Origin of the sequence: Alicyclobacillus hesperidum, from assembly GCF_900107035.1 — a bacterium.
In the GTDB taxonomy this organism is placed as follows: Bacteria; Bacillota; Bacilli; order Alicyclobacillales; family Alicyclobacillaceae; genus Alicyclobacillus; species Alicyclobacillus hesperidum.
Map to the genome: position 1 here is coordinate 1 of NZ_FNOJ01000002.1, position 230,686 is coordinate 230,686.

The 230,686-nt window shown below is 53.8% G+C and carries 217 protein-coding genes, 1 tRNA gene and 2 pseudogenes (1 of these 220 cut by a window edge); 69 read left to right on the plus strand and 151 right to left on the minus strand.

Annotation, left to right across the window (positions count from 1 at the left end):
• Positions 1-132: 132 nt before the first annotated feature.
• Entirely contained in the window at positions 133-462 is a 330-nt protein-coding gene (locus BLU70_RS01230; protein ID WP_040289690.1) for a PadR family transcriptional regulator, read from the minus strand.
• A gap of 401 nt (positions 463-863) precedes the next feature.
• Between BLU70_RS01230 and BLU70_RS01235 the strand changes: the two genes are divergently transcribed.
• From BLU70_RS01235 to BLU70_RS14520, 3 genes are all read left to right on the plus strand, one after another.
• The gene (locus tag BLU70_RS01235; protein ID WP_040289689.1) at positions 864-1,202 is read left to right on the plus strand and encodes a hypothetical protein; all 339 of its coding nucleotides are present in this window, start codon (positions 864-866) and stop codon (positions 1,200-1,202) included.
• Between the two features lie 150 nt (positions 1,203-1,352).
• On the plus strand, positions 1,353-2,303 hold the full coding sequence (locus tag BLU70_RS01240) for an HD domain-containing phosphohydrolase (protein WP_083341096.1): 951 nt from the start codon (positions 1,353-1,355) through the stop codon (positions 2,301-2,303).
• Between the two features lie 12 nt (positions 2,304-2,315).
• Entirely contained in the window at positions 2,316-2,483 is a 168-nt protein-coding gene (locus tag BLU70_RS14520) for a hypothetical protein (RefSeq protein WP_157785471.1), read from the plus strand.
• Between the two features lie 38 nt (positions 2,484-2,521).
• On the opposite strand, the gene BLU70_RS01245 is transcribed toward BLU70_RS14520, so the two are convergent.
• Entirely contained in the window at positions 2,522-2,929 is a 408-nt protein-coding gene (locus BLU70_RS01245) for a VanZ family protein (protein WP_074691336.1), read from the minus strand.
• Between the two features lie 140 nt (positions 2,930-3,069).
• Here BLU70_RS01245 and BLU70_RS01250 point away from each other — a divergent pair, with 140 nt between their 5' ends.
• Both BLU70_RS01250 and BLU70_RS01255 read left to right on the plus strand, forming a co-directional pair.
• The gene (locus tag BLU70_RS01250) at positions 3,070-3,876 is read left to right on the plus strand and encodes a DUF2935 domain-containing protein (RefSeq protein WP_040289688.1); all 807 of its coding nucleotides are present in this window, start codon (positions 3,070-3,072) and stop codon (positions 3,874-3,876) included.
• 180 nt (positions 3,877-4,056) lie between these two features.
• The gene (locus BLU70_RS01255; protein ID WP_074691338.1) at positions 4,057-6,186 is read left to right on the plus strand and encodes an RNA degradosome polyphosphate kinase; all 2,130 of its coding nucleotides are present in this window, start codon (positions 4,057-4,059) and stop codon (positions 6,184-6,186) included.
• Between the two features lie 39 nt (positions 6,187-6,225).
• Here BLU70_RS01255 and BLU70_RS01260 read toward each other — a convergent pair whose 3' ends face one another.
• The gene (locus BLU70_RS01260) at positions 6,226-6,741 is read right to left on the minus strand and encodes a hypothetical protein (protein WP_006447284.1); all 516 of its coding nucleotides are present in this window, start codon (positions 6,739-6,741) and stop codon (positions 6,226-6,228) included.
• Positions 6,742-6,762: 21 nt separating this feature from the next.
• Positions 6,763-7,596, minus strand: a complete 834-nt coding sequence (locus BLU70_RS01265; protein ID WP_074691340.1) for an SPFH domain-containing protein — start codon at positions 7,594-7,596, stop codon at positions 6,763-6,765.
• 189 nt (positions 7,597-7,785) lie between these two features.
• Here BLU70_RS01265 and BLU70_RS01270 point away from each other — a divergent pair, with 189 nt between their 5' ends.
• Entirely contained in the window at positions 7,786-9,000 is a 1,215-nt protein-coding gene (locus BLU70_RS01270; RefSeq protein WP_074691342.1) for an MFS transporter, read from the plus strand.
• Positions 9,001-9,047: 47 nt separating this feature from the next.
• Here BLU70_RS01270 and BLU70_RS01275 read toward each other — a convergent pair whose 3' ends face one another.
• The 5 genes from BLU70_RS01275 to BLU70_RS01295 form a co-directional block, all read right to left on the minus strand.
• Positions 9,048-10,268, minus strand: coding sequence for a hypothetical protein (locus BLU70_RS01275; RefSeq protein ID WP_074691343.1), 1,221 nt, complete (start codon positions 10,266-10,268; stop codon positions 9,048-9,050).
• A gap of 190 nt (positions 10,269-10,458) precedes the next feature.
• Complete coding sequence (locus BLU70_RS01280) at positions 10,459-11,823, minus strand: Ig-like domain-containing protein (protein ID WP_040289680.1); 1,365 nt, start codon at positions 11,821-11,823, stop codon at positions 10,459-10,461.
• 205 nt (positions 11,824-12,028) lie between these two features.
• Positions 12,029-13,540, minus strand: a complete 1,512-nt coding sequence (locus BLU70_RS01285; protein ID WP_040289678.1) for a hypothetical protein — start codon at positions 13,538-13,540, stop codon at positions 12,029-12,031.
• Positions 13,541-13,666: 126 nt separating this feature from the next.
• Positions 13,667-14,014, minus strand: coding sequence for a hypothetical protein (locus BLU70_RS01290; protein WP_006447278.1), 348 nt, complete (start codon positions 14,012-14,014; stop codon positions 13,667-13,669).
• Between the two features lie 170 nt (positions 14,015-14,184).
• Complete coding sequence (locus BLU70_RS01295) at positions 14,185-14,778, minus strand: spore coat protein (protein ID WP_006447277.1); 594 nt, start codon at positions 14,776-14,778, stop codon at positions 14,185-14,187.
• A gap of 223 nt (positions 14,779-15,001) precedes the next feature.
• Here BLU70_RS01295 and BLU70_RS01300 point away from each other — a divergent pair, with 223 nt between their 5' ends.
• The 3 genes from BLU70_RS01300 to BLU70_RS01310 are packed head-to-tail and all read left to right on the plus strand — an operon-like array spanning position 15,002 to position 18,006.
• On the plus strand, positions 15,002-15,790 hold the full coding sequence (locus BLU70_RS01300; RefSeq protein ID WP_006447276.1) for a DeoR/GlpR family DNA-binding transcription regulator: 789 nt from the start codon (positions 15,002-15,004) through the stop codon (positions 15,788-15,790).
• Positions 15,791-15,803: 13 nt separating this feature from the next.
• Positions 15,804-16,796, plus strand: coding sequence for a galactose-1-phosphate uridylyltransferase (galT, locus tag BLU70_RS01305; protein ID WP_040289676.1), 993 nt, complete (start codon positions 15,804-15,806; stop codon positions 16,794-16,796).
• Complete coding sequence (locus BLU70_RS01310) at positions 16,777-18,006, plus strand: galactokinase (RefSeq protein WP_074691345.1); 1,230 nt, start codon at positions 16,777-16,779, stop codon at positions 18,004-18,006. Before galT ends, BLU70_RS01310 begins: the two co-directional genes overlap by 20 nt.
• Before the next feature lie 79 nt (positions 18,007-18,085).
• Here the strand turns inward: BLU70_RS01310 and BLU70_RS01315 are convergent, their stop codons facing one another.
• The 3 genes from BLU70_RS01315 to BLU70_RS01325 all read right to left on the minus strand — a co-directional run bounded on the left by BLU70_RS01315 (position 18,086) and on the right by BLU70_RS01325 (position 21,042).
• Positions 18,086-18,364: a GNAT family N-acetyltransferase gene (locus BLU70_RS01315; protein WP_040289674.1), complete on the minus strand. Its 279-nt coding sequence runs from the start codon at positions 18,362-18,364 to the stop codon at positions 18,086-18,088.
• A gap of 42 nt (positions 18,365-18,406) precedes the next feature.
• Positions 18,407-19,924 carry a hypothetical protein gene (locus BLU70_RS01320; RefSeq protein WP_074691347.1) on the minus strand — a complete coding sequence of 506 codons (1,518 nt, stop codon included), beginning with the start codon at positions 19,922-19,924 and terminating at the stop codon, positions 18,407-18,409.
• 101 nt (positions 19,925-20,025) lie between these two features.
• On the minus strand, positions 20,026-21,042 hold the full coding sequence (locus tag BLU70_RS01325) for an endo-1,4-beta-xylanase (RefSeq protein ID WP_074691349.1): 1,017 nt from the start codon (positions 21,040-21,042) through the stop codon (positions 20,026-20,028).
• A 169-nt stretch (positions 21,043-21,211) separates the two neighbouring features.
• On the opposite strand from BLU70_RS01325, the gene BLU70_RS14525 reads away from it, so the two are divergent.
• The gene (locus BLU70_RS14525) at positions 21,212-21,358 is read left to right on the plus strand and encodes a hypothetical protein (protein WP_006447269.1); all 147 of its coding nucleotides are present in this window, start codon (positions 21,212-21,214) and stop codon (positions 21,356-21,358) included.
• A gap of 269 nt (positions 21,359-21,627) precedes the next feature.
• Positions 21,628-22,347: a VIT1/CCC1 transporter family protein gene (locus BLU70_RS01330; RefSeq protein ID WP_006447268.1), complete on the plus strand. Its 720-nt coding sequence runs from the start codon at positions 21,628-21,630 to the stop codon at positions 22,345-22,347.
• 19 nt (positions 22,348-22,366) lie between these two features.
• Here the strand turns inward: BLU70_RS01330 and BLU70_RS01335 are convergent, their stop codons facing one another.
• Positions 22,367-23,443 carry an NAD(P)-dependent alcohol dehydrogenase gene (locus tag BLU70_RS01335; protein WP_040289669.1) on the minus strand — a complete coding sequence of 359 codons (1,077 nt, stop codon included), beginning with the start codon at positions 23,441-23,443 and terminating at the stop codon, positions 22,367-22,369.
• 204 nt (positions 23,444-23,647) lie between these two features.
• Here BLU70_RS01335 and BLU70_RS01340 point away from each other — a divergent pair, with 204 nt between their 5' ends.
• Positions 23,648-24,250 carry a DedA family protein gene (locus BLU70_RS01340; protein ID WP_052012328.1) on the plus strand — a complete coding sequence of 201 codons (603 nt, stop codon included), beginning with the start codon at positions 23,648-23,650 and terminating at the stop codon, positions 24,248-24,250.
• Positions 24,251-24,255: 5 nt separating this feature from the next.
• Here the strand turns inward: BLU70_RS01340 and BLU70_RS01345 are convergent, their stop codons facing one another.
• A complete protein-coding gene (locus tag BLU70_RS01345) occupies positions 24,256-25,092 on the minus strand; it encodes a mechanosensitive ion channel family protein (RefSeq protein WP_052012327.1) in 837 nt (278 codons plus the stop codon).
• Between the two features lie 106 nt (positions 25,093-25,198).
• Positions 25,199-27,313 carry a peptidoglycan D,D-transpeptidase FtsI family protein gene (locus tag BLU70_RS01350; protein WP_040289668.1) on the minus strand — a complete coding sequence of 705 codons (2,115 nt, stop codon included), beginning with the start codon at positions 27,311-27,313 and terminating at the stop codon, positions 25,199-25,201.
• Between the two features lie 229 nt (positions 27,314-27,542).
• On the opposite strand from BLU70_RS01350, the gene BLU70_RS01355 reads away from it, so the two are divergent.
• From BLU70_RS01355 to BLU70_RS01365, 3 genes are read left to right on the plus strand one after another with little or no spacing between them, the layout of a single operon-like run.
• Positions 27,543-28,838, plus strand: a complete 1,296-nt coding sequence (locus BLU70_RS01355) for an O-antigen ligase family protein (RefSeq protein ID WP_052012326.1) — start codon at positions 27,543-27,545, stop codon at positions 28,836-28,838.
• Positions 28,835-30,085 carry a glycosyltransferase family 2 protein gene (locus BLU70_RS01360; protein ID WP_006447262.1) on the plus strand — a complete coding sequence of 417 codons (1,251 nt, stop codon included), beginning with the start codon at positions 28,835-28,837 and terminating at the stop codon, positions 30,083-30,085. The genes BLU70_RS01355 and BLU70_RS01360 overlap by 4 nt, the downstream gene beginning before the upstream one ends.
• Before the next feature lie 28 nt (positions 30,086-30,113).
• Positions 30,114-30,818 carry a DUF1345 domain-containing protein gene (locus tag BLU70_RS01365; protein WP_074691351.1) on the plus strand — a complete coding sequence of 235 codons (705 nt, stop codon included), beginning with the start codon at positions 30,114-30,116 and terminating at the stop codon, positions 30,816-30,818.
• Positions 30,819-30,850: 32 nt separating this feature from the next.
• On the opposite strand, the gene BLU70_RS01370 is transcribed toward BLU70_RS01365, so the two are convergent.
• From BLU70_RS01370 to BLU70_RS01460, 19 genes and pseudogenes are all read right to left on the minus strand, one after another.
• Positions 30,851-31,732 (minus strand): hypothetical protein, encoded by an 882-nt coding sequence (locus tag BLU70_RS01370; protein ID WP_074691353.1) that lies wholly within the window; start codon positions 31,730-31,732, stop codon positions 30,851-30,853.
• Between the two features lie 42 nt (positions 31,733-31,774).
• On the minus strand, positions 31,775-32,272 hold the full coding sequence (locus tag BLU70_RS01375) for a GNAT family N-acetyltransferase (RefSeq protein ID WP_074691354.1): 498 nt from the start codon (positions 32,270-32,272) through the stop codon (positions 31,775-31,777).
• A gap of 99 nt (positions 32,273-32,371) precedes the next feature.
• Positions 32,372-32,456, minus strand: a tRNA-Leu gene (locus BLU70_RS01380).
• 120 nt (positions 32,457-32,576) lie between these two features.
• Positions 32,577-33,842 carry an MFS transporter gene (locus tag BLU70_RS01385; protein WP_074691356.1) on the minus strand — a complete coding sequence of 422 codons (1,266 nt, stop codon included), beginning with the start codon at positions 33,840-33,842 and terminating at the stop codon, positions 32,577-32,579.
• A 21-nt stretch (positions 33,843-33,863) separates the two neighbouring features.
• Positions 33,864-34,532 (minus strand): lytic transglycosylase domain-containing protein, encoded by a 669-nt coding sequence (locus BLU70_RS01390; protein WP_040289665.1) that lies wholly within the window; start codon positions 34,530-34,532, stop codon positions 33,864-33,866.
• Entirely contained in the window at positions 34,487-35,113 is a 627-nt protein-coding gene (gene coaE / locus BLU70_RS01395; RefSeq protein WP_040289664.1) for a dephospho-CoA kinase, read from the minus strand. Before coaE ends, BLU70_RS01390 begins: the two co-directional genes overlap by 46 nt.
• Complete coding sequence (gene mutM, locus BLU70_RS01400) at positions 35,110-35,979, minus strand: bifunctional DNA-formamidopyrimidine glycosylase/DNA-(apurinic or apyrimidinic site) lyase (protein WP_074691358.1); 870 nt, start codon at positions 35,977-35,979, stop codon at positions 35,110-35,112. Before mutM ends, coaE begins: the two co-directional genes overlap by 4 nt.
• Before the next feature lie 28 nt (positions 35,980-36,007).
• A complete protein-coding gene (gene polA, locus BLU70_RS01405) occupies positions 36,008-38,656 on the minus strand; it encodes a DNA polymerase I (RefSeq protein WP_074691360.1) in 2,649 nt (882 codons plus the stop codon).
• A gap of 174 nt (positions 38,657-38,830) precedes the next feature.
• Positions 38,831-39,766: a malate dehydrogenase gene (gene mdh, locus BLU70_RS01410; protein WP_006447253.1), complete on the minus strand. Its 936-nt coding sequence runs from the start codon at positions 39,764-39,766 to the stop codon at positions 38,831-38,833.
• A 12-nt stretch (positions 39,767-39,778) separates the two neighbouring features.
• Positions 39,779-41,077, minus strand: coding sequence for an NADP-dependent isocitrate dehydrogenase (gene icd, locus BLU70_RS01415; RefSeq protein WP_006447252.1), 1,299 nt, complete (start codon positions 41,075-41,077; stop codon positions 39,779-39,781).
• A gap of 146 nt (positions 41,078-41,223) precedes the next feature.
• A complete protein-coding gene (locus BLU70_RS01420; protein ID WP_074691362.1) occupies positions 41,224-42,450 on the minus strand; it encodes a sensor histidine kinase in 1,227 nt (408 codons plus the stop codon).
• Positions 42,451-42,452: 2 nt separating this feature from the next.
• Complete coding sequence (locus BLU70_RS01425; protein ID WP_040289663.1) at positions 42,453-43,133, minus strand: response regulator transcription factor; 681 nt, start codon at positions 43,131-43,133, stop codon at positions 42,453-42,455.
• 59 nt (positions 43,134-43,192) lie between these two features.
• The gene (trpS, locus tag BLU70_RS01430) at positions 43,193-44,176 is read right to left on the minus strand and encodes a tryptophan--tRNA ligase (RefSeq protein WP_074691364.1); all 984 of its coding nucleotides are present in this window, start codon (positions 44,174-44,176) and stop codon (positions 43,193-43,195) included.
• A 205-nt stretch (positions 44,177-44,381) separates the two neighbouring features.
• Positions 44,382-45,797: pseudogene (gene pyk / locus BLU70_RS01435) on the minus strand (pyruvate kinase); the annotation flags it as partial.
• A 133-nt stretch (positions 45,798-45,930) separates the two neighbouring features.
• On the minus strand, positions 45,931-46,890 hold the full coding sequence (locus BLU70_RS01440) for an acetyl-CoA carboxylase carboxyltransferase subunit alpha (RefSeq protein ID WP_006447246.1): 960 nt from the start codon (positions 46,888-46,890) through the stop codon (positions 45,931-45,933).
• The gene (gene accD / locus BLU70_RS01445) at positions 46,880-47,779 is read right to left on the minus strand and encodes an acetyl-CoA carboxylase, carboxyltransferase subunit beta (RefSeq protein ID WP_074691366.1); all 900 of its coding nucleotides are present in this window, start codon (positions 47,777-47,779) and stop codon (positions 46,880-46,882) included. Before accD ends, BLU70_RS01440 begins: the two co-directional genes overlap by 11 nt.
• Positions 47,780-47,807: 28 nt before the next feature.
• Complete coding sequence (locus BLU70_RS01450) at positions 47,808-48,002, minus strand: hypothetical protein (RefSeq protein WP_006447244.1); 195 nt, start codon at positions 48,000-48,002, stop codon at positions 47,808-47,810.
• Between the two features lie 165 nt (positions 48,003-48,167).
• Positions 48,168-51,185 (minus strand): DNA polymerase III subunit alpha, encoded by a 3,018-nt coding sequence (gene dnaE, locus BLU70_RS01455; protein WP_074691368.1) that lies wholly within the window; start codon positions 51,183-51,185, stop codon positions 48,168-48,170.
• A 6-nt stretch (positions 51,186-51,191) separates the two neighbouring features.
• On the minus strand, positions 51,192-52,499 hold the full coding sequence (locus BLU70_RS01460; RefSeq protein ID WP_074691371.1) for a DRTGG domain-containing protein: 1,308 nt from the start codon (positions 52,497-52,499) through the stop codon (positions 51,192-51,194).
• A gap of 131 nt (positions 52,500-52,630) precedes the next feature.
• Here BLU70_RS01460 and BLU70_RS01465 point away from each other — a divergent pair, with 131 nt between their 5' ends.
• The 4 genes from BLU70_RS01465 to BLU70_RS01480 all read left to right on the plus strand — a co-directional run bounded on the left by BLU70_RS01465 (position 52,631) and on the right by BLU70_RS01480 (position 54,859).
• Positions 52,631-53,521, plus strand: coding sequence for a YitT family protein (locus BLU70_RS01465; protein WP_040289655.1), 891 nt, complete (start codon positions 52,631-52,633; stop codon positions 53,519-53,521).
• 107 nt (positions 53,522-53,628) lie between these two features.
• On the plus strand, positions 53,629-53,859 hold the full coding sequence (locus BLU70_RS01470; RefSeq protein WP_006447240.1) for a hypothetical protein: 231 nt from the start codon (positions 53,629-53,631) through the stop codon (positions 53,857-53,859).
• Entirely contained in the window at positions 53,856-54,056 is a 201-nt protein-coding gene (locus BLU70_RS01475) for a hypothetical protein (RefSeq protein ID WP_006447239.1), read from the plus strand. Before BLU70_RS01470 ends, BLU70_RS01475 begins: the two co-directional genes overlap by 4 nt.
• 92 nt (positions 54,057-54,148) lie before the next feature.
• The gene (locus tag BLU70_RS01480; protein WP_074691378.1) at positions 54,149-54,859 is read left to right on the plus strand and encodes a hypothetical protein; all 711 of its coding nucleotides are present in this window, start codon (positions 54,149-54,151) and stop codon (positions 54,857-54,859) included.
• A gap of 317 nt (positions 54,860-55,176) precedes the next feature.
• On the opposite strand, the gene nagB is transcribed toward BLU70_RS01480, so the two are convergent.
• The 6 genes and pseudogenes from nagB to argR form a co-directional block, all read right to left on the minus strand.
• On the minus strand, positions 55,177-55,902 hold the full coding sequence (gene nagB, locus BLU70_RS01485; RefSeq protein WP_074691379.1) for a glucosamine-6-phosphate deaminase: 726 nt from the start codon (positions 55,900-55,902) through the stop codon (positions 55,177-55,179).
• Positions 55,903-55,948: 46 nt separating this feature from the next.
• A complete protein-coding gene (locus BLU70_RS01490) occupies positions 55,949-57,352 on the minus strand; it encodes an APC family permease (RefSeq protein WP_244885072.1) in 1,404 nt (467 codons plus the stop codon).
• A 31-nt stretch (positions 57,353-57,383) separates the two neighbouring features.
• Positions 57,384-58,268: an ROK family protein gene (locus BLU70_RS01495; protein ID WP_244885073.1), complete on the minus strand. Its 885-nt coding sequence runs from the start codon at positions 58,266-58,268 to the stop codon at positions 57,384-57,386.
• A 123-nt stretch (positions 58,269-58,391) separates the two neighbouring features.
• Positions 58,392-58,544: pseudogene (locus BLU70_RS14930) on the minus strand (MarR family transcriptional regulator); the annotation flags it as partial.
• Positions 58,545-58,998: 454 nt separating this feature from the next.
• A complete protein-coding gene (gene cysK / locus BLU70_RS01500) occupies positions 58,999-59,922 on the minus strand; it encodes a cysteine synthase A (RefSeq protein ID WP_074691382.1) in 924 nt (307 codons plus the stop codon).
• A 139-nt stretch (positions 59,923-60,061) separates the two neighbouring features.
• Complete coding sequence (argR, locus tag BLU70_RS01505) at positions 60,062-60,508, minus strand: arginine repressor (RefSeq protein ID WP_058093840.1); 447 nt, start codon at positions 60,506-60,508, stop codon at positions 60,062-60,064.
• A 103-nt stretch (positions 60,509-60,611) separates the two neighbouring features.
• Here argR and BLU70_RS01510 point away from each other — a divergent pair, with 103 nt between their 5' ends.
• Positions 60,612-61,910 (plus strand): DNA polymerase IV, encoded by a 1,299-nt coding sequence (locus BLU70_RS01510; RefSeq protein WP_074691384.1) that lies wholly within the window; start codon positions 60,612-60,614, stop codon positions 61,908-61,910.
• Between the two features lie 112 nt (positions 61,911-62,022).
• Here BLU70_RS01510 and BLU70_RS01515 read toward each other — a convergent pair whose 3' ends face one another.
• The gene (locus BLU70_RS01515; RefSeq protein WP_040289724.1) at positions 62,023-62,313 is read right to left on the minus strand and encodes a hypothetical protein; all 291 of its coding nucleotides are present in this window, start codon (positions 62,311-62,313) and stop codon (positions 62,023-62,025) included.
• Between the two features lie 118 nt (positions 62,314-62,431).
• Here BLU70_RS01515 and BLU70_RS01520 point away from each other — a divergent pair, with 118 nt between their 5' ends.
• A complete protein-coding gene (locus BLU70_RS01520; protein WP_006447229.1) occupies positions 62,432-62,683 on the plus strand; it encodes a DUF3243 domain-containing protein in 252 nt (83 codons plus the stop codon).
• A 49-nt stretch (positions 62,684-62,732) separates the two neighbouring features.
• Here BLU70_RS01520 and BLU70_RS01525 read toward each other — a convergent pair whose 3' ends face one another.
• Positions 62,733-63,416: a metal-dependent hydrolase gene (locus BLU70_RS01525; RefSeq protein WP_006447228.1), complete on the minus strand. Its 684-nt coding sequence runs from the start codon at positions 63,414-63,416 to the stop codon at positions 62,733-62,735.
• Entirely contained in the window at positions 63,413-63,790 is a 378-nt protein-coding gene (locus BLU70_RS01530) for a YlbF/YmcA family competence regulator (RefSeq protein ID WP_074691389.1), read from the minus strand. Before BLU70_RS01530 ends, BLU70_RS01525 begins: the two co-directional genes overlap by 4 nt.
• Positions 63,791-63,930: 140 nt before the next feature.
• Between BLU70_RS01530 and BLU70_RS01535 the strand changes: the two genes are divergently transcribed.
• Together BLU70_RS01535 and BLU70_RS01540 are read left to right on the plus strand one after the other, a co-directional pair.
• The gene (locus tag BLU70_RS01535) at positions 63,931-64,329 is read left to right on the plus strand and encodes a globin domain-containing protein (protein WP_074691391.1); all 399 of its coding nucleotides are present in this window, start codon (positions 63,931-63,933) and stop codon (positions 64,327-64,329) included.
• The gene (locus tag BLU70_RS01540; protein ID WP_074691393.1) at positions 64,326-64,829 is read left to right on the plus strand and encodes a helix-turn-helix domain-containing protein; all 504 of its coding nucleotides are present in this window, start codon (positions 64,326-64,328) and stop codon (positions 64,827-64,829) included. Before BLU70_RS01535 ends, BLU70_RS01540 begins: the two co-directional genes overlap by 4 nt.
• Before the next feature lie 45 nt (positions 64,830-64,874).
• Here BLU70_RS01540 and queC read toward each other — a convergent pair whose 3' ends face one another.
• Positions 64,875-65,555 carry a 7-cyano-7-deazaguanine synthase QueC gene (queC, locus tag BLU70_RS01545; protein ID WP_081503948.1) on the minus strand — a complete coding sequence of 227 codons (681 nt, stop codon included), beginning with the start codon at positions 65,553-65,555 and terminating at the stop codon, positions 64,875-64,877.
• 87 nt (positions 65,556-65,642) lie between these two features.
• Positions 65,643-65,963 carry an iron-sulfur cluster assembly accessory protein gene (locus BLU70_RS01550; RefSeq protein WP_040289643.1) on the minus strand — a complete coding sequence of 107 codons (321 nt, stop codon included), beginning with the start codon at positions 65,961-65,963 and terminating at the stop codon, positions 65,643-65,645.
• Positions 65,964-66,465: 502 nt separating this feature from the next.
• Here BLU70_RS01550 and ileS point away from each other — a divergent pair.
• Positions 66,466-69,609 carry an isoleucine--tRNA ligase gene (gene ileS / locus BLU70_RS01555; protein WP_074691624.1) on the plus strand — a complete coding sequence of 1,048 codons (3,144 nt, stop codon included), beginning with the start codon at positions 66,466-66,468 and terminating at the stop codon, positions 69,607-69,609.
• Positions 69,610-69,616: 7 nt separating this feature from the next.
• Here the strand turns inward: ileS and BLU70_RS01560 are convergent, their stop codons facing one another.
• The 3 genes from BLU70_RS01560 to BLU70_RS01570 all read right to left on the minus strand — a co-directional run bounded on the left by BLU70_RS01560 (position 69,617) and on the right by BLU70_RS01570 (position 72,573).
• Positions 69,617-69,928, minus strand: coding sequence for a GIY-YIG nuclease family protein (locus tag BLU70_RS01560; protein ID WP_074691395.1), 312 nt, complete (start codon positions 69,926-69,928; stop codon positions 69,617-69,619).
• A complete protein-coding gene (locus BLU70_RS01565) occupies positions 69,925-70,725 on the minus strand; it encodes an alpha/beta fold hydrolase (protein ID WP_074691396.1) in 801 nt (266 codons plus the stop codon). The genes BLU70_RS01560 and BLU70_RS01565 overlap by 4 nt, the downstream gene beginning before the upstream one ends.
• A gap of 177 nt (positions 70,726-70,902) precedes the next feature.
• Positions 70,903-72,573: a purine-cytosine permease family protein gene (locus tag BLU70_RS01570; RefSeq protein ID WP_074691397.1), complete on the minus strand. Its 1,671-nt coding sequence runs from the start codon at positions 72,571-72,573 to the stop codon at positions 70,903-70,905.
• 209 nt (positions 72,574-72,782) lie between these two features.
• Here BLU70_RS01570 and fmdA point away from each other — a divergent pair, with 209 nt between their 5' ends.
• From fmdA to BLU70_RS01585, 3 genes are read left to right on the plus strand one after another with little or no spacing between them, the layout of a single operon-like run.
• Positions 72,783-73,964: a formamidase gene (gene fmdA, locus BLU70_RS01575; RefSeq protein WP_074691398.1), complete on the plus strand. Its 1,182-nt coding sequence runs from the start codon at positions 72,783-72,785 to the stop codon at positions 73,962-73,964.
• Positions 73,965-73,970: 6 nt separating this feature from the next.
• Positions 73,971-74,261, plus strand: coding sequence for an FmdB family zinc ribbon protein (locus tag BLU70_RS14935; RefSeq protein ID WP_074691399.1), 291 nt, complete (start codon positions 73,971-73,973; stop codon positions 74,259-74,261).
• Between the two features lie 24 nt (positions 74,262-74,285).
• Positions 74,286-75,332 carry an aliphatic amidase gene (locus BLU70_RS01585; RefSeq protein ID WP_074691401.1) on the plus strand — a complete coding sequence of 349 codons (1,047 nt, stop codon included), beginning with the start codon at positions 74,286-74,288 and terminating at the stop codon, positions 75,330-75,332.
• A gap of 66 nt (positions 75,333-75,398) precedes the next feature.
• On the opposite strand, the gene BLU70_RS01590 is transcribed toward BLU70_RS01585, so the two are convergent.
• Entirely contained in the window at positions 75,399-76,265 is an 867-nt protein-coding gene (locus tag BLU70_RS01590; RefSeq protein ID WP_040289639.1) for a serine O-acetyltransferase, read from the minus strand.
• Between the two features lie 224 nt (positions 76,266-76,489).
• On the opposite strand from BLU70_RS01590, the gene BLU70_RS01595 reads away from it, so the two are divergent.
• On the plus strand, positions 76,490-77,869 hold the full coding sequence (locus BLU70_RS01595) for a dipeptidase (protein ID WP_006447216.1): 1,380 nt from the start codon (positions 76,490-76,492) through the stop codon (positions 77,867-77,869).
• Positions 77,870-77,936: 67 nt separating this feature from the next.
• On the opposite strand, the gene codY is transcribed toward BLU70_RS01595, so the two are convergent.
• From codY to BLU70_RS01620, 5 genes are all read right to left on the minus strand, one after another.
• Complete coding sequence (gene codY, locus BLU70_RS01600; RefSeq protein ID WP_040289638.1) at positions 77,937-78,725, minus strand: GTP-sensing pleiotropic transcriptional regulator CodY; 789 nt, start codon at positions 78,723-78,725, stop codon at positions 77,937-77,939.
• A gap of 233 nt (positions 78,726-78,958) precedes the next feature.
• Positions 78,959-79,264 carry a YerC/YecD family TrpR-related protein gene (locus BLU70_RS01605; protein ID WP_006447214.1) on the minus strand — a complete coding sequence of 102 codons (306 nt, stop codon included), beginning with the start codon at positions 79,262-79,264 and terminating at the stop codon, positions 78,959-78,961.
• Between the two features lie 73 nt (positions 79,265-79,337).
• Positions 79,338-79,523, minus strand: coding sequence for a hypothetical protein (locus tag BLU70_RS01610; RefSeq protein WP_040289636.1), 186 nt, complete (start codon positions 79,521-79,523; stop codon positions 79,338-79,340).
• A gap of 45 nt (positions 79,524-79,568) precedes the next feature.
• Positions 79,569-80,051: a hypothetical protein gene (locus tag BLU70_RS01615; protein ID WP_143027456.1), complete on the minus strand. Its 483-nt coding sequence runs from the start codon at positions 80,049-80,051 to the stop codon at positions 79,569-79,571.
• 116 nt (positions 80,052-80,167) lie between these two features.
• Positions 80,168-80,392: a helix-turn-helix domain-containing protein gene (locus BLU70_RS01620; protein WP_006447211.1), complete on the minus strand. Its 225-nt coding sequence runs from the start codon at positions 80,390-80,392 to the stop codon at positions 80,168-80,170.
• 117 nt (positions 80,393-80,509) lie between these two features.
• Between BLU70_RS01620 and BLU70_RS01625 the strand changes: the two genes are divergently transcribed.
• Together BLU70_RS01625 and BLU70_RS01630 are read left to right on the plus strand one after the other, a co-directional pair.
• Complete coding sequence (locus tag BLU70_RS01625; RefSeq protein WP_074691403.1) at positions 80,510-81,067, plus strand: GNAT family N-acetyltransferase; 558 nt, start codon at positions 80,510-80,512, stop codon at positions 81,065-81,067.
• Between the two features lie 76 nt (positions 81,068-81,143).
• Positions 81,144-81,569, plus strand: a complete 426-nt coding sequence (locus BLU70_RS01630) for a helix-turn-helix domain-containing protein (protein WP_244885075.1) — start codon at positions 81,144-81,146, stop codon at positions 81,567-81,569.
• On the opposite strand, the gene BLU70_RS01635 is transcribed toward BLU70_RS01630, so the two are convergent.
• Positions 81,551-82,624, minus strand: a complete 1,074-nt coding sequence (locus BLU70_RS01635; RefSeq protein ID WP_040289625.1) for a metal-dependent hydrolase — start codon at positions 82,622-82,624, stop codon at positions 81,551-81,553. The two genes, BLU70_RS01630 and BLU70_RS01635, sit on opposite strands and share 19 nt — an antisense overlap.
• 102 nt (positions 82,625-82,726) lie before the next feature.
• Here BLU70_RS01635 and proS point away from each other — a divergent pair, with 102 nt between their 5' ends.
• Positions 82,727-84,178, plus strand: a complete 1,452-nt coding sequence (gene proS, locus BLU70_RS01640) for a proline--tRNA ligase (protein WP_074691404.1) — start codon at positions 82,727-82,729, stop codon at positions 84,176-84,178.
• A gap of 79 nt (positions 84,179-84,257) precedes the next feature.
• Here the strand turns inward: proS and tlp are convergent, their stop codons facing one another.
• From tlp to BLU70_RS01685, 9 genes are all read right to left on the minus strand, one after another.
• Positions 84,258-84,488: a small acid-soluble spore protein Tlp gene (tlp, locus tag BLU70_RS01645; protein WP_040289623.1), complete on the minus strand. Its 231-nt coding sequence runs from the start codon at positions 84,486-84,488 to the stop codon at positions 84,258-84,260.
• A gap of 91 nt (positions 84,489-84,579) precedes the next feature.
• Positions 84,580-84,810, minus strand: a complete 231-nt coding sequence (locus tag BLU70_RS01650; protein WP_074691405.1) for a hypothetical protein — start codon at positions 84,808-84,810, stop codon at positions 84,580-84,582.
• A gap of 30 nt (positions 84,811-84,840) precedes the next feature.
• Positions 84,841-85,476, minus strand: a complete 636-nt coding sequence (locus BLU70_RS01655; protein ID WP_006447204.1) for a hypothetical protein — start codon at positions 85,474-85,476, stop codon at positions 84,841-84,843.
• 41 nt (positions 85,477-85,517) lie between these two features.
• Entirely contained in the window at positions 85,518-86,534 is a 1,017-nt protein-coding gene (locus BLU70_RS01660) for an alcohol dehydrogenase catalytic domain-containing protein (protein ID WP_074691406.1), read from the minus strand.
• Position 86,535: 1 nt separating this feature from the next.
• Positions 86,536-87,762, minus strand: a complete 1,227-nt coding sequence (locus BLU70_RS01665; protein ID WP_074691407.1) for an acyl-CoA dehydrogenase family protein — start codon at positions 87,760-87,762, stop codon at positions 86,536-86,538.
• Positions 87,763-87,773: 11 nt separating this feature from the next.
• Positions 87,774-89,432, minus strand: coding sequence for a class I adenylate-forming enzyme family protein (locus BLU70_RS01670; protein ID WP_040289618.1), 1,659 nt, complete (start codon positions 89,430-89,432; stop codon positions 87,774-87,776).
• Between the two features lie 125 nt (positions 89,433-89,557).
• Positions 89,558-89,815: an acyl carrier protein gene (acpP, locus tag BLU70_RS01675; RefSeq protein ID WP_006447200.1), complete on the minus strand. Its 258-nt coding sequence runs from the start codon at positions 89,813-89,815 to the stop codon at positions 89,558-89,560.
• Positions 89,816-89,888: 73 nt separating this feature from the next.
• The gene (locus tag BLU70_RS01680; protein ID WP_232302122.1) at positions 89,889-90,677 is read right to left on the minus strand and encodes an SDR family oxidoreductase; all 789 of its coding nucleotides are present in this window, start codon (positions 90,675-90,677) and stop codon (positions 89,889-89,891) included.
• A gap of 42 nt (positions 90,678-90,719) precedes the next feature.
• Positions 90,720-92,729 (minus strand): FAD-dependent oxidoreductase, encoded by a 2,010-nt coding sequence (locus BLU70_RS01685; RefSeq protein WP_074691410.1) that lies wholly within the window; start codon positions 92,727-92,729, stop codon positions 90,720-90,722.
• A gap of 167 nt (positions 92,730-92,896) precedes the next feature.
• On the opposite strand from BLU70_RS01685, the gene BLU70_RS01690 reads away from it, so the two are divergent.
• The 5 genes from BLU70_RS01690 to BLU70_RS01710 all read left to right on the plus strand — a co-directional run bounded on the left by BLU70_RS01690 (position 92,897) and on the right by BLU70_RS01710 (position 99,743).
• The gene (locus BLU70_RS01690; protein ID WP_006447197.1) at positions 92,897-94,495 is read left to right on the plus strand and encodes an AMP-binding protein; all 1,599 of its coding nucleotides are present in this window, start codon (positions 92,897-92,899) and stop codon (positions 94,493-94,495) included.
• A gap of 22 nt (positions 94,496-94,517) precedes the next feature.
• The gene (locus BLU70_RS01695; protein ID WP_074691411.1) at positions 94,518-95,681 is read left to right on the plus strand and encodes an acyl-CoA dehydrogenase family protein; all 1,164 of its coding nucleotides are present in this window, start codon (positions 94,518-94,520) and stop codon (positions 95,679-95,681) included.
• On the plus strand, positions 95,678-96,691 hold the full coding sequence (gene aroF, locus BLU70_RS01700) for a 3-deoxy-7-phosphoheptulonate synthase (RefSeq protein WP_006447194.1): 1,014 nt from the start codon (positions 95,678-95,680) through the stop codon (positions 96,689-96,691). The genes BLU70_RS01695 and aroF overlap by 4 nt, the downstream gene beginning before the upstream one ends.
• 293 nt (positions 96,692-96,984) lie before the next feature.
• A complete protein-coding gene (locus BLU70_RS01705; RefSeq protein ID WP_074691412.1) occupies positions 96,985-98,460 on the plus strand; it encodes a potassium/proton antiporter in 1,476 nt (491 codons plus the stop codon).
• 53 nt (positions 98,461-98,513) lie between these two features.
• Positions 98,514-99,743 (plus strand): MFS transporter, encoded by a 1,230-nt coding sequence (locus BLU70_RS01710; protein WP_218129477.1) that lies wholly within the window; start codon positions 98,514-98,516, stop codon positions 99,741-99,743.
• A 48-nt stretch (positions 99,744-99,791) separates the two neighbouring features.
• On the opposite strand, the gene BLU70_RS01715 is transcribed toward BLU70_RS01710, so the two are convergent.
• Positions 99,792-100,214 carry an SRPBCC family protein gene (locus BLU70_RS01715; RefSeq protein ID WP_074691421.1) on the minus strand — a complete coding sequence of 141 codons (423 nt, stop codon included), beginning with the start codon at positions 100,212-100,214 and terminating at the stop codon, positions 99,792-99,794.
• A gap of 119 nt (positions 100,215-100,333) precedes the next feature.
• Here BLU70_RS01715 and BLU70_RS01720 point away from each other — a divergent pair, with 119 nt between their 5' ends.
• Positions 100,334-100,648: an antibiotic biosynthesis monooxygenase family protein gene (locus BLU70_RS01720; RefSeq protein WP_083341100.1), complete on the plus strand. Its 315-nt coding sequence runs from the start codon at positions 100,334-100,336 to the stop codon at positions 100,646-100,648.
• Between the two features lie 90 nt (positions 100,649-100,738).
• On the opposite strand, the gene BLU70_RS01725 is transcribed toward BLU70_RS01720, so the two are convergent.
• Genes BLU70_RS01725 through fabL form a run of 3 tightly spaced genes read right to left on the minus strand, consistent with a single transcriptional unit; the run spans position 100,739 to position 102,715 of the window.
• Positions 100,739-101,500 (minus strand): SDR family NAD(P)-dependent oxidoreductase, encoded by a 762-nt coding sequence (locus BLU70_RS01725; RefSeq protein WP_074691423.1) that lies wholly within the window; start codon positions 101,498-101,500, stop codon positions 100,739-100,741.
• The gene (locus BLU70_RS01730) at positions 101,497-101,904 is read right to left on the minus strand and encodes an acyl-CoA thioesterase (RefSeq protein ID WP_074691424.1); all 408 of its coding nucleotides are present in this window, start codon (positions 101,902-101,904) and stop codon (positions 101,497-101,499) included. Before BLU70_RS01730 ends, BLU70_RS01725 begins: the two co-directional genes overlap by 4 nt.
• A 37-nt stretch (positions 101,905-101,941) precedes the next feature.
• A complete protein-coding gene (gene fabL / locus BLU70_RS01735; RefSeq protein ID WP_074691432.1) occupies positions 101,942-102,715 on the minus strand; it encodes an enoyl-[acyl-carrier-protein] reductase FabL in 774 nt (257 codons plus the stop codon).
• Positions 102,716-102,906: 191 nt separating this feature from the next.
• Between fabL and BLU70_RS01740 the strand changes: the two genes are divergently transcribed.
• Positions 102,907-104,166: a beta-ketoacyl-[acyl-carrier-protein] synthase family protein gene (locus BLU70_RS01740; protein WP_074691434.1), complete on the plus strand. Its 1,260-nt coding sequence runs from the start codon at positions 102,907-102,909 to the stop codon at positions 104,164-104,166.
• A gap of 149 nt (positions 104,167-104,315) precedes the next feature.
• Here BLU70_RS01740 and BLU70_RS01745 read toward each other — a convergent pair whose 3' ends face one another.
• Genes BLU70_RS01745 through BLU70_RS01755 form a run of 3 tightly spaced genes read right to left on the minus strand, consistent with a single transcriptional unit; the run spans position 104,316 to position 107,410 of the window.
• A complete protein-coding gene (locus BLU70_RS01745) occupies positions 104,316-105,206 on the minus strand; it encodes an aldo/keto reductase (RefSeq protein ID WP_074691436.1) in 891 nt (296 codons plus the stop codon).
• Positions 105,207-105,248: 42 nt separating this feature from the next.
• A complete protein-coding gene (locus BLU70_RS01750; RefSeq protein ID WP_074691438.1) occupies positions 105,249-106,037 on the minus strand; it encodes an HAD family hydrolase in 789 nt (262 codons plus the stop codon).
• A 35-nt stretch (positions 106,038-106,072) separates the two neighbouring features.
• Positions 106,073-107,410, minus strand: a complete 1,338-nt coding sequence (locus BLU70_RS01755) for a methyl-accepting chemotaxis protein (RefSeq protein ID WP_074691440.1) — start codon at positions 107,408-107,410, stop codon at positions 106,073-106,075.
• Positions 107,411-107,598: 188 nt separating this feature from the next.
• Here BLU70_RS01755 and BLU70_RS01760 point away from each other — a divergent pair, with 188 nt between their 5' ends.
• The 3 genes from BLU70_RS01760 to BLU70_RS01770 all read left to right on the plus strand — a co-directional run bounded on the left by BLU70_RS01760 (position 107,599) and on the right by BLU70_RS01770 (position 109,303).
• The gene (locus tag BLU70_RS01760; RefSeq protein WP_244885076.1) at positions 107,599-108,030 is read left to right on the plus strand and encodes a PaaI family thioesterase; all 432 of its coding nucleotides are present in this window, start codon (positions 107,599-107,601) and stop codon (positions 108,028-108,030) included.
• Positions 108,030-108,893, plus strand: a complete 864-nt coding sequence (gene purU, locus BLU70_RS01765; RefSeq protein ID WP_040289602.1) for a formyltetrahydrofolate deformylase — start codon at positions 108,030-108,032, stop codon at positions 108,891-108,893. The genes BLU70_RS01760 and purU overlap by 1 nt, the downstream gene beginning before the upstream one ends.
• 89 nt (positions 108,894-108,982) lie before the next feature.
• Positions 108,983-109,303, plus strand: coding sequence for a hypothetical protein (locus BLU70_RS01770; protein ID WP_040289599.1), 321 nt, complete (start codon positions 108,983-108,985; stop codon positions 109,301-109,303).
• Positions 109,304-109,375: 72 nt separating this feature from the next.
• Here BLU70_RS01770 and BLU70_RS01775 read toward each other — a convergent pair whose 3' ends face one another.
• The 4 genes from BLU70_RS01775 to BLU70_RS01790 are packed head-to-tail and all read right to left on the minus strand — an operon-like array spanning position 109,376 to position 114,055.
• Positions 109,376-110,128, minus strand: coding sequence for a sirohydrochlorin chelatase (locus tag BLU70_RS01775; RefSeq protein ID WP_074691443.1), 753 nt, complete (start codon positions 110,126-110,128; stop codon positions 109,376-109,378).
• Positions 110,125-111,597: a uroporphyrinogen-III C-methyltransferase gene (gene cobA, locus BLU70_RS01780; protein ID WP_176780814.1), complete on the minus strand. Its 1,473-nt coding sequence runs from the start codon at positions 111,595-111,597 to the stop codon at positions 110,125-110,127. The genes BLU70_RS01775 and cobA overlap by 4 nt, the downstream gene beginning before the upstream one ends.
• Before the next feature lie 27 nt (positions 111,598-111,624).
• Positions 111,625-113,313: an NADPH-dependent assimilatory sulfite reductase hemoprotein subunit gene (locus BLU70_RS01785; RefSeq protein ID WP_074691447.1), complete on the minus strand. Its 1,689-nt coding sequence runs from the start codon at positions 113,311-113,313 to the stop codon at positions 111,625-111,627.
• 37 nt (positions 113,314-113,350) lie between these two features.
• The gene (locus BLU70_RS01790; RefSeq protein WP_074691449.1) at positions 113,351-114,055 is read right to left on the minus strand and encodes a phosphoadenylyl-sulfate reductase; all 705 of its coding nucleotides are present in this window, start codon (positions 114,053-114,055) and stop codon (positions 113,351-113,353) included.
• A gap of 118 nt (positions 114,056-114,173) precedes the next feature.
• Here BLU70_RS01790 and BLU70_RS01795 point away from each other — a divergent pair, with 118 nt between their 5' ends.
• Positions 114,174-114,674 carry a precorrin-2 dehydrogenase/sirohydrochlorin ferrochelatase family protein gene (locus BLU70_RS01795; RefSeq protein ID WP_006447174.1) on the plus strand — a complete coding sequence of 167 codons (501 nt, stop codon included), beginning with the start codon at positions 114,174-114,176 and terminating at the stop codon, positions 114,672-114,674.
• A gap of 294 nt (positions 114,675-114,968) precedes the next feature.
• Here BLU70_RS01795 and BLU70_RS01800 read toward each other — a convergent pair whose 3' ends face one another.
• The 4 genes from BLU70_RS01800 to BLU70_RS01815 form a co-directional block, all read right to left on the minus strand.
• On the minus strand, positions 114,969-116,669 hold the full coding sequence (locus BLU70_RS01800; RefSeq protein WP_074691453.1) for a DHA2 family efflux MFS transporter permease subunit: 1,701 nt from the start codon (positions 116,667-116,669) through the stop codon (positions 114,969-114,971).
• 12 nt (positions 116,670-116,681) lie between these two features.
• Positions 116,682-117,329 (minus strand): HlyD family secretion protein, encoded by a 648-nt coding sequence (locus BLU70_RS01805; protein WP_006447172.1) that lies wholly within the window; start codon positions 117,327-117,329, stop codon positions 116,682-116,684.
• Between the two features lie 160 nt (positions 117,330-117,489).
• Positions 117,490-118,542, minus strand: a complete 1,053-nt coding sequence (gene ltaE, locus BLU70_RS01810; RefSeq protein WP_074691455.1) for a low-specificity L-threonine aldolase — start codon at positions 118,540-118,542, stop codon at positions 117,490-117,492.
• Between the two features lie 30 nt (positions 118,543-118,572).
• Complete coding sequence (locus BLU70_RS01815) at positions 118,573-120,666, minus strand: peptidoglycan D,D-transpeptidase FtsI family protein (RefSeq protein ID WP_074691457.1); 2,094 nt, start codon at positions 120,664-120,666, stop codon at positions 118,573-118,575.
• Positions 120,667-120,852: 186 nt separating this feature from the next.
• Here BLU70_RS01815 and BLU70_RS01820 point away from each other — a divergent pair, with 186 nt between their 5' ends.
• Positions 120,853-122,064 carry a glycosyltransferase family 2 protein gene (locus BLU70_RS01820; RefSeq protein WP_074691459.1) on the plus strand — a complete coding sequence of 404 codons (1,212 nt, stop codon included), beginning with the start codon at positions 120,853-120,855 and terminating at the stop codon, positions 122,062-122,064.
• Between the two features lie 109 nt (positions 122,065-122,173).
• Here BLU70_RS01820 and BLU70_RS01825 read toward each other — a convergent pair whose 3' ends face one another.
• Positions 122,174-123,343: a C40 family peptidase gene (locus BLU70_RS01825; protein WP_074691461.1), complete on the minus strand. Its 1,170-nt coding sequence runs from the start codon at positions 123,341-123,343 to the stop codon at positions 122,174-122,176.
• Positions 123,344-123,705: 362 nt separating this feature from the next.
• Between BLU70_RS01825 and BLU70_RS01830 the strand changes: the two genes are divergently transcribed.
• Positions 123,706-124,482, plus strand: a complete 777-nt coding sequence (locus BLU70_RS01830; RefSeq protein WP_074691463.1) for a phosphosulfolactate synthase — start codon at positions 123,706-123,708, stop codon at positions 124,480-124,482.
• A 37-nt stretch (positions 124,483-124,519) separates the two neighbouring features.
• Positions 124,520-124,918, plus strand: coding sequence for a VOC family protein (locus tag BLU70_RS01835; protein ID WP_074691466.1), 399 nt, complete (start codon positions 124,520-124,522; stop codon positions 124,916-124,918).
• Between the two features lie 31 nt (positions 124,919-124,949).
• Here the strand turns inward: BLU70_RS01835 and BLU70_RS01840 are convergent, their stop codons facing one another.
• The 15 genes from BLU70_RS01840 to BLU70_RS01915 all read right to left on the minus strand — a co-directional run bounded on the left by BLU70_RS01840 (position 124,950) and on the right by BLU70_RS01915 (position 144,175).
• On the minus strand, positions 124,950-126,038 hold the full coding sequence (locus BLU70_RS01840; RefSeq protein WP_006447164.1) for a GerAB/ArcD/ProY family transporter: 1,089 nt from the start codon (positions 126,036-126,038) through the stop codon (positions 124,950-124,952).
• A 209-nt stretch (positions 126,039-126,247) separates the two neighbouring features.
• The gene (locus BLU70_RS01850; RefSeq protein ID WP_074691495.1) at positions 126,248-127,447 is read right to left on the minus strand and encodes a Ger(x)C family spore germination protein; all 1,200 of its coding nucleotides are present in this window, start codon (positions 127,445-127,447) and stop codon (positions 126,248-126,250) included.
• Complete coding sequence (locus tag BLU70_RS01855) at positions 127,444-129,006, minus strand: spore germination protein (RefSeq protein ID WP_083341114.1); 1,563 nt, start codon at positions 129,004-129,006, stop codon at positions 127,444-127,446. Before BLU70_RS01855 ends, BLU70_RS01850 begins: the two co-directional genes overlap by 4 nt.
• Before the next feature lie 255 nt (positions 129,007-129,261).
• Positions 129,262-130,587: a S1C family serine protease gene (locus BLU70_RS01860; protein WP_006447159.1), complete on the minus strand. Its 1,326-nt coding sequence runs from the start codon at positions 130,585-130,587 to the stop codon at positions 129,262-129,264.
• Positions 130,588-130,667: 80 nt separating this feature from the next.
• A complete protein-coding gene (gene hpnE / locus BLU70_RS01865) occupies positions 130,668-132,029 on the minus strand; it encodes a hydroxysqualene dehydroxylase HpnE (protein ID WP_074691497.1) in 1,362 nt (453 codons plus the stop codon).
• Positions 132,005-132,865 carry a phytoene/squalene synthase family protein gene (locus BLU70_RS01870; RefSeq protein ID WP_006447157.1) on the minus strand — a complete coding sequence of 287 codons (861 nt, stop codon included), beginning with the start codon at positions 132,863-132,865 and terminating at the stop codon, positions 132,005-132,007. The genes hpnE and BLU70_RS01870 overlap by 25 nt, the downstream gene beginning before the upstream one ends.
• Positions 132,862-133,737 (minus strand): squalene synthase HpnC, encoded by an 876-nt coding sequence (hpnC, locus tag BLU70_RS01875; protein WP_074691631.1) that lies wholly within the window; start codon positions 133,735-133,737, stop codon positions 132,862-132,864. Before hpnC ends, BLU70_RS01870 begins: the two co-directional genes overlap by 4 nt.
• Positions 133,738-133,742: 5 nt before the next feature.
• A complete protein-coding gene (gene shc, locus BLU70_RS01880; RefSeq protein WP_074691499.1) occupies positions 133,743-135,644 on the minus strand; it encodes a squalene--hopene cyclase in 1,902 nt (633 codons plus the stop codon).
• A gap of 28 nt (positions 135,645-135,672) precedes the next feature.
• Positions 135,673-136,674, minus strand: a complete 1,002-nt coding sequence (gene hpnA / locus BLU70_RS01885) for a hopanoid-associated sugar epimerase (RefSeq protein WP_074691501.1) — start codon at positions 136,672-136,674, stop codon at positions 135,673-135,675.
• A complete protein-coding gene (locus BLU70_RS01890) occupies positions 136,659-137,291 on the minus strand; it encodes a phosphorylase family protein (protein ID WP_074691503.1) in 633 nt (210 codons plus the stop codon). Before BLU70_RS01890 ends, hpnA begins: the two co-directional genes overlap by 16 nt.
• 6 nt (positions 137,292-137,297) lie before the next feature.
• The gene (gene hpnH / locus BLU70_RS01895) at positions 137,298-138,308 is read right to left on the minus strand and encodes an adenosyl-hopene transferase HpnH (protein ID WP_040289586.1); all 1,011 of its coding nucleotides are present in this window, start codon (positions 138,306-138,308) and stop codon (positions 137,298-137,300) included.
• Between the two features lie 107 nt (positions 138,309-138,415).
• Positions 138,416-139,528 (minus strand): type 2 isopentenyl-diphosphate Delta-isomerase, encoded by a 1,113-nt coding sequence (gene fni / locus BLU70_RS01900; protein WP_006447150.1) that lies wholly within the window; start codon positions 139,526-139,528, stop codon positions 138,416-138,418.
• A 44-nt stretch (positions 139,529-139,572) separates the two neighbouring features.
• Complete coding sequence (gene dxs, locus BLU70_RS01905; protein ID WP_074691633.1) at positions 139,573-141,468, minus strand: 1-deoxy-D-xylulose-5-phosphate synthase; 1,896 nt, start codon at positions 141,466-141,468, stop codon at positions 139,573-139,575.
• 346 nt (positions 141,469-141,814) lie between these two features.
• Positions 141,815-142,351, minus strand: coding sequence for a small multi-drug export protein (locus BLU70_RS01910; protein ID WP_074691505.1), 537 nt, complete (start codon positions 142,349-142,351; stop codon positions 141,815-141,817).
• A 147-nt stretch (positions 142,352-142,498) separates the two neighbouring features.
• A complete protein-coding gene (locus BLU70_RS01915) occupies positions 142,499-144,175 on the minus strand; it encodes a cupredoxin domain-containing protein (RefSeq protein ID WP_074691507.1) in 1,677 nt (558 codons plus the stop codon).
• Between the two features lie 168 nt (positions 144,176-144,343).
• Here BLU70_RS01915 and BLU70_RS01920 point away from each other — a divergent pair, with 168 nt between their 5' ends.
• Positions 144,344-145,528: an acyltransferase gene (locus BLU70_RS01920; protein WP_074691508.1), complete on the plus strand. Its 1,185-nt coding sequence runs from the start codon at positions 144,344-144,346 to the stop codon at positions 145,526-145,528.
• A gap of 39 nt (positions 145,529-145,567) precedes the next feature.
• On the opposite strand, the gene BLU70_RS01925 is transcribed toward BLU70_RS01920, so the two are convergent.
• Positions 145,568-147,517: an AMP-binding protein gene (locus BLU70_RS01925; RefSeq protein WP_074691510.1), complete on the minus strand. Its 1,950-nt coding sequence runs from the start codon at positions 147,515-147,517 to the stop codon at positions 145,568-145,570.
• A 148-nt stretch (positions 147,518-147,665) separates the two neighbouring features.
• Between BLU70_RS01925 and BLU70_RS01930 the strand changes: the two genes are divergently transcribed.
• A complete protein-coding gene (locus BLU70_RS01930) occupies positions 147,666-149,360 on the plus strand; it encodes a M3 family oligoendopeptidase (RefSeq protein WP_074691512.1) in 1,695 nt (564 codons plus the stop codon).
• 726 nt (positions 149,361-150,086) lie between these two features.
• Here the strand turns inward: BLU70_RS01930 and BLU70_RS01940 are convergent.
• Positions 150,087-150,758: a 3'-5' exonuclease gene (locus tag BLU70_RS01940; RefSeq protein ID WP_006447140.1), complete on the minus strand. Its 672-nt coding sequence runs from the start codon at positions 150,756-150,758 to the stop codon at positions 150,087-150,089.
• A complete protein-coding gene (locus BLU70_RS14315; protein ID WP_052012317.1) occupies positions 150,755-151,780 on the minus strand; it encodes a putative nucleotidyltransferase substrate binding domain-containing protein in 1,026 nt (341 codons plus the stop codon). Before BLU70_RS14315 ends, BLU70_RS01940 begins: the two co-directional genes overlap by 4 nt.
• Positions 151,781-151,894: 114 nt before the next feature.
• On the opposite strand from BLU70_RS14315, the gene BLU70_RS01950 reads away from it, so the two are divergent.
• Positions 151,895-153,223 (plus strand): glutamine synthetase family protein, encoded by a 1,329-nt coding sequence (locus BLU70_RS01950; protein ID WP_074691516.1) that lies wholly within the window; start codon positions 151,895-151,897, stop codon positions 153,221-153,223.
• Positions 153,224-153,249: 26 nt separating this feature from the next.
• On the opposite strand, the gene BLU70_RS01955 is transcribed toward BLU70_RS01950, so the two are convergent.
• Positions 153,250-154,539 (minus strand): ammonium transporter, encoded by a 1,290-nt coding sequence (locus BLU70_RS01955; protein ID WP_218129478.1) that lies wholly within the window; start codon positions 154,537-154,539, stop codon positions 153,250-153,252.
• A 359-nt stretch (positions 154,540-154,898) separates the two neighbouring features.
• Positions 154,899-156,242 carry a cytosine deaminase gene (codA, locus tag BLU70_RS01960; protein ID WP_074691520.1) on the minus strand — a complete coding sequence of 448 codons (1,344 nt, stop codon included), beginning with the start codon at positions 156,240-156,242 and terminating at the stop codon, positions 154,899-154,901.
• Positions 156,243-156,518: 276 nt separating this feature from the next.
• Here codA and BLU70_RS01965 point away from each other — a divergent pair, with 276 nt between their 5' ends.
• Positions 156,519-157,910 (plus strand): purine-cytosine permease family protein, encoded by a 1,392-nt coding sequence (locus BLU70_RS01965; RefSeq protein ID WP_074691522.1) that lies wholly within the window; start codon positions 156,519-156,521, stop codon positions 157,908-157,910.
• A 53-nt stretch (positions 157,911-157,963) separates the two neighbouring features.
• Here the strand turns inward: BLU70_RS01965 and BLU70_RS01970 are convergent, their stop codons facing one another.
• Entirely contained in the window at positions 157,964-158,938 is a 975-nt protein-coding gene (locus BLU70_RS01970; protein ID WP_074691524.1) for an aldo/keto reductase family protein, read from the minus strand.
• Between the two features lie 163 nt (positions 158,939-159,101).
• Here BLU70_RS01970 and BLU70_RS01975 point away from each other — a divergent pair, with 163 nt between their 5' ends.
• The gene (locus tag BLU70_RS01975) at positions 159,102-159,761 is read left to right on the plus strand and encodes an HAD family hydrolase (protein WP_074691526.1); all 660 of its coding nucleotides are present in this window, start codon (positions 159,102-159,104) and stop codon (positions 159,759-159,761) included.
• 56 nt (positions 159,762-159,817) lie between these two features.
• Here the strand turns inward: BLU70_RS01975 and BLU70_RS01980 are convergent, their stop codons facing one another.
• The 9 genes from BLU70_RS01980 to nadC form a co-directional block, all read right to left on the minus strand.
• Positions 159,818-160,774, minus strand: coding sequence for an ABC transporter ATP-binding protein (locus tag BLU70_RS01980; protein ID WP_040289575.1), 957 nt, complete (start codon positions 160,772-160,774; stop codon positions 159,818-159,820).
• On the minus strand, positions 160,764-161,750 hold the full coding sequence (locus tag BLU70_RS01985; protein ID WP_074691528.1) for an ABC transporter ATP-binding protein: 987 nt from the start codon (positions 161,748-161,750) through the stop codon (positions 160,764-160,766). Before BLU70_RS01985 ends, BLU70_RS01980 begins: the two co-directional genes overlap by 11 nt.
• Before the next feature lies 1 nt (position 161,751).
• Complete coding sequence (locus BLU70_RS01990; protein WP_232302132.1) at positions 161,752-162,642, minus strand: ABC transporter permease; 891 nt, start codon at positions 162,640-162,642, stop codon at positions 161,752-161,754.
• 47 nt (positions 162,643-162,689) lie between these two features.
• Positions 162,690-163,655, minus strand: a complete 966-nt coding sequence (locus BLU70_RS01995; RefSeq protein ID WP_074691530.1) for an ABC transporter permease — start codon at positions 163,653-163,655, stop codon at positions 162,690-162,692.
• A gap of 59 nt (positions 163,656-163,714) precedes the next feature.
• Positions 163,715-165,829: a peptide ABC transporter substrate-binding protein gene (locus tag BLU70_RS02000; protein ID WP_074691532.1), complete on the minus strand. Its 2,115-nt coding sequence runs from the start codon at positions 165,827-165,829 to the stop codon at positions 163,715-163,717.
• Positions 165,830-166,303: 474 nt separating this feature from the next.
• A complete protein-coding gene (locus BLU70_RS02005) occupies positions 166,304-167,917 on the minus strand; it encodes a glycoside hydrolase family 9 protein (RefSeq protein WP_244885077.1) in 1,614 nt (537 codons plus the stop codon).
• A 189-nt stretch (positions 167,918-168,106) separates the two neighbouring features.
• Positions 168,107-169,066, minus strand: a complete 960-nt coding sequence (gene nadA / locus BLU70_RS02010; RefSeq protein WP_244885078.1) for a quinolinate synthase NadA — start codon at positions 169,064-169,066, stop codon at positions 168,107-168,109.
• On the minus strand, positions 169,057-170,589 hold the full coding sequence (gene nadB / locus BLU70_RS02015; RefSeq protein WP_006447126.1) for an L-aspartate oxidase: 1,533 nt from the start codon (positions 170,587-170,589) through the stop codon (positions 169,057-169,059). The genes nadA and nadB overlap by 10 nt, the downstream gene beginning before the upstream one ends.
• Positions 170,586-171,452 (minus strand): carboxylating nicotinate-nucleotide diphosphorylase, encoded by an 867-nt coding sequence (gene nadC, locus BLU70_RS02020; RefSeq protein ID WP_074691534.1) that lies wholly within the window; start codon positions 171,450-171,452, stop codon positions 170,586-170,588. Before nadC ends, nadB begins: the two co-directional genes overlap by 4 nt.
• Before the next feature lie 192 nt (positions 171,453-171,644).
• Here nadC and BLU70_RS02025 point away from each other — a divergent pair, with 192 nt between their 5' ends.
• Complete coding sequence (locus BLU70_RS02025; protein WP_244885079.1) at positions 171,645-172,589, plus strand: SPL family radical SAM protein; 945 nt, start codon at positions 171,645-171,647, stop codon at positions 172,587-172,589.
• Positions 172,590-172,626: 37 nt separating this feature from the next.
• On the opposite strand, the gene BLU70_RS02030 is transcribed toward BLU70_RS02025, so the two are convergent.
• The 15 genes from BLU70_RS02030 to BLU70_RS02100 form a co-directional block, all read right to left on the minus strand.
• Complete coding sequence (locus BLU70_RS02030; RefSeq protein WP_006448295.1) at positions 172,627-173,646, minus strand: ThiF family adenylyltransferase; 1,020 nt, start codon at positions 173,644-173,646, stop codon at positions 172,627-172,629.
• A gap of 41 nt (positions 173,647-173,687) precedes the next feature.
• Positions 173,688-174,485: a thiazole synthase gene (locus BLU70_RS02035; protein ID WP_040290921.1), complete on the minus strand. Its 798-nt coding sequence runs from the start codon at positions 174,483-174,485 to the stop codon at positions 173,688-173,690.
• A 47-nt stretch (positions 174,486-174,532) separates the two neighbouring features.
• Positions 174,533-174,733, minus strand: a complete 201-nt coding sequence (gene thiS / locus BLU70_RS02040; protein WP_040290920.1) for a sulfur carrier protein ThiS — start codon at positions 174,731-174,733, stop codon at positions 174,533-174,535.
• 5 nt (positions 174,734-174,738) lie between these two features.
• Entirely contained in the window at positions 174,739-175,863 is a 1,125-nt protein-coding gene (gene thiO, locus BLU70_RS02045; protein ID WP_006448292.1) for a glycine oxidase ThiO, read from the minus strand.
• The gene (gene thiE / locus BLU70_RS02050; protein WP_040290918.1) at positions 175,863-176,549 is read right to left on the minus strand and encodes a thiamine phosphate synthase; all 687 of its coding nucleotides are present in this window, start codon (positions 176,547-176,549) and stop codon (positions 175,863-175,865) included. The genes thiO and thiE overlap by 1 nt, the downstream gene beginning before the upstream one ends.
• A 117-nt stretch (positions 176,550-176,666) precedes the next feature.
• Positions 176,667-177,596: a manganese-dependent inorganic pyrophosphatase gene (locus tag BLU70_RS02055; RefSeq protein ID WP_006448290.1), complete on the minus strand. Its 930-nt coding sequence runs from the start codon at positions 177,594-177,596 to the stop codon at positions 176,667-176,669.
• A gap of 84 nt (positions 177,597-177,680) precedes the next feature.
• Positions 177,681-179,225, minus strand: a complete 1,545-nt coding sequence (locus tag BLU70_RS02060) for an MDR family MFS transporter (protein WP_074691536.1) — start codon at positions 179,223-179,225, stop codon at positions 177,681-177,683.
• Between the two features lie 26 nt (positions 179,226-179,251).
• Positions 179,252-179,860, minus strand: coding sequence for a hypothetical protein (locus tag BLU70_RS02065; protein ID WP_052012441.1), 609 nt, complete (start codon positions 179,858-179,860; stop codon positions 179,252-179,254).
• Positions 179,861-179,910: 50 nt separating this feature from the next.
• Positions 179,911-180,717: a bactofilin family protein gene (locus BLU70_RS02070; protein WP_006448287.1), complete on the minus strand. Its 807-nt coding sequence runs from the start codon at positions 180,715-180,717 to the stop codon at positions 179,911-179,913.
• Positions 180,718-180,728: 11 nt separating this feature from the next.
• A complete protein-coding gene (locus tag BLU70_RS02075) occupies positions 180,729-181,352 on the minus strand; it encodes a YhbD family protein (protein ID WP_006448286.1) in 624 nt (207 codons plus the stop codon).
• A gap of 145 nt (positions 181,353-181,497) precedes the next feature.
• Positions 181,498-183,279 (minus strand): peptide ABC transporter substrate-binding protein, encoded by a 1,782-nt coding sequence (locus BLU70_RS02080; protein WP_074691538.1) that lies wholly within the window; start codon positions 183,277-183,279, stop codon positions 181,498-181,500.
• Between the two features lie 262 nt (positions 183,280-183,541).
• Positions 183,542-183,985 (minus strand): DinB family protein, encoded by a 444-nt coding sequence (locus BLU70_RS02085; RefSeq protein WP_074691540.1) that lies wholly within the window; start codon positions 183,983-183,985, stop codon positions 183,542-183,544.
• A gap of 122 nt (positions 183,986-184,107) precedes the next feature.
• Positions 184,108-184,596: a helical membrane plugin domain-containing protein gene (locus tag BLU70_RS02090; protein WP_074691542.1), complete on the minus strand. Its 489-nt coding sequence runs from the start codon at positions 184,594-184,596 to the stop codon at positions 184,108-184,110.
• Positions 184,571-187,549, minus strand: coding sequence for a formate dehydrogenase subunit alpha (fdhF, locus tag BLU70_RS02095; protein ID WP_074691643.1), 2,979 nt, complete (start codon positions 187,547-187,549; stop codon positions 184,571-184,573). Before fdhF ends, BLU70_RS02090 begins: the two co-directional genes overlap by 26 nt.
• 180 nt (positions 187,550-187,729) lie before the next feature.
• Positions 187,730-188,101, minus strand: coding sequence for a Na-translocating system protein MpsC family protein (locus BLU70_RS02100; RefSeq protein WP_040290914.1), 372 nt, complete (start codon positions 188,099-188,101; stop codon positions 187,730-187,732).
• A 158-nt stretch (positions 188,102-188,259) separates the two neighbouring features.
• Between BLU70_RS02100 and BLU70_RS02105 the strand changes: the two genes are divergently transcribed.
• Both BLU70_RS02105 and BLU70_RS02110 read left to right on the plus strand, forming a co-directional pair.
• Positions 188,260-189,150, plus strand: a complete 891-nt coding sequence (locus BLU70_RS02105) for a TIGR01777 family oxidoreductase (protein WP_006448279.1) — start codon at positions 188,260-188,262, stop codon at positions 189,148-189,150.
• A gap of 93 nt (positions 189,151-189,243) precedes the next feature.
• Positions 189,244-190,578: an MFS transporter gene (locus tag BLU70_RS02110; protein ID WP_074691546.1), complete on the plus strand. Its 1,335-nt coding sequence runs from the start codon at positions 189,244-189,246 to the stop codon at positions 190,576-190,578.
• Positions 190,579-190,649: 71 nt separating this feature from the next.
• On the opposite strand, the gene BLU70_RS02115 is transcribed toward BLU70_RS02110, so the two are convergent.
• Positions 190,650-191,201, minus strand: coding sequence for a DJ-1/PfpI family protein (locus BLU70_RS02115; protein WP_074691548.1), 552 nt, complete (start codon positions 191,199-191,201; stop codon positions 190,650-190,652).
• A gap of 223 nt (positions 191,202-191,424) precedes the next feature.
• On the opposite strand from BLU70_RS02115, the gene BLU70_RS02120 reads away from it, so the two are divergent.
• Entirely contained in the window at positions 191,425-192,087 is a 663-nt protein-coding gene (locus tag BLU70_RS02120; RefSeq protein ID WP_074691550.1) for a LytTR family DNA-binding domain-containing protein, read from the plus strand.
• Positions 192,088-192,328: 241 nt separating this feature from the next.
• Positions 192,329-193,849, plus strand: coding sequence for a succinate CoA transferase (locus tag BLU70_RS02125; protein WP_074691552.1), 1,521 nt, complete (start codon positions 192,329-192,331; stop codon positions 193,847-193,849).
• A gap of 158 nt (positions 193,850-194,007) precedes the next feature.
• On the opposite strand, the gene BLU70_RS02130 is transcribed toward BLU70_RS02125, so the two are convergent.
• The 5 genes from BLU70_RS02130 to BLU70_RS02145 form a co-directional block, all read right to left on the minus strand.
• Positions 194,008-195,504 (minus strand): aldehyde dehydrogenase family protein, encoded by a 1,497-nt coding sequence (locus tag BLU70_RS02130; RefSeq protein WP_244885080.1) that lies wholly within the window; start codon positions 195,502-195,504, stop codon positions 194,008-194,010.
• A 256-nt stretch (positions 195,505-195,760) separates the two neighbouring features.
• Entirely contained in the window at positions 195,761-196,648 is an 888-nt protein-coding gene (locus BLU70_RS02135) for a methyl-accepting chemotaxis protein (RefSeq protein WP_006448271.1), read from the minus strand.
• A 177-nt stretch (positions 196,649-196,825) separates the two neighbouring features.
• Positions 196,826-197,014, minus strand: coding sequence for a hypothetical protein (locus BLU70_RS02140; RefSeq protein ID WP_006448270.1), 189 nt, complete (start codon positions 197,012-197,014; stop codon positions 196,826-196,828).
• A gap of 29 nt (positions 197,015-197,043) precedes the next feature.
• Complete coding sequence (locus tag BLU70_RS14320) at positions 197,044-197,229, minus strand: hypothetical protein (protein WP_143027460.1); 186 nt, start codon at positions 197,227-197,229, stop codon at positions 197,044-197,046.
• Positions 197,230-197,588: 359 nt separating this feature from the next.
• Complete coding sequence (locus BLU70_RS02145) at positions 197,589-199,178, minus strand: APC family permease (protein ID WP_040290908.1); 1,590 nt, start codon at positions 199,176-199,178, stop codon at positions 197,589-197,591.
• 389 nt (positions 199,179-199,567) lie between these two features.
• Here BLU70_RS02145 and BLU70_RS02150 point away from each other — a divergent pair, with 389 nt between their 5' ends.
• Positions 199,568-201,058 (plus strand): aldehyde dehydrogenase family protein, encoded by a 1,491-nt coding sequence (locus tag BLU70_RS02150; protein WP_074691553.1) that lies wholly within the window; start codon positions 199,568-199,570, stop codon positions 201,056-201,058.
• An 84-nt stretch (positions 201,059-201,142) separates the two neighbouring features.
• On the opposite strand, the gene BLU70_RS02155 is transcribed toward BLU70_RS02150, so the two are convergent.
• Both BLU70_RS02155 and BLU70_RS02160 read right to left on the minus strand, forming a co-directional pair.
• Entirely contained in the window at positions 201,143-202,807 is a 1,665-nt protein-coding gene (locus BLU70_RS02155; RefSeq protein ID WP_074691556.1) for an ABC transporter substrate-binding protein, read from the minus strand.
• A gap of 188 nt (positions 202,808-202,995) precedes the next feature.
• The gene (locus BLU70_RS02160; protein ID WP_074691558.1) at positions 202,996-204,003 is read right to left on the minus strand and encodes a LacI family DNA-binding transcriptional regulator; all 1,008 of its coding nucleotides are present in this window, start codon (positions 204,001-204,003) and stop codon (positions 202,996-202,998) included.
• 189 nt (positions 204,004-204,192) lie between these two features.
• Between BLU70_RS02160 and BLU70_RS02165 the strand changes: the two genes are divergently transcribed.
• From BLU70_RS02165 to BLU70_RS02175, 3 genes are read left to right on the plus strand one after another with little or no spacing between them, the layout of a single operon-like run.
• Complete coding sequence (locus BLU70_RS02165; RefSeq protein WP_074691560.1) at positions 204,193-205,071, plus strand: LysR substrate-binding domain-containing protein; 879 nt, start codon at positions 204,193-204,195, stop codon at positions 205,069-205,071.
• 55 nt (positions 205,072-205,126) lie between these two features.
• Positions 205,127-205,777, plus strand: a complete 651-nt coding sequence (locus BLU70_RS02170; RefSeq protein ID WP_052012440.1) for an MBL fold metallo-hydrolase — start codon at positions 205,127-205,129, stop codon at positions 205,775-205,777.
• 16 nt (positions 205,778-205,793) lie between these two features.
• Entirely contained in the window at positions 205,794-207,188 is a 1,395-nt protein-coding gene (locus BLU70_RS02175) for an MFS transporter (RefSeq protein WP_074691562.1), read from the plus strand.
• Positions 207,189-207,340: 152 nt separating this feature from the next.
• On the opposite strand, the gene BLU70_RS02180 is transcribed toward BLU70_RS02175, so the two are convergent.
• From BLU70_RS02180 to ahpC, 5 genes are all read right to left on the minus strand, one after another.
• Positions 207,341-208,651, minus strand: coding sequence for an MFS transporter (locus BLU70_RS02180; protein WP_074691564.1), 1,311 nt, complete (start codon positions 208,649-208,651; stop codon positions 207,341-207,343).
• A gap of 105 nt (positions 208,652-208,756) precedes the next feature.
• Positions 208,757-209,566 carry a sugar phosphate isomerase/epimerase family protein gene (locus tag BLU70_RS02185; protein WP_040290902.1) on the minus strand — a complete coding sequence of 270 codons (810 nt, stop codon included), beginning with the start codon at positions 209,564-209,566 and terminating at the stop codon, positions 208,757-208,759.
• 25 nt (positions 209,567-209,591) lie between these two features.
• Positions 209,592-210,590, minus strand: a complete 999-nt coding sequence (locus tag BLU70_RS02190) for a zinc-dependent alcohol dehydrogenase (protein WP_244885082.1) — start codon at positions 210,588-210,590, stop codon at positions 209,592-209,594.
• A 485-nt stretch (positions 210,591-211,075) separates the two neighbouring features.
• On the minus strand, positions 211,076-212,605 hold the full coding sequence (gene ahpF / locus BLU70_RS02195; RefSeq protein ID WP_074691566.1) for an alkyl hydroperoxide reductase subunit F: 1,530 nt from the start codon (positions 212,603-212,605) through the stop codon (positions 211,076-211,078).
• A gap of 12 nt (positions 212,606-212,617) precedes the next feature.
• The gene (gene ahpC, locus BLU70_RS02200; RefSeq protein ID WP_006448256.1) at positions 212,618-213,181 is read right to left on the minus strand and encodes an alkyl hydroperoxide reductase subunit C; all 564 of its coding nucleotides are present in this window, start codon (positions 213,179-213,181) and stop codon (positions 212,618-212,620) included.
• Positions 213,182-213,390: 209 nt separating this feature from the next.
• Here ahpC and BLU70_RS02205 point away from each other — a divergent pair, with 209 nt between their 5' ends.
• Both BLU70_RS02205 and BLU70_RS02210 read left to right on the plus strand, forming a co-directional pair.
• A complete protein-coding gene (locus BLU70_RS02205; protein WP_244885083.1) occupies positions 213,391-213,825 on the plus strand; it encodes a Fur family transcriptional regulator in 435 nt (144 codons plus the stop codon).
• A gap of 260 nt (positions 213,826-214,085) precedes the next feature.
• Positions 214,086-214,754 carry a chlorite dismutase family protein gene (locus tag BLU70_RS02210; protein WP_006448254.1) on the plus strand — a complete coding sequence of 223 codons (669 nt, stop codon included), beginning with the start codon at positions 214,086-214,088 and terminating at the stop codon, positions 214,752-214,754.
• A gap of 267 nt (positions 214,755-215,021) precedes the next feature.
• Here the strand turns inward: BLU70_RS02210 and BLU70_RS02215 are convergent, their stop codons facing one another.
• Both BLU70_RS02215 and BLU70_RS02220 read right to left on the minus strand, forming a co-directional pair.
• Complete coding sequence (locus tag BLU70_RS02215) at positions 215,022-216,116, minus strand: Mrp/NBP35 family ATP-binding protein (protein WP_040290938.1); 1,095 nt, start codon at positions 216,114-216,116, stop codon at positions 215,022-215,024.
• A gap of 82 nt (positions 216,117-216,198) precedes the next feature.
• Positions 216,199-217,044 carry a hemerythrin domain-containing protein gene (locus tag BLU70_RS02220; RefSeq protein WP_040290898.1) on the minus strand — a complete coding sequence of 282 codons (846 nt, stop codon included), beginning with the start codon at positions 217,042-217,044 and terminating at the stop codon, positions 216,199-216,201.
• A 61-nt stretch (positions 217,045-217,105) separates the two neighbouring features.
• Here BLU70_RS02220 and BLU70_RS14865 point away from each other — a divergent pair, with 61 nt between their 5' ends.
• The 3 genes from BLU70_RS14865 (at position 217,106) to BLU70_RS02230 (ending at position 218,222) form a co-directional block, all read left to right on the plus strand.
• Positions 217,106-217,234, plus strand: a complete 129-nt coding sequence (locus BLU70_RS14865; RefSeq protein WP_006448251.1) for a hypothetical protein — start codon at positions 217,106-217,108, stop codon at positions 217,232-217,234.
• Positions 217,235-217,314: 80 nt separating this feature from the next.
• The gene (locus BLU70_RS14530) at positions 217,315-217,845 is read left to right on the plus strand and encodes a hypothetical protein (RefSeq protein WP_040290896.1); all 531 of its coding nucleotides are present in this window, start codon (positions 217,315-217,317) and stop codon (positions 217,843-217,845) included.
• A 65-nt stretch (positions 217,846-217,910) separates the two neighbouring features.
• Positions 217,911-218,222: a Rieske (2Fe-2S) protein gene (locus BLU70_RS02230; protein WP_074691570.1), complete on the plus strand. Its 312-nt coding sequence runs from the start codon at positions 217,911-217,913 to the stop codon at positions 218,220-218,222.
• Between the two features lie 189 nt (positions 218,223-218,411).
• Here BLU70_RS02230 and BLU70_RS02235 read toward each other — a convergent pair whose 3' ends face one another.
• From BLU70_RS02235 to BLU70_RS02250, 4 genes are read right to left on the minus strand one after another with little or no spacing between them, the layout of a single operon-like run.
• Complete coding sequence (locus BLU70_RS02235) at positions 218,412-218,705, minus strand: metal-sulfur cluster assembly factor (RefSeq protein WP_006448247.1); 294 nt, start codon at positions 218,703-218,705, stop codon at positions 218,412-218,414.
• 1 nt (position 218,706) lies between these two features.
• Positions 218,707-220,026: a hypothetical protein gene (locus tag BLU70_RS02240; protein WP_074691572.1), complete on the minus strand. Its 1,320-nt coding sequence runs from the start codon at positions 220,024-220,026 to the stop codon at positions 218,707-218,709.
• A gap of 24 nt (positions 220,027-220,050) precedes the next feature.
• Positions 220,051-220,518, minus strand: a complete 468-nt coding sequence (locus tag BLU70_RS02245) for a DUF2249 domain-containing protein (protein ID WP_074691574.1) — start codon at positions 220,516-220,518, stop codon at positions 220,051-220,053.
• A gap of 16 nt (positions 220,519-220,534) precedes the next feature.
• Positions 220,535-220,810 carry a DUF2249 domain-containing protein gene (locus BLU70_RS02250; protein WP_052012438.1) on the minus strand — a complete coding sequence of 92 codons (276 nt, stop codon included), beginning with the start codon at positions 220,808-220,810 and terminating at the stop codon, positions 220,535-220,537.
• A 263-nt stretch (positions 220,811-221,073) separates the two neighbouring features.
• On the opposite strand from BLU70_RS02250, the gene BLU70_RS02255 reads away from it, so the two are divergent.
• Positions 221,074-221,313, plus strand: coding sequence for a DUF2249 domain-containing protein (locus BLU70_RS02255; protein ID WP_006448243.1), 240 nt, complete (start codon positions 221,074-221,076; stop codon positions 221,311-221,313).
• A 393-nt stretch (positions 221,314-221,706) separates the two neighbouring features.
• Positions 221,707-222,045: a hypothetical protein gene (locus tag BLU70_RS02260; RefSeq protein WP_074691576.1), complete on the plus strand. Its 339-nt coding sequence runs from the start codon at positions 221,707-221,709 to the stop codon at positions 222,043-222,045.
• 157 nt (positions 222,046-222,202) lie between these two features.
• On the opposite strand, the gene BLU70_RS02265 is transcribed toward BLU70_RS02260, so the two are convergent.
• Positions 222,203-222,964, minus strand: coding sequence for a multicopper oxidase domain-containing protein (locus BLU70_RS02265; RefSeq protein WP_176780817.1), 762 nt, complete (start codon positions 222,962-222,964; stop codon positions 222,203-222,205).
• 366 nt (positions 222,965-223,330) lie between these two features.
• Between BLU70_RS02265 and BLU70_RS02270 the strand changes: the two genes are divergently transcribed.
• From BLU70_RS02270 to BLU70_RS02280, 3 genes are all read left to right on the plus strand, one after another.
• Positions 223,331-224,290 (plus strand): 4-hydroxy-3-methylbut-2-enyl diphosphate reductase, encoded by a 960-nt coding sequence (locus BLU70_RS02270; RefSeq protein ID WP_040290890.1) that lies wholly within the window; start codon positions 223,331-223,333, stop codon positions 224,288-224,290.
• A 91-nt stretch (positions 224,291-224,381) separates the two neighbouring features.
• On the plus strand, positions 224,382-224,642 hold the full coding sequence (locus BLU70_RS02275) for a DUF2249 domain-containing protein (RefSeq protein ID WP_006448238.1): 261 nt from the start codon (positions 224,382-224,384) through the stop codon (positions 224,640-224,642).
• 35 nt (positions 224,643-224,677) lie between these two features.
• Positions 224,678-225,952, plus strand: coding sequence for a hypothetical protein (locus tag BLU70_RS02280; RefSeq protein ID WP_074691578.1), 1,275 nt, complete (start codon positions 224,678-224,680; stop codon positions 225,950-225,952).
• A 1-nt stretch (position 225,953) separates the two neighbouring features.
• Here BLU70_RS02280 and BLU70_RS02285 read toward each other — a convergent pair whose 3' ends face one another.
• From BLU70_RS02285 to BLU70_RS02310, 6 genes are all read right to left on the minus strand, one after another.
• Positions 225,954-227,150 carry a hypothetical protein gene (locus BLU70_RS02285; protein ID WP_074691580.1) on the minus strand — a complete coding sequence of 399 codons (1,197 nt, stop codon included), beginning with the start codon at positions 227,148-227,150 and terminating at the stop codon, positions 225,954-225,956.
• A 135-nt stretch (positions 227,151-227,285) separates the two neighbouring features.
• Positions 227,286-227,945: a Crp/Fnr family transcriptional regulator gene (locus tag BLU70_RS02290; protein WP_074691652.1), complete on the minus strand. Its 660-nt coding sequence runs from the start codon at positions 227,943-227,945 to the stop codon at positions 227,286-227,288.
• Positions 227,946-228,017: 72 nt separating this feature from the next.
• Positions 228,018-228,977, minus strand: a complete 960-nt coding sequence (locus BLU70_RS02295) for a COX15/CtaA family protein (RefSeq protein WP_074691582.1) — start codon at positions 228,975-228,977, stop codon at positions 228,018-228,020.
• Positions 228,978-229,099: 122 nt separating this feature from the next.
• The gene (locus tag BLU70_RS02300) at positions 229,100-230,023 is read right to left on the minus strand and encodes a heme o synthase (RefSeq protein ID WP_074691584.1); all 924 of its coding nucleotides are present in this window, start codon (positions 230,021-230,023) and stop codon (positions 229,100-229,102) included.
• A gap of 93 nt (positions 230,024-230,116) precedes the next feature.
• Positions 230,117-230,455, minus strand: a complete 339-nt coding sequence (locus tag BLU70_RS02305; RefSeq protein WP_006448232.1) for a cytochrome o ubiquinol oxidase subunit IV — start codon at positions 230,453-230,455, stop codon at positions 230,117-230,119.
• 1 nt (position 230,456) lies between these two features.
• Positions 230,457-230,686: the 3' portion of a cytochrome (ubi)quinol oxidase subunit III gene (locus BLU70_RS02310; protein WP_074691586.1), read on the minus strand. Its footprint extends 409 nt past the window's final position; 230 of the gene's 639 nt are visible here — the last part of the coding sequence; the start codon falls outside the window, past its right edge — the gene reads right to left on this strand; it ends in the stop codon at positions 230,457-230,459.

A 230,686-nucleotide genomic window follows, 5' to 3' on the forward strand; every position in this document is an offset into this window, starting at 1 on the left:
ATATTTCCAAGTATCGAGAGCCAAGGCAAGCTGAGCGGGACAAAAGTAATCATATCAGGATATTAAAACTTGGAATTTCTCCGTTCTGGAGTGTCCACTATATTGACTTAATACCAATAAGATTCAAGCTCCTTACAACAGAGTATCGAGTATTCGCTTTGCAAATTCCCAGTTCCGTTTGTTATTCGCATAAGTGTCCCTACCCTTTTCGGTAATCCGAAAATACTTACGTCTCCCACCTTGGGACTCATCGCCCCAATACCATTCGATATCACCATCCGCCTCAAGCCGTCGAACACTAGAATACATGGTCGCTTCCTTTAGCTCGTATTCGCCTCCTGAACGTTCGGCAATCAGCTTGACAATTTCGTACCCGTATCTGTCTCGTTCCATCAATAGCCTCAATATCATCGTATCCGTGTGTCCTCTCAGCAGATCAGAGGTTATTTTGCTCTGGCTCATCTCTGCACCTCGCTTACCCCGTCCTGATCATCATATATCATATTACTGTGACTGTCAAAGTATTTGGTTCCAAAATGTAATGATTTGCGTGCACTTCACCGTTAACGAATCCTCACTCACTCGGAAAACGCGTGCTCCATGAAGTGGCCGCGAATATATCAAGAGACGTCGTTTTGAAAGAGCTCGAACTCAAACATGCACATGGGTATATCGTCAAATCGTCGGTATCAACCTTTTCACGCAGTTACTTGCAAAGCATCTGGCAGGGCCTATCGTAGCCACTCTGTTGACATGCGGAAAGTCTATGAGAAAATTGGTTGTCTCTACAGGCGGGAATGTGGCTATAATTACGTGTAGAACAAACGAATGCTATTGACAAACTGCACTACGGAGGGATTGTCATGAAAAGGCCGATATCTATCGGTACATTCGGAGTTGTTTATCTCATGCTTGCCGCCGTAATCCTCACAACTCTGATGGCCGGTTTCGCGACGCATCCCGGCGTGGTGTTAGGCATCATGACGCTTCTCTCGGCACTCGTCATGGTTCATCGATTGCGGTCATCCCGTGGTCCATCGTTTCATGTGCACCTAGCGTTACTCGTGCTCACCGTTCTTGTCGGTCTCCTGGTGATAAGTTTTGGCAGTGACAGAACAGAACTTTGGTTCGCAACCTGCTATGGCCTCTTCAACGTCCTGTATCTATTGGAACTCATGTTTTTGGCGAGGGCATATCGCTGAGGCACATCGACCCCGCTTTAAGTGACGATAACATATTCTCTTTTTTCTCTATTGACTGCGCTGGTGACTGTCTTTACTGTTGATGTTGCAACGTGTCTACAAATGTCGCTTTCGCCTATATGATGAAGAATACCATCCACCCAAAAGCAGGTGCTGAGCTTGTACGATTCATCGACACCACCGTCCCAATGGATAAGCATCTTCTCTCGCGAAGAGGGTCTTGAAACGGCATATACGCATAACATGACAGCTACCCTAATCGCCAGCAAGAACGGTACAGAAATTATTCACCATCGTCTTGCCCGCATCGGAACTATGGGTATCACACCAGCAGCAGATTGGAATGAGCTTGAGTCATTTTATTTATTAACTGGCTCGCTCCGCGTGACATACGGAAACGAGACGTCGATACTATATCCTGGTGACAAGCTTGTGGCCGCCCCTGTACATGAACATGTGTGCATCGTTGCAATCGAGGATAGCGAGTTTTTATATGTGTCATCAGCTCCAGTCTTTCAGACTTACCGGGAATCAATAGATGGATTTCATGAGCTGGCTGTACAAATCGCCCTCAAGGACGGATATACGGCGTCGCACTGTGAGCGCATACGGCGATATTCGCTGATGATTGGATGCGAACTAAACCTTAACGCGACCGACCTTCTCTCGCTTAGCTGTGGTGCGCTGTTTCACGATATCGGGAAAATTCGCATTCCTGATGAAATTCTTATGAAACCTGGTAAGTTAACGCCAGAAGAATTTGATATAATCAAACAGCACACCATTTTTGGAAGGGATATCATGAACTCTCCAGAGAACCCCTTTCTGAACATTGGCAGTAAAGTGGCGGAACAACACCACGAACGATACGATGGAAGCGGGTATCCATACGGACTGAAGAGGGATGAAATCTATCTTCCGGCGGCAATCGTCGCAGTGGTGGACAGCTACGACGCAATGGTATCCAATCGGCCATATCAAACGGCTCGAAAGAAAGCCGATGCGGTTCGGGAGATTGTGTCGCTTAGCGGGAAGTTGTACGACCCGCGCGTCGTTGACGCGTTTCTTAAGGTCGTAGACACATTTGTAGACGAAGACTAAGGAGGAATGACGATGAAACACGTAAAGAAGGTTCTCGTATTTGGCTCACTCGTTGCGGCTACGCTACTCAGCGTTGCTCCGGCTGCGGTTGAGGCGGCAACAACCTCGCACACATCCAGCACTGTCGGCGGCTATCAACCGATGCAACCTCCGTATCCCACTTCTTATCCGACACTGTGAGTTGAACCTCTATGGCATGGCCCTTCGGGGCCATGTTTTTATTCCACACTTCTTCTCTCTCTACTCCCCCACCTCTGAAGCCCGTACGATAGCGCGACGCCAAGTCCGTCTATCACCATGTCATATAATCGCCCATCGCGACCAAAGTACAGTTGGAACAGTTCAGTACAAATGCCAAACAAAAGCGCGATCGCGGCAGACAAGCGAGGGCGCCGAAGAAGCAGAGTCAATAAAGATTCAAATATCATAAAGCCAAACAGGTGACAAAGCTTCGAAACGGTATATTTCCACGAACCAAAATGAAAGTCGAGCTGTAACAGATCCCGAAAGTTCGCATTGGGGTGAAAGTGAAACGCACTTAAATAAAAATGGAATGGATCCATACTGCAGGTGCCGTAGGCGAGAACACACGTCCAAAACAACACGGCGAGCATTCGCCACCACATGCTCCTTGCCCTCCTCCCCGACAACAAATCCGTATTACTCTACCACAACGCCTTCGCGCATACAAACGCCACCTTTCACAATCACCACGCCTTATTTGGGCGCATACGCTGCCACATCGTGTGCAAGAGGAGGAAAGCAGATGAGTTTCGTCCAGGCGGCCCAGTTTGAGCAGCGCTTCTGGCTGCAAGTATTGGGCGATCACGCTCGCTTCATCCACGACAGTCTATCGGTCGATGAAGAAAAAGAACTGACAACGTCGCAATACTTCATTCAGGAATACGATGCGCTCCTGCATACCGTAAATACCATAGTCCCCGATCCGGCAGCACACATCCAGCTTAGTAAGGAAAGCCTCGCGCTGACGCGAAAGTTGCGCGCCTTTAAGCTTCATCTTCTGCGCCGACATCTAACCGGTAGGATCAAAACATATCTGCCACCAACTTTTATCAACCACATGCTGAACGAGCTCGACGAATACCTGCGCATTTTGCACCATCTGCGCAAAGGGGAGGTTCCCGAAACGCAGCACCCACTCCACCACCACGTCCTGTGGCTACAAGATGCCATGGGCCATGCGGCGACGTTGCAGGACGATGTCGATCCGGCAGAATATCAGCTGGCAAAGCGTAGTTACGCGTTCCGTAAGCAGTTTGAGGCATACTATCTAAAGGCCATCGAACTCGCTGGCTACCTTCGTACCAAATTGCGAGAATTCCCTGCCCTCAACCGCTTCAACTTGGAAGTAGGCATGGAACTTACATTGTTTCAGGAATTTCTCAACGAACTTGAGGAGCTGCGTTTATCCGATCAAGCACTCGGCGTCCTTGCGCCCCTTTTGCCTGACCACATGGCGCGTGAGGAACTATATTACCTGACCAAGCTCGCTGAGGTTACAGAACTCGCTGCACCTGTGGGGGACCCCACAAAACCGCGCGTAAACAGTTAATTACCACAATCAACCAGGTACAGGAGGCAAGCTACCCGATTCAGACGAGCCGCAACAAACTTGCCTCCTATTGCCGAATAACAGTTTCCCATTGCTTTCCCACATCATTGCGGCGACAATGCATATACGAATATCATCGGCACAGCCGAACGACTACTGTGATAAAGGTATGAACTCATCATGCAGCCCTTGGACCATAAATCGCACTTTATCAATCGCGAATTGAGCTGGTTGGCATTTAACGAACGCGTAGCTTCGGAAGCCATCAACACCGCTAATCCTTTGTTCGAAAGGCTAAAGTTTATGGCCATCTGCGCATCCAACTTGGACGAATTCTTCATGGTTCGTGTAGCCGGACTCAAAGATCAGTTAAAACTTGGGATGGATCGCCGAGACGATAAAACGCAAATGTCTGCCGGACAGCAATTGCTCGAAATTTCAAAGCGCGTCCACACCGACGTCGAGCGCTTGTATGGCACATGGTCTCGCACCTTGTTACCTGCTTTGCGCCGAGAGGGTATCCATTTCTTAACGTCCAAACAGTTGAACTCCCAACAGCAAGCGTATTTGGAAAGCTATTATCATGAACATATCTTCCCCGTGCTCACGCCACTTGCCATCGATGCAAGTCACCCATTTCCTATGCTTGCAAATCGAACGCTAAACGTCGCCGTTCTCCTGCAACCCTTGGAAAGCCATTCCGAGGTCGATCCGCCTTTGTTTGCCGTCGTGCAAGTGCCGTCCGTGTTGCCGCGATACATCGAAATCTCCGGCGCCCATCACAAGCGAGCGTTCGTACTGCTCGAAACGGTGATTCAACTGTTTATCCACGCTTTGTTCCCCGGCCATGCCGTTGTCGAACAAGCTTGCTTTCGTATCACGCGCAACGCGGACATCAACGTGGACGAAGAAGGTGCGGAGGATCTCCTTGAGGAGATCGAAAAGGAACTTAAAAAGCGAAACCGAGGGGCCGCAGTGCGCCTGGAAGTGGAGCAATCCATGTCTCCGGAACTCGTTGAAACACTGCGCGACTGGCTCGAACTTGAGCACGAAGATGTATACTCGATTCTCGGGCCACTTGACCTGACGTTTCTTATGCGCTTTGCCGCCGAGCCGGAGTACGCACATCTGCGCTTCCCCCCCATTTCGCCGCAGATTCCGCGCGACTTTATCGGTGAAAGCAACCTGTTTGATACCATTGCCAAGAAGGACATCCTGCTCTTTCACCCGTACGAATCATTCGATCCGGTTGTCCATTTCGTCAATCTCGCGGCCAACGATCCACAGGTGCTTGCTATCAAACAGACTCTGTACCGCGTCAGTGGCAATTCGCCAATCGTCTTGGCTTTGGCAAGAGCCGCGGAAAACGGCAAACAGGTCACGGTACTCGTGGAACTCAAAGCCCGCTTTGACGAGGAAAACAACATTGTTTGGGCAAAGAAGCTAGAAGAGGCTGGGTGTCACGTCATCTACGGACTGGTCGGCCTCAAAACGCATAGTAAAATCACGCTGGTTGTTCGCCGGGAAGGCGACAATATCGTGCGCTATGTGCACTTGAGCACCGGCAACTACAACGACAACACAGCCAAATTGTATACCGACATCGGCATGTTCACGGCCCGTGCGGACTTCGGTGAGGATGCATCGTTATTTTTCAACCATCTTACGGGTTTTGCTGATCCGCCCGCGTGGAACCAGTTTGCCACGGCTCCACTCGGGTTAAAGCAAAAGTTTTTAGATTTGATCGATCGCGAGATTGAACACTGCAACGCAGGCCGTCCGGGGCGCATCATCGCCAAGATGAATGCGCTAACCGACAAAGACCTCATTCTTGCGTTGTATCGAGCATCGAACGCAGGTGTCGAGATCGACCTACTGGTGCGTGGCATTTGTTGCTTGCGACCAGGCCTTGCGAATGTGAGCGAAAATATTCGCGTGTCGAGCATTGTTGGGCGGTTTCTCGAGCACAGCCGCATCTACTACTTTTACAACGGCGGTAACGAGGAACTCTTTTTAGCCAGCGCGGACTGGATGACGCGCAACATGGTAAGCCGGGTAGAAATTCTCTTTCCAGTGCTGCAGGAGAATTTGAAGGAGCGCCTGCAACATGTGCTCAACTTGCAGCTTGCAGACAATGTCAATCGCTGGCTCCTACTGCCCTCGGGCCGGTATCAAAAGGTTGCCCAAGGCACAGGTGATACACCCTGCGCATCGCAAATGCGGTTCTACGCAGAAGCGCGAGGTGCCGCGGACAAAACGGCTCGAGCCGTCGCCGAATCCATGATTCCCCGCACACCCCCGCGCCTCTGACGATGCTCCTTGTTGCGAGGCATGGGACAACCGCTCCGATTACGGCGTGGTACATTGTTGCAACAGCGCGTTGCGGCGAACGAGAATTGCTTCGATTTGATCGATTGTGGTCTCATCCATCGACTGCATGGCTGTGGCGATCTCACCGTCCACCGCGAGCAGTTCGTAAAGCATCTGTTCGTTGTCCGCCGTGCCATGAAACACGTACTCGTCTGGTGGAATAGGAGCCGATAAGGCAATCGTCCGCACTTGCTCCACACGGCGAATGTATTGCTCCATCTCTTTCACCGCCGCCAGACCCTCCAAGGGCGGGTATGGATTTTCGCGCGTTGGTTCAGGCAACGCCTGGCGAAGTTTTTTCAGATCCTGACGTAGTTGGGCCAAATACTGCCCGAGGGCATTGTCGATCGCGTTATGGAGCGCACGGCTGCGCTCACGCAAGCGATACTTCGGATCTTTGACGTTGATAAACCACGCATTCATCCAACCTGTCAGCAGTTCGTTGACCACGCCGCGCGGCGCTAGGGCGATGCCGTACTTCATCAGATCGCTCATTCATCCATCCCCTTTGCGGCCTTACGACTCATTGCCGAGGAGTTTTGTCACGCGTTGTGCAGCCACCTGCGGGTTGCCGACAAAGAACGGTTCGCCAATGGCCATGTTCGGTGCCGACACGACGCCTTTGCTTGCCATGATCATCGCCGTATAGTAACGCACCGCATCGAGTTCAGAGAGGCCAAACGCTCGTAAGGCAATGAGTTCCTTCATGCGCTCGTCCTTCGGGTACACGAGCGCCTTTACATCGTTTAAAGTCAACCCGTAAACTGACAAAAAATCCTGAAGATGATCTTTCACGAGTTCCAGAATTTCAGGCATCTTTTCGTTCACCCGCTCCAACTCGGTCAGTTGAACGATTTTATTAATAGACTGTTCGATCACTGGACCCGCGTACCAATTGACTTCTTTCATGCTGACGTAATGCCCCGCCATCGGCATGTGTTGCACCAGCTTCAAGGCGTCGTCCTTGGTGTCAACATGCACATAACAGCTTACGTGATAGCCCATTTCCGCCATTTCGCGCGAGTATGCAATTCCAGATACTTCGAGAATCAGTTTCGCGCGGTTGACATAGATGACCTCGTATTGCCACGGACTATTACCGCCAAAGAACGCCTGTTGAAAGGCTCCGATAATGGGTCGATCCGGCGTTTGAATCACATATTGACCCGTGTCGTACACGTTCAAAATAGCGCCGCGCGACTTTAATACGGCGAAGTGATTCGATTCCACGGTGAGCAACGAACCGTTCAAGATGTTGTTGTCGGGATAGTGGTACGCCAGAACGTCAGGGCCCATCAATTCCTTTCCATCCTGCGTAAGGGTGCTGATCACTTGGCGAATGGCTGGCATCGCATATCCTCCTCGTTCCTTTGTATGCAAGAAACTCGTGTTTTTGGATGTCACAACCTTTGGAGTGTCTCTTTGGCCATCATATACCCATTGTGCAACAACTGTCTGCCAATTTTACGAGATCTGAAATTTTTCCGCTCCGATTATCAGAAAGAGGAGTAAGATGAAAGAAAAACGTTGGTGATCAGTATGGAAACCTGGCAGCGAAATCTTGTCGTCCTTTGGATTGGCACACTTCTGACATCCTCCAGCTACTCGATGGTCGTCCCCTTCTTGCCCTTGTTCCTTCTGAAAATTGGCGTGCACTCGCACACCGAACTTTGGTCAGGTGCTTTATACAGCGCTGCATTCCTCGCCGGCGCTATTGCGGCGCCATATTGGGGTTCTGTGGGTGACAGATTCGGCCAAAAGCCGATGATCATCCGGGCAGGTATCGCGTTATTCATTACATACGGCTTAACCGCCTTCGTCCAAAATCCGTACGAACTCCTTGGCCTGCGCATCCTGCAAGGACTGCTGTCCGGATACATTCCCGGTTCTATTGCACTCATCGGCAGCAACACGCCGGAAGACAAGGTCGGGTACGCCCTCTCGATGATCTCCGCAGCAAGTTCGGGCGGCGGCATCGTGGGTCCACTCTTGGGGGGAACGATTGCAAGACTTGCGGGCAATCGCGTTGCGTTTGGCAGCGCTGCCATCCTCGTCTTGATATCAGCACTACTCGCCATCTTTTGGGTCAAAGAAGCGCAAATTCGTCGAGCCACTACGCGGCCATCCGTGGTGCGCGCTATCGGCGATGCCCTGCACAATCGCCAACTGGTCACCGCGCTTTTGTTAAATATGGTCGTCTCCTTTTCCATCATGACCATCGAACCAGTGCTCACCTTATACGTGACACAGCTCGATCCGTCGACCCAAAACGCCTCATTTATCGCCGGACTCGTCTTCTCCCTCGCTGGCATTGCCAGCGTTTTATTCGCGCCGATTTGGGGCAAGTGGGCGGACAAAGTTGGCTTCCCAAAGGTGATGATTGTCGGCCTTGTGGGCGGTGCAGTCTGGACACTGATGCAGATTCCGTTTCATAGCGTGATCGCCTTCGCTGCAATTCGCTTCATATACGGCATGTTTTTCTGTGCTGTCTATCCGGCCATCAATGGTCTCATTGTGCGCTCGACTTCCCAATCGTTTCGCGGACGCGCATTTGGCCTGAATCAAACGGCGAATCAGATTGGCAATACACTAGGGCCTCTTGTCGGTGGCGCAATCGCAGATGTCACATCGATTCACGGCGTATTCTGGGTAACCGGAGCGCTCCTTGCCAGTGTGACATGCACAGCGATCACGGTGGTGCGCAAACCTGGCATGCTGCCCAGTGTAAACGAAACACATCACACAGCCCAATAAAGAGCGAAGACCGCCGGTGCTATCGCAGGGCAGGCGGTCTTCTATGTTTATGAAAGCGAGCCGTCTCGCTCTGGAGAGGCATGCTTACGAGCAATTTGCATCGCTTGTAACACCGTATCCATATCTTTCTGCAAGTCGTCATACTTTGCCTTCCATTGTTCGCATTCACTGCGCAAGCGGTCATACCGAGTATTCGCCGACTCTAAAAGCGCCTCGAGTTCAATGCACCGTTGCTTCAAATCAGCGAGTTGACGCATTTGGTCACCAGATTCATCGACAATTTCGATCCGCTGCAAATACGCAATGAGTTCCTTTTTCGAAATGCGATCGCGTTGATTTACAGCGAAATCTGCCGTTTCTGACACACTGTCCGCAACTTCCTCCAACGGTGTTGACGATACGGCGTTCACGACCGGCTCCTGGCTCCACGACGTACTTGATGGAGCGCTGCTTACCGGCTCTTCGCGGCGCTGTTCAGCGCGTGCCGCCAACCGCGTCTGCTGCAGATCCTCCAGCGTTCGGTGCGGAACGGACAGCGTCGGCCAATCCGGATCCGACTCTATGGCACCGCGTTTGTCGCGATGTTTTTCCGCCTTGGTCACGACGGCTTTACGTCTAGCTTTCCAAGCCTTTTGCAACTTCGACTTCGTCTCCGACACGCGCCGAGACCATTGCCCAAGATTCCCCTGAAACAATCGACTGAGTGGAGTCACCCCTTCACCTAGCCGTTCTTCCGCAATGTCCTCAAACGTGAACTGACCACGACGAATGGCGTCGATCAAGGCATGCAGGCAGGTTTCATGAAACGGCCCCGTCAGGTCCATATGTCTGCATTCGTCACATACGAACTCGGAGAGCTTACTTAAAAACTCCTGGGTTAAATAAGTCGTTTGTGGTACATGGTAATAAACGCCATCGTCCTTATCCTCGACCTCGAGAATCCTGCGATCCGCCAGTCGTAGCGCAGCAAGCTCGGCAGCGGCAAGGTTGATTCGCGGCCCCGGTCCGCCTTCAAGCAACAAGTCGACGCGTCCACTGTGTATCTGACCTTCCTTGAGCGCCCGATAAATGTGCATTAGGAGCACATCTTCGGCTTCGCCCTCCGTGTCCGGCCAATCCTTCAGGATGAATGTCGATGGATCTCGCCTGCTTTCAATAAACTGGCGAGCTTCCGCAACGGTCACCTCATTCCCATAATATGTATCATACAACGTAATCCCGTAGCGCGTCGCTACATCGAGTGCCTGCATCCCTTCTAGCGTCTTCACAAGCGTCCCCTCACGATCTTTGTGCTACATGACGTTTCTCTCTACAAGATTCGATGCTATCCGATTGTATTCGTCATGCATAGTTGAAGACCTTGTGACATTTTCGGGCAAATACAAATGATGCCCCAACCGTTGCTTGGGGCACCTAACCAAAATGTTCGATTCCGTGCGTCACATCCGAGTAATTTTCTTAATTCGAACTGTTGCTCGAATTGGACGTCGTGTTATCGGAACTCGCAGAGCTATTCGCTGCAACGGCGGTCGATACAGCAGTGTGATCAAGGAACGATACACTGTATTGCGGCGACGCACTGGATGTTGACGAACTTGAACTCGAGGAAGAGCTGGAACTACTCGGTGCCGGCAAGGTTAGCGTCACGGTCTTGCCATCGCTGCTGAGCGACACACCCGACACGACAACTGGGATCGAGGTCGAACCATCCGTCTCAGTTACAATGAACTCGTCAGCCGTTGGTGCGGCGGTAAACGCTTGATCAAACGTGACAACGAGACTGTTGGAGTTTGCCGTCACAGACTGGATAGTCGGATCGTTCGCGCCTTGCACATAGACGGTAAACGGCACCTTTGCTTGAAAGCCTTGTCCGTCCGTCGCTTGAATATGTGCGACACCTGGGGCAACAGCGGTCACGGTACCGTCGCTGGCCACCGTGGCCACAGACGTATTATCCGAGGTGAACGTCAAGCTTGGCATCGGCTTGCATTGGTCGCTCACGCCGCTCACCGTAAGGGTCTTGCCAACCTGCAAGGCACCCGATGTCACGCCCGGTGTTCCATCGTTGACCGCCACAACGGGCTCATAACCGAGCACAGCGTTGCCACCCATATAGGACACACTGTAGTGTGGCACCGGACCTGGTGGTGTGATTTCAGGAATCGTGTATGTTACAGTCTTGCCATCCGAGCTCAATTGTGCTGCACTTGGGGTCACGGTCGTACCATCGCTGCCGGTGATGCTAATCTCACTGCCTGTTGGAGCAACCGTGAACGAATTCGCAAATTGGACGACAATCTGTCCGTTGTACGCGTCGACAGCCGTGATGGAATTTGGCGTGTTGATATCAAAAACACGTTGATTCGCGTTCCAACTGCCCGCATTCACTGCGCCGATGATCGATTGTAGTACGGTAATAGGGATATACGTGGTTTTATTGTTGGTTGCTGGATCCGCTTCAACTGTGGTTGCCGTTTTCCCCACGACCTGGCCGTTGATGGAAATGGACGTGTTGCCTGAATCACTCCATTTAGCCGAGGCAACTGCGGATGCGAGATTCGCTGGAAGCTCGAGATCCCATACATGTTTCGCACCATTCCAGGTCGCCTTGTAACCAAGCTTTGTGAACGCATTGTCAACGTAGAAAACGGGCAAGTAGGTTTGATTGTTGAACGAAAAGGTTTCCGGCTGACTGAGCGTTTGCCCACCGACAGACACGGTGGCTTGAAACCACGATGGTAACGTCATTGCCATTGTCATGGGGACACCCGTACCAAGAACGACAGATGTTGCCGCCAATCCTGCTAAAACTCGCTTGACCATTTGACTTCCCCTCTCTGACTAAAATCCGGGATCTTACTTGGCGCTACGGTTAAGCTGCGTGGTGTAAAAGCGCTATCATACCCGTCTTGGAACAGTACGAATATACCAAATTCAACACTAGGCAGAAATGATACGCGAACAACTAAATCGTTTTGGGCAATGGATAGCCTATCCGTACAATCGTTTATGCCAATGCGCATTGGTCTTACGATTTGACATCGATGACGAGGTGAAATGCAGGCTGTGCTTCCCCTGGATGATCCAGCTTATAAGTCAACAAAGGCAGCACGTAGAGATTAGGAACCTTCTGATTACCTTGCTGAATCGTTGGGTAGAGATCGATGTAGTGGATGCCTGGCCCGCCAGTCGCGCGTATATGAATTTGCATATCACCGTTTGTGTTAAAGCCGCAGGCATAGCCAATCGAACTGTTGTCGTAGAGCACGCTGTAGCAGTTGTCATAGGTATCCGGACCGCCACCCTGCAAGTGAATCGTGAAAACTTGACCTGCCTTTACAACCTTCGGTGCAGACACGAGACTTGGATAGATTTGATACGTCGTTGTACCGACGATAGTTCCCGCTGCATCGACCGCCTCTACGGTGTGTGGCGGCCCGCCCACATTAACGGGCACGGGAATCTTAACGGTAAACGTGCCCGTGCTACTCGTGGTCACATGTCCCAGCACCGTCTGGGCTGAGTGGTAGCCAGCCGCTGTTACATGATTCCCAACCGTGTTCGACCATTCAAGCGTCAGTGATTCATTTGCGGGAAGTCCTTGGCCCGTGAGTGTAAAGGTACTACCGACAATACCATGTCCAGGCGACGCAATGAGGTGGTTCCCTGTGCTGATTGAAGGAGCAGGAATCGAATCCTTGACATCGACTGGATGTCCCTTTGTAACCGTCACAGGAATCGAAAATGTCGGCTTCCAGCTATAAGGAGATTGCTGTTCATTGAGGTATGGCGAACCAATAGAGCAGGGAGCAATTTCAATCCAATGGGATCCGATGCCCTCCGCTCGCACCTGGAAGACCGCTGTACCGTTGGTTGTCACAGCTGCGATATTGCCCATCAAATGATTGTCATACAAGACTTCGTATGCACTTGAATAGGCGCCATAGCCAATGCCTTGTACGCGGATGGTAAAAAAGCCTCCCTCCGACTCCCGCGTGCGACTGATTGTGAAAGAAGGTTTAACCGTAACACTGCCTTGCGCCGCGACAATCCCGCTTGCATCCGCCAGCCCGATTTGATGAATATCGCCGTAGCCAGTGGGTATTCGTAGCACACCATGCACTTGCCCGTTTGCGTCCGCTGTCACTGTCCCCAATACCTTGACAAAAGGCGTAAAGGACTCGCCCACAAAGGTGTTCCCGTCCACGTCCCATGTCCCTTGGAATGCCTCCCACAGCAACCGATATGTTTGCTTAGGCACGAGCCCAGATGCACTATACGTCACGCGTTCACCGATTGTTGGATATGTATTGCTGACGTCGATCACAGAAGGCGTTGCGACAGTTTGCCCCAACACATCACTGCCCATCGGGCTCTGCCCACCTGCCTCACTTCCCGCACCGGACGAGCTAATTGCGTTTGTATCCGCCGTACTGGAACCCGTCGTATCGGCGGATGCCATACCTCCACCAGCGGCCAAAACCGTTGCGATGATAGCGCTGCCAATGGCCCAAGATCCAAATCTCCGCGTTCGTTTCACGCACGTTCCTCCACATCGTCGATGATCTGAGCCAACTACAATCAAACGGTGATTGCACTCGCCCATACCAGACTATTTAGAGAAAAGTGCTGCGATTTCCTGCTGAACACTCCAAGCTAGGAGGCGTCATGCGCCCCTTCGCTTGGCCAACAACGCTCGCAATAAGCGCATTCGGCAATCGGCGTCGAGCCAAGGCAACTCTTCACCGACTTGAGTCAAAATGGCACTCTCATCTTGCAATTCGTAGACCTTGCCCTCCATGCGTCCATCTTCGTGCGCATGCTTAAACCACAGGTACCAACGTTCTCCCCTTAATACAAGTCCAGCACTCTCGGATACTGTCCAGAGCAATTCGCCATCATGTAACAGCTCGTCCACAGTCTGCTCAAAGTGATTAAACGTGTTTGACAAATCTTCGAGTCGACCAAAGCAATACGCAACCATCGTCTGCTCAACATTTGCATAGTACTGCATAAACCAGACTCCTTGCCTCATCTGCTTTGGGTTGGATACACGTGGTGACCTTGCTAAATAGGATACCCATTCTGTCTCGAAGTTATCTTGAATCTCGTTTTAGTCCCATATAACGCAAAGGGCGATCCGCGAAAGGTTGCGGATCGCCCGTGGCTTTCTTCAACCGATCCTCACTGTATGTGTGGTTGTTGCATGGTTGGCTGTTGTGGCAGTTGATATGACTGAATCATCGTCTGCGTCGTGTTCTGTTGCAATGTAGGCACCTGATAATCGCCTTTTTGGTTCATGAATGAGAAAATGTCGTATGCCATGCGATCGCACATGTTCGCGCCCGCCATGAGATAAGCACGGAACTGTGGATTCACACACTCTAGCGCAAAGCTTGTCCAAGCAGTTGCACCAAATTTATGAAGGTTCAGTGCGACCGTACAAATTGTGCGATCCGATAACGACTGTGCGTTCATATTCGGCGCCGGATGGCTTGGATTGCGCAGGCCGAGCTTAGGCTGAACATGCATCGTCGGTTGGTAAGCCAACTGGTTGTTTGCGTTTGCAGATCCCTGCATGATCTGTACGCCCTGCACGTAGTGTTGTTCAATCATGTGCGCCTGTTGCTGAAGCAGATTGCGCAACTGCATATCTTGGGCTTGTTGGCTTAGAAAGGAAAACATTTCGACGTTGGCTGACTTCGTGCTGAGGGCCTCGTGCATGCCGATGATTTCATGTGCACCGTATGGGGCGTTGGGCTGTTGTTGCTGTTGCATCGATGAAAACCTCCACGCGAAATGTAAATTGCAATTTCCGTTTTGCGACAATAGATTCCCCTTCTCTCACCAACTCCATTCACGCTTCAATGCAGGACCCACTTGCCAACTCCCATGAAAATTCCATTCGAATTTCATTTATTATCACATGTTGATCATCATTTGATTATGGTATGATAATTCATGAACAACGCAGTCTAGTATCTGATATGGAGGCGTTTGCGTGTATCCGAAACAACGGCAGGAACTGTTGCTGCAGTTGCTCGCCCAACATGGCTTCGCGTCCTACCGACAACTGGCTGAACACCTAGGGGTTTCCGAAATCACCGTGCGGCGCGATATGAAAGCGCTGCAGGCTCAAGGCTTGGTCGAAAAGTCGTTTGGCGGCGGACAAGTGGCGAAAGTCTCCAGTGAACTGCCCTATATGCATAAGCGCATTATGCAGATTGGAGAAAAGTCGGCTATTGCAAGGGCGGCATTACAGTACATTGAGCCCGGAATGACCATCGGGATCGGTGCGGGAACCACCACCTGGATGCTGGCACAGGCCATCGTAGGGTTTCCAGCCTTGACCCTGTTGACCAACTCGGTCAACGTCGCTGGCGAATTGTGCCGTAACGGATACGACGATATTCTGCTCACGGGCGGACTTTACCGAACGCCGTCGGACGCCTTAGTTGGCCCTGTTGCAGAGCGCATGGTTCGCCAATTCCGAACCGATGTCTTATTTTTGGGCACCAACGGCATGCATATCGATTACGGTTTATCGACACCCAATTTGCAGGAGGCTTCTATTAACAGGGCGCTCATGGAACGTGCCGCCAAGGTCGTTGTATTGGCGGATCACACCAAATGGGGTATCGAGGCGATGTGCAGCTTCGCCCATATGGATGAAGTGGATGTGCTGATTACCGACAGACTTCCAGGGGATGCGGAGCGACAGGCGCTGCAGGACATGGACGTAAATGTTGTCGAGACGCCGGTGCCTGTTGCATCGGATAGCCTATCCTGAAGAGGTGACAACCATGACTGAAATTCGCTATAACCCGTTGTTGCGCGACTGGACGATGGTCGCGTCCAATCGTCATAAACGTCCCAATCTCCCCAAGACCAATTGCCCATTTTGCCCTGGCTCAGGCAAAGTTCCTGACAACTACGAAGTGCTGGCGTACGACAATGATTTTCCGGCGTTGTCGCAAGACCCACCAACACCGGACGACGTGGCGACTCGTTTGTATCAGGTGCAACCTGCATACGGAAAGTGCGAAGTGATCTTATATTCGAAAGAGCATACCACAAGTCTGCCACAACTTCCCGTCGCACACATTCGCAAGTTGGTGGATCTATGGGCGGATCGTTTTCAAGCGCTGTCCGCAAACCCACGCCACAAATACGTGTTCATCTTCGAGAACCGTGGGCCGGAGGTCGGCGTGACGATGCCGCATCCGCATGGCCAGATCTACGCGTATCCGTACGTGCCACAAAAGCTGCGTGTCGAATTAGAATCTTTTCACTTACACCGGGAGCAAACCGGGCACTGCTTGATGTGTGACATCAATGCGGAAGAGCAGCGCGTTGGCGTGCGCATGTTGGATGAAACAGAGCACTTTCTCGCGTATATTCCGTTTTTCACCGACTATCCATATGGCGCGTTCATCTCAGCGAAGCGACACGTCGGAACGATCGCGGAATTTACGGATGAAGAGCGGACAGATCTCGCACGCATCCTGAAACGTGTCACGAGTGGCATGGACGAACTGTTTCACCGCGAATTCCCGTATATGATGGCGATCCATCAAAGTCCGGTGAACCAGGAGGCAGGCGCGCCGGACTTCCACTTCCATATTGAGTTTTATCCGCCACTGCAAACGGAAACGCGGTTGAAATACCTCGCTTCCTCAGAAACCGGTGCCTGGGCGCCATGTAATCCCATGGCCGTGGAACAGACGGCCCCTGTACTCAAAGCCGCCATCCAAACACGAAAGGAAGCGAATAAACATGTCGATCCGCTGGTCTGACATCCTTGAACAAGCTCTAACATTTTCACCAGGTTCACATACTGACTTGCGCGCGTTTTTCGCGCCCGGTCGGGTGAACTTGATCGGTGAGCACACCGATTACAATGGCGGATATGTCCTGCCAGCAGCGCTTGGCATCGGCACATGGGTTCTGGTACGTCCACGTGCCGACAGACGGTTTCGTTTCGCATCGACGTTTTCCGATCTCGTCGTCGATGTCGACGCCACCCATATCATCTACGATCCCGCGTATGAATACGCCAACTATCCGCTTGGCGTGATCGACATCCTGCGCAAAGAAGGCGTGGAAGTTGAAGGAGCCGACTTCTTTTTTCACGGCAATCTGCCGATTGGAGCGGGCCTTTCATCGAGTGCGTCTGTAGAGGTTGCGACTGCGGCGGCCATCGACGCGCTCGCAGACGCTCGTCTAAGCAAAGAAAAGATGGCACTCTTATCACAACGGGCGGAAAATGAATTTGTGGGTGTCAACTGCGGTGTGATGGACCAGTTTGCCGTCGCGATGGGTCAAGCTGACGCGGCACTCTCGCTCAACTGCCAGACGCTTGCGTACCAGTTGGTACCAATGCATGCAAGCGGCTACCAACTTGTCATTGCCAACACGAATGTGCCGCGCAAGCTAGCTGGATCGAAATACAACGAGCGGCGTGCCGAATGCGAAGCAGCACTCGCCATTCTCCGTCAGGAGTGGCCGAGGCTACAAGCATTGGCGGATCTTTCGCCTGCACAATGGCCACAGGCTGCCGCGCTGTTGGAAAACGCACACTCTACAGGACATGATGCGCAGATTTTGCTGCGCCGGGCGCGTCACGTCGTCTTTGAAAACGATCGCGCGTATCATGCGGCAGACTTGCTACGAAGGGGCGATTTGAAAGCGTTCGGCAAATCGATGAACGAGTCTCACCGATCCCTGCGTGATGATTACGAAGTGACGGGCGAGGCGTTAGATGCACTGGTGGAGGCCGCCTGGAATGCCGAAGGATGTATTGGGTCTCGCATGACAGGCGCGGGATTTGGCGGCTGCACGGTAAGCCTTGTGGCGCGGGACAGCGTGTCCACATTTACAACATCCGTGGCAGAACAATACAAACAACGTACGGGCAGAGAGCCTTCATTTTATATTACGGACATCGGCGAAGGCGTGCACGAGGTTAGCGTCGCTAACCTTTGGGACAATGTGATTACATCTTGATACAACCACGAACATGCGCAAGCCGGTCGCGCGGATACCCTGCACAGCGACCGACTTGCGTTTAACCCGCTCTTGCGTTTCAACTCGAAAGCAACACGTCTACATATTCTGGATGGCGTTCGAACTGCACCTTGGCATAAGAGCACACCGGCTGAAGCTTTAGTCCTTCGTCGCGAGCCATGTTGACCAGTTCGCGAATCAACATCGCGGCCACCCCTTGGCCTTGGTAATCAGGTGAAACAACGGTATGGTCGATGGACCAGGCGTGTTCGCCAAGCGGCGAACAGGACACGTACCCGACACGCACCCCGTCTTCACGCAATGCATGAACACCATCTTCTACTCGTTTTAGTTCCATCCGCCTTCCCCCTCGTAGCCGCAAAAAGGCAGTCCTTGTCGATCACGGCGCTGAATTGCTGATGCCAGACACGTTTTCAGGCTGACCGTCAGAAGGGCTCGTTCCGTTGGCCGTAGAGGTGCCAGTCGCATTGGTTGCTGTAATATTCCCCGTTCCTGTGCCTGATACCCCATTGCCTGTCGAATTGGTAGTCGAATTGCCAGAACTGCTGGTTGAATTGCCAGTGCCGTTGCCCGCACTGTTGGACCAACCGGGTATAGACAATCCAGACGGCAATACCAGCGGTATATTTTGGTATGCAATGGTCGCATGTGCGGACATGACAACATCCATGGACTGAATGACTTCTGAGACGCGTTTAGCCGAAGCGCCGGTTCCGCCCAAACGGCCGATCACGCTTTTCGGCAAGCGCATGAGCGTATGAACATCTTCAGCCGTCAACACGGGATTCCCATTCTGTAGCGAGATATGAAGGGTCACACTCGCCACTACTTGTTCCCCTATTTGATGGACAAGTGACTGCGATACGGTTGACGTATTCAATGCTGTCGACAAAAATCCTTGGATAAACGGCGCGTAGTAATCCTCCGCAACCTGCGATTTCAGTTGCCCGGTGAATACATCTTCACCAACGCCCTTCTGATATTTTACGTCCTGAAGGGCACCAGTCGTAAACACAGGAATTTGTACATTTTCGGGAGCCATCCAACCAAAGTTTGACTGTTTCGACCAGGTTCCGGAGCCATCGTTGAAATACACGTCGTCGTGATAGTTGACGTACGTCCACGTTCCGTCGGTCTTCGCCGAGTTGCTCCCTTGCTCACCCTCAACCAAAGTGGACTGTGCGATAGCGGCACTCTGTCCGTTTGCCGTACCGACATCGTACGTGCTTGTGTAGCGCTCATATTGATTCGCTTCTGATTGTAAAGCCGAAACGAGCGACGCATCGGAGCGCCACTTCGGAGCAATTTGAAATTGCAGACGATCAGTCTCGACACAAGTGGTCTGACTGTACAGCGCATTGTCATAGTTGGCCAACGCGCTCGAGAATTCCTTGCGCTTCGTGCTCGAGAGCGTCCACGAGCCAGGAATCGATGCGATTGAAGAAGCAAAAGCCTTCAACTTCGCAATAAACTGCTTTCCTTCCGCCAACGTCAAATTCCCTGTGTTACTTGCCATCAACCCTTGCTTCACTGCCCATGTCAGAGGTGGCTGACCCGCGAGATCCATGTGGTAATACTTCGCCACGACGCTCGTTGCAAACGCCGCAGAAACTGCATCGGATACACCAAATCTCGTCTTATTGTCCGGGGGCGCCAAACCCAACTCCAAGGATTTATGCACATACCCCCACAGTGCGGTTTTGGATGACACGTCCTGAAAGGTTGACTTGCCAGATAAATCTGGTTTTATGTTGACCGATTCTAAAAACATGCTTAGAAATTGGCCCTTCGTTAAGGCGGTTTGCGCCGACACCGGCTCGGCCATAGCGGCCATCGGCATCGCCACTACAGCGGCCAAGGCCAGCGACGAGTAAAACTTTTTCGTTGTCTTCGACATTTGTGGTCCCCCTGGATAGACTTCTGGTTTCTCACAGCCGTTTTGTCTACCCAATTCTACCACGCCTTCCAATGGAATTGGAAGAAGTCATACGATTCTTGTCAAAATTCAACCACGCTCCAAAACGCCTGTTTCGGCCCGTGGTTCACGTCAAACAGAAGTGGCCAGTCTTTGCGTCCGCGAACAGGGAAGTTGTCCCGCCAGGTATCATCATCGGCAACCCCCCAGAACGTGACGCTTTCGATGACATCCTTGCGAGCGCGCAACAATGAAAACAGAGAACGATAACGCTTGGCCAAACGTTTGGCAAGTTCATCGTCGTAGGGTAGAACTTCTTGCGATTGGCCGCCCGTTCCGTGGACATTGCCATAAACACTCACGTCGAGTTCTGTGATATGAAGGCGCACACCGAGTGACGCGTAGCGGTCGATAGCTCGTTCAATTTCGTCCAGCGCCGGATCGTCCAACATCCAGTGCCCCTGCATACCAATCCCATGGATGGGGACACCTTCATCGAGCAGACCTGCAACAAGTTTGTAAATGCGCTCCGATTTATCGGGTTTGGTTTCATTGTAGTCGTTGTAGAAGAGCAGTGCGTCTGGTGCCGCTTGATGTGCGATGCGAAAAGCCTTCGCAATGTAATCATCGCCAAGGGTCTGCAGCCAGCGGCTGTCCCGTAAAAATCCTGTACCCGCGTCGACGACTGCCTCATTGACCACGTCCCAACAGCCGATGTCGTTGTGGTATCGACCAAGCACTGTTGCCACATGCTCTTCGAGTCGACGCTCGACAACGGCCGCTGTCGCTGTTTGACCGAGATCGTCCAGAAACACTGCGGCTGGCGTTTGATTGTGCCAGACCAACGTGTGGCCGCGGACAAACATACCGTGCTCGCGGGCAAAATTCACGAGTGCATCCGCCTTTGCGAACTCGTATCGATCCTGTTCTGGATGAATCTCTTCCCACTTCATTTCGTTCTCTGCGGTCACGCTGTTAAAATGCGTGACCAACAAGTCACGGTGGGTATTCAGGGACTTGGCATTGACGGCAGCACCAATGCGAAAGTACGGGCGGTAGCGCTCACTCAAGGAAGGAATATTCCGATAAGTGTCAGTCATCGTGTGTCCTCCATTCACACTTCAAAGTGTAAGAAATCGGTTTCCGCTAAACGTTCACAAAGCAAACGCTTCACATGAAACATTGTTCACATTGGAAGCGTTTCAATGATGATCCAACTGCAGAACGTCACCATATAATCGAGGCAGAAAAGGAAAGAGGTGCGTTGGAATGGAACAATCGAGCTACATCGCCACTCGTTGTGTGTATGAAGCTGTGCTCCAGACATATAGCCAACGTCGCGTGTCGTTTGGCGGACGTTTTGCGACAAGCGAGTTCACTCGCAAGCTATGGAACAAGATTGCGCTACGCAAATAACCACGAATGTGCCGCACTCTTGTCTGACACACATCTCGCGTGGTAGTTGCAGCGACGAGCGCTGATAAACTGCCACGCTTTTCATTATGCAAGCCACCTCGCAAAAAGCCGAACGTCGAGTAACGGCTTGTCCCCTAACTGCCGCAGTAAGGTTACTCAAATCCCCTCGTTTAGGATTGACTTATATTGCCATATCGCGTTACTGTGTTGATGCGCAGAACTCGCGCATGATGACACTTTATATAGATAGGAAGATTACATTGAGTACCATGTCGCCATCTGCACGACTCGATGAGCTATTAGGACACGAACAAAAACGAAAAGCCCCCGGTTGGATAGGAGATGCGATTTACGGCGTAAACGATGGCTTGGGTGCTATCTTCGGCATTATCGCCGGCGTCGCCGGTTACACCCCAAACAGTCACACCATTCTCGTCTCCGGTTTCTTCGGCGCGCTTGCCAGCACATTATCCATGGGTGCAGGTGCTTGGCTGGCCACCAAGTCAGAAAATGAGTTGATGGAAAAGGCGATCCACGAAGCCGAGCAGAGCATCCGCCAGCACCGCGACAAGGAAATCGAGATTCTTTCGTTAATTTATGAAACCAAAGGCTTTACGGCAACCGAAGCGAACGAGATTGCACACCGCATTGCGGAGGACGACGAGTTGTTCGTAAAAACCATGGCACAAGAGAAGCATGGTATTCATGAAGCGAGCCGTGGAAACGTCTGGGGATCAGCGATTTCTGGAGCCATCTCGACGTTTATCGGCGGCATCGTTCCTCTGATCCCTTTCTTTTTCATGCGCGGCATTGGAGCAGTCATTGCTGCCGCCATCGTCAGCTTGCTCGCCCACTTTGTCGTCGGTGCACTCAAAAGCCTGGTCACCGTGCGTTCCTGGTGGTCCAGCGGCATCGAAATGACGTTGGCCGGCGTGATCGTAGGCGTCATCTCGTACTTGCTCGGTGTGTTCGGCAGTCACATCTTATAGAACGCCGGCTATACCGCACTTAACGCTGCGGGTAGACCATCACCTTGATGCTGCCCGCCTTGTTGGTTCGGGCGCGCTCCAGCGCCTCGCCCACTCTCGACAGCGGATACGCGTCCGTGATGAGCGACGACGTATCGATCCGGCGCAGCAAGGAGATGCCTGCAGGGTACGTGTTGGCATATCGGAAGACGCCACACATCTCGATCTCGTCGTCTACAAACTGCGTCACGTTGATGGTGTTTTCCGCGATCGGAGGCATCCCGACAAGTCCCATCCTGCCACCTCGGCGAACCATGGCAAACAGACTGGTCAGCGCAGCCGGATTGCCCGCCGTCTCGATGCCAACATCAACGCCTTCTCCGCCAAAGAGATCCTGTACGACCTCACCAACAGCCTGGGTGCCTACATGGATGGCGTGCGTAGCCCCCATTTGCAGTGCCACGTCCAATCGTCGCGGCTCGACGTCGCCGACGACAATCTCACTAGCCCCTTTCATCTTGGCTGCGATCACGCACATCAACCCGACCGGGCCCATGCCCATGATGGCCACGCGTTCGCCAGCCTGCAGTCGCACTCTATTCAATGCGTGCAAACCAACCGAGAACGGCTCAACGAGAGCTGCCTGCTCAAACGACATATCGTCCGGAATGCGATACACGAAGTCCGCACGATGCGCCAGATATTGCGCAAAAGCCCCGTCAACTGGCGGTGTGGCAAGGAATTGAACATCTGGGCACAGGTTGTACCGACCTGATTTGCACGCTGGGCAGCGTCCGCATGTGACGCCTGGCTCTACGGCAACTCGGTCCCCAACCCGCAGATGATGAACACCATCGCCAACGCGGACGACCGTCCCTGCACACTCATGTCCGAGAATCAACGGGCGCTCGACGACATAACGACCGATCCGCCCATGCTCGTAATAATGTACATCGGATCCACAAACGCCCACAGACTCCACGCGTATTAACACTTCGTCGTCCCGAATCTGGGGAACTGGTATTTGTCGCAGTTCGATTTGCATCGGATCCGTTAGATAGGCTGCCAACATCCGCTCTGGAATCGAATCCCCATCCTTAAGCGCTTTCACCCGCATCCTCCTTCCCCTAAATCGATTTGAATCATACATCATTAGTATACCGTATGAATTCATTGAAAAGATAGAAGCACACACGCCAGCGACAATTTACGCTCCACAACGCGATCGCGCTGACAATGGCCATCCGCCTTGAAACGGATGAACTTTTCTGGCGCGAATCTAGTCTTTAGCTTTGACACTCAAAATCAGGGGGAAAATACCGTGTCACATGCCATCATGTCCTTTTTGCAAGCGTCAGGATACCTTGGCGTATTGATTACCATGGCGTTGGAAAGTGCATGTGTTCCATTGCCTAGCGAGTTGATTATGCCGTTTGCGGGGTATCTGGCAGGATTGGGGCACCTTCAGTTCTGGGGCGTGGTGGCCTGTGGAACGCTTGGCAATGTACTTGGTGCGTCTATCGCGTACTCCATTGGCCGCTACGGCAGCATGCTCGCCATTATGCGTTACGCCCGCCTCACACGGCTTTCCGAAAGCCATCTTCAACTCGCGCAACGGTGGTTTGCCGGGCGCGGACAATCGGCCATCTTAGTCGCTCGTATGTTGCCCATCGTGCGCACCTTCATTTCGCTCCCCGCGGGCGTCTCGCGCATGCCTGCACGCCCCTTCGTCGCCTATACCTTGATTGGCTCCTTCCCATGGGTGTACATGCTCACGTACGCTGGTAGTTTTCTCGGACGGCGATGGTTTGCGATCACGCACGAAATTCACGCTTTTACGTTCGGATTGATTGCCTTCGCCGCACTGTGGGCCATCCTCTCCTTGAGCAGACGGTTTGTGAAAAGCTTGCCTCCCAACTCGTAATCCCCTTAACCTTCATCTTCCCGGCGAAAATCGGCGATTGCTTCGCGAATCAATTCCAGGTCGAAGCGCGCCGGCAGTTGTACTTGTACCACGTAGGTATCACTCCCAAATTCCTTAATTGAGACGCTCGCTTGCCCCCCTGTCACCTCCGCAACCCGTTCTTCAAAAGCGCGAAACGGTGTGGTATAGGGCAAAGGCACGACACAAAGTTTGTTTCCAACATTGGCACCGACCGTAATGGCGGAGCCAATAACGGATGAATTGGGTAAAATTCGACGAACATCGCCTTCCTGTAAGATCGTATGGTACCAATTGATGTCGACGACGGTTCCGCTATATTCGACGCCACCGAACAGGTATGTGCGCACAGTCACGTACTGACCAATTTGAAATGGGCGGAGCGTAAACAGCACCATGCTCGCAATGAGATTCGCGAGCGTCGATTGCGCACCAACGCCGACGATCACGCCGGTCACCGCGCCACCTACAAGGATGCTTCCGATCTTCACCTGCACCAAGTGCAATCCGACCATCAGGACAAAGGCGTAACCAACACCAGAGATGGCGCGATCGACAAGGCTCTGCACCCGCGCGTCTGCATTTGTGTGAACGCGCGTGACATAGGAGATCGTACGGCGCAACTGGCGAATCAACAAAACGCCCACGATAAACCAGACGATGGCCAAGCCCCATTGGATAGACTCGCGCTCCACCTCAGGTAAAAGCCGCATTCTGGCTGAATCGCGTGCCACTGAAAAGACGACGGCGACAACCACCAACAGTCCAAATAACACGAGTAAACGCCGCCAAGTTGCAGCTTGTCTTCGTTCTTGTTGCACCATCTCAACACCTCTTCACTCGGGCAAGAAATGGGCGAGCCTGCCGCGCTTGCGGCTCTTGCTCGCCCACTTGATCATAATCCTTACGAATAAGCTTCACAATGGAGCATCAGTGGCTTTGTTCCGGCACGAGATAGGCTGCAGACGTCTTCCAATTTGCAGGGATTGCTGTGCTTGTCCAGCCGCTTTTCGGCATCCATGGCTCGTGATGCTCGTTAAAATATGCATCGATCATTTGACGCGCGATGACAGCCGAGAACTGGGCTCCATAGCCGCCGCCAGGCGCCATGACGGCCACCGCCACCAGAGGGTGATTCAGTGGTGCATAACAGATAAAGACGGAGTTGTCGGTCGGCTTACCGTTGATATAAATCTGTGCGGTCCCGGTCTTGCCAGCTGCCTGATAGTGAGCACCCATAAATGCATAGTATGCGGTACCGCTTGGGTTGGAAGTCACACCATACATGCCCTGCTGAATAAGGTGCCACTGCCAAGGAGCCCCCTTGACCTGCCCCACGACTTGAGTTTTGAACGACCGTAAAGGCTTAGCCCCGGAACTCGGCGTGGCGTCAGGGCCAAAGACGTTCTCCAATAAGTGTGGCTTGAGGCGTAGCCCCTCGTCCGCCAACGTCATCGCGTACTCCGCCAATTCCATTGGCGTAAACATCTGCGATTGGCCGATGGCCGCATCCGCCAGACTCGCCGGAGAGCCATAGTTCACATACTTTCCAGTCTTCGCAATCGATTGCTCACTTGCCTTCAAATTATAAGGAACCTGGATGTTGCCTTTGCGATAGTTTTCAATATAGAACTTTCCTGACGATTCATAAGGTAGATCGATACCTGTCGGAAGCCCGAGACCGAAATTCTCTTCGCCCTGAAACAGCGCGTTGATGCCCTTTGCAAAATCGGTATCCAGATAGTTTTGGTAACTGCCATCCGAACTTGGGTAACCACCACCGCTTGTCGTGGTACTGCCAAACCACTTGCCCAAATGAAGACCCACTTCGTACAAAAACACGTCACTTGATACGGTCAAAGCCTCAATCGGATTGACAAGGCCAAACACGAAGCCCTCGTCTTCATTTTTGCGCTGCGTCCCAATGTAAATATACCCGTCGTCTTCAATCAATGTCTTCGGCGTCACGACGCCTGCTTTGAGCGCCGTTAGCATATTGGCCGGTTTGACCGTCGACCCCGGATAATTGTAGGTGTCAATCGCATTGTTCAACTGCGCACCAGAAGTCTCTAGGTAATGAACGTGATGAATATACGATCCGTTCGTATACCAGTTGGGATCTAGATAGGGATAGCTGACCATCGCGATGACGCCGCCTGTCTTTACGTTGAGCATGACTGCCGCAGCGTCGGTAATATTATTTTTATTTGCACTGTTACTATCGATCATGTTTTGCATAATCATCTGCGCTTCGGCCTGCTCGCGCCCATCGAGGGTCAATTGAATATTGTCGCCGTCGACAGGTGCAATATCGCCGACGCTTCCCACCGCATTGCCTGCACTGTCGATGGTGACGAGGTCATATCCAGGCTTGCCCTGCAAAATGTGTTCGTATTCATATTCAATGCCGGTTTCGCCAACCTTTTGGCTGTATAGATAACCTTTGTACTGGTTGACGTTCTGCGCGGTGATCGCGCCGACGTAGCCAAGTACCTGGCCGGCGAGATCGCCATACGGATATTGGCGTTCATAATCTTGTACGACCTGGACACCAGGCAATTCGGTCTGATGTTCTACGACAAACGCAACCTGCGCGTCGGTCACGTTCGACGCTAAGGTCACCTGCAAAGCACCAGGTTGACTTTGCATGGTTTGATACAGCGAGCTTGCTGTCGTCTCCAATACTGGCGCCAGAATCGCAGCCAATTGGTGCAACTGGGCGTCGGTCATCGGCGTGTAGCGATCCAATTCGATGGCGAGAACCGGCTTGTCCCACGCCAGCACCTGACCATTCGCATCGTAAATCCATCCGCGTTGTGGAAGAATGGGGACGCGGGCGTACTGAGTGGTCATCTCCGACTGGCGGAATGTCTTTCCTTGTGCGACCTGAACATAGGCCATACGCAAAATGAGCGATGAAAACGAAAGAAATACTAGACCATACACAACACGTACACGAAATGCCCGACGCTTTCTCGCTCTTTGCTTGTCAGGCGCCACATTTTTGGGGCGGCTTTTTCTCTTCCGCAGTTTCACGCGCCTCATCCCTACTCCATGAATTTTGCACACTTGAAACGACTCGTCATTTCCACCGTAGGTTCAACCTCTTTGGCGACTGTCACAATTTCAACAAATGTGCGAGGCGGGTCGAAAAATTCGACAACGTGTCGGAAACCTGTAGTATGGTATCCGGGGAATTTCGGGTAGAATTGATATAGTGAAGTGGGACGAGCCTGCTTATAAAAGGCTTAATCAAGCTTATAGGAGTTTTGCCATGGTGCAAACGTCTGTGCCGACAGCGGAAGACCACTCGTCCAGTGCGCAATCGAACTATGGCGACGCACTTGCCCGATGGTGCGTCTACACTCTCGGCGCATTTGCAATTGTCAACCAAGGGCTTGACATATCTGTCTTGTCCGGGTTAGGAAACCTATGGGGAACCATCGCGATCGCGTGCTTGGCGGTTATCGCCTTGGTTCGAGTCGCATACGGATTGCGCCGCCAAGGTTTTCGCTGGAGTCGCTACGCAGGTTGGTATATCCTGTACTGTGCAACGCTTATTCTGTATGGCTTGAAACATCCGCTCCTCGCGTTCAACGGTTTCAGTGTCGATGTCGAATACATCGTTATTGCCCTATTGCTACCTTGGGTCGTGGAATCTAGAGATGTACCCCGACTATTGTATGGCGTGATCGCAGTATCGATGCTGCTTGGGGTGGACGGAGTGTTTCAGTACGCCATCAAAGTGCCGATTCCGGATACGTGGTTGGATGTCGGCGAAGTTGTCCGGACCCGGGTCTTTTCCGTCATGAAGTCGCCAGCTGAATTGGGCGCTAATTTGGAAATGACCATTCCCATGATGTTTGGACTGTTTGCCGTCGACCGCCACCCGGCTAGACGGTTTGTCTACATCGCCGGCGGGATGTGCTCACTTGCTGCTTTATTTTTCACGTATGACCGCGGCTCTTGGCTCGGCCTGGGTGCAGCCGTGCTCATCGTGGCGGTTGTTTACGAACGGCGCGTCTTGCCGATCCTGTTAGTGCTAGGCGTCATCGCCTTTTTCATTCCGTCGATCCACATGCGGGTGATGGATTTGTTCAACCCGGTGTACGCAGTCAAGTCGTCTGCCGGTGGACGGATGCTGCTCTGGCAGCAGGCGTTCGATACGATGGCCAAAAACCCTCTGTTCGGAGCAGGACTGGGTCAGTATGGCGGTTACGTGGCAACTTCGCACAGTCTGTCGTCGTTTTCGGATAACTACTATGCGAAAGTTCTCGGCGAGACGGGACTGGTCGGGCTTGTCCTGTTCATGGCAATGCACGTCGCGATTCTCCGCGAGATCGCAACCAGCGTCGTGCGGCGAGCGAAGGGGCGCAATCGTTGGCTGGCCTTGGCGGGATTGACCAGCGTCCTTGCTATCTTGATTCATAGCTTTGTCGAAAATCTGTTTGAGTACAACTACACCGCAAGCCTTTATTTCGTGATTGTCGGACTTATCTTGCTCTGGGGACGCACCTTGCCGGAATCATCCGCAGAGATGCCCGGCAGAAAGCGAGGAACTTTGAAATGACGCTGATGTACGCGTTGTTTAATACATTCTATGGGGCGCTCAAACTGATCACTGGTATCGTGGCCGTGTATCAGCTTGTGTTGTCACTGTATGGACTGTGGCACCGCAAACAGGCCGTCAGCCATGCGCCGAAGAAACGGTTTGCCGTCATTATTCCGGCGCATAACGAAGAACGCGTGGTTGGTCCGCTGATCGACAGCATCAAGCAACAGACATATCCGGACCATTTATTCGACATACACTTAATTGCCGACAACTGCACCGACCACACCGCAGAAGTCGCAAGGATGCACGGCGCGACTGTCCACCTGCGCGAGAATGCGTCCGACCAAGGCAAGGGATACGCGATCGAATGGATGCTCAACCGCCTGAAAGAGATGAAGGCCGAGTACGACGCGATTGTTATGTTCGATGCCGACAACTTGGTCGATCCAGAATTTCTGGCGATGATGAACGACCACCTGTGTCGCGGCGACCGCGTCATCCAAGGATACTTAGATACAAAGAATCCTTTCGACACCTGGATCAGTGTTTCACTTGCCCTTTCATATTGGTTCGATAATCGCCTGTGGCAATATGCTCGGCGTAAACTCGGGCTTTCCTGCACGCTCGGGGGCACTGGGCTGTGTATCGATTACACACTGCTTCAGGAGATGGGCTGGAAAGCGACAGGACTGACAGAGGATCTGGAGTTTGGAATTCGTTGCGTGCGTCGCGGCATTATTCCGGTGTGGGCTCACGATGCGAAGGTGTATGACGAAAAGCCAACCGGTTTTCACGCTTCATTCCGGCAGCGTCTGCGCTGGCAACAAGGTCATTTTCAGTGTGCCAAAGAGCACATGATACCCATGTTCATTCAGGGAATCCGCGAGCGAAATCTAGCCAAGATCGATATGGCGGTATATCTCTTTCAACCGATGCGGTCTATGCTTTTGTTTGTTGGTGCGATGCTGATGTTCGCCTTGCAATATGCAGCGCCAGAACAGACGGGTACGGTCAGTGCAGCCGCAACGTTTGCCACAGATTTGTGGGTCGCCGTCAACTTGCTTTTGTTCTTGGAAATCCCACTCGCGCTTATCCTGGAACGCGTGAATTGGCGAGCCTATTTTGGGCTAGCACTCCTGCCGTTCTTCCTTTGGACATGGGGACCGGTTACACTGCAAGCGTACTTCACGCGGAGCAATCGCAAATGGTACCATACGGTGCATAAGCGGGCGATCCGCCTGGATCAATTGCGGGAGCGGTGAGCCGCTCTCACGCTATAAGGGGTACACGATGGAAGAACATCGTCAAAAAAATGGGTTCCATCATTCTCAGCTTGAATCGTTGGTAGAAACAGAAGTTGAACAACTGGCGCGGTACGCCATGCGGGTGCCGCGCACGTCATTTTTCCTCGCCATCCTTGTCATCGGCGCACTGCTCACCACGCTGTCCCTCACCTTGCACATCCTCCCGTGGTGGGCAGTTGTCAGTGCGATTGCAACACTCCTGATCCCCCTCCTATCATCGGTATTGCGCAAGCGCGATATATGGACACGCAGGATTGCACTGACCACCATCACAGTATTAACTGCTGGCCTTTTGATAAGTGTCTTTTACCTAGTCGATGCGCTGTTTCACCACACGGAATCGGCGCTTTCGCTGTTTCGGGACGCTATACTTCTGTGGACGACAAACATTCTTGTATTTGCAGTATGGTACTGGGAAGTCGATCAAGGCGGCCCATTAAAACGCCATGCTCAAGTACCAGAAGCACCAGACCTGCTGTTTCCGCAGATGGTATCGAGCATCCCCGAGTGGGAAACGTGGCATCCGGCATTTGTGGATTATTTGTTCCTTGCCTTCAATACAAGCACAGCCTTCAGTCCAACCGACACCGCCGCTTTATCCAGACGGATTAAAGTATTGATGATGACACAATCGTCGATCTCGCTGATTGTTGTCGCCGTGATCGCAGCAAGAGCGATTAATATTGCGTAAACGGACGCACGAGCGCGAGACCGCCCGTGACGTCACGACACTGTAACGAATCGCTCGGTTCCCGCCGGAACCCTGCCCGACCCAGGTGTGAAATCGAGGGAAAGGGTGACTGGAGGTAGCACTTCAAGAGCCGTCACTTTACCCTTTTCCAGCCTAAGAGCTGGCTGAAACACGAGTCCACGCTGAATACTTTCTGGCCGCATGGACAGCTTGTATAACAAGGTTATTGCTTGGCCTGGCTGCACAACGACCGGTGCCTTCAAGACACGTGTATCATCCGGGCGCGGCGACGAAAGAGCCTTAAGCGAATAATGAATATCTCCTATCCAATCGTCGCCGGCTTGCTCAAGTCCCAATATGGAAACCGGATCAGGTGAATGGTTTGTCAGCGTCATCGTCAACCATTGACTTGATAAAATGATAGGTCCAGAAGCGCCTCCAGCATACGCATCCACGTCTAACCAAGTTGCAGCATGCGAAATGACGCGGCATGTCAGTGAGCCATAGGGGAGAACCTTCTGCCAAAGATTTGTGGACAAATACAAATTCAAGGGTTGATTATACAAGCTGTGTGTCGGCATGACGTCGAACACAAAATGATAGGCGCCGTACGAAGGCCGTCCGTCCTGTGAGCCGATGTGCGCAAGCCAGTAGTTGCGCAGCGTAACGCCCCTGGTGTGATTCAATAGCCTAGCGCTCGTCAGCGAAGCCGAATCTGTCGTCCACACGTCGTATCTGAGCGTTAAAGGATGAGCGCGATCCACGATGGCATTCACCCGCCAACCGCCGCCTGCCCACCAGCGCGAGCTTTTGCTCACGGCATGCTGCATGACCGGTTGCCGCGACCATATGGCACCGATGCCAAACAGTATAACAATGGCTACTATGGCGGAGATCCCCCATATCCGACGCATCCACTCACCCATTCTGTTGAATGTTATTCTGTTACAAGGAGTCTACAGTCGCTTGATCAGTTCAATTTCATCATGAATCGGTATGTCATCGTATCCGATGAGCGGAATTGACGGCTTCGTCGCTCGTGCCTCGTCAATTGCCCCTGGGTAAACCGCGTAGATGCGGTACCCTCGACGTTGGTAAAAGCGAAGCGCGTGCAGATTGTCATTGGACGTAATCACCTCCACCGCTTCGCAGCCGAGTGCTTTCGCCTTATCTTCGACGGCTCGAAGCAGTGCACCGCCTACACCCGTTCCTTCCAAGGTGGCGTTGATGCTTAACAGCTCACACCTGTTCCCATGTTGCACGTAGGTGGCAGCACCCACACGCTGTCCGTTTTGAAAGGCGACGAACGCCCCAACGTCTTGCAGACAATAGACCCTGCCTTTGGAGACCATCGTATCTCCGCCCCATTCGCGGGCCCACAACGCGCGCAACCACGACCAATCTTCAAGCGAGATAGGTTCCTTGACCAACGTACGATTTGTCACTCTGTTCATACTTCCTCACTCAATTAGGGTCATATCCATGAAAACATACGAAACAAAAAAGAACTCGTCAACAGATTCATCTCTGCTAACGAGTTCTGGTGCATGATTTGGTGTCGAGAGCGGGACTTGAACCCGCACGGGTTTCCCCACACGCCCCTCAAACGTGCGCGTCTGCCAATTCCGCCATCCCGACATGCGGTGTAAACCGAATCAACGCTTTTGATTATACTGGGCAAAACTCTGTATGTCAAGGACAATGCTCCATTTTATTTCGTCTGCAAATTCCAAAGACGCAGCCAGGAATCCAGGAAGGCTATGCACTCTTTTGCGATCTTGCTGTATCCAAATGCCGAAACATATAGCCGTACAACAATGACGAAACCAATTGCAACCCACCAGCAAAGACGAAAGGTAAAGCGAAGCTGCCACTGTCCAAAAGCGTTCCAGATAGGGAAGGCCCGATGGCCGACGCCAGGCGAGTGAAGAACGAGTTCATGCTGAGTGAGAAACCGCGCCGCTGATCCCTGGTCAAACTACTTCCAAGCGCGGAGCGGGCACCTTGTGTACCGCGACTGAGGGCAGAGCGAACCGCATACACCACGGACGCCAGCGAAAATGTCGGCATAAAGGGCAGGATAAGCATTAAGGCGACGCCCACCAACCGCAGCCAAACTACAGACCGCACCATGCCAAACCGCTGGGCAAGCACTCCTGATAATACTGCCGCAAGCCCTGTTACAACAAAGGAAACCGCAAGTGTGGCACCAATTTGGGCGGAATTCGCACCAAAGCGAGCGGCAAACCAGTATGTCATCATCGGTCCGACGAAGCCCACACCAAGTCCGTTGAGTAGATTGACGAAGGCCAATTTGGCCATATTCCGATTTTCCTGTCGGCGAATGGTGTGCTCCGCAAGCTGTGCCGCGCCTTTAGCATCCACTGGATCAACATCCGGACGGCCTTTTGTATCTGCTCGTTCTGGAGCCTTTCCGCCAGGAGCCCGCCAAATCACGATAGCACATCCAAGTGAAATCACGCACAAGCCGTAAAACAGTGGTCGGTAGGCGGCAGCTCCCGGCAACGAATGTATCCACAGGCGCGGCAGTCCACCCAGAACAGCTCCCAAAGCCATGCCGAAAAAACCCAATGCAGTATTGATACTAAATACTTGGCTTCGACGTTCGCTCGATACCACACTTGCCAACCAGGCTTGCTCTGCTGGTGTAAATGGCCCTGCAGCTCCATTCTGACCTCTTCCAAATCCAGTGAGAATTACAGCCAAAGCGAGAACATATGGATTTCTACACAGTCCTACGACCAATGCCGCACACGCGGTCATGCACTCATAGGTGAGCAAAAACGGTTTACGGCCGATCCGGTCGCTCAAGACGCCGACCAGCAGGATAAGCGCCGCCCCGCAAACACCCGCGGCCGACATGACGCCTCCAATTTCCGTCGCACTCCAGTGAAGGTCGCGCAAATACAACGTCATATCAACAATCGCGACACCTTGTGACACGCTTCGGAGTGCGCGAGCTGTCTGCAAATAACGCACCGCTTGCAACCTATTGACAGTCAATCCTCTTCACCTGGTTTCTCGTCATGACGTTGTCGAATTTGCGGTTGAGACAGGCTTCCATGCAGGATCGCGCCCATAAATCTTGCGATACAACTCGTAATTGTAAAAGACGCGATCGACAAAGTGCCGCGTTTCACCAACTGGAATTTCGTCGATGTCGTCGAGCTTACCGTTCCATACACCACCCTTTAGCCACGTGGAAACGCGGCGCGGACCTGCGTTGTAGGCGGCTATGGCGGCCACCTCATTGCCTTGAAACTGCTGAATCAAGCTCTTCACGTACCAACTGCCAATCAGGATATTATACTCGGGGCTGGCCAATTTCTTCGCGTCCTTAGGCAAGCGGTTCACAGCGGCTCCAGACCCAGTCTTTTGATTGCGGATCATTTCTGCGATCCACTCCGCCGTCTGCGGCATCAACTGCATAAGTCCCACAGCTCCGGCATGGGACACGTCCTGCGTATGAAATTTACTCTCGACTCGGATGACACTTGCAATCAGCAGTGGATCGACATTTGCAGATGCGGCCGCCTGCTGAATGTTCTTTTGATAGTGGATTGGGTACATCATCCGCCAAAACGCGTTCGTAGAAATGACGATAAGCACTGCGATGAGCAGTATCGCCGCGATCATCGAACGCCGGTTCAGGACGATGAAGCGGGGCCGTCGCCCTTGCGAATCTCGCTCCATACCTGCAACACCTGCTCCCGAGTGTTTTCGATGGATCCGTCGTTATCAATCACGTATGTCGCCAACTTGCACTTTTCTTCGAGGGGCATCTGTGCGTGAATACGTGCGAGCGCCGAGTCCCTGTCTAACCCATCGCGGACCATCACGCGTTGGATTTGCGTTTCAAGGCTGGCGTAGACCACAATCGTCGCATCGACGAAGCGCTTCGCCGTTCCTTCAAACAGCAGCGGCACATCCCAGATCACCGTTTCACCAGGGCGTTGACGCCAGTATGCATTCGTTTCCTCGACCATGCCCTGCTGAACGCGCGGGTGTGTAATGGCGTTGAGCCGCATGCGTTTTGCCGCGTCTTGAAAGACGATTTCACCAAGTTGCTTGCGATTGAGAGAACCATCTGGCAACAAGACAGCTTGCCCGAACTCGCGCACAATTTCGGCTAGACCATCGCTACCTACGGCAACCACACGACGCGCCCATACGTCTGCATCCACCACATAGGCACCGAGATCGCGCAGCATACCGGTCACGGTACTCTTGCCGCTGCCGATCCCACCCGTTAACCCGACGATTCTTCCTTTCATCCGCCGACCTCCCGTTCCGGCTGCACCCGTGTCCTCGGGATCCGACCGCGGCGCTGGCACTGCGGGCAATAATGGGTTCCCCTTCCAGATACACGCGTCCGCTGAATCTCACTACCACATTGGCGGCAAGCCTCGCCTGTTCGGCCATATACGTTCAATTGAATCTGAAAGCCGCCATGTCGTCCATAGCCGTCCTGATATGTGCGAATGGACGATCCGCCCGCCTCAATGGCGCGTCCCAGCACGTCCCGTATCGAAGATAGCAAGCGGGCAAGTCGCTTTGGGCCAAGGCGATTGGCGGGTTCCAAAGGATGAATGCCACTTAAGAAGAGCGCCTCGTCCACATAAATATTGCCAAGCCCTGCGATGATCGTCTGGTCGAGAAGCACCGCCTTCACTGGCCCCGTTCGCCTTTGTAACGATGATCGCAAAAGGGTTGGCGTTAGATTTGAGTCAAATGGCTCAGGTCCGAGCGTCTGTAAGCCGCTTGGCCGTGACTCGTCCGGCAACAACAAATCCATGGTTCCAAACTGCCGCACGTCGCGATATCTTAGGTCCCGTCCGCTTGCGAGCCGGAATATGACATGCGTGTGCAAAGCCAAAGGTTCACTTGTTGGAACAACTCGATACTGGCCCTCCATCCGAAGATGCGAAACCAATGTGTACGGAGCCAAGTCAAATAGAAGATATTTGCCCCTGCGGCCGATTGCGCGAATGGTTCGTCCAGTGGCGCGATCGACAAAATCAGCGACGGAAGGGTAGCGAATGATTCGTGGCAAGCTCACCTGTACATCGACGATCACATCGCCTGACACGAGCTCGGCGAGGCCTCGGCGAACCGTCTCCACTTCCGGTAGTTCCGGCACACGACCCCCCCCTCTCCTCCAACCGAATTCACTTTGCATCGTACCAAGTCCGCCCGTACGCGGTATCCACCCGAAGCGGCACGTTTAACGTCATCGCGTTCTCCATGTTGTCACGAACCAACTGTTGTAGCTCGCTTAATTCATCCTGCGGACACTCAAAAATCAATTCGTCGTGCACCTGGAGCAACATGCGGGCATCCATCTGTGCCTCACGCAAAGCCCGATCGATCCGCACCATGGCGAGTTTAATCAGATCGGCTGCCGTTCCCTGGATCGGCGTATTCATCGCGGTTCGCTCTGCAAAGCTGCGCAGGTGAAAATTGCGGCTCCGAATGTCAGGTAGATAGCGCCGTCGGTTCATCAACGTCGTAACAAAGCCCTTCTCTTTCGCTTGCTCTACGATCTCGTCCATATACTTGCGCACTCCAGGGAATTTGCGAAAGTACTCCTCGATAAACCGTTTTGCATCCTTTTGCGGAATGTTCAAGTTCTGGGCCAGACCAAAATCACTAATACCATAAACAATCCCGAAATTAACAGCTTTCGCCTGGCGCCGCATCAAAGGTGTAACCTCGTCAGGCGAAACCTCAAAGACGTCACTCGCGGTCCGCGTATGAATATCCATGCCACTGCGAAACGCATCGATGAGCGCCTCATCGCCAGAAAGATGGGCCAAAATGCGGAGTTCGATCTGCGAGTAGTCAGCCGCAAAAATCAGCCAGTCCTGATATGTCGGCTCGAAAACCTGGCGCAGACGTCTCCCTTCCTCCAACCGAATAGGGATATTTTGCAGATTCGGTTCACTGCTCGACAAACGACCGGTCGCAGTCAAAGCCTGATGAAAACGGGTGTGAATCCGCCCTGTCTCCTTGCGAATCATTTTCAACAACCCGTCGACATAGGTGGACTGCAACTTGGATAGTTGGCGGTAATCGAGTATTTTTGCGACGACCTCGTGATAAGGCGCCAGTTTTTCAAGCACGTCCGCACTCGTCGAGTATCCAGTCTTCGTCTTTTTCACGGCCGGCAAGTTGAGCTTTTCAAACAAGATCTCTCCAAGTTGCTTAGGCGAATTGATATTGAACGAAACTCCGGACAGTTCATAAATTTCCTGTGTTAGGCGGTCGATGCGCGCCGACAAATCCGTCCCAAACGCACGCAGTTTGTCCTCGTTCACGTGAAAGCCGGTGATCTCCATCTTCGCCAGAACGAACGCCAGTGGCAGTTCGACCTTGCTGTACAAGTCATCTAACTCCTGCGCAGCTAATGCATACTGAAGCGATTGATATAATTCCGGGAGTTTGGCCGCAACGTATGTGAGCAGTGCTTCACGGCGTTCTGTGACTTTCGTCACGCTGGGCACCTCGACGCGTAACTCACGGCTAAGAATATCTTCCAATTCCACCTCACCGTCAGTCGGATTTAATAAATACGCTGCCAACTTAACATCGTCCCAGTGTCCATCGGAAGACAGTCCAATTCCATGTGCGTCGAGGGCGAAGGCCATGGACTTCAAATCGAACACAACTTTTGGACTGTCTCCAAGCAGCCAAGAGCGGATATCACTCATCTCAAGGTCATCATCAAAGCATAAGTAGTACGCCTGGCTCGCCGTGGCCAAAGCCATGCCACGAATCTCCGCATCATGGTAGTCGGGCGGTTGCAAGTCCAGAATACAGCCCACAGGCCCAGTTAGACCACTCCAGACTCGCTCCAAATCTGCCACCCGAACAATCCGTTCATATGAAAACGATAACCACGCATCCTTTAGCTGTTGCAACTCGTCATCCGTCGACGCCGGACTCATTTCCTCGGAAATTTTGTCGATGAGCGAATGGAAGGCCAATTCCCGAAACCACTCGATTGCTTGCTTTGCGTCGTACCCACGGTAGGAGAGATCATCCAGTTCGACTTCCAGTGGCGCATTGCGATGAATCGTGGCCAACCTTTTCGAAAGCAACGCCTGCTCACGATGTTCCGCCAATCGTTCACGCAACTTGGCGCCTGGAACTTCATCGACATGATCCAGTACGGATTCGACCGTGTCAAAGCTCGTAAGCAACTTGATGGCGGTCTTCTCCCCTACACCAGGGACACCTGGAATATTGTCCGACGTATCGCCCATTAAACCTTTTAGATCTACGATTTGCATGGGGCGAAGGCCATATCGCGCAGCGACCGCAGCTTCATCGTAATATTCGACATCCGTGATGCCGCGGCGCGTGAGCAGGGCGTGTACCCGTGGAGAAACCAATTGTAGTAAATCTTTATCTCCCGATACAATTTTAACATCCCATCCAGCCTCTTCAGCACGCTTCGACAACGTGCCAATCAAGTCGTCCGCTTCATAGTTTTGCAGTTCGACAACGGGTATCGACAAGGCCTCTAGAGTTTGGCGTGCCAAGGGGAATTGTTGCACGAGATCATCCGGCGTCTGCTGACGTGTCCCTTTATACTCGGCGTATTCCGCATGGCGAAATGTTGTTTTGGATTTATCGAAAGCGACTGCAAGATGCGTCGGATGTTCCGATGCAAGCAGGCGCAAAAGCATCATGGTGAATCCATATACCGCGTTCGTCGGAACCCCTTGCTGATTAGACAGTGGAGGTAGCGCAAAAAACGCACGGTAAAGGATGCTGTTACCATCGATGAGCAGTAACTTCGGATTACTTGACATAAAACACCTCTAATTCCGGACACATCCCGGAAAATCAAGAAAGCAATTGACCTCGTTTTATTCTATCACATTCGGGTTGCGACTCGATTTCCATGTCACTGCATGGCGGCTTCAACGCAAAAACAGCCAAAGGAAGACAATCGTCTTCCTTTGGCCCTGTTGGACACACACCGATTACTGCAGTAAGGCAATAACATTTCGAACAGAGTCAGCAGATCTGTCGAGCGCCGCCTTTTCCTCCGGCTGTAATTCGATTTCAACAATTCGTTCGATACCGTTTGCACCGAGTATGGTAGGTACACCGAGGAACAAATCCTCGTAACCATATTCACCTTCCAAATAGGCTATAGCCGGGAGCAAACGCCTTTTGTCCTTCAAAATCGACTCAGCCATTTGCGCAAGGGACGCAGCAGGTGCATAATACGCGCTGCCGGTGCCGAGCAAACCGACGATTTCACCGCCTCCGGTTCGCGTACGCTGCACAATCTGTTCTATCTTCTCAGCAGGCAAAAGCTGCGTGAGCGGTACCCCGCCAACGTTCGAGTAGCGGACGAGCGGAACCATATCGTCACCGTGCACGCCGAGGACGAAACCATGCACGTCCTCGACGGAGACGCCGAGTTCCGCGGCGACAAACGCATTGAAACGCGCGGTATCGAGCACCCCCGCCTGGCCGATGACTCGCTGTTTGGGAAAGCCACTTGCTTTGTAGGCGACATATGTCATCGCATCGACAGGGTTCGATAATACGACAATAACGGTATTGGGAGAGTATTGTACAACCTGCTCCGTTACAGCTTTCACAATACCGGCATTCGTCGTCACCAGATCATCACGGCTCATTCCCGGCTTGCGTGCAACACCAGCCGTGATGATGACGAGGTCCGAGTCAGCCGTGTCCTTGTAGTCGCTAGTTCCTATTACCTGCACATCACTGCCGACAACTGGCATCGCCTCAAGCATATCTAAAGCTTTGCCCTTGGTCGGATTCTCGAGCTGCGCAATGTCGAGCAGAACGATATCTCCCAACTCTTGCAACGCAAGCATGAAAGCCGTAGTCGCCCCGGTAAATCCAGCGCCGATGACCGAAATCTTCTTTCGCTTAAGCATGTGGGGTGCCCCTCACTCCATGTTCTTGATGATTTGGTCGCCGAACTCGGAGCACTTGACCTCTGTAGCCCCATCCATCAAACGAGCGAAGTCATAGGTGACAACCTTTTGTTCGATGGCCTTTTCCATCGCGCGCGTAATCATGTCGGCAGCTTCTTGCCAACCAAGGTATTCAAACATCATAACGCCGGAAAGGATGACGGAGCCGGGATTCACTTTATCGAGTCCCGCATACTTCGGTGCTGTTCCGTGCGTCGCCTCGAACACGGCGTGCCCCGTTTCGTAGTTGATGTTCGCCCCCGGGGCAATGCCGATGCCGCCGACCTGGGCAGCTAAAGCATCCGAAATGTAGTCACCATTCAAATTCAACGTGGCAATCACGTCGTATTCTGCTGGGCGCGTCAGAATCTGTTGTAGGAACGCGTCAGCAATGACGTCTTTGACGATGATTTTTCCTGCCTGGACAGCTTCACTCTGCGCCCGATCTGCGGCTTCTGCACCTTGCTCAGCCTTGATTCGATCATACTGTGCCCAAGTGAAGACGCGATCCGAAAACTCGCGCTCAGCCAATGCGTAACCCCAATTTTTGAAAGCGCCTTCCGTAAACTTCATAATATTTCCTTTATGAACAAGCGTGACGCTCTTGCGCTTATGGCGCAGTGCATATTCAATTGCAGCGCGCACCAGACGCTCCGTACCCTCCCGAGATACCGGTTTAATGCCAATACCCGATGTCTCAGGGAAACGAATCTTCTTCACGCCCATCTCATTTTGAAGGAATTGGATCACCTTTTGAACTTCGGCTGTTCCCTCCTGCCACTCGACACCTGCATAGATATCCTCGGAGTTCTCGCGGAAGATCACCATATCGACCAACTCGGGGTGTTTCACAGGTGAGGGCACGCCTTGAAAATAGCGGACCGGTCGTTGGCAGACATAGAGATCTAACTCTTGGCGAACCGCCACGTTGAGCGAACGAATACCGCCACCCACAGGCGTCGTCAAAGGTCCTTTAATGCTCACGATGTACTCCGAAAAAGCCGTGAGGGTATCTTGTGGAAGCCATTCCTGAAACTTATCGTACGCTTTTTCACCGGCATACACTTCATACCATGCGATTTTCCGCTTGCCGCCATAGGCTTTTTCAACGGCGGCGTCAAACACACGCTGCGAAGCACGCCAGATGTCAGGACCTGTTCCATCTCCTTCGACAAACGGAATAATGGGGTGATCCGGAACTTGTAAACGTCCATCTTTGAGCGTGATGGGCTCCCCTGAAGTCGGTAGCGAATACTGTTGAAAGCTCGGCATGGCAGGCCCTCCTCGTATGTAGTGAACCAACTCTGGCGGTCGCGGCGCGACACCCTCGCGCAGGTGCAGAACATGGAAGTAGGTGGGTGTGCTCTGCAATCCATCCCATTCCATAATAGCACAACCGGTCTCGTCTGCAATCGCTATCAATGGGGGCGTAGTGCCGGAACGTTGATTTCGACAAGAAAGCGTGAGGTCGTCGTCTCGATACGCGCAACGCCGCGCATACGTTGTGCCAAGCGCTCGACAATTTTCAGCCCGACTCCCCGTTCTGGCGCCTGCCGCCGATCGCCGTCAACGCGACTTCCGACGGCATTCTCCACGAGAAACACAATCCGCCGTCCTTCGCCATAAAGCGACCATGACGCCGTGGAGGGCCTCGCCGCGTGATCGATCACGTTTTTGAACAGCGTGCTAATCAGGCGCTCCCATTCTCCTGCAGTTGTCTCGACGAACAGCCCTTCGTCCGCAGCGCCAGACACTGCAATGCCAACGCCAGCAGCCACGGCCGTAAAGCGGTCAGCTAATTCATTTGTAATGTCGGAGACGGCCACCGGTTCCGTCGGCTGATCCGCGACACCGGATCGGAGCTTGGACAAATAGAGGATGTCAGATACCATTTTTGAAGCTCGCTCCAATTCACGCCTTATGTCCGCTGCCGTGTGTGGATCGACCCCACGGCTGGCTAACATGGCGTTCGCGGTGGCAATGGGCGTCTGCAATTCATGCGACAGTTCGAGCACCGATTCATTATAAGCGGACCAGGTGCGAAACGCCGGTTGCACAAGCCTGCGAGCCAATACTAAGTCACCCGCGACGGCGAGCAAAAATCCCGCGCCGCCGACAACTTCCATCAGGCGAAGCGTGTGGTGAAGCATGGAGCGCTCTTGTGTGATCAAACTGTACATGTACAGGACCACGGTCGTCTTCGATGGAGAAGCTAAAGGGTTGTACGCCGTCTCCACGACATCGCTTGGCAGCGCGTCAGGGTCGGGAACCGTCAAGGTGTAAAGACGGTACGGCTCGCCATTATAGGCAAAGGTGGCGAACTTACGCAGTACGGCGACACCGTGAATCACCTCAAACGGCACAGGTGCGTGCGGCGAATGTGCGATCTCGGCACTGCTGCCGACGGCATAGTAATAGATACTGTTGCCGAGGCTGTCGCGCACTGGAGGTCCTTCGCCTTCGCGATACGCGCTGCGGGCTAAGGCCGCTTCTACGGCGGGGACGCTGTTCTCCATCGCCAATTCTCCGTCGCGAACCAGATCGCTTTGCAATTCGTGATACACGACAATCCCCAACAACACAAGTAAAAGGCCTGTGCTCATGATGAGCAGGCCCGATATCGTGACGTACATCCGTCGAAACATCTTTATTCGCCCTCCGGCTGCAAGGCGTAACCTCGTCCACGCACGGTGACAATCGCGTTCTTCCAGCCAATGTTCGCGCACTTTCGCCGCAGAAAGTAGATATAGGTGTCAAGGGCACTGTCGGCAACCTCTGCATCCGGCCCCCAGACTTTGGCGATGAGTTGATCTCGCGTCATCAACTGGTGTTTATGCCGCATCAAGGCCTCCATAAGTGCGAATTCCTTGCTGGTCAACTCAAGGGTCCGTCCGTCGTATTCCAGGCTTCGCGACTTGGTGCGTAAGGTTGCCTTGCCATGCGTCAGCACTTCCTCATCGGACAGTGAGGGGGTTCTCCGCACCAACGCACCCACACGCGCCAGTAGTTCATCGGGATGAAACGGTTTGCCGAGGTAGTCGTCCGCACCCTTATTGAGACCAAACACGCGGTCTTTCGGGTCATTTTTCACAGTCAACATCAAAATCGGCGTCGGGCAACCAGCCTCGCGCAGTTGGGTGAGGGCTTCAATCCCATCACCATCTGGCAACATGTAATCGAGCACAATACAGTCATACGCCATGCTCATCCCATGTTCCACCGCGTCAAACACCGTTTCGACGGCATCGACCAAATAACCGTGCCGCTCGAATAGTGCAACAAGTTCCCGGCGAAGCTGCGGCTCATCTTCGACAACCAACAGCCTCATGGCGTTCCCTCCTCGTCCTTACCTGCGAGTCGGTACGCAACCGGGATCGCAGGCTGGATTCATGCTGGTAAGAACCCTAGTTTCGTTTTGACGTCTGCAAGTGTTGGCGCAGCTAATTCTGCAGCCCTTTGCGCACCACGCGCAAGGATCTCATCGACCTCACGCGAACCGACGAGTTCACGGTACCGCGCTTGAATCGGTCTAAGGCCTTCGACGACGACTTCTGCCAACTCCTTCTTGAAGGGACCGTAGCCTTGACCCGCAAAATGCCGCTCGACATCCTCCATCGACATATCCGCAAACAGGCCATAAATCGTCATCAAATTGCTCACTGCGGGTTTGGCTTCGGGATCGTAGCGCACTTCTCTATCCGAGTCGGTGACAGCACGGGCAATTTTTTTTCGTATCACGTCCGGCTCATCGAGCATCGAAATGAACGCCCCTTGGCTTTCATCGCTTTTACTCATCTTCTTAGCCGGGTTTTCGAGGCTCATGATGCGTCCACCGACTTTAGAGATGTATGGCTCCGGGACGACAAACGTCTGGCCAAACCGATTGTTGAATCGCTCGGCCACATCGCGCGTCAGTTCAAGATGCTGTTTCTGATCCTCGCCAACCGGGACGACGTCTGTCTGATAGAGCAAGATGTCGGCGGCCATGAGGGCCGGGTAGGTGAATAACCCTGCCGTGACGACATCCTTTTGTGCAGACTTGTCCTTGAACTGCGTCATGCGAGACAATTCACCGTAATACGCAATGCACTGCAGCATCCAGCCCAGTTCTGCGTGTGCAGGAACGTGTGACTGCACAAACAGGGTGGCCTTGTCTGGATCGATCCCGGCCGCAAGGTACAAGGCAGCCAAGTTGCGCGAATTGGTCCGCAACACCTCCGGATCCTGAGGTACAGTGATAGCATGCATGTCCACCACGCAAAACAGGCACTCCGCTTCCCGCTGCAGATGTACAAAATGCTTCATGGCCCCGAGATAATTGCCAATCGTCAGCGTTCCAGATGGTTGAATCCCCGAAAACACCCGCGTCATCATGATTCCCCTAACTTCTCAAAATTGGCTCAAACAGGCCACCACACACATTCATATGGTAGGCACTAATCAATGTAAACGACTGCTTATCGTATGCATAAACCCGAGTATGGCAACGCGGAATCCCACTTCCGTCGAAGAGGAATTCCGCGCAATGATTGGTGGCTCATGACGGCCTCGCGCCCAAAAGGATGTAGATCCGTTACACGGTATGGACCTTCAGGAAGTTGGTCGTCCCGGAGGTGCCTGCCGGAATGCCACCCATGATGATGACCCGATCCCCGGTGTGCACACAGCCTGTTGACAAGGCCCCCTGGATGGAGCCTTCCAGGAGTTCATCGGTGGTCTCGGCAATGTCCGGCGCAACGACGGGGTGTACACCCCAGAACACGGTCAGCCTGCGCGCAACGTGATCGTACGGTGTTACTGCAATGATAGGAGACATTGGGCGGTATTTGGATACCGAGCGAGCTGTGTGCCCCGATGTCGTTGCTGTGACGATTGCAACGACGTCGAGATCAGCCGCCAAGGTGCGCACCGCATGTGCGAGAGAATCAGACACCGATTTGGTGACCTCTGTGCGGTGACGGTAGGTCACTTCCTCGTGCGCCAAGGCGGCTTCCGCACGCTCGGCGATTTGCGCCATCGTGCGCACAGATTCAAGCGGATAGCGGCCGGCGGCCGTCTCACCGCTAAGCATCACAGCGTCTGTGCCATCAAAAATGGCGTTTGCAACGTCACTCGCTTCTGCTCGCGTCGGCCGCGGGTTACGCTGCATGGAATCGAGCATCTGCGTGGCGGTAATGACAGGCTTGCCGTACTTGTTACAAAGCGAAATAATACGCTTTTGCGCCAGCGGTACTTCTTCAGTCGGAATCTCAACGCCAAGATCACCGCGAGCAACCATCATGCCATCGCTCACTTGGGCGATTTCGTCGAGCCGATCCATACCTTCCTGTGTCTCGATCTTGGAAATAATGTCCGCTTGGTAATTGTGTTGCTCGAGGATTTTGCGCACTTCGAGAACGTCAGCCGCCTTGCGGACAAACGATGCGGCAATCATGTCGACCCCTTGTTGAATACCGAATACAATATCCGCTTTGTCTTTCTCTGTAACGCCAGGAATGCGCAAGGTCACGCCCGGCACGTTAATGCCTTTATTGTCCTTAAGCGTACCGCCATTCGTCACTCGGCAATGAATGTCATGGCCTTTGACAGCCGTGACTTCAAGTCCGATAAGGCCATCGTCGATGCGGATGGGTGCGCCCGGATAAACATCATCAACAAGGCCTTCGTACGAAATCCAAACGCGTTCCTTCGTCCCGATTTCAACAGGGTCAATCGTCAGTACGATCTCGTCGCCGTCCGCCAATTCCACCTGGCCGCCTTGGATTTTACCCGTCCGGATTTTGGGCCCTTTGATGTCCAGCATAATGCCGACATGCTTTCCGACCTTTGCGGAGGCTTCGCGAATGCGGCGAATCCGTTCAGCGTGTTCATCGTATGTACCGTGAGAGAAGTTCAAACGAGCGACGTCCAGACCAGCCTCGATCAACTTTGTCAGCGTTTCAAGCGATTCGCTCGCAGGACCAATCGTTGCAACAATCTTGGTTTTTCGCATGTGAAACCCTCTCTTTGCAGCAAGGTTGTCCGCCTCGACCTCAGGTGAGGTCGCAGCTCACCTAAAAATGGCCGAATGCGGAGTCGACAACAAAGGAAGAAGCGGAATGTCCAGCTACAGGCTGGACACCGCTTCACTGCCGTTCGATGTATTCTCCCATATCCCGATACTTATGGTATCGCGCGGCCAGAAGTTCATCAATAGGAATCTGCGAAAGTTCACGTAAAGTTGCCACGACCTTTTCGCGCACCGACTGCACCATAGCCTTAGGATCTTTTTGAGCGCCGCCGCGCGGTTCGGCGATCACGCCATCGACAATGCCGAGATCGAGCAAATCGGCCGCAGTCAAACGCATAACCTCAGCAGCCTTCGGACCGAGTTTACTGTCTTTCCACAGAATGGCAGCCGCGGATTCGGGGGCAATGACTGAATACCAGGCATAGTCAAGCATGAAGATGCGGTCTGTGATGCCGAGTCCCAGTGCGCCCCCACTGCCTCCTTCGCCGGTCACGATGGAGATGGTCGGCGTCCGCAACCCAGACATTTCCAGAAGGTTTTCCGCGATGGCGACGCTTTGTCCGCGTTCCTCCGCCGACATCCCCGCATATGCACCGGGCGTATCGATAAAAAACACCACGGGGCGACCAAATTTCTCAGCCTGACGCATCAAGCGCAGAGCCTTCCGGTAGCCCTCCGGGTTTGCCATACCAAAATTGCGGCGAATGTTTTCCTTCGTATCGCGGCCCTTTTGATGCCCAATCACCGTGATGGGATGGCCCGCGACGAGACCGATGCCGCCTACGATGGTTGGGTCGTCCGCAAAATGCCTGTCGCCGTGCAACTCGAGGAACTCGTCGCAAATCCCCTTGATATAGTCGAGCGTCGTCGGACGGCCAATTTGCCTGGCCAATTGTACGCGCTGCCAGGCGGTCAAATTGGCATACGTGGTCTCCGTCAACTCTTCGAGCCGCTCTTCCAGCTTCCTTAATTCGCCGTGTAAATCTAAGCCATTCTTCTCCATGAACGACTTCAGCTCTGCGATTTTACCTTGAAGTTCGGCTATCGGTTTTTCAAAGTCGAGTTCAGTCGGCATCGGCCCACCCCCGAGCTGTATGGATGCGGACGATGGCCGCCAACGCATCGCGCATTTGCTTGCGGTGCACGACTTTGTCAACCATGCCGTGCTTCAAATTGAATTCGGCTGTCTGAAAGTCATCTGGTAGCTTCTGGCGCATGGTCTGCTCGACGACACGGCGTCCGGCAAATCCAAACATAGCCCCAGGCTCGGCGATGATGATATCGCCAAGGCTCGCGAAGCTAGCACTGACGCCACCCGTGGTCGGATGTGTGATAACTGAGACAAACAGCACACCACTATCGTGCATCCGGCGCAAAGCGACGCTTGTTTTGGCCATTTGCATCAACGACAAAATGGCCTCTTGCATGCGCGCGCCGCCTGAAGCCGTAAACAAAATCAACGGCTTGCGCTCGACACACGCCCGTTCCATCGCGCGCGTCAGTTTTTCACCGACAGCCGCTCCCATACTCCCCATCATAAAGCCGGGATCCATGACAGCCATCAAGACTGGCATGCCGTCGATCTCGCCTCTCCCTGTCAGTGCACCTTCCACCATTCCTGTCGCACTTTGAGCCTTCGCCAATTTCGACTCGTATTCAGGAAAACCTAGCGGATTGGTCGACGTGATTCCCGCGTCGAGTTCAATGAATGTACCTGTGTCCAGCGTCAACTCGACGCGTGTTCGCGCATCGACGCGAAAATGAAAATTGCACTCCGGACAAGTGTACACGTGCTTTTGTAGCTCTTTGGCCATCAATAGATTGCCGCACGCCTCACACTTTTGCACAAGCCCTTTGGGCACGTCGCGCTCGACGACTTCAGGCGGTTTCTGAACAGGTTTGGGTTCGGCAGCCGTCCCTAGGGTGGCATATTGGCGCCGCCTGTAAAACAGGTCCTTTAACACGACTCCACCTCGTTTTGCAGTGGTTCCATCACAAAGAAGAGTGCAGAATCTCCTTCAGGATTTCCTGCCCCTCATCCAATTCGCTCTCGGGTATCAAAATTTCGAACTGCTCTTTCGCGCCACGCGCTTGCCTCACTTTGACTAGGAAGCCCTCTTCCGTCAACTTGTTCCGAATCTGGTCAGCCTGGCGGGCTGTCGGTGCGATGTAGATGACCGTCCACATTCGATCTTCGCTCCTAGCAAGCAAAATGAGAATTCTTGCAAGCATTATATCACGATCAGACAGAGTGGGCTGGCCCCACTCCTTGTCTCTACCATAGCACAATTAGACAAGAGGGCAAGCACGGCCCGTTTCTACCCTACGACAGTCGACCTCAGCGTATGCCCCTTAACGCGATTTCTTCGGCGCTTCACGCACACGCACGTTGCCGATGCCCACGACCTCTTCAAGCAGTGTCACAAGTTCAGGCGTCACCTCGACACACCAACGCTCGCCGAGCAGGCGTGTCCGCCTTGCCGTCGCGTCGTATAGCGCCACAGGCGTCGCGCCCGGGAATGCAGACAAGGCCGCCTGCACGCGGCGCAGAGTCGATCCGCCCTTGTTTCCCGCGTAGCGAATATACAGGATTTTGGTTCCCTCGTCAGATGTTGACGACCGCAAAGGCGGATCGTCCGCTGGGAATCCAAATTCCAGTGTGAGGCCCGCAAATTGACGAGCTTCCTCGGCGCGTTTCCACGCTTCTTCGAACATTTGTTGTTTGGCCGACGGCGCGGCAGCGTCCGGAAAGAATTCATCAAAAGCTCCCGCCAAGAGCAGGCTGTCTAACGCCTTGCGGTTGACCAGGCGCGATTGTATGCGCTGAAGAAAATCGACAAGCGACGAAAATGGACGCTCGCGGCGCAGAGAGAGAATGTGTTCGACCGCCGCCTCTCCGACATTGCGAATGGCGAGCAAACCTGTACGAATGGCGCCGTCGGCATCCACTGCATAACCGCGCTCACTGTGCACGACCGACGGCGGCAAGACCGCGATGCGATGCCTGCGCGCATCCTGCTCATACGTTCGAATCTTGTCTGGTGCACCCATGGCCATGGTCATCAAGGCAGCCAGAAATTCCGGCAGATGGTGAGCTCGTAGGTAGGCCGTGCGATACGCCAGCACCGCATAGGCGGCGGCATGTGAGCGATTGAAACCGTAGTCGGCAAAACGGACGATTAAGTCGTAAACATCATGGGCCGTCGCGGCGTCGTAACCGTTGCGCAAGCATCCGTCGACAAAGCGCGATCGCTCTTCATCGAGGATGTCCCGCTTTTTCTTGGATACAGCCCGCCGCAACAGATCGGCCTGGCCGAGGGAGAAACCCGCCATCAAGCTGGCAATTTGCATAATTTGTTCCTGGTAGACGATCACGCCGTACGTATCCTGCAAAATGGGTTTCAAATCCGGATGCGGATAGCTTACCGCGACGCGCCCGTGCTTAGCGTCACAAAACGCAGGAATGTTTTCCATGGGCCCTGGTCGGTTCAACGAGATCACGGCGACGATGTCGTCGAGCGTCGTCGGCCGCAGCTGCTTAAGAACCCGACGCATGCCTGGCGACTCCAATTGAAACACGCCGTTGGTCTCCGCGCGCGTCAGCATGTCGTAGGTCGCGGGATCGTCTGTCGGTATCTGCCGCCAATCGACCATTTCACCTGTGCGCTCGCGGATGGAACGGATACAGGCGTCGACGAGCGTCAGCGTCCGCAACCCGAGAAAATCCATTTTCACGAGCCCCAGAGCCTCGATGTCGTCCATGGCGTACTGCGTCACAGGCGCGCCATCGCCGCCAGGATCGAGCGGAACCCAGTCGACAAGCGGCCCCGGTGCAATGACCACGCCCGCCGCGTGAATCGAAGTATGATGAGGCAATCCTTCAAGCCGCACCGCGGCGTCGTACAGGCGCAAGGCCGCCTCCGCCCCCTCGATGATCCGCTCAAATGAAGGGACCTGTGCGCGTACCGCCGAAAGCGTCACTCCCGGCTGCCCTGGCACCAACTTGCTTAATTGATCCACCAGTTGCGGATCAGCCCCCAGCATTCGGCCTGCATCGCGCAAGGCTGCGCGGGCGGCGAGTGTGCCAAACGTACCAATTTGGGCGACGCGATCCCGTCCGTACTTGTCGACCACATACGAGATGACTTCGCCCCGCCGCTCGTATTCGAAGTCAGTATCAATATCGGGGAGCGAGACTCGCTCGGGGTTTAGAAACCGCTCGAAGAGCAATTGGTTAGCCATCGGGTCGACATCTGTAATGCGCAGTGCGTAGGCGACAAGACTGCCTGCCGCCGAACCGCGGCCAGGCCCTGTCGAGATACCTCGTTGATGCGCATAGCGAATGAAATCTGCGACAACTAAGAAATAATCCGCATACCCCATGTTGCAGATGACGTCCAACTCGTACTGCAAACGCCGTTCAATCTCGCCGGTCACATCGCCGTAGCGTGAGGTCGCACCGACGCGCGCAGCCTCCCGCAAAACGATTTCGCTCGGGCGCCCGTCTTTGGTCTGGTAACGCGGCATCTGTACTTGGTACAAAGGGAGGTGCAACTTACACTCGTCCGCGATCGCAACGGTGTTTTGCAGAGCCTCAGGCAAATTGGCAAACCGCCTGGACATCTCGTCAGCGCCGACCAAAGCAAACCGATCGGTCGGCCAAATATCCTCGGCATCGGGGCGGTCGAGAGCGGCATAGGCGCGATGCAACTTTGCGTCCTCCGGAAAGCGATAACGGGCGTCGTTTGTAGCGACCAAAGGCACATCCCAAAGCCTCGCTGCGCGCAGCAAGCCCGGCAACCCCTGGCGCTCGACCATTTTTTGGTGGTCTTGTACATCGATGTACACTTGCCCTGCCGGGCAGGCGCCGAGCAAGGTCTGTAACGACCGCTGTGCCGCTTGTTCGTCGCCTGCTGCATATTGCGCCAGCAAGCGGGATTCCCCACCACCGATGAGACAGATCAAATCTGTCGCATGCATAGCGAGTTCGTCCACCCGAATGAACGGGACGGGTCCATTCGCCCTCGCGCATGTGACGAGCCGCGTCAAAGCCCGATACCCGGCCAGCCCACGCGCAAGCAGCACAACCGTTTCCAACTCTCGCCGCCATTCGCTGCGCGCGCGCGCTACAGGTTCCTCTACCCCTTGTGTCCGCAAGTCGATTTGCAGCTGACAGCCAATCACCGGTTCGACGCCTCGCGCCTTCGCCTGGCGGTAGAACGAGACCGCGCCGTACATCCCGTTTGTGTCCGTCAGCGCGATTGCCGGCATCTCATACAGGGCAGCCGCCTCGACGAGATCCTCGATGCGCAACAGGCTCTCGCGAAACGAATAGGCACTGTGCACGTGCAGGTGGACGAAATCAGCCAACGCGATTCACCTCTCGATCCATTGTGCAGTCAACAAGGCCTTGGCGAACGCATCCGCCTCATCCTCGATGACGACCTCCACTTTCGCGTAGCGCCTACCATAATCGAGTACCTTTGCGCGCGCGTCGATGGTACTATCGACCGGTACCGGTCGCAGCATATACAGCGTCATGTTTTCGACCACCATGTCGGCGTGACGCACACGCCGCAAGCAAACGCGTGCCGCCTCTTGAATGATGGTCGTCAGCGGCCCGCTCGCGAGCGTCCCGCCGCTTGTCGTCATCTGCGGCGTCACCTGTCCGCGCAAGAGCACCTGGCCATCCCCAGACTCCACCGACGTGAAATCGCGAACTACTAAATCTTCCACCGTTTCTGCCACCTGTGGCTGCCGACTCATAATTTGTAGAGCCCGAATCACATCCTGACGAGTCAAGACGCCGACGAGATTGCGATCACGCACGACCGGCATCATCTCAATGCCTTCAAACGCCATGCGATGAGACGCCGAGGCAATCGTCGTCTTTGGCGTGACCGTCACCGGATGGCGAGTCATAAAGCGCGCGATGGGCGCAGATGATTCGGCTTCCGCGACGTCGCGTGGGCTGATGATGCCGACAAGTCGGCCGTTGCGATCCACCACAGGCACGCGCGAGTGCCCCGTCGCTTCAACCAAGTGGTAATAATCGCGAACCGTATCTACTGGCGTCAGCGTCGATAGCGACTGTTCCTGAACGACATCCTCCACGTAGAGAATGTCTTTTTTAATCATTTGATCATACAATGCGCGGTTGATCAGCGTCGCCGTCGTAAACGTGTCGTACGAACATGAGATGAGCGGCAACTGATATTCGTTGGCAAGTCGCTCGACCATCGGCGACGCCGTAAAGCCACCCGTGATGAGGACGGCTGCCCCACTCTTGAGCGACATGCGTTGTACTTGCTCGCGGTTGCCGACAATCATCAGGCTACCAGGGTTCAGGTAGCGACTGATGGACTCCGTTTTCATGGCACCGATGACGAGGCGCCCCAGCGATTTGTGCAATCCTTCGCGCCCTCCAAGCACCGTCCCTTCGACAATGCGCACCACTTCGGCAAACGTCAGGCGCTCAATCTGTGCCTTTTCTTTGCGTTCTACACGAACGGTGCCAATGCGGTCGAGCGTCGAGACAAACCCCTCTCGCTCGGCATCTTTGATGGCCCGATAAGCCGTTCCCTCGGAGACATGCAACACACGGGCAATTTTTCGAACAGAAATCTGCGCGCCAAGCGGCAACGACCGAATGTAGTCGAGAATTTGCTGGTGCTTGGTAACCACTGTCTTCCCTCGCCCAAGGCCGGATGCAAGTCCGCCGATATCTATCTCCATATTACCGAAGAAGCTGGCATCGATCACGCCGCACACAGTGTACAATGTGAGGTGAGCTTACGAACAGGAGACGTGGACACATGAACATGTACGACGGCATGCGGCGCGTAGTAGGCATGAAAGGAACTGGGCACCCAGTGCTAGACTGGACATGGAGGATCGCGGTCATTCTCTTTTGCGATTTAATTGGCGCTATTTCCGTCAACAACTTTTTGACACCCGCCCGGATTTTGGCCGGCGGCGTCACGGGCGTTGCGCAGATCATTCACCATTACGTACACATCCTTGGTGTCGGCACGCTGTTTTTCGTCTTTAACATTCCGCTGTTTCTCATTGGATACAAGTATCTGGGCAGACGGTTTATTTTGCAGACCGGGATTGCCATTCTAGGATTCTCGGTCATTGCCGACGCCGTTCACATTCAATTTCAAACCCCGAAAGACCCTCTTCTTATGGGCTTGTATGGCGGCGTCTTAAGCGGCCTATCATCCGGTCTCGTGATTCGGGTCGGCGGCTCCATGGGCGGTACGGACATCTTGAGCCTTGTTATCAATCGGCTGACGGGCCGCAGCGTCGGGTCCATCGGCTTTGTGATGAACGCCGTCATCGTCATCCTCTCGATGTTCGTCTTTGGCGTGCCGGCGGGACTATACACGCTCGTCAGCATGTATGCGGCATCGCGTGTCGTCAGCGGCCTCATGCATTTCCAACAGCGTAAAACGGCGCTCATTGTCACCGAAAAGCCGGCAGAAGTCAGCAGTGAAATCGGTCAAAAACTCGTACGCGGCAGCACCATCATGCGCGCCTACGGGGCGTATACACAGCGCGAGCGCGGTGTGCTTTTGTGTGCCATGACCCATCTCGAAATGTCGGACCTGCGAGATTTAGTACAGTCTATCGATCCCAATGCGTTTATCACGATTCTCGATACCACCGAGGTGATTGGCCGCTTTCGGCAAAACCATCCATAACAACCTATTCTCATCATTGTTCTTGCAATAGGTTTAATTCTTACACACCCTGTCCAAACTTCTTCATAGTGATGGAATTTGCAAGTTGGACAAGGAGTGTGAGATTCGTGGCACAAATTCCGCTTCCGTTGGTATTAGCGATGATTGCCATTGGCATTGGCGAGTGGCCGACGGTCAATGCTTGGTCAGAAGTGAGCATCTTACATCATGCACTTGTGCATGGTCTCTTTGCGTTCGCAGGTGCATTGGCGGGCTTTCAGACGGCCTGGTGGACTCGGCGCGCGGAGGATTCTGCATTTGCACAGCATGAAGACAGCGATAGTGAGGTGATATCGTGAAACAAAATCCTTTGCTGTACGTTGTCACGCTCTACGTATCCGCGGCGGTCCTGGTACTCGTGTTCCTACCTGGACTGATCAACGAGGAAGGACATTTCTCTCATTTCGTTCAGCATTTGTTGATTATCGCAGGCGCAGCCACATTCGCTTACGCAGCAGAGCGCTTGCGACAACTGGCCGGACAGCGCAAGGCGTGATCGTAAAATACGACGTAGAACAAGAAAAGTACCCCCACAGATACGCCTCATCGCGGCGAATGTTATGGTAGCACGCAAATGAGGTGAATTACGTGGCAAGAGGCTTGTTTGTCGCAATGTTTTCGACCGCTGCGGCGCTCGTCGTCACAGCATACGGATCAAACGTTCTCGCGGCATCGAACCCGGTTCCGCTGCTTACTGCGTACAGCAACGCGATAGACAACGGAACCGGAAACGCGACCATGCCATCGCGCCCCTCGTCGAACAAGTCCAACAAGTCGGACATTAACCACATCATCACAGAATTTGAGCAGGCTATCGCACCCTATCAGCACATTCAACCCAAGAAAATTCCACATCCTGATAAAAACAACGACACGGCACCGGAACTGACATCGCCAAACGACATGGCCTTGGCACTTGAGCAGACACTGAATGCGTATCAGGCGGCCACGCACAATGACGTGGTGGCACAAGCCCAACTACAAATCGCTGTCAATGCCTATATCGCGGCCTTGCAGGAGGCCGTCTCGACATCCCAGACCGTCCTCTTGACCGCACAAGAGCCGCAGTCAACAAACGTGATTTCCTATTTGGAAGATGCACTCGTCAATCAGAATGCAGTAGAAGCCGGAGTGAAAAATTTACGGCAGGCTGCAGCCGAAAAAGATTCATCGGCGATACTCTCCATTTTGACAGACATGACCCAAGAGGAAGAACAAAAAGTAGCTGATATTCGAACGGCGTCGCGTATCTTGGAAAAGTCGACAAGCTCGTTGCTTGCTAAACTGCCAAATAACTAGAACCAGATCCCTTCATGTGTGCGTTGTTTTTACATGAGGCCTCCCCACAGGGGCATTCCATGATGGGCCGCCTCTCACACATATGGCCGGATCAGGCCATGGAAGGTCTTTTTTGTGTTTGCAACGCATCTAAACATGGCTAATCGCTCCTCGTCCAAATCTTAGGCGGGATCGTTGGCAGTCTGTCTGATAATAAAGGGCGACACAGAACTATGGGGTGCGTAAACATCGGCAACTACTCTCCTATAACAAAATGCCCGATGCTTGACGACTGGGTTCAAGCATCGGGAGACAGCCTTGTTGATGGATTCCTCAACTTAAAGACCAAGGCGTGCCGCACTTTGACGATCCAGGATGACCGTAACGTCCTTATGAAGTTGCAATATACTCGCTGGAACATCTGTGCGAATGCCATCTTTCAGTGCTCGGTAGATAATATCAGCCTTGTGCTCCCCGAACGCCAAAAGCATAATTTGCTTGGCTTGCAGTATGGATTGTATGCCCATCGTAATGGCCTGCCGAGGGACATCCTCCTTTCTGGAAAAGAATCTTGCATTCATCGCTATCGTTTCAGGTGTTAAGTTGACCACGTGTGTACCCGTGATCAAGGCATGGGAAGGCTCATTAAAACCGATGTGTCCATTTACGCCGATCCCGAGTACTTGCATATCGATTGGATGATTCCTTATCACCTCGTTGTATCGTTCACATTCCGCCGCGAGGTCGGGGGCGACTCCATTCGGTAAATGCGTAGACTGCATGCGAATGCCGATTCTTGAGAACAAATGCTCATCCATAAACTGGTGATAACTTTGCGGATGGTCAGGTGCGAGACCGACATACTCGTCGAGGTTTATCGTCGTCACATGAGAAACGTTCAGCCCGCAACGAACGAAATTGACCAATGCATCATAAACCGGAATGACAGTCTCGCCTGTTGCCAGACCGATGACCGGTCGCTCCGAAGACGTAATAACCCTTTCAAGCATTGAAGCAGCGTAAATGCCAGCATCGGAAGGCGTGCGAAATACGCGAATGTTCATAACCTCTCCACCATCCTTCAGGTCTTCTCCGACGTTGCCTGTCTATCTAATCCACAGAGAGCTGTTCAACCGACTCCATATGTTGTACCAAATATGCTTCTTGAATAACCTTTTGACCAAACGGCCATTCTCGCTTCCGGTAGGCCCATACCAAAAAGGCAATAATACCCAAGGCCGTCCACACAATCGCCAAACGAATCGCTGCCCAACCTGAAGAATAAAACACATACGCCCACCCGACGAAGGCAAGAATGCTCGGAATGGGATAGAGCCACTGACGGAACGGGCGTTTCAGATTCGGTTGTCGCTTTCTAAGGATTGTGAGGGCGACAATCTGTCCCATGAATTGAATGACAATCGCCATCGCCATGAGTGCGTTAATGATTTCTGTCAAATTGAAGAAACAACAAATCGCCATGATCACGCCCATGACAAGCAGGCCGACATAGGGAAACTTGAGCCTTGGATGCAGGTTCGCAAACGATTTAAAAAACAGGCCGTCACGTGCCGCGTTATACGGAAGTCTGGAAGCCCCTAGAAGCCCCGTGTACACCGATGCAAAACAAGTCCATATGATGAGCAGGGTAATCACGATGGCGCCAGGACGGCCCCATACACTTTCAACCAACTGAGTGCCAATATCTGTGCTTTTCATCGCCGCTTGCCATGGTATATTTCCAATCATTCCAATGTTCATACACAGATATATAATAGCCACGAATAGAATAGATAATAAGATTGCACGCGGAATCGTTTTACCCGGATTCGAAACTTCGTCGCCAAGGTATGAAGCTGTATAGTACCCCATGTAATCGTAGATAGAAATGAGCATGCCACTTCCGAGCCCAAGTAAAAATTTTGAAGGCGCGAAAGCGTTAGGTGGAAACGAAAAAGCTAGGTGTGCGTTAAAATGTATGGAAGCCGCCACAATCACCATGACTACTGTTAAGATAGCACCGATCCATAATACGGTTGTCAGCCTTGCAATAGATGTGATCCTTCTCCACAAAAGCACCATCGTGATGATGGTGACAAGCACGGCAACCAACTTCGATTCCAAACCCGTCATATGCGGAAAGAAATAAGCCAAATACTGCGTCAAGCCAATCGCACCAGTAGACATAATGAGAGGGGTGACAATCAGTGTTGACCAGACGAAGAGGAATGGCATAAGTTTTCCCGTCCGATACTGGAACGCCTCTCGCAAATACACATAAGTTCCGCCTTCGCCCGGCATCGCAGCACCCAACTCACTCCAAACCAATCCATCGAGGGCGGCCAAAAGCGCGCCAACCATCCATCCAAAAATGGCTTGCGGCCCACCCATGGCTGACAAAATGATGGGTACGGTAATGAATGGACCAGCCCCCATCATCTGCGACATATTTGTAGCGGTGGCTTGGAACAGCCCGATGCCACGCTCCAACCGTTGTCCTTCCTGAAGTGCCATGCTATGTTCACCTCGCGAGAAAGAGTTCATATTAGATTCTGTACATCTCCATAATTGGGCTTGCCGCAGCTCCATACGCACCTGCCAATTCACCCAACTGGGCCAATGTTAAACGCGCTCGTATCGGCATGATTTGCTTCAAACGCTGATCAATTTGCTTAAGGAGTGTATCCCCAACCCGCATCACGCCTCCCCCTAAAATGATTTTCGCAGGGTTTACTAGGGCAACCATATGAGCCAAAGCAAAGGCTAAATATTTGACTGTCCTATCCACCACATATTGGCCCAATTCATCGCCATGTCGTGCGGCTTCAAACACTTCCTCAGTGCGAATCTCTCTGCCCTGAAGCATTGATTGAGGAAATAGATTCATATTTGCTTTGGCCTCTAATCGAATTCCAGTACCCGATGCTACGTTCTCGAGCGGTCCAAATCGGGTCACATCACTTTGTGCATCCGTAAACGGATCAACTGGAGCATATCCGACCTCACCCGCATATCCTGCCGAGCCACGGTGAATTTGGCCACCAATCATAAGTGCAGCCCCAATGCCAGTACCAATGGCGACAAAAATGACGTCCTCATCGTCCCCACCAGATCCAACCCATTTTTCTCCAACGAGTGCCATGTTTACATCGTTGTCTACAATAATTGGACCCGGCAGATATGAATGGAAGGCCTCTCGCAAATTGACGTTTATCCAATTCAACCCTGGTGCAGCGATGACCGTGCCATCCTCATAATTGATAAGCCCTGGTGCACCAATTCCGGATCCGACAATTTTATCTTTCGGAACGCCAGACTCCTGGAGAAACATTTGCGCTTGCCTGCGCAAATGCTCGACAATACTAGCCCCGTCGCGATGCGATGCTATCTTTCGATGCGCGATGACGGTTCCAGCGAGATCCGTTAACATCAATATCGTCTTTGTTCCGCCTATATCCATTCCAAATGAGTATCGTGCCGTTGGGACGAACTTCAGTCGAACAGAAGGGCGCCCGCCTTTGGATGTTGATCTTCCCGTCCCAACTTCACGCACAAAACCATCCGTAAGTAGGGAGTCGACGATCTCGGAGACAACCGATCGACTTAGACCTAAGCGTTTCGCGATGTCAGCTCTGGAAATGGGCTGATGCAGTCTCACCTCCCTTAAAACGTTTGCACGATTCAGGTTGCGCACGACGGTCCCCATACGCACTTCTGCACACTCCCTAGCAGGTTTGTTTGCTCTAATACCAAACAAACCTCTTTTGCAGGCATTATATATCGAAACAACACAACTGTAAACGCATTCACACGGAGCCAATTGCGAGTCTGTAAACGTACCGACTGCGAGTTTCCTTATCAATTCGGTTTTGCGCACGGTCGCATCAGAACATATCCCAACCCCAATGACCCAAACTTGGGAAAGCACAGGATTTCTTGATCAAAGACACACACAAAAAAAGACTCATCAGCATACTGCCGATGAGTCTGCCCGCAGACCGGGAAATTCGGGTTTAGGTACAGTGTAGAACAGTTCGTCTACACTACACCATGTAGTATACTGGCCCTTCATGCCGGATACATGAGTCCTGAGACCTATCTTTTGCGAAAAAAATTCTCCCTTACGCAATGCCCTTCCGCCCGCCAGGCCAACCAAGCACCTACATCTGGTATAAATCCGATGATAGATAGCGCTCTCCAGTGTCAGGCGCCAAGCAGAGTACTCGTGCATCCTTCGGCAGTTTGCTGGCAATTTGCAAACCATGAAACACAGAAGCCGCCCCCGATGCACCAAGCAAAATACCTTCTTCTGCAGCCAAGCGCCGTGCCGTGTTTTGTGCTTCTTTGTCTTCGATCAGCAGAATTTCATCGAAAGCCTTGCGATTCAAGATGCTTGGAACAAAGCCTGGGCCGGTGCCAGGAATTTTATGCGGCCCTGGTTGCCCGCCCGACAACACGGGAGACCCTTTGGGCTCGACGACATAAATTTTGAGGCCTGGGATCCTTTTCTTTAATTCTTCACCCGTGCCCGTAACGGTGCCTCCCGTGCCTGCCGTCAGCACGAAAGCGTCGAGCTTACCCTCAAAATCCTCATAAATTTCAACCGCCGTCGTGCCACGATGGGCGTCTGGGTTGGCCGGATTATCGAACTGTTGGGCAATAAAGCTGTGCGGAATACTTGCCGCCAGTTGTTCAGCCTCTTTAATGGCTCCTGTCATGCGCTGGCCTTCTGGTGTGAGGTACACCTCTGCCCCGTAGGCCTTTAGCAACTTGACACGCTCCTCGGTGGCGTTCTCCGGCATTGTGATGATACAGCGATACCCTCTGGCAGCACAAACCATCGCCAAGCCGATACCGGTGTTCCCCGATGTCGCTTCAATCACGGTGCTCTTGCCCGGAATCAGCTTACCCTCTTTCTCGGCTTGCAGAATCATGTTTAAAGCAGGCCGATCCTTTACGCTACCGGCTGGATTTTTCCCTTCTAATTTCACGTAAACCTGTGCACCATTCGGATCTGGAAGTCGGTTAAGGCGAACTGTGGGCGTATGGCCGACGAGTTCGAGAATCGAGTTGTACAATGGCATGGCATTTACTCCTTATTCTCGTTGAGCTAAGTGCTTTGACCCAGCACAGCACTGAGCATCACCAAAATGAATTCAACTCTTATAGTATAACTCGGAAAAAGTGAAATTTCAGTCGTGGCCTCAGCCGAACCCGTTTCCTTTAGCCCACATCCAATACATCGTTCAGCAAATCGATGGCGCTTTGCTCGTCCTGACACACGAGCAACATCGTGTCATCTCCACAAATCGTCCCCAAAAGACCAGGGGGATTCAGCGCATCCATCAATGCCCCAATTGCGTGTGCGTTTCCTGGCGCCACCTTGATGATAATGAGGTTACTGGCACGCGCCTGAGAGATAAACACGTCAGCCAGTCGCCTGCGCAAAGCGTCTAGCGATACCGTATTGGTCGCCGTCGGAATTGCGTATTTGTATTTTCCATTGGACCCGACGATTTTAATCAGCTGCAGTTCCTTAATATCGCGTGAGATGGTCGCCTGCGTCACCTGAAAACCAGCTTCCTCAAGTGCACGAACCAGCTCTTCCTGTGTTTCGATTTCCTGTTGGCTCACCAGTTCCCGTATCCGCAACAACCGTTGCTCTTTCACATGCGTTGCCTCCTGCCATTTGATACATCCGTCCACCGTTGACCTTGCTGCGTTCCCTTTTTGGACGCCGTCCGTTACACTAGTTACGAGAGGTGGGTCAACGATGGACCGGGAGCGACAAATTCTCCACATCGACATGAACGCGTTTTACGCGTCGTGCCACGTTGCCCAGTCACCTGATCGTTATCGCGGCAAACCCATTGCCGTCGCCGGCAATCCCGAAACCCGCCACGGCATTGTCGTCACAGCGAGCTATGAGGCGCGGGCGCGCGGCGTGCGCACGACGATGACCGTTGCCGAGGCCATGCGCGCTTGTCCCGAATTGCTTGTCATTCGCCCTGACTTTCCACTGTACCGAACATTCGCACGCCAAGTATTCGACATTGTGCGTAGATTTACGCCTGCTGTCGAAATTGTCAGCATCGACGAGTGCTACGCGGACGTGACCGGCAGTGGGCAATTCGGTGACGCCATGGAGATCGCCCGTAGGATTCAATCTATCCTTCGCGCTGAATTGCAGCTTCCCTGCTCCATCGGCGTTGCCACGAACAAGTTTTTTGCGAAGATGGGAAGCGATCTGCGCAAACCAATGGCCATCACGCGCATCGACGATGCGAATTATCAAAGTCTACTTTGGCCGTTACCCGTCTCCGCAATGTATGGTGTGGGACGTCGCACCGCGCTGGCCTTATACAAGGCTGGCATTCGCACGATTGGCGATCTCGCCGTTGCTCCTTTGGAGGTTCTCGAGCGCACCTGTGGCAGTCGCGGAGCCGTACTTCAGCAACATGCAAACGGACTGGATGAACGGCCCGTCGTCAGTGAACGTCCCTCGCCAAAAAGTGTGGGCCATTCTGTCACACTGCCCGTCGATGCCACAGACCAGGAAATCATCCGACGGACACTTCTGCAACTCGCGGACCAAGTGGGCCGACGCCTACGCAAGCACGGAAAAGCTGGGCGCGTCGTCACACTGACCATCCGCGACAAGTTTATGCATACCATTTCACGCCAAAGCAAACGCGCAATGGCCTCCAATTTGACGGAAGACATCTATGGCGATGCTCTAGCCTTGCTCAATGCGAATTGGCCTGAACAAAAACCAATTCGTCTGCTTGGTATTAGTGTCAGCGAGCTAGTGGATGTCAATGAGGTGGACATCTCGTGGCAGCTTGGGTTGTTCGACAGCCCACGCGATCGCGCTGCCTTTGACAAACGGCTGCGCCTGCAAAAGTTGACGGAGGTCACCGATTCGTTGCGCAATCGATTTGGTGAGCATGTCGTCGTCCGCGGCCGGATGCTTGACCACGACGGCCGGGCCGCTGAAGATCAGCACGCTCGCGGCACGTCGTTGCAGACAGACAACCTACACGAAGAGGAGTCTAACAGATGGAAGTCATGAATGGAAATCTAGATCCAATCGTTGCGATTTTAACCTGCTTTGTTTTGGCCATTGGGCTTGTGGCTTGGACGAGCAAACGCGAATAGGCGAGCTTCGTGGGCAGCGGAGGTGCTCACCCACGCGCACGTGCGCGCACATGTGAGAACGGCGCCTCCGCTTCCGTGCGATACTGCTGCTCTTCGAGAAGCCGCTTGCGCTCCTTGTCCGCCCCCAAGACAAAATACAGATTGGCGCAGATCGACAAGGCTAAGACCAGCATCCACGCTGCAGTAAATGTACCCGCTATGCCGTGCGACATCCGCGGCAGCCGCGGAATGCCGTAAGCGCCAAGTGCTATTGCGGCGCACGTGTAGATGATGGATTGGCGCCGAATTTGGCGTGGAACCCCGACTTTCCTTCGCACCACAACCAACTCCTTTTTTCCACCTTGTCCACGTATATGTATGTTTCCGATGAAGTATGACCATCTGCCGCATGGGGAACATTGAGTCCGAAATCACTTATGTGGAGGAGGAGAACGCATGAGCGTACTCGACAGCTTCGACAAGTGGCGCGAGTTTCTGGGGGAACACGTCGACAAGGCACAAGCGATGGGATTTAGCGACGAGCAGATCTCGAACGTAGCGAAAAAGATGGGTGAATTCTTGGCGGATAAAGTTGATCCGAAAAATGACGAACAGCGCTTGCTTAAAGAGATGTGGGACAGCGCAAACGAGCAGGAGCGCAACGCGATTGCCAGTGTGATGGTCAAAATGGCCGATAAGGCGCACTAAAAAGCGCGGGCGGGCCGCGCGGCTCGCCCGTTTCTATTGCTACCCTTGGTTACAGCTCGTACGTTTCGCCAATTTTCAATTCGACACCTTGAATTCCGCGCGTCTTAAGGTCCTGCACAAATTGCGCACCATCCTGAGCGATGAGTGGGAACGTATTGTAGTGCATGGGAATGACCGTTTTTGCCCGCAACCACTCGCTTGCAATCAAAGCGTCCTCTGGCCCCATCGTAAAATTGTCGCCAATCGGAAGCAAAGCGAGATCGATCTGGTTCAGTTCACCAAGAATTTTCATATCACCGAACAAACCCGTATCGCCAGCATGATAAATCGTCTTTCCTTCAATGGTCAGCAAATAACCGACCGGCGGGCCCACATACACCAGACCTTGCTCCGTCTCGACCCCGGATCCGTGGAATGCCAATGTAACCTTGACACGCCCAAACGGAAAATCAGCCTTGCCGCCGATGCCCAGTGGGTGAATCTTCAACCCTTTGCGTGCATAGTACACCGCCAACTCATTGGCCGCGATAATCGTCGCATCGTTGTTGCGAGCGATAGCTTCCGCGTCAAGGACGTGATCGGCATGGCCATGCGTCAAGACAACGTATGAAACCTTAACGTCCTCAGGCTTGATGACAGCCTTCTCGTTACCGCTGAGAAACGGGTCAATAATCAGTCGATGCTCGCCGCTCTCGATGACAAAGCACGATTGCCCATGATATGTAATCTTCATTTGTCACGCCCCATTTCTTCAAATATCTCGGCTGCCGATACGACGTGCACGTCGGCCAATGTCGTCGACAAAATGGTGTGTACGTCCATCATCAATGTGTGCAGTTCTCGATCCGCCTGCAAATACTTTTGAACACTGGGGTTTAATTGCACGACTTCCGCAAGCTTTTGCATCGTCGATCTTTCTTCGTCCGTCAGTGCTTCCCCGCGGAGCTGTTTAGCTTCCATTCTCCATTGCCGGCGAAGATAATCGACCAACATGTCTTTTGCCGCTGGCTCCTGGTCCAAGGCGCGTATTGCGTCGAGTGCTCGCTGAAAAGGTTCCCATTCACGAATCGCCCTGGCTAAGGCATGCGCATGGTCATACGGATTCACCGAACTCCCTCCCCCAAGCATTATAATTCGTGCGAATCCATCGGCCAAATCCCATTCTCACCGTTTGGTCTTCATCAAGGTCGTACAAGACTTGCTATGTCCGTTTGGTTATACTGTCATCGTGGAAAGGACGTGAACAAATGAGTGCCTTGACCGTATATGAAGCCATCGGTGGGGAGGCGACGATGCGCAAACTGGTAGAATCGTTCTACGACAAAGTAGCTGCCGATACCCTGCTGCGCCCGTTGTTTCCCCCGACCTTTGATGAAGTGAAAGAGCGGCAATTTTGGTTTTTGACACAGTTATTTGGCGGCCCCCGGCTCTACACAGAGCGCCGCGGTCAGCCGATGCTTCGCGCTCGCCACCTGCCATTTCCGATCACGACGCGCCATGCACAGGCATGGTTGCGCTGTATGGCAAGCGCAATGGCAGATGCAGACATTCCTACACCGGCACGCGAGGCCATGTTACAACGGTTGACAGCAACAGCCTATCACATGGTCAATACGGAACTGGAGGAGGAACACAAGGGCATATGAAAGATGAAACACCTGTTGGCACATTAGGTGAACGGCTTGCACAATTGCGCAAACAGCGTGGATTGACTCAAGCCAAGCTCGCGGAACGGGCCAACATTTCGACGAGCGCTATCGCAATGTACGAAACGAATCGGCGACAACCGGACGATGCTACATTAGCCGAGTTGGCGGCGGCGTTGGAAGCCCCGATTGCGATGCTCAGGCCTGACGCTCCCATCGACCAACCAACCGCTAATTCCTTGGGCCAAGCCGCACCAAATGGACCTGTCACAAATACAAGTCCATTTAACGCGCACAGCCAGCCAAGTCAAACGGACACCGCTGCTGACGGGCTGGGCGTCACACAGCTCGCTCTAACCCGTGAAGAGGCTAGACTCATCCTTTTTGTGCGCATGCACCCCGACGCCATGCCTTTTTTGCAGACACTTGTAACGGCCGATGCCGAGAAGCGCAAGCAATTGGAAAAAACCTGGCGGCTGATTCAAGCATTTCAAGCTTGAACCAGCCGCCACAAGTTCACGATTTCTGCCTTATGGACGGCAACGTCAGCCCACAGACACGCGGTATGGGATCGGATCGCGTGCACCAGCCTCGGCGAAACCTTTTAAGCGCAGCCGACAGCTGTCGCACTCACCGCAGGCCTCCTCGCCGCCTTGATAACACGATGTGGTAAGCTCATACGGAACGTTTAGGGCTAAGCCATTGCGAATAATTTCGGCTTTCGACCAATGTAAGAGTGGCGTTTCGATTTGCATTGACCGCCCCTCCACGCCTGCCTTTGTGCCAATGCGCAGGACGTGCTGTACACCTTCGATGAACTCCGGCCGACAATCCGGATATCCACTATAATCTAACGCGTTGACGCCAATGTAAATTGCCGTCGCCTCAATGACTTCCGCATAGGATGCCGCAATGGACAAAAACAAAAGATTGCGTCCAGGTACATACGTCACAGGAATATCGCGCGAAACGCCAGACGTCGGCACATCGATAGCATCATCGGTCAATGCACTGCCGCCGATTTGCCGCAAAAAGTCGAGCGACACGATGCGATGATCGCGAACTCCATAATGGGCCGCGACCTTTTTCGCACACTCAAGTTCTATCCGATGGCGCTGCCCGTAGTCAAACGTGATGGGAAACAATTCATACCCAGCGTGCTGGGCAATCCCCATGCAGGTGGTGCTGTCAAGCCCGCCACTCAAAATGACAACTGCCTTCGCCACTCCTATACGCCCCATTTCCAGTTCATTCTATAGGCTTGGTTCTATAGGCTTGTCCGACTGTCCGTTCTTATGTAAGGCGGTCGACCGTCAACAGACCGCCGAAGGCGCATCGGCAAACGTGAAGCCCGTCTCCAGAAAATCGACTGTGACGCCTTCAAGCAAATGCAAACACACCTCATCGATCACCACGGTGACGCACTCGTCGGACTCTGCCAACGACGGCTCGATAGCCGCTTGTGAGATTGGCACGATGCGATCCAGGCCGGTCATCACGTCGTCGACCGTCAATTGAAACCTTGGCCCCCCGCACTGATAGGCACGGGCGATGCGAATGAATTCACCCGAAAATAATTCCTCGCGCTGAAACCGTGCAATTTCCTGGCATGCTCTACTGGTGAAGATCGGCATGAGGTGTCTCTCCTCTCCCCATCCATTGTAGCGTCTCGGCGAAGACGCGTCACGATGCATATCCAACCATCGAGATGCCGACACTGGACATTTGAGCAAAGAAATTTACAATAAGCGATGTCAGTCAGTATACTATACGTCAATGCAGAAAACTGCTACCGCCCATGATGAGGCCCAGTAGCGGCGACACGAGCGTGCTCAAGCGAATCGGGAGATGGTGTGAGCCCGTGCACGACTGCGCCGCGAATATCCCCTCTAAGGCATCTGCTGAACCCGCCAAGGCGCCAGGCCGGGCCTAGTAGGCAGCATCGGCTCCCTCCCGTTATCGAGGGCCGAATGTTGATCCTCGTCGTGCGCATATGCGTCGCGATTGCGGACACATTCGACGGATGGAGCGGTCGGCTCGAATCATAAGGCCGAATCGCTAAGTTGGGTGGTACAGCGAGCAAACACTCGTCCCTTCGCGGACGAGTGTTTTTTGATGGACAACGAAGGAGTGGAAATGAACATGTCGATCCGCAAAGTCGATGCCAAAGAGCCGGCAAAGGCGCGCGAGGAACGCGTTCTGTCGTTTTGGCGCGATCGCGACGTTTTTCACGCAAGCGAGCAGATTCGCGAAGGGTGCCCGGAATGGGTGTTCTACGAAGGTCCGCCGACGGCAAACGGCCTGCCCCACCCTGGCCATGTGTTGACGCGCGTATTCAAGGATTTATATCCCCGTTATCGGACGATGAAGGGCTTCCACGTGATGCGCAAAGCGGGCTGGGACACGCACGGGCTGCCAGTGGAAATCGAGATCGAAAAGAAGTTCCACATTAGCGGCAAAAAGCAGATCCAGGAATTCGGAGTCGAGAAGTTTGTACAGGCATGCCGTGACAGTGTCTTTAAGTACGAGATGACCTGGCGCCAATTAACGGAACGCTTAGGCTATTGGACGGATCTCGATCACCCGTATATGACACTCACCGACGATTACATCGAATCCGTATGGCACTTGCTCAGGACGATCTTCGACAAAGGTCTGTTGGTGCAAGGTCACCGCGTGAGCCCGTACTGCCCGCACTGTGAAACGACGCTGTCGAGTCACGAGGTGGCACAAGGCTATGCGGATGTCAAAGACTTGTCCGTCACTGCCAAGTTCCGCGTCAAGGACGGCGATGTGGAAGGACGTCCGACATACCTGCTCGCGTGGACGACGACGCCGTGGACCTTGCCGAGTAACGTCGCGCTCGCTGTTCACGACGACTTGACGTACGTATTAATTCATAAGGCAGAACTCGGCGAAAACGTCTGGGTTGCAGAAGGCTTAGAGGAAAACTTCCTCGCCGAAGGCGACAATGTGATCGACAAAAAGGCAGGTCGCGACCTAGTTGGCACGGCCTATGAGCCGGTTTTCCCATACGTCGTTCAGGACGGCAAAAAGCACATCGTCATCGCCTCCGATCACGTCACGGACGACAGCGGCACGGGCATTGTCCACATGGCCCCGGCCCACGGTGAAGACGACTACAAAGCGTGTCAGCGCGCTGGGCTCATTTTTATCAACTTTGTCGACGAGACCGGTTGCTACACGTCTGACGTCGCGGATTACGTGGGCCGTTTCGTCAAAGACGAAGAACTGAACGTCGATCTCGTCAAGTCGCTGGCGCACCGCGGCCTACTCTATGAGAAACACAAACATGAGCACGCCTATCCGCACTGCTGGCGGTGTGACACGCCGCTTATCTACTACGCCATCGACTCCTGGTTCATTCGTACGACAGAGTTTAAGGACGACTTGATCCGCAACTCGCAATCGGTCAATTGGATTCCGCCGCACGTTCGCGACGGGCGCATGGGCAACTTCTTGGAAAACGTGATCGACTGGAACTTGTCGCGCAGCCGCTACTGGGGAACCCCCTTGCCGATTTGGCGCTGTGAGGCGTGCGCACGGCTCGAATGCATTGGCTCAAAGGCGGAACTCGCAGCAAAAGCGGGGCGTCTGCCACAGGAACTGCATAAGCCGTATATCGACGAGTTGACATGGCCTTGTTCGTGCGGAAACGGGACGATGATTCGCGTACCTGAGGTGATCGACGTCTGGTTTGACTCAGGCTCCATGCCGTTTGCTCAGTTGCACTACCCGTTCGAGAATCAGGCGCTGTTTCAAAAACTGTATCCCGCCGACTTTGTCTGCGAGGCCATCGACCAGACGCGCGGTTGGTTTTACAGCTTGCTCGCCATCTCGACGGCCGTCACGGGCAAGGCACCTTATAAGAATGTATTGGTGCTTGGCCATGTGCTCGACGAACACGGCAAAAAGATGTCGAAGTCGAAAGGCAACGTGATCGACCCGTTCGAGGCGTTCGACATGCATGGTGCGGACGCGCTGCGCTTCTATTTTGTCGCCAACACACAACCGTGGAATTCGCAGCTGTTTTACCACCGCGCAGTCGCGGAGAGCAAGGCGAAGTTTATCGATCTGCTGCAGAACATCCACCAATTCTACGCGCTGTATGCGGGTATCGACGAGTTTGATCCGCGTACGGCTAAGGAGATCCCTGTGGCAAAGCGGCCGCTTATGGATCGTTGGCTGCTGGCGCGTTTGCACCAGACCATTGCAACTGCCGATGCTGCATATGAGCGCTATGATGCGACAACGGCTGCTCGCGCCTTGCAAGCGTTCGTCGATGAGCTTTCAACCTGGTACGTGCGACGCAACCGGGATCGTTTTTGGGCGCCAGGCATGGATGACGACAAGGTATCGGCCTATCTGACGCTGTACGAGGCACTGGCGACAACGGCGATGCTGGCGGCACCTGTGACGCCGTTCTTGGCAGAGGACATCTACCAAAATATCGTTCGGTTGAACGGCGTGCGCACGGACGTTCCCGAGAGCGTGCACCTTTGCGACTTCCCGATCCCCGACCTCACGCTTGTTGACGAAGCGCTGATTCGCGAAATGGCAACGGTTTTGCGTGTCGTCGAAACCGGGCGTCATCTGCGCAATGAAAGCAAGTTGAAGACGCGCCAACCGCTGTCTGCGATATATGTGCCGAATGCCGAACGAGCGGTGCTCGGCAAGTTCACGGAGATTCTCAAGGACGAGCTGAACGTCAAAGAGATACGATTTGTGGATCTGGATGAAATCGCGAAGCCTGAATTGTATCTGCACCTAGCCGCGGTCGGCAAAAGTTTTGGCAAGAAGACGCAACAACTAAATCAGGCTGCGAAGACGGCGACGGCGGAACAAATCGAGGCGTTCCGCAAACACGGTGCCGTCGAGCTCGAGGGCGAGACATTGACGACAGAACACGGAGAAATTCGCTATCAGGCGAATTTTGAGGGGCTGGTCAGCGTCGACAACCGCGGTTTTGTGGGTCTTGTCACGGAACTGACGCCAGAACTTATAGAAGAAGGATTTGTCCGCGAGATCATCTCGAAAATGCAGATGATGCGCAAAGAGGTGGACTATGGCGTGACGCACAAAGTGCGCTTTTTCGCCGACGGGGATGCGGATTTACTCGGCGTGATCGATCGCAACCGCACGCGCATCGAGTCGACGGTACTCATCCGCGAATGGGCAAAGACTCCGCTTGCAGATGCCGATCTCGAGAAGGAATGGGATGTCAACGGCAAGAAGCTGACGCTTGCCGTGGGGCGCTGACGGGGCACTAGGCCGTGCCCCGGGGGTCCTGATAGGTGGCCACTAACCGGAGTTTTTGGGCGTGTGTCAACCGCTTGATGGCCCTTTCGCGCCGCAAAGCCGCACCTTGGTCGGCATAGGATTCCACGTATAGCAAACGAACTGGGCCGCGCCCGCGCGTGTACTTCGCGCCGCGGCCCTCGTTGTGCATCGCAATCCGCCGCAAAACGTCCCTTGCGTAACCGGTATAAAGCGTTCCATCGCTGCATTCGACAATATAGACGAAGTGTCCTGGTACACGACCGTGCTCCCCTGTAGGGAGACGTACATCTTGGCTCATGCGTCGAGAAACGATTCGACATCGCGAAGGACGTCGCTGGCGGCTTGCAGCGTAAAGCCATGTCCGGCACCGGAATATTCGCAGAGGGTCGAGTTCGGGAGCCTACGATGAAGCGTACGTCCGTTCTCAACAGGGATCAAGATATCATCCGTGCCGTGCAGGACGAGCGTTTCGTGCGTGATCGATGGCAGCCTACTGTAGGTCCCAGGCCACGTCTTTATGGCATGCAGTTGCCGGAGGTAGTTGTCCCGCGGCATCGGGTGGCGCATGAGCGCGCGGAAGCTGTTTTCAAGCAACGGCAGATTGGCGGCGATAAACGCATCCGGAAAGAGGAGTCGAAGGTGGTTTTGCATCTGCCCTTGCGCAGCGCCGGCCTGTTCAACCAGCATGCTGGCGGCCTCCGCCGTCGGAGGCGTCTGCTCCTTTCCCCCGCATGTCGTGCAGCCAAGAATCAACTTGCGCACGTGACCCGGGTGGTTAAGAGCAACCTCCTGTGCAATCATGCCGCCCATCGACACGCCAAACACGTCGGCAACCGCGATATCCAAGTGTCGCATAAGGCCGACGACGTCCCCTGCCATCTCGGCCAGCGTAAAGTGCTCGTCCCCGCGCAATGCCGTCCTGGCCGCGCCGCGATTGTCGAAGGCGATGACTTGACGCTTGGCAGCAAGGCGACGGACAAATCCATCGCCCCACCAGTCGGCGTTTCCACCTAGACCCATGATTAAAATAAGTGGTTGCCCTTCTCCATGCACTTCGTAGTACAGGTCAACAGCACCCAAGTCAGCTCGTGGCACCCTCGATTCCTCCCATCGAACCATCCAAATATAAAAAAAGAGGCACACCTACAAGCAGGTGGCCCAAATCAGGGGTAAAGGGTTGATACAAATGTAACATAACGCCGGAGATTTTTCCATGGCTTACGCCATGGTCCCACCGCTTCCATCGCTCATGAACCCTCATCGACGGTTCTGTCAGTGCGTAGACTGCTCCGCTTTACACATGTCGTGGCATTGACTCTCCAAACTACAGCAGAGTGAGCAGATAGGCGCCTTGTGAAATGGGCAGTACAACATGTCAACCTTTTCATATTCAAACTCACATGATGCACAAATAATCTCGTTGGGTAGCTCAGAATGTTTGTGGATCTCGTGATGCCGATCTGATTTTTCAAATGCGTTCTCCCGTGCAATATAATATTTTCCACGTGTCACGAGGGCAATCACAGGTGCCAAAACAAACGCTAGTGCGATCGACAGGAATGGCGAGTAGGCCTGCAATACTGCTCCAAAAGCCCCAAAGAACGCTGCGATGGAAACGCCCGCCGCGATAATCATAGAACCAAAGCCAACAGGATTAAAGTTATACAAGTGCCCCCGCTTAAATTCAATATACGAAGGACTGATTTTTAGCAGACCTTTATTGATCACGAGATCCGAGACCACCGCACCAATCCACGCAACGGCGAGATTGGAATAAAATCCGAGCACCGTATTTAAAAATCCGAATACGCCCGCCTCCATCAGCCCGAGCGCAATCCCGACGTTCAGAAAAAGCCAGACAATGCGGCCAGGGTGTGAATGGAATATCCGCGAAAAGAAGTTGGACCATGACAGAGATCCGGAATACGCATTTGTCACATTAATTTTGATCTGCGAGAGCAGAACGAAAAACGTCGCCAGCGCCAGAGCCGCATATCCGCTGCCAATCACGGTATGGAAGGCCTGCGTGTACATCTTAATAGGTTCGTCAGCCGCCTTGCTTCCCATCGCTGGAGCAATCCACGAGGCCAACAAAGAGCCACCAAGTTGTTTAATGGCTCCAAGTATCACCCAGCCTGGGCCAGCAAACATCACCGCCAACCACCATTTGCTGCGGTTCTGAGTGCTGAGGTTAGGCATGAAGCGCAGATAATCCACCTGCTCGCCAATTTGCGCAATCAGCGAGAGCGTAACGCCTGCCGCAAGTCCAAACTCCAACGAGCTAAAATGACTGCCAGAAGCCGAGGCGCCTCCAAATTGCACCCAGTGTGAAAAAGCCGACGGGTCTTTGAACGCGATCGCGATGAACGGGCCTAGCATGAGCACCAGCCATACAGGCTGGGTGATGACCTGCAGTTTGGATAAGGCGGTCATGCCAAACATAACGAGCGGTATGACAATCAAGGAGCAGATTAAGTAGCCGATGGCCAAAGGAATGTGGAAGAATTCTTGCAAAGCCTGCGCCATCACCGAGCCTTCGAGTGAAAAGTAGATAAACGTGAAGGATGCATACACCAACGAGGTTAAGGTTGAACCGTAATAACCGAAACCAGCGCCGCGCGTCAGTAAGTCCATGTCGATATTGTACTTAGCTGAATAGTAGGCAATCGGAATGCCAGTTAGAAAAATGATTGCCGCAACGACGAGAATCGACGTGATGGCATTTGCGAAGCCATAGGTGAGCGCCACAGAACCACCGATGGCGAAGTCAGCCATATACGCAATCCCGCCAAGAGCCGAGTTCATAACTGTCCATTCGCTCCATCGACGAAATGACTTTGGTGCGTAACGGAGGGCATAGTCCTCTAGCACAGGATTTTGCACCCAGCGATTGAACGTACGCCTTGGCATCATATGCCCTCGTTCTGGCTGCGGTTGAGACATGAAAACCCCTCCTACACATCTGAATTATCTGCAAATTGAACCTAACATGTGAAAAGCGCCTTGACAAGGTATTATGTAATACAACTTAACATTAATAGTTCCCTTTTAGGGAATTTCTTAAATGTTAAGTAAATTACATTGACACAATTGAGCGGATGATTGAGATAATAGAGCTGCAACACCAAATTCCATAAGGGGGGTATGGTAGATTGTCGAACGTTCTATTTCGTGTTGATTTGACGAAACCTATGGAACAACAAGACATTCCTGGCCACAATCGATGGCATCCAGACATTCCTGCTGTGCTCAAGGTTCGCCCCGGCGAGGTCTTCCGCATTGAAATGAAAGACTGGACCGACGGCCAGATTCAGAACAACGACGATCCATCTGATATTCTCCATGTCGATCTTACCCGTGTGCATGTGTTGAGCGGACCCATCTACGTCGATGGCGCTGAGCCAGGTGATCTACTCGTCGTGGATCTATTGGACATGGGACCTCTTCCAGGAGCGGAATGGGGATTTAACGGGATCTTTGCGCGTGAAAATGGAGGCGGCTTCCTCGTCGACTACTTTCCTGAAGCTGCGAAGTCCATTTGGGATTTCCAAGGGATTTATGCGGTCAGCAGACATGTTCCTGGTGTGCGCATTCCTTCCCTGATCCACCCAGGATTAATCGGTGTAGCCCCATCCGCTGAACTCCTCGATCGATGGAACGCGCGCGAACGAGCACTCGTGGCTACTGACCCACATCGCATTCCATCCCTCGCCAACTTGCCTGATCCGAAAAGTGCCGTGCTCGGCACGCTACGTGGCTACGAGTTTGATCGCATAGCCAAGGAGGCAGCTCGAACCGTCCCCCCTCGCGAAAACGGTGGAAACTGCGATATTAAAAATTTGTCCAAGGGCAGTCGCATTTACTTTCCTGTATTTGTAAAAGGAGCTAAACTCTCCGTTGGCGATCTCCATTTCTGCCAAGGCGACGGCGAGATCACATTTTGCGGTGCCATCGAAATGAGCGGTTGGATCGAAATGAGCGTCGATTTGATCAAGGGTGGCATGGCCAAGTACGGGATCGTGCATAATCCGGTTTTTGAGACAGGTCCTATGGAACCTAGGTTTTCGGAGTATTTAGTGTTCGAAGGGGTATCCGTTGAGGAAAAGACGGGTGAACAGCGCTATCTCGATGCTCATGTAGCATATCGGCGCGCCTGTTTGAACGCAATTGAATATCTACAACACTTTGGGTATACAGCAGAACAGGCGTACATGCTTCTTGGCGTGGCACCGGTCGAGGGACGCATCAGCGGCATCGTTGATGTTCCAAATGCCTGTTGTACGCTTGCCCTTCCCACAGCCATTTTCGATCGCGATATCCGTCCGAAAGGATGATTCGTCGTGCCAACCTACCGATTTGGGTGTAAAACATGTGGTGAATTTGAACGTGAGATGCCGATGCGCGAAGCAACCGTCGTCACCCGCTGCCCACACTGCGGAACAATGGCAGCACGCCTATACACCCCTCCGTACATCGGGTTCTGTAGCCACCAATCCCAACATGCTGTCGCGAGTTTGCAAAAAAATGGAGAACCAAACTACGCAGTACGCAAATTGAGCGTTTCTACAACGCAATCCACGCACCGACATACGGATACAGAGCGCCCTTGGCAAATCAGCCATACACATTGACCCGAAAATAGGAGGACAAAAACAATGCGACACGGAGACATTGTAAGCAGTCGTGACACGGTAGGGGTGGCTGTGGTCAACTACAAAATGCCTCGCTTACACACGCGTGATGAGGTTATGGATAATGCGCGAAAACTGTCCGACATGATTGCGGGACTCAAGCAGGGATACCCTGGATTGGATCTTGTGGTGTTTCCCGAATATAGCCTGCAAGGCATCATGTATAATGAACAAGAAATGTTTGAAACTGCAGCAAAAATCCCCGGCGAGGAAACGGATGTACTGTGCGAAGCGTGTCGAACTCATCGAGTTTGGGGTGTGTTTTCCATCACCGGTGAGCAACATGAATCCCATCCGCACAAATGGCCCTACAACACCGCGATTCTAGTGGACGATGGTGGCAAAATCGTGCAGAAATATCGAAAAATCATGCCTTGGACTCCTGTTGAGCCCTGGTATCCAGGTGATGCGACTTTCGTCTCAGAAGGTCCGAAAGGGTTGCATATTAGCCTCATTATCTGTGATGACGGCAATTACCCTGAAATTTGGCGCGATTGCGCCATGAAAGGTGCGGAACTCATTGTTCGTCCGCAAGGATACATGTACCCTGCGCAGGAACAGCAGGTGATGATGGCTAAGGCCATGGCGTGGGCAAACAACTGTTATGTAGCCGTCGCCAACGCCGCCGGTTACGATGGCGTGTATACGTACTTCGGCCACTCCTCCATCATCGGCTTCGACGGCCGAACACTTGGTGAATGTGGCACAGAGGAGTATGGTGTTCAATACGCAGAATTGTCGATATCACAAATTCGTGAGTTCCGTCGCACCGCGCAAGCTCAAAATCACCTGTTTAAGCTCCTCCACCGTGGATACACTGGCTACCTATTCTCTGGAGATGGCGATCACGGGGTCACCGCATGTCCGTTTGATTTCTACAAAACATGGGTAATGCAACCAGAAGTCGCACGGGCAAGAGCCGAAGAACTCACACGAAACACGTTAGATACAGACGACTGTCCTTATGAGCCACTCCAATCCAAATTCAAACGTGGTGTGCCAACAGGCTGAGGCATGTTGATGGTTGCTAGCCTCGCTAACGAGCGCGGCTAGCAACTCCCTCTCAACATTTCAAGCTTACGATTTTACATTGCGCGGACGAACCACACTCTCTGTCTCATACACGACCTTGCTATACGGCATCACCGATTGTGTGACCCACGCGTTGCTGCCGATCACGCTATGGTGACCAATGACCGTATCACCGCCGAGCACGGTCGAGTTCGCATACAACACCACATAGTCCTCCACGGTCGGATGACGCTTGATATGGCGAACCAATTCACCGCCCTCATCTTTCGGAAAGTACAGTGCGCCAAGCGTGACGCCTTGATAAATTTTAACGTGGTTCCCGACGACCGCCGTCTCCCCAACGACGATGCCTGTCGCGTGATCGATCATGATCCCGCGGCCGATGGTCGCACCTGGGTGCAAGTCGACACCGGTCGTGCGATGCCCGTATTCTGTCATCATGCGCGGGAGCAACGGCACGCCAAAGCGGTGTAGAAGATTGGCGGCACGGTAGATGAGCAGGGCAAGAATGCCCGGATATGTCAAAATGACCTCGTCGTGCCCAGACGCAGCCGGGTCACCATGAAGCGTTTCGACGACATCTTCGTAGACGAAATCCTGTAGAGTTGGAAGATGTTCGATAAACGCGTCCGCCTTGGCCCAAGCTGACTTGCGCGTTTCCTCGGTACCGCCGCTGCCCAAGCAAGATTGATACGATGCACGGTGAATCTGCTCCGCAAGCACTGAGCGCAACCGTTCAATTTTATCAGCAAGACGGCGATCCGCCTCGACTTCGAAATAATTTGGCAACAAGGATGACCTGGTTAAGAGGACGATTTCCCGGATGGCCTCCGGCTCTGGATGACAGGTACGCCCTTTAAACATACGGCAACTGTTTTGCAGCAAATGGCTAGCAATTTCCTGGGTGTTCATCCCGTTTCTCTTCTCCTCTCGCTCCCTTTGCCGATCCATCTCTTGCGAGTATACATCGCCGCGAGTTTGCAAAAAACTCTGTAATCCCGTGTGCAAAGTGGGTTTTACACATCCTCGAGCATCCCAGAATGGACGCCATTTTCCGTACGACCTTTTTACGATATGCTCCTATATGAAACACCTGTCAGCGATGAAGTGACAGGCCAGAGAGGAGTATAGACCGAATGGACGCCATCGAATCATATTTGTCCGCCAACCGATCGCGCCACTTGGACGAACTTGTCGAGTTGTTGTCGATTCCAAGTGTCAGCGCGCTAAGCGAACATAAGGAGGACGTGCGCCGCGCAGCCACCTGGATTCAGCAAAAACTGACGGATGCCGGCTTCGAGCACGCTACCCTCATGGAAACTGGGGGACATCCGGTCGTCTACGCCGACTGGTTGCACGCCGAAGATGCGCCAACCGTATTGGTGTACGGCCACTACGACGTTCAACCTGTCGATCCTGTTTCCCTGTGGAAGACGCCTCCGTTTACGCCAACCGTCCAAGGCAACCAAATCTACGCGCGCGGCGCAAGCGATGACAAGGGTCCTACGCTGATGCATATCCACGCTTTGGGTGCCTTGCTCGCCGTCTCGGGCAAGCTTCCCGTCAATATCAAGTTCTGCATCGAAGGCGAAGAGGAGATTGGCTCCGCTCATCTACACGCCTTTATGGAAAAAGAACGCGAACACTTTGCTGCAGATCTCATTCTCATTTCGGACACGACGATGATTTCGCCGACGCAACCAGCCGTCGTCTATGGTCTGCGCGGTCTAACCGCGTGTCAAATCGACGTCAAGACGGCGGCGAGCGACTTACACTCCGGTCTCTATGGCGGCGCCGTCCCCAATGCAATTCACGCCTTGGTGGAGGTCATCAATAGCCTCCACAACGAAGACGGATCCGTGGCAGTCGCAGGTTTTTACGACAATGTCGCCCCCCTCGCCCAGGAGGAGAAAGAACAGTATGCAAAGTTGGGCCATGACGACGAAGCGTATCGAGCATCGCTTGGTCTTACACAATTGCATGGCGAACCTGGGTACACGACCCTGGAGCGGCTTTGGGCGCGCCCAACCCTCGAAGTGAATGGCATATACGGCGGGTTCCAAGGGGAAGGCACGAAAACGGTGATTCCTTGTGAAGCGCACGCGAAGATCACATGCAGATTGGTGCCCAACCAAGATCCTCAAGAAATTCTCGACCTGATTGAGAACCATCTGGCAACGCATACGCCACCAGGGGCAAAGGTCACATTGGTTCGTCAGGATGGCGGCAAGCCGTATCTCGCGCCTTATGACCACCCAGCCATCCAGTTGGCTTCTGAGGCATATGCCCACGCCTACGGTACACCAGCCGTCTTCACGCGCATGGGCGGATCCATCCCGGTGGTCGAAACGTTCTCGAACGTGCTCCACATCCCGGTCGTGATGATGGGTTTCAGCCTTGGCGACGAAAACTTCCACGCGCCCAACGAGCATTTCTCCCTCGACAACTTTGACAAGGGATTGCGCACTTTGTGCTATTACTACACACATTTGTCCCAAGCGATGGGGCAAGCGTAATCCACCGCAGGATGAACAAAAGCCACCCGCACTCGGGTGGCTTTTGTCATATACGGATACAAGAACTTCAACGCTCAAACTGGCGATTGATTTCGTCTTCGACAAACTGGTTCAAAATGCGCAAGTGCGTGCCCTTCATACCAAGCGAGCGGCTTTCAATCGTTCCCGCGCTTTCCAGTTTGCGAATGCTATTGACGATGACGGATCTGGTCACGCCGTGCTCATCGGCAATCTGACTGCTGACGACAATACCGTCCGGCGAGTTGCGAACAGCGTCAAGCAGATATTTGGCAGCCTGCAATTCGGAAAAGCTGAGCGATTCTACGGCCAAGTGCGCCAACGCCCGTTGCCGCCCCTCTTCTTCCTTCTGTTGCTGGCGCGAGTGGACAATCTCGAGTGCGACGATGGTGGCACTGTACTCAGCCAAGATGACGTCGTTCTCGTCAAATGGCTGTTCCGATCTCGCAAAGACAAGCGTACCTTGACGCTCACGGGCGCCGATCACCGGCGTGATGGCGATATATTTGCTGCGGAATGACTCGTTCTCTTCTGGTGAAAACACGTAAAAAGGTTGCTTCTGCGCATCAGATAAGTTGGCAACAGACTGTTCGATGCGCAACAAGTGTTTGTTAAAATCGCCGGGGAAGCGCTGATCTTTGGTCATAATATTCAGCCACTCCTCGGTCAATGCGTGTTCCGCGACACCGTACCCGAGGATTTTCCCTTTACGCCCGACAATATACACGTTGCTGTGCATGACTTTACTCAAAAATTCTGCAACTTCATGAAATTCTACCTGTTCGTGCGAGCGATGGAGCAGTTGCCCCAATTCTTGAACTTGTTCTAACAGCTTCACAGCTATCGTCACCTTTTTCCTTCGTAAAAAATCGATGCGTCTTTGTGCAATCATCGAATGCCTTGACAATCGATGAATTGTTTCTGTTGTTTAAATTATCGGCATAACACAGACAATTCATCCGCACCATATGAGATTACAAAGAACGTGTGAGAATGTCAAATGAACAAACTGCGACATTGGACATTCCGCAATGGAACGCTCTGCCGCAGCCCTATGTCAACCAGATGCCTTCAGTCCTCTGTCTGATTTTCCGCGAGTCGCTCAAGGATCAACCGATAACCATCGGCCCCGTAATGCAGGCAACGCTTAACACGGCTGATGGTCGCCGTACTCGCCCCGGTCTGCTCTTCGATAGCGTGATACGTTGCACCATTGCGCAACATACGCGCGACAGCCAGGCGCTGAGCCAACGACTGTATTTCTCCAACCGTACACAGATCCTCAAAAAATTGAAAACACTCCTGTTCGTTTTGCAAGGCCAGAATGGCCTGAAACAATTGGCGAACGTCGTGCGTATCCAGCCTCTCGAGCGCCATTGCCATTCATCCTTTACCACTTTGACGTACGAAAGTAGTGTACCAGACAACCGCTCAAGATGCCATGCAACCGCTAGCGATGTAACGAGCGAATGACCTGCTTGATATGCGCAATTTCATCGAGGCGCGCCTGTCGTTCTTCCTCACCGCCGGGAAGCGACTCTGGGGACTGCTCCTGCAAATGGTGCTTGCGGTGCTCAAGTGCACGTTCGACGTGCCGTATGGCATCCAGATACCCGCGTTGCTCTTCCGTCTCCACGTCATCGCCTCCCACAGAATAGGAGCTTGTTCTCACCGCACTACCTTACACCCAGTACCTAGGCACCTGCAACCGAAGTTCTTGAGCGCGATCGCGCCAATATGCGGCGGCTGTGTGCCGCCCGCGCGTCGCAGCCAAGTCTGCCTCGATGACGGCAAGCACCACAAGCAAACGAATATCACCGCGCCCTAACATGCCCTTTGGGAGATAATTCCGCGCCGTGACGACAAGGCTGTGCAATTCCGCCAAGCTGCCTACGGCGGGCGGTTGCGTGAACGAATAGGCAACCTCTGGTGCGACTGTGAAAAACCACGTCTGATAACAAAGGGCATCCACAAGAAGCGCATCGTCGGTCAGGTTTGCCAGTAAACGACCTACACCATGCGCATCCTGATGCACAAAGGCTCGCCAAAGAGCGACTTTCTGAGAAAGCCGCTCTCTATGAAGTGAACACAGTTGCGTGAGCCCTTCTACATCTTGCACACCTACGCGTAAACAAATTTGTTCGATCTCGCTATCGCTGGGCATGAGCACCCCCTGCTCGAACAACGAGTACACGGTTTGTGAACAGATGCCTGAACAAGCCTGCAGTTGTGTCAGCCCCTGACTGCGCCTCGCCCCGGCAATGACCTCCCAAGGCTGATTTACCATGGGCGTTCCGGCGCGTCGCCCCATAGTTCGCTCAACTGAACCCCGAGCGCCTCGGCAATCTGCCCCAGTTTCACAACATTGCTTCCCCGAACTCCCGATTCAATGGCATAAATGTAACTGACACTGACGCCAGCCTTCTCAGCCAACTCGCGGACTGACATGCCGCGCAATTTGCGATAGTATCTTAACCGCTGAGCAAGTTCACCCAACCGAACCACTCCATGACAGTTCTACGATTGAGAAAATCATATCAAACCAACCCTCATTTCGGTAGGTTGATTTTTCAATCGTAGAATGCCATGACGTGGCTATAAGGCCAACTGGAAGGGATCATGATGCCAAATCAACCAGATAGCCCCGAAACGTCATTTCGTGTAGACGACTGGGAATCGCTTTGGCACCTCTATAACGCGTACTCGACAGAGTCAAACTGGCCTCTCGATCTGCGAAGTCAAAAGGCGTTTGCGCAAATGATCGAGGCTTGGTCGTTGTCTGCATGGCTGAGGGATGGCCAAGTCGAAATCGCCATCGCACAGCCAAGCGCACGCCCTATCGGCTTTGCATCGCTCACGACGGCATTTGGAGAACATCCAGATCTTGGACGCGCCATGGAAATTGGTACGTATCTGGCGCCAGCCGCCCGTGGCTCCGGTCTCAATCAGAAGCTGAAACTGCGCGCCCTCCATGCAGCCAAAGAGATCTATGGCGCGGACTGGCTTGTCGCATCCATCCCGCTCGCCAACGAACGCGCTAGGCGTGCATACGCAAAGCTCCCAATCGCGTTCTTTGCGTATCAAGGAGAACGTCCGAGTCCTTGGTACCCGTACTGGCGGCGCCGCCAATTTGCCGCAGGCACTCCCGTCATGCTGTATATCACACCATTGCACGATTGATTATACATTTGTGGATTGATTCTGCGTCTCATTCATTCTACATTTGTAGACAGATCACCAGGAAGGGAGCTGCGCCATGCAAATAGGACGGCGTTTGCGCCAACTGCGGGAAGAACGCGGACTCACGTTGGCCGAGGTAGCCGACGCGGCCGGGATTTCCATCAGTCATCTGAGCGCCATCGAAAACGGAACCCGTCCCAATCCGTCGTTTCTGGTCGTGGCGAAACTAGCTCGGACATACGGCGTGCCTATCGACTCGTTTCTCGATCCGGATGTCTTCCCCAGTCATCACGATGTTGAAGATGCGGGCGCGAGCCTCGACGTTTCCTATGCGGAAATGGCCAAGCGTCTCGCCGAAGCGGACGCATTGGCCAATCCTGCAGCACTTCTCGAAGTCCTGGCGGCCTATCTGCGCGAGCGGGAACAACAATATCACTCGCATGCGAGTGAAGATGGCGGCAAATCCGCATCCGGAGAGGACGGTCAACGACCAGACCGATAGCCCTTTGGGCTCGCTATCGTCAAACGCATGCGTCGGCCCAAGCGCTGCCAGCCATCGCTGAACGAACGACGAATGTGCATGCTCTGCGCCCGCAACCCTTCATGGACGAGCGCATACGACCCATCATGCGTGGTCGCCAGATCAATAGCCGCACTAAAGAGCAGCGTGTCAAAATAGCGAACGCCCGCGTCGGCTAAGCGAACAATTGTCAATTGCCCTTCTTGTTCCTGTTTTGCGACGAGCATCGGTGTAAACCACGCCATCGCTCGCCCGACTCGGCTGTTCTGCAAAGCGAAGAAGACGGCCGGTGTTGCATCGCTGATGACCTCAGCCTCTGGCACGGGTCGCCCGCCCGCAGTGAACGATCCGAACCAATATCGCTGATCGTTCACAATCACGTACTTGTGTGCCTGCGGGATGGGCAATAACATCGGCGTCACGCGGATCCTGCATGTTTCTGCTGTCGCCGTGCCGACGAGACTGGGTAACGCCAACCGCAACCGGCGCAGGAGAAATTGGTGCAGCAGAACGCGCCAGCACGTGTATACGAGCGCGATCGCATCAAGAGCGAAGACGAAGCTCTGCAAAGGCACTCCCTGTCGATACAGCACGATACCGATGAGCGCGAGCACGACAAAGATGGGCTCACCGACAAAGAGGCTATCGCCGCGAAAGCGCCGGCCAGTCAATGGCCATAGAGCTTTGGTGCCGTACGTTGTCAACATATCTGAGCCGATGTGCGTGAGCACCCCAAGAAACGCAAGGGTAACCAAGAGGAGCGCGTGTCCCCCTGCCCAGAAACTTAAGGCACCACCAATAATCAAGCTGTAGGCAAACCAAAATGGCACACTATGTGACACTTGTCGGTGTTGATACAGATAAGTAACTGGATCGCCAAATATGCGCGCGACGATATCGACGTCTGGGGCTTCCGCACCGATCACCGCAGCGGCGCATGCTGCCCAACCGACGGCACCGCCAATTGGGTGCCCTGTCGCGGCGACGTAGGTGCCATACACGCCAAGCCCGAGACAAGCGTGTGTCAAGTTGTCCACAAGCGCTACCCCCGATCCGTTCTGATTCAAAGTATGCTGTAATTGACGACGATTGTTGCATTCCGTAAGATGGCAAGCAGGAACCTGCGTAGGAGGGCCGTCATGGCAAAGGAAAACAAATCATTTGTGAAGGAAATCACCCCTCAATCCGAGGACTTTTCTCGCTGGTATTTAGACGTCATTCAAAAGGCTGACTGGATGGACTATGCGCCAGTGCGTGGTTGCATCGTCTTTAAACCGGACGCCTATGAAATATGGGAGCGATGCCAACAGGAGTTGGATCGCGAATTTAAACGCACAGGCCACCGCAATGCCTACTTCCCGCTCTTTATTCCGGAAAGCTTTTTCGAAAAGGAAAAAGAGCACGTGGAAGGCTTTAACCCAGAGTTGCCTTGGGTGACAGAGGCAGGCGGCGATATCCTGGAAGAGCGCCTTGCGGTGCGCCCGACGTCCGAAACGATGTTTGGCCATATGTATGCTCAGTGGATTCAATCGTATCGCGATTTGCCTGTACTCTTAAACCAATGGGCCAATGTGGTGCGCTGGGAAAAGCGTACACTGCCGTTTTTGCGGACAAGCGAGTTTCTCTGGCAAGAAGGTCATACAGCCCACGCCACCGAGGACGAGGCGCGTGCGGAAACCATGCAGATGCTCGAAATCTACGCCAACTTCGTCGAGTCGTTTCTCGCGATTCCCGTCATTCGCGGACAAAAGACGCCAAGTGAAAAGTTTGCCGGAGCGGTCGACACCTACTCGCTCGAATCCTTGATGAAGGACGGCAAAGCCCTACAGACGGCAACTTCACACTATCTTGGGCAAAATTTCGCCAAGGGGTTTGACATTCAGTACCTGGATAAAGACAACCAACGCAAGTACGTGTACACGACTTCATGGGGTATCACAACACGTCTACTCGGCGCCATTGTCATGGTACACGGCGACGACAGAGGCTTGGTCATCCCGCCGAAGGTCGCGCCGACGCAAGTCGTCGTAATTCCCATTGGCCCAGCCAAGACGCGTGAAACCGTCGTTCCTGCCGCCGAACAAATTGTCGCATCGCTACAAAGTGCCGGTGTCCGTGTAAACATTGACGCTCGCGAAGACGTCAGTCCAGGCTGGAAGTTTAATGAATATGAAATGCGCGGTATTCCCATCCGCATCGAGATTGGCCCGCGCGATTTGGAAAACGGCCAAGCCGTTCTCGTTCGTCGGGATACGGGAGAGAAGTTGCCTGTACCCTTGACGCAAGTGGACGAAACCGTGAATGAGCTATTGGCGACAATTCAGGCCGATATGTTCCAAGCTGCAAAAAATCGGATGCACGAGCATTCCTACGTCGCCGACGATCTCGCGGCGTTGGTCAACTACATCCAAAACGAACGCGGCCTGGTGCTTGCCGGCTGGTGTGGCGACGACGCCTGTGAGCGCGCCGTCAAAGATGCTTGCTCGGCCACAAGCCGAAACATACCGTTCGATCCGCCAGCGCAACCAAAGCACTGTGTCACCTGTGGCAAGCCGGCGCAATACGCAGTTTGGTTCGCCAAAGCGTACTGATCTGGCAGTAAAGTCGCGCATGCAAAACAGGCCATTTCGCATGATGCGAAATGGCCTGTTTTCTGTGCAGTGTTGCAGCTTAATGATGTTTGCGCTGGTGTGCCGCTTCGTCCTTGATTTCCTCGCGAAACCCTGCGATAGCCTCGCGACGCCGTTCATTCTTACGTTCGAGCGCCGACACATCCTGCGGATTCATGTCATCCCCATGAGCAGCCAAAAATGTCTCTGCCTCACGAATGTTTTCCATCGTGTGATTGAGAGCTTGCTGCAAATGTTCGACGTTGTCCGCGCGATTATCCGGTTTCGCCATCGCGTTCATCCCTCCATCCAGGTGATGTTCACCGCTAGGATGTTACGCGTTCGTCCATTCTATGATTTCGATTTATTGGCGATACATCCGCTCATCGCCGCCGTTTATCCGAATGGCTGGGACGCTCAGGTTTTGCGTCTTGTTTCGAAAACGCCGCCATAGCGGCCAACAACAGGCAGACGAAGCCCACGACATAGCCCACGATAGAAATACCCGAATCGATATGGTTGACCGCAACGCTAAAAATGACAATGACGGCGCCTAAGCCGCCTAAGGCATAAAGCCAACGCCTTGCCTTTTGGATATTCGGCTCGCGTTCCACGCTGACGCCTCCTCATATACCGATGCTTCCTTAGTGACTTTCCGCCAGCCAACGATACGCGATGTACTCGCCGTTGTCAAAGCGCACTGCCAGTCGTTCTGCGTGCATCCACTCGACGTCGTAGCCACTCCCCACCTGCCGCATCTCGGCAAGCACCTCAGTGCGCGGACGCATTTCCCACGTAAGCGCCGCATCATTCACGCCAGAATCGCGAACGCGAAACTGCCACCACGCGTTCTCATGCCAAAACCACGAGATCCGCCAACGATCCGCACGCCAATAATAGGAACTGGCCAACATGGCGTCGGGATAGGTAAGCAGCAAAAGGTGCATGCGCGATCGGGCCTTAGCTGGATCGCGCAGAATTAGCTCCAGCCAGTCGTGCCTTTGCGTGGCAGAGAGATGGGACTTAAACGCGTCAAAAGCGTGAAACAACGCATTTCTCACCCCTGCGAGCGCGATGGGTTCTACCACCTCGACCCGCAACAACTCGACGAGCCATTTTCGTAAAGCAATCTCCCGATCCGCCGCTTGTTCCAGCCCCTGTGCAAAGTGTTCGGGCCACACATGCGAACGCTCATACAACGGCAGGCGCACGTCGTGGTACAGCATCTCACACGCCTTGCGAAGCATCGCATTGCGTTCCTCGTCGTCCTCGTCGCGCATGCCATCGCCTCCGTCCCGGCTCGTCCTGTACCGATTCATCACTACGGCAAGATAACGTCGCGGCCACCGCTTTGCGTCGCCAACGCCAAGGGCACGTCCTCGAGGGCGAGTCTGCGTCCGAGTAGGGCCGGCGGGTCGATCCGCCCGTCTGCCGCCAGCTTGACGACCTCTACGACGTCGCTGCGTTGCGAACCGTAACTGCCGATACAGCGCACGCCGCGCCGCACCAGTCGCGCCATGGGTACCGCCACATCGCCTGCCGGCATTCCTACGATCACGACGGTGCCACCCGGGCGCAACGCGTCTAGGGCAAAGCCAAGCGATTGTCCATCCCCAACCGTATCGAGCACGAGATCGACCCCACCTGCACCGGCGAAGCGACGAATCGCCCGCGCAGCACCTCGAGCATCGGTTAACGCGACGGCAACCTCAGCTCCTGCTGACTGCGCCACATCGAGTCCGGCCGCGCGGCGGCTTGCACTCGCCACGCGAGCGACCGCGCCAGCCTTAAGCAACTGAATGGCCGCCAGGCCCAATCCCCCGGTGCCGATGACCAAGGCCGTCGCCGCCTTGTCCGCGTGCGCGGCAACGAGCGCTCGCTGCGGCGTCGCATAAGCGTCGACCAGAATGGCTGCTGCCGCCGGATCGAGATGGGCGGGACGGCGAACGAGTTGGTCGGCGGGTACAGCGACATATTCAGCAAATCCACCCTGTCGCGTGAACCCGATACAGCCCTGTTGTGAGCAGAGATGCGATTCGCCCCGACGACATACCGCACAAGTCCCACACGGACAAAACGGGTGCACGAGTACCGCATCCCCAACGTCCCACCCGTCCACGGCATCGCCCACTGCCACAATGGTACCTGCAATTTCATGCCCTAACACAAGGGGAAACTGCGTGCCAAAGGGCGGCGTCTCACCGCGGACAATCTGCCGATCGCTCCCACACACGCCACAGGCGTCTACCTGCAACAACACTTCGTTTGCGGCCGCCTCCGGCACAGGCAAATCCACGAGATCCGTGCCGCGATCCGGCGCGTATTGCAACGCCCGCATCTTATTCCGCCCGCTTTGCTTCGCGCTCGCGACGGCGTGCATTGGTCAAAAGCGCTTCGGCAATCGTCATCTTCTGCATTTCGATGGTACCTTCCTCAAACCAGAGCGAACGCGCGTCGCGATACAGCCGTTCTACCGGGCTGGTCACCGCGTAGCCAATCCCACCAAACAGGCTGAGCGCGCCGTCCGTGACATCGCCGACCATGCGAATCGCATTTGCCTTGGCAATCGAGGCTTCCAGCGCGATGTCCTGGCCGAGATCGTACTTATAAGCGACGTCAAGGCACAACAGGCGCGCCGCCTGGATGGCAATCTGCATTTCTGCCAGGCGCATCTGCACGGCCTGACGGCTTGCCAGGGCCTTGCCGAACGTCGTGCGCTGGCGCACGAACTCGAGCGTCCTATCCAGCGATTCTTGGGCAAGGCCGACCGCACTTTGCGCAATGCAACCTCGGCTCTGATCCAGAAACCCGCGCACAGCCACGCCAAATCCTTCGCCGATCTCGCCGAGGATTTCATCCTCGCTGACCTCGCAGTTGTCAAACTCGATGATGGCATGTGAACATCCTTTGTCGCCCATCATGTGCGGCATCGGGATCAATTTCATCCCTTTACGACCTTGCGGCACGAGGAATGCAGTCAACCCGCCGCGGCCTGCACCGCCTTCCATCTTCGCGATTACGGCAAGAACGGCGGCTTCCTCCGCAAACGTGATCAGGTGTTTGCGGCCGTTGAGAACGTACTTGCCATTCTCATAGGTCGCTGTCGTACGCAGATCGATCCCGGTGCCATTGTCCGGCTCTGTCAACGCGAAGGCGACGAGTGCGCCTTCGTCGACCAACTTTTTCAGCCAGTACTCCTGCTGTTCGCGCGTACCTTGTCCGACGGTGCGCCAGATGCTGTTGTACGCATGAAACACCATGCGGATGGAACCATGACAATGAGCTATTTCTTCGAGAATCGGAAAATACAGGCCGAGCGGCAAACCTTCACCGCCGACCCAGGTGGGCTGTGTCAACTTGTGAAAGCCCAGTTCGCGCATCCGCGCCCACAGCTCGGTAGGTATCTTTTCGTCGCGTTCGATCTGCGCGCCCCACTCCGCCGCCTCCTCTTGGCGGAACTGGATGACGCGATTGCGAATTTCGTTCGCCCGCTGCACAAGTGCTTCGTCATACTGCGGCAACTGCGGGCAAATCGCGTCGCGCATGGACGGGTTGAGAATGTTCATGACAAATCCTCCTAGCGGCCGTTTGCCTGACCTTCCGCTTCAAGGCGGAAGCGTTCACGCAAATCTTTCTTTTTGATTTTTCCGGAATGCGTCTGCGGGAACTCCTTCATCAGTTCGAGGCGATCTGGGAACTGGAATTTTGCCAACCCCTGTTCCGCCAGAAATTCCCGTAGTTCTTTTAGGGATAACGCCTCGTGCCCTTCGCGCAAAATCACACAGGCAACCGTGTGCTGCCCCAAGGTTGCATCTGGCGCCCCGACCACGGCGACATTTTCCACCGACGGATGCTTGGAAATGGCATCTTCGACGGTCTTCGGATCGATTTTCGTACCGCCTCGGTTAATAATGTCGTCAGCGCGGGCGATAAACACATAACGCCCATTTTCATCCTGTCGCAAGACGTCCCCTGAATGGAACCAGCCGTCGGCGTCCCATTGCTTGTGCGCCGCCGTCGGGTTTTGGTAATAGCCCGCACTAAAGTTCGGCCCACGCGACCACATCTCACCCGGTTCACCCGGTTTGACGTCGTGGCCATCCTCGTCGACGAGACGAACCTCTGTACCTGGAATGGCGAAGCCGACGGTCGACGACAAAGCCTCAAGCGGATCGTCAGGGCGCGTGGCAGTTGCCAAGAAGCCTTCTGACCAGCCAAACATACAACCGACCTTGATGCCACTATCGGCCTGTAATTGCGAAAGCACGGCACTTGGTACAGGCGCCCCTGCGTAGATGAACAGCTTGACACTTGCTGTATCCGTCGTTTTTAGGTTCGGTGCGTTTGCGACGTGAATCACATGCGGTGGCGCACCCACTAAATAAGTCGGGCGATATTCCTCTATCCACTTCAGGACGCGTGCCGCGGAGAACCGCTCGAGCAACATGATTCGGCCACCCTTGGCGACAGTCATCATGACGCCCGCAAGCATGCCGGTCTGGTGACAAATGGGTGCCAGACAGAGCACCCCTTCCCCGGGATCGTAGCCGAAATTCTTTGCGTAGGCACGCGCCGCCCAAAGGTAGTTGGCGTGATAGTGGACGACGCCCTTTGGCGAACCGGTTGTGCCAGATGTAAACACCATAAGAAAAGCATCGAGAGCACCCGGGCGGTTTGCAGCAAGATCTGTTTCGTCCAGATGTTTCCCAGAATCGCGCAGGCTGGCAAACGTTAGTGCGCCTTCCGGTGCCCGCTCTGGATCTCCTTGGAGGACAATTTCCTTGAGATCAGGCAACTCGGCCTTGAGGGAAACCGCCATGTCGTACAGAGGCTGGCCACGGAAGTAATCCGCAATGATCCACACCTTGGCGCGCGAAGTTTTAAGGCTCGTCATCAACGCTTGACGACCAAGGTCAATTTGCAGTGACACACCAATAGCACCAATGCGTGCGGCAGCGAATACCCCCACTACGTAATCGAGGGCGTTGGGCAATTGCAAGGCCACCGTATCGCCCTTGCGAACTCCCATCTCGTACAAGCTTGCGGCGACGGCCTCGATCTCGTTCCAAAGCTGTGCATAGCTCGCTTCGCGTTCCTCGTCGCGATGGACAAAGTTCGGATACTGTTGAACATCGTTATAGAACACGTCGACAAACGACTCTTCCGTCCAAAAGCCCTTGTCGATATACAACTGAGCTCGTTCACGCGTCAAGGTCCTACCTTCAAAATCAAACATCCGACTACCCCCTCATTCGCATAGTTGTTGAAGTACAACAGATTTGCATGTCGAGACGCGCTGTCGTTTTGTGCGATCCGCCCTAGCAGGGGAAAAGGGCAGCCATTGGCCGCCCTTTATCTGTGTCAGTGTGCTAAGCGCCCGCTGATGTATTGAACGACGCCTTCAACGGTAGAAAGTTGGCCAAAATCGGCCTCTGGAATTTCGATGTCGAACTCGTCCTCAAACGCGACCGCAAGTTCAGTCAAATCGAGCGAATCGGCACCCAGGTCATCGACAAACAAGCTGTCCGGCTTGACCTCTGCCGCGTCGACCTGAAGCTGATTGACAACCACTTTGCGCACACGTTCTTCGATCTGTTGCTTATTCAATGCCTCTGCCATCTGTCTTCTCCTTTGCTGTTTGCTTTAGGTTGCTTCTATGAACCCAAGGTTTTGGCTACAGCCCTCTACAATCTTAAAAACTCTCAAAACCGCCTGTCAGAAGCGTCAAGCCGCCGTCGACGCGAATCACTTGCCCGGTGATGAAGCGAGACAGGTCACTCGCCAGAAAGACCGCGGTGTCTGCGACATCTTCTGGAGTCGCCAAACGACCAAGCGGCGTATGCGCAATGACGTCCTGCCGATACGCATCATAGTTGTCCCCGCCATAAAAACGCGCCGATTCGGTGTCGACGACACCAGGATTAATGCTGTTGACCGTGATCCCCTTGTCGCCCACTTCCGACGCGAGATATCGCGTCATCGCTTCGAGGGCCGCCTTCGCGGACCCCAGCGTCGCGTAGCGCGGCAAGGTGTATGTGCTTCCCATGCTCGACATCGTGATGATGCGCCCGCCGCCCCGTTTCTCCATCAACGGCACACAGCGCTGAGCAGCGAATACGAAACTGTGGATGATCACCCGATACGTCCTATCAATGTGATAGTCCTTTAGGCTATCAATGGGCTTAAACGCACTGGCTGCCGCATTCGCGACGAAGATATCGAGGCCTCCGAAGACGCGCTCGATCTCGTCGAACGCAGCGTTCAATTCTTCCTGACTCTCCATCTCTGCCTTGACGACCAAGGCCTGACGCCCCAGTTCGCGGACCGCGGCTGCCGTCGCCTCAGCCTGCTCCGGCTCACGCCGATAGTGGATGACCACATCTGCGCCCTCGCGCGCCATCGCGATCGCAACAGCCCGTCCAATGCCGCGACTGCTACCGGTCACAAACGCCTTTTTCCCTGCCAACAACACGTATGTCATGCCTCCTTGCGACAAACAGAACGCCGCTTTCCACAAGCGCTTCTACTCGATTCCATACGCCGCCGCAAACGCCTCGCGAATCGCCCGCGCCGCATTGATACCGCGGCTCTCGCGCGCACCACCGACGACGTGCACGCGCGCCTTCTTCGCCACGTCGTCTAGCCAATCGACACTGGCCGACTCTTGCCCCGTGCAGAGCACGACCTGATCCGCCGGGATGACCTTATTCTCACCAGCGTGATCGATCACGACGCTGTCCTGGCGAATCTCACACACGGACGCGCTCGTCAACACATCGACGCCAAGGCGCTGCATCTCCTGCTTGACGACCCAGCGCGTGCTCCGCCCAATTCCGTGTCCATAGCGCTCACTGCGCGCCAGTACCGTGATATGGCGAGCGAGTGAGGCAGGCTCCGCCAGCCTTTGCGCCCGGAAGAACGACGTCGCCTCAGGCGTCGCATGCCGATGCTCGGCGAGATACGTCGCGACATCGCAGCCGATGCCCCCCGCCCCGATAATCACGATGTCGCGCCCCACTTGCACTTGTCCAGTCAAAATCTGCGCGTACGTCACCACGTGCGGCAAGTCTTCGCCGGGGAGGCTTGGCCGTCTCGGCTCGACACCAACCGCGACAATCACATCGTCATACGAAGACAACTCGTCCAGCGTAGGCTCTGTTTGCATTGTAACAGTCACGGCAAACCGTTCAAGCATCTCTTCATAATAACGGATGGTCTCGTAAAACTCCGCTTTTCCTGGAATCCGGCCCGCCATCCGAAATTGGCCGCCCAATTCGCGATCGCGCTCGTACAACGTCACCGCATGGCCGCGCATCGCAGCCGCCACTGCCGCTGCCAATCCGGCCGGACCGCCGCCGACCACGGCGACGCGGCGACGCGCGCCCGCCTTGACGAGCGGCCATTCCGACTCCTGTCCCGCGCGCGGATTGACCAGGCAACTCACTGGTTGATACGGCTTGACGAGCGTGTGATCCAAGCACGATTGGTTGCAAGCGATACAGACGTTGAGCCCTTGCCGATCCCCTATGAGGATCTTGCGCGCAAATTCTGCATCCGCCAACCAAGGGCGTGCGGGCGCGATGAAATCGAGATAGCCGTCGGCCACCAATTGATCCGCCACTTCCGGCACGTTGAGCCGATTGGCGCCAAGCACCGGCACCGACACATGCTGGCGAATGCGCCCAGCAACCGCCGCAAATCCTCCGCGCGGAACCACTTGCTGCACCGTCGGTACGCGCGACTCGTGCCAGCCAATGCCGATGTTTAACGCATCGACCCCGGCTTCCACCAAGGCCTGCGCAAACCGAATGGTCTCCTCCTCCGTCGTGCTATCCGGCATCAAATCTGCACCTGACATCCGAAAGATAATGGGATATTCGGCCCCGACCGCGGCGCGAACGGCGCGCACAACGTCCAGCGGCATGCGCATCCGCCGGTCGAAATCGCCCCCATACTCGTCGTCGCGCACATTGGTAAGGGGCGACAAGAACTGGTTGAGGAGATAACCTTCCGATCCCATAATTTCAATGGCGTCAAAGCCGATCCGCTTCGCCGTGCTCGCCGCGTTGGCAAAGCCCAAAATCGTGCGCGCAATATCTTCCGCCGTCATCGCACGCGGCGTCTCTCTCGTCAAACGCGACGGGATTGCGCTAGGAGCCACAGGTTGCATGCCAATCTCTTCAGAAAACGCATAGCGACCAGCGTGAAACAATTGTAAGGCAATGCGACCTCCGACCGCATGAACGGCCTCCGGCAACTTGGCGAGCATGTCGATGTGCTCCGGATTCGTGAGCACGTACATCTCGCCACCACCCTCCGGCAACACCACGGCACCGCCAGTGATGATAAGTGCCGCCATACCTTCTGCGCGATCGCGATAAAATGTGCAAAGCCGCTCGATATATTCTGGATTGCGCTCCAGACCCATGTGCATAGAACCCATCAGGATACGATGAGGCAGCGTGAGCGAGCCAATCTGACCGGGCTGACGCAAGGCCTGAAACTGGCGCAGTACGTTCTGCGGTGCCACCATCAACACCTCTTCAACTATGGCTTGCGGCGCAACAACCTGTTACCTGTGCATATTCCCAAGCCATTTTTATAATCTGATATTAACACCTGGTATTGAATTCGTCGACAAGCGTGCTAGAATGTTTTATAACCAGGTATGAATTTCGGAATGAAAGGAGCGGCGCCACTGTGAGCGCTCCGCTGTTTCTCGACAAATTTGACATGTTCCGGGCGCAGAGCCCGAATCAATTGGCTGTTATCGATCTCGCTGGCTCATCTCCTATTCAATTGACGTATGCCCAATTGGACGAACTCTCTACCCGCGCGGCCATCGGCCTGCTACAGCGCGGTGTGCAACCGGGCGATGCAGTCGCCTATCAGTTGCCAAGCGGTTGGCCGTTTATTGTCATCACCCTTGGCCTTTGGAAACTTGGTGCCATTCCCTGCCCGCTCTTGCCTTCCTTGCGCGAACGAGAAGTGACGTTCATCATGCAGTCTTCCGGCAGCCGCCTCCTCATTGTCCCGGACGAATTTCGACGGTTTGCCTATGCGCAGCTTGTGGATAGAATCCGGCCAGAACTGCCCGCGCTGGAACACGTGATTGTCATTGCCCAGCAACAGTACGATCCGGCCGCACACGATCTCGGCGGCATCCTGTGGCAAGGCGAGATTTCCGAAGACATGTTGACGGAAGTGACACGACGGCGCGCGACGGCGACATCCTACTCACAACTGCTTTACACGTCCGGGACGACAGGTGAACCCAAAGGCGTTTTGCACACGCACCAAAGCCTGTCAAACGCATTGCTCGCGCATACGACGACATTGGGACTGAGCGCGAGCGACCGCATTTGGGTGCCATCGCCGCTTGCTCACCAGACAGGATTTCTCTATGGAATGCTCGTTTCCTTCTATATCGGGGGCACGGGCATCTATCAGGCGGTTTGGGACGTCGACACGGCCCGTGCGGCCATCGAAGTGCATGGCGCGACCTTCGTGCAGGCTGCAATGCCGTTCTTGTCCGATATTACGCGCAGCGCGCAACCGCCAAAGGGTCTGCGCCTGTTTATTGCAACCGGCGCGGCGATTCCTCGGCAATTGGCGCAAGAAGCCCGCGAAAAGTTGGCTTGCTCCATCGTCGGCGCTTGGGGATCAACGGAAGCCTGTCTCGTCACCGTCGGCCGCCCGGACGATCCGCCGGAAAAACTATGGGGTACCGATGGCCGCGCCATCGACGGCATGGAGATCCGCGTCGTCGACGACGAGGGCCATGTTCTCCCAGCAGGGCGAGAAGGTAACTATCAAATCAAGACGCCGGCGATGTTCGCCACCTACTTGCACCACCATGAGTGGTACGAAGCCGGCTTTACAAAAGACGGATTTTTTGACACTGGCGATCTCGCCGTGATCGACGAAGATGGTTATTTGAAAATTACCGGACGCAAAAAGGACGTCGTCAATCGCGGTGGTGAGAAGATCCCGGTTGTGGAAATCGAGGACTTGCTTTACCAGCATCCTGCCATCGCGGATGCAGCGGTCGTGGCCATGCCGGACGAACGGCTGGGTGAACGTGCGTGTGCATACGTCGTACTGCAACCTGGCCAAGCGGGTATTGACCTGTCGCAAATCACAGACTTTCTCGGCGAGCGCGGGATGGCCAAGATTTATTGGCCGGAACGAGTCGAGGTCATCGACGAAATGCCTCGCACGGCAAGCGGCAAGATCCAAAAATATGTGTTGCGCAATGACATCGCAAACAAGTTGCAGCAGGAACGCACGCGAGCCTAAAGCAAAGGAAGGGCGACGAACCATGCAGACGCGAACATTGGCCGATTGGATGGCGGACGTCGACGCTTATGTCGCAGGCCCTGCTGCCATGTGGGCGCAAGAGATCGAAGCGACGGGCACCGTGCCACAGGCGGTATGGGAAGAGTTGAACGATCGCGGCTACTTACGTCTTACAGCCCCGCGCGATCTCGGTGGCTACGGCCTCTCCTTTACAGACTATCTGCAGCTACTCGAGAGATTCGCCGCCATGCACGGCTCGATGCGCGTCATCGTGCATGTCACGAATAGCCTGTGGCGGTCGCTCGCCAGCAAGGCGTCAGCGGAGCAGTTGGAGCGGTTTGTCAAGCCGTTTATCGGCGGTCAACTGCGGGCGACGTTTACGTTGACGGAGCCCAATTCGGGATCTGGAGCAGACATCAAGACCACCGCCCGCCGCGAAGGCTGTGAATACATCGTCAACGGCGAGAAGTGGATGATCATCTTCAGCGATGTTGCGGATTACTTTCTCTTGTTCTGCCGACTCGAGGGAACAAGTGGCGGTGAAGGCACGCTGGCACTCATGGTGCCCAAAGATACAGCCGGACTCGAGATAGAATGGATGGCTCCGGCCATGGGCATCACCGGTACCCAGCACGGCCACTTGCGCCTCGTCAATTGTCGTGTGCCCGTCTCCAATCGGCTAGGTGAAGAAGGCGATGGTCTGGAAGTGGCGTTTCGCGGTTTTCTGGATCCGTCGCGCACCGCAATCGGCATGACGTGCGTCGGCGCGGCCAAGCGCAGCCTCGAGTTGGCGGCGGAACACGCGCTCGCGCGCGTGACCTTTGGGCAGCCACTCGCCAAGCGTCAGATCATCCAGATGTGGCTTGCGGAAATGGCGACGGACATCGAGGCAGCGCGCCACCTTGTCCTCCATGCTGCCCGCAAGTTCGATGCAGGTCAGCCGATCACGGTGGAAGCGAGTATGGCCAAGATGTTTGCCACGGAGATGCTGCAGCGGGTCACCGATAAAGCCCTGCAAATCCATGGTGGGCCGGGCTATTTTAAGTCGAGCGAGATCGAACGCTTGTACCGCGATGCGCGGATGCAGCGGTTTGAAGAAGGAACGTCGGAAATTCAGAAGATGGTGATTGCGCGCGACGTGCTGGACAAGGCGAAGGCGGCGCGTGAAAGGAGAAATCGCGGATGATTGTCATGCTGAACCCGAAGCACAATCAGCAACTGTTGGCACAATCCTTGGCCGAACTCGGCGTGACCGCCTACCCTGCGGGTGCCAATCGGGTCATGATTGCTGGTAACGACGCCGATTTGGCGAATCGCCTGGCCCAACTGCCCGAGGTGCTGGAAGTCGTCCCCGTCGCACGTCCTTACCCACTCGCCAGCCGCGAGTTCCAGCAGGAAGACACCGTCATTCAGGTACGCGACGTCCTCATTGGCGGATCGAAGCCGGTCGTAATGGCTGGTCCATGCTCTGTCGAATCGGTGGAGAATATCGTTGACATCGCGAAGGCGGTCAAGCGCCTGGGTGGCCACGTGTTGCGTGGCGGCGCCTTTAAGCCGCGTTCGAGCCCGTATTCGTTCCAGGGTCACGGCGAAGAGGGACTCAAGATGATGGCCATGGCGCGCGAGATCACTGGGCTCGCCATCGTCTCGGAAGTGATGGAGCCGGATAAAGTTGCGCTCGTAGCGGAGTATGTCGACATTCTCCAGATTGGTGCGCGCAACATGCAGAACTACCCCTTGTTGCGCGAAGCGGGCAAGTCGATGAAGCCTGTGCTTCTCAAGCGCGGCCTGTCGGGGACGATTGAGGAATGGCTGATGGCTGCCGAATACATCTTGGCGCAAGGCAACCCCAACGTCATTTTGTGCGAACGAGGTATCCGCACGTTTGAAACGGCGACGCGCAATACACTCGACCTCAATGCCGTGCCGGTGGTCAAAAGCCTTACCCATTTGCCGGTTATTGTCGATCCGTCGCATGGCGTCGGCAAGCGTGCGTTCGTCCGCCCAATGGCGCGCGCAGGTGTGGCGGCTGGGGCAGACGGCGTGATCGTCGAAATTCACCCGACACCGGATCAAGCGATGTCCGACGCGGCGCAGACGATCGATTATCAGGAATTCGGACTGATGGTAGAAGAGATTCACCGGATCTCCGATGTGTTACATGGCACCCGTGAAAAAACGGTTGTCGGCGTTTGATACGCCAAAGGCTTTCTAGGCTGCAAAGAGGGTAGGCTGCAATATGAGTCGTAGCAGCGTGCCCTCTTTGCATCTTGGGCATCTGCGTCTTTTGGTTGAATTCCCACCTGCCGTTCACGTACCATAAGTAAGGAGCCACCCTTGAGAGCGCAAAATCATGGTTGCCATAGGCTGAAGCGTTCACTCTTCGGTATGTTTCGTGCTTAGACGATCCCCTGTCTCTACCAGAGCGTCCCACTTGCTTCAATCCGTTCACTTCGAAATGTCCAAACTTGATATCCAAGGAGGAGAAAATGGGGTACTTCCTCTTGTTGCTGTCCTTCATTTTACTAGCTGGCGTTTGGTCTGCTCGCGTCGGAACCCGCTTGGGCTTTCCGGTTCTTATCGGTTTTGTCGCCATCGGCATGATGCTAGGACCGAGCGGCCTGCATGTGAGTCCGAAAGTGCCACTGTCTGTCGCGCAATCCATCGGTTACGTCGCGCTCATCCTCATCCTGTTTGAGGGCGGATTGCATACCCCTCTAACGAGAATTCGCAGCGTGTGGAAACCTGCTATATCGCTCGCTACGGTTGGTGTCCTTGTCAGTTCGGCTATCATGACAGCCATTTCTCACTACTTGCTCAAGTTGCCGTTCTTCCCCTCCGCATTACTTGGGGTCGCCGTCAGTTCGACAGATGCCGCATCGGTGTTTTCCATACTTGGAGGCCAGCCGCTCCGTCGACGCCTCGTCGATGTCCTCGAAGTCGAATCGGGCACCAACGACCCGATGGCATTCTTTCTCACAATCGTCTTCATGCAATGGTCTATCCACGGATTCGGCACCGTTGAGCGCGCGGCCTGGTATGTCATTGGTACCTTAGCCTTGCAGATGCTAGTTGGTTTGGCTGTCGGATTCGTCGCAGGCTATCTTGGCTCGCTCGCCAATCAACGGATTAAGTTGGACACCGGCGGACTATATCCGACGTTAACGCTGTCATTTGCACTGTCCTCCTACGCTGGGGCCGCCCTGCTACACGGCAGTGGATTTCTGGCAGTCTACGTCGCGTCGGTCGTCATGGGCAACCGCAAGCTTGAACATCGCTACAGTATCATGCGCTTCCACGAAGGACTGTCATGGACGATGCACATTGTCATGTACGTCGTGCTCGGCCTTCAGATGTCGCCTGCTCGCCTTTGGGCAATACTCTTGCCGGGAATGGGCCTGGCCGTAAGTGCCTTAGTCATTGCCAGACCGGCGGCCGTATGGCTATCCACTCTCGGAATGGGCTACACCCGCACAGAGAAAGTCTTTATATCCTGGGCGGGCTTGCGTGGAGCCGTTCCCATCGTGTTAGTGCTCACAGCCATCCTGTCGCCCACGTACACGCCGGCGACCATGCTCGATGCTGTGTTCTTCGTCGTGATTGCCTCCACACTGTTACAGGGTTTGACCATCAAACCGCTGGCGCAGAGGCTCGACTTGTTTGAATCGTCACCATCCGATGGATTGTTGGAACTGGTGGCCATCGCGCGTGAACACGCTGTTGTGATGCCGATTGAAATTCCAGAGGAATCTGACTTGGTGCACAAAAAGATGGTCGAAATTCAGTTCCCACAGAATACGCTTTGTTACGCTATTATTCGCGATAGCCAGGTCATCGTGCCGCGCGGCGCCACCAAGCTCCAAGCGGGAGATCATTTACTCGTGCTATCGGATCGCCGCCACATCCCACACTTGCGCAGATTGTTCCGTGCAATACAAGTCGGTCAACCCGGCTTCTTGCCTTGATACCTCGAAAACATCAGCAACGAGTGATGCAATTAGGAAAGGATTCGATCAGCGTGTTTCTTCCTCATCGACAAGGCGCGTCGCTCGCCTTTCGTCTCTATATGCTCGTCGTGGTCGTGCTCGATTTCACGACACAAATGGCCGCCGTGGCGGTCTCCTGGCAAATGTACAGATTAACTGGTTCGGCCTTCGACCTCGGACTCATCGGTCTCATACAGTTTGCCCCCGTGTTACTCCTCACGTTCATCGTCGGGTATGCTGCGGATCGGTGGAATCGAAAGGGAATTGTCGGATGGGCCTTGGCCGTACAAGCGGTGCTCTTCGCATGGCTAGCAACGGCTAGTGGATTGGGTTGGGTGACCCAAATGACGCTGTTTGGGGCGGTCGTCGTCCTCGGTGTGAGTGGCGCCTTTCTCGACGCCGCGATGCCAGCACTTCTGTCCAATCTCGTGGCACCTGAGCAACTATCGCAACAAATGGCCAAAGTTACGTCCATCTCGCAGATGGCCGTCATGGTTGGACCTGCAGTGGGCGGCGTACTATACGCACTGGGAGCCAAGGTGGTTTACGGCACGGCGGCCGTCGGATGTTGCGCAGCAGCGCTCCTCATGCTCGCAATCGGTGCCCACAAACAGCAGCCGACGGACGACGAGCCAATCAGCCTTCGCTCTGTGCTCGCTGGGCTCACGTTCATCCGATCCCGTCCGGTCGTGCTTGGGGCCATCTCGCTCGACCTGTTCGCTGTGCTTTTCGGTGGTGTGACCGCGCTCCTACCCATCTACGCGAATGCGATCCTGCACATCGGGGCCACAGGTCTTGGCGTATTGCGGGCCGCTCCCGCAATCGGCGCCACACTGATGTCCATCGCACTCACGTGGCGTCCTATTCGCCAACGCGTCGGCCCAATGCTGTTTTTCTCAGTGCTCATCTTCGGTTGCGCGACAATCGTCTTCGCAGCTTCCAAATCGCTTGCGCTCTCCATCGCGGCACTCATCATACTTGGCGCATCTGACGTCATCAGCATGGTCATTCGCTCGACCTTGGTGATGACACAAACACCCGACTCCATGCGCGGGCGCGTCAATGCCGTCAACCAAGTGTTTATCGGCACGTCAAATCAAATCGGCGCCTTCGAATCAGGACTGACAGCTTCATGGTTCGGTGCGATCCCCGCCGCCGTCATCGGCGGTCTTGCGACCATTGCCGTGGTACTTTTATGGTCGAGGCTGTTTCCAACGTTATTTCGCGCCGACGAGTTTTCCGAAGAGGGACTGGCCGGCTAGTTGAACAGGGAGCATCCGGCGTCAAACGATGGTCCGCAAACAGGGCCATCACGCCTGCTCGCGGATCAACACCGGCAAACTTTCATACAATTTTCGTTCCCAGCCCATGTCCATGACCTCGCGCACCTTGCTGTACGGCTGTCCCAGCGGCGATACGCCTTCCTCCATCCAGCCCGAATGAATGAGTGTCAGCTGTGTTTTCGCATCATTGACAGGTCGTAAAGCCAGTTCAAGATGCCAATGTTCATCCCAATCGAAAGCGACGCGATAGGGCGGATCGACAGCCGTCACTTTACACGGCGAATCGCCGTACGGGCCAGCATGCAACACAAACGCATGTCCGACCACCGGTTCAAACGTGTTCGGCATAAACCACTTTGCGAGTCCCTCCGACGTCGCGAGAAAGGGCCAAACAGAATAAATTGGCGCATTAATCACGACTTCCTTCTGAATATCTGCAAGCTGCCCCATTACTAAGCCCCCCTTTCACGATCACGCGGCGTTCAAATCCGCGTGACCGACGTCCATTCATCGCATACGCGGATACACATTGCCCTCCGTGACCACAATAAGGCCACGGAGGAATGAATATGGCACAACTAGCAACCACCGGCAATCCGCATCCCCACTACGCCGTCATACTGACCGTCGTGCCTGGCGACCATCTCGACGGTTATCGCGAGATGTGTCAACACCTTGTCGCAAAGGCCAAAACACAGCCCGGCTTTCTGGGTGTCGAGATGGCTGAATCTGAGATCAGTGTCATCGTGTCTTACTGGGAGACAATGGATGCTATCCGAACTTGGAGCCAAGATGCACTTCACCGGATTGCCAAAGAACAAGCGACACAACGTTGGTATAAGTCCTTTCACACGCGCGTCTGCAAAGTCGAATTGGAGTATTGAGCAACCCCCGGAAACGCGCGACACGTTCATTAAAGCGATGATCGAAGACCAGACAGAAGGCACTCCATGTCCGTCCAGAGACGCCAACTTCTAACGCTTAAACGACAAAGCCCCGTCGTCAACGCAGTAGGCATGCCCATTGAGGAAAGACGCTTCGTCGCTCGCGAGAAACGCCACGACCTGCGCAACCTGCTCCGGCGTGCCCAGCTTGCGGCGCATGTGCGCCTTTTGAATCGTGTTCCACACGCGCTCATCCGCCCGCCAAGCATCGACCAGCCCTGTATCGATCATCCCTGGTGCAATAGCCACCACCCGGATATTGTAGCGTGCGAGTTCCAAGGCGGCCGCCTTCGTCATGCCGACGACCGCCGCCTTGCTCGCGTGATACGGGAACTGGTTTCTATCTGCAATGAAGGCATAAATCGAGGCTGTGTTGATGATGACGCCGCCGCGCTCGCGCATCTGTGCCGCCGCCGCTCGAATGCCGTAGTAGACGCCGTGCTGATTAATGGCAATCGTCCGATGGTATGTCTCCATCGGCATGTCGATCACGTTTTGCAATCCGTCACCAAACACACCAGCATTGTTAAACATGATATCGAGTTGGCCATAAGTATCCATGGCAAACTGTACGAGCGCTTCGACGCTCTCGTAAGCGGTCACGTCCACACGGCAAAACGACGCTTCACCGCCCTTTGCACAGATTTCGGCCGTCACCTTGGCCCCGGCCGCCTCGTCAATGTCGGCGACGACGACCTTGGCCCCTTGCTCGGCCAACAATCGGGCACTCGCGCCGCCAATACCTCCTGCTCCGCCTGTCACAATGGCGACGCGCCCGTCGAATCGATTCACACCGCATCCCCCTGTTCGTAACTCATCAAAGCCGTCCGCCAGTGCTCCGGTACCGGACATGGAGTTCCGGCCTCATCGACGTGGACATAGATGGATTGCGCTTCAAAAATCAGTTCTTCCTGCCTCGTGATCGCAAAATCGAGGACGATGCTTGTATTGCCGATGCGATTGGTCCGCACCCAAATCGATAAATCGTCCTCAAACCGCGCCGACTTATGATACTGCAAGGTCGACTTGGCGAGCACGGTTGTGGGAATCTCGCCATATAGCTTGAGTTCATGGCGGAAGAATTGTTGAAACGCGAGATCGAGATACATCAAATAATTTGCGTTATACACGATTAACTGGCCATCCACCTCAGGCCAGCGTACGCGGATGTCGTAGTGAAATCGAAAACCCTCCAATTCAACCTCTCCTTCACCGGGACTCGCACATGGCCGATCACGGTATCGGCAAGGTAATACCGCCGTCGATGCGAATGGTCTGGCCGCGAATCATCTCAGCTTCCGGCGAACAAAGGAACAAGGCCAGGTTTGCGATGTCGTCCGGCGTCACCATGCGATGATACGGCATCTTCTCTTCCACCGCCGCCAACGTCTTGTCCATCTCCGGAAAATGACCAAGCGCATCGGTCAGCACTGCACCCGCCGAGATGGCATTGACATTGATCCGGCGCGGCGCCAGTTCGATCGCAAAATAACGGACAATGGATTCAAGAGCCGCTTTGCTCGATCCCACGGACACATAATACGGAAATACGCGATCCGCCCCAAACGAAGACAAGGCCAACATGGCACCGCCTGTCTCCGGCATCAGATTCGCGGCCTGCTGGGCGCCAATGAGAAATGCCCGCGTGTTGACCTGCATCGTCCAATCCCAGCCCTTGGTGTCGACCTCCATCGCAGAGCGATTGCGACCCGACGCCGCATTATGGACGAAGACGTCGATCCGCCCAAAAGCCTCGCGAATTTGTTCGAACATGGCGACGACCTTTTCCTCCTGCGCCATGTTGGCGCGAACCAACAAGGCCTTGCGCCCTAATGCCTCAATCTCCGCCGCAACCTCGCGCGCTTGATCCCCGTTTCGGAAATAATTGATGACGACGTCCGCGCCCTCCTCGGCAAAGCGCACAGCAAGCCTGCGGCCAATGCCGCGCGAACTTCCCGTGACGCAGACGACTCGATTCTGATAGCGATTGCCTGACGCTTGTCCCATTCTCGTGCCTCCTGTAGCCGCGCTAGGGCCTAACTTCGTTCATCATAGCAAACTCCAGTGGCCTTTAGCACCTGATTGTCATCGCAGCAAGTCCAACGACGTGGTATCATAGAATCAGTTCTATGACCAAGTCATAAATTCACCGGGATGCGGGGCACGCACGTCGCCCTCGCAGCGAGAGGAGAACATACATGGCGGAAAAGACGCGCATCGTCGTCACCGGAATGGGTGCCGTTACGCCATTCGGGGTCGGGGTAACCACGTTCTGGGATGGCATTGTAGGGGGCAAATCGGCTGTGCGGCAAACCGAAGACGAGTATCTTCGCAGCTGGGCCCCGGTCGTCGCCGCGGCGCACGATTTTGATCCAACACTGTACCTTGACAAGAAGCAAATTCAAAATAGTGATCGATTCACGCAGATGGGGCTTGTCGCCGCCATGGAAGCCATTCGCGACGCAGGACTTGGCGAGAGCGGCGACTTCGCAGCGTACGCCATGGATCGCATTGGAATTTCTGTTGGCTGTGCATTCGGTGGCGTCCAGACGCTGGAAGACGGCTCGGCGCGTTTGTCATCCGGAAGATCGTCGCGCGTCGGACCGCGCCTGGTGCCAAAATCGATACCGAATGCGGCGGCAGCCGGCATCGCCATGCGCTATGGCATCCGCGGCCCGGTGATGACCTATTCGACCGCCTGTGCATCGTCCGCCAACGCGATTGGCGAGGCAAGCTATTGGCTGCGCTTAGGCGAGGTCGATATGGTGCTTGCCGGGGGTGCGGAGTGCTTATTCAGTCCGGCCATTCTGGCAGGTCTGCGGGCAGCTGGTGCGCTCGCGACGGAAGGGCCTGCGTCGTTCTCCGCCTGGTCGCGGCCATTCGATAAAGCACGTACAGGCATGGTCATGGGCGAGGGTGCGGCGATGCTCGTGCTCGAGACACTCGAGAGCGCACAGGCCCGGGGTGCCCATATCTATGCGGAGCTGACCGGCTATGGTTCGTCCAACGACGCCTACCATGAAACCTCGCCGGATCCGGCTGGCCGCGGCGCAAAGTTAGCCATGGAGCGCGCGCTCAAAAGCGCGGGGCTCAATCCCACTGACATCGATTATGTCAACGCCCACGCCACAGCGACGCCTGCCGGCGATCTCGCCGAATCGACCGCGTTGCGTGAGACGTTCGGTGATCACATCGACGCCATCCCGGTGAGTTCTATCAAAGGGGCGGTCGGACACATGTTGGGAACGGCTGGCGCCATCGAAAGCATCGCCTGCATTAAAGCGCTGGAGACCGGCATGCTCCCGCCGACTCTAAACTGTGACGACAAGGAGAAGTTTGCTCCTCGCGACGTGGTGGCCAACAAGAGCCGCGCGGCCGACATTGCGACAGCACTGAGCTCGTCTTTTGGCTTTGGCGGCCAAAACGGTGTGCTCATTTGGCAGAAAACATCGTTCTAAGCACACTGTCACAAATGATACAAAATCCTCTATGGACGTTTTTGTATGTTCATGTTAAAATTCGGGATGAGAGATAGAAGGTACAGTGTGGAAAGCAAAGAGCGGGGCGCATGCCCCGCTCTTTCGCGTATAGCAAGCTATTACTGGAATTAGGTTTGTCCGAGCCAGTCCGCCTCGGCCGTGCGCCGCCATGCTTCGCGAATCGCTTCGTACTCATCGGTCGGCAATGGCCCGGCATCGACATAAGTGGCGTTCTGTTGCCAACGGCCGGGATTTTGCGTGCCGACAATGGCCGTACTCACGCCCGGCGTCGATAGGGTAAAGCGAAGGGCAACGCCGACCGCCTCTGCAACGGGCAACTGAGTAAACGGATAAGCCAACTTCTGCAGCCTCCGCCAGTACTCGACGTAGTAGTCGACATCAGGTGTCGTCTCGTATTGCCACGCGACATTCGCGATCGGCCGTTTGGCGATGACGCCCATGCCATGGGCCATGGCCAGAGGCAGAACCTCGTCGAGGACACTTTGATCCGCGACGTTGATTGACGTCTGCAAGCTGTCGAAGACGCCCAACTCCACCGCGAAGCGGGCCGCCTCGCGATCCCCGCTGTAACCTAAGAAGCGAATCTTCCCTGCCTGCTTTGCCTTTTGCAATTCCTCGATCACGCTGCCTTCTTGAAGCACGGCGACGCCACAGCTATGCAGTTGCATCAGATCCACATAGTCTGTCTGCAAACGCTTCAGGCTGCGATCGATGCTGTCGCGAATGGTGCGCGGATCCCAATCAGGCGTAGGCAAGCCAGATGCATGCCCGCACTTGCTGAATACATAATATTCGGACCGGCGGTGTGATACCGCCTTGCCAATTAATTCTTCGCTATCTCCATAGCACGCAGCCGTGTCGATGACATTCAGACCCGCGTCAAGCGCACTGCCAAGCAACCGCTCGACCGTCCCCCCGTCGACCCCACGGATTTCCGAACCACCAAAGCCGAGGGCACTCACTTTCATTCCTGTCTTACCAAACTCGCGATACTCCATACCAGATACCTCCTAAGACAAGTGATGAGAAAGTGTATCGCTTTATTCTTCCGCTCCGCTTCGCAATGAGCGGCGCAATATGTCAGCCAATTCGCCGGGATGTCGAAGCTGTACCGTGACATCCGCGCGGGGTTGACCTATGTAGCGATCAATATAAATGGTGTTCATGCCAAGCCTGATGGCTGGGCGCATCTCGTTGCGGTAGTGATCGCCAACGCTTACTGCCTGCTCGGGAGGAATGTCATAATGCGCGAGCCAGCGCGAGAAGTGCTCTGCCGTGCGGTAGGGCTTGCGCGCCTGAAACACATAGTCCTCCAACACGTCTTCCAGCTCCAATTTGCGCAAGATGGCACGGCTGTCCGGTTCCGGACTATTGGTTGCGAGCACGACGTGTCGTCCCTCGCTGCGTAGGGCCAACATCGCGTCGCGCAACCCGGCAAGCGGTGTCATCGGAAACGGCCCTGCCATAAAGTCACGCGTCCGCAAAAACGCCTTATCGCGATCCGTCACGGAGACACCGTGCCGCGCGGCAACAGCCTGCAATACGCCCCAAGGGTCATCGACGTGGAGATGTTGCTCGCTTGGTTCGTCCTCCACTGCGACCGGTTCTCCCGTTAACCGGGTGAACGCTTGACCATAAAACCGTCCGCCCTGCTCGGCAAGACTCTCCTGCGCCTCGCGAAGAAAGGCCTCCCGCGCTTCGTCGCCAACAAATCTCGCCAACTGCTGCAGATAATGCTCAAAATGATCAGTTTCGGCGTACACTGTGCCATCGAGATCGAAGATAAACAAGTTGCAGTTTGCTAACCGGGTGTATGCGTCTTGATTCATCGCTGCGGAATCTCCTTTGCCTTTCTCGGTATCCCTCACATCTCTGTATCGACCGCCGTATAGCGAAATGCGCCGACAAGTGACTGCAAACGCTCTGCCATTTGCGTCAACGCTGAGCTCGAAGCTGTGATTTCTTCCATCGAAGCGAGCTGTTCTTCGGTCGAGGCGGCAACGGTCTGCATGCCGGCGTTAGTCATGCTAGAGACGCGTGTCAACTCAACAATGCCGTCCTGCAGCTGCTCTGTCCCGTTCGCGATGCGGTCCATAAACCCTGAAACTTCGCCGATGTGATCCGTCACAGCGCGTACAGACGCCTCAATTTCCGCGAACGACACTTCGGTGCTGCGCACCATATCCATACCCGCAGCCACTTCTTGAGTGGAAGCCGTCATCGACTCGACCGCCGCGTTCGTCTCCGCCTGAATGGATTCGATCAACTCCGCGATCTGTGTCGCCTGATCCGCTGACTGCTCAGCCAATTTGCGTACCTCATCGGCGACAACCGCAAAGCCGCGGCCACTCTCACCTGCCCTTGCCGCTTCGATCGCGGCGTTAAGCGACAACAAATGAGTCTGGCGGGCGATGCGCGTCATCACGTCGACAATGGCGCCAATCTCCGCCGAACGTTCGCCGAGGCCTTGCACGACGCCGGCCAAAGCGGCAACCGATTGCTGAATCGAAGCCATCTGCTCCATGGCCGCGCGCACCGTGGAACCACCCGCAGTCGCAGATTCGGTTGCCGCCGCGACCGACTGCGAGACTGCCCGAAATCGCTTGGCTATGTCCGTAATGCCCTGTGCAATGGAGGTAAAGACATCGGTACTGCGCTCGATGCGTTCCTCTTGTCGCCCGACACCGACAGAAACTTCTTGTACCGTGACGGCGATCTGTTCGGATGCCTTACCCGTCTGCTCGGCGCTTGCCGCAAGCTCCTCAGCCGCTGCGGCAAGTTGCTCGGCGGCAGCGCCGACCCCGCTCACCAAGCGATTCAACTGTTCTGCCATTGCATTTAATTCGTGGGCGAGTTGGCCAATTTCGTCACGGGATCGATAGCCGGAGCGAGCCGTTAGATTGCCTGCCGCAATGTCGCGCAAGACGGTGATTACGCCGTGCAATGGGCGAATCGCAAGGATTTGTACCAGCCACGTGATAATCAGGGCCGATACGATAATACTGATGGCGGTGTTGATATAGACCCCATAATGCGTATTCGGAAGCGCGCGCCGCACCAATCGGTTGAGCTCGTTGGCGATAGGTGCGCTGACAATGAGGCTCAGCACGACGATGAGGATGATTTTCGTCCGTAGACTGAAGGATGTCAGCGTATTCACTGCGTTCTTTCGATCCGCTGTTGCGACGGAATCATTGTCCATTCGACACACTCCTCACGAAATCACTTACGCATCCTCATCTTACTACAAATACCGTCCTTTCTCTGCAGCGCGATCGGACAAGTTTTACTTCCGAAAAAGACAAGTGGCGTTGCCGTCCTACCCTCGTGACATTCATAATAGAAACGGCTTGACTGCGCCCTGTGATAGATACTTGGGCGATTGTGGAGGTGTCTAGATTGGGGTTCGACTACTGTTTTGTTTGCGGTGAGAACAATCCTCACGGCCTGCACATCCATTTCGAGAAGGACGGCGACGGGGTCGTCGGCTACTTTCATACGGAACCGCATCATATGGGTTGGCCCAACGTACAGCACGGTGGCATCACGAGCTCGCTGCTCGACGAAGCCTCTGCGTACGTACCGCTTCATTTGGGCCTGGTGACGGTGACGGCAGAGCTAAATATTGCGTTTAAGAAGCCAATTCGCGTGGGTGAACGAGTCCGCATTGAGGCGGATCCGACGAAAATATCGTCGCGGTTGCTATTGGTCGACGCGAAGATCACAGGGGAAGACGGCGAGGAAAAAGCCTCGTCGAAGGCGAAGATGATCGTTTTGACGAAAGCACAGAAAGAAGAATTGGGGATTGGAGAGTTGTCATAATGGCAGCAAGAGACAATCGAGGGAGGCTGCTTATCTCGTGTCCAGACCGATTGGGCATCGTCGCAGCCATCGGTCAATTTCTCTCCGCGCACGGCGCGAATATTGCGGAATCCGCCCAATATTCAACCGAGCCACAGGGCGGAGACTTTTTCATGCGGATCGAGTTCGAACTGGACGACCTTGCCCAAAAAGAAAACACGCTGTGCGAAGATTTCGGGCAACTGGCGAAAGAATACGGAATGCGTTGGCGCTATGCACCAGCGCGTGCGAAAAAGCGCATGGCCATTTTTGTTTCCCGTGAACTTCACTGTTTGCAGGAACTGCTTTGGGATTGGCAGGACGGTTTACTCGACGCCGATGTGAAAATGGTTGTCAGCAATCACCCAGATGCCCGGCCACTCGTCGAAAGCCTTGGCATTCCGTTCCATCACGTTCCGGTGACGGCAGACACAAAAGCACAGGCGGAACAACGTCAACTCGAATTGCTCGCCGAGGGCATTGACGTCATTGTGCTCGCGCGTTACATGCAAATTTTGAGTCCGTCGTTTCTCGAACGGTTTCCGCAGCGAATCATCAACATTCACCACTCGTTCTTACCGGCATTTATCGGTCGCAATCCCTACCAGCGCGCGTACGATCGCGGTGTCAAGCTGATCGGCGCAACGGCACACTACGTGACTGAAGAGCTGGATGAGGGACCCATTATCGAACAGGATGTCACGCGGGTCGATCACCGTTTTGATGCATCCGACTTGCGAATCGCAGGACGCCAAGTCGAACGGGCCGTGCTCAGCCGCGCCGTCAAATGGCACCTCGAAGACAAGGTGATTGTGCACGGCAACAAAACCATCGTGTTTGCCTGACGATCTCTTGCGCCCAATTCCCCGGGCACGTGTCCGCTTCCGCCATTTGCCGCAAGGCATACGCTGAAGCGAAAGGAGGGGAATGCAGCATGGCACATCCGTTGTACCCTGTTGCGCGGCGCCTCGTGGGCCGTCACGTCATAGCCCATCACATCAACGGCAGGTCGTACCCTGGCATTTTGCACAGCGTTTACGATCACGGGATTTATCTGATTCACACGACGCAAGCGTCATCCGACGGGGAGGCGTCCTTTGTCACTTTGCAGGAAACACCGTCCGGCGACGCGCTGGAGCACGTTTATGCACCCGCGAGCTACTTCGCGTTTGGCGCGTTAACCGGACTTACGCTGGGTGCGCTGGCCCGCCCGTATTATGGGTATGGCTACGGCTATCCAGGGTATTGGTGGTAAACTCATATAAGGTCGAGATACCATGGCATGTCAAAAACGCCGATCCCAATTGCATTGGATCGGCGTTCTTATCTACATATGCGCTTGGATCTGCCTTGCCACGGCTTGCGCCAGCAGCGGATGGCCACCCAGATGGCGGCCGATGCGAACATCTGCGCCCGGATGTGCGCTCGCCCATTTGCCCACGCGCGTTGGTAATGTATCGGTCAGCCATCCAGAAAACCACAAAAACGGAACGACAGCTACATTCCGCACGCCTTCCACCCATAATGCGTCCAAGACCTGCTCGAGCGAACATCCAGTGCCAGCGAGATATGCCGTTTCCAGCCGCCACGGTACCACCCGTTGCGCTACGCTCCTCGCCACCTGTGCAAACGCCTGTTGGGCACTAGGTTCGCGATTGCCACGCCCAAGCAACACAATGGCAGACTCGTCTGGCGCTTTGCTCCAAAGTCCCAAGGCTTCCCGCACGCGCAAGGACGCTACGTCGACAAACTCAGGCTCATCACCAAACGGCTTCAGCAAGCGGATAGGCAGGTCATGCAAATCGTTCTCTGCCAGAGCAAACGCCCGTGGAATGTCTATGTGCATATGACCTGCTGCAAAGAGGAGTAACGGGACCGCGAGGATCTGATCCGCCCCCGCGGCTGCGAGTTTGCGCAAGGCGTCCTCGATGGTCGGCGGTTCGATCTCGACGAACGCACAAGTCATCCGTGAGCCTCCGTTTGGCACCCATGCCACCACTTGTCGCACAAACGTGAGCCATTCGACTACGCCATGCCGCCGCCGCGTTCCGTGCCCAATAAACAGCACACCAGGCTTCACCGATTTGACCTCCACTCCGACGCCAAAACGTACGGCAGGCCTGTGCGATCGCATGACAAACACAGGCTCTGCGTTGGCGTGTGCGCCGTAATGGGCGTCTCACCAACCACATCGCGATAAAGCGGCGCAAGTGTGTCCGGGTCGCCCACGATGTGAACCGCATCAGGCTTTCCGTCGCGGACCCAAGCGCGAAGCACGTTGGCCCACGTATAACGAAGTGCATCTACCCCTGCAATATCTTCGAAACTAGGCTCGGTGAAACCTTTGAACGTCCTCACGGGCCCACCAAACGCCTCGATCGCCGCGCGAAGTGCAGGGCTCAGATCCACCTGCGGTACGTCCTCCGCCCACCAGGCAGCGACCTTCGCACGTGCAACCTCGCCCAAACTCGTGAAGTCCGCCTCGATGCCGCAGCGCCGCAACTGGGCTGCCACACCGGCATCCAGCGCGGCAAAGCGCACCTGGGAAAGTCGGCGCAGGTCGATTTTGGCGACTTGCAGAGACTGCCAAAACGACCTGACCGCAAATGACGTTCGAAAAAACACCCCGAGTGCCGTACCAGTCGTACAAGCCTCCACGAGTTTCGCCCATTGTTGCCAATCAGGGCGCCAGCGTTGTTCTAGCGTAGCGATGCACGTTTCTGCACCTTCACTTTCTAAGTGCTCCGCGATACTCAGAGCTTCGGCGTTCGTTCCGGCGGCGACCAGGATGCGCTCGCCAAACCGCGGCAACCTCTCAAACCAACGCAGTTGCTCCTGTACACGAACAACATCACCAATGACGATCACGGCTGGCGAGGCAAGTGCCGCGCGGCGTGCAATGGCCGGGAGATCCGCCAATGTCCCCGTCACCGAGCGCTGGCGCGATCGCGTTCCCCATTCAACGGCGGCCGCCGGTGTGTCGGATGCCCGCCCTGCGGCAATGAGTTCAGCCGCGAGTTCCGCGAGTTGACCGACTCCCATCAAGATGACCAAACTACCATGGACGTTGGCGGCGCCGCGAACATCGCCGAGCGTGCCATCCGCACGGTGACCTGTTAAGACGGCAAATCCGGGCGCCGCATTGCGCAACGTCACCGGAATTCCCGCAAATGCCGGCACGGCCACGGCGGACGAGATGCCCGGAACGACCTCCCAGGCAATGCCGCGCTGTTCCAGACGAATCGCTTCTTCAGCCCCACGTCCGAATACAAATGGATCGCCACCTTTTAGGCGAACGACAAACAGCCCGCGTTCTGCGAGCTGAATTAACAATTCCTCAATATCTCGCTGGGGCAATGTGTGGCATTTCGCTTCCTTGCCCGCATAAATCAATGTCGCATCGGGCCGAGCGTGGGCCAAAATGCGCGGTGAGACGAGCCGGTCAAACACAATGGCGTCCGCCTCACCGAGCAACTGCCGCCCGCGCTCCGTAAAGAGTCCAGGATGGCCTGGCCCGGCACCGACCAGCGCAACCTTCCCCGCTGCCACCACCGCGCACCTCCGCTTCATGCCAAATTACGAAACAGGTACAAACCGGTCCTGCAATTGCTCAATCCCGACGCGTTCACAATAATCGCCAAACGCTTCACCCGGCTGGCGCTCGTCCCGATACGCTTGCAACAATGGATACAGCGTCGGCACGAGTTCGGAAAGCGGCACCATTTCACGATACACGCGGTTCGTCCGCGTCCCCACGACGTTCGCACCCAACAAAATGTCATACTTGCCGATCACGCGGCCAACAAACCCGATCTCCGCAATGTAAGGGCGCGCACAGCCGTTTGCGCAACCCGTCATGCGCACGGTGATGGGTTCATCCTGCAACCCGAGCTCCTCCAACGCCTTTTCCAAGTCGGCCACAACGCCAGGCAACGCGCGTTCCGACTCTGCGATGGCCAAGCCGCAGGTTGGTAAGGCAGGACAGGCCATCGAACGCACTTTCACAGGTGTATACGATGAAGCCAACTTCACGCCTGCTTCTTCGAGCTTTGTAGCCACTTCGGCTGCCTGTTCACGCGTGAGATCGGTCAAAATGAGATTCTGTTGCGTCGTCAAACGGACGCCGGGCCGGTATGCCATCATGATTTCGCGCAAAACGGACTTCAGCGCCATCCCCGGCTTGTCGGCAATTCGTCCGTTTTCGATGAACAAGCCAAGATGCACCTTGTCTCCTTGTACGATCTCGCCAAGGTGATCGTCCGCTGAATGCCATACGAGTTCGCGCGGATCCTCGAGCGCATAACCCAGTCGCCTCTCCGCCTCTTCGCGGAACCAAGGAATACCACGTTCAAGCACAAGGTACTTCATTCGCGCAAATTTCCGATTTTCACGATTTCCGTAATCGCGCTGAATGGAAATCACGGCACGGCACACGTCAATGAGCTTATCCGGCGTCACGAAGCAAAACGGCTTTGCCAAGTGGGGCGCCGTTTGCTTATCGCTGGCGGTGCGGCCCATACCGCCACCGATGACCAGCGTATAGCCAGCCACTTGATCGCCATCGCGGTGTGCAATGAGGCCAATATCATTGGAATAGATGTCGGCGCAGTTATCACCTTCATACGCAAAGGCAATCTTGAACTTGCGCGGCAAGTACGTTTCGCCGTAAAGCGTCTCCTGCTGGCGGTCGACCTCGGGATCGACTCGTTCACCGTCGAGCCAGATTTCGTGATATGCGTGGGTCTTAGCCGAGACAGAATCGACCAAAGCCAAAATATCTCGACGAACCGCATCGTAAAAGGGTCCTTCGTGCGGGAAGGCGCAACCGACCGTGTTGCGAACTTGGTCACCACAACCGCCCAGCGTCGTGATGAGCACGTCATTGATGGCGCGAATGGTGGCCTTCAGGTTCCCCTTGAGCACGCCATGCAATTGGAACGTCTGCCGCGTGGTAATGCGCATGGTGCCGTTACCATATTCGTCGGACAGGCGATCAAATTGCAGATATTGATCTGCGTTCAACACGCCACCTGGGATGCGAGCTCGGATCATCATCATGTAATGACGCTCCTTGCCCTCTTTGGTCAACTGCTTGCGCAAATCACGGTCGTCCTGTTGATAGGTTCCGTGGAATTTCAATACCTGAATGTTCTCTTCGCTGAAGTGGCTGCTGCCATCCTCCAACGCCTCTTGTATCGAACCGCGCAGAAAACGGCTTTCGCGTTTGATGTGCTCGATCTTCGAGAGCTTCTTCTCCTCTTCCACGCTGCCACCTCGCCTCACTTTCGACTCGACTCGGATCTCACGCGCTCGGATGCAGACCGCACTCGGTCTTGTTAAAGCCTGCCCAGCGGCCGCTGCGCGGGTCTTCGCCTGGTTTGACCGGGCGCGTGCAGTGCAGGCAACCGATGCTTGGATAGTTCTGATCGTGCAACGGATTGTACGGCACGTCATGTTGCTTAATGTAGCGCCAAACCTGCCCTTCGGTCCAACGCACAAGTGGATTGACCTTCACCAAGTTGAACTTGCCATCCCATTCAAATACCTTCGCGTTGGCACGGGTCGGTGCCTGTTCGCGGCGGATGCCGGTAATCCACCCGTCGTACTCTTTAAGGACGTTTGTCAAAGGCTGCACCTTGCGGATGTTGCAGCACTGGTTCGGATCCCGTCCCCACAAAGCTTCCCCGTACTGCTCTGCCTGTTGCTCCAGTGTGAGGGCAGGCAGCACTTGGCGCAGATTCGGAATTCCGTATTTTTCCACAGCGCGATCGCGCAGGTCATAGGTTTCCTGGAACAGGACATTCGTATCGAGGTAAAACACGTTCGCCTCTTTGTCGATGTTCATCAGCATATCGAGAAGAACCATGTCTTCCGCGCCGAATGAGCAAGCAAACGTGATATTTGGCACGCGCTTTAGCGCCTCTTCAATGATCTTCTCTGGTTGCGCCTCTTCAAATTCATCGGCAAGCCGTTCAATCCAACCAAGTTCCTTTTCGGTCGTGGACATGCGCCATTCACCTCATATTCCGATAAACATATCTGGAATTAATCCTATCGTAACTGTAAACTGGTATTGCGAGAAAGTCAACGTGAAATCTGAGCTCGTCGGCAAAGGAGAGAGGGACGTGTTGTATCCTGTGTGGTTGAAATTGGCGGGCACCAAATGCCTTGTGGTGGGCGGCGGGCGGATTGCACTGCGGCGGGCGATGACTCTCGTAAACTGCGGTGCGCGCGTCGTGATCGTCAGCCCACAGCTCTGTGCCGAACTGCTAACGATGCAAGAGCGCGGCGACATTGAGCATATCGCCGCCCGCTATGAGCCGTTTTACTTGGACGACACCAAGCTTGTCATCGCGGCAACAGATCGCCGTGACGTCAATGCGGCCATCGGGCGCGACGCCCGCGACCGCGGCATCCTGTGCAATATTGCCGATGTGCAGGCGGAAAGTGATTTTTTCCTGCCCAGCCTCGTCAACTGCGGCGCTGTACAAGTGGCGATTTCCACAGGCGGCGCTTCTCCTACGACTGCCAAGGCGTTGCGGCAAGCGCTGGCAGCTGATCTCGAGGACGGCGGCAACCGCTTTGTGTCCCTGCTACGCACGTTGCCCGACTCGCTTTCGCGTTGACCGTTCTGACATCGTACGTGCTTGTGGGGCCGGCTGTTCACGCCATTTGACTCAGTTCTGCATGCGATTATTCAAACTTTTGTGTGAAAATCAAAGTCAGTAGCGAGTGGTTCCACTTCCAGATCCTTCGTCTCTGCATAGATTCAACTCCCGTGTAACATGGCCATGGCCTGTTTTATGGCTATCATGGGACTTGAACCTGAAGTCGATACGAAAAGTAAGATGGGGCATCTCCCCTGCGCGACATGCCGGCAGGAAAAACACCCCATTTTGCGAAATGACGTCCGCATGCTCTTATTGCGGTCGCGGCGCGAGCGTTCGGCGCACGACCACCGCCTTGCGCGCTCGTCCGTCTGGCAATGAAGAGCGCGATTCGTCACCCCCCTCATCGCTTCTTTGTGGCGCCGCTATAGGGCGCTTCGCATTGCGTAAGAACAGCGACAAAATCAACGCAAACAGAGAAATTCCAGCCGCCACCAAATAAGCGTCGTCGACCCCTTGAACAGAAGCCAGCATCTGTGCCTGCCCATACATCAGGTACGTCACGAGTTCGTGCGCCACCGACAAAGGCTGTGACATCATACGCGCCAACATGGCGGTCAACTCGGACAAAGTCGTCGACAGTTGCGGATTCGTCGAAAGGACGCTGTTGACAAATTGGTTATAGTGCATATTCGAGCGATCCGTCATCACCGTGATAAGCAGCGATGTGCCTAACGATCCGGCGATGGTCCGCACCGTATTCGCCGCTGCAGTACCGTGACTGTTGAACTGCCGCGGCAAATGATTGAGACCAGACGTCATGATGGTCATCATGATAAACCCCATGCCAAACATGCGGATCGTATAAACCCACATGATGTGGCGAAGAGGTGTGTCAGACGTCAGATGACCAAGATCCCACGTCGTGATCACCGTGATGATGAGGCCGATGATCGCCAGCGGCCGAATGCCAATCTTGTCGAGCAAGGCGCCGGAAACAGGCGACATGACGCCCATGAGAATGGCCCCGGGCAACAAGATCAGGCCTGAGTCGAGGGCAGAATAGCCACGGATATTTTGCACGTACATCGGCGTCAGCAACGCACCACCGAACATGGCCATGTTAACCACGCAACTAACACCTGCGGCGATGGAAAATCCAGGGTAGCGAAAGACGCGCAAGTTGAGGAGCGGATGGTCTGACGTCAGTTCCCGCGCGACGAAGACGATTAAAAAGACCACTCCAACAGCGATGCTGCCAAGCACCTCGCCTGCGTGCCAGCCCTTGTTGCCAGCTTCACTAAACCCATAAAGCAAAGCGCCAAGGCCAATCGTCGACGCGACGAAACTGACGCCTTCGAACTTCGGAAATGTCCGCTCGGTCACGTTCTTCAAGAAGATGGACGCCACGATAATGTCGATCACGGCGACCGGAATCACAATATAGAACAACACGCGCCAAGAATATTGCTGAATGATCCAGCCCGACAGCGTGGGACCGACAGCCGGTGCAAAAAACATGGCGATCCCGATGGTACCCATGGCCTTGCCCCGCGTTTCCGGCGGATACAGATTCAAGATGACCGTCATCATCAGCGGCATCATGATGCCAGCGCCCGCGGCTTGCACGATGCGGCCAATCAACATTACCGGAAAGTCTGGAGCGGCGGCGCAAAACAACGTGCCAATGCCGAAGCAGAACATCGCCCCAAGAAACAACTGCCGCGTCGTGAAGGTGCCAATGAGAAACGCGGTTAGTGGGATGACAATGCCGTTGGTCAGCATGTAGCCTGTCGACAGCCATTGAATCGTACTCGCCGAGACATTAAACTCGGTCATAAGTTTTGGCACGGCGACGTTGAGCAAAGTCTGATTGAGAATAGCTGCAAACGCCCCCAAAATTAGCGAGATGAGAATCGGCGCTTTGTGTGCAATGGGTTCGCCTGTCGGGCCACCCGGGCCCGGGTCATTCGGCGCAGCGACTGGCTTTGGGACATCGTTATCCACGCTCACGGCTGCCCCTCCTCACTTGTGAATGCGTACGGTCGCACTCATCCCAGGCGCCAACTGTCCCGTGTAGGTCTGCAAGCGGATCGTCACCGGAATGACCTGCGTTACCTTGGTAAAGTTGGCATTCGTGTTCGTCTGCGGCAACAGTGAGAAGGTCGATGCGGTGGCCAGACCAATTTGCTGGACCACACCCGAAAAGGACGTTCCCGGGTAAGCATCGACATACACATCGACGGCCTGCCCCACATGAACGTCGTTGATCTGCGTCTCCTTAATGTTTGCTGTCACCCAGAGGTTGTTCAGATTGTACGCATACGCCAGTGGCGTACCAGCGGCAACAAACTCGCGGTTCACCGCCGAGTTCTGGACGATGGTAGACGTTTGTGGTGCCGTAATGTTGACGGTGGCGGTACGTGTACCGGATGGCACCGATATTGTGCCGATCACGTCGCCGCTGGCGAATTGTGTTCCTTCTGTCCCGTTCCACGACGACAATTGTCCGCTGGCGGGCGCAGCGATGACAATCTGCTGCCCGGTCACTTGGGCATCGTCTGTGCGCAGGTACTGTGTGGATTGGTGATAAAAGTAGTACCCCACGAAGCCAGCGGCAACGACGACCACAATAATGATGACCTGAATGAAAAGCAATCGCTTCGCGCTCACCCAAGATGCCTCCTCGTTTCCATGCTGTCGAGGCTAGGATGCCCAAACGAAACGAAAATCGATCGGCCGCTAAAACGAATCCACTCTAGAACAATATGGAATACGAAACCCACGGCCAATGGCCGTGGGTCATGTTCGAATGAAGGCAACTGCCATGCCGTCATTGCGCAATACCAAAATGCGCAATGGTCTGGCGAATGCGATCGATAGCCATTTCGACGTCGGCCTGACTGACATCTTTGTGTGTCACGAAGCGCACCGTGCGGGGACCAAAAGCAGTTGCCAGCACTCCGTTATTGGCGAGTTCGGCGATGAACGGTTCGGCCATTACATCTTCGTGAGTGAGTTCAGCCAGGACGATATTCGTCTGTACCGTCTCCAAGTTCACCGTGATGCCTGGCATGTTGGCGAGCCGCTCCGCCAACACCTTCGCATGGGCGTGGTCTTCCGCCAACCGCTCGACCATATTGGTCAATGCCCAGATGCAAGGCGCCGCCAACACCCCTGCTTGCCGCAATCCACCACCGAGACGCTTGCGCCAGACCCTGGCGCGATCGATCATGGCACGTGGACCGACCACCACCGATCCAACGGGAGCTCCTAGCCCCTTTGACAGACAGAACTGCAAGGAGTCGACCTCGTTCGCCCAGGTCCGTTCACCGATACCCGATGCGACTACCGCATTAAAGATGCGCGCACCATCCATATGTAGCGGCACACCCGCCTCACGCGCGACGCTTGCGGTCGCCCGCAGTATCTCGATGGGCAACACAGTACCCCCGGCGCGGTTATGCGTGTTCTCGACACAGATGAGCCCTGTCCTAGGCTGATGAATATCCCGCTTGCGAATGGCTTGCCGCACATCCTCCGGATCCATGGCACCCATCTGCCCGACAATGGGGCGTGGCTGTGCCCCTGCGATCACGCTGATCCCGGCCACCTCATAATAAAAGACGTGCGACTCTGCCTCGACAATCACTTCATCCCCGCGCTCGGCCCATGCGGCAATCGCTACCTGATTTCCCTGTGTACCACTCGTGACAAAGAGCGCCGCTTCCTTTCCGAACATATCTGCGGCCAGTTCTTCCAGCTTGCGAACCGTTGGATCTTCTCCATACACGTCATCGCCCACCTCGGCCTTCGCCATGAGACGACGCATCTGTTCAGTTGGCTGTGTTACCGTGTCGCTCCGCAAATCGACTCGCTTTGGCATTCTGAATCACTCCGGTATCATGTGTTCCTTTTAGTGGCTCTGCTCCGGCAGGGTATAGGCCGGCGAAGACTTCCAATTCGCTGGAATAGCCGTACTCGTCCAGCCGCTCTTGGGCATAAACGGTTCATGGTGTTCATTGAAGTAGGCATCAAGCATCTGTCGTGCAATGACCGCCGAAAACTGTGCACCGTAGCCGCCGCCGGGAGCCATCACGGCGATAGCAACCTGCGGGTTATTGAGCGGTGCATAGCAAATGAACACCGAGTTGTCAGTCGGTTTGCCGCCGAGATAAATTTGCGCTGTGCCCGTCTTTCCGGCCACCTGGTATGGCGCGCCGACAAAGGCTGAATACGCCGTTCCACTCGGATTCGAGGTCACACCATACATCCCTTGCTTCACCAAGTTCCACTGCCAACTGGCGGCCTGTACTTTCCCTTCGATCTGCGGCTTTACCGTCTGCAATGGCTTTGCGCCCGAACTCGGCGTTCCGTTTTCTGTAAAAACATTCTCCAGTAAATGTGGTTTTAAGCGCAATCCCTGATCCGCCAGCGTCATCGCATATTCGGCCAACTGCATGGGCGTAAACTGCTGCGACTGACCAATGGCGGCATCCGCCAAGCTGGCTGGCGATCCGTAGTTGACATATTTCCCTGTTTTTGCGACCGAGGCCTCGCTTGCTTTCAAGTTATACTGCACCTGACTGTTGCCCTGCGTATAGTCCTCGACATAAAACTTGCCAGCTGCTTCATAGGGCAAGTCAATGCCCGTAGGATAACCGAGGCCAAAATCGACTTCGCCCTGAAAAAGTTGATTGATTCCCTTCGCAAAGTCCGTGTTGAGGTAGTTTTGGAAACTACCCGCCGTCGGTGGATAGCCGCCACCGCTCGACGTGCTACTGCCAAACCATTTGCCTAGCCACAGTCCGACCTGATAAAAAAAGACGTCGCTCGAGACTGTAATGGCTTCTATCGGATTGACGCCGCCAAAGGCAAAGCCTTCGTCCTCGTTTTTCCGCGACGTGCCAATATAAATGTACCCATCATCTTCGATGACAGTATCGGGCTTGACGACGCCTGCCTTAAGAGCAGTGATCAGATTTGCCGGCTTCACGGTCGATCCAGGGTAGTTGTACATACCAATGGCGTTATTCATCTGCGCACCGGATGTACTCAAATAATTCGCATGCTGACCCAGCGTGCCCATTGTATACCAGTTTGGATCGAGATACGGATAACTCACCATCGCGATCACGCCGCCCGTTTTTACATTCAACATCACCGCGGCCGCGTCCTCGACGTTGTTTTTATTGCTGCTACTGTTGATCATGTTTTGCATGATCATCTGCGCTTCAGCCTGCTCATGGCCATCGAGAGTCAACTGAATATTGTCTCCGTCCTTTGGCGCGATCTCGCCAACACTGCCGATGGCATTGCCCGCGCTGTTGATGGCCACCAATTCGTAGCCAGGATTGCCCTGTAAAATCGGTTCATACTCCTGCTCAATGCCTGTTTCGCCAACCTTTTGACTGTACAGATAGCCTTTGTACTGGTTGACGTTTTCCGCCGTGATGGCTCCTACGTAGCCGAGAACTTGGCCAGCGAGATCGCCATTGGGATATTGCCGCTGATAATCTTGCACCACCTGCACACCGGGAAGCTGCGACTGGTGCTCTACGACAAATGCCACCTGCTCATTGGTTACGTTGTTCGCAAGTGTTACCTGAATGGTACCCGTAGCGCTGTTCATCGTCTGATACAGCTTTGCGGGGGTGGTTTGTAAAACGGGTGCCAATACTTGCGCCACCTGATGATATGTCGCGTCGCTGACGGTGGAATAGCGGTTAAGCACGATACTCATCGTGGGTTTGTCCCATGCGAGCACCTGACCATTGGCGTCGTAAATCCACCCGCGCTGCGGCAAAATAGGGATTCTTGCTGTTTGGGTGGTCAACTCCGCCTGCCGGAACGACTTCCCTTTCGCAACCTGGACATAACCAGCGCGCAACACGAGCGATGTGAACGATAAAAACACGGTCCCGTACACCATGTTCGTGCGAAACGCCTGGCGGCGACGCCGTTTTTCCTCTTCCGTCAGTTGTTCTTGTTTATCCTTCCAGTTCCTCATTGCACAACCCCAACGTTGAATGAAGTATCATTTCGTTCGGCCTGAGACATCCAAACCGAACAACAGCAGTGCACTTGGACATATAATGAGACAGACAGAATAAAACATCCCGCTTTCTTGTCGACGCCTAACGACTAGATTACCATAAATGAGAACAGACAGATGGGGAATAAAGGGGACTGGTCTATGTTTTCAAATTATGCACAGACCTGGCTAACCATCCTCCAAACACTGCACTGGCACGCCGTGATTCCCACTTTGGTGGCAGCCGTTTGGACCTTTATATTCGTGCGCACCATACCGGACTTGGTCCGCACACCGCGCTTGAGACAGGTGCGACGTGCTGAAGACGAGCGCTGTGCCGCGAAACGGGACCTTGGCAAAGTCAGCGTGATCGTCGCGGCACGGGATGAAGCCGAACGCATTCGGCAAACGGTCGAGTCACTGACGGCACAAACATACCCGAACATGGAAATCATTTTGGTGGATGACAGATCCAGCGACGATACGGGAGCGGAAATTGACCGCCAAGCTGCTTTGGTGGACAACATCGTACCTATTCATATAACCGAACTGCCGCGCGGCTGGCTCGGGAAGAACCACGCGCTATATGTGGGATCAAAACAGGCGACGGGCGACTGGCTGTTATTCGCGGACGCTGACGTTTATTTCTACCCAGATGCAATCGAACGTGCGATGCAGTATGTACATACGCACAAACTTCAGCATTTGACCGTTGCCCCACGCCTGATTGCCACAGGCTATTGGTTGCGCATGCTGACGGCAATGTACATCTTTAATTACGTTTTGTTTAAACGCCCACAGAGTGCGTACCGCAGGCGTGCGCGGGCCCATGCGGGAATTGGTGCATTTAATCTTGTCGCCCGCCAGGCCTATGAGAAAAGTGGCACGCACAAGGCTATCTCGCTGCGCCCTGACGACGATTTGCTTCTGGGCAAACAGATTAAGCGCCACGGCTTTCGGCAACGGTTTGTCCTCGCGCAACAATGTATCGAGATTGAGTGGTATCCAGATTTATCGTCGATGATAGTAGGCATGGAAAAAGCACCTTTGCCAGCGTTTCGCTACTCGGCACTACTGCTCTTTCTGAGTATGGTACTGATGATGGCTTTATACAGCACGCCATTCATCGGGGCGTTTGTTGGGCCCGGGTGGTACCGTCTGTTGTATGGCTACGCGTTGTTGCTCATGTGCATCCTCTACGAATTGCATGCAGTCTTTTTAAAGTTGCCAAAACACCAGTTTCTCATTTTACCTATTGGCATGTTGCTCTATAGCTATGCATTTATTCGCTCTGCAGTTCTTGCTGTTCGCCGAGGCGGCTTAGTGTGGCGCGACACATTCTATACGTTGCGCGAACTTCGCCGAGGCCTGTAACTCAGACCTACTTGGGAGCCATGTATGCTGTTCTTGCTTATATCAACAAAACAAGGTGCGCCGCTAGTGGCGCACCTTGTTTTGTTTAGCAGTGCCATCTATCGCGATATCAGTGCGTGATGTAGCGCCGGGCCCCAATATACTTAGGTCCCCAATACGAATTGAACACGCTGTCGATAGATACACCCATGTCCTGTGAGTCAATCATCAATCCGTTGCCGATGTAGATGCCGACGTGAGATGCTCCAGGTGCATACGTGCTGAAAAAGACCAAGTCGCCCGGCTGTAAATCATTTTGGCTAACAGGCACACCTGCCGCAAATTGTTCTTCCGAAGTACGGCTGATATAGACACCAAAATGGGCAAACACATACTGTGTAAATCCAGAGCAATCGAACCCGCTTGGCGACGTACCGCCCCAGACGTATGGCGTACCAAGGAATTGCTCTGCATAGCCGATAATGGAGTTCGGATCCGCCGGCACCAATGCCGCCTGTTGCTGTTGAACGTATTGAGGGTTGCTCTCTTGTTGCTCGGCTGCTTGCGTCGCTGCCTGAATGGCTTGGATATCGGATTGCGTCAACTGGATTTGACTCTCGAGCAGCCCTTGTTGCTTCTTACCGCTTTGGATGTCAGCCTCAACCACTGCTAAATTGTGTTGCTTCTCACCTTTAAGAGCCTCGTCTGTCGCCTGCAACGCCTGCAACTGAGCCTCTATTTGGGCAACTTGTTGCTCAGATGCCTTGACTTCATTTTGTTTGTCGACAATGGCTTGTTGCAGCGTCTTAACAGATTGAACGACTTGATTCTGGGTCTTGGACACGACGGATAAATCATAGAGGCGAGAGAGAAAGTCCGTAAAGCTGGTGGCATTAAATAGAACCTCTAAATAGGAAACATTCCCGTCCTCGTATTCACTGCGTACAATCTGCGCGAGCTCGTTTTGGTCAGTTTCCAACTCCTGTTGATTCTGCGCCAATTGCACGCCTAACTGGTGTTCCTGCGCCCGCAAGGATGCCATACGCACATGATTCGTCTCAATCTGCAACTCTACGGTATGTATTGAATTATCAAACGTGGCAATGGCGTTTTTCAATGCCAATTCCTTCGCTGCGTCGGATTGTACTTGTTGTTCTACAGTGGCCTTTTCGCTCTGCAACTGCGCCAATTTCTGTTGGTCTTCAGCCAATGAATTTGCGAAAATGTCACGTGGAAAAAACACAAACGACAAAGCTACGATTGCGGATACGCCATACATCCATTTTGACTTAATCTGCATATTCGCTCCTCACTGCCAATATCGGATTTGAATTCTATACCTGCCGTTCCCGACAATCCATCAATAACACTGTGTTTCTAGTTCTATTCGACAACTTCTTCGAAAATCCTGCCGCAAAAATCGATCTATTGTCCCTATATCTGCGCCGATGTCTTCTTTTGCAACTTAAACCACGCGATCTACCCAGTGAATCCCGTTTCATTTTGACGATTTTTTGAGATAAAATAGGGTTCACCATCGCATGACCATCGTGAAATCCAATTGAACCAGGTAACTTCAAGGCGTTTTCAATGCTAGCTGGTTATGCTGTGCTAAACCGGAAAGGAATCAAAAAGCAAAGAATCTCAGGAGCGTGAACCCTGGTGTCAACTACACTAGCACTCGGCTTACGGTTACCGTCCCGCGACGTGAAGCCACGGGCGACTGGGCTGACCATCGTGATCGACAATGGTGTGCCCCTTCGTTATTTTGAAGATGTGATGGAGAGTTCCGGCGAATGGGTGGATCTCGTCAAGTTTGGTTGGGGCACTTCGCTGGTGACCCCGCGACTCGATGAGAAAATCGCGTGCTTACGCCGTCTTGGTATCGATTATTTCTTTGGTGGAACGCTGTTTGAGAAGTTTTACGTGCAGAATCAAATTGAGGCATACGAGAAGTTTTGTCTGCAACACGAGTGCCGTTATGTGGAAATTTCCAATGGGACCGCGCCGCTGTCGAATGAAGAGAAAGGTCGCTGGATTGCACACTTCGCCGAGCGCTTTAAAGTTCTCAGCGAAGTGGGCTACAAAGATGTCAATCAATCGTTGATGCTGCCTCCCAATCGCTGGATTCAGTTTATTCAAGAGGACCTTGCAGCGGGCGCCAGCTATGTCATTACCGAAGCTCGAGAATCCGGCACAAGTGGCATTTGTCGCGAAAATGGCGAGTTGCGCTTTGGGCTCATTGAAGAAATTCTCGATGCCAATATCGAGATCGAAAAGCTTGTCTTTGAAGCGCCAAACAAGTCGTTACAAACTCACTTTATCGAGAAAGTTGGAAGCAACGTCAACCTTGCGAACGTGCCGTTTGCCGATATCATTCCACTCGAGACGTTGCGACTCGGACTGCGTTCCGATACTTTCATGTTGTTTGAAAGCTGAATCCCGATTCCCTGCACGCCCTGAAGGAGGACTATGCATGCGCGATCCCCATAACGTGTTTCACTTGGCGATCCCTGCCCGCGATCTCGATGAAACGTACGACTTTTATGTTACGAAGCTTGGATGTAAACTCGCACGCCGCTATGCGGATCGAATTACGTTAGACTTTTTCGGCGACCAAGTGGTTTGCCATCTCTCAGACAATTTTGATCGCGACGTGAAGATGTATCCGCGCCACTTTGGTGTCACGTTTAGAGACAAGCGGCAATTTGATAACCTGTACAAGTTGGCGAAACAACGCGAAATCCCGTTTTTCCAAGACCTGTCGAGGCGTTTTCAAGGAATGATCGAAGAGCATGAAATGTTTTTCCTGCGCGATCCATCCAATAACCTGCTCGAATTCAAGTATTACTACGATGAGCGCATGATGTATTGAACCACAGCGCCAGCCTAGCTGGGCTGGCGCCTCATGACGGGCGCCGCAAGCGCGACTGTTGCACGCGCGCAAGAATAAGTAAGCCAACACACGCGAACACGGGAATCATGATCCACCAAACGATGACCAGCACGGGCCAGGCATCATTGACGCTCACGACTTCCACCGAGGTGTGAAACAGCCAAAAGCCAAACACGACAATGCAGGCTCCCACGGCAGGGACAACCGTCCGGGCTTCGAGCGCGGGCCAAATGCGCTGCAAAGCCGTGCAAATCACATACAGGTTGATGCCAATTTTGATGACAATGGTGGGCAACCATAACCCGACAATTGGCAGATCAAAGCGATCCAGAAAGTCAGTTAACCGAATTTCGCGAACCGCTTCATACGCGGGGTACATAAGGTGGCCTGCCAGTGTACTGCTGAGATTGAGCTGACATATCATGAGCACAAACTCGAGCAAACCACAGGAAATCAATATCGCCATACAGGACTGACGAAACGTAAAATGCTGGTTCGAGAACATCATGGGCAAAATCATGATGTTGCCAATTGGGGTCAACGCATACCACACCCCCACCATCGGGCGAATCATCCCTTTTTCAAAAAACGGTTGCATATACTGCCAGCTTAAGTCCGGAATGAGGAGCAACCCGGCGCACAAAGCCACAACGATAAACAGCGGTATATACAACTCCGCCATGCGCCCGACAATTTCAATTCCTCCGCGCACCATGAACACACACGTCGCTGCGATGAGCGTTGCAATCAAAATGGACGGCGTTCTGGGCAAGAAGACGACGTTTACAAAATCTGTCCCAAGCCGCAGGTCCTTGCCCATGTCAAGCGCCAGTAACAGTACGTACGCACCAACCAAACACTTCCCAAGCCACCCGTACTTTTCGACAATGAGCGTCAACAGGTCTTTGCCTGGGTGAGCATGCAAGGTGCGGTTGACGACCCAGAGTACGCCAAGCATGATCAGCGCACACGTGGGCACGCCAATCCACGCGTCTTGCCTCGCCAAGCGCAGGATTTGACCAGGCCAGGTGACAAGCGTCGCCGAGAATACATAACAAAGGCCCATGATGACAATCTGGCGCGACGAAGCCGTTTCCAACTCAGCTCACCCCGCAAATGAGAACTTTGGGATCCACGCAAACGACGTATGTGTGAACATTAAGGTATTCGAGAGCACCCACATGGTTGCTGCCGACAATAGACAAACAGTATAGATGATGCGGGTGACTCGATTGCTCTTTTTCCACTCGTGCCACTGAACGAACAACAAGCCTCCAACTAGACCGACTGCCTGGAGCAATAGCAAAATCAAGACTGTAGCTCCTCCTCTGGTATCCCCACGGGTGACGTCGCATTGCCGCTATTGCGAATCTCTACCTGCGCATCGATTTGAACTGGAATGTTTGGATAGAACTCGTCTCGCCAGTTGTGCTTAACGCGATGCCAATACCCTGGATAGTTTCGATAAACACGATTACAGATGCCAATCGGATCCGCGTGCAAGCGTTGTAGTTGATCGACTGCAATGCGCATATCATCTGTGACGGCTTGACTTGCCTGTCGTTCGAGACTGGCAAGATTCTGACTGCGCTCATAGGTCAGATTGGATGTATTTTCACTTAATGTCCCCGTTACCCGCGCTTGAATCTGGCAGACCATTCGGCCATCCTGTGTCGGTTTCACCGTCGTTCGCACATGGTAGCTCGTCACCATCACCGAAACGAAGCCACTGCCGTTTTTCGCAGGTATCGTAATGAGCGGCCGTCGAAATTCACCCATCGCCCATAAAACGCCGTCCGCGGCACGGCCTGACAACATCGCAACCAACTTTTTCTTCTGGAAGATAGCTAGCCCGTTCAGTTTTAAGTTGGTCTGTGCATCACCTGCATCTCCAGGTTTCGTCGTCGTCCATGATACAACCGGCATGATGGGATCTTGTCCTTCAGCCAGTAGTGCTTCTGTGACCCGTTTTACGGTTCGCGGGTGGATCATCGATTCGTTGGCCAATTCCCGTAAAAACTCGGCTGGGGTCTTCTCCATGGTTGCTTGCGCATTCAACAAATCTGCCGCAGGCCCTGAACTGACAAGGAGATAGGTCGTCATGCGATTTTGTGGTATGCGGCTCATGACGTCAATCGGTGACGCAATATTCTCTCTCGCCAAATCTTCGCCGAAGACGAAAACGCGCATATGTGAAAAGTACAATTGCCTCGACATGGCATTTTGTTGCTTCGCGTTCGCCGCCCGGAAGGTATCACCAATCGTCGAGTCGAGAAAATAGGCCTTATTCCCACTCGACCCACCGCCGCCCCCTTTCTGACCAACGTCGGAGATTTTGCCCGGTAACGGCACCTGAATGGTGACTCGATAGTGGTTATCCTGAGTGATATCGGCGGCGGCCGCGGTGACAAAGGCAATGTCGTTGATTTCGCGCCTGTCCCAACAGCCGCTCGTCAAAGGCACCAGAAACAACGCACAGACGAAGGTCATTGCCACTTTGGCCTTCATCGGGCTCCCCCTCGCGAACCGGATCGCTTATCCGGCCCTGGCATCTGACGTTCCGCCATACGCTTACGGTTGTGATGCGCAAAAGACGATGGACGAAAGACCATTTTCCACCATGGCGGTCTGAAGAACAGATCTTTGACTTCCTTGCGTTTGTACGGTGCGAGTCCTGAAAGATACGGAACCCCGAAGGATCGCAACTTGCAAAGGTGAATGGAAATCCACATGACACCGATGACAATGCCGAACATACCGAGTACCGCCGCCAGAAGCATCATCGGGAATCGCAACAAGCGGATGGCAATGGCGGCATTGTAACGGGGCAATGTAAACGAAGCGATACCCGTGATGGCCACAATAATCACCATCGGCGCGGATACAATCCCTGCCTCAACGGCCGCCTGCCCGATAACTAAAGCACCAAGAATGCTGACAGCTTGTCCTACCGCCTTGGGGAGTCGAATCCCTGCCTCGCGCAACGCTTCAAAAGTGAGTTCCATGATCAAAGCTTCAATAATCGCCGGAAAGGGAATGCTTTCACGTGCGGCCGCAACACTCATGACAAGACTTGTCGGCAACATGTCCTGATGATACGTGGTCACCGCAATATACATAGCTGGCAAAAAAAGCGCCAGAAAAAGAGAAATATAGCGCAGGACACGCACCAAATAGACAAGAAAAAACCGCTCATAATAATCTTCGCTGGCCTGTACGAACTGCCACCACGTCACCGGAGCAATAAGCACAAATGGAGTCCCCTCGGTGAAGATGGCAAAACGTCCTTCTAACAACTGTGCGGCAATCGTATCCGGTCTTTCCGAATACTGAAACTGTGGAAATGGCGACATGGGCTGATCTTCAATAAGTTCCTCAATGTAGCCACTCTCCAAAACGCCGTCGATCTCGATGCTTGAAATGCGCCGTTTGGCCTCCGCAATGACCTTTGGATCCGCCAGATCTTCAATGTAAACGAGCAAGACCGCCGTCTTGGTGTACGTGCCCAATGTAAACGAGTGCGCCTTAAGTTGTGGCGTCCGAATCTTGTGACGCAATAATGCTATATTGACCGACAGATCTTCCGTGAATCCTTCGCGTGGCCCACGGACGACCGATTCCGTTTCTGGCTCAGAAATGCTGCGACGTTCTGGCCCAGAAGTCGATAACAAGACGGCCTGCGACACGCCGTCGACAAATAAGGCGGCCCGACCATCCACAATGCCATCGATAGCCTTCCGAAAGGTATCTGCTCGACCGACCCGCGCCAGGAGAACACCTTCGTCGCGAATCTTGTCAGGCGAAAGCCAATCTATGACATGTTCATCGCTCGCTTGAAAATCGTATATGAGAGGACGAAGTGCTTCCTCGCTTAAATCGGCAGGATTGACCAGTCCAGAAAGATACAACATGCAGGCATCCCGCTTATGGCCCACACACAAATGACGAACTTGCAAATCCGAGCAATCGGAGAAGACTTTGAGCATCATGGTCAGGTTGTCGTGCAAATGGTCCGAAATGGGAATCTCGCAGGAGGCCGCGTATGACGAACCACCCTCTATTTCCAGAGGTGTAGACGCATCAAGTTCCGTTCCCTGCTGTTCCGGGCCACGCACCGATTCCGTCGGGCGTCTACGACGTCTGCGAATCAACACTCGTCCGCTCACATTCACCTTCCTCCATCCAAAGAATAATATGTAAGTCCAAACAGTATTTTATCCATAGACATAACGAAGCTGGCCTTGGTGCCCATGCACCAAGGCCAGCTCTACCACGATCCATATGTTCTTCTGCAAAGCTTTCGTGACCAAACACGTTAGCTCTTAATACCCAAACGGGCTTGTCGAGTTAAAGGGATCTGGCATCACACTGCCGCCGCCCGACGAGAACGGATCCTGTCCGGAATTGCCAGCCGCTTGATTTTGACTCGAAGCACCAGACGCAGTGGTATTCGGCGACTCTTCCGAACCGATTTTCACATGAAGCGTCTTCTTTTGGCTGCCCCGGTATACGACGATTGGCACCGTCTCGCCCGGCTTAAGCGTGAACAATTCGGTCCGCAGATCCGCAATCGACTGAATGGTCTTTCCGTCGATGGAAATAATCACATCGCCCGTTCGCAAACCAGCATTCTTCGCGTTGGACGAATCGACCTTCTCAACATACACACCGTAATTGACCGGAATGTTTCCTGGCAAGTAGCCAGATGGTATGCTCGACAAATCGATGCCTTCAATGCCAAGAGCCGGGTGCAAAGCATGCCCTGTGCGGATAATTTGGTCCGCAACGTTCAGTACTTCGTTGGACGGAATCGCAAAGCCCATCCCCTCGAAGTCCTGCTCGACAATTTTACTGCTGTTAATGCCGATGACCTGCCCCGCTGCGTTCAGCAAGGGCCCACCGCTATTGCCGGGGTTGATGGCGGCATCGGTCTGAATGACAGATTGATAATCCAGTGTCGTGTCCGAAGTTGGTTCCTCGACGGGCATCATGCGCTGATCACCACTCACGATACCCGAAGTCACGGTGTCTGCAAAATCAAGCCCCATCGGTGTCCCAATGGCAATGGCCGGTTCGCCGACCTGAATGTCATCCGAGTTCGCAAACTGCGCAGGCTGAATGCCCGGGAATGTCGATGCCGGGACTTTCAACACCGCAAGGTCTGTGTACGGGTCCGTACCGACCACCGTAGCCCGCACCTGCTTGTTGGTGTTGAGGACAATCTCGACCTTCGATCCGCCCTGTACAACGTGGTTGTTCGTCACGATATAAGCATTGTTGCCATTCTTGTAAAAGTAGACGCCAGACCCGATGTCAGATTCCTGAGTCTGTGATTGCTGTGTAAAGAAGTCACTGGTCGTCGTGTAGTTGACGACAGCAACGACATCAGGCTCAACCTTTTTGACAACCTGCGTAATATCGTCATTTATATTGACGCTCACAGACATCGGCTTACTCGCTGACGAAGTCGAGGTCGGCAACGAAGATTCCGAAGCCAACGGTGTTTGTGCGTTTCGCACCATCGGCATGAGAGCGAGCGTCGCGCCTGCACCGACAAGCGCCGAGACAACCACGGTTGCGGCCCACTTCAGCGCACCAGCAGACTCGCGAAAGAAGCCGTTGCCCTGCCTCGAACGATAATAGCCCATTCCTGTTCACACCTTTCGACGTCAAGTCAGCTTTGATGCCTTTAGTATGCATCGTAAACCTTGAAACCGTATCGAAAAGGTCAGACCAAGAATGCTTGGCGTGATCGCAATAAGGCCAAAGCCGCCGTCTCGCCGCTACGCACCGCCCCTTCGAGACAGGCAGGCCAGTCTGTGCGCGTCCAATCCCCGGCCAAGAAGAGGCCTGTAATTGGCGTCACCGTTTGCGGGCGCAAATGCCACGTACCAGGTTCGGCGAGGAACGTCGCCTTCGGCTGCCATACGACTTTCGCGGCGAGCAGTTTGGCATCGCGTGCGTCTTTGCACGCTTTGCCGATGGCCTCTTGCACGCCACGGATGATTTCTTGATGCGTCCAATCTCGGAATCGATCCGCAGCCGAGATCGAAACGGATAACCAGCGCCCGTCTTGTCCCGAATCGGGAAGCAAGCGACCGCGGTTAAACACGAACATGCCATCAAAGTCGGTTGCGGCAAACACGTCCTCGGCCAAAACTTGACGGTCATAGTTGAGAAACACGTTGAGGATGGGGCTCCAACGCAATTTTGCAATGCCGTGAAACGGCTCTTTCCCTGCCCACTCGTCTGGCAACACGCGGAGTAAGGCATCATGCGGAACCGTAGAAACGACTTGCTCCGTCGCGACGAACGAACCGTCGCGCAGAGATAGACCACACACCTTGTTCTTTGCAACTTGCACTCGTTCCACATACGTCGAATAGCGGATGGTCACACCCCGTGCAACCAAGCGATCGATGGCGTCGCGCGCGAGATCGCCAAGGGGCCTCGTAAACAATCCTAGCCGCGCGGGCTGCCACCCGCGCATAAAGCCGATGTGAAACGAATGGGCGGCCAAACCAGCGCTGATCTCACCAGCGTGGCCGTTTAAAATCGCCGTCCCAACCAAATCCCACACCAAACGAATGGCTGTATCCGATTGTCCTGTGCTCTGAAGCCACTTGGCGAAACTTACGGCATCCAGCTTTTCGGCCCGTGGTCGCATAAAGGCCAGCGCACCCGCAAGCGTCGACGCGCGCTCGCTCGGAGACAAGTGCCTGTAGGCCAACAGCGCGGGCAACAAATGCAGCGGCCCGACAAGGCGTTTGCTGGCGATGCGAGACATCTGCCCATCGTGGTAGACAGGGATGTCAAGCAAAGGCTGTAACCGATAGCCGCTACGCACGTCGAGGCGCTTCAACAACGCGATGAATCGATCACAGCACCCTAACAGCACGTGTTGACCGTTGTCTAATGCGAGTCCAGTTTCGCGATCGACAAAGGAAAACGCGCGCCCTCCTGGATAGGGCGTGCGTTCGAGTAGCACAATGCGTTTGGGATTTATCCCTTTGGATAGTAAGGCCTCGGCAGTTGCAATCCCTGCCCATCCCGCACCGATGATGACTATACTGTCGCTGATGCGTTCCATAACACACCCCACACCAAGCGCAATTTACGCGAACTGGATAAGGCAATTCGGCGATCAAACACATTGAACCGACTCTCTTCTATCTTCGTCAATAATTCGCGATACATGAGAAACAGCATGCGCAAACAGCGAAGACTGTCCTCCTCAACCAGCGGGAACAGCCCTTTGGCTCGTTCATAATACATCTCAGCCCGCTCGGCCTGCTCGCGCATCAACGCCAAAAAGCCAGGGGTCAGACGTTTTAATCGTAAATCTTCAATTGTATAACCATGCCTGGCGAGCTCTTCAGAAGGCAAATACACGCGATCGCGCTCGATGTCCTCGCCAAGATCGCGAAGGATGTTGGTCAACTGCAACGCGCGCCCCATGTCCCGCGCCAAGGAAAGGGCTTTGGGATCGCGATAGCCAAAGATGTGTACACACATGATGCCGACCGTTCCTGCAACGTAGTCGCAGTACTGTTCAAGCTCCGCCATGGTTTGCAGGCGAACTGCGCGCATATCGATACGCATGCCCTCCACCATATCGCGAAACGGCTTTAGGGGTAGTTGAAACCGCCGGACGGCGTCGCCTAATGCCAAGACGACCGGATGGTCTGAACTTTGATAGTCATCGGCAAAGGCTTGCTCGGCGATACCTTCCGCCATCGCGAGATGCGCCTCGGCTTCCTCACCCTCGTAGTCATCGACTGCGTCGTCACAAATGCGACTCCAGGCATAAATGGCATACATCGCGAGGCGTTTGTGCATGGGCAACAGACGCATGCCGTAATAAAACGAGCTTCCAGCTTGGCGGGTCAGCTTGGTGCAGTGTTGATAGGCCTGGTCGATGTTCATCCGGGAGCCACCCCTCGTTGCGCGAACCCCATGAAGGCCCGCATCGCAATACGTAGCTTTTGGCCGCTTGTCACCACAGGTCGACGTACAAACGGATCGTAATCTTGGCGGCGCAACGCTTCCAGAACAGCTTCGCCGCCAAGCCGATAAAGGCGCAATTGCAGCCCGAGTCGATGCGGTACCAAACGCTCCAGGCGAGCCCCCTGCGTAAACCACTCGGCTGTGCGCTCGACCTCAAACTTGATGCAGGCACGCACGCCATCTGTCATTCGAGCCTGGCGGATGTCTTCCAAAGAGGCCCCGAATGACTCGAGATCCGCCTTCGGTACGTAGATCCTACCATTCTTCAGATCGCGATGAATATCTTGAAGATGATTCGCGACTTGTAAGGCTGTGCATGTGTAATCGGACAATGCGGCACGCTCCTCGTCACAGCAGCCAAAGACGCCAAGCACGAGACGGCCCACGGGATCCGCCGAATACCGGCAATAATCCCGTAGGTCGTCCCATGTCTCGTATGTCGCTTGGCGCTGATCTCGCCGATTGGCTTCAATCAGACGCAGGAACGGATCCATCGGCAGCCCGCACGCTTCGATCGTGTGTTGCAAAGCTCGAAAAACGGGCGTCTGCGGCGTGCCACCGTACGCTCGCCGCAGTTCTTCTTCGTACGCATCGAGGGCCGCCAAACGATCCCCTTTCAGTTCGTCACCGAGATCGTCCACGCCGCGACAAAATGCATAAATAGAGCAAAAGTGCGGACGAAGCTCGCGCGGGACGAAGAGCGAGACGACTGAAAAATTCTCGTAATGACTGGCCGTCAAGCGCGCACACACCTCGAAATCAGCTCGCAAACCGACTGGGACCGACTGCATCGCCATTACCTCGTCAACCTGCCTAAGGCGTCTTTGTAGCGACCGAGTGCCATAACGGGAAAGATGTGTCGATAAAGGGTATAGCCCAGGTAAAAGTCTCCGGGGAAGCCCGTTCCGGTGTAGTACGGCTCATCCCAACCGCCATCCGACCGCTGCGTGCGCACGAGGTATGCGACGCCGCGCGAAACCGCGTCCGCTTGCACACGCCCACCGGCAATCAAGGCCATGAGCGCCCAAGCGGTCTGTGATGGCGTGCTCGGCCCCACCCCGGCAAAGCGTTCGTCGACATACGAGCGACAGTCTTCGCCCCAGCCGCCGTCCTCATTCTGGTGTGCGACCAGCCAGTCGAGTGCCTTCTGAACAAAAGGTTCCTTCATATCGACGCCGACCGATTTTAAAGCTGGCACCACAGCTCCAATGCCATAGATGTAATTGACGCCCCAACGCCCATACCAAGAGCCGTCAGGCTTCTGTTCGCGCTTCAGATAATTCACTGCCCGCGCGACGACTTTCCAAGCTTCGTCATAGCCAAAACTGCCGAAGCATTCCAGGACGTGTGCGGTAACGTCTTCTGAAGGCGGATCGATCACTTCACCAAAATCGCAGAACGGAATGCGATTGGGAAGCTCCTTGTTGTTGTCGACGTCGTACGCCCCCCAGCCGCCATTCGAACTCTGCATCGCCGTCAGCCAGCGGAAGCCAGCCGTCATGGCATCGCGCCGTTCCGCCTCGTTCGGCAGTTTGAGGCCGTTCAACGCCCAAACGACAACCGCCGTATCGTCGACGTCTGGATAATGTGGATTGTCAAACTGGAATGCCCAGCCACCTGGCTTCGCGTTTGGCCGCCGTACTGCCCAGTCTCCCTTCGTGGCAATGCGATGGTCGAGAAGCCACTTCCCCGCTTTGACCAGAGCGGGCTCGTCTGGAGCTAAACCGGCTGCTCGCAGCGCGAGAATGGAAAGTCCTGTATCCCATACCGGGGAAATCGAGGCTTGGAACATCCATCCTCCGTATTCCAACTCTAGTCCATAGAGTTCGAGTCCCTCCCACCCCTTGATAAACGCAGGATGGTTGGTCATATTCATGACTTTTAGGGCAAGTAAGGCATAAAACCATGGCGGCTGAATGCCACCCCAACTGCCATCGCCAGCCTGATGTTCGATCAGCCATTCGATGGCACGTTGCTCGGCAGCCTTGCGAAATGGATGAAACGATCCATTCTGGTATCCTTGCAGTAACTTGTCGATGGATAAAAAGAGGCTTGAATTGCCACCTTTGGCCGCACGCCGACGGGGAGGCACGTTGGTCTCAAACAACTCAGGCACCTTGGCGTGCGCAGGCAACGGGAATACCGCCCGGCGGCTCATCACAATGGTGAGTGCGACAATTGTCGGCCTCGCCCACGAACCGAAATCGTAGATATTCAAAGGCATGTTCTTGCCCAAGAACATGATTTCAGGCGGAACGACAGGCAACTTACGCCACGGATACTCGCCGACCACAGCCAGCCATAAGCGCGTGAATACGCGGGCTGATTCAATCCCACCCTGACTTTGAATAAAAGCCAGCGCCTTCTGCATACGTTCATCGTCAGGGGATAACCCAATATACTTCAGAGCAACATAGGCCTCGATGGTCGTGTCGAGGTCTTGTGGTCCGCCTGGGTACTGCGCCCACGTGCCATCCTCTCGCTGCTCATGCAAAAGATATGTCTTAATCTTCTCAAGGCGCCCTTTGTCCACCTTGCCCAGACAGTGACAGAGAAGCACGTATTCAGCTTCCATGGTCACGTTGCTGAGCAAAGGCCCCCACCAATATCCTTCTTCATGCTGGCGGCTCAACAGGTACTCGACGCCGTTGTCGAGCGTCTGCATATAAGCTGGAATTTCAGCTAGTTGCTTGGTCATCCGACAACCCCCTTACACGTCAGTTCTGTCATTTCGAGACAGGCGCCATACCTGCTTCGCGAAACCATGTAATTGCCCGGCGCAATGCGTCTTCGACCGAGGACTGCGGCATGCCGAGCTCCTGCACGGCTTTTGTCGCGTCAAAATACATCGGTTCCCGTGCCAATTTGACACCTGCCACCGGCGCCCGTGGCGCCCGGCGCAACAAGCGCGACAACATGTAGTCGTCCACCACAGCCACCGACATGGCGACCCAGAACGGGATTTTTGCCCGCGGCGCGCGGCGACCAGAGAGGCGCGCCACCATGGCGACAAGATCGCCAAAGTGCATATTGCGATGGCCAAGAATATAGCGCTCACCGCGCCGCCCACGCTCATAGGCAAGGAGATGACCCAAAGCGACATCCTCCACAGCGACTAAGTTCAGCCCTGTTTCGACGTATGCAGGCATCCGTCCAAGCATCGTGTCGAGGACAATTCGCCCTGTGGGCGTCGGCTTTACGTCGTACGGTCCGACTGGTGTCGAGGGATTGACGATCACGATGTCCATGCCTGACGCCGCCGCATCCATCGCCAGTCGTTCCGCCAACACCTTCGTTTTTTTGTACGTACTGTACACCTTGTCCGGATCGTTAAAACCGTCCTCTTCCGTCGCCGGCTTTCCATCGTGCCGCAATTTCACGGCAGCGGTCGAGCTCGTGTAGACGAGCCTTGGCCCGCCCGCGCGGCGCACGGCGTCGATTAGCCTACGCGTCCCCTCGACGTTCGCCGCGTACATCACAGCGTCATCCCGGCGATCCAGCGAGTAGTGTGCGGCCACGTGAAAGACGGCATCAGAGCCGCGCACCGCTGCCTCAATGCCCGCACCTGTCGCGAGATCGCCTACGCAAATGTCTGCGCCAAGGGCGATAAGCGCCTGCGCCCGCTCGGGATCGCGCACGAGTGCCCGCACCTGGTGCCCACGTTCGCGCAAAGCGGCGACGACATGGTAGCCGACAAATCCTGTGCCTCCTGTCACCAGCGCAAGCACGCCAGTTCCCTCCCGATCTGCTGCAAAATCCGACGCGCGCGCAGAGCGTGCAACGGCAAACGCAACGCATGCCCCCAAGTCCCGGGGTGCCAGGACGGCAGTTGGTCGGACGCGGTGTCAAGCACGACGCGAATGGCGTAAAACGGAACACCGTGCGATCTCGCCGCCTGTGCCCAGGCAAATGTCTCCTGGTCCACCCAGCGGGCTCCCACACGAAGTGCCAGTTCGCGCTTGTCCGCAGGCGACGCAGCGATGCGCTCAACCGAAGCGATGCCTTGGTCGGCCCGCACGCCCACCCCGACTTTGTGCGCGGCCATCTGCACGGCTTCTAATAAGCGCTCCGGCAAAGGAGCGATCCGCTCGACGACACCGGCATCCGAAACCGCCGTTTGTGGCAACGCAATCTCGCCGCGCCGCGCGTCCGCGGAAAGTGCCCCGCACACACCCACACCCAACGCAAATGCAGGGCGAGCAGCCGCAAATGCCTGTTCTGCAGTGGCACGGCCGCGCGCTGGACCCACTCCCGTTGCGATCACGCCCCAATCCAGGGCGGATCGCAAAGGATGGAGGGCATTTGCTTCAAACGCAAGTGCGGTCAAAACCAGTCTGGAAGCCATTTTTCGTTATGATGCGAAGAACCAACGCACAAGCTTCCAGGTATCCGCCGGCGACACAGCCTTGACCGCAGACATCTCGTAGCCGCTGTGCATCATGCAGCTCGCGCAACGCGGGTTCTCGCCATAGCCAAACTCGTCCCAATTCGTCTTTTCCATCATCTCTTGGAACGAATCATAGTGATCGTCCGTCAATAGATAGCAAGGACCTTTCCAACCTTTTGGGTTGCGGTTCGGCATCGCCCATGGCGTGCAGCGCAAGTCTTTTTTGCCTGTGAGGAAGTCGAAGTAAATTGGCGTATCGTAGAAGCGGATTTTGTCGCCAGCGTGTTCGAGGATTTCCGAAACCAGCTGATTGACTTCTTTGCGGTGGAGGAAGATATCACTGTGCGCGGAATCCACCTCTTCGTAGGTGAACGCGGGCGACACAATGCAGTTGTCGACTCCAAGATCCATCAACTCTTGGAGCAGTTCGGCTGTGTCCTTGGCACTTGCGCCCTTATACAAGGTCGTATTGGTCGCAACGCGAAAGCCTCGCTCTTTCGCTGCCTTGATGCCTTTAATCACGATGTCGAAGACGCCAGCCCGCTCGACCATGCGGTCATGGTGCTCGCGTTTGCCATCCAGGTGAAACACGAACGTGAAGTTCGGATGTGGCTTCAATTTGTCGAGCACGCGATGCAACAGGATACCGTTAGTGCAGAGCATCACGAGCTTTCTGCGCGCCAGCATGCCGTTGACGATATCGACAATCTCGGGGTGGACAAGCGGTTCGCCGCCTGCAATGGAAACGGCGGGTGCGCCGCACTCCTCGATCGCCTTAAAGCAATCTTCCGCTGTCAGGCGCAGTTTGAGCACTTCTTCGCTTTGCCTGATCTTTCCGCAACCGGTACACGTCAGGTTGCAAATTTCCGTCGGCTCGAGCATCAACACCATGGGATAACGTTTGACGCCTTTGACCTTGTTCTTGGCAAGGTACTTGACCATGTCTACCGTCGCCGACAACGACTGTCTTGCCATCCTAATCCCCTCCTAGTCAATCCGCTTCGACGAATGAGAAGATAGAAATGAATCCTGTCTGAGGGAACAATATCCCATATTCGGGGTCAGAAGCAAATTCCGGGCAACTACATGTCACCCACAATCGCGATGCCGCCGCGCTGCTGCAAGCTCGTTACGTACGCCTGCCTGCCTCGCGCCGCAAGCCATTCGCGGAGCTTCCCGGTCACGACAACTGGCTTCTTCCGCAAATCTGCCCAGGTTCGGCACCCGGTCAAAACAAGCAACGTGCGTATCCCAGCATGTAACTCTTCCAAATAGCGATCCAATGCCGCCTCGCCATCTGGCTGACCTAGCAAACGCACGAGCGGACCGGCAATTCCGACCGCCTTCGCCCCCATCGCCATCGCCTTGACGATCTCGTCGGCTGTACGCATCCCACCGGACGCAAAGACGTCGGCGCGATCGCCCACAGCGTCCATCACTTCGGCAAGCGACGCAGCCGTCGATAGTCCCCAGCTTTGCCAAGAATCCGCAAGTTGTAAGCCTCGTCGCCACGCCTCGACCGCAATGAAATTTGTTCCCCCGCGACCGCCAACATCAATTCCCCGCACACCGCACTCGACAAACTGAACTGCCTGCTCGGCCGCAATGCCCTGGCCGACTTCCTTGGCAATCACCGGTACGCCTACGCCTTGCACCACATCCACAAGTTTCGCGAGCGCACCGCGAAAGTCGCGATCTCCTTCGGTCATGAACATCTCCTGGGCGACATTCCAATGCACCTGCAGCAACTGTGCTCCCACGATGTCGACAGCCGCCTTCGCAGTTTCCACGTCCGTGCCCATGCCGACGTTCGCGATCACGACGCCATCTGGGTACACTTCCCGAACGACGCTGTACGTGTATGCGACTTCAGGCGAACGCACACCAGCGGTACCGGAACCCAAAGCCATGGCCAGCCCATGCCGACGAGCGGCTGCGGCAAGTTTACGATTGAGTTCATAGACCTCGTCTGCGCCACCGGTCATGGCGTTCACCACAATGGGAGACGGAAGCGTCACGCCACACACTTCGCTCGCGATGGACACCTCGTCCACTGCCAACTCTGGTGCACAGCACGGAACGAGGGACACGTCCTCGAACCAGTTGGTGCTCGCCGGGTTGTCGCCGAGCGCGCGCACCGCAGCGACGTGCTCGACCTTGCGGCGCTGCCGCAGATCTCCAACCACCTTCGCCATGTTCCGTCTCCTTCTTTCTGTCGCGAACAGGGCCGTAGCCGTGCTTACGTCCCTACTTTGTCCAATATATGCGTCGACTTCCCTTTATGACCTAAAAGTTGCAACGCATCCGCTACAATTCCGTCGGCATCCAAGCCCAACCTGTGCAATACCTCGTCGCGTCCCCCGTGTTCGACGAATGTGTCTGGCACGCCTTTGCGACGCATCGGAACGACAAGACCGCGATCGATGAGCAATTCGGCAACGGCCGAACCTGCGCCACCTGCCAAGGCCGCTTCCTCCACCGTCAAGATGGGTCTTCCCGTTTTACCCAATTGCACAATGAGCTCTTCATCGAGCGGTTTGACAAACCGCAAATTGACGACCGTCGATTCGATTTGATAATCATCGGCAAGCGTGCGGGCGGCCTTCAGCGCCGGATCGACCATCGAACCGAGTGCGATAATCGTCAAATCCGCCCCCTCGCGAAGCACCTCCGACTTCCCCCATGGCAAAGTCTGCAGTGTTTCATCAAGCGGCACGCCCAATCCGTCTGCGCGGGGATAGCGAACAGCAACCGGCCCATCGTGCTGGCTGGCTGTATACAGCATATGCCGCAACTCGTTTTCATCCTTTGGCATCATGACCGCCATGTTCGGCACCGTGCGCAGATACGCGACATCGAATACGCCCTGATGCGTCTCGCCATCGGGGCCAACAATGCCAGCGCGATCGACCGCGAGTAAGACAGGCAAGTTTTGGATGCAGATGTCGTGAATGGTCTGGTCGTACGCGCGTTGCAGGAAAGTGGAGTAGACCGCAAAAATCGGACGCTTGCCAGCAGCCGCCAAACCTGCACAGAACGTGCCCGCGTGCTGTTCCGCAATTCCTACGTCAAACGTGCGCGTGGGAAACTCTTTCTGAAATTTCGTCAAGCCACTCCCCGACAACATTGCAGGCGTCACGACCACGATGCGCTCATCGCGGCGTGCCAGTTCGGCCACCGTCGCCGCAAATACATTCGTGTACGAAGGTGGTTGATTGCCCTTCACAGCGCTCGGCCACGCATGCCACTTGTCTTCCGAACTCTCCGCCTGTGCATACCCCTTGCCTTTTTGTGTAAGCGTATGAATGAGGACAGGGCCGCGAATCTCCTTCGCGCGCTCAAAAACAGAAATCAATTGAGGCAAGTCGTGTCCGTCGATGGGTCCAATATACTTAAAGCCAAACCCTTCGAAAGGCGTGATCGGCAACAGCATATGGCGTGCGGCGTCCTTGGCTCTGTCGAGGACTTTGGTCACCTTCGCGCCAACACCGCTCAATTGTTTAAGAATGTGGTCGATATCCGCCTTGGCCTTGGCATAGCTCGGATCTGTGCGCAAGCGGGTCAGGTATTTGGACACAGCCCCAACATTATTGGAAATGGACATCTCGTTGTCATTGAGGACGACAATTAGGTCGAGCCCAAGATCACCCGCGTGATTCATCGCCTCCAGGGCCATGCCTCCCGTGAGTGCACCATCGCCGATCACGGCAATGACATGATGGTTTTCACGGCGCAGATCGCGAGCCACCGCCATGCCTACAGCCGCCGAGATGCTGGTGCTGGAGTGACCTGCACCGAACGGATCATGTGGGCTTTCACTCCGCTTTAAAAAGCCCGCTAGGCCACCTAGCTTGCGCAAGGTCGGAAACATGTCTTTGCGGCCGGTCAAGATCTTGTGTACGTATCCCTGATGACCAACGTCCCACAAAATCTTGTCTCGAGGACTGTCGAACACCCGGTGCAGAGCCAAGGTCAATTCGACCACGCCCATATTTGCGCCGAAGTGGCCGCCCGTCCTCGAGATGGACGACACCAGGAAATCGCGGATTTCCTGAGCCAGCGTCACCAGTTGCGACTCCGTCAGTTGCTTCAAATCTTTTGGGTCTTGAATCGAATCCAGTAACGTAATCAACACCTCGATTGCACCAGAGTGTACAACAGACAACAAGCCGCAGGGGCCTTCCTGTGCACGCGGCGATCCGGTCTTCGAGGCTCCACCCCCAATCAAAGTTGGTCGAAGGAAAAATGACAAATTATAAAATTCCTCAACCTCAAGCGTACCAAATTCTGAGGTGTGCCCGCAATCGTACAACTAAATTTTTCGTGTACCTGAACAACTGAGTTTGGCCAAAGGCAAACCATTGCCACCCATGTATGCCGCTTACGAATCCGAAACGAAAATCAAACAAGAAAGGCCCACGCTGTCTTGTATGTCATGTACTATGCGAATATGCGGCAAATCGGGCAATGCGGCTCTATGCTCAGCGAAACAGTCCAACAATCGCCCAGCCCCCATAGGCGATGATAAACGTAGAACTGACCATGCCGATGAGAATGCTGGTCACTACCAACGTCGTGTTCCATCTCAGCAAATAGCCGATGGCCATACAAACGTATGCGCCTAAGATGGGGCACAAGGGAATGAGGATCCACACCCCGAAGCGTCCATACTTTTGAGATAGACGCTCAGCCTTCTGTAATCGCTTGCGGGCCCATTTCCACCTCTGTACGATCTCGCCGAAGGCAAACATCATAATCGGCAACGAGATAAGGTTAGCAAGGATAGAAATCACAGCGCCTATAAACGGGTGAAAACCAAGCGGAATACTCGCTGCTGCAGCTGGTTGTGCTTCGAGTACAATCGACGTACCAATTAAAGACAAGGTCGGGACGATACTCCGCTGACTAATTCCAACTCCTAGCGCGGCGGCAAAAAACAGCAAGGCCACGGCAACACCATACATGAGTCCGCGTACAAACGTGGAACGAACTGCAGTTGGACCCATTTGCCGCCCCATGGACATTCCCCCATTCTTTCGCCATCTATTGTACCATTTGCTGGCGCTCATTTCGCTCAACACCTGTCATCCCATGGCACGCTGCAACCTGCGCGTGCCCCTCTTATGAGAATGCGCACCAAAGGCATTCCTTATCAATGAAAGCGATTAAGTTGTGGGCTGGGCCGATGCGGGTGGCGCACTCCAAATCGAGCCGTCGAACGATGTATGTACGCCGATCTCGTTGAGGATATTGACCAAATCGTTCACGCAGACATATGGGGCTTTGCTGCCCACATCCGGATCGTTTGCAGTTTCTACGTAAACATTCCCCATAAGTGTTCCGTTCACTATAAAATGTGCCATACCATCGATGGGAACTTGGTGCTGGATGGCCCCTGCAAAAGGCGTGTGAATGGCTACATTCAAACCATTCATCTGACTCGACACACCGAGGACATTCATCCAGCCAATCGCGCTTTGCAATGGCACAAACAAGGCCTTTCCTATTTTCTGAACGGGCATCGTGGTCGAGAGATCACCGGCAATGACAGATATCCTGTTGCTCGCCGGTAGCACGGTCACGGTCATTGCGACATGATATACACCGTCAATTGGACTTGCAAAGTGATAGACCCCAGCGGCATCAAACGTAAGCGAATAGCCGGTGTCGCTCGTCAACACATTCGAACTGGCACTCCCTGCACCGTCGAACGCATGGCTGCCGCTCGCTGTTGGGACCATCAGCATTGAAGTAGACCCCGCCGTGTTAGTCGCTTCGTACGCCACCGCATGTATACCATGTACACCAACTTCCCTCCAGACGACCGTATCGCCGACATGTAGGGTCAACGATTTGGGTGCACAGCCAGCATAGGCATAAGCGGGCGCCGTGATGGAGCACGCCGCAACCGGTTGCATCTTTGCGTTTTCCACGACGTACTCCCAAACGCCTTGCGGGACGCCAGCGGATCGAACCACCCCCTGTAACTCCCCCCGCCCGCGGCTATCCGCAGTGGCGTAAAGCGTGGAGGTCCCCGGAACCAACGGCCCTGTCACACTTGCATAGCGCAACTCCCCCACGTATTGACCGCCAGGTTGCAGCCCAGTCAGGCTCACCGCGATGCTATACGCACTGCCGTTTGGCACACTCGCATCAAGTTGCGGCGTCAGCGTGACACGCCCCCGGACGGAACTTTTACCCAATGGCTGAAGCGGCGTTTGCACGCCTTCGACATCTGGCAGATCGACATCCTCGACATAGGTCAGCGTGCCATTCGCATTGTCGATCACCTTGGCCCGCGTCTTGGCCAACTCCTGTTCCCCGGCCGCAATGTCGACCTCTGCCTCGTGCGCCGCCACAGCGTTATACGAAGACGCATCGGTGGGATACGGCGTTCCTGTCGGCTGGACAATCACGACACCCTCCATACCTGGATGCAGCGGATCAAAACAGACATAAGTGCCCGGTTTGACAAACGTTAAATGATACGGAGCCGTCGCTAATATTCCAGATGCCACGGCGTGCACACCATCGTATACGTCGCCACCCAAAGCGTGCAACGAACTCGTCCACGGTGGCGGCGCGAGCTTGCCTTGCGGGGGAATGTAAATCGCTTGCCCGACGCCTGAAAATGACACGGTGTCGCCGGCGTCGATGGTGATGGTATTAGGTAGAAAAGCCGCCGCAAAGACTCCGTCCGCCGCTTGTACGCCTGCCTGCATTGCCCAAGTAACCGGAAGCGGCGAATGGATGGCAGCAAGCGCGAGCGGTGCCGGTGAAATCATCATGAAGATGCCTAACGCAACCGCAATGATGTGACGAATCCGATCTATACGGCGCAAGCGCTTTCCCCCCCGTGTTATGACTGTTTATTCGGAAGCTTAACACGCGTCGACTTCTTTGAATATTGTCTCAAACTGCCTTGTCCACAAGATAGGTTTGGCTTTTCAATCCGATTTCAACATAATGTTCGTATGATACAAGGAAGCCATCGAAAAGGGGGACTGTGCTTGGCGCGGCGGTATTTGCATGAGATTGACCTCATGCGCGCATTTGTCATCCTCGGTGTATTATCCGTGCATACGACGTCTTTTTTTAATGTGCTCAACAACGACATGACACCCGGCTTTTTAACGCTTGGCGCACTGATTACGACCATGCATTACACGCGTGAGACGTTCATGTTCGTCACGGGACTCGTCTTATTTATCACGTATTATCGAAACCCATTTAATCCACTGGTGTTTTGGAGAAAGCGCTTTTTGCTGATTGCCATTCCCTACATCATATGGACACTTGCCTATATTGCATTCGTGGGTTTGTTAACGCCCGGCTTCGACTGGTCGTGGTCCGTCCTTTGGCCTGCCATCGAACACAATTTACTGACCGGAAACATGTATTTTTTATATTTTCTTGTTGTATCCATGCAACTCTATATCGTATTCCCCTTTCTGCTGTACATGTTAAGAAGGTGGGAAAAGTACCATATTCACATTCTCATCGCGAGCTTTGTCCTGCAAATTAGTTTGATGTGGTTAAACAAGTACGCGCTTGGCAACGTCAACACAGCAAATTTGTCAAAAGTGCTCTATGATCTATACCAATATCGCGATCGAAACATTATCATGTATCAGTTCTGGTTCATTTCCGGTGGCATCCTTGCTTGCCATTATGATCGCGTGGCGGCTTTTATCTATCGACATCGCCGTGCGCTATTCGTGTCCCTGGGAATTGGCGTGTGCCTGGTGTGGGGGTATTACTTTTTGGAACGCTTGGCCGTTGGCGAGAGCGAGGGTTCGGCGGAACTTGTGCTACAACCCATCATGGTTCCATACAGCCTGCTCGTGACATTGGTCTATTGGTATGCTGGCATGTCTTGGGCCAAACGAATGGGCCGCCCTGGGTGGCGCCCGTTCAGCAAATTCGTCAAGGTTGCGGGCAACACGTCGTTTGGCATCTACCTGGCCCAACCGTTCCCGTTATACCTGATGGAACTGACGGTCAACCATATTGATGGCCTTGGTATTCCGACGTGGCTCCACTACGCCCTGCTGCCGGTTTCCATCTTATTTGTCTATTTCTCATCGATGCTCATTTCGTATATCTTTGGCAAAATCCCGCTTCTCACGTATACAGTCGGCAGGCGTACACAATGGCGCCGCCACAAACACGAAGCAGTTCAGCATGCAGCATAAAACATTAGGGGGCCAAGGCACTTGGCCCCCGTCGTATGATTACCTCACATCCGCCAAGATCAGGCTGCGCAACGATACGTAGTCCGTCTTCCCGCTTCCAAGGAGAGGAAACTCATTGATGGTGCGCAACTCACTTGGCACATGCATCCGAGAATAGCCTGATTCCTCGACAATCTTACGCATCGGTGCCAACGTCAAACCAGCGACCGTCGTGATCAGCAAAATTCGCTCTCCTCGCACCTCGTCAGGTACCGTGACCGCGGCAAAATCGGGGCTGTCATAAGCGCGAGCTGCCAACTGTTCCACAAGATTAAGAGACACCATTTCACCTGCAATTTTCGCAAAGCGCTTGAGGCGCCCAATAATCGTGACAAAGCCATCATCGTCCACCGTGACGACGTCCCCAGTGTCATACCAACCACTCTGTTCCACGTATCCCTGGCCGTGCAATAAGTAGCCCTTCATCACGTTCGGGCCTTGCACGTGCAGCACACCACCCTCTGGAATTCCATCGACGGCAAGAAGACGATAGGAAATGCCGGGCAAAAGTCGCCCAACCGTCCCCTGGCGATGGTTGATGGGTGTATCCAAACACAGGATAGGCGACGTCTCAGTTGCACCATATCCCTGCATAATTTGCAACTGGAACTTTTGCAACCAAGCGCGCTCGACTTCGGGTTTCAATCGCTCAGCCCCGACGACCGCATAGCGTAGCGATGCAAATTGTTCAGGTGTGGCGTTTTGTCCATATTTCTCCAAAAACGATGACGTCCCAAAAAGAATGGTGGACCGTTCTTCCCCTGCCAATTCGGGAATTCGTTTGTAGTGCAAGGGCGATGGGTATAAGTAGGTCTGTATTCCGGCCAGGAGCGGCAACAAAGCTCCGGCTGTCAGACCGAATGAGTGAAACATTGGCATCGCGTTCAACATTCTATCCTGCGTTCCAAAGTCGATAACCGATCTGGTTTGTTGAACGTTGGCATAAATGTTCTCGTGAGACAGTACCACTCCACGCGGCTTGTATTCACTGCCCGACGTAAATAAGACCAGTTCGCGCAAGCCCTTGCTCGCGCGTGCCCGGCGCTTCCATGCGAGCAGTCCTTGCACTTTTTCGAACACGGAAATACGGTTGCGCACATCCTCCATTTCGTGAACGGACAGACGGACACTCAGCGCTGCCTCGACATCTTGCAACTGACCTTTTTGAATAAATTCGCGCGATGTTAGGACTGTGCGTAAATCGGCCGTCTCGCAGGCATCGAGAATCGTCTGAATTCCACTTGAATAGTTGAGCATCACAGGTGTGATCCCCGCATAAAACAGCGCGAAGAGGACGACCACTTGACCAATGGAGTTGGGCAATAACACTCCAACGCGCTCCGTCCTGGCAAACATGCGACGAAACGTCGTCCCGAGTACATACGAGTTCAGCAGGATCTCGCGGTATGTGGCCTTACCGCTGATATCCTTGCAAATCACGCGCTCCTCTCCATAGTACCTGGCGGAACGAACCAGCTCATCGAACAAATTGACCTCCGTATCATCTCGTCTACCAAGATAACTCATCAACAGAAATTCCTGTAACTCGTCGAGCGTTTTGCGCGCATCTGTCAAAGGCAAAGCCTCACCCATACTCGGAAGGCGCGTATGTCCATACACAGGAATCAGCGGAACTTGGCGGCGAAATGCATAGCTTGCTACCGCCTGAAACGTCGCTTGATCCGTATCAAGGGCGACAAAGACGGGTTTTCCGTCTTTTAGATTGCGGATGAGTGGCGCAAACGAGCGCGGCTCCGCGGCGTGTATGAGAACCGTCCCCCTGTTGCGCAGGAATTCTCGATAGCGCGCCTGTACCATCTCGTTCACACAGATAAGCACATCTCGAGGTACTGCCTCTAACACTCTGCGAAAATCTGTGTGAATCGTTACGTTTAATAAGTAGATTGCACATCTTTCCGTGCGAAACGGCATATCCGATAACGCTTTCATACTCATCTCCTTGTGATCCCTACGGCGATATGTGGCACCAGTTTAGCACGCCTGTACGCAATTCGACACACTGAATTTCTCCGCACTGGTATAATTGTCTAAGGCTGATCTTCGCGATCGCGCTGAATAGCGAAACGGAGGAATCCCAATGAAATTTTCTGAAATGACGTACGAACGGCCAAACATGGGCGACATCTCGTCGCAGATGAAAGAGCGTATTGCTGCATTGTCGCGCGCTGAAACGGCCGACGAACAACTCGAACAGATTGCGGCCATCAACAATCTTCGCAATCACTTTATGTCAATGGCTGAGCTTGCATCCATTCGCAACTCCATTGATACGCGCGACGAATTCTATAAGGCTGAGAAGGAATACTTTGATACGGTATCGCCAGAGATGGAAGCTATTGAAACCGAGTTTCGTGAGGCCTTGTTAGCTTCACCGTTTCGCGCGGAACTGGAAAAACACCTGGGCGCCCAACTATTTAAGCTTGCTGAGGTGCAAAAGCGGTCATTTGGCAACGCCATTGTAGCGGATATGCAGGAGACAAATCGGCTGGTGACGGAATACAACGCACTGGTCGCAAGTGCAAAAATCCCATTTGAAGGGAAGGATTTGACACTCAGTCAAATGGGACGTTATCTGAATGCGCCGGATCGCCATGTCCGACGATCGGCTAACGAGGCGCGTTACGCCTTTTTCGCGAAGCACGAAGAAGATTTTGATAGACTTTACGACGAGATGGTGAAATTGCGCACGCGCATGGCTCGCCAACTCGGCTACGACAACTATGTGCAGATGGGCTACGACCGCATGAATCGAACCGACTATGGCCCAGCGGAGACGAGGCGGTTTCGCGACCAAATCAAGCGACACATCGTCCCGCTCGCGGAATCACTGCGCGAGCGACAACGGCAGCGCCTCGGCCTCGACAAACTGCAATATTACGATCTCGCTCTTCACTTCCCAACGGGCAATCCGGAACCAAAGGGAGATCCCAGCTGGATTGTCGAGAACGGGAGGCGGATGTATCGCGAGCTATCTCCCGAGACAGACGCCTTTTTCAAGTTCATGGTCGACAACGAACTGCTTGATCTGCAGAGCCGCGACGGCAAACGTGTCGGAGGTTACTGCACCATCATCCCGTCCGCCAAAGCTCCATTTATCTTCGCAAATTTCAATGGAACAGCGCATGATGTCACCGTGCTTACGCACGAAGCAGGTCACGCGTTCCAAGCGTTTGAGTCGCGCAATCTACCGTGTCCGGAGTACTATTTCCCGACGTCGGAGGCGGCTGAAATTCATTCGATGAGCATGGAGTTCTTTACGTGGGATTGGATGAATCTGTTCTTTGAAGAGGATACAGAGAAATTCAAATTTTATCATTTGAGCACTTCGGTGTTGATGATTCCGTACTTTGCAGTCGTCGACGAGTTCCAGCACTTCGTCTATGAAAACCCGACGGCTCCCCCACAGGAGCGCAAGGCGTACTGGCGAGAGTTGGAACGCACCTACTTCCCAAGCCGTACGTACGAGGAAAACGAATACCTCGAACGCGGTGGCTACTGGCACCAGCAACTCCATATTTTCAATTACCCGTTTTACTACATTGATTACGGCCTGGCACAAGTCTGTGCACTGCAGTTCTGGACCAAAATACAGTCCAACAAAGAACAGGCGTGGAAGGATTATCTCCACCTGTGTCAATTGGGCGGCAGCCGTTCCTTTGTCGAGCTCGTACAAGCCGCGAATCTACGTTCACCCTTTGATGAGAACTGCATTGAATCCATGATTGGCGACATCGCCAATTGGTTGGACAGCGTCGACGACAACGCCCTGTAAAATATGGCGCCGCCGCTTCCTTAGCGGCGGCGTGCCATCCACCAAAAGCCAACGACGATTGCGATCAATAATATAAGAAGAAACGGGATATGCCGAGCGATGGAGTAACCTATGCCCCAGCCGAGGCCATGCACAACACCCCGAGCAAATTCGTGACCAAATCCTGACCCAAAACTGGAGTACATGTGATGGGAAAATCCATAGGACCGAATTAGCAACTAGCTATCCACTCCATTCCAAACCAACTTCGCGTCATTCATACAAGAAATCCAACCAAATCCGGCCTACTGGATGCTAGATGTCGACAGAAGGCAATCCCCTATGAAACCTTCGCCGCGCTTGCACAGGTATGTGTGCCGCGGTCTGCTCGGCAGCGGTGCGTGCCGCCACCCGCGCTCACCAATGCGCAGATCGTAAAGGAAGAGCAGGCAGCCGTCAATACATGAATGAGGGTGATACCGACAAATCTCTCCATCCCCCGTCTATCCAGTCCGGGAGTGTCCATCCTACAAGCACGGCCGCACCGCCGAACACCACGATGACCAGTTCGTGTCCCAACGCATACAAAAGCGACAGCATAAACCCTCGCCGCCGCGTCGCTGCCGCCCTGAAAAATCGGTGATTGCCGCAATGGGATCCCAATCTACCCCATACCGAAACCCGAGTGTTCCTCCAAGCCACATCCTCGCCAGTCACATCATGTGCGTCATGCCGCTCCTTCCCCTTTCAACCCATCGCCCGCGCGCTGGCCCAGTCGATCACGTCGACGACCGTGCGCAAACCCAGCTTTTCGCACATCTCCATCTCCCGGCGCCAAACTTCGGCGGTCATGCGCACATCGGCGTCTGCCTGATGGCGATGTTTCACCTCGACGCCAAGCCACGCACAGACTTCCTCCAGTGTCGGCGTTCGCGAAATGCGAGCCAACGCCTGTGCCACGACCGCCGTGTCGATGGCGATGGGGCGAAGTTTGAGCCGCCAAAGCAGCCGCGCTTGGCGCTGCAAAAATGACAGCTCGTGCCGCGCGTGGTGCGCAATCCACACGCGGCCAACGGCCATCCCGAGGACGTGGCGAAGGACACGCTCGAGCTCTTTGCCGGAATGCAACGCTTCCGGCGTCAAGCCTGTCAAACGCCAGACGGTGTCCGAAACGCCGGCGAGATCGTCATGCCGGACGAGTTCGTAGTACATCTCGCTCAACCCCTGGCGCCCGGTCATACACGCGGCCGCCACCGACAAGATGCGATCCGCCTCTGCCGAGAAGCCTGTCGTCTCGAGATCGACAACGAAGTAATCGGTGGCAGCCAGAGGCCGCTCCCACAGGCGGGCCGCTGGATCAACCAAGCCAAGCGTGAGTTGGTCCGACTCCTCCTTGCGCGCGGTAAAAAACCATTTCATCGCGCCCCCCTCGGCTTTCGGAAACGCCGGCAAACCAACTGTTCCAATCGTTTAGCAGTACGCAAATGAACTTGCAAGCAATCCCGCCACGCTTGTGGCATTCGTCCTTTTTCCATACGTTCTGCGTTTGTGCCCGACCTGGCAGCCTGGGCGTGCAATCGAGCGCGCAGCCGCCAACCGAACCACAACGCATCCCTGACCGCCGCGGCAAACACCGGTTCCATCATCTTCGCCTGTGTGAGCTCCTCGACGCGCGCCATGGTTGCCACCGCTTGCACATCCCCGGCAATGGCGAGCAGGCGGATGGCGTGGACGATGGGCGCTAGCAACTGCTCTTTGACGTCAAAGAATTCTCCTTCCGCCGCGGCCTGCCACTTGACGCGACCGAACGGATGGAGGCCAACCGTGCGCCGGATGCCCAAGTGCGCCATTTGCCAGAGAAAAAAGGGCGACGCGGCGAGGAGGGACCGCACGGTGACAGTGATGCCCTGCCACGGTTCACAAGGGGACAGCGGCGTCGCGTCCATCGCCATGAACAGGTAGCGCGCGCTCTTCCAATCAGGAAAGGCGTAATACTGTTCGATCCGACTGTACCAATCGGCGGGCGTGCCAAACCATCGCGGATTCGGGCCCATGACGTTGCCCCGGCACGGCTGGAAGCCGAGGGCTGTCATCGTGCGGACGAACTGCTGCAGCGGACCGACCGCCTGTGCGAAGGAAACGGTCCCGTCGCTGACAATGGCAAAGTCGAGGTCGCTGTGCGGCAAGTCCTCGCCGCGCGCTGCCGAGCCAAGCCGAATGTACGTGAGCCCACGCCGAATCGAATCAGGTACAAACGTCTGCCAGCCAAATGCGAGTAGTTGCTCGCGCTGCTGTTGGTAGGCGTGCAACCATCGCGAGAAGGGAGCGTGATCGAACGGCGATTCGGTATCTTGTAGAACCGCGTCCGACCACGCTGCGCCAACATTGGCGGCACGCGCGACCTCCAAATTTGGAACTTTGACAATCACCGGCAACTTCACGGGCAGACCTCCTGGAAACGCTCGGCTTACGGCCACATCTGTGCAAACATGACAAATTGCATTATGATGAACCCAAATGGAGCGGCCAAAAGGCCAGGCGCGGAGGAATCGAAGATGAAACGCCAGACAACTGCGGACGACCTGACATCCCTGGCGCAAGCGGCAGGTGTCCGCTTTGTCCGCCTGCAATTCGCGGATCTGTTCGGTACGGTCAAAACGGTCGAAATACCTGTCGCCAGTCTTGCGCAAGCGTGTACAGAAGGCGTGCTGTTTGACGGTTCGTCGATTCACGGCTTTGCCCGCGTCGAGGAATCTGACATGTACCTGTGCCCCGACACGGGTACTTGGGTCCTGCTGCCCTGGCTGGACGAAACCGGCCGCCCACTTGCTCGGATGATTTGCGACATCAAACTACCTGATGGCTCTCCTTTTGCGGGCGATCCGCGGGCCATCCTGAAACGCGCCGTCGCCGACGCGCAAGCGTGCGGTTTCGAAACTTTGTCGCTCGCGAGCGAATTGGAATTTTTCCTGTTCCCGCTCGACAACGACAGCCAACCCGTTCTCGTCGTGGACGATCGCGCTGGCTACTTCGGTAACGACCAAGAGCAGGCTGCTGCTCGCTGTCGCCTTGACATGGCAAACGCACTGGCGAAGCTCGGCATCCCGCTCTTCGGCACGCACCATGAGACCGCGCCGTGCCAACACGAAATCGACATCGCGCCGCTACCGGTCGTGCAGGCGGCAGACGCACTGGTCACAGCCAAAATCGCGATGCGCACCGTCGCGCGGGAACACGGCCTGTACGTGTCGTGGATGCCAAAGCCCTTTGCCAGTTTTGCCGGTTCTGGTCTCCACGTGCGCTTTCAAGCGAAACGGGCCGGTATGGATGATTTTCGAGATGTGCTCTGCGACGGTACCGTTGGTTGCGGTAGCAGTTTTATCGCAGGCCTAATTGATCACGCCGCGGCGCTCACCGCGATCGCCAATCCCCTGGTCAACAGCTACAAACGGCTGCAACCGGGATCCGAAGCACCGATCTACGCATTTTGGTCGACGCGGCATCCGATGCCGTTCGTGCGAGCCGCGATGGACGCCAACGGCGCCGTATCGATTGAACTCCGGTCCCCTGATCCGAGCTGCAATCCCTACCTGGCATTCGCCGCAGCCATTGCCGCCGGGACGGACGGCGTCCGCCGCCGCCTGACCGCGCCCCCTGCGCTGTTCCAGTCGGCAACGGCCATGACGGCGGAAGAACGTTTTTTGCGTTCCATCCCACGCCTCCCAATCAATCTCGAAGATGCGCTAGCCTTCCTGGAAGAAGACGAAACCATCCGCGCTTGCCTCGGAGAACACGCGGTCACCCATTACGTCGGTGCGAAAGCCGCCGAGTGGGAGGCGTACAGCAGAACGGTTCATGCTTGGGAGCACGAGCAGTATCTCTGAATGTGAGCGGTCAGCCCTCTGCACCGTTACGAATCATGCCCGAACGTTTGGCCAGAGGCTCCGAAATATTTTGGCAGTTCGCTCGCGGTCAAAGTCTCCGGGTATGCCGACTCGCGGTGTAAGGCGAGATCGAGACCCATGATCTCCTCTTCCTTGGTCACCCGAATGTCTATGAGTTTGTCGACCACCCAAAGTAGAATGAACGTGCCAATACCGGAGAACAGCCAGGTCGCAACGATTCCCGTCAACTGCAGCATCACCTGATGCGCATTGCCATGGATCAACCCATTGGCACCCGCCGAATTCACGGTGGTCGAGGCAAATATGCCGGTCGCGAGCGCCCCCCATGTGCCGCCGATGCCGTGGCCACCGAACGCGTCCAGAGCGTCGTCGTAGCCTAATTTCGACTTCATAAACGTCGAGGCAAGATAACAAATCGCGCCGCCAAGAAGTCCGAGTACAATCGACCAGCCGGGTGAGACGAAACCGGCTGCCGGAGTGATTGCGACCAGCCCTGCGACAGCTCCGGCGCAAGCACCAACGAGTGTAACATGACCGGTGCGCAGTTTCTCGGCAATCATCCAACCGACCGCAGCCGCGGCTGTGGCGGTATTCGTCGCAAGAAACGCCTCGGCCGACAGATAGTTGGCGGCAAGAGCACTGCCTGCGTTAAAACCGAACCAGCCGAACCATAGAAGTGCAGTACCAAGCAAGACGAACGGCACATTGTGCGCTTTAATCTCCCCCGACCCATGTTCTGCACGACGGCCGAGATACAAAGCGGCCACCAGCCCCGCAACACCCGACGAGATGTGGACGACAGTCCCTCCTGCAAAATCCAATACGCCGAGCGTGTGCAACCAGCCACCTGCGCCCCACACCCAGTGCGCCAGCGGATCGTAAATGATGGTTGCCCATAGGACAATAAAGACGACAAACGATGCGAACTTGACGCGCTCTGCCAAGCCGCCGACAATGAGCGCCGGTGTGATGATGGCGAACATCATCTGGAAAATACTGAATACCATATTCGGGATGGTACTAGCATAGTCGGAGTCTGGAGCGGCGCCGACCCCCCGCATCATAAACCAGCTTAGGTTGCCGATGATGTGGTGGACATCCGGCCCAAAAGCCAGGCTATAGCCAATAACAACCCACTGCAATGAAACCACCAGGATGACGGATACAACCTGTAGCATCGTCGTAATCACGTTTTTGGTGCGAACGAGGCCACCGTAGAAAAATGCCAAGCCGGGCGTCATGAGCAATACGAGTGCGGAGGATGCGAGAATCCAAGCAGTGTCACCCGAGTTGATGGGCGTCGTAGTGGCAGCAAAACTGGTGCTTGGGAACAGAATGATGCCCAAGCATGCGGATAGAATCCAAGGCCATTTTGACCCAAGCCGCGTCTTCATCTCCGTCTCCACTCCTTATCCTGAATTTTTTCATAACATTACATAGAAGGCGGGGTGGTGTCAACGAATTATGTAATGTTTTCTAACATAAATGAAAATAACGTTTTACCAAACGGATGAGTAAGGGGGTTTTTCGAGTATTTATTGCAATAAACTTTACATCACGTAGGGTGAGACTTCGTATAAAAACCGAGTCTGCCGAAAGCCACAGCTCCAGCAAACTCGGTTATCGGGTTTCCTGCCGTTTTCACATGTGAACGTCAAACTCTAGGTTCTGATGCCGACACTGGCGATCCAGTATGCATACGAAAGTCGACACCATATCCGCCTTCTCCAACCACCCCATCGCGCGACGTCCAATATACGCGGCGCTTGACCGGATCCGTTTTCGCCACCACCATGCCATGACTCATGACGAGCTCGGCAGGTGGCATGCGCCGCAGGAGATCCCACTTGTCATCCGCATCGACGAGCAACAACGACGCAGGCTTCCCGACCTCAATGCCATACCGGTCCTCAATCTGCAACGTCTTCGCGGATCGATACGTCACCATATCGACACAGGCCATAGCCTCTTGACGCCCAGTCATCTGCCCGACATGCATAGCCATGTGTGCTACCTGAAGCATGCTTCCAGTACCAAACGAGTACCATGGATCCATGATATCGTCGTGGCCAAGGCACACATTGATGCCCGCCTGCCATAACTCTTTTACACGCGTAAATCCGCGCCGTTTCGGATAACTGTCAAAACGCCCCTGTAGTGTAATATTGATTAGTGGATTGGCAATAAAATGGATATCTGCCTTGCGCAGAAGTCCGAACAATTTATAGGCGTATGCGTCGTTGTAGCTGCCCATGGCCGTCGTGTGACTTGCCGTGACGCGTTGGCCCATGCCCCGCTCCAACGCTCGTGTCGCAAGGACCTCGACAAACCGCGACTGCTCGTCGTCGATCTCGTCACAGTGCACGTCCACCAAGCGATCATATTTTTCGGCGAGATCGAAACACGCGTCGATCGAGCGAACGCCGTACTCTCGCGTATATTCGTAGTGCGGAATGGCACCAACGACATCCGCACCTAAGCGCAGGGCTTCTTCCAAAAGTTCGAGTCCGCGACCATTCTGATACGAATAGATGCCCTCCTGGGGAAACGCGACGATTTGGATATCGACAACACCGCGGACCTTCTCCCGCAACTCCAGCAAGGCCTGCAACGCAGTCAAGGTCGGATCCGTCACATCGACATGTGTGCGAATGTGCAACGTGCCTTGTGCCATCATCCACTGCAAAGCCTCGTCGACTCTCGTCAGTACGTCCTCTCTTGTCAAGTACGGCTTGCGCTCGCTCCAGCGCTGAATGCCTTCAAACAGGGTGCCACTTTCATTCCAACGCGGTTGTCCCGCCGTCAACACGGAATCCAGGTGGATATGCGGCTCGACAAACGGCGGCATGGCAAGCAGTCCCCTGCCTTCTATCACCTGACCGCTGTATGTTCGCGTTCCTGCGGTCACAATCTCCGCAATATGACCACCCTGAACGCCGATATCAAAATTCCCTTCGCGCCCCATGATACGAACATCCGAAATCCAGACGTCAGACATGCGGCCACCTCCTCCGTACAGAGAGACTTTGTCCAGCTCATCCTAACACTGCGCACAAGCTAACCACAAATGCCACCCTCCCCAGATATCTACATAAGGCCTGCGGCAACCGGAAAACATACTTTGGCCGACGCGTTTGACCAACACGAAATTTGGCCTCGACGTCAGATTGATTACCATCCGATATTGACGACTCGTACGGGCATTGTCATAGTAACAGCGTCCAACGATTGAATGAGTTGGAATAAAGACAGAATGGTAAGGAGGCGTTTCCACATGTCGTACGCGGATACATCTGATACCTACGGCTCGGAGGTATTACATGTCGAGCCACATGGAATCGATCCGATTCCCCAATCAGAGCGTCACGGCCGGGTCAGCAGCTTGTTCACACTCTGGTTCAGCGCAAACCTGGAGTTTGCCACATTGACGACCGGAGTTCTTGGCGTTGGCGTATTCGGACTGTCGTTTTGGCAAGCAGCCGTTGCCATTGTCATAGGTACGGTCGTGGGTGCACTCGCCATCGGTTTCCTCACGACATTCGGCTATCGTTGGGGCTTGCCACAACTGATTCAGTCGCGAGCTGCATTCGGCTACTTCGGCAATTTTTTGCCTGGAATACTCAATTTCCTCTGTGGGATCGGCTGGTACACGGTCAACACGGTTCTCGGCGTCTACGCCTTGCAGTGGTTACTACCCATCGGCTTCCTACCAAACCTGATCATTATGATCATCCTGCAAGCCATTATCAGTATTTACGGGCACAACATGATTCACTGGGTCGAACGCGTAGCAGTACTGATTTTGCTGGTCATCTTTATTTTGGTCAGCGTTTATGCGTTTCCACATATTCATTTCAACATCGCGGAGAATCCGCATGCTTCCGCGTTCTCTGGCACTTCCGGTTCCATGATTTTGTCAATTGCGATCTCGCTCTCCTACATGATGGGATGGATGACCTACAGTTCAGACTATAGCCGTTACTTCCCGCGGGATACGAAATCAACGAAGGCTTTCGCCGCTGCGTTTTGGGGCAACGTCATTCCGGCAGTTTGGCTCGAGTTGCTCGGTACAGGGCTATCGACTTTCACATCCGTCAGCAAGCCGACCGACCTGGTGTCTGGCATCCTGCCACACCCACTCGCCATTGTGACCATGCTGGCGATCATTCTCGGAACCATCACCGCAAACGTCATCAACATCTACTCGGGATCCATCTCACTCCTTTCCATCGACGTGGGCATTGTTCGGGCAGTTGCACCGAAGCGTTGGGTTGCGGCACTCTTGGTTGGCATCCTGGGCGGCATTCTGTCGTACGTCGGCGGCCAGTCTGGTTACTACCAAAATTATAGCAACTTCTTGTTTGTTCTTGCATACTGGATCAGCCCCTGGGCCGCCGTCGTCATTGGCGATTACCTGCTCGTCCGCCGCCACCGGGATGAGATTGACGATTTTTACGATAAGAACCGGCCGCTGCGTGTAGGGTTTTGGGCATTTCTAATTGGTTTTGCCTGTTCCATACCCTTCTTCAACCAAGTCATGTATACCGGATACTTTGCGAAACACTATCCGCAAATCGGCGACATCTCCTACTATGTGAGCTTCGTTGTCGCGTTTGTTCTGTACGCACTATTTGCAAACCGACAAACCGCCCAAGTCAGACCGTAGACACGATAACAGGCGCCCGCACGACTCACGGGCGCCTGTTGTACAGAACTGTATCACCAAATCGGCACGAATCCCTCGATTTCGTGCAGGACTTCATCAATCTCACGCAAGGTATCCGGTGTCAACTCTAACTCCACCGCCTTGACGTTCTCTTCCACCTGCGCGATTCGGCTTGCCCCAATGATCGCCGATGCAACGTTTTGCTGGCGCAATGTCCAGGCAATCGCCAATTGCGACAACGAGGCCCCCAGCGACTTTGCGATGTTCTCCAGTTTAACCACACACGTCAGCACATCGTCGCGCAAATAACTACGAATCCAGTGATTTGTATGATCATTTGCAGCCCGGCTTTCACTAGGCACTTGACTACCTGGACGGTACTTACCGGTGAGAACGCCTTGCGCTAGCGGTGAAAACACAACCTGCCCGACGCCTAATTGTGCACAGGTCGGCATGACTTCCTTCTCGATATAGCGGACGAGCATATTATAAATCGGTTGGTTCGAAATAATCGGGTGGAGATTGCGTTTATCGGCTATTGCAATGGCTTGTCCAATTTGGGCCGCCGACCATTCGCTGACGCCTGCATACAAAATTTTGCCTGCTCGAATCAGATCGTCCAACGCATACAGTGTCTCTTCCAACGAAACGGTGGGATCGAAGCGATGGCACTGATATAGATCGATGTAATCGACACCTAACCGTTGTAAACTCGCCTCACACTGTTCGATGATGTGTTTACGCGACAGGCCGCGGTCGTTAGGCCCATCTCCCATGGGAAAGTATACTTTCGTCGCAAGGACATACGACGCTCTCGGATATTTCCGCAATGCTTCACCAACGACCAACTCGGCTTGACCACGGTTGTATGCGTTGGCCGTATCAAAAAAGTTGATACCGAGTTCATAGGCGCGATCGATACAGGCGATAGCCGTTTCGCGCTCCGTAGCGTTTCCGTATGTCAACCAACTGCCGAGGCCCACTTCACTGACGCGTAGCCCACTATTTCCAATTTGGCGATACCTCATGAGATCACCCTCTCGAAAGCGTGCATGTGATTTTCATATTGTAAACGGTGACGCAAGAATCCGAAAACATTGCTTCTCTCAGCATAGCGTGCTACGTTCGTAAATGACGTCAAATACCGATGGCAATTGTCCCCGTGCCCTCAGCTTAAAGGAGCCTATGTCCATGATTCGAGGCATCGTGTTCGACTTCGATGGAACTTTGATCGACACCGAATCTGCCTGGTACACCGCCTTTTGCGATCTCTACCAGCAACATCGGGTAGAACTTCCACTTTCCTTGTATGCACAGTGTATCGGGACAAGCAATGACGCATTCGACCCAGTCGCACACCTGATCGCATCTGCAGAAATACCCATCACCAAAAGCGAGATCGAGCAGTTTATTCAGCGCCGTCACAATGAGCTTATGCGTGAAAAAAGCTTACGACCCGGAGTGAAGAAAACCATAGAAACGGCTCGTACACTGGGTCTCTGCATTGGTCTTGCAACGAGTTCACATCGGGCATGGCTCGATCCGTTTCTCGAACGTCTGGGCATCGCGGATGCCTTCGATTGCATCCGCACCGCAGATGATGTCAAACGCGTCAAACCTGACCCAGCCCTCTACGAACTCACCCTTGCCTGCCTGGGACTAAAGCCAGATGAGGCTGTTGCCATTGAAGATTCTCCGAACGGCGCCCTCGCGGCCGTGCGTGCCGGAATGCATGTGCTATGTATTCCAAACGCCGTCACTTGTGAGCTTCCGTTCCCCGAAAATTGCAGCCATGTATCGTCTTTGGACGAGATCGATTGGCCAACCTGGCTGCAAGAACGCAATGTGTAGGATTCGTGGCGATGCAAAAACCCGGCCGCATATGCCGCCGGGCTTTGCCTGCTTCTTCAGTTTGCCAAGTGACATGTGACCGAGTGCTGACTGCCAACCAATTTACGCTCTGGTTTCTTTTGACGACAAACGTCAGTTGCAAAGGGACAACGCGGATGGAATGTGCATCCGCTGGGCGGGTTAAATGGCGACGGTATTTCGCCCTGAATCGATGTCAGCGCCTGGCGTTTGTCCGCGTCTTCTGGCATCTTCAAAATGGACTGCAGCAACACCTGGGTATAAGGATGCGTCGGGTTGGCGAACAACTCTTCGGCCGGACCCTGTTCCACCACTTCACCGAGATACAACACGGCTACTTGGTCACTGAGGTATTCGACTACGGCCAGATTGTGCGAAATGAAGATGTACGTCAGATTGAAGTCCTTTTGCAGTTCTTGCAACAATTGAATGACCTGAACCTGAATCGACACGTCCAACGCCGAGATGGGTTCGTCGCATATAACCAGCTTCGGATTTAACGAAAGCGCACGGGCGATGCCAACGCGTTGCAACTGGCCACCTGACAACTCATGAGGAAACGCGTACTTCACCACGGTTGACAAGCCAACGCGTTCAAGCAGTTCGTCGACGCGCTTTTGCCGCTCTGCCTTGGTTCCGATATTGTGAATCGCCATTGCGTCCTCAATTGCAGCGCCTATCGTCATGCGTGGACTCATGCTAGCTTGCGGATCCTGAAAGATAATCTGCATATCTCGGCGCAAAGGGCGCATCTGTTTCGGCGACAGCTTTGTGATGTCCTGGCCGTTAAAGACGATACGCCCCTCGTTGGCATCGAGCAGGCGAAGCACTAACCGTCCAAGCGTCGATTTGCCTGAACCACTTTCGCCGACGAGTCCCATCGTCTTGCCCGCGTCCAGCTGGAACGACACTTTTTCAACCGCATGCAGTTCTCGACCTTGCACGCGAAACCGCTTGGATACTTCCTCAACTTGCAGCAATGGACTAGATGGCATGAGCGAGGACCTCCTCCGCACGATGGCATGCGACATGGTGATTGGGACTGATTTCCCGCAGTGCCGGTAACTCAGACCTGCATCGCTCTGTGGCAAACGGGCAACGCGATGCGAAGGAACAACTCTTGGGCGGTTCAGTGAGCGTCGGTGCCATGCCAGGAATCGGCGACAATTGGCGATCGCGCTGGCCTATTTCGATAATGGAATTCTTTAATCCCATCGTGTACGGGTGAGCGGGTTGGAGCAGAAACTGACGAGTGTCTGCCATTTCCATAATCTGTCCAGCATACAGAACGATGATCCGGTCGCAGAAGTTGGTCGCGACACCGAAGTCGTGCGTGATCATCGCAATGCTCATCTGCTTTTTTCTACGTTGTTCTTGCAACAGGGCAAGAATCTGCATTTGAACGGTCACATCAAGTGCCGTCGTCGGCTCGTCCGCAATCAGCAGTTGCGGTTCACAAGCGAGCGCGATCGCAATCATAATGCGTTGGCGCATTCCTCCTGAAAACTCATGTGGATAATTGCGAAAACGCGCTTTGGGCTCAGGAATGCCCATTTCATGCAAGAGTTGCAACGTGCGTTCAAACGCCTCGCGGCGTCCAGCGTATTGATGTGTCAACATGGATTCCATGATTTGATCGCCAATCCGCATGACTGGGTTCAAACTCGTCATCGGATCCTGAAAGATGACACCGATGTCGCGCCCGCGAATATCCTCCAATTGCCGGGGGCGCATTTTGAGAAGATCATGCCCCTGAAACTTTGCAGTTCCCGCCATAATCTTTCCGTTTTCCCGAATAAGGCCGAGGGCGGACATCAAGGTCACCGATTTGCCGGATCCGCTTTCGCCCACGATGCCAAGAGCTTCGCCTTCGGCGATGGAAAAGCTCACGCCGTTGACGGCGAACACCTCGTCTTCACCGCGATCGAACTGCACGCGTAAATCGTCAATTGCCAATAATGCCTCTGCCATCTCACATGCCTCCTTTCGGATTGAACGCTTCTTGTAAGCCGTCGGCTACAAATAGGAAGGATAGCAGCGTGATGGCGAACACACCGGCAGGGAAATAGAGCAACCAGGGGAAGCCAAGGATATTAGCCCCTGCCTGGGCTAGCATATTACCAAACGATGGCATAGGTGGATTTAGCCCCATGCCCACAATGCTCAATCCTGCTTGCGCAGTCAAATCGTACGGAATGCCAAAAGCCAGTGACACCACCATGCTTCCGACGACGTTGGGAAACATGTAGCGACGCGCAATGTGCCACTGCGGCGCTCCCAGGGCGCGAGCCGCTTCCACCATCTCGCCATTTCGCATGGAGAGGACCAGCGAACGAATGAGACGGGCATAACCCGCCCAACCAGGGACACCGATGGCGAGAATCATCGGGAAGATGCCCTTGCCGAGCAGTACCACGAGAATGAGGGCGAAAAAGAACGACGGCAACGCAAACATGAAATCGACGGCACGCATGACAATCATGTCGATGATGCCTCCGGACAAGCCCGCCCATAAGCCCAGCACAATGCCAATGAGGAAACTTACGCAGGTCGCGCCAAGCGCAATCTCAAGCGCGTATCGAACGCTGTACAAGATTTGACTGAAGACGTCGTACCCCACCGTGTCTGTACCGAACAAGTGCTGCCACGATGGGCCGGAATGCATGTGTAGAAAATCCGCATAGGTATAACTGTACGGCGCAATCCAAGGGCCGATAATCCCTATTATGAAAAAGAGGATGACCCAGCCGAGTCCGGCCACCGCAAAACCATTGCGACGATATCGCTGCCACGCGCGGTACATCGGCGAATTCTTCCGTGCCCGGCGCACTGACTGCTGGGATTGTGATACGGCAATTGCCACGTGAACATTCCTCCTATCCCGGCTTTGTCACCTGCGCAACGCGGCACTCACTGCAATTTGACTCTTGGATCCATCACCGCGTATATGACGTCAACAGCCAAATTCGTCAACATGATGGTTGCGCCCAAAATGAAGACCGCCGTGATGGCCAATGGGAAGTCAAAGTTTGTGAACGCCGTCGAAATCACCTTGCCGAGACCGGGAATGGCAAAGATGTTTTCAACCCATACAGCACCGACCACCGAGAATGCAAACTGAGGACCTATCACGGTGATGAGCGCGGTGAGCGAGTTCTTTACTCCATGTTTAAGAACAAGAGGCCAATACTTGACACCCTTCGCTTTCGCAGTGCGAATAAAATCCTGCCGCATGGTTTCGATCAGGCTACCTCGCATGTAGCGGGCTACCACACCGATGTTTCCTGCAGCGAGCGATACCACGGGCAACACAGCTTCCGGCACGGTTCCCCATCCTGTAACAGGAAGCACGTTTTGCCACTCCACACCAAAGAGCAATACGAAGATAACCGCCAAGACGAACGACGGAATAGCCTGGCCGAACATAGAAAGAGTCGTAACCAAGTAATCAACCCACGTATTTCTCTTAATTGCAGCAATAATACCCATAGGTATGCCCACAACTACCGACAAAACCACCGATGAAAAAGCTAGAATCACGCTGATAGGCAGAGCCGTCTTCAGCTGGGACATGATGCTAAGCGTCGGATTTTGCATTGAATTACCAAAGTTAAGTGTAAAAGTATGCCACTCGTAGAGAAGCACCTGATGCCAGAGTGGAAGATTGAGTCCATACCTGAGCTGAAACTGCTCCATGAGTTTCTGGTAGGCAGCCGGATCCTGAGCCGCAAGCGGAGCGAGCGACGACGCAAGCTGCGTCGTGTTCATGAACCCTCCCGGCGAGCAATACATCATGATATACGAGATGGCAATCACAGCCGCGAGCGTGATCACAATAGCCACAAAGCGCTTGGCGAAAAATTTGGCATAGAACATCGCCGGCCTCCTTCCGAAGCGCCCGTGGGCAAAGCCCACGGGCCGTCTTTACGCCACGCTTACTTCGTGGACAGGTACTGGAATTGATAGAAGTTGCCCCATGCCCACGGGTTTGGTTGAGCACCCGTCACAGTCGAGCGCTCCAGGTAGTAGGTTTGGTTGTAGTACAAAGGAATGACCCATCCCTGCTGCATGAGCGACGTCACGAGTTTACCTGCCCAAACGGCAGCTTGAGACGATTGCATGCTGTTCTGCTCATAAGCCTGCCACATGCGCCATTCGCGCTCTTGTGCGGACTCCTGCGTATCCCAATACACCTGCAAATCAAGCGCGCCGGTATTGGTTCCACCGAGTGTCGTCGTGGCCGACTCAGGCGCAACAAACTCCCACGCAAGGACATATGCGCCATGCTTTGCGCTAGCAGTCTTCGCGGACTTCCACTGCGCGACAATCGAGTTCCACTGCTGTTGCAACGACGGAGTACCCGGCGGGCTTAGGATAGCGCGCCACTGTGCGGGTTGTTCCTTCGTCCACTTCTCAATGATAGGAATGTCCTTTTCGACTTCCTTCTGAAGTGGGATCCAGTCACTCCAGCTCACACCGGTATTCGCATTCTGCGGATTTCCGTACTTCTGGACCGAGGTGGGATCATACGGTGTGTTGTACCACGGCAGAACGTGTTGGACCTGCTGCGGCGTCCATCCATAGTCGCCCGGGAAGTAGATGCCCTGACTTGCCTGAATATCCATGTTTGCAGGTTCGAACCAGTTCACAGCACCAGCAGCGACCACAAATCCAGGTTGAATCCCCTTAAGCGGCCCTTCCCACACAAGTGCACTGTAATCGGTCTGGTTTTCCTGGATGATCTTCGTTTGAATACCTAGGTTTTGTTGCAACTCTTGAGAAATAGCTTCTGCTACGGGTACGCCTTGTTGGTTGACATCTGGTACCGGAGCATATAAGTACAACACGGGCAAACCCTTGCCGTTTGGATAACCAGCTTCCGCAAGCAGTTTCTTGGCCTGTGCCACGTTTTCAGGCAACCCAGTCTCGTACTTCTCGGCTGGCCAACCTGGGGTCGCGAACTTGTTTGTCACACCACCCATGTTGTTAAGCACGTCTTGAACAATGGGTTGGCGCTGCACCGCCATAGCTATCGCTTGACGAACCTTTGGATTGTAGTACGGCGACGAAATAGCCGAGTGATCCCATTCCAAGTACTCAATGCTATAGTCGGGCGCAGTATGCAGTTCTTTGCTGAGATTGTGCGTCTTGATATATTGGAAATCCGACGAAGAACCTACTAACGCGACATCCAATTTGCCCGCCATGAAATCTTCAACGGCAACCGTTGTACCCGGAACCAGGTTGATGACTTTCGCGTTGCCGTGGTTGACTTCACCCGGATGACCGACATATTTCGGATTCGGAACCAAGGTTATCGTGCCGTTTGGTGTAAACGATTTCACGATGTATGGACCATCGCCGACAAAGTTCTGTGGTAAATACCAATCGGTCGGATGCGCATCCACGATCTTCGGGTCAAGCGGCATGGACCCTGAGACGGCGAGTTCGCCCAAGATATAATGAGGCGTGGTCGTCGTAATCTGTAATTCATAGTTGTTTACAACCTTGATACCAACCTGACTTGCCGGTACGGCACCAGAGTGATATTGATACGCATTTTTGACATTGTTCAGAACGCTTGCCCAAAGTTGCGCCTGTGAGTTGGACGGATTCAACTGCCGCATCCAAGCGTAGTAGAAGTCCTGGGCCGTGACGGGATCGCCATTTGACCAACGCGCATCCTTACGCAAATAGATGGTCCATGTAAGCCCGTCCTTGGACAGAGAATACCCGGATGCAATCTTCGGTACAATCTGATTTTGTTGGTTGTACCCGTAGAGACCTTCGAGGATAGTACCCTGGTCTACAAGAATCTGCGCCGCCCATTGCGAAGGATCCAGCGACGAGATGCCCGGAGGTGACGGATATGTGATGGTCACCGAGCCACCCGCATTGGAAGCCGCGTGTACGAGCACCGATGCCGATCCGCCGGCGTTATTCGCCGTGTTATTTTGACCATGCACAGACGTCGCGCAACCAACGAGGCCACCGCTCGCCATGAGTACAGCTACCGGAATTTGCCATTTCCTTGTCTTTCGCTTGCCCATTGTATTCACTCCTTATCCACACCACTTGTCTTTGCTAACGCTTTCATAGACCCCCGTACTCAGTCAGGCTCCTTCTGCATCGCCAGGTCTGGCTGCTTAACCCCCCCATTCCCACTTCGTTGCCTAGGAACCAAGGTACCCAAATCGATTTGCACTAGGACAAAAAGATTCGGTTCCTACCAACAACATAAAATCGGCCCAACCCAAAATCAATAGTCCTTTTATGTGGTTATTGTCTTTGGTGAGCCCGAACGCAGCAAGCACGCATCGAATCCAAATCGATTTGTGCTTACAGATTCGTTGATGATTCAAACATAAAATTGGCGCAGGACGAAATCAATAGTCTATTTCGTCAATTATTGCTTTTCTCTTCACTCTTCTTGTCCTGGTTTGTTGAAGGTCACAAACCAGGACAAGAAGAGTCCAAAATCACAAGCTGGTGCAGGTAGGCAAAACAGGCCGTGTAACGAGCGTTCAGACACCCACAAAATGAGAAACCACAAAGACGGCTGGCGAGTTCCAGTAGACAGCCACTTCATTGGTCGAATAACTTTCTTCGTGATCGAGAAAACATCGTGCTGCAGGCTGGTTCTGCAGACGCTCGCGAGCTACTGTATCTTGCAAATTGCGATTGGGGCCGCCGGCCAACATGCCTGGCACAGGAGCCTCGACTGCATCAGCCACCGATGGACGATGGTGAGGATGAAGAAGCGGCTTTCTCCCATACCCTGAAACGTAGCACTGTTGTAAGGCATTTTCGCCCAGCATGTAATGAATAGTCTGTAAAGCTCCGTCGACGTACAGATCGGAAGGTTCCAGTGCGTATGCAATCAGCAAGTGCATGCCACGATTTAACAACACCATGTTGCTTCCCCAAATGTAATCGTGCTCCGCGAGCGGAATGCCAAATGCCGTACATGCACCAAGGCTGACCAACCTATCCGCCTCTGTCAGCCAAGCTTTGCGCAGATGTTCCCAAACCTGCGCCTGCGTAACGGCACGATCCGCCCGCAAATACGCGATTGTGCCGTAACCGCCAACGTCAGCCCAGCCTAGCTCAGTCAGGGAAAACCCTCCAGTTGCGAAGGCCTGCAAGCATGCCTGATGATAGCGATCTTCTCCCGTCGCTTGCAAAAGCGAAGCCGCTGCCCAGTAGTGTTCATCGCTCAGCTTCTTATCGCCATACTCGCCTGTGGCTACGCCATCCGGATTGTGAAACGGTTCGGCGTCATGACTCGTGCACCATTCGTAGGCCCGCGCAGCAGCGTTCAAACATCGGGTTGCAAAATCCGCATCAAACGCCCGATAGATGCGAGCCGCATGGGCAAGTGCAGCCGCGAATGTCGCAGTAGCTGCGTATGAAATAGGCGAGAGCACCAGTTCCCCACGATCGTCCTCAGGCATCGTTGACAAAGGAGGGAACCGATAAGTTGTGACCTTGTGATAGACGCCTCCCGTCTGCTCATCCTGCATACGCAACATCCATTCGAGTTCAAAGCGAACCTCACTAAGCACGTCAGGCAAGCCGGCTCCCGACTCTGGGATACCGACCGGGCTCATAAATGCCTTCGGATAGAATTCATAGGCGAGCAACAGATCCGCAACCGCTTTCGCCGCCGGCACAACGTATTTCCCGTAGTCCCCAGCGTCATGCCATCCGCCGTGACAGTCGATACGCCGCGATGGTTCGGCATACACATGTGCCTTTTCCACGTGACAAGCGGCATGCGAGAATTCGCCGGCGTGCTCAGCAGACAACTCGACGCCACAGCGCTGAAAGTAGAAAAACTTCTGTAAGCCTTTATGCAGATTGGCATACACGTCAGGATGAATGGCCAAAGAGACCGATTGTCCTATGCCCGGCACTGTGAGTTGATATGTGCCGACTTCGATGACGTCACTGATGTCGCCGATGTACACCTGCATTCCGGTTGCCTTGTCATCTCCGACTGCCTGCAATTCGCCAGCGAAAACCTCGCTACCATCCGCCCGGAAGACGGCAAACGAACCTCCGCAACCGCTTACATAGAAACGTTTCCGATCCTGTGGACGATAGCCCAACTGGTTTATATGTATTGCTGCTTGCATAGTCGCCTCCATATCGCCCATTCGCCGTAAGCTTATTTTGGTGATTCCTTCGCTATCATACACGTGATAGCAAGCAAAGGAAATATATGAATGCATACTTGCACATTCACAAAGGGCGCAACCGCACCCAAACCAGGTTTGCAGTCCCGCCCTTGCGAAACACCACGCTTTGTTTCCGAGCTATCTGCCTTAGCCGATTTCGACCATGCGCTCGAGGGCAATGCGCGCCCGCTGCGCCGTTTCCACAGGCACCGAAATGATCGTGCGCATCTCGACGAGAGACGCAAGCACCTTTTCCAAAGTGATCATTTTCATGAACGGACAAATGGCCTTGCGATTGGCCGGAATGAACCGTTTATGCGGATTCTGTCGTTCCATTTGATGCAGGATTCCCACTTCTGTGGCCACGATGAACTCGTCCTGCCCTGACGTTTTCGCTCGCTCCAACATGCCGCTTGTCGATAGCACATGTGTGCGATCCGCCGGCAATTGCCCTTCTGCGAGTAGATACATATTGGAAGTTGAACACCCGCATTCTGGGTGGATCAAAAGTTCAGCCTGCGGATGCGCAGCCAAGGTATCGGCGATATCTGCCGGAGCGATGCCCGCATGGACGTGGCACTCACCGAGCCAAATATGCATGTTCTCGCGCCCTGTCATCCGCTTGACGTACGAACCGAGAAACATGTCTGGGCAAAAAAGCACTTCTTTGTCAGTAGGAATGCTGCGTACAACGTCGACTGCGTTAGCCGATGTGCAACAGTAGTCGCTTTCTGCCTTCACTTCCGCAGATGTGTTGACATACGAGACAACCACCGCACCCGGGTGCTCCGCTTTCCATGCCCGCAATTGATCAGCCGTGATCGAATCGGCCAAGGAACAGCCAGCCTCTGCATCTGGCAGGAGTACCGTTTTATCTGGATTTAAAATAGCCGCGGTCTCCGCCATGAAGTGGACGCCACAGAGGACAATCACATCTGCCGATGTCTTTGCGGCAGCACGCGCCAATGCCAGCGAATCGCCGAGCACGTCAGCGACGTCCTGCACCTCGGGCAGCTCGTAGTTATGAGCAAGGATCAGCGCGTTGCGCTTCTCTTTCCAAACGCGGATTTGTTCCAACAACGTACCTTGTTCGACTGTCATCGCCATCCGTATACCGTCTCCTCACTTCGAATGGTTGTACTTCTCGACTTCGCAATCTCGCTGCTATGCGCAAAGGCGAGCTTTGGCATGGGGTAATCCGACCGAAAGTGGGCACCGCGGCTTTCCTCGCGTGCCATGGCCAGTTGCGAAATCAACCATGCCACGCACGCAACTGCCGATTGCGGCCGCTGCCTAGCGAGATCGAGCAATGTATGGTGTGCTGCCAACAATCCGGTACCCGTTCGCTCGATCCCGACGCCATTCCACATTGCCTGCTGCACTTGTGACAAGACCGCCTCCGATTCGACGGCACAAATCCGCGATTCGACATCGGCCTCGGGCAATCTCGGCGCGCATGGCGCATCGCGCATGGCTTCCGCGAACAATTTCGCCATGACGACGCACTCCAAAAGCGAATTGCTCGCTAGGCGATTCGCGCCATGAACCCCGGTACACGCAACTTCTCCCAAGGCAAACAGGCCGGGAACCGAGGTCTCGCCGTTCATTCGTGCGATCACGCCACCCATCATGAAGTGCGCTGCGGGCGTGACAGGGATCGGCGACGTGATCGGATCAATCCCGATTTCCGAAAGCCGACGCGAAATGTTTGGAAACCGCTGGTCAAAATGAGAAACGCCCGTCGCATCGAGAAAGACGGGGCCCCTTTCGCGCTGTGCACGATAAATTTCTCGTGCCACGACGTCGCGCGTTCGCAGATTGTCGCTGCGGTTCGCGAAGAGCGGTTTGCCGCACGCATCGACAAGTTGTGCGCCCGCCCCACGCACCGCCTCGGAGATGAGCAATGCGTCGCGGCTTCCATCGTTGACTACAGTCGGATGAAACTGTATAAATTCGAGATTACCTAGAACCGCTCCTGCGTGATACGCCAAAGCCAATCCTTCACCTATCGCCCCGGGTGGATTGGATGAATATGGATACAACCGTCCAGCTCCTCCGGTTGCCAGAACAACGGCTTTGCGAGCCCGCCAAAACGTCGTCTCGCCATCGCAGTTGGCGACAACGCCAATGGCCCTACCGCTAACGTCCTTCACCACGGCCTCGACGAAACTGCCTGTGCTCATTCGCACACGTCCGTTCTCCGCCAAAGCGCCTGCGAGCGACTGTACGACCACGCGTCCTGTAGCGTCGCCATCGGCATGGACGATCCGCGAACGACCATGCCCGCCCTCTAAACCAAGGCGCAGTTGACCTTTGCTATCGCGATCGAAGGAAACGCCTGTGCCCACCAACCATGAGATGGCCTGCGGCGCCAGATCCGTCAACGTTCGCACGGCAGCGGGATCAGACAAGCCTGCCCCTGCAGCCAAGGTGTCTTCCATATGCCAAGCCGCGCGATCGGCCGGGTGAACACTGGCCGCAATGCCACCTTGCGCAAAATATGAATTGGTGCCTGCGATTCCCGTCTTGCTTAACACGACGACATCGCTGTGTTCCGCGGCCGCCAATGCTGCCGCCATGCCAGCAAGCCCAGCACCGATGATGACGATGTCCGCCGTGTCCTGATTCATGGCTGATCCCCCACTCGCAAAGCCGTGAACGGCTCGATGTCGAGGCCCACATCAATGCTTCGTGCCGCGTGCGTCAAAGCACCCATCGAAATGTAATCCACCCCTGTCGCCGCGACTTCTGGCAAACGCGATAACGTCATGTTGCCAGATGCCTCGAGTGTCACCCGCCCTTCCGACATGGCAACGGCCTGTGCAAGCTGGCTCGTCGACATGTTGTCTAGGAGAATCATATCGGGCTCAGCTGCCAGAGCCTCTACCAACTGCTCCAAGGTATCGACCTCGACTTCGATTTTCTGTGCAACGCCCGCATGCGCACGCGCGCGCTCAATAGCCACGCGTACACCACCGGCCATTGCGATGTGGTTGTCCTTGATCAAAACCATATCGTCCAAGCCATGGCGGTGATTGCAGCCGCCGCCAACCGCCACCGCGTATTTCTCAATGCTGCGCCATCCGGGTGTCGTCTTGCGCGTGTCGAGCAACCGAGTCTTCGTTCCGGCGATCAGATTTGCGGCATCGCGCGTCTTTGTCGCAATCCCGGTCAGCCGTGCCAAGAAGTTCAAGGCTGTCCGCTCTGCGGTCAAAATGGAACATGCCTTGCCAACAATCTCACAAACCGCCTGCCGATCCGCCAGGTCATCCCCATCGTGAGCCAAGTACGTAAATTGCAATGCGGGATCGACCGTGTGGAATACGCGTTTAGCGAGTGGCAAGCCTGCAATGCGACTGGGCTCCTTCACCCACACGACAGCACGGGCCTGTAGCGCCGGATCCACTGTGTACATCGTGGTGCAATCGCCTCGCCCGATGTCCTCGGCCAACGCCAAGCGAATGAGCTGTTCTGTATGAAAGTCGATCTGCAACGCTGCAGCCTCCCCATCTTCACAGTTACGAGTGTCTGACTCTTTACTAGGTGTATATACAGTAGCATACACAGATTGGTTTTGCACTATGGAACCATTTGGATTTTAAGAAGATCGGTTGACAATCTCTATACATCGTGTAAGCTTCTATTCAGAACATATGTTCGCTTTTGTGCGGAAGGGTGTTACGCCGTGTTGGAGGCTCCGCAATACGTTGACATCGCGGTGAAACAGGCGGTTCATCGGGTGCAAGCACCTAGTATGCCATTCGCGTGGTCGCTTAATCCATATCGAGGATGTTCGCATGGTTGCGCATTTTGCTATGCGCGGTCCACGCACAGCTTCCTTGGATTTGCCGCCGATGATACATTTCGCAAACACGTCATGGTCAAAGCGGCTATACCAGAAGCTTTGGAGCGGCAACTTGAGACGAAATTGCGGGCCTGTGGTGGCAATCTTGAACGTCTGTCTACATCGTTTGGCACACTGGCCATCGGCACCGCAACAGACCCTTATCAATCCATTGAAGCGAAGCGGGAAATCACGAGAAGTTGTCTGGAGGTACTTGCAAAATACCAAATTCGGACGACCATCACTACGAGATCGCCTTTGATTCTACGAGATGTCGATATTTTGAAACGAATGCGGTTGGAATCCGTTCAATTGAGCATTCATACGCTGGATGGAGACATTTGGAGGGCATTCGAACCAGCGACACCCGCCCCCAAAACAAGGCTTGCCACCGTGCGCAAGCTTGCAGAACACAAGCTGCCGGTTGGCGTTTTCCTCGCCCCCATCTTGCCTTATATCAGTGACGACGAGGCTCAAATGCATAGCGTGATCGAGGAGGCTGTCGCACACGGAGCACACTTTGTGATGCCTTCCATACTGCGCCTGGCGCCGGAAGTCAAACCTTGGTTCTTCGACGTCCTCCGCCATACGTACCCGCACCTGCTGGAGCAGTACGAAAAGTTGTACAAGACGCCATACGCACCACCGTGGTACCGGCGCCAGATCATCGCCAAGGCTACTGCCATGGTGCGCAGTTTGGGCGCAAACATCGAACCTCTACCATCGACGCAATCGGTCGCCAGGACATGTGAGCCGCAAAGTCGGCAACTTACGTTGCCGATTTGAAGTCGCGCTTTATGAAAATGGATGTTTTTGTCGGAATTCACATGCCTATGTATTGAGCATACAGACTGCGGGCCCGGGCAGGATCGTCCGTGCCATGAACCAAGGCGCGGCCGTCTGGAAACACGCTAATGGCAATCTCACCCTGCTGCCAACGGAGCAAGTGTTCATTCACACGCACTTCGCCAAGCGCCCGCAGGCGATCGGCGAGTCGGTCAAGTGACAATGGGCGGCTGGTGGTTGGACGCACCTGAACAGTCTGCCTGCCACATAGCGAAACGGTCAACGCGCCTCTACTGCCCGCCAACGCTTGAAACTCTCGATTTACGCAACACGGACACTGTAGGCTGGGCTCTCCGAGGGCGGTTTGATGAAACTCATTCTGCCACACGTCGACCTGGAAGATGGCGTCGCTCAGCGCGTCCAGATTGCCTGTCAAATACTTAAGGATCTCGGCGACCTGATAGGACGCGACCATCGCCACCACGGGTGCAATGACGCCCACCGTTTCGCATGTGTCGTGTCCACCCCCGGCATCTGGCCCGAGCAAACAAACAAAACAAGGCGTTTGCCCAGGCCGGAAAAACGCCGCCGTGCCATGCGAACTGACGGCTCCCGCGTACGCCCAAGGCAGGCCGTGTTTAACAGCAACGTCGTTCAACAGGTATCTCACCTGAAAATTGTCCGATCCATCCACAATTACGTCGACATCGGCCAACAGTGACTCGGCGTTCCCGGCATGGACATCATCGACCACCGGCTCGACCGTGATATCGCTGTTTGCGGAACGCAGAGCCTCCGCCGCGGCAATCGCCTTCGGTCGCCCCGCCCTAGCGTCTGCCTCCGTGTACAGCGACTGCCGTTGCAAATTGGACGGCTCGATAACATCGCGATCGATCACGCGCACATAGCCGATCCCCGCCCGCGCCAATTGGGCTGCTGACACAGTGCCAAGCGCACCCATGCCGACAATTGCGATGCGAGCGGCGCGCAACCGTTCCTGTCCCACGCCCCCGATGGGACGAAATCGAATTTGCCGCGAATACCGTTCGTCGTTCATACCGTGCCCCCTTTGTCAACCTAGTGAGTTTATCCTTTCTTTCACGATTGCACGGCTGTAGCATCAGCTCCGATTCGTCCGACCTCTGGGCTACTCGGTGATGCAACGGCGGAACGTGGAATCCTGCCGGCCTGCCGCGCTAGCCAGCCCGCCTCCACAGCCATCGCCATAGCGCGCGCCATGGCGATTGGATCGCCAGCCTTTGCAATGGCCGTATTCACCAATACGGCATCTGCACCCGTTTCCATGGCAAGTGCCGCATCCGACGGGGCACCGATGCCCGCGTCGACGACGACCGGGACGCGCCTTGCGACTACATCCACGATTCGCGCAATACGCTCGAGACTTTGGAGTCCTTGCCCGGTGCCAATGGCGGAAGCAAAAGGCATGATGGTGGCACAGCCCACATCCAGCAGGCGACGTGCCACTGTGTGATCGTCTGTCGTGTACGGCAGGACCACGAACCCCTCCTTTACCAGTTGTTCCGCCGCCTCCACCGTTGCAATCGGATCAGGCAGTAGGGTACCGTCATTCGGGATGACCTCGAGCTTCACCCAGTTCGACAACCCGGCAGCGCGCGCTAAGCGCGCCGTGCGAATGGCCTCTTCGGCGGTGTGGCAGCCCGCCGTATTAGGAAGAAGCGTATATTGATGCAAATCGATATAGGACAGTATGGACTCCTCGCGGGCATCCAAGTTGACACGCCGCACTGCAACCGTGACAATTTCGGCACCGGAAGCCATAAGTGCCTCCCGCATCTGTGGCAATGATGCATACTTTCCTGTGCCCACCATCAATCGTGATCGAAACGACTTGCCTGCAATCGTCAGCTGGTCCATCGTCGATATGCCTCCTTTGTTTATGTTAATCATGTCAAGCGTCTTGCTTAGCCCCCACCGACAAAGCGCACCACTTCGAGCACGTCACCTTCTACGAGCACGGTTTGTGCGAATGCGCCGCGATCGAGCACCTGTTGATTATGTTCGACGGCTACGCGCTCCTCCGCTAGATTCAACTGCATGAGCAGTCCGTCGACCGTGATCCCAGTTGGCACGTCTATCAACCGGCCATTGACAATCACTTGCACGCGAATCACCTCCCTATTTGCACGGTCTGTGCAGCATGAAACGGCTGCCAGCGCTCTGGCCAGCCCCGGCCTGTGGCAGCCGCTGCCACCATCTGCGCCGTAACGGCTGAGAGTAAAATGCCATTGCGAAAGTGACCAATGGCAATCATGAGTCCCGGCAGCCCTGGCAACTCGCCGATGCGTGGTTCACCGTCGGGCGAACCGGGGCGCAATCCGGTCCAACTCTGCAGAAATTCCGCATGGCTCAATCCTGGTGCGATCTCGCGCAAGGCTTCGCTCAATGCCGAGATGCCTCCAATCGTGACATCGCGGTTGAAACCCGCGTCACGCTCCTCGGTTGCTCCGACAACAACTGTGCCATCTCGTTTTGGAACAAGGTACGTGCCGCCGACGTAGACCGTACGCCGCAAGGAGACCCCAAACGGCGGGCGGATCGACAGCATTTGCCCTTTCACCGGTTGAATCTCCCAGGTATAGCCCAAGGGTCGCAGCAACGAGGAAGACCAGGCACCAGCCGTAAGCAGTACCTTGTCTGCATGGAAACGATCCGTTGCGGTTGTCACCACAAAGGTTCCACCAGTCTCGGGTGAAATGGCCGATACAGGGGATCCCTCGCGCACGTCACAGCTCATGCCAACCGCTTTGGCCAACGCTTTTACCAGGCGTGGCGCGCTTACATTGCCGTCGTCCGGCAAGAATAATCCTCCGTACACAGGGCGAATGACCGGCTCTGCTGCTTGAACCTCCGATGCGTCCATCCACACAGCCGAATCACCTGCCTGCCTCTGCCAATACGCTCGTTCGTGAAGTAACGTCGCGTCCGCCTCTGTGTACGCGAGTTGCAAAATCCCGTTTTGGACGAGTTGTGCATCAATGCCCGTGAACTCCAGTAACTCTGCGACATAAGTAGGATACAAGGCGCGGCTCTCGCGACAGAGTTCATAAAACGACCCTGCGCGATGCGCTTCCAGTTGTGCACCGAGCATGCCTGCTGCGGCACTGGACGCCTCACCACCCAAACGCCCTTTGTCGACGACGAGCACTTTCATGCCGGCCTGGGCTAGACGCCAAGCACTCGCCATGCCAATGGCACCGCCCCCCACGACAACCACATCGTAGCCAGCGGTCATCACCTATCCCCCCTACCAATCGTCATCGTTGGGAAAGCAACCTTTGGCTCTGCGTTCGCATCCTCCATCGCCTCTTTCAGCCGCGCCGCCGCGTCGCGAGGACTGTCGGCGGACAGTACCGCACCAATCACTGCGATCCCGCTACACCCAGTCGCCAGCACATCGCGAACGTTGTGCGTATCGATGCCACCGATAGCAATAACCGGTATCGAAACAGTCTCTACTACGTGCGCCAACGCGCGCAGTCCCTGTGGTGGAAGCCCAGGATGAGATGCACTCGGGAAGATGTGGCCAAACGTGACATAGTCCGCACCCGCGCGTTCCGCCGCAACGGCCTCAGCAACGGCATGGACAGAGCACCCTACGAAAAAGGAAAGGTTGAGCCGCTCGCGAACATCATGCACGATTGTCACAGGAAGCGACTTAGCTGCCAAATGCACACCATCCAGATCCGCCGCGATCGCGATATCGACACGGTCATTGACAAACAGTTGCGGATGGCAATCCCTGTCGGCTAATGCCGCACGCAGCTCTCGAACCAGATCATACGTGACGGAAGCGGGTGCTTTTTTATCCCGCACCTGCAGCACGTCCGCACCACCCGCGGCCGCCTCGGCAAGCGCCGGAACCAATGGAACCGCTCCGTTGCGGGTTCTGTCACTTAACACGTGTAAAACAGCCGCCATATTGTCACCTCGACAAAAAAGCCGTACCCAAAGAAACGGGTACGGCAGGTTTCCACTTTAAACCTCACAAACGCATCCTGAAGCCAAATCTATGCAATTGCCAAAAACGTCATACCATCATTTCGAAAGGACGTCAGTCAGTACCGGTACAATTTGTTTCTTGCGCGAAACGACACCCTTCAAAAGCGCTTGATGATCGACCAATGTCACGCCATAGGCCTGTTCGACCGCATTGGCTGCCTTGCCGAGCGCGATGCCCACCGAATCGTTATTCAAAATGTCGGTGACGACGAAGAAGAACAGATCCAGTCCCTTTTCCGCAATCACGTTCTCCAAGGCCGCTTCCAACTCTGCTTTGCGCGAAAGGACGTCGTTCACGTCGACCGCGTTGACTTGCGCGATCTCAACCTTGTAGCTACCCATCTGAAATTCTTTCGCGTCGAGTGAAATAAGTTCTGCGATAGTTTTCTGACTGAGGTCCGCACCTGCCTTAAGCATCTGCAGCCCATACTCTTCCAGATGCACACCAGCCTTGGCTGCTAATTCCCGCGCTGCAGTGACATCTTGCTCCGTGCAGGTAGGCGACTTAAGCAACAACGTATCGGAGACGATGGCGGAAAGCATCAGACCCGCCATCTCCTTGGGCACGTCGACCCCGTGCTCTTTATACAACTTGTTCAGGATGGTCGCCGTGCAACCAACCGGTTCCGCACGATAATATAGTGGGTTGGCCGTCTCAAAGTTGGCGATCCGGTGGTGGTCAATCACTTCGGCGACCTCCACCTGTTCAATATCTGCAGCGCTCTGTTGACGCTCGTTGTGATCGACCAAGATCACCTGCTTGACCTCGTTGGCGACAGTCTCGACGAAACGCGGCGCAGCGACGCCGAAATGATCCAGGACGAACTGCGTCTCTGGGTTGGGATTGCCTAGTCGCACCGCCTCGACGTCCTCGCCCAGTTGCGCCTTTAAATGTGCATAGACAATTGCCGACGTAATGGCGTCCGTATCTGGATTTTTATGACCAAAAACGAGCATCTTTGCCATACCTCAATACCCCTTCACGTTATGTAGTAAGCACTAACGTAGAGTATATCAGTTTTAAGCCTATCTCTGCATTATCAATGACCATTAACCATTCGGTTCGGGCTTTGCGGCCACACTTTCGGTATACGAGGAATTCGCCCCTTGAAATCGAGATTTCCCCATCCAAAGGATGGCCAGCATGGTCACCCCAGCCGGAATCAGGTCCCAAAGAAATGTGGTATGCAGGGACGCATTCATCGCATGGGCTAGCTTCTCGACAACAGGACCGGGAATCTGACTTCTTGTCGCAGGCGTGAGGATAGCCCTCGGGTCCATGCCTTGAAAACGACTGGAATACATACCCACAGCATGAAAGGCAGTGGCCACTTCCCGTTGAAACGCATGCTTTTGCACCACGCCATAGATGACGATGCCAACCGCCATGCCCAACTCGCGCACAAACGCGTTCGTCGAACTAGCAGCACCGCGATTCCGGGCATCAAAGTCGCCCATTGCAGCCATACCAATCACCGAGAAAAACGGCCCGATGCCAAAGCCCACCATCAACATCTCGAGCAACAACTGCCAAGTTGGCGTTGCGGCGTCCAAGCGGCTGAGAAGGTAGATACCTGCACAGAAAAGCACACAAAACGGCCACAAGACATTTCGATACGTTGTCCGTCCCGCAAGTTGCCCGGCAAACGGCGCCGTAAACGAAGACCCGAGCATCATCGGCAACAACTCTAGCCCAGCTGTCATCGCCGATCCGCCGCGAACCCCTTGGATATAGATAGGAACGTAGACAACCGCGACAATGTAGGCACTGCCACTTAAGATGCCAACCACGTTGCTACTCGCAAAAGCCCGTTTGCGGAACATGTGAAAAGAAACGACCGGTTCGCGAGCTCGCCGCTCATTGACGAGGAAAACAGCAAACAGAAGTATCGCCACGACAAACCCACCGATGATTTCGGGCGAGTTCCACGGATACTCCGCACCGCCAAATTCGAGAGCAAACATAAAGGCCGCGACTGCCGGCACAAGCGTGATGATGCCCAACCAGTCAATCACCTGCTTGCCATGTCGCTTCGACTCGTGATAACCCAAGGTGACAAGTACAAAGGAGACAATTCCAATCGGCACGTTGATATAAAAGACCCACCGCCAGCTCATGTGTTCCGTGATATAGGCGCCCAACAATGGACCAAAAATGCTGGCAATGCCGAACACCGCTCCGAACATCCCGGAAAATCTGCCCGATTGCTCCGGTGGGACGATGTCGAAAATGATGGTAAACGCGATCGGCATCAATGCACCACCGCCAACCCCTTGAATAGCGCGGTACAACGCCAGTTGATCCATGTTCTGAGCAGTGCCGCAAAGAATGGAACCGAGCAGAAAGGCAATCAATCCAAATGCAAAAAAACGCTTGCGCCCGTACATATCAGAAAGCTTTCCGAAAATCGGCATACCTGACATCTCGGTCAACATATACGCAGCTGTAATCCAGACGATTTTGTCCAAGCCACCAAGATGGGCGACAATGTTTCCGGTCGCGGTGGCCACAATTGTATTGTCCATGGCCGAAACGAAAATGCCGAGCAGAAGTCCCGCGATCACAAGGCACAGGCGCGATCGCTCACTGTTCATGCAAAACTCTCCCTTCACATCGACACCTACGATCCACGCTGCTCACAAGATGCCACGTGCGCCCGAGGATGACATGCATACTCCGTTTTATACTCGATCTTGTCGATGTCGCACCCAAGGCCGATGCGGATTCTGTCTCCGCGTACGATATGCGCCTTCGTGTATGTCAACATCACGTCGTCTCCCTCAATCACGTCCGCCGTCAGCACGTGCCGCATACGTCCAAAAAACGGTTTTTTCAGAGAAACGCGCAGCGAGCCACAGCCAATCTCCCGAACGTGACAAGGCCCGTACAGACGCACATCGATGGTTCCTGCATTTAATAAGCCATCGATGGAAAACGCGCCGCGCGACAAAAACTGCTCCACTTCGCAGTCGCCGTGAACGGTCAATTCCCCCATGACGCGAACACGCTGGCCACGCAATTGGCCACCAACATCCATTTGCCCCATGATGTTGGCGAATCCCACCTGCACATTGGCGTGCGTTTGAAACATCCCCATGACGCGCAACGATTGGCACTCCATATCGCCGGTCGAAACAGCTTCGCCCATCACGCTAATATGGTTATACGATCCGCCGGTTATGGTGGAACTACCCATGACGCGCCAATTTTTTACCGGTTCGGCCTGCATCGCAATCACATCCTGTATTCATCTTTCGCGGGACACATGGTCGCCTACACTTACAATTGCACGATCTCGCCGACCCTCGCACCGTGTTGCCGCTTGAATTCCTCGCGATATTCAACTCGTTCCACATAAACGCCATGACCAACTGTAATCCGATTGCCGCGAATTCGTTTGGCGACGACATTCTCCACATAAATATGGTCGCCCTCGATCATATCGACCACCAATTTATGTCGACGTGCAAAAAAGCCATGCCCCCGCTCGATGCGCAAATCCGTACAACCAATTTCCTGTACTCCAGATTTAGCATGCAGACGAATATAAATCTTTTCCGCGTTGATAAGTCCTGAACTGTGCAACTGTCCTCGACACAAAAATTCCTCAGCTTCACACAAGCCGCCTAAACGAAGCACACCATTACAGTCGATGCGTTCCGCCCGTACATCCTTTGTCAACTGAGCGACTCCGCGCACCTCAATCTCGCGCGCAACACATCCCGCCCCAACGTGCGTGCGTCCGTGTATGTGGATGACTTCTGCGTGAACCCCATTTTGCAGCCGAGAAGATCCATGCATGCGAAGCGTCTTCTGCACGTGACAAAGGCCACTTATGTGCATAGATCCATGGATGTCGGCCGAACCAGCCGCAACATCGCCGAAAACGTCCGCCTTTCCATGAAACGCAGCCGTTTCGGTTCGGAGATTGCCATGCACTCGAACAACGCCGTGCGCTACACATTGCTCGCACACTAAGTCGCCGTCAATGGTGCTTAGACCCTCAAGGTGTACCATTCGATAGATACCACCCATAGCCGATCCATTGCCGGACAAATGGAGATCATGAGCCGCCTCTGTTTGCATGCTGCGCCCCCTCACAATAACCTTAGCTTGACATCTTCAATGCACTCGCTCACATCCGCGTCAAACACTAATTTTGCATCCGGATCGATGACGAACTGGCCATCCGCACTTTGAACCACCCAGACGGACACCCCGAGCTTACGAACACAGGCAATCCGCATCCGAAAGTCAGAAAACATTGTTATGCTCTGCTCCAGAGTTCGCAAGGCATTTCGGGCTTCGTCCAAACCCACATTTCCACTTGCAAGTGCGCGATGAACAACGCTTGCAAACACCACGTCCCGAAATGAGCAAACCTTCGTATTCGGATGCTCAAGCCGGTAGACGCGCCACGCCTGCTCCGACACGATACTCCTTTTCACCATGTCTTCACCGCAGAGCGCGATCTCCGCCGGATCCGGAGAAAATCTGCGAGCAAGCTCATCGAGCGATAAATCGTCCTTTAATTGCTTAATCTGCTCGATCCGGCTGAGTATCTTTTCCCGCGGGAAAAAGGTCTCCTGGCCTGTAAACGTCGATTTGCGGATAAACCATCCCTCTGGAATCAGGTCCTTTCGCTTCCATCGGTACAATTGACCATATGAAATCCCCGTTAAATCGAGCAACTCCTTTTTTGAGATCAACTCCTGTTCCACACCACCATCTCCTGTGCGAGATCATCGTAACATAACATTGTTACACACACAACAAAAATCTGCACATCAGTTTCCAAGCTAAAAAAACCCGCCATTTCGGCGGGCTGAGGATCTTCACAATAGCACCACATAATCGGTGGTACAATTATTTGTTCGAAACGGTCCAGTATTGCATTTCCGGAACACCAGTTGCACCGTTGTAGTACGGTAGAACGTTGTGTACGTTCGGCGCCACGACAGCCAAGGTTGCGACATTGACACCCCAGAGGAACGGCAACTGCTTAGCCGTGTACATTTCGTATTGGTAGAAGTGCTGCATGGTTTCTTGCTGTGTTGCATACGGAACGTGGGTAGCGTTGATCAAAGCATCTTCCTCTTTATCGCTATAGCCAGTGCCCGAAGGCGCACCCGTGTTGAACAAACCTTCGCCGGACGGATAGAAGCCCGGTCCGTTGTATACCCAACCGGAACCCGTAGCTAGATCCCACGTGTAGTCTTTCGGGTTGCTCGTCTTCGAAAGGAACGTCATAAATTCCTCGCCCTTAAGCGACACTTTGACCCCGATTTGCGCCCAGTCCTGTTGCATCAACTCGGCTGCGTCCAGCGAAGACTGATTGCCCGTCACATACATCAACGTCAGGTTCAGCTTCTGATTACCCTTCGTCATCACACCATTGACAAGCTTCCAACCGTGCGATTCGAGCAGTTGCTTCGCCTTCGTTGGGTTGTACGGATAAAGGTTGTTTTCCGCCGGATCATAGAACTGCGTTCTCGGCGTACCCGGAATTGGGCCCGACAGCGGTTCAGCAAATCCTTTGTAGATGCTCTTCGCAATCGTGTTATTGTCGATGCTCATCTGCAGTGCCTGACGGACATACAGTTGATCGAAGACACTCGCGTGTGGTGCACCCGAATACATATTCATCTCCGTCCAGAAGATACCAAACGGATACTCTGGAGTGATGCTGTCACCGAGCGAGGTCAGCGCAGATTCAGATCCCAACTGGGATTGATCCAGATAACCAACGTTGATTTGACCGCTGCGCAGAGCCGCGAATTCAGCAGCATTGGAACCTTCGTACTGGAAGACAATCTTGCTCACCGTGCTCTTATGTCCGGCATAGCTGGGGTTCGGCGCAATGACCCAATCCTGGCTCGACTTCGCGCTGACCGGCTTAAACGGACCGTCAACAACCTTGTCAAACATCAAGTTGGTTGCATTGGCACCCAAGTACTTGATTTCATCCTCAATGTTGCTCTTGACATCCATATAGGAAGCCGGGAGCGGCGTCAATTGGACAATGCCGTTGTATTCAAACCACTGTTGGTTGGCCGGTTGCTTCAAAGTGATCGTAACCTCATACTTCCCTGTGGCCTGAACGCTCTTGATGCCATCCGGAATATCGCCTGTGCCGACGCCTACAAACGGCCAAGGAGCTGGGGCGTTTTTCGCGGAGGCCGCCTTAATGACGTTCCAAGTAAACAAAACGTCCTTCGATGTTACAGGTTGCCCGTTCGACCATTTCCATTTCGGATTTATGAAAATATGGTACACGGTTCCTTGTTTGTTGTAGGTGATCTTCTGAGCTATCGAATTATTCCAGTTGATTGAGTAGTCGTTGTTCAGCTGTAACATTGGAATATAGAGCTGATCGACCAACTGTGAATTGTAGAGTGAGTCGTTTGCCGCATTGAAGATTGGCAAAAACCACGTCAGATTTGTAGCAGGCGGCAACGCAAATTCGATCACGCCGCCAGTCGCCGTGCTCGCTGCCCCTGTTGTCGCCGTGTTGGTTGCGCTCTGATTGGCTGGCGTTGAATTGCCGGACGCGCTGCTAGCGCCGGTCGTTCCACATCCAGCGACCCCCAAAACAACAGCAGCCGCCGCAGCCGCAGACATGAGAACTCGTTTCTTTTTCTGCACCATTTGTACCTCCCAGAAAATCGTCATACCAATCTGTAAACTAATTTAACAATTCACTCTCCGCACAATCCGCCAATTTCATCGGAAGACGCGGATAGTTCAGATAAACCTAGCTCATTGTAAACTTTCGCGAATAGTTTTGTAAAGATCGTACTGCATTTTCGTCAAGGCAAAGAATTTCGTCTGAACTTTCGTAAAATAACCATACATAGACCTGTATATATACACACTGCGGCCGGCATTTTCCCCGGCCGCAGTACACACATCAAAGCCCCAAAAGTTTCTTCACAAGTGGTATCTGACCGCGATGATGGGCCGTGTGAGCAACCGTGTAGGCGATGAGTTGCCGTTTGTTGACCTCGCCAATACCGAGTTTTGCCCCAAACTGCGCAAGATCCGCTTCCGATAAAGCCTCAAGTGCATGTTTGGCAAACTCCAGGTTATCAGCCCACAATGCCTTGATTTTGGGAACATCCCACGACTCGGCTCGAAATGGAGCACCCGCATCGAGCTCAGGAACTTCTCCTTTAACTTGCGCAAAGAAGCGGCGCTCGACCAACGCAGTATGCTCGACAATCGAGGCGATATTGTTCAAGTTTTGCTGTGGCTTTTTCAGCCAATCGTCATCCGATAACCCTTCCAGCATCTTGTCGACGCTTGCGTGTACGTTTGCGAGCAGTTGATACAGATCGGCAACTTCCTGAATCATGTCCTTCCGCCTCCAAAGCAAACAAAATTGTAGGGTGCGGGGCGTGTCATCATGCCATCCCCCGACAGCTCACATACCACCCCACGTATGCATCGTACATCAATTCAGGCCTAAGATCTTCCTCACTGACCTTCCACGGTGAGCCCGCGTCCAATTCCTTCAAGTGTCCCAAGCAAAAACGCAACAGCGCGATTGACGTCGGGCTTGGACAAAGTTCGCGCCAACTCCAGGAAGCTTACCTTCCTGCCACTAGCGAGGCGCCTGTGCCCTTCCCCAACACCTGCTGCCAACGCCTGCGTCAAGGTGCGTACCACTTGCGGATCGAGCCCGCCTAACAGTTCGATGCATGTCATCGCATTTTTGATAGCACCGAGAACTCCAGGCTTCCTCACTTGTTCGAGAACAATCTCTGCAATTTGCTGTTTGGCACCAAATAGGCCATGTGCCAGATCCATGAGGCCACTTTGTTGGAGATCATCGAGTATGGTGAGTGCCGCTGCCAGCGACTGTCCATGACGAGCAACATCAGTCTGCAACTGACGCAGTGCTTCCACAACGCTCTCCTCTTCACTGATGGTTGGGCGCTCAACGGCTTGAATCGGTTGTGCCATCTTGCATTCTCTCCTTTACCAGCCGCTCCACAGAAACATAACCCGGGCGCTTCCACTTGCGCCAAACCTCCACGCCCTGTTGCGGGCGGCGCTTCCCGTAACGCGGACGTGGCTTGTCCAGCGGGCGTCGGCCGCGCCGTTGTAAGACTTCCAAGCGCACATAGGTCTCCTTATACGCAGGCGTATGGGTGCGCAAGTCGACCGCTGGACCAGTCAGCAAGTTAACAGCCGACTGTTCACTTACCGTATTCATCGGTAGATAGATCTCTTTTCCATACACGCGATCCGTCACCATGACCCGTACCTCAACCTGGCCATGTGGCGATATCAAGCGCACCAGTGCACCATCCTCAATGTTTCGTTCAGAAGCCAGTTCCGGCGAGATCTCGACAAACGTGTCAGGCACCTTATGCGTGAGACCTGCTGATTGGTTGGTCATGTTCCCTTCGTGAAAATGTTCTAGCAAGCGCCCATTATTGAGATGTAAGTCGTATACGGCATCCGGCGTGTCCGGAACAATCCAGTTGGCTCGCGCCAACTTGGCCCTGGCATTGGGGTGCGCAAATCGATCTTTGTACAGCAAAGGCGTACTCGTTCCATCTTCAGCTACCGGCCAAATTTGGCTTGCGTAACCCTCCAGACGGTCGTATTGAATCCCTGCAAAGAGCGGCGCGATCGACGATGCCTCCGCCATGATGTCCGATGGATGTGCATATGCCCAGTCAGCGCCAAGGCGATTCGCAAGGTCCATAATGATTTGCCAGTCTGGTCTTGCGTCCCCCAAAGGTGGAAGCACTTGATAAAGTCTTTGCACACGCCGCTCAGTGTTTGTAAATGTTCCCTCTTTCTCTAGACTGGGACTTGCAGGCAAAACGACGTCGGCAAATTGTGCCGTCTTTGATAAAAAGATGTCCTGCACGACAAAGAATTCGAGCTGACTTAGCGCCGCATGCACGTGGTTGGCGTTCGCATCAACCCACGCCATCTCCTCGCCCATCAGGTACATGGCACGCAACTCGCCGCGCACAATCGCATCGAGCATCGCCTGATTATCCATGCCAGGCCGCTCCGGTAATTCCACTCCCCACACGGCGCCTAACCGCTTGCGGGCAGCCGCATCGCTGACGAGTTGATACCCGGGTAACCAATTTGGCAATGTCCCAAAATCGCATGCCCCTTGCACGTTGTTATGACCGCGTAAAGGGAAGGCCCCTGCCCCCGGACGCCCATAGTTTCCGGTTACGAGAAGGAGGTCACTGATCGCCGCGCTGGTCTCGCTGCCCCCGCGCTGTTGTGTGACGCCCATAGCCCACAGAATGGCGACGCCGTCCGCATCACGAATCATCTCAGCCATCCGTATCAAAGTCGGAACTGGAATCCCTGTAACTTGTTCCGCGTATTGCAAGGTATAGTCGCGGAGAGATTCCACATACGCTTCAAAGCCGTCGACGCGATTGCGGATAAACGCTTCGTCGTGCCACCCTTCGTCTATGATGTAGCGCGTGATAGCCGACAACCAGACGTGATCCGTACCGGGGTTAGGGCGAACGAATAAATCAGCGCGATCGGCCATCTCGTGGCGACGCAAATCTACCACTATCAATTGTTGCCCATGCAGCTTGTGTGCGCGTTTGACTCTCGTCGCCAACACGGGATGTGCTTCTGCCGGATTGGCCCCGACGATGATGACAAGACCTGCTCTTGCGATATCGTCAATTGTCCCCGAGTCTCCCGCCAAGCCCACGGTGCGCAGGAGCCCGTCAGTCGCTGGCGACTGGCAATAGCGCGAACAGTTGTCGATATTGTTTGTGCCGATCACGGCTCGCGCAAGTTTCTGCATCAAGTAATTTTCCTCATTGGTGACCTTGGAAGACGATATAAAACCAAGTGCGTCGGGGCCGAATTCATCGCGAACCTTCCGAAACTTGCTCGCGATCAGATCCAAGGCCTCATCCCAACTGGCCTCGTAGAAGCTGTCTCCCCGCCGAATAAGCGGTTTTGTAAGGCGCTCTCTGCTATTGACAAAATCCCAGCCAAATTTTCCTTTCACACACGTGGATATACCATTTACAGGAGCATCGATGCTCGGCTCCACCTTCAAGATATCGCGCCCCTTCGTCCACACATCAAAGGAGCAACCGACCCCGCAGAATGTGCAAACGGTCTTGGTCTTGCGGATCCGCTGTTCCCGCATGGCAGATTCCATTTCTGAGATCGCAAAAATGCCACCATAGCCTGGTTCAACCGCTTTGATCAAATCAATCATAGGCGACAAAACGCGATCCGGGATGCCTGATAAGTAGCCTGCTTTGCCAAGCATCGACTGTTCCATGAGCGCATTGGTCGGACACACAGTCACACAATGGCCACACGATACACAGGAGGATTGGTCGATGGGAACATCCTCATCCCAAATGACGCGCGGCATCTCGCGCTCCCAGTCGATAGACAACGTCTCGTTAACCTGCAAGTTTTGGCACGCCTCTACACAACGCCCGCATAAGATGCATTGATCTGGATCGTAACGATAAAATGGATTTGAAAGATCTTTCTCGTACCCTTTTGGTCGATACGGATAAGCCTGATGCTCAATGCGCATCAACTCCGCTGTGTTATGCAGCACACAATTTCCGTTGTTGTTATCGCAGACCGTACAGTACAGCATGTGGTTCTCCAGTATCCGATCCATCGCTTCTGTACGCGCTGATCTGGCTAACGCGCTCGATGTTAATACGCGCATGCCCGCCCTGACCGCGGTAGCACAGGCCCTCACCAATTCGCCGTCGACTTCCACCATACACGTGTCACACGTTTGAATCGGTCCAAGTTGCTCGTGATAACAAACGTGTGGGTGTTCGATGCCAGCGTCCATCATCGCCTGCAAAATCGTTTTGTCCGTCTTCGCTTCGATAGCTCGTCCGTCAATCTCGACCGTGCAGACACCTGTATCCAGCGATTGCGCCACGGTGACCCCTCCAACATAGAAACCCAGATTTCTGTGCAACAAAAATAAAAACTCCACCAAAATCCACGCCAAAGCAGGCTTGAATTTCGGTGGAGTAGCAAAAAGCACAAGCGGTACTTTTAGACCAATCCACATAGAGATTCTGTTGATAGGATCAATTTATCACACTCAGGACGGCGAGTCGAGTCCAAGTGCTCGATCAAATACGTAGACCGTTACGGCCATGTCGAGATCGACATCAAAATCACAGAACAGCGTGACGAGCGACGCCCCGACCAACTGCTCGACGTGTGACTTTACTTTTTCATCTTTGTAAATTTCCTTGATAAACGTCGTTCGCAATTCGCGGACAAGCCGACGTCCCTCTTCCGACCTGACTGCGAACTTCTCGACGCTTGTCAGATTGCCTCTCAGTTCGCAAATCGCCCAAGGACCGACAAAGCGTGTAGTAATGTGCTCTGGACCTTTGCCAACATGTTGTTTGCGCACTTCTCGAACCAAGTTGCTAAATGCATGTGCTATCTTGATTGGTTGCGTCATGAAGGTCCCCACCTCGTGAAGAACTACCTTCATGACTATACCCCTGCAGGACTAGGTATGGCAAAGTCACGAGGGAGTCGGGAAGTTATGTCTGCATCAAAACAAGGCGTCATATTCTGCTATGATAAGCCCAATCCACACTTCCGGAGGGATACCACGTGCGCATCGTCGCCATCGGCGGATCGGGCTTTATTGGCAGTCATTTATGCAAACACCTAGGGCTCGCAGGACATCAAGTAACTGTCGTGCGGCGGCCCTATACCGTGGAACGTCTACTTGCCGCTTGCAAGATCAACGCTACACAGAATCTAAACACATCCTCCGACGAGGACCAAGCGTACGCCATCGTCAATCTGGCAGGGGCCTCGCTTAACCGCGGACGCTGGTCAGCGCACGACCGCAACGAGATCCTCACATCGCGCATTGCGACCTCCAAAGCGGTCGTAACAGCCATCTCCCAGGCACCGCAGCCCCCTCGTGCATATGTACAAGCGTCAGCTATCGGTTACTACGGCACCTCATTCGACGACACATTCACAGAAGACGATGCGCCAGGGGACGATTTTCTGGCTACCGTATGCACCCGATGGGAACAGGCGGCGCAGCCTGTCCATCAGCGTACGCGCGTTGTCTGCATTCGCTTGGGCATGGTGCTAGGTAAGGACGGCGGCGCCCTTTCTTCGCTCTTGCCGCTTTTTCGCATCGGCTTGGGCGGAACCGTTGGCAACGGCCGGCAATGGGTATCGTGGATCCATGTAGCGGACGCAAGTGCCCTCATCGAATGGTGTCTACGAGACGACCGCATCACTGGTCCAATCAACGCGACGGCACCACATCCAGTGCAAATGCGCGATTTCACCCGTGCGATCGCGCGACAACTGCACCGTCCACACTTGTTGTCAATCCCGGCCCCCATTCTTCGGTTGGCCCTTGGTCAACGAGCCCAATTGGTGTTGACAGGACAGCGCGTTCTCCCTGCAAAGGCTGAGGCCCTCCACTTTCAGTTTGCCTTTCCTTATCTTGACGCCGCACTCGCTAACATCTTATGAGCAGGACTTGTCTCCAGGCCTGTCCTGGACTTAAAATGAAACCGATTTCCTAACTACTTCGACATACAAAACAACAAAGGAGGGAAACACGCGATGCGATCTCGTTTTCGCTGGGTTATCATCGCACTACTCTTTTTCATCACGGTCGTCAACTACATTGATCGATCCGCCATCTCCTACGCCATTTCCGACATTTCCAAAGTGCTTCATCTGAATGCGGATCAAACGGGCCTCATTCTTGGTGCGTTCGGCGTCGGCTACATGATAACAACCTTCTTCGGCGGCATTTGGGTCGATCACGTTGGTGCCCGACGAGCTCTGTTCTGGGCATCGCTCCTGTGGACCTTATCCATTGGCTTGACTGGTGCGGCTGTCGGCTTTGCTATGATCTTCTTGATGCGTATCCTGCTAGGCGTCGCAGAAGGCCCGAACTTCCCGGCGGTCAACCGGGCCGTAGGCGACTGGTTGTCCAGTCGCGAACGCGCAATTGCCCTGTCAAATTCATTGGTCGCCGTTCCGCTGGCACTCGCCATCGGGGGGCCGGTTGCAACGGCACTCATCCTTGGCACATCGTGGCGCGGGATGTTCATCATCCTCGGCGTCATCGGCCTCATCTGGGTACCGATTTGGTATTTTCTGTTCCGCGATTTCCCAGAGCACAGCAAGCGTGTCAATGATGCCGAGCTGCGGCATATTCGTGGCACAGATACAATCGACCGCAGCGTTCAATCCGCCGACATGCGCAAGGCACAAGCCCATCGCCTGCCATCCGGATCGTTGTGGAAGTATTTGCTGGCCAATCGTACACTGATGGCGAACAACTGGTCATTCTTCGTCTTTGGCTATTATCTCTTTTTCTTTATGACCTGGCTTCCGTCGTACTTTGAAAAGCAATACCATCTCAATTTGAAGTCGGTAGGTCTATTCTCTGTCCTGCCCTGGGCATTGGCAACCATCCTGCTGTGGCTCGTCGGCTATTTATCGGACGGTATTCTGAAACGCACAGGTAGCTTGCGTCTTGCGAGATCGTACCCAATTTGGATATCACAACTCCTGTCAGCCCTGTGCGTGGTACCCCTCACGTTGACACATAATTTTACGATCGCGATTATCTTTATCACACTCGCTGTTGGATTTGGCATGAGTGCCAACTCGACGTTCTACGCGATCAACGTCGATATGATGCGCGATCGAACAGGTACCGCACTTGGCGTCATGGATACGTTTTTCGCAATTGCGGGCTTTCTCGCCCCTGTCATTACTGGCGCGATCGTCAATGCCACAGGGAGCTTCAACAGCGCTTTTTGGCTGATGGCGGCTTTGGCGGCAACATCGGTACTGGCGGTTCTCTTTTTCCACCATCCAGATAAGCAAGCTCGAATTGATAACCCGGTGGTACCAGGGTCCAGACGTTCCATTTCATCTTGACGAAGTGAAAAACCACAAAACACGTAACGGGAGCGCACGATGCACGCTCCCGTTACGTGTCTGAAAGCTTGTTATCCCTGTAACAGTTTCATAAATTCTCGCATGAACCCTGGCAAGTCAGGCCACGCATGTCCCGATACCAAGTTCCCATCAACATATAGGGTTTGTGTTGCATAATGAGCCCCCATCGCTTCCACAGACGGTTTACAAGCAATGTAGGCTGTCAGGGTACGCCCTTGCAATTGTTCACGTACAACTTCAAGCACTTGCGCCGCGTGACAGATGGCCCCAATTGGTTTGTTGGCCATCAGAAAGTGGTTTAGAATGCGTGGAATGTGCTCGTTCAGACGAATGTACTCGGGCGCCCGGCCACCAGGAATGATGATGCCGTCAAATGATTCCGGCTGGACGTCGGCAAATGCCATGTCTGCCTGCAACAAGTATCCCGGTTTCTCGGTATACGTCTCCCAATCGGTGAAATCGTGGACGACCGTGTGCAGCGTCTTTTTCGTCGGCGCTGCAATGACCGCTTCCACGCCCCCTTCCAAAAGACGATAGTACGGATAGTAAACCTCCAAAGCCTCAACCGCGTCACCGGTTAGAATGAGAACCCGCTTCGGCATGTACCTTCCCCCTTCATGGCGATTGACTTAGCACCGGTGCTGACAAGTGACCATGTCAACCAGCACCTGTACAGTGGTTTGGCACTTCCGTTCTATGCTGGTATAGAGTTGAACATGCAAGTTCACGGTCATTTGATGAAGGGCTATCAACCTTCCTTTGTCACTCTCGGAACTCGACGTGCTAGACTGTTCCTAGACCCTAAGCGATAAAGGGGGTATACCCATGAACCACTTACCCATCCTGCATGACTTGCCGCAGGTTTTAGAGGAATGGGTTCCATCCGAAGCGTCCATCGCCATCGCGGATGAAGAACGTTACATTTTTTATCGTGCCGGAGGATATGATTTGCACTTGCGCCCCGGTGATCCAGTCCACCCCGAGAGTGTGGCGAATCGCGTATTTCAGATAGGTAAGCGCGTGGAAACAGACGTGGACGCATCGGTTTACGGTATCCCATATCATGGTCTTGGATATCCGTTACGCGCTCAACCTGGTCACAACATGGCATTGACGGTGATTTTGCCACCAGAAACGAAGGAACGTCCATCTCAATTCGATTTTGTCGTTGGACAACAAGGTGAAGTGTGGCGCCCTCTTTCCATAGATGAAATTGCCTGGATTGAAAGCTACGAAAAGCGCACCTGGCTATACACGGCGGATGGTGCATATAGCACGCGCTTGACCTTACAGACGCTTGAGCGCCGGCTACCTTTCGCAAAATTTTTGCGTATCCACCGTTCGTACCTGGTTCAAATTGCTTGGATCGAAAAGATGGAGCGCGATTTCCACTCGAGCCTACTGATCACGCTCCGCCCACCGCTTTCGAAACAGTTGCGTGTATCACAGAGTTATGTCCACCACGTGCGACAAACCCTCGGCTTTTAATCAAGACGCATATGGCCCTCACGATTGGCGGGTAGCAAAAAGATCGGCTACCCGTCTTCTTGCTATTACTCACGATTCATCGCACATCGTATGGTTTTGTCCGCAATAGTCGTCGTTTATCAAAAAACCAATGCATGACACAAAAAATCCGTCTATGTTTGTATCAGACGCGACGTATCCGCTTTCATGCGACTGCCCATTTGCCATTTTCATGGCCCGATTGCATAAAGAGGTGGACACCATGCTAGAACAACGAATTCGAAATGTAGCCTTGCGCTCTCGGGTTTGCACCGCCGACGAAGTGCAAAGTTGGATTCAAAACGGTATGACCATCGCCGTGAGTGGATTCACGAAATCAGGAGATGCAAAAGCCACTTTACAGGCACTGGCACGACGAAAAGATAAGACCGGTGAACCTATAAAGATCAATCTACTTTCAGGTGCTTCCCTTGGTGAAACCGATGGCATTCTGGCCAGCCGTGGCTTACTCGGTATGCGACTACCATTTCAATCAGATCCAGATCTTAGGAAAAGTATTAATCTCGGGGAAATTTCATATATCGACCAACATCTCAGCGAAACTGCCGAGTGGATACGCAGTGGTTGGCTCGGAGACATTGATTTTGCCATCATTGAGGCAACAGCGATTACGGAGAATGGTGGAATCATCCCAACGACTTCTGTTGGTAACAGTCCCATCTTTGTCGAAAAGGCCAAAAGGGTTATCGTCGAGATCAACCTCTCTCTCCCGTTAGAGCTTGAGGGTGTACATGACATTTATCTGCCAACTGCACGTCCGAATCGGCAACCGATCCCGTTGGTCAATGTTCGCGATCGTATTGGGACTACATATATACCGTGCCCTCCCGACAAAATTGCCGCTGTGATTCTAACCACAGCACAAGATACACCTTCCAATGTCTCTGCACCCGACGCGGAAACGGCTGCGATGGCTGGCCACATACTCGAGTTTCTTTCGCATGAAGTAAACCGCGGGCGTCTTCCCAAAAATATTGGACCACTGCAAAGTGGGATTGGCTCAGTGGCAAACGCCGTTTTAAGTGGACTTGTGCAAGGCCCTTTTCATGATTTGGAAATTTATACAGAAGTGATGCAGGACGCCGCCTTCGAATTATTGGATGCTGGTAAAGTCCGTTTTGCATCCAGTTGTTCTTTTACACTTTCACAGGCCATGCGTCGGCATGTTCTATCACGTCTCGGCGAGTATCGAGAAAAAGTCGTGCTTCGCCCACAGGAGATCTCAAACCACCCCGAAATCGTTCGCCGTCTTGGCGTGATCGCCATCAACGGCGCACTCGAAGTCGATCTCTATGGCAATGTCAACTCCACACACGTTTCAGGAACACACATGATGAATGGAGTGGGCGGATCGGGTGACTTTGCGCGCAACGCGGCACTATCCATCTTCGTCACGAAGTCGACAGCCAAAGATGGTAGAATCTCGAGCGTAATTCCGTTCGTAACACACGTCGACCACCCGGAACACGATGTGGACGTCATCGTCACAGAGCGCGGAATCGCGGATCTGCGCGGTCTCGCTCCACGTCAACGCGCTCGCGCAATCATCGACCATATAGCGCATCCGGATTACCAAGATGCCCTTCGGGACTATGTACGACACGCTGAAAGTCACAGCGGAAATACTCCTCATGCATTGGACGAAGCATTCGGTTGGCACCTGCGACTCCAACAGCAAGGCGACATGCGCACTATGCCGAGCCCAGTCCGAGCTGTCAATTAAGCTTCGGAAGGAACCACAGCGCTGACATGATAGGAACAGAATCGAGAATCGCCATTAAAGTTGGCTCTGCCGTCCGTTGCGTAAACGCAACATTGTGAGAGGCTCCATGGGGATTCAGAAACAGCCGCAGCGAGCATTATCTGCGGCTGTTTCTCTACTTATTCTGGAATGTTAGGGAGTTCCCCGACTTTAGGAACATTGATGACGTGAAGCTCTGTATATCCGAGCAGACCTTCGACACCATACTCGCGGCCGATACCGGACTGCTTGAAGCCACCAAACGGGTAACGAATGTCGAGCCCTTGCACAGCCGCAGTATTGATCATCGTGGTTCCCGCCTCGATTCGACGTGCAACACGGAGTGCATGTTCTTCTTCGCCCCATACAGAACTGGTCAAACCGTAAATACTGTTGTTCACCAGTTGAATGCCCTGTTCTTCATCGTCATACGGCAAAACCGGGACCGTAGGTCCAAACTGTTCCTCAACGACAATCGGATCGTCATATCCAGCACCCAACACCACAGTTGGCTGCATAAAATAGCCTTTTGCGAACACATTCTCGTCGAGAATACGGCCAAGTGGAATCACCTTTGCTCCGCGGCTCCTCGCATCCTCAATCAACCGCTCGACATGACGTACCTGCGGCAAATTGTTGACCGGTCCAATGGTGACATCAGGATGGAAAGCATCACCGACGCGAATCCACTTGTTAGCAGCCTCAATATACTTCTCGACAAATGCGTCGTATATCGAACGATGGACATAGACGCGCTTGGCAATCATACAGATTTGTCCGGTCGTCAGGAAGTTCGATATAACAAGCCGCCGCATCGCGCGCTCGTCGTTGACATCAAAATCAGACAAAACCAAAGCGGCATCATTTCCACCTAGCTCGAGCGTCATATTTTTAATGGTATCGGACGCAGACTTCATAATGTGCGTTGCCGTTTTCGTACCACCAGTAAACGCAATCTTTGCGACCTTGGGGTTAGTTGTTAACTCGACACCAACATCCGCGTCGCCGTGCACCATATTCAAGACCCCTGCCGGAAACTCGCCGGCCATCCATTCGACCGCTTTGCTGACGGCAAGCGGAGCGAACGGACTCGGTTTGAGCACCATCGTGTTCCCTGCGATCAAGGCTGGCGCAATCTTAATGGTGGACAGTGCCAGCGGATAGTTCCACGGCGTGATTGCCGCAACGACACCCATTGGGTCACGCGTGATGATGGTCTTGCCGTTCTCGTGTTGCTCCACCTTTTCCGCCAAAGCCTCTTCCGCAATATCACAGGCATAATCCATCCATGCCAGGCTCACGAACATCTCGCCCTGCGCGTCGTAGACGGGCTTCCCGTGTTCACGAGACAACAACGGCACCAACTCGGGGATCGCCTCCCGGAATCGTGCAATCGCGCGGCGCATGTGTGCGATCCGCTCGCGCAGCGGCGTTTGTGCCCAAGCTGGAAATGCTGCAGCAGCCGCATCGATGGCCCGCACAGCGTCTTCGCGTGTATTCACAGGACCGTACCCGACAATTTCTTCCGGGTTGGCTGGATTTTCACGCGTATAGCGCTTCTCCGTATCTACCCGCTCTCCGTTGATAATGGCTTGAACCACCACGGGCTCTGTGACCATCCGCAACTCCTCTTGCATAGGACGTACCTTCTTTCGCACATATCATCGGTCTTCATAGATCAAATTGGAAGGACACCGGTTCTGCTGAAATCTCCTTTGAGGCTATGATAGCGCTCACGCGTTCCCACTGTCTATCGAGCGCATGGTCACCTTTCCAAGCGGCTCATCTTTTCCTTGAGCCGATGCAGTCCATACTAGAGCCCACATCATCAACATGTGCAGCGCGATCGGAACCGCGGAGGCTTGAATGGGTTCCGCTCGCGCTACCCGAGGTTCATGATTCGTTTTGACCCCCATCGCCAGACACAATGCTCTCTGCGTACTTCGCCAAGGCAACTGCAGACTGGCTGATTTCCTGAATGGTGGACGCCAACTCCTCCGTGGCGGCGGATTGGCTTTCCGTTTCTCGATTTACAACAAGGATGGATTCTGCCAGACGCTTTAACAAACGCTCTACTTCATCCACTGTGCCGCTGATAATTTCGGTTTGACGCTTTGCATCGTCTGCTAGCTTACGAACTTCACGCGCAATGACAGCAAAGCCCTTGCCTGCCTCGCTCGATCGCGACGCTTCAATCGACGCATTTAAACCTAGAATACGGCTATTATTCGAGATCTCCTTGACGCGCTCGGAAATTTTCCGTATATCTTTCATACTCTTTAGGACTTCATCCGACTGATGGGAGATATCGGACATGTTGTCAGCCAGCACGTTGATGGAACCCGCTACTTCTTCAACAGTCGCGCTAATTTGTTCCACAGCACTGGAAAGCGTCGAAGCGACTTCAAATAGATGGTTGTAACGCTGCATGCTGATGCCAACGCCCATTGCACCAACGATATTCCCTTGCTCGTCACAGAGTGGGATGGAGTTGGCCATCATCGGTACTCCGAATACCGACTCAGGCACAAACGTGCGAGTCGCTCTGCCTTGATCTACGACCTCGTACATGCCATCCCCAGGCGTTAAACGATAACCTGGCTGTAAACCAAGCGAAAATGTCTTACCTGGAACGGACAGCCATAGCGTTGTTACATCGGAGACGCCGATGGTGACATCGTCAGGAAAAACCTCTGCCAACGCCGGAGCCAACTGTATCATCGTTTCCACAACCGGATGCAATTGCGGTTTGACCACTTCATTCACAGTATCATTTGCCATTTGATTGTCTCCTCGTCCCTGACAAAGTACAAGATCTACCTATTTATTATAGGCTTTATTATAGGCGCAGAAAGGAGTCGTTGGCTAGGTAATAAGAAAAGTCGTCATGGACGTAAAAAGGCTACACCGCAAGCTAGAAGCCTGCGGTGTAACCTTGTCTCCCTGATCGCTTGAACGTTAGCTCCAGATAGCAATGCCGTCGGCAGAAGACGAATTCGAAGCATCCTGTGACTGGATTACGGTTGTCGATCCGCTTTGTGACTGTGTCGTATCCGTCGAACCGTTCGCTTGCTGCCCAGAAACGTTCGCAGTAGCTGCCGATTGCCCTTGGCCGATGAAAGCATGGTGTGCGTTCTGTGTTTGCATAATATTGGTTCCCGTAGACTGTACCTGTGTTACGTTGGTTGCCCCGTTTGCGCGTTGACCAGCCAAATTCGCAATGCCAGCGGTTTGGTGTTGTGCCGTATCGGAACCACTCGTAGATGTTTGACTTTGCCCAATGCCAGATTGACTGATTTGGTACTGCCCATCAGAACTGGTGCCACCAATCTGTCCCGTGGAACCAGTTGCTTGTTGCCCATCTACATTTAGAACACCGGCAGGCTGTGTTTAGTGCGAATCAGAACCTAAGTTCGTTTGCGCCTGGCCTAGGTCGTTCGAATTTGACTGCGACTGATACTGACCATTTGATCCTTCTGCAGACTGCAAACCTACATTTGGTTTCACGCAAACCTCTGACACTTCCATGGCCAATCAATCCGTGGCAGTTGCAACAGAAAACTCTTCACCGCTGTCTCAAGAGTCGGTTTCAAGTAGTGCAACATGAACCTTCAGTCAAGACGGCCAACAAGTGACTATTCAACTCCCCTAACCATAAAAAACGCCGGTATGAAACGCTTGTCTCACACCGGCGTTCATTCTTAGTTCCAGTGGCTTGAGATCACTCGCTCTGTGCCGTGTTCGCATCCCCATCGCGGAAATTCGGCTTCGCAAACGCGCTTCGCACTCCCCAGACGTAAAACAGTAAGGCCGAAATCGCAACAACCACCATGTCGATCCCGTAGGGGATGACGTTGCTGCCTCCAAACTGCTTACTCCCCAGGAATGAAATCAAAGCCATCCACAAGAGGTAAACAATAAGCCAGATACCTGAGCGAATTTGACGACCAATGTCCTGCCAACCGCCTTTGGCCATATAGTAGAAGTAAATTGGCAACCCAATAACGATAACCACAATCACTTCTCCGGTCAGCGGCCATTGCGCCCAGTAAAGAATGAGCGACGCAAAGATGAACGCGATCGGCGCGATCACGGACATCCCCCGCACCTTGACCGGACGCTTGACGGCGTCGCCCATGCGCCGAAACGCAATCACCGAAATCGGCCCCGTAACGTAGGAAATGAGTGTCGCAACGGAGATGACACCGGACAGCTCTCCCCAACCTCGGAACATCAGCATGAAGATGTATGCAATCACAAGGTTCAGCCACATGGCCGCACGCGGTACACCATACAAAGGATGAATGCGTCCAAAGACACTAGGGAAATACCCGTTTTGTTGCATGCCATGCACCATGCGTGCGGTGGTTGCCGTGTACGTGATGCCCGTACCCGATGGCGAGACGAAAGCATCTAGGAAGAGAACAATCGCCAACCAGTTGACGCCGAGCGATAAGGCGAGATCGGCGAACGGCGAGTTCAGATTCAAACCGGCCCATCCGTGCGTCAACATGTTGCCACGTACTGCTCCAATAAACGCGATTTGCAACAAGAGATAAATGACACCCGCTAACAGAATGGATCCCATGACGGCGAGTGGAATGTTCCGACTCGGATTACGCGCCTCGCCCGCCAAGTTTACAGGACTTTGGAAGCCATTAAAGGCAAAGATGACGCCGGATGTCGCAATTGCGGTCAACACGCTGGACCAGCCATTGGGCGTGAAGCCGCCGTATTGCGTGAAGTTCTGCCCGTGGAATCCCGCAGCCATTAAGCCAATCACGGTCAAGGCCGGGATGATGAATTTGAAAACAGTGATGGTTGTATTGGAACGCGCAAATACTTTTACCGTCCAATAATTCAAGAAAAAGTAAATCAGAACGAGTACTCCGGCCAGGACAAGTCCGGGTGGCGTTAACGTTTTGTTGTGGTACAGCCCATGTGTCCATGCCGCCCAATGCCACGGCCAAGAACTCATATATTGGATGGACGCTTCCGCTTCCACCGGAATCACAGATACAATGGCAATCCAGTTGGCCCATCCCGATAGGAATCCTACAAACGAGCCGTGTGAATAATGTGCGTAGCGAACCATGCCGCCAGACTGTGGAAACATTGAGCCTAATTCTGCATACGTGAGGCCAATGAGCAAAATGACGATCACGCCCAAAATCCAAGCGACAAGCGCACCAGGGCCAGCGACTTTAGCCGCTTTCCAGGCACCAAACAGCCAGCCAGAACCGATGATAGAACCTAGCCCTGTCATCGTCAAAGCCAGTAGGCCAATGTCTCGCCGCATGCCTTTCTCCATGCGATCCCTCCTTAACAAAATACGATCCGGTTGAGGCCGCTCGGACATGTTATCCACTTTTTGTGAATCCGATTACACAAAAAGCCCTAGGCTTCTCTCGATGCAACAAAGAAAGAAACCTACAAACACAAATCCCCCAACCTAATGCAATTTATGATGATGAAATCGGGCCAATTTGTCAACGTAGATACTTATTGGGTTTACAATCCAAATCACGTTTATGATTGGTTATTATAATTTTATGTATTTTTAGATTTAGCATCAGAGCGACGACTTAGGGGTGCATCGTTCGACAAAACTTCTCATTGATACTCCTTTTTGTAAACGTTAGGATCTCATATGAAAGCGATTTCTTATTGCTTTCGTGAAAATTGAGGGAGGGAAACATGATGACTGTCAACCAAGTCGGCAGCTCACTACATCCGAACGTGATCGATTTCTTACAAGGTACAAAGGAATTGTTTATCGATGGTCGGTTTGTCCCTTCATCATCCGGAAAGACTTTTAAAACGTTCAATCCGGCGACGGAAGAAGTGCTCGCTGTCGTCGCCGAAGCCGAAGCGGCTGATGTCGACAAAGCAGTACGGGCGGCACGACGCGCGTTCGACGAAGGGCCATGGTCAACCATGAGTGGCGCCGAACGTGGACGACTCATTTACAAGTTGGCCGATCTCATGGAAGAACATCGCCTGGAACTCGCACAACTGGATACCCTTGATAATGGTAAACCAATTCGTGAGACGACAAATGCAGATGTCCCCCTTGCCATCGAACATTTCCGATACTACGCCGGCTGGGCTGGCAAGGTCGTCGGTCAGACCATACCTGTTGCGGGAAACTACTTTAACTACACGCGGCACGAACCCGTCGGTGTCGTCGGCCAAATCATCCCATGGAACTTCCCGCTCCTCATGGCGGCATGGAAATTGGGCGCAGCTTTGGCGATGGGCTGTACTGTCGTTCTCAAGCCTGCAGAGCAAACACCTCTTTCTGCTCTCTATCTCGCGACGCTTATCCAAGAGGCTGGATTTCCAGACGGCGTCGTGAATGTGGTGCCCGGCTTTGGTGAAACCGCTGGTGCCGCCCTCGTCGATCACCCGCAGGTTGATAAAATTGCTTTCACCGGATCGACCGAGGTTGGCAAGCTGATTATGCGCCAGGCTTCGCAAACCCTCAAACGTGTCACCCTGGAGTTGGGAGGTAAATCGCCGAATATCATCCTGCCGGATGCCGACCTATCGCGTGCCGTCCCCGGGGCGTTGATGGGCATCATGTTTAACCAAGGGCAGGTGTGTTGTGCGGGTTCTCGGTTGTTCATTCAGAAGAAGGCTTACGATAACGTGGTTGCCGATCTCGTCTCCATGGCAAAAACCATTCGTCAAGGTAGCGGTATGCAACCCGAGACCGAAATGGGTCCCCTCGTCTCAGATGAGCAGCAAGGCAAAGTCCTCCGCTACATCGAAAGCGGCGTCAACGACGGCGCAGAATTGCTCGTCGGCGGCGGTCGGCCGACAGACCAGGGCTACTTCGTCTCCCCAACGGTTTTTGCCAATGTCCGCGACGAGATGACGATAGCTAAAGAGGAAATTTTCGGACCCGTTGTGGCCGCCATGCCGTTCGAGGATCTGGATGAAGTAATCCGCCGCGCAAACCAGTCTGATTACGGTTTGGCTGCAGGACTCTGGACGGAAAACGTTCGTAATGCGCACTACGTGGCAAGCAAGCTAAAGGCAGGAACAGTGTGGGTCAACTGTTATAACGTATTTGATGCCGCTGCACCATTTGGCGGCTACAAGCAGTCGGGCATCGGTCGTGAGATGGGATCATATGCCCTGAATAACTACACGGAAGTCAAAGACGTGTGGATCAACGTAGGTTGACACATCGTTTATTTCGACGCTCCATCAATAAAGCCCCGCTTGCTTGCGGGGCTTTATTGATGGATACGCGGACGTGGAAGTGCTTTATTGAACTGGCTTGAGATGTTGCATCACGATCGCCGCAGATTGATAGTTGGCAGGGCCAGGGGTGATCCATAGGTTTGCTTTGGTCGGCCAGCCTGTATAATTCGTGTCATTGTACTCGTACCAGTACGCTCCTGTCAGCAGTGGGATGACTGGCAACTTGTCTGCGGCAATCCGCTCAATCTTGTACATAGCCTGCTTCTGTTTCGCCAAGTCCGTGGTTGACGCGAATTCGTTCAACGCTTGGTCGACCTCAGGATCCTTAAAGCCCTCGACGTTAAACGATCCATTTGAATCAAGCATGTCATAATAAGCTAAATATGGAGTCGGACCCGAGTTGGTCCAAGAAATGGCGAGATCGTATTTGCCGACTTTGACGCCATTCGCGGACGCGGTTGGTGCGATATTCGAATAATACGTGCCGAAGTTCACTTGATTTATCGTGATCTTGATGCCGATTTTCGCGAGATCCTGCTGTATCAACAAGCAGTCTTCGTCCCAATCGCTCCATCCTGATACGACCTCAAGTGAGAAATTGAGCTCTTTGCCATTCTTCGCGTAAATGCCGTGTGCGTCTTTGCGGAAACCAGCAGCCTGCAACAGTTGTTGAGCCTTCGCATCATTAACGGCTGGGAACTGCAGATAGGATTTTGGCAAACTCGGATCTAGCCAACTCTTATAGTTCGGCAATGGCAGGCTGATGGGGTTGCCAACCGCCTCGTAACCGGTCTCACCAAGCGTAGAAAGCTTGCTTCGATCAATCGCCAAACTGATGGCCTCGCGAACGTTATAGATGCCCAAAAGTGGGTTGGTTAGATTCGGATACAACTCGACTTCGTTATCGGGCGGGAAGTAATAGTGGTTGTGCGGATTTGCCGCAACATAGGTCTTCTGCACATTCGGAATATCAAGGTTGCCGTATTGGACGTTGCCTTGCGCCAGGGCCAAATCAGCACTGCTGTTGCTTGTAAAGGCTGGATAGTCAAGCTCGGGAACTTTCGGAGCACCAAGATAGTAGTTTGGATTTGCTTTGAATTTGTAGTCTTGCGGCGAAAAATACGAGACGATGAAGGGCCCTGTCCCAATCGCTTTGTCCCAAGTGATCTTGGCCTTCGCGGGATCGCCGAGAGAAGCCCATTCGTGTTCTGGGAGAATATAGGTGGAACCTAAAACATATTGCTCCGCAAATGGGACGTTTACCGTTTTAAACGTGAACACAACTTGATAGTTGCCGACAGCCTTGACGCTTGCGAGATGCTGCCAAACACCATTGGCATCTGCGTCCGGATACTTTTTCATGGCGTTAAACGTAAATACGACGTCTTGCGCGGTGAATGCCTTCCCGTCTGTCCATTTTGCATTGTGTCGCAGATTCACCGTCAACGTCTTATTATTATCGGAAAAATGATAGTTGGTTCCGAGCAAGTCGAACGTATGCCCACTAACTGCATCAAAATAGAACAAGGTCTCATATACGTTGCCCAACGTTCCGGCCAAACTGCCCGAGGCATATGGGTTGAAGTTGTCCGCGTAAGTTCCTTGCGGACTGGTGCAGACAACTAGAGGTGGCAGTGTCTTAGCCGTCGCCGTAGCTGCTGGAATTGCAAAGCCAGCCACTGTGATGGCAGAACTGGCCAATAAAACCGATAACCTTTTCTTATCCATGCATAAGAACCCCCTTGAATTGGCATAAAGCAGTCGGCGGTACCCGATAAACCTTCACCTTTTCAACTTTACCCCGGAGCCCCCTCATCACGCGGGCCAACATCCCTCCCAACCTTATAGCAAGCGCTTTCATATACGCTTAAACGTTAAAGCTAACATACACCTTCCTCTCATTCAGTGCAAGACATTTATTGATTGGATAGGGATATTGTGGATGTTGATTCGCGTGGCACAAAACGTACTGGAAGTGTGACAGGACGCTTATACTCGCGTCCGTCTAGCTTGGCAATGAGCATGAAGGCGGCCTCCCGACCCGCCCGATAAATATCATGGTGCACCGTCGTAATAGATGGCCGTACATACTTCGAGAAGTCGGCATCGTCAAACCCGACGACGGACATATCGTCTGGCACGCGAAGCCCGTGTTCATGCAGATACTCTATGGCACCAAGGGCCATGATGTCGGTGGATGCAAAAATCGCCGTCGGTCGGACACCACGAGCAAAAATGGTCCGCATTGCGGACGCCCCACCTTCTCGGCTGTTCTCTCCTGTCGCACAAAGTCGCCTATCCAATGGCAATCCTAGTTCAGCGTGCATACGACGGAATGTGCGATAACGTTCGCAAACATATTCGTAGCCAAGCGGGCCCAACAAATAGCCCAGGTGGCGATGTCCCAAGCGATAGACGTGATTGACCGCTTCTCGAATGCCACGATTCGTATCTGAAATGACGTAATCACGCAGCGTCGGATCGCCGCCTCTTCCCAAAGCGACAAATGGCAAGCGAATTCGTTTAAAATACTGTACATATTCATCCTTGTTTTTCAGCTCTGTGAGCACGAGTCCGTCGATCCGTTGGCGCACAGAGTCACTTAGGCCGTCCGAATAAATGATGGAGACTACATAGCCATATTGTAGGGCTACTTCGGTCATTCCTCGAAGCGCTTCGGCGAAATACGAATCGGATAACACACGTGGCGAAGCTGGGATGAAGAGTCCTATCGTATAGGTGCGCCGCTTGACGAGAGCCCGCGCAGACATATTGGGCGTATACTGCAACTCTTCGACAGCCTGTAACACGCGCCGCCTCGTCTCATCACTGATGCGGTTGGTTCCATTTAACACGTTCGATACGGTGGTTGGCGTGACGCCGACAGCCTTCGCCACATCCTTAATCGTGACTTTTTTACGCATAGCCCTCAGTCCCTAGCAAATAACGGAATTCAACGCTGTTTACTACGGTGCCAGCTTCGAGGAAATCCGTCAAGTGCACCGTCAAACAAGGTAGGATAACCTCGCTTTGACACAGGTTTCTGAAAGCGATTCCATTCTGATGAGAAAAGGTTCCCGACCATCATCCTGTTCAGAAAGGGGATCGGCGCTATGGATTGGTTCCAGTTGCGTTACTTCATGCGCGCCGCTGAATTAGGGAACGTCAGTAAGGCGGCTGAAGAGCTTTCGGTTTCGCAACCAGCCCTCAGCCGGGCCATTGCAAAACTGGAAGAGGAACTCGCTGCTCCCTTGTTCATTCGAGAAAGCCGCGGCGTGCGCCTCACTCCGTATGGCCAGACATTTTTGCCTTACGTACAACGGGCATTCGCGGAGCTTGCTCAGGGGAAAGAGGCTGTGCGCTCACTGGTCGACCCGAGCCACGGTGTGCTCCATATTGGCCTTATCTATTCTTTGGGAACACGGTTTTTGCCCGAGCTCATCCACTCGTTTAGCCAAGAGGAACCTCATGTCTCTGTGCAATTGATCGAGTCACCCACGCATGGCTTACTGGAGTTTCTCGAACGAGGCGATATTGACATCGCGTTCTGTTCACCCGGGGAAGACTTCCGTCACTTGGAGCGGATCGAAGTGCTGCGTGAAGACTTGGTATTTATCGTGCCGAACGGGCATGGCTGGGCGGGCTATGAGCGAGTCCCGCTGATCGATGCAAAGGACGAGCCATTTGTCATGTATAGCAAGGAAAGTGGTATTCGCGCAATGATTATGCGATACTGCAAGGAAGCAGGCTTTACGCCGAAAATCGTCATGGAAGGCATCGAGGATTTGACGGTCGCAGGCTTGGTCGCAGCAGGCCTCGGAATTGCCATCGTTCCCTACAACCGCCATTTGCTTCAACTCCCTGTCCATATCGTGCATATCGACATACCTGAGTGCTTTCGTGCCGTGAGTATGGTTTGGCGAAAAGACCAGTTACTCACGCCGGCAGCACGCAAATTCATAACATTTGTGACCCAAAACCGAGCCAAATGATGTTCATAGCAAGCCTTGCCCGACGAACCATTCGACGAATAGGAGGAACCCGTGTATGGAAGTTCGTTGTTTTTTCATTTCCCCACTTCGCTCATGTTGCTATGTCATAGCTGAGTCGTTTGAACAAGGGGCGCAAGCAGTCGTGATCGACCCGGGAGATCTTCATCTTGACCCAGTTTTTGAGTTTATTGATGGCACAGGACTACAAATTGTTGCCAACTGGAATACACATGCGCACTTCGATCACATCATAGGAGTCGATCTTCTGCGCGATCGCTATGGCATTTTGGCCTGGGTGCATGAAGCGGATGCTCCAGTCTGGGCGAAGGCACATGTGGCGCATGAACAGTTTCTTGGCACACCGGCACCACCTGTGGCAAAACCAGATCAATACATGCACGATGGTGACACGCTAACGCTGGGCGACGAGACCTTCACAGTCTGGCACACGCCAGGCCATTCACCGGGCAGCGTCTGTTTGGTAGGGAAGCAGATTGTCTTTTCGGGAGATACGCTGTTTGCCGGTACCATTGGACGAACCGACTTGGAAGGCTCAAGTCCAGAAGATATGCAGCAATCACTTGCACGTATTCTTGATTGGCGGGATGATCTGATGATTTACCCAGGACACGGGGTGCCGACATCAATGGCCGTGGAACGGCGGAACAACCGATTTTTGCGCGAGATCGCCAGCCGACTGTCGTAAGGGATCAGTGGACACCATGACTGCAAAGACCAAGGACTCCCCTTTTTCCTGGAGATTCGTGGCACCTCTATATATGGGGTCTACATTGAACCCCATCAATAGTTCCATGATTGCGACCGCACTCGTGCCGATTGCGACACACATGCACGTGTCTGTGGCGCAAGTCACGATACTCGTGACGGTTCTTTATCTCGCAAGCGCGATCGCTCAACCCACGTCCGGGAAACTGGCAGCAGAGCTTGGCCCGCGACGGATCTTTCTCGTGGGCATTCTGCTGATCTTTCTCGGAGGTCTGTTGGGTGGCTTTGGGCACAACTTACTCATGTTGATTTTATCTCGTATTTTGATTGGCATTGGAACTTCCACTGCCTATCCATCCGCTATGCTTTTAATTCGGCGTCGTGCCGAATGGTCGGGGATGCAAAAACCTCCTGGAAGCGTACTCGGTGGTCTGCAGATTGCGGGAGTCATTACAAGTGCCTTGGGCCTCCCGATTGGCGGTGTCCTTGTTGATGCATGGGGATGGCGAACCGTCTTTTTCGTCAATATCCCTTTCTCGCTTATCGCGCTCGTCATGACGATGCTTTGGATACCAAGAGATGTGCCGATGAAAGGGGCTCAATCGGTGCGAACCATGGTAACGCGCATTGACATCCCGGGCATTGTCGGCTTTGCGCTTACCATAGGATCCCTGGTGTTCTTTTTGTTCTCATTGCCTCATGCCGATTGGGTGGCCTTGGGGACATCCATCGTCCTGTGCGGGTTGCTAATTCTATGGGAGTCAAAAGCAAAAAACCCGTTTATTGATGTGCGTATGCTAGCTTCGAATCTCGCGCTCAGCCGTACGTATGTGCGGTTTGCAGCGATGACCCTGTGTATGTATACGGTTCTTTACGGTATCACGGAATGGATTGGTGCTGTACGCAGTGCGTCTGCACTCGAAGCAGGATTGTTAATCTTGCCGATGAGTATCGTGTCGGCTTTGGTGGTTGGCCCTATTTCCAAGCGCAATTTAGTGCGCGGGCCGCTTATGGTTGCTGCGGGATCTTCCATCGTCGCGTCCATTGGCGTACTCTTTCTCACGATGCGCTCACCCGTCGTTTGGATCATTCTCATTACCTGTATCTTCGGCGTCATGATGGGTGCCGCCTCAAGTGGTAACCAAACGGCGCTATACATGCAGGTTTCAACTGAACATATGGGTACGGCGTCGGGACTTCTCCGTACTTTTGGATATATTGGTTCGATCGCTTCATCCGCATTCATCAGCGTGGTGTTCCATCGAAGCGTCTCGGATAGTGGACTTCACCACATCGCCGTGATGATGATTGCCGTCAGCATCATCGCATTCGTCATCACGATTGCGGATCCTCGACTTCAGACGCCCCCTAAACAAGTGAATATGCCATGAGGATTGCGCGCAAAAACATATGGGGCTGCCGCCTGTCCGGTTGACGGATTGGCGGACAGCCCCATTTTGAGGATAGGATACTGTTGTTATCCTGCAGGATCAAACGAAACACTCGGTCGACGATGACTACGCGCTTACCCTCAGAGAATGTTTTACAATGGGTTCGACTGAGAAACCGAATGACTGCCTGCAGAAGTTCGTTGCATCGGCGAGATCGGATCGAGATCAGTGAGTAGAAATGCATAACTCAGAATGCCGATGACGAGCACGCCAGCGGCGCAGAGAAACGCATCCATGAACGAACCTGTCGCTTGCACAATGAACCCGGTGACAATCGGAGCAACAATGCCCATGGCGTTATTTCCGAATGTGAGGAAGCCGGTAAGGACGCCAACCGTGCCGCGCGGGGCAATGAACGTAGGCACACTGTACGCGACCGAGGAGGTACATACAAGCGAACCCAACGCCAGCGATATCCAAAACACTGCCCATCCCGCTGAGTGCACATAGGCGGCTCCGATGACGGATAATCCGAGAAGAAGGCCAATAACCAGAATCGTTTTACGTACCCGCAAAGGATTGCGCCCACGGCGAATCAACGCATCGACGAGCATTCCGCCCACCAACATCTCAGCCAGAAACCCGACAAGCCATGGTACCGCCGCATACCAACCTGTTTTTAACACGGAAAGGTGCATCTGGTCTTCCAAATAGCCCGGCAGCCAGGACAAAAAGAGCCACCAAGAATACCCGTAAGCCGCAAAACCAATAAAGACACCCCAAACCTTCTTGAACCGAAGCAGATACAGCAAATTGCTCCAAGTACCACCGACGGCCTCACCTTCAGCTTGCGTTCCTCCCGCCTCAATGTAGGCGCGTTCTTCTGCAGAAAGTCGCCGGTCTTCACTTGGATTGCGATACATCGCCCAGAAGATGATGACATAAACAACGCTGAGTACGCCGGTCGCAATGAAACCCCCGCGCCAGCTCCACTCTGTTACTGCCCACGCGAGTAAGGGGGCCCCGATGGCACTGGCCAGTTTCGACTCCGAATCGTACAAAGATACCGCGCGGGCACGCTCAGCAATGGGAAACCAATACGCCGACGCCTTGGTCGCGGCTGGGAAATACGGTGCCTCGCCAAAGCCCAGTAGTACGCGTGCCAGTAAAAGTAACCCCTGCCCCGTGGCCGCCGCCGTGATGAAACATGCAATCGACCACAACAACATACCCAAACGAATGACCCATTTTACGCCGACCTTATCGAGCAGTGCGCCAACCGGAATCTGAAGCAGTGCATAGGACCAACCAAAAGCCGATAAGATAATGCCCATTTGCCCGGCCGACAAGTGAAAGCCCGATTCGATTGGCTTGGTCGCGATCGACATGGTCGAGCGATCCAAATAATTGACGATCACGCCGAACGCGATCAGTATGCCAATCCACCAACGTCGTTGTTTCATTGCGTCACTCCCCTATCGTTCGTGTTATTACGTTCTGGTCGACTGCCCTCCATTCCTTCCGCAAGCAGATTGAAAGGGCTTACATCCTAGGCAAAACCAGGGCGATTACGCTGATCGCCCACGGCACTCCACTAGCGAACGCAATAGTGCGCTCCACCCACGACGCCCAAAATACTCTAAGGAAACGTAACCGGTGTATCCCCGCCCTTGCAATTCACGTAACACAGCCGCATTGTTCACATCGCCCGTCGGATCAAACGCAGACACCGGCTGGCTTCGATACCAGCAATTGTGATTCCAGTGATAGTTTTTGCAATGGACATGTGCAATACTTGCGTACATCGCATCCAAAACTTGCAGCGGATCAATGTGATCTGGATTGAAATTGGCCGGGTCAAAAATCAGTTTGACGTGGCAATCGTGCGTAGCTTCAATCAGCTCCTGAAGCGCATCGAGATGATCCGCAAATGTCTGGTAATGAGTCTCAACCCATAGCTCCATCCCGTCGTCATACGCAATCTTCGCCGCGTGGCGCAAGGCCAGCAACGACTCATCCCAAAGTTCGGGACTTGTTTTCGCGGAGGGAATGTGACCAAAAAACGTCCGGATCGCCCTTGCACCTATGGTACGCCCAATGGCGGCCAGTTTCTGTATCCTTAGGATGTCTTTCTCTCGCTCGGCGGGTCCTTGTGAGAAATACGTATACCCACTCACCACAGGCACTTCAATGCGACGTTGTCCTAATTGCTCCACCAAGCTCTCGAGCTCGTGTCGCGATGCGTGCGGTTCGAGATGACCCTCCCACAACTCTAGTCCGTCGATAGGAGCACCTTCTCTGCGCCATAGGTCGATTTGTTCCAACACCCATTGCACGTCGTGTTCTTTCATACCTGTCGTGCAGACGCTCCATTTCATAGCTGAATCCCTCGCTTGTTCGGAGTTAGAACTTGAGCAACGCTTTGCCTGGTTTGCCGGAGAGCGCATGCGAATAAGCCTCTTCAAACGCATCAAGCGACACCTCAGCCCCGATGCACGCCTCCAGTTTAGCCGCCAGCTCGCAATCGCGATTCAGCCACGCCAAAGCTTGCGCGAAGTCATCATAGACATAAATGATGGATCCATAGAGCGTGGCCTCTTTACGCACAAATCGTTGCATAGGAATCGCGGCTTCCACAGCCATACCAACGCCCAGGATAATGCCTCCCGGTGCCACCGCAGCAAATGCCGATTCGACTGACGCGCGCGCACCAGCTGCCTCAACGACCACGGCAAATGAGTCGTCCGCAACTTGATCCGGCGTGATCGGATGCACATTCGGTAAAATGGAGTGAATCCACCTTAGGCGATCCGGCTGAATGTCGGTAACGGTGACATGGGCACCGCGAGCACTGGCGACCAGCGCACACAATGCCCCTTCCGTGCCGCAACCGCTGACAAGCACCTCGTCGCCTTCGCAAATCTGTACCTTTTGCATCGCGTGCACGGCGACGGCAAATGGCTCAACAAGAACCGCCACGCGATCCGGAACCGCTTCCGGCACAGGCACCGCGTACTTGGATGCAACCACCCATTCGTCGGCAAAGCCACCAGGTACATTGATACCGAGTGATTGTTTATTGCAACAGATGTTCGTCTGGCCACGCCTGCACTGATCACACTCTCCGCAGAACGTATTGGGTATGATGACAACGCGATCTCCTGGTGCAAATGACGTTGCATCATCACCGACCTCCGTCACGACAGCAAGCAATTCGTGACCGGGACGCACCGGGTAGACAGCGTGCGCCATATGTCCTTCATATACTTTCAAATCCGAGCCACAAATGCCGCCGTACAACGTGCTGACGCGAAGTTCATGTGCCTGCAGTGGGCGGCTTTCGGAACGAGGTGTACGCATCAGTAGTTTCCCAGGTGCTTCGAGGATGAGTTCGCGCAACACGCCCACTCCTTTGTGCTAACTTTTCGTCGAGAAGATTACCTGAATTTCACCGGCCGGGTACATTGAATGTAGCACCAGCCAAGACGCAGGTCTAATACCAATTGTGACACGCAGGTATACACGCAGGTTATATCAGACACTCGTCCCCTTTCAGAGCCGCTGCCAAGCGATCGCGCTGGATTTTGCACTACTTCTGCGTGATCTGTGCTTGGAGTAAGGCATCTTGGGCTTTTCACCTGAGTCGAAACCTGTAACTGTGGTCACTACATGTCGGGTCGAAGATGAAGATGGTATTTCGCCACTCCCTGTTCGGGACCTTCACCCTAAAGATTCCACCCATGCCGGGCGCATAGTACAAAAGCCCCGCCCCATGCAGGGGCGAGGCTTTGCTTGCGGTACCACCCTATTACGAAGGCTGTTGGCCTCTTCCTTCATTGTGATAACGGAAACGCCGGAACGCTTCCGGCTTGAGCTTCAAGCCACCGTCAGGTTCGAATCAGATAATCAAATGCACCCAAGGCAGCCGTTGCGCCCGATCCCATCGATATGATGATTTGCTTGTATGGAGCATTCGTGCAGTCCCCTGCCGCAAAGACGCCAGGTACGTTCGTCGCTCCTCGATTATCGACGACAATCTCACCGATACGCGTACGTTCCACGACATCTCCCAGCCAATCGGTATTCGGTACGAGACCAATTTGCACAAAGACGCCGTCCAACTCAATGTGCTTGATTTCCCCAGAACTCCGCTCCGCGTAGGTGATACCATCAACCTTATCGCCACCGGTAATTTCTTTCGTCTCGACATTGGTGAGCACAGTGACGTTTGCCAGACTAAATAGCCGTTTCTGCAATACATCGTCGGCTTTCAGCTCAGGTAAGAATTCAAGAACGGTCACATGCCGGGCAATACCAGCGAGATCGATAGCCGCTTCGATTCCAGAATTCCCGCCGCCAATGACCGCAACGTGCTTATCTTGGAATAAAGGGCCGTCACAGTGTGGGCAATACGCGACACCTTTGTTTTTGAGCTCGGCCTCTCCTGGCACACCCAGTGTCCGCCAACGTGCCCCTGTCGCAATAATCAGCGCTTTACTCCTCAACACCGCTCCGTTCTCCAGCTCGACTTCCACAAGGTCACCCTTACGCAACTGCTTTGCGCGTTGTGATGAAATGATATCCACGTTGTAATGCCGTACGTGTTCTTCCAAATGAGCCGCGAATTTCGGCCCTTCGGTGTATTTGACGCTAATGAAGTTTTCAATCCCCAGCGTATCCAAAACCTGGCCACCAAACCGCTCGGCGACAATACCGGTGCGAATCCCTTTGCGCGCACTGTAAATGGCGGCGCTTGCCCCGGCAGGGCCACCGCCCAACACCAATACGTCATATGGATCGCGATTCGCAAATTCCGCCGCATCTGGTGTACTGCCCAACTTCGCCAAAATATCGCTGACGGACATGCGCCCACTTTCGAACAATTCCCCGTTTAAATATACAGTCGGCACCGCCATCACGTTCTTTGCTTCAACTTCTGCCTTGTATGCTGCTCCGTCGATCATCGTGTGCGTAATACGGGGATTTAAGATGCTCATCGCATTTAAAGCCTGGACGACATCCGGACAGTTATGACAGCTTAAGCTAACATACGTTTCAAAATGATAGTCGCCATCTAAACTTTTGATTTGCCGAATGACTGTCTCATCCAGTTTTGGCGTGCGACCGCTCACCTGCAAAAGCGCCAAGACTAGCGAAGTGAATTCGTGACCCAGAGGAACGCCTGCAAAGGCGATGCCCGTATCTTCGCCGACCCGATTGACCGTGAAACTCGGAGTTCTCGGCAGCGTCACATGTTCAATGCGAATATGACCGGACATGCCGGCCAACTCGTTGACGAGGGCCAGCATGTCCTTCGATACTTCGTCCGATCCTGCACTCACACGGATGATCACATCGCCCTCCATCAATTGGAGGTATTGCATCAGTTGTCCGCGGATGTCGTCATCAAGTACCATTGCTCGACCTCCTTAAATCTTGCCAACCAGGTCGAGGCTTGGCTTTAGCGTCTTTTCCCCTTCCTTCCACTTCGCCGGACAAACCTCGCCTGGGTGGTTGCGCACGTATTGTGCGGCCTTGATTTTGTTGACCAGCGTACTTGCATCGCGGCCAATACCGTCGGCATGGATTTCGTATACTTGAATTACACCGTCTGGGTCCAGAACAAATGTCCCACGTTCCGCAATACCTTGCGACTCAATAAGGACTTCGAAGTTGCGCGATAAAGTGTGTGCCGCATCGCTGAGCATGGTGTACGTAATTTTGCCGATGGCAGGCGACGCATCGTGCCATGCCTTGTGTGTGAAATGGGTATCTGTGGAAATGGAGTAGACTTCGACGCCGAGCGACTTCAGCGTCTCGTATTGATCTTGCAAGTCCTCTAATTCCGTTGGGCACACAAACGAGAAGTCTGCTGGGTAAAAACAAAGGACGCTCCACTTGCCCTTTAAATCTGCATCCGTAACTTCGACGAATTCACCATTACGATATCCCGTAACCTTAAACGGTTTGATTTCGGTTCCTATGAGAGACACGCTGATTTCCTCCTTTAAAATGGCTCACATGCCGACACCACCGATATGATGGCTGCCGTAGATAAAAACGACGATTCCCACTCGATTTTAAATAATATCACATCCTTTTTGATAATAATTATTATCTAGGTCAGATTATAAAAAAGGCACTTGGCTTTGTCAAAGCACATCTGATACATTTGATGGGGAAGAGAAAGGAGGGAAGGCACGTGTACGGACAGACCACGAACGTCGTGAAGTTGCTTAAAGAGTCCGGTCTTAGAGTAACTCCGCAGCGAGAGGCTATTCTGCAGTTTCTTATGGACTACCACGGACATGCGACGGTCGATGATATCTATCAATCTGTTCATCCGACCTTCCCAAGCATGAGTGTTTCGACTGTGTACAATACGGTGAAAAACTTCGCTCAACTCGGCTTGGTCAAGGAAATCACAGTCGGGGATGGGCCGAGCCGCTTCGATATCAATGTCAAGCCACACCATCATCTGGTTTGTATTCAATGCGGTGCCCTAATCGACTTTTACATGGAGGAACAGCCTAAGTTCCAATTGCCGCCAGAAGCCACAGGGTTTGAAATCGAAGATTATCATGTCGAAGTCAAGGGAATTTGTCCTGCTTGCCGCGAGAAGTCCACAAATCAATGACTCCACAGAGCGACGAACTCCGCGTGTGAAAAAATATCTCCGGCAAGGTATGACAGGGAATCACGTATTGGGTATTGGCTAGCCCCATCATTCCTTGCCGAAACCTCAAAACTGCCCAGAACCCCTCCCACTCATCCAAACTTTCAAGCATGTATTCTCGATTGTGATCCAGATCAAATTCAGCCGTCCTCACATGCCGCATGATAGTCTTGGAAAGCCCGAAACGGCTAACTACTCCCGCTATCCACGGAGGGATGGTTATGGAAACCATTTTTACGGCACATCTTGCACTGAAGTTTCATGATCGATGGAATGAGACAACGCCGGCATCTCGCCAACTAGCCGCTGACGAAGCGACCGAGTTGTTTAAGGCTTACGAACCTCGCGTGACGCTTCGAGGTTCGTACGTAACACAGGCCTTCCGCGCCGATACAGACGTATTCTTGTGGATGTATGCTCATAATCCTGTTGACCTACAGAATCTACAACTGGATCTTCGTCGTTCGAAATTAGGAAGAGCTACAAATATACCTTGGTCGTTCGTAGGCATGACCCATCCAGCGGAATTTAACCCGGATCACATCCCATCGTTTTTGCAAGGCATTCCACCGAAGGCGTACCTGTGCTTCTATCCGTACATCCGTACCGCCGAGTGGTACCTGCTGCCTTCTGATCAACGTGGGGCAATGCTTAAAGAACATGGTGAAGCCGGACGCGAATTCCCTGAGATTCTAACGAATGGGGTTTATAACTTTGGATTAGGTGATTACGAGTGGTTACTTTCCTTTGAAACAGATGATTTGACGCATATGGTTCACGTCATGCGCCGAATGCGAGAAACCCAGGCTCGCCGTTACACAAAACATGAGTGGCCCTTTATTGTTGGCCGGTATTACCCATTGGTGGACGCCTTGCAAAAATATGTGTAACGATGCTTCAAAACGATCCCCGTGTTTGATGGGCCGACTTTACCAGATGCTTCAACTATCCATTCAAATAGGACAGGCATGGGGTCAACACCCATGCCTGTTTCAATGTTCCGACGGAACTCCCGGCCAGCCGCCCGATTCACGTGTTGGGTGGGAAGCGTACTCTCGCAATACGCGGTCATCGCTTCTTCGGTTGATGGTCGCCAGGTATTGATCGCATCGCGATAGCCAGTCGATTCCAACCGTTGATTGCCACAATGGCCATAGTCAGTTGTACAAGCTCCGCTTCGGTAAATTCCGCCGTCCCAACCTCACTGCCGACATGACTCTTTCAGCCAATCGCTGATAGGATTCACGCTGCGTTCCCCCCGTATCGAAAGGGCTAGTAGTCTCCATTTCCAAGTTTGAAATGGGGATTTGTGCAAGAAGATCTGTCTGCAGGTCTTGAGCAACACGTTCTCCCCCGCCCTGACCGAACACGTATGTCTTTTCCCCACAACCAGGGCACACGAAATGCGACATGTTCTCGACGACACCCAAAATTTCATGATTTGTCCGCAACCCCATGAGTCCCGCCCGAACGGCGACTTCAGCTGCCCCGGCATGTGGGGTTGTAACTATAATCTCCTTACTTTTGGGGATCAACTGATGTATATCAAGTGCAATATCACCTGTTCCCGGCGGTAAATCAAGCAGCATGACATCCAACTCGCCCCAGTAAACTTGGCTGAAGAAATTTCTGAGCATCTTACCCAACATAGGGCCTCGCCAAACAACCGGACTGTTGTCCGGAACGAAATATTGCATCGAAATTAAACGCAGATTTCCTAGTTCAATTGGCATAATCAAGTCGTCTATCATCGTCGGCTTTTGTAGCTGTACTCCAAAAATCCCAGGAATACTAAACCCGTATATATCCGCATCGACGATCCCCACGCGCAACCCTAACTGACCCAGTTCATAGCCAAGGTGCGCCGTAACCGTGGACTTGCCAACTCCCCCTTTTCCGGACGCGATCGCGATAAATTCTATACCTAGAGCAGGGTCAAGGACGGCTGGAATAGCCGTTTGTGATCGCTTCCCGCGTACAATCTCAGCAAAGCGCGCCCGCTCTTCGTCGTTCATGTGCCCAATTGCAACTTCGACAGTGCGCACTCCATCAAGCGATAACAATTTCTCACGAACCGCTCTTTCAATTGTCGTATGAAGGGGACAGCCGCGAATGGTAAGCAGCACCTCTACGCGAACGTGGGCACCGTTGATTTCTATCGATTTCACCATGTGCAGTTCAACGATACTTCGATGAACCTCGGGATCTTCAACGTCATCAAGTGCTTCAAGCACCTGTTCGTTGGTAATCAAGATTATCCCCCACTTCTCATTTGTGTCGGGCATCAGTATGAACTCCATAGCATATCCTTCGACATGTAAGCCCGCCCATTGATCACGGCATCTTGTGCGTATACTCCTGCAGCTCGTTGGCAACGGCGGCTTTCTCCTCTTGGCTTAACAATCTACTCGCCATGGGAAATAAATGGCTATCCTCTTTCCCGAGATGATTCAGGAGTGAAGCAGACAATTGCTGAATCTTGTCTGCCACCAGCTCATGTATGTGAGCATCACCGGTTTCTTCCCACGTTTTGAGCAACTCTCTCGCTTCTGCATAGAGGCGCCTGATGTGAGCATGTTCTGCAAGCAACCGGGCCACAGGGCCGACATCCTGCCCCCCAACGTGTGCCGCTATGCGTGGGAAAACGACTTGCTCTTCCGCCACAAAATGCGTTTGCAGTTCTGTTTGGATCATCTCCAAAGCAGAACGAATCTCCCTCTCATGTGGCACACTTGCTGTGGCCTCCAATACCTTGCACAAGGCTATATGATCATCGACGAGTGGCCGTAATTCCGGCGCAATGTGTTCAATAAGCTCGGGATGTCGATAGGCGTTTTCGTGCTCCAAAGTTTGAGTCCTTGGTAAAACGGGGGCGTTTTCCGACAGCTTAAAATCTGGGGTCAGAACCAGGAGAACCGTGCTTTGTTCAATACCCTCAATCGCATGCTCCACTCCCGGATCGACGGCCAGCATTTCCGATGCCTCAAGCACAAACGACTGTTCCTCAATCGTGAATAGCACTTTACCTGTTAGAACCAATACCGTGAGATTGTGTGGGGTACGATGCTTAGTCAGCCCTTTATGGGGTGCCAACGAAAGCTGTATAAATTTCGTCTCATCACGTTGGAGAACGCCTTGAACTTGCTTGTCACGAAATTGCAGCGAGATTTTTTCCATCATGCAGAATCCCTCCATTGGCACTCTCGCATCCTTCGAGCACCACGGCAGATGATGTTGCCTAGTGAAATCGTGGCATATTTTTGGCTCTACATCTGTGCGTTACGTCACGATTTCACGTAGCGAGATGCACGAGATGCAGCCGTTTTCTGAACGATTAAAGAACGAGCGCACGTATATGGGTAAACCGTGATACATCTCACACGTTAGGTTAACGGCCTTCCGTATTGTCGAACTAGGCTCAAAGAGTACATGTACGGAGGGAAGATAACCATGAAAATCGTGGAGGTCGACACTCGAGGTGCATCGCTGGCTGATTTAACGCTGCTCAACTCATTTTTACAATCTGCCCATCTTCATGATGCAAACCTGGTATTACAAGTGCGCACACCGTTTCGTCCGATCGCGCTTCACCGCACCATGGAGTCCTATGGATATCTGCATACTACCCTAGAAATTACGACTACGGATTTCTTGACACAATATTATCCTGCTGGTCTGGGACTCAATCGCTTTCTCGTAGATTCGCGTGAACAAGAGCCAAAGTTCTTTCGGACACTGCTGCGTTGGTTGTTCGACATTGCGAATGAGCAGGTACAACCACCAACGCTGCTCATTTTGCCCAGTGAAGATCTGGCGAAGTTCACTCGCCAACTCGAATACACCTTACACGATTGCTGCTTTGAGTATCGATTGGAAAAGCGAGTATGGCCAGGGGGATCTGGAATCTGGGTGCTTATCCATCCACGCTCTTCACGCAGCGACCCACAATTGAAGGAAACAACACTGTCTGCCCGCGTTTAAAAAGAACTAACTGGGTTCGGCTTGCCGATAGGGAATTCATAACCGAAGTGGAGGAGGACGAGGTCGTGTCTTGGTATCGTGTTTGTCGTACTTCAGACGTGGCAGTGAGAAGTATGCAAAATTTCTCGGTTAACGGGATTGAGGTGAATCTCTACCACCTTGAGGACGGGTGGTTCGCAACCTCTGACATCTGTACTCATCAAGATTGTTCTTTGTCCGATGGTGATATCGACGGAAATGAGATTGTTTGTGGATGTCACGGTGGCGCATTCGACATTCGAACAGGTGGTGCTACACGCATGCCGTGCACCATTCCACTGGAGACCTTCCGCGTACGAATTCGCAATGAATTTATCGAAATCGAAATCGAGCCGTAGCCTACAACACGGCTTCGATTGAAGAGCGAATGGAGTGGCTGACGAGGGTTGGCTGGTGCGCGTATCCGAAGATTCAGAGGGAACATGATGCGGAAAAACGCGGCGCACGGCATGCAGTTTTTCCGCACACACAACACGATGAACGTCCACTCAGATATCCCGAAATAAGTTGGCCCAAACGACTGTCGCTTAAACGAATCCCAATTCCCTGCGCGCATCGATACTCATCATGTCAGGCGACCAAGGCGGGTCCCAGACGACGTCGACATAGACCATTGCGACACCAGAGGCCTGCGCTGCTGCCCACTCTACGTTTTCGCTAATCATATCATGTGCCGGACATCCCGGCGTTGTCATGGTCATTTCAATGTATAAGCTTCCTTCCTCACGCTCTTCCATTTTATAAATAAGACCCAAATCTACGACATTGACGCCGATTTCGGGATCATAAACAGATTGTAACTTTGCGCGCACATCATCCATATCAATCATGGCGAAATAACTCCTTTCTCAGCGTCGGCAATTTTAAGACGCGCAGCATTTGCACACTAAACATAACGATAGCAAGGCCAATGACCATGCATCCCCCAATCACGCCTGGAGCCCAGGACACCGACGCCGCAGTGGTGCCTGCGATGATCCCGGCAATGAGCCCAATAAACACTGGACGGGAGCGCCTTACGTCAATTAAATCGGAAATGAGTATAGGATTACCCTGGCGCGTTGCCTGCGCCCTGCTGTGCCGCTTCGTCCAGATAAGAAAGGGAACAATTTTATATGCAAACCCCATGACGGTCATGGTCACGACCCCGAGCATATAAAACATCACGATGGTCTGCCAGCCAGCCTCACCACCGTGCCAAAACAGACGCAGCAAGAACAAACACAGTCCGAAAAACCCCATCACGACTGCAGAGACAACCCCCAGAATGGGCCACTCCACCTTTTTTCGCATACGGTTCTTGATAATGGCCCACATATCCCATAGATGGATAAGTAAAGTCAGTAACCCACAAATTGCGCCTAACCAGAACAGCAGGGGGATGGCCACCCAAATCGCGGCTATGATCACCCAGACACTCACATGTGCCAAACGAAGTGTCCACTTCTGGCGCCATGTCGAAAACCCATGTGCCAAGGTAAACATAGGCAAAAGTTTTAGACTGAAACCCAGAATCAAAAACGTAAAAAACCCGCCAGCTGCCAATACGATGTGTGTCGCAATCAATTGCCCGATAGCCAAATCGAGTGTTGGAACATATCCCGAATCAGCTAAAACCAGCAAAACCGCGACACTGACTGCGAGTATGAGATACGCGTGTGCGGACAGGACAAATCCAAACATCGGCCCCCGGACCTTGGTCTTCGCTAGCGAAGTGAGCATTACCGCGCAATACAGATATAGTGATATCACTGTGACAAAGCCAAAGACGAGCAATCCAAGCGGCCACCATCGGCTCATGGACGTAAACAATCCAACGACGCCAATTAGGTATATCCAAAAATTCCATCGGGCCGCGGTGACACTTGCAATAGGAACCAGAAAAGCAACTGTCGTGAGCTGATAAACTGCCCCCATAACAAAAGACAAAAGCGCCCCTAGTGTCAATGCGTGCGTAAGAGCAACCACACTCGGCGTGCCTGGTACACCGTGGGCAAACGTCGAGGATTGGAATGCGAAGTCTATCGCAAACAATCCAAAACATATGACACCAAACAACATATAGCGGATAGGCACTGCGAAAGGTGGCGATTGGCTTGTGCTGATCCCTCCCATCACAGGGGCGCCCGCAGACGTTTGCAAGAAATTCACCTTCTTTCGAAAAAACTAGGCTCGACGAATCTTTACGCGAACTGTCCCATCCCCTTCGTCATCTACTTGGAAGTTGTAGTTTCGCTCATCCAATTCCGGCAGTAAAAATGCAGGAACCCGTACATTCCAAATTTCCAGACCCAGCTCTCCCTCGGCGCAAGCCTTATGACTGTCCAGAAAATCAAGAGTTCGAACCATAGGGCCGGGCGGATCGAGTTCACGATTATCCAGATGAAAATACGGAATGTCCGTGTCTTTCTTATAGAATTGCACGATAAAGTGATCCGGCTCCTCTTCTACCACCGAATTTGCAAATCCTTGTTTTGCGAGCACGCGAATCAAAGGATCAGGCCTAAACGTAGCGTGAAGTTCAAAGACGTCGCGATCGTCTACTGTGCTGACCGTCTCCATGATGAGCTGGAAGGGTTCTCCCTTTGCTCGAAGGATTTCTCGGACATCCAATGAAACTATTTTCCCTGACATACGAATCCCCCTAGGGTTATTCCGCTTCGACCTCTTGCAGCAAATTAACGGCTACAGGTCTGACTTTTCGAATCTCGACCTGCCAGCATTCCGGTCCTTGTTCTAAGTAATTCCACTGGAATTCTTGCCCGCACTCTGCATCCAATTGATAATACAATGGTTTCGGGTCGTGATCATTGATAATGAGCATTGCTGAACCCGGGCTGAGTGCGTTCCAAATTGAAAAAATTGCATGATGCTTTACTTTCGATGCAAACTGGCGGACGTCGATGGCCGCCGCAAAATCGTTCATGCCGCTCTCCCCTTTCGCCACTTTCGCACCATGACAGACCTACTCCTGCTTGATAACACTAGGATTTTCACAGGGATGAATGCGAAACTCCCCCATGCAAGACCACCGAGAGAAAACAGGCAGTTTTCCTGCGAACCTCGCTCTCGCACGTTTAGACTAAGCGTATTCCTGAGCATCGAATGTGACTTTCGTCACGTTCTCGCGTATTCGGACAGCGTAGACTTCACAGTGTAACCAGATAACAGTCCTAGGAGGCCATTATCGTGAATGAATTTGCGGCGACCGTAAACGCGACCGAATATCCACCGCACCAAAAGCACAAGGTGATTTTCCAGACTTTTGATAATCTCCGCCCAGGCGAAGCCATGTTGCTAGTCAATGACCACGATCCGCAACCGTTGCACTATCAGTTCGAACTGGAACGACCTGGCATTTTCTCATGGGAATACCTTGAACGAGGACCTGAAACATTCCGCATACGAATCGGGCGAACTGGAGCATGACTGCACGCGTCGAATGGCTACCTCTGGGCCACGTGACTCATGGTTATCGTCGTGTTTTTGTGGTCTATGAAAACGGGATTTTACGCCACGTCATCAATTTTGCACACATGCCATACGAGTCTGTATTTCGGGTCAAGCAGTTGGCGACTACTGAGAGGGTGGACGATCCGTCCTTATGGTGGGGGCTTTCGGTGATAGCCAAACTTGTGTCAGACGGAACTTTGATAAGTTCAGAAAACCCCGAGACAGCCGATGACGGGTATTTGCAAATTCGCCCGCAAGTACCGTCATATGATGAACTTTTGCCGCTATCTGTGTACAGAGGTGCTGTAGAAAAAAACGCCCTTTGCCTCCCACTCGACAGAACCTCGCAATGCGAACAGGAGGGAATATATGGCGGACATCCAACTCATCAATGAACACACCATCCACATATCTGTAGATCTCACTGACGCTATACACATGATCGACGAGGCGTCGCGCAACGTAAAGGCATATGCACACGATATTGTGACCATTTATGAGAAGATGCCTGCCTTCGATTACACAAGCTTTTGCTTCTATGCCTACGATAGCGCCGAGCTTTTCGAGTTCATACTTGGCGTGGATCCTAGAAACTACCGATCCTTTTCTTTGGATGCGCCAGACTCCTTTTTCTTTACTTTATATGGAGGAATGGCGGCACTGTACGATATGGCGAACAAGTGCTTGCACGAAGATCAATTCGCGTGACAGGTTCCGTTCGCTCCTACTGGGAAATCGGCTCCCATCGCATCTTGTTCCGTTGTTATCGGATTTGGAACGAAATGCAATGGGAGCTTTCTGCGAAACCATCGCAGTTCGCAACATGGCTGAGGACGTCAAATGAACCCGAATTCGTTTTCGCGGACTATTGATGTACGACAAACTCGCCCGTCGCACCTTCTTCCATTTGGTTCATGGCGTGCGATACGAACGAGTATTCGCCAGGAGCTGTGAAGAGCAAGTGGATTAGCGCACCATCCCCAGGTGCAACTGTGCATGTCTGCACGCCATATGAGTTGTTCCTGGGGTCCCCGGACTCCTGTACATCTCTCATAATGGCCCCCACAACGTGAAAGGCGGAAAAGTCATTCGGCCCTGCATTCACAAACGCAACCGAAATAGGTTGGTTCACTTTGGCAATGAGCGGATGATCGACATACTTGTTCGCTTCACCGTTAAACACTACATATGTTGGAGTTCCTTTGAAGACTGCGTTGATGTCCAAAGGCTTGTAAAACTCACTTTGTACGATCACGTAATTTGGTGGCATTCCCCCCCGTGGTGTCACGATGATGGCACCATACATTCCCTGAGCGATATGTAGAGCCATCGGTGCACTTTCACAGTGGTACACAAACACGCCCGGTGTCGACGCATCAAATTTAATTGTCTTCGAAGACCCAGGAGGCACATCGGTAAAAGCTTGGTTTGGTGGAATTTGTGCGGCATGAAGATCAATTGAGTGCGCCATGCGTGGATCTAAGTTCACCAAGGTCAGTTTCACATGGTCGCCTTGGCGTAAATAAAGCACAGGGCCAGGGACCGTACCGTCAAACGTCCATGCAGGAAACTGTACCCCGGGTGCGATGGTAACCTTGGTCTCTTCAGTGTACATTGTGATTGACACGCAGCTCCCATTGCGTATAACCAGAGCACGTTTTGGCTTTTGATCTATGCCATCTATGGCCAGCGATGATTCCGGCGTACGTTGGCTATCCTGATTTCCCCGGAGATCCGGAGTATGCGTTTTTGCATGTGGCGCAAGGCATCCTGTTGCAGCGACCAACAAAGAAGCCCCAATACTCATGACCGCCCAAAGCCTCGAACTCTTAAGTCGGTGCGGCATAACATCCCCCCTTCTACCATGTTAGCCTGCCTCCCTTTCCCGGCCTGTGACCCAAGTCACGAACCCTCTATGTGATCCGGCACACATCCCGCTGTGTGGACTTCTGTCATTCTGAATACGCAGCAAATGAAAAGGGGGGCGAACACGATGCGCGTCATTCGCATTACACCACGAGGGTATTGCCACGGGGTTGTCGGGGCTATGAACATTGTCCAAACCGCTATCGACAATTCCTCGCTACCTCGCCCAATTTACATCGTAGGGATGATCGTTCACAACCGCCATGTCGTGGATGCCTTTGATCGTGAGGGCGTCATAACCCTGGACGGTGGAACGCGTGCGCAACTTCTGGATGAGGTAACGAGTGGTACTGTGATTTTTACCGCTCATGGCGTTTCGCCACAGGTTCGCAAACGTGCAGCGGAACGGGGCTTACACGTGATTGATGCCACATGCCCCGACGTAGAACGTACGCATGAGTTGATTCGGGATCGCCTCGCAAACGGATATGAAGTGATTTATATCGGCTGCAAAGGCCACCCAGAGCCAGAAGGGGCAGTAGGGATCGACCCCAAACATGTACATCTCATTGAAACGCCGGCTGATTTGGAAGCACTGCACATCGACTCGGAAAACATTGCGGTGACCAATCAAACGACTCTAAGCCAGTGGGATACGGCACTACTGATAGAGCAAGTCAAGCGTCGCTTTCCGACGGCCGAAGTGTATAACGAAATCTGCATGGCTACACAACTGCGCCAACAAGCTGTTGCCGATCTCGCAGGTCAGGCAGACCTATGCATCGTTGTTGGTGATACGCGCAGCAACAACTCAAATCGCTTAGCGCAGGTGGCCAAGGAAATTGCTCAAATCCCTGCGCATCTCGTCTCCGACGTGACACAGATCCGGCCTGACTGGTTGCGTGGTGTGCGAACCGTTGCTGTGACATCAGGAGCCTCAACCCCGAGTGCGATCACTCGAATGGTCATTGAATACCTGGATCAATTCGATGAAAACGATACGTCGACATGGCAGCCGCAGCGCTCGGTTCGAGATGCGCAAATACTGCCGAAACCACGTCGCTCGGCGCGAATACACAACGCTTGATTCTAAATCACACTGTGCCGTAGCTGCGGGATTCGTACACGACGGCGCATCGTGACGAAAAAGGAACAATAGTGAGGAAAGGAAGAATTGCATGGATATTGCTGAACAACTGGTGGTGCATCGCAGCGGTGCAGTCTTGAGCATAGATGCGCGTGAAGCCATTCGCAAGGGATTTCATCCTAGACATGAAATTCTTCAGATGGTAGATGAGGCCCCCGTCGGGACACTATGTGAAATCCACACGCCGCATCGACCTGGGCCGCTTATTTCAGCCATTCAAGGCATGGGATTAAATGTCGTGACTATAGAAGTGGAACCTGGGCACTGGCGGCTACGCGCGATGAAGATGTGACACTTGATGAGTAAAAACAAGGAGTCCGATACGGAATGCGTGATGCAATCCCGACAAAAAAGCGTCTTTCAGCTACGGTGTACTACCTCCTCACAGGTCTGTGTCTGGGTTGGCCCAGCTTGGCTTCACTCGGTGTCCTATTGCCAGACTGGCGGCGCGGCGAGGTGATATTCCCCTTGTCGCTCGCTGCCATCCACTTGTTCATACTAGGTTCTATGCTCACCGTTGCATTTGGTGTCCTGTTTCAGGTAATACCCATTGCCTTTCAGGCTCCACCCATACCGCGCCATGTTCTGTGCTGGCATCTCCCTATACATGTGGCTTCGGTTGCTTCCATGACGGCTGGATTTATCACCTCAAGCTTTACCATTGTCGCAGTAGGTGGAGCTGTTCTATTCGCAAACACTACCTTATACTTCGCCTTCATCGGTCATCATTATGTTCGGGCACGTAACAAGACGCTCGTGCACCGAATCCTAAGTCTCCCTGTATCGGTCTTATGGTTCGTCATGCTGCTCGGCCTGTTCCAGGCGACCTTTCCAAACAAGGTATTTCCGGGTGTTTTGTTGACACATATCATACTCGGTGGTTTAGCATTTTGGGGCGGTCTCGTGATGGTCTTGTCATACAAGTTGGTACCGATGTTCGTCATTAGCCATGGTTGTCGGGTGTCCCTAGCTGGCACCGCCTCATTCTATTACAGTGGCGTGTTGCTCTGGATTGTCTCAACTTGGTATTCAGTAGGAAACACAGCATACGTGTTGAGAGACGTCGGTACAGCGGCTCTGCTTATTGGCTTGATATGTTATACACGCGATATGCTTCGGATCGTCATCGTGCGGAAAAAAAGAAGAATTGCCTTCCCCATATATGAAGCCCTGGCTGCAATGGCATTGTGTATCGTGGGTGAACTGGGCATTGCGATGTCAACCCTTGTTTCCTTACATTCACTGCTGTTTGTCTCCATCTACGTTTTCGGCTTTGGCGGACTCGTGGCTCTCATGTACGCATATATGCAGAAAATCGTCCCCTTTCTGTGGTTTGAATATCGATTCAGCAAACGCCCAGAAAGGAAGACTGCGCCTCTCATCGATGATATGGTGCCGCGGCGAACGGCCCTGACCAGTATGCTATTCTATTTTGGGGGCACGATCGTCGGCGCCATCGCGCTCACGGTGGGGAAGGGTAGCATGGTTAGCTTGGCCTCTTGGGTAAGCGATCTCGCGATGACCGGTGGAAGCATGCTTTTGTTCTTGTCCCTACGCCATGTACTGACAATCGGCGGCAAAAGACCGGACGACCATCTGTGACTCATGCCTTCTGGCTCCGCACAAGGGCAAACACCCAGATTAAGATGAAACCTAAGGCGCCACCCCATGCCAAAGAGCCACCGGCGGCGAGAAGCGGAAACGTATGACCTGGAAACCCAAATTGTAACCCGCCAAAGGCCACCACCATCAGCAAAGAACCCAGAATGGAACAGCTGATTTGGGCCAAAGAGATGACATGCCCAGGCGGTTGCCGGCGCAAGAGATGAGGAAAGAGCATATAGCCAATGCCATACACAAGATTCGTAGCAAAACCAAGAAATAGAAGATGCAACGCCAATAAAGAAAAGGGGTTTACGCCACAGATCAACGCAACTCCAAGTGTCACGCAGAATGTCCAGGCAGCTATCCAAGCGATGCGGCTCGCTCTCGGCGGGTACACACCTGTCATTGTTGGTTTGCATACGAGAGATGCAAGCAGATACATAGCTCCGTATATGACAATGACAGCTCCTAGGATGCGACTTGCGATGTGTGAAATGACCTCGTCAAAGAATTCACCTGCCACGCCACAAACGATAGCGGCAACCCAAATGTGCTGCAAGCTATTGGCGAGCCTTCCACCCAAACGAACTTTCATAAAGCGCGGAAAAAGATGAAGCGATACAGCGAAAATGGCACCACCAATCCAACCATAGTACACCAAGAATTCGCTTGCCGGTGTGGTAGGCATTGTGGTACTAGGGCTGCGAATGACGGATCCAATCATCCATCCTGTCCCTACCAAGAAGAGCATCAGCGAAATGTCTGTTCCTCTTTGCCCAATGCGATCCGTGCCCTGAAATTGTGGTGAACGGCTCAACGAAGCCAGCACAGGTGTAAGGCTTGTATACTGCTCTCCCTTGTCGACTCGCTCCGACATACTACGTAACCGCTCGCGCGCAGCGACTGACAGTAGAATATTTGCAAGAAAAATGACTGGCGCCACACATTGCAACGTGAGACCTAGCACAAGGCCCAATCTCCAGCCATAGAGTACTCCGCAAACCGTCAGCGCGATCGCCAGTTCGGCACATGCCACGTGGATCCACCCCACCCAGGCTTTGGGCGGGCGAAGGCCTGCAGATATCGCGAGCACTGCGTACGTCATCCCGTAGATGAGCATGGTAAGCCATCCAAACGGGTTGATTTCGGCATGAATCATCCCAATTCGCGCCCACGATAGCGGCTGAACAGCCATCCATCCCCCTAGACTGGCACCGACAAGGAAGTTCGCAAAAGCTAGGCCCACAAATACCCTCGACAATCTACCGGTAGGACTCTCCGTGTAGGCTTTCATGTGTCGACCATTCATCTCCCGCCATGCAGCCCTTCGTTACAATCTTTCGATGTTGAATATCCATTCATCCCGCTGGCCGCTGAGCACACCTTCGCGTCGCAACTGGTTCCATATGCGATTGACCGACTCGCGTGTCATGCCAATCATGTTCGCCATTTCTCCGTGCGTGATGGGCAGCTTTACATGAATCCCGTCTGCATGCGGCTCCCCATATTCTTCGGCGAAGTGTCGAAGCAGTGCGATCACGCGATCATGTGAATCGTAGGATGCCAATTCCTGCAGCTTGGACTGTAGCAAGAGAATTCGCTCACCCATCACTCGCATCACTTTGCGTGCAATTTCGGGCTTTTCCGTCAATAACTGATCGAATGGGCGGCAACGAATGGACAAGAGAATACTTGACTCCATCGCCTCTGCGGTGGCGGGATACGGGGTGTCTTGAAAAAAACCGACATGCGGGAACATACTGCCACGGCCAAGAATATTGATGATATGCTCTCGTCCTTCGTCGTCTACCTTGAACGTCTTAATCAAACCACGGCGAATAAAATAGACAGCTTCCCGCTCTTGCCCTTCCATGAAAACGTAATCGCCCCGTTGATAGTGGTGCTCAACCGTAAGTTGATAGACGTGTGCCAACTCTTCCGCTGTCAAGTCCTTAAACAGTGAAATCTGCCTTAAGAGTTCCGCAGACATCGACACCAAAGCATCCCTCCTGATGATGCAGTATGGCCAAAGCCAAGAGTCCAAATATCCTATAATCTGACCCTAACTGATCCGAATCAAGGCTCCACGGTCTTGATGTCGCCGTAGATGGCGCTCTTGTAGCATCGTCCAGCCCAGATAACACTGCGTTGCAAATAGCAAAGAGACGTTCGTCACATGCAATAAAAATGCAATCTCCGAGAGGTGCGTCTCGATGAGAAGCCACCCGAAAAAGGCTTGCAAACAGACAAGCACAAAGGCCGCACAGCTTAAATTCCACTGTCGTCGATGCGAATGTCGATGGCGCCATGACTGATAGACTAACACTGCCATCCAAATGACATAACCCAGCGCGATCGAACGATGCAAAATGTCAATCCATAGCGCTGCCCCCGCAACTGCAAAGGATTCCGTCGGGATCGGGAATCCATGGAAGAAAGATCCATATCCCGTGCTTGCAACATAAGCCCCGACGTAAATGGCTCCGTACCCGTAAGGGACGGACCACCAAACAAGCCGAGAGAAGGTTCTCGCCCAGCGTTCGCTTTCCTGCTGGTTTCGGTCCATCCACCTGCCACCCGCGACGCCCGTTGAGTCGAAACGTCTGCAATCTGCCTGACCGATGACGCCTGTAATCAAGACCATGGCGACGAACGTGATCAAGGCGATGCCCATATGCGCTGCCATCACGGCGGGCGGATTGACAAACAATACGGCAAGAGCACCCAGTGCCCCTTCCAATACGACACCAAGCAATGCAAGGCCAAGTAGAATGCGCACGCTCACAATCTGTCGATATGAACGCCATGCAGCCACGGTAAAGCCAATCAGTACCCCTCCACCCAAGAGCACGCTCAACCGATGAAAGTACTCGATAAACGTGGCACGGGTCCAAACAGAGGGAATGATCTGCCCATTGCACAAAGGCCAGTTGCGTCCACACCCCATCGCAGAGCCCGTAATGGTATCCGTAAAACCAAGTGTATTCACGATAAAGATAAGGACGAGTGTAATCACGGACATCCAGTATATCCTAGAGTGCTTCCGCGGCGAATTTTTTGCACTGCGCCGATGCTCTGTTTCCATAGGCGATCACGTCCTTCACGTCACTCGAACGGAAACGTTTTTACAAGGTGTTTATGACATTACACAAGTGCACAAATGGCCATGATTGTGAAGATTGCCGGAAGATATAAGAGCGAAGCAAAGAAAGTGCGCTTAGCCCATGCGCATTTTGTATCAGGTTCGGCAAGTAGGCGCACGTTGACACAAAGGAAAGCAAGCCCCAGTACACTCGCCGCTACAAGATAAAGCAACTTCGCGTGCATCACGGGGGTTAAAGCCAATGACGCCGCGAACAATGCAACTGCATACGCCACCATCTGAAACTTTGTCGAGCGTGCGCCTTTGATAACAGGCATCATCGGCACACCTGCCCGCGTATAATCCTCGTTCTTGTACAGCGCCAGACCCCAGAAATGGGAAGGTGTCCACAGAAGGATCACTGCAAACATGAGCCACGCCATTGCACTCAAGTGTCCCGTGATCACAGCCCAGCCAGCCAACGGTGGGAAAGCCCCTGCCCCCCCGCCGATCACGATATTCTGCGGTGTGCGCCGCTTAAGAAGCATGGTATATATAACGGCGTAGTATACATAGCCCGCTCCTGCCAAAGCTGCAGAAATCCAGTTCACGGTAAGCGCGAGTAGTAGTATGGATAGAACGCCCAAACCCAATCCAAATATCAGTGCCTTGCGCGGAGTCATCATACCGGCTGGGAGCGGTCGTTTCGATGTGCGCGTCATGATGGCATCGATATCGCGGTCGTACCACATATTGATGGCGGCTGCCCCGCCAGCAGACAAACCTAACCCCAAGAGTCCAAGGATGGCCTTAGACACTGACGGGACACCGTGTCCAGCCACGATCATTGCGGCAAAAGCAGTGAATAGCAGAAGTACGGCAATACGTGGTTTGGTCAACGTTAGATAGGCCTTTGCAACGCTGACCGCACGGGCTACCTTGGATACATCCATTTTTGAAGCTTGATTTGCATGGGAGATACTCATAACCTCCCCACCTTTCCATTCAATTGGTAAGCCCTCTGTTGTTTTGAGGAAACCAGCCGCTTTCGCGCACCAGTTTCCCCATATGGTGTCCTGTTACGAAACTTGCGCCATGAATGCTGGAAAGCCCATAATCCAGACTGACATCAACGCGATCGCGAATGTGAAAATGAGCCCTAAGATTAAAAACAACGCGTGAAACGGCGGGCCGTCTCCCTCTGTAATGTGCATGAAGAAGTACAACTGAACGACAATTTGAAGTCCGGCCAAGATCGTGAGAACGACAATCAATGGTCCAACGCGCATGGTATGCGTGAGTGCCAGGCCAAACGCTATAGCTGTGAGAATCAAGGAACTGAGATAGCCGACAATATACTGAGTGGCTTTGTGCTTTTTGTGCCCCGGCTCCCGGGTGACGCCGCCGTGCACCGCCATGTTACATCACCCTCCCTGACAAATAGACGACCGTAAAAATGAACACCCAAACCACATCAAGAAAGTGCCAGTACAGATTCACCACGAATACCTTGCGCGCTGTAATCGGTGTAATACCCCTTTTTGCGACCTGCAAAAGCGTCAAGAACATCCACACGAGCCCTACGGTGACGTGGCTGCCGTGCGTCCCAACCAAGGTGAAAAAGGCGGACAAAAATGCACTTCGCTCCC

Coding starts and splice junctions, on each gene's coding strand:
- BLU70_RS01230 (WP_040289690.1), bottom strand. CDS start 462: ATGAGCCAGAGCAAAATAACCTCTGATCTGCTGAGAGGACACACGGAT.
- BLU70_RS01235 (WP_040289689.1), top strand. CDS start 864: ATGAAAAGGCCGATATCTATCGGTACATTCGGAGTTGTTTATCTCATG.
- BLU70_RS14520 (WP_157785471.1), top strand. CDS start 2,316: ATGAAACACGTAAAGAAGGTTCTCGTATTTGGCTCACTCGTTGCGGCT.
- BLU70_RS01245 (WP_074691336.1), bottom strand. CDS start 2,929: ATGTGGTGGCGAATGCTCGCCGTGTTGTTTTGGACGTGTGTTCTCGCC.
- BLU70_RS01250 (WP_040289688.1), top strand. CDS start 3,070: ATGAGTTTCGTCCAGGCGGCCCAGTTTGAGCAGCGCTTCTGGCTGCAA.
- BLU70_RS01255 (WP_074691338.1), top strand. CDS start 4,057: ATGCAGCCCTTGGACCATAAATCGCACTTTATCAATCGCGAATTGAGC.
- BLU70_RS01260 (WP_006447284.1), bottom strand. CDS start 6,741: ATGAGCGATCTGATGAAGTACGGCATCGCCCTAGCGCCGCGCGGCGTG.
- BLU70_RS01265 (WP_074691340.1), bottom strand. CDS start 7,596: ATGCCAGCCATTCGCCAAGTGATCAGCACCCTTACGCAGGATGGAAAG.
- BLU70_RS01270 (WP_074691342.1), top strand. CDS start 7,786: ATGGAAACCTGGCAGCGAAATCTTGTCGTCCTTTGGATTGGCACACTT.
- BLU70_RS01280 (WP_040289680.1), bottom strand. CDS start 11,823: ATGGTCAAGCGAGTTTTAGCAGGATTGGCGGCAACATCTGTCGTTCTT.
- BLU70_RS01290 (WP_006447278.1), bottom strand. CDS start 14,014: ATGCAGTACTATGCAAATGTTGAGCAGACGATGGTTGCGTATTGCTTT.
- BLU70_RS01295 (WP_006447277.1), bottom strand. CDS start 14,778: ATGCAACAGCAACAACAGCCCAACGCCCCATACGGTGCACATGAAATC.
- galT (WP_040289676.1), top strand. CDS start 15,804: ATGACTGAAATTCGCTATAACCCGTTGTTGCGCGACTGGACGATGGTC.
- BLU70_RS01310 (WP_074691345.1), top strand. CDS start 16,777: ATGTCGATCCGCTGGTCTGACATCCTTGAACAAGCTCTAACATTTTCA.
- BLU70_RS01315 (WP_040289674.1), bottom strand. CDS start 18,364: ATGGAACTAAAACGAGTAGAAGATGGTGTTCATGCATTGCGTGAAGAC.
- BLU70_RS01320 (WP_074691347.1), bottom strand. CDS start 19,924: ATGTCGAAGACAACGAAAAAGTTTTACTCGTCGCTGGCCTTGGCCGCT.
- BLU70_RS01325 (WP_074691349.1), bottom strand. CDS start 21,042: ATGACTGACACTTATCGGAATATTCCTTCCTTGAGTGAGCGCTACCGC.
- BLU70_RS14525 (WP_006447269.1), top strand. CDS start 21,212: ATGGAACAATCGAGCTACATCGCCACTCGTTGTGTGTATGAAGCTGTG.
- BLU70_RS01330 (WP_006447268.1), top strand. CDS start 21,628: ATGTCGCCATCTGCACGACTCGATGAGCTATTAGGACACGAACAAAAA.
- BLU70_RS01335 (WP_040289669.1), bottom strand. CDS start 23,443: ATGCGGGTGAAAGCGCTTAAGGATGGGGATTCGATTCCAGAGCGGATG.
- BLU70_RS01345 (WP_052012327.1), bottom strand. CDS start 25,092: ATGGTGCAACAAGAACGAAGACAAGCTGCAACTTGGCGGCGTTTACTC.
- BLU70_RS01350 (WP_040289668.1), bottom strand. CDS start 27,313: ATGAGGCGCGTGAAACTGCGGAAGAGAAAAAGCCGCCCCAAAAATGTG.
- BLU70_RS01355 (WP_052012326.1), top strand. CDS start 27,543: ATGGTGCAAACGTCTGTGCCGACAGCGGAAGACCACTCGTCCAGTGCG.
- BLU70_RS01360 (WP_006447262.1), top strand. CDS start 28,835: ATGACGCTGATGTACGCGTTGTTTAATACATTCTATGGGGCGCTCAAA.
- BLU70_RS01365 (WP_074691351.1), top strand. CDS start 30,114: ATGGAAGAACATCGTCAAAAAAATGGGTTCCATCATTCTCAGCTTGAA.
- BLU70_RS01370 (WP_074691353.1), bottom strand. CDS start 31,732: ATGCGTCGGATATGGGGGATCTCCGCCATAGTAGCCATTGTTATACTG.
- BLU70_RS01375 (WP_074691354.1), bottom strand. CDS start 32,272: ATGAACAGAGTGACAAATCGTACGTTGGTCAAGGAACCTATCTCGCTT.
- BLU70_RS01390 (WP_040289665.1), bottom strand. CDS start 34,532: ATGGAGCGAGATTCGCAAGGGCGACGGCCCCGCTTCATCGTCCTGAAC.
- coaE (WP_040289664.1), bottom strand. CDS start 35,113: ATGAAAGGAAGAATCGTCGGGTTAACGGGTGGGATCGGCAGCGGCAAG.
- polA (WP_074691360.1), bottom strand. CDS start 38,656: ATGTCAAGTAATCCGAAGTTACTGCTCATCGATGGTAACAGCATCCTT.
- mdh (WP_006447253.1), bottom strand. CDS start 39,766: ATGCTTAAGCGAAAGAAGATTTCGGTCATCGGCGCTGGATTTACCGGG.
- icd (WP_006447252.1), bottom strand. CDS start 41,077: ATGCCGAGCTTTCAACAGTATTCGCTACCGACTTCAGGGGAGCCCATC.
- BLU70_RS01420 (WP_074691362.1), bottom strand. CDS start 42,450: ATGTTTCGACGGATGTACGTCACGATATCGGGCCTGCTCATCATGAGC.
- BLU70_RS01425 (WP_040289663.1), bottom strand. CDS start 43,133: ATGAGGCTGTTGGTTGTCGAAGATGAGCCGCAGCTTCGCCGGGAACTT.
- trpS (WP_074691364.1), bottom strand. CDS start 44,176: ATGACGCGGGTGTTTTCGGGGATTCAACCATCTGGAACGCTGACGATT.
- BLU70_RS01440 (WP_006447246.1), bottom strand. CDS start 46,890: ATGCCGACTGAACTCGACTTTGAAAAACCGATAGCCGAACTTCAAGGT.
- BLU70_RS01450 (WP_006447244.1), bottom strand. CDS start 48,002: ATGTGGACGGTCATCTACATCGCACCGACAGCCCGCCAGGCTGACCAG.
- BLU70_RS01465 (WP_040289655.1), top strand. CDS start 52,631: ATGAACATGTACGACGGCATGCGGCGCGTAGTAGGCATGAAAGGAACT.
- nagB (WP_074691379.1), bottom strand. CDS start 55,902: ATGAACATTCGCGTATTTCGCACGCCTTCCGATGCTGGCATTTACGCT.
- BLU70_RS01490 (WP_244885072.1), bottom strand. CDS start 57,352: ATGGCACTTCAGGAAGGACAACGGTTGGAGCGTGGCATCGGGCTGTTC.
- BLU70_RS01495 (WP_244885073.1), bottom strand. CDS start 58,268: ATGTTAACGGATCTCGCTGGAACCGTCATCGCGCATCGAAAGATAGCA.
- cysK (WP_074691382.1), bottom strand. CDS start 59,922: ATGCCATTGTACAACTCGATTCTCGAACTCGTCGGCCATACGCCCACA.
- BLU70_RS01510 (WP_074691384.1), top strand. CDS start 60,612: ATGGACCGGGAGCGACAAATTCTCCACATCGACATGAACGCGTTTTAC.
- BLU70_RS01520 (WP_006447229.1), top strand. CDS start 62,432: ATGAGCGTACTCGACAGCTTCGACAAGTGGCGCGAGTTTCTGGGGGAA.
- BLU70_RS01525 (WP_006447228.1), bottom strand. CDS start 63,416: ATGAAGATTACATATCATGGGCAATCGTGCTTTGTCATCGAGAGCGGC.
- BLU70_RS01535 (WP_074691391.1), top strand. CDS start 63,931: ATGAGTGCCTTGACCGTATATGAAGCCATCGGTGGGGAGGCGACGATG.
- BLU70_RS01540 (WP_074691393.1), top strand. CDS start 64,326: ATGAAAGATGAAACACCTGTTGGCACATTAGGTGAACGGCTTGCACAA.
- BLU70_RS01550 (WP_040289643.1), bottom strand. CDS start 65,963: ATGCCGATCTTCACCAGTAGAGCATGCCAGGAAATTGCACGGTTTCAG.
- ileS (WP_074691624.1), top strand. CDS start 66,466: ATGAACATGTCGATCCGCAAAGTCGATGCCAAAGAGCCGGCAAAGGCG.
- BLU70_RS01560 (WP_074691395.1), bottom strand. CDS start 69,928: ATGAGCCAAGATGTACGTCTCCCTACAGGGGAGCACGGTCGTGTACCA.
- BLU70_RS01570 (WP_074691397.1), bottom strand. CDS start 72,573: ATGTCTCAACCGCAGCCAGAACGAGGGCATATGATGCCAAGGCGTACG.
- BLU70_RS01585 (WP_074691401.1), top strand. CDS start 74,286: ATGCGACACGGAGACATTGTAAGCAGTCGTGACACGGTAGGGGTGGCT.
- BLU70_RS01590 (WP_040289639.1), bottom strand. CDS start 76,265: ATGAACACCCAGGAAATTGCTAGCCATTTGCTGCAAAACAGTTGCCGT.
- BLU70_RS01595 (WP_006447216.1), top strand. CDS start 76,490: ATGGACGCCATCGAATCATATTTGTCCGCCAACCGATCGCGCCACTTG.
- BLU70_RS01605 (WP_006447214.1), bottom strand. CDS start 79,264: ATGGCGCTCGAGAGGCTGGATACGCACGACGTTCGCCAATTGTTTCAG.
- BLU70_RS01615 (WP_143027456.1), bottom strand. CDS start 80,051: ATGCCCAGCGATAGCGAGATCGAACAAATTTGTTTACGCGTAGGTGTG.
- BLU70_RS01625 (WP_074691403.1), top strand. CDS start 80,510: ATGCCAAATCAACCAGATAGCCCCGAAACGTCATTTCGTGTAGACGAC.
- BLU70_RS01630 (WP_244885075.1), top strand. CDS start 81,144: ATGCAAATAGGACGGCGTTTGCGCCAACTGCGGGAAGAACGCGGACTC.
- proS (WP_074691404.1), top strand. CDS start 82,727: ATGGCAAAGGAAAACAAATCATTTGTGAAGGAAATCACCCCTCAATCC.
- tlp (WP_040289623.1), bottom strand. CDS start 84,488: ATGGCGAAACCGGATAATCGCGCGGACAACGTCGAACATTTGCAGCAA.
- BLU70_RS01655 (WP_006447204.1), bottom strand. CDS start 85,476: ATGCGCGACGAGGACGACGAGGAACGCAATGCGATGCTTCGCAAGGCG.
- BLU70_RS01660 (WP_074691406.1), bottom strand. CDS start 86,534: ATGCGGGCGTTGCAATACGCGCCGGATCGCGGCACGGATCTCGTGGAT.
- BLU70_RS01665 (WP_074691407.1), bottom strand. CDS start 87,762: ATGAACATTCTCAACCCGTCCATGCGCGACGCGATTTGCCCGCAGTTG.
- BLU70_RS01670 (WP_040289618.1), bottom strand. CDS start 89,432: ATGTTTGATTTTGAAGGTAGGACCTTGACGCGTGAACGAGCTCAGTTG.
- acpP (WP_006447200.1), bottom strand. CDS start 89,815: ATGGCAGAGGCATTGAATAAGCAACAGATCGAAGAACGTGTGCGCAAA.
- BLU70_RS01680 (WP_232302122.1), bottom strand. CDS start 90,677: ATGACATACGTGTTGTTGGCAGGGAAAAAGGCGTTTGTGACCGGTAGC.
- BLU70_RS01685 (WP_074691410.1), bottom strand. CDS start 92,729: ATGGTGGCACCGCAGAACGTACTGCGCCAGTTTCAGGCCTTGCGTCAG.
- BLU70_RS01695 (WP_074691411.1), top strand. CDS start 94,518: ATGCAGACGCGAACATTGGCCGATTGGATGGCGGACGTCGACGCTTAT.
- aroF (WP_006447194.1), top strand. CDS start 95,678: ATGATTGTCATGCTGAACCCGAAGCACAATCAGCAACTGTTGGCACAA.
- BLU70_RS01705 (WP_074691412.1), top strand. CDS start 96,985: ATGGGGTACTTCCTCTTGTTGCTGTCCTTCATTTTACTAGCTGGCGTT.
- BLU70_RS01715 (WP_074691421.1), bottom strand. CDS start 100,214: ATGGGGCAGCTTGCAGATATTCAGAAGGAAGTCGTGATTAATGCGCCA.
- BLU70_RS01720 (WP_083341100.1), top strand. CDS start 100,334: ATGGCACAACTAGCAACCACCGGCAATCCGCATCCCCACTACGCCGTC.
- fabL (WP_074691432.1), bottom strand. CDS start 102,715: ATGGGACAAGCGTCAGGCAATCGCTATCAGAATCGAGTCGTCTGCGTC.
- BLU70_RS01740 (WP_074691434.1), top strand. CDS start 102,907: ATGGCGGAAAAGACGCGCATCGTCGTCACCGGAATGGGTGCCGTTACG.
- BLU70_RS01745 (WP_074691436.1), bottom strand. CDS start 105,206: ATGGAGTATCGCGAGTTTGGTAAGACAGGAATGAAAGTGAGTGCCCTC.
- BLU70_RS01750 (WP_074691438.1), bottom strand. CDS start 106,037: ATGAATCAAGACGCATACACCCGGTTAGCAAACTGCAACTTGTTTATC.
- BLU70_RS01755 (WP_074691440.1), bottom strand. CDS start 107,410: ATGGACAATGATTCCGTCGCAACAGCGGATCGAAAGAACGCAGTGAAT.
- purU (WP_040289602.1), top strand. CDS start 108,030: ATGGCAGCAAGAGACAATCGAGGGAGGCTGCTTATCTCGTGTCCAGAC.
- BLU70_RS01770 (WP_040289599.1), top strand. CDS start 108,983: ATGGCACATCCGTTGTACCCTGTTGCGCGGCGCCTCGTGGGCCGTCAC.
- BLU70_RS01790 (WP_074691449.1), bottom strand. CDS start 114,055: ATGTCCACGACCGAAAAGGAACTTGGTTGGATTGAACGGCTTGCCGAT.
- ltaE (WP_074691455.1), bottom strand. CDS start 118,542: ATGCCAAAGCGAGTCGATTTGCGGAGCGACACGGTAACACAGCCAACT.
- BLU70_RS01815 (WP_074691457.1), bottom strand. CDS start 120,666: ATGAGGAACTGGAAGGATAAACAAGAACAACTGACGGAAGAGGAAAAA.
- BLU70_RS01820 (WP_074691459.1), top strand. CDS start 120,853: ATGTTTTCAAATTATGCACAGACCTGGCTAACCATCCTCCAAACACTG.
- BLU70_RS01825 (WP_074691461.1), bottom strand. CDS start 123,343: ATGCAGATTAAGTCAAAATGGATGTATGGCGTATCCGCAATCGTAGCT.
- BLU70_RS01835 (WP_074691466.1), top strand. CDS start 124,520: ATGCGCGATCCCCATAACGTGTTTCACTTGGCGATCCCTGCCCGCGAT.
- BLU70_RS01850 (WP_074691495.1), bottom strand. CDS start 127,447: ATGAAGGCCAAAGTGGCAATGACCTTCGTCTGTGCGTTGTTTCTGGTG.
- BLU70_RS01860 (WP_006447159.1), bottom strand. CDS start 130,587: ATGGGCTATTATCGTTCGAGGCAGGGCAACGGCTTCTTTCGCGAGTCT.
- hpnE (WP_074691497.1), bottom strand. CDS start 132,029: ATGGAACGCATCAGCGACAGTATAGTCATCATCGGTGCGGGATGGGCA.
- BLU70_RS01870 (WP_006447157.1), bottom strand. CDS start 132,865: ATGAACATCGACCAGGCCTATCAACACTGCACCAAGCTGACCCGCCAA.
- hpnC (WP_074691631.1), bottom strand. CDS start 133,737: ATGCAGTCGGTCCCAGTCGGTTTGCGAGCTGATTTCGAGGTGTGTGCG.
- shc (WP_074691499.1), bottom strand. CDS start 135,644: ATGACCAAGCAACTAGCTGAAATTCCAGCTTATATGCAGACGCTCGAC.
- BLU70_RS01890 (WP_074691503.1), bottom strand. CDS start 137,291: ATGGCTTCCAGACTGGTTTTGACCGCACTTGCGTTTGAAGCAAATGCC.
- hpnH (WP_040289586.1), bottom strand. CDS start 138,308: ATGGCAAGACAGTCGTTGTCGGCGACGGTAGACATGGTCAAGTACCTT.
- fni (WP_006447150.1), bottom strand. CDS start 139,528: ATGGCGAAGGTGGTTGGAGATCTGCGGCAGCGCCGCAAGGTCGAGCAC.
- BLU70_RS01910 (WP_074691505.1), bottom strand. CDS start 142,351: ATGGGGCGGCAAATGGGTCCAACTGCAGTTCGTTCCACGTTTGTACGC.
- BLU70_RS01925 (WP_074691510.1), bottom strand. CDS start 147,517: ATGAAAGCGTTATCGGATATGCCGTTTCGCACGGAAAGATGTGCAATC.
- BLU70_RS01930 (WP_074691512.1), top strand. CDS start 147,666: ATGAAATTTTCTGAAATGACGTACGAACGGCCAAACATGGGCGACATC.
- BLU70_RS01940 (WP_006447140.1), bottom strand. CDS start 150,758: ATGAAATGGTTTTTTACCGCGCGCAAGGAGGAGTCGGACCAACTCACG.
- BLU70_RS01950 (WP_074691516.1), top strand. CDS start 151,895: ATGAAACGCCAGACAACTGCGGACGACCTGACATCCCTGGCGCAAGCG.
- codA (WP_074691520.1), bottom strand. CDS start 156,242: ATGTCTGACGTCTGGATTTCGGATGTTCGTATCATGGGGCGCGAAGGG.
- BLU70_RS01965 (WP_074691522.1), top strand. CDS start 156,519: ATGTCGTACGCGGATACATCTGATACCTACGGCTCGGAGGTATTACAT.
- BLU70_RS01970 (WP_074691524.1), bottom strand. CDS start 158,938: ATGAGGTATCGCCAAATTGGAAATAGTGGGCTACGCGTCAGTGAAGTG.
- BLU70_RS01975 (WP_074691526.1), top strand. CDS start 159,102: ATGATTCGAGGCATCGTGTTCGACTTCGATGGAACTTTGATCGACACC.
- BLU70_RS01980 (WP_040289575.1), bottom strand. CDS start 160,774: ATGCCATCTAGTCCATTGCTGCAAGTTGAGGAAGTATCCAAGCGGTTT.
- BLU70_RS01985 (WP_074691528.1), bottom strand. CDS start 161,750: ATGGCAGAGGCATTATTGGCAATTGACGATTTACGCGTGCAGTTCGAT.
- BLU70_RS01995 (WP_074691530.1), bottom strand. CDS start 163,655: ATGTTCTATGCCAAATTTTTCGCCAAGCGCTTTGTGGCTATTGTGATC.
- BLU70_RS02000 (WP_074691532.1), bottom strand. CDS start 165,829: ATGGGCAAGCGAAAGACAAGGAAATGGCAAATTCCGGTAGCTGTACTC.
- BLU70_RS02005 (WP_244885077.1), bottom strand. CDS start 167,917: ATGCAAGCAGCAATACATATAAACCAGTTGGGCTATCGTCCACAGGAT.
- nadA (WP_244885078.1), bottom strand. CDS start 169,066: ATGGCGATGACAGTCGAACAAGGTACGTTGTTGGAACAAATCCGCGTT.
- nadB (WP_006447126.1), bottom strand. CDS start 170,589: ATGAATCAGGACACGGCGGACATCGTCATCATCGGTGCTGGGCTTGCT.
- BLU70_RS02030 (WP_006448295.1), bottom strand. CDS start 173,646: ATGAACGACGAACGGTATTCGCGGCAAATTCGATTTCGTCCCATCGGG.
- BLU70_RS02035 (WP_040290921.1), bottom strand. CDS start 174,485: ATGGACCAGCTGACGATTGCAGGCAAGTCGTTTCGATCACGATTGATG.
- thiO (WP_006448292.1), bottom strand. CDS start 175,863: ATGACCGCTGGCTACGATGTGGTTGTCGTGGGGGGCGGTGCCATTGGC.
- thiE (WP_040290918.1), bottom strand. CDS start 176,549: ATGGCGGCTGTTTTACACGTGTTAAGTGACAGAACCCGCAACGGAGCG.
- BLU70_RS02055 (WP_006448290.1), bottom strand. CDS start 177,596: ATGGCAAAGATGCTCGTTTTTGGTCATAAAAATCCAGATACGGACGCC.
- BLU70_RS02060 (WP_074691536.1), bottom strand. CDS start 179,225: ATGAACAGTGAGCGATCGCGCCTGTGCCTTGTGATCGCGGGACTTCTG.
- BLU70_RS02065 (WP_052012441.1), bottom strand. CDS start 179,860: ATGCAGGCCGAACCGGTAAAAAATTGGCGCGTCATGGGTAGTTCCACC.
- BLU70_RS02070 (WP_006448287.1), bottom strand. CDS start 180,717: ATGCAAACAGAGGCGGCTCATGATCTCCATTTGTCCGGCAATGGATCG.
- BLU70_RS02080 (WP_074691538.1), bottom strand. CDS start 183,279: ATGGTGCAGAAAAAGAAACGAGTTCTCATGTCTGCGGCTGCGGCGGCT.
- BLU70_RS02085 (WP_074691540.1), bottom strand. CDS start 183,985: ATGATTCAGGAAGTTGCCGATCTGTATCAACTGCTCGCAAACGTACAC.
- BLU70_RS02090 (WP_074691542.1), bottom strand. CDS start 184,596: ATGGCACAACCGATTCAAGCCGTTGAGCGCCCAACCATCAGTGAAGAG.
- BLU70_RS02100 (WP_040290914.1), bottom strand. CDS start 188,101: ATGACGCAACCAATCAAGATAGCACATGCATTTAGCAACTTGGTTCGA.
- BLU70_RS02110 (WP_074691546.1), top strand. CDS start 189,244: ATGCGATCTCGTTTTCGCTGGGTTATCATCGCACTACTCTTTTTCATC.
- BLU70_RS02115 (WP_074691548.1), bottom strand. CDS start 191,201: ATGCCGAAGCGGGTTCTCATTCTAACCGGTGACGCGGTTGAGGCTTTG.
- BLU70_RS02120 (WP_074691550.1), top strand. CDS start 191,425: ATGAACCACTTACCCATCCTGCATGACTTGCCGCAGGTTTTAGAGGAA.
- BLU70_RS02125 (WP_074691552.1), top strand. CDS start 192,329: ATGCTAGAACAACGAATTCGAAATGTAGCCTTGCGCTCTCGGGTTTGC.
- BLU70_RS02130 (WP_244885080.1), bottom strand. CDS start 195,504: ATGCAAGAGGAGTTGCGGATGGTCACAGAGCCCGTGGTGGTTCAAGCC.
- BLU70_RS02135 (WP_006448271.1), bottom strand. CDS start 196,648: ATGGCAAATGATACTGTGAATGAAGTGGTCAAACCGCAATTGCATCCG.
- BLU70_RS02140 (WP_006448270.1), bottom strand. CDS start 197,014: ATGCAAACACAGAACGCACACCATGCTTTCATCGGCCAAGGGCAATCG.
- BLU70_RS14320 (WP_143027460.1), bottom strand. CDS start 197,229: ATGGGCAACAAGCAACTGGTTCCACGGGACAGATTGGTGGCACCAGTT.
- BLU70_RS02145 (WP_040290908.1), bottom strand. CDS start 199,178: ATGGAGAAAGGCATGCGGCGAGACATTGGCCTACTGGCTTTGACGATG.
- BLU70_RS02150 (WP_074691553.1), top strand. CDS start 199,568: ATGACTGTCAACCAAGTCGGCAGCTCACTACATCCGAACGTGATCGAT.
- BLU70_RS02155 (WP_074691556.1), bottom strand. CDS start 202,807: ATGGATAAGAAAAGGTTATCGGTTTTATTGGCCAGTTCTGCCATCACA.
- BLU70_RS02160 (WP_074691558.1), bottom strand. CDS start 204,003: ATGCGTAAAAAAGTCACGATTAAGGATGTGGCGAAGGCTGTCGGCGTC.
- BLU70_RS02165 (WP_074691560.1), top strand. CDS start 204,193: ATGGATTGGTTCCAGTTGCGTTACTTCATGCGCGCCGCTGAATTAGGG.
- BLU70_RS02170 (WP_052012440.1), top strand. CDS start 205,127: ATGGAAGTTCGTTGTTTTTTCATTTCCCCACTTCGCTCATGTTGCTAT.
- BLU70_RS02175 (WP_074691562.1), top strand. CDS start 205,794: ATGACTGCAAAGACCAAGGACTCCCCTTTTTCCTGGAGATTCGTGGCA.
- BLU70_RS02180 (WP_074691564.1), bottom strand. CDS start 208,651: ATGAAACAACGACGTTGGTGGATTGGCATACTGATCGCGTTCGGCGTG.
- BLU70_RS02185 (WP_040290902.1), bottom strand. CDS start 209,566: ATGAAATGGAGCGTCTGCACGACAGGTATGAAAGAACACGACGTGCAA.
- ahpF (WP_074691566.1), bottom strand. CDS start 212,605: ATGGTACTTGATGACGACATCCGCGGACAACTGATGCAATACCTCCAA.
- BLU70_RS02210 (WP_006448254.1), top strand. CDS start 214,086: ATGGAAACCATTTTTACGGCACATCTTGCACTGAAGTTTCATGATCGA.
- BLU70_RS02220 (WP_040290898.1), bottom strand. CDS start 217,044: ATGATGGAAAAAATCTCGCTGCAATTTCGTGACAAGCAAGTTCAAGGC.
- BLU70_RS14530 (WP_040290896.1), top strand. CDS start 217,315: ATGAAAATCGTGGAGGTCGACACTCGAGGTGCATCGCTGGCTGATTTA.
- BLU70_RS02235 (WP_006448247.1), bottom strand. CDS start 218,705: ATGGATGATGTGCGCGCAAAGTTACAATCTGTTTATGATCCCGAAATC.
- BLU70_RS02245 (WP_074691574.1), bottom strand. CDS start 220,518: ATGTCAGGGAAAATAGTTTCATTGGATGTCCGAGAAATCCTTCGAGCA.
- BLU70_RS02250 (WP_052012438.1), bottom strand. CDS start 220,810: ATGAACGATTTTGCGGCGGCCATCGACGTCCGCCAGTTTGCATCGAAA.
- BLU70_RS02260 (WP_074691576.1), top strand. CDS start 221,707: ATGGCGGACATCCAACTCATCAATGAACACACCATCCACATATCTGTA.
- BLU70_RS02270 (WP_040290890.1), top strand. CDS start 223,331: ATGCGCGTCATTCGCATTACACCACGAGGGTATTGCCACGGGGTTGTC.
- BLU70_RS02275 (WP_006448238.1), top strand. CDS start 224,382: ATGGATATTGCTGAACAACTGGTGGTGCATCGCAGCGGTGCAGTCTTG.
- BLU70_RS02280 (WP_074691578.1), top strand. CDS start 224,678: ATGCGTGATGCAATCCCGACAAAAAAGCGTCTTTCAGCTACGGTGTAC.
- BLU70_RS02285 (WP_074691580.1), bottom strand. CDS start 227,150: ATGGCTGTTCAGCCGCTATCGTGGGCGCGAATTGGGATGATTCATGCC.
- BLU70_RS02290 (WP_074691652.1), bottom strand. CDS start 227,945: ATGTCTGCGGAACTCTTAAGGCAGATTTCACTGTTTAAGGACTTGACA.
- BLU70_RS02295 (WP_074691582.1), bottom strand. CDS start 228,977: ATGTCCGTGATTACACTCGTCCTTATCTTTATCGTGAATACACTTGGT.
- BLU70_RS02300 (WP_074691584.1), bottom strand. CDS start 230,023: ATGAGTATCTCCCATGCAAATCAAGCTTCAAAAATGGATGTATCCAAG.
- BLU70_RS02305 (WP_006448232.1), bottom strand. CDS start 230,455: ATGGCGGTGCACGGCGGCGTCACCCGGGAGCCGGGGCACAAAAAGCAC.